General features: G+C 54.1%; 203 protein-coding genes, 8 tRNA genes, 1 other RNA gene and 6 pseudogenes (2 of these 218 running past the window's edge). 132 read left to right on the forward strand and 86 right to left on the reverse strand.

All coding sequences use genetic code 11. From position 1 onward, the window contains the following. Both nudK and B1H58_RS12845 read left to right on the forward strand, forming a co-directional pair. On the forward strand, positions 1–373 hold the 3' portion of the coding sequence (gene nudK / locus B1H58_RS12840; RefSeq protein ID WP_085072307.1) for a GDP-mannose pyrophosphatase NudK. It extends 206 nt beyond the left edge of the window; 373 of the gene's 579 nt are visible here — the last part of the coding sequence; its start codon lies off the left edge, out of view; its stop codon occupies positions 371–373. A gap of 709 nt (positions 374–1,082) precedes the next feature. Further along, a complete protein-coding gene (locus B1H58_RS12845; RefSeq protein ID WP_085070868.1) occupies positions 1,083–2,144 on the forward strand; it encodes a DUF1176 domain-containing protein in 1,062 nt (353 codons plus the stop codon). A 27-nt stretch (positions 2,145–2,171) separates the two neighbouring features. Here B1H58_RS12845 and ampH read toward each other — a convergent pair whose 3' ends face one another. The 8 genes from ampH to tal all read right to left on the reverse strand — a co-directional run bounded on the left by ampH (position 2,172) and on the right by tal (position 10,082). Next, complete coding sequence (ampH, locus tag B1H58_RS12850; protein ID WP_418304125.1) at positions 2,172–3,353, reverse strand: D-alanyl-D-alanine-carboxypeptidase/endopeptidase AmpH; 1,182 nt, start codon at positions 3,351–3,353, stop codon at positions 2,172–2,174. Between the two features lie 327 nt (positions 3,354–3,680). Continuing rightward, positions 3,681–4,091, reverse strand: coding sequence for a DUF943 family protein (locus tag B1H58_RS12860; RefSeq protein WP_085070872.1), 411 nt, complete (start codon positions 4,089–4,091; stop codon positions 3,681–3,683). Beyond that, positions 4,088–4,867, reverse strand: a complete 780-nt coding sequence (locus B1H58_RS12865; RefSeq protein ID WP_085070874.1) for a DUF3289 family protein — start codon at positions 4,865–4,867, stop codon at positions 4,088–4,090. Before B1H58_RS12865 ends, B1H58_RS12860 begins: the two co-directional genes overlap by 4 nt. A gap of 67 nt (positions 4,868–4,934) precedes the next feature. Continuing rightward, on the reverse strand, positions 4,935–5,417 hold the full coding sequence (locus B1H58_RS12870; protein ID WP_085070876.1) for an Hcp family type VI secretion system effector: 483 nt from the start codon (positions 5,415–5,417) through the stop codon (positions 4,935–4,937). Between the two features lie 68 nt (positions 5,418–5,485). Continuing rightward, the gene (locus B1H58_RS12875) at positions 5,486–5,917 is read right to left on the reverse strand and encodes a DUF943 family protein (protein ID WP_085070878.1); all 432 of its coding nucleotides are present in this window, start codon (positions 5,915–5,917) and stop codon (positions 5,486–5,488) included. Then, entirely contained in the window at positions 5,904–6,689 is a 786-nt protein-coding gene (locus B1H58_RS12880) for a DUF3289 family protein (RefSeq protein WP_237172381.1), read from the reverse strand. The genes B1H58_RS12875 and B1H58_RS12880 overlap by 14 nt, the downstream gene beginning before the upstream one ends. Before the next feature lie 361 nt (positions 6,690–7,050). Beyond that, complete coding sequence (gene tkt, locus B1H58_RS12885) at positions 7,051–9,051, reverse strand: transketolase (protein ID WP_085070882.1); 2,001 nt, start codon at positions 9,049–9,051, stop codon at positions 7,051–7,053. 80 nt (positions 9,052–9,131) lie between these two features. Then, a complete protein-coding gene (gene tal, locus B1H58_RS12890; RefSeq protein WP_085070884.1) occupies positions 9,132–10,082 on the reverse strand; it encodes a transaldolase in 951 nt (316 codons plus the stop codon). Between the two features lie 510 nt (positions 10,083–10,592). Here tal and maeB point away from each other — a divergent pair. Next, the gene (gene maeB / locus B1H58_RS12895) at positions 10,593–12,872 is read left to right on the forward strand and encodes an NADP-dependent oxaloacetate-decarboxylating malate dehydrogenase (protein WP_085070886.1); all 2,280 of its coding nucleotides are present in this window, start codon (positions 10,593–10,595) and stop codon (positions 12,870–12,872) included. A 432-nt stretch (positions 12,873–13,304) separates the two neighbouring features. Here maeB and hemF read toward each other — a convergent pair whose 3' ends face one another. Both hemF and amiA read right to left on the reverse strand, forming a co-directional pair. Next, the gene (gene hemF / locus B1H58_RS12900) at positions 13,305–14,219 is read right to left on the reverse strand and encodes an oxygen-dependent coproporphyrinogen oxidase (protein WP_085070888.1); all 915 of its coding nucleotides are present in this window, start codon (positions 14,217–14,219) and stop codon (positions 13,305–13,307) included. Positions 14,220–14,284: 65 nt separating this feature from the next. Next, a complete protein-coding gene (gene amiA / locus B1H58_RS12905; RefSeq protein WP_418304154.1) occupies positions 14,285–15,157 on the reverse strand; it encodes an N-acetylmuramoyl-L-alanine amidase AmiA in 873 nt (290 codons plus the stop codon). Between the two features lie 189 nt (positions 15,158–15,346). Between amiA and B1H58_RS12910 the strand changes: the two genes are divergently transcribed. The 9 genes from B1H58_RS12910 (at position 15,347) to cysM (ending at position 23,187) form a co-directional block, all read left to right on the forward strand. Further along, positions 15,347–15,772 carry a GNAT family acetyltransferase gene (locus B1H58_RS12910; protein ID WP_085070892.1) on the forward strand — a complete coding sequence of 142 codons (426 nt, stop codon included), beginning with the start codon at positions 15,347–15,349 and terminating at the stop codon, positions 15,770–15,772. 42 nt (positions 15,773–15,814) lie between these two features. Beyond that, positions 15,815–16,267, forward strand: a complete 453-nt coding sequence (locus tag B1H58_RS12915) for a DUF2919 domain-containing protein (RefSeq protein ID WP_157130240.1) — start codon at positions 15,815–15,817, stop codon at positions 16,265–16,267. Between the two features lie 66 nt (positions 16,268–16,333). Next, positions 16,334–16,942: an RpoE-regulated lipoprotein gene (locus B1H58_RS12920; protein WP_085070896.1), complete on the forward strand. Its 609-nt coding sequence runs from the start codon at positions 16,334–16,336 to the stop codon at positions 16,940–16,942. 383 nt (positions 16,943–17,325) lie between these two features. After that, positions 17,326–18,222 (forward strand): Dyp-type peroxidase, encoded by an 897-nt coding sequence (locus B1H58_RS12925; protein ID WP_085070898.1) that lies wholly within the window; start codon positions 17,326–17,328, stop codon positions 18,220–18,222. Between the two features lie 213 nt (positions 18,223–18,435). After that, positions 18,436–19,446, forward strand: coding sequence for a thiosulfate ABC transporter substrate-binding protein CysP (gene cysP, locus B1H58_RS12930; protein WP_085070900.1), 1,011 nt, complete (start codon positions 18,436–18,438; stop codon positions 19,444–19,446). After that, positions 19,446–20,279, forward strand: a complete 834-nt coding sequence (gene cysT / locus B1H58_RS12935) for a sulfate/thiosulfate ABC transporter permease CysT (protein WP_085070902.1) — start codon at positions 19,446–19,448, stop codon at positions 20,277–20,279. Before cysP ends, cysT begins: the two co-directional genes overlap by 1 nt. After that, positions 20,279–21,154 carry a sulfate/thiosulfate ABC transporter permease CysW gene (gene cysW / locus B1H58_RS12940; protein ID WP_085070904.1) on the forward strand — a complete coding sequence of 292 codons (876 nt, stop codon included), beginning with the start codon at positions 20,279–20,281 and terminating at the stop codon, positions 21,152–21,154. Before cysT ends, cysW begins: the two co-directional genes overlap by 1 nt. Beyond that, positions 21,144–22,232 (forward strand): sulfate/thiosulfate ABC transporter ATP-binding protein CysA, encoded by a 1,089-nt coding sequence (cysA, locus tag B1H58_RS12945; RefSeq protein ID WP_085070906.1) that lies wholly within the window; start codon positions 21,144–21,146, stop codon positions 22,230–22,232. Before cysW ends, cysA begins: the two co-directional genes overlap by 11 nt. 73 nt (positions 22,233–22,305) lie before the next feature. Next, positions 22,306–23,187 (forward strand): cysteine synthase CysM, encoded by an 882-nt coding sequence (cysM, locus tag B1H58_RS12950; RefSeq protein WP_085070908.1) that lies wholly within the window; start codon positions 22,306–22,308, stop codon positions 23,185–23,187. A 68-nt stretch (positions 23,188–23,255) separates the two neighbouring features. Here cysM and B1H58_RS12955 read toward each other — a convergent pair whose 3' ends face one another. Further along, a complete protein-coding gene (locus B1H58_RS12955; RefSeq protein WP_085070910.1) occupies positions 23,256–25,193 on the reverse strand; it encodes a MacB family efflux pump subunit in 1,938 nt (645 codons plus the stop codon). After that, positions 25,193–26,389 carry an efflux RND transporter periplasmic adaptor subunit gene (locus B1H58_RS12960; RefSeq protein ID WP_085070912.1) on the reverse strand — a complete coding sequence of 399 codons (1,197 nt, stop codon included), beginning with the start codon at positions 26,387–26,389 and terminating at the stop codon, positions 25,193–25,195. The genes B1H58_RS12955 and B1H58_RS12960 overlap by 1 nt, the downstream gene beginning before the upstream one ends. Before the next feature lie 170 nt (positions 26,390–26,559). Here B1H58_RS12960 and B1H58_RS12965 point away from each other — a divergent pair, with 170 nt between their 5' ends. Together B1H58_RS12965 and B1H58_RS12970 are read left to right on the forward strand one after the other, a co-directional pair. Next, positions 26,560–27,240, forward strand: coding sequence for a response regulator transcription factor (locus B1H58_RS12965; RefSeq protein ID WP_085070914.1), 681 nt, complete (start codon positions 26,560–26,562; stop codon positions 27,238–27,240). After that, positions 27,237–28,586 (forward strand): ATP-binding protein, encoded by a 1,350-nt coding sequence (locus B1H58_RS12970; RefSeq protein ID WP_085070916.1) that lies wholly within the window; start codon positions 27,237–27,239, stop codon positions 28,584–28,586. The genes B1H58_RS12965 and B1H58_RS12970 overlap by 4 nt, the downstream gene beginning before the upstream one ends. Positions 28,587–28,651: 65 nt before the next feature. On the opposite strand, the gene crr is transcribed toward B1H58_RS12970, so the two are convergent. From crr to cysZ, 5 genes are all read right to left on the reverse strand, one after another. Further along, positions 28,652–29,155, reverse strand: a complete 504-nt coding sequence (gene crr / locus B1H58_RS12975; RefSeq protein WP_085070917.1) for a PTS glucose transporter subunit IIA — start codon at positions 29,153–29,155, stop codon at positions 28,652–28,654. 43 nt (positions 29,156–29,198) lie between these two features. Then, positions 29,199–30,926 carry a phosphoenolpyruvate-protein phosphotransferase PtsI gene (ptsI, locus tag B1H58_RS12980; protein ID WP_085070918.1) on the reverse strand — a complete coding sequence of 576 codons (1,728 nt, stop codon included), beginning with the start codon at positions 30,924–30,926 and terminating at the stop codon, positions 29,199–29,201. A gap of 157 nt (positions 30,927–31,083) precedes the next feature. Continuing rightward, positions 31,084–31,341 carry a phosphocarrier protein Hpr gene (gene ptsH, locus B1H58_RS12985; RefSeq protein WP_038624898.1) on the reverse strand — a complete coding sequence of 86 codons (258 nt, stop codon included), beginning with the start codon at positions 31,339–31,341 and terminating at the stop codon, positions 31,084–31,086. 397 nt (positions 31,342–31,738) lie between these two features. Beyond that, positions 31,739–32,707 carry a cysteine synthase A gene (gene cysK / locus B1H58_RS12990; RefSeq protein ID WP_085070919.1) on the reverse strand — a complete coding sequence of 323 codons (969 nt, stop codon included), beginning with the start codon at positions 32,705–32,707 and terminating at the stop codon, positions 31,739–31,741. 144 nt (positions 32,708–32,851) lie between these two features. Continuing rightward, positions 32,852–33,646: a sulfate transporter CysZ gene (gene cysZ / locus B1H58_RS12995; RefSeq protein ID WP_085070920.1), complete on the reverse strand. Its 795-nt coding sequence runs from the start codon at positions 33,644–33,646 to the stop codon at positions 32,852–32,854. Positions 33,647–33,864: 218 nt separating this feature from the next. Between cysZ and zipA the strand changes: the two genes are divergently transcribed. The 3 genes from zipA to B1H58_RS13010 all read left to right on the forward strand — a co-directional run bounded on the left by zipA (position 33,865) and on the right by B1H58_RS13010 (position 37,222). Then, positions 33,865–34,920 carry a cell division protein ZipA gene (zipA, locus tag B1H58_RS13000; protein WP_085070921.1) on the forward strand — a complete coding sequence of 352 codons (1,056 nt, stop codon included), beginning with the start codon at positions 33,865–33,867 and terminating at the stop codon, positions 34,918–34,920. A gap of 69 nt (positions 34,921–34,989) precedes the next feature. Then, complete coding sequence (gene ligA / locus B1H58_RS13005) at positions 34,990–37,017, forward strand: NAD-dependent DNA ligase LigA (RefSeq protein ID WP_085070922.1); 2,028 nt, start codon at positions 34,990–34,992, stop codon at positions 37,015–37,017. Further along, complete coding sequence (locus tag B1H58_RS13010; RefSeq protein ID WP_085070923.1) at positions 37,010–37,222, forward strand: DUF3820 family protein; 213 nt, start codon at positions 37,010–37,012, stop codon at positions 37,220–37,222. Before ligA ends, B1H58_RS13010 begins: the two co-directional genes overlap by 8 nt. A gap of 34 nt (positions 37,223–37,256) precedes the next feature. Here the strand turns inward: B1H58_RS13010 and B1H58_RS13015 are convergent, their stop codons facing one another. Then, positions 37,257–38,273, reverse strand: a complete 1,017-nt coding sequence (locus tag B1H58_RS13015; RefSeq protein ID WP_085070924.1) for a bile acid:sodium symporter family protein — start codon at positions 38,271–38,273, stop codon at positions 37,257–37,259. Between the two features lie 93 nt (positions 38,274–38,366). Here B1H58_RS13015 and B1H58_RS13020 point away from each other — a divergent pair, with 93 nt between their 5' ends. Continuing rightward, the gene (locus B1H58_RS13020; RefSeq protein WP_085070925.1) at positions 38,367–39,287 is read left to right on the forward strand and encodes a LysR family transcriptional regulator; all 921 of its coding nucleotides are present in this window, start codon (positions 38,367–38,369) and stop codon (positions 39,285–39,287) included. On the opposite strand, the gene B1H58_RS13025 is transcribed toward B1H58_RS13020, so the two are convergent. The 6 genes from B1H58_RS13025 to B1H58_RS13050 all read right to left on the reverse strand — a co-directional run bounded on the left by B1H58_RS13025 (position 39,284) and on the right by B1H58_RS13050 (position 40,404). Next, on the reverse strand, positions 39,284–39,649 hold the full coding sequence (locus B1H58_RS13025; protein WP_085070926.1) for a FlxA-like family protein: 366 nt from the start codon (positions 39,647–39,649) through the stop codon (positions 39,284–39,286). The two genes, B1H58_RS13020 and B1H58_RS13025, sit on opposite strands and share 4 nt — an antisense overlap. Before the next feature lie 213 nt (positions 39,650–39,862). Beyond that, positions 39,863–39,987: non-coding RNA, RtT sRNA (locus B1H58_RS13030), on the reverse strand. A gap of 29 nt (positions 39,988–40,016) precedes the next feature. After that, positions 40,017–40,092, reverse strand: a tRNA-Lys gene (locus tag B1H58_RS13035). 2 nt (positions 40,093–40,094) lie between these two features. Next, positions 40,095–40,170: transfer RNA gene (locus tag B1H58_RS13040), tRNA-Val, on the reverse strand. Between the two features lie 41 nt (positions 40,171–40,211). Then, a tRNA-Val gene (locus B1H58_RS13045) sits at positions 40,212–40,287 on the reverse strand. Between the two features lie 41 nt (positions 40,288–40,328). Continuing rightward, positions 40,329–40,404, reverse strand: a tRNA-Val gene (locus B1H58_RS13050). Positions 40,405–40,675: 271 nt separating this feature from the next. Here B1H58_RS13050 and gltX point away from each other — a divergent pair. Continuing rightward, a complete protein-coding gene (gene gltX, locus B1H58_RS13055) occupies positions 40,676–42,091 on the forward strand; it encodes a glutamate--tRNA ligase (RefSeq protein WP_085072309.1) in 1,416 nt (471 codons plus the stop codon). Between the two features lie 49 nt (positions 42,092–42,140). Here gltX and B1H58_RS13060 read toward each other — a convergent pair whose 3' ends face one another. Continuing rightward, entirely contained in the window at positions 42,141–42,494 is a 354-nt protein-coding gene (locus B1H58_RS13060) for a YfeC-like transcriptional regulator (RefSeq protein WP_085070927.1), read from the reverse strand. A 124-nt stretch (positions 42,495–42,618) separates the two neighbouring features. Beyond that, positions 42,619–43,407 carry a formate/nitrite transporter family protein gene (locus B1H58_RS13065; protein ID WP_085070928.1) on the reverse strand — a complete coding sequence of 263 codons (789 nt, stop codon included), beginning with the start codon at positions 43,405–43,407 and terminating at the stop codon, positions 42,619–42,621. 418 nt (positions 43,408–43,825) lie between these two features. On the opposite strand from B1H58_RS13065, the gene B1H58_RS13070 reads away from it, so the two are divergent. Next, positions 43,826–43,901, forward strand: a tRNA-Ala gene (locus B1H58_RS13070). A gap of 42 nt (positions 43,902–43,943) precedes the next feature. Beyond that, a tRNA-Ala gene (locus B1H58_RS13075) sits at positions 43,944–44,019 on the forward strand. Between the two features lie 186 nt (positions 44,020–44,205). On the opposite strand, the gene B1H58_RS13080 is transcribed toward B1H58_RS13075, so the two are convergent. Beyond that, positions 44,206–45,393 carry a NupC/NupG family nucleoside CNT transporter gene (locus B1H58_RS13080; RefSeq protein WP_085070929.1) on the reverse strand — a complete coding sequence of 396 codons (1,188 nt, stop codon included), beginning with the start codon at positions 45,391–45,393 and terminating at the stop codon, positions 44,206–44,208. Between the two features lie 360 nt (positions 45,394–45,753). On the opposite strand from B1H58_RS13080, the gene B1H58_RS13085 reads away from it, so the two are divergent. Then, on the forward strand, positions 45,754–46,998 hold the full coding sequence (locus B1H58_RS13085) for an Nramp family divalent metal transporter (protein WP_085070930.1): 1,245 nt from the start codon (positions 45,754–45,756) through the stop codon (positions 46,996–46,998). A gap of 93 nt (positions 46,999–47,091) precedes the next feature. Here the strand turns inward: B1H58_RS13085 and B1H58_RS13090 are convergent, their stop codons facing one another. Together B1H58_RS13090 and mgrA are read right to left on the reverse strand one after the other, a co-directional pair. Beyond that, complete coding sequence (locus tag B1H58_RS13090) at positions 47,092–47,502, reverse strand: DUF2502 domain-containing protein (protein ID WP_085070931.1); 411 nt, start codon at positions 47,500–47,502, stop codon at positions 47,092–47,094. A 146-nt stretch (positions 47,503–47,648) separates the two neighbouring features. Then, positions 47,649–48,638 (reverse strand): L-glyceraldehyde 3-phosphate reductase, encoded by a 990-nt coding sequence (gene mgrA, locus B1H58_RS13095; protein WP_085070932.1) that lies wholly within the window; start codon positions 48,636–48,638, stop codon positions 47,649–47,651. 213 nt (positions 48,639–48,851) lie between these two features. On the opposite strand from mgrA, the gene B1H58_RS13100 reads away from it, so the two are divergent. Both B1H58_RS13100 and glk read left to right on the forward strand, forming a co-directional pair. Then, the gene (locus B1H58_RS13100) at positions 48,852–50,507 is read left to right on the forward strand and encodes an alpha-keto acid decarboxylase family protein (RefSeq protein WP_085070933.1); all 1,656 of its coding nucleotides are present in this window, start codon (positions 48,852–48,854) and stop codon (positions 50,505–50,507) included. Positions 50,508–50,659: 152 nt separating this feature from the next. After that, a complete protein-coding gene (glk, locus tag B1H58_RS13105; protein WP_085070934.1) occupies positions 50,660–51,625 on the forward strand; it encodes a glucokinase in 966 nt (321 codons plus the stop codon). Between the two features lie 71 nt (positions 51,626–51,696). Here the strand turns inward: glk and B1H58_RS13110 are convergent, their stop codons facing one another. After that, the gene (locus tag B1H58_RS13110) at positions 51,697–52,434 is read right to left on the reverse strand and encodes a LytR/AlgR family response regulator transcription factor (protein ID WP_085070935.1); all 738 of its coding nucleotides are present in this window, start codon (positions 52,432–52,434) and stop codon (positions 51,697–51,699) included. A 13-nt stretch (positions 52,435–52,447) separates the two neighbouring features. Beyond that, complete coding sequence (locus B1H58_RS13115; protein WP_085072310.1) at positions 52,448–54,130, reverse strand: sensor histidine kinase; 1,683 nt, start codon at positions 54,128–54,130, stop codon at positions 52,448–52,450. A 234-nt stretch (positions 54,131–54,364) separates the two neighbouring features. Here B1H58_RS13115 and alaC point away from each other — a divergent pair, with 234 nt between their 5' ends. Beyond that, the gene (alaC, locus tag B1H58_RS13120) at positions 54,365–55,591 is read left to right on the forward strand and encodes an alanine transaminase (protein ID WP_085070936.1); all 1,227 of its coding nucleotides are present in this window, start codon (positions 54,365–54,367) and stop codon (positions 55,589–55,591) included. Positions 55,592–55,635: 44 nt separating this feature from the next. Here alaC and ypdK read toward each other — a convergent pair whose 3' ends face one another. From ypdK to B1H58_RS13130, 3 genes are all read right to left on the reverse strand, one after another. After that, positions 55,636–55,707 (reverse strand): membrane protein YpdK, encoded by a 72-nt coding sequence (gene ypdK, locus B1H58_RS20640; RefSeq protein ID WP_103061073.1) that lies wholly within the window; start codon positions 55,705–55,707, stop codon positions 55,636–55,638. Between the two features lie 207 nt (positions 55,708–55,914). Next, positions 55,915–56,943 carry an HlyD family secretion protein gene (locus B1H58_RS13125; RefSeq protein WP_085070937.1) on the reverse strand — a complete coding sequence of 343 codons (1,029 nt, stop codon included), beginning with the start codon at positions 56,941–56,943 and terminating at the stop codon, positions 55,915–55,917. A 2-nt stretch (positions 56,944–56,945) separates the two neighbouring features. After that, complete coding sequence (locus B1H58_RS13130) at positions 56,946–58,553, reverse strand: MFS transporter (protein ID WP_085070938.1); 1,608 nt, start codon at positions 58,551–58,553, stop codon at positions 56,946–56,948. Positions 58,554–58,723: 170 nt separating this feature from the next. Here B1H58_RS13130 and B1H58_RS13135 point away from each other — a divergent pair, with 170 nt between their 5' ends. The 4 genes from B1H58_RS13135 to B1H58_RS13150 all read left to right on the forward strand — a co-directional run bounded on the left by B1H58_RS13135 (position 58,724) and on the right by B1H58_RS13150 (position 62,494). Further along, positions 58,724–59,506 carry an IclR family transcriptional regulator gene (locus B1H58_RS13135; RefSeq protein WP_085072311.1) on the forward strand — a complete coding sequence of 261 codons (783 nt, stop codon included), beginning with the start codon at positions 58,724–58,726 and terminating at the stop codon, positions 59,504–59,506. A gap of 12 nt (positions 59,507–59,518) precedes the next feature. Beyond that, entirely contained in the window at positions 59,519–59,971 is a 453-nt protein-coding gene (locus tag B1H58_RS13140; protein WP_085070939.1) for a universal stress protein, read from the forward strand. A 384-nt stretch (positions 59,972–60,355) separates the two neighbouring features. After that, positions 60,356–60,637: a hypothetical protein gene (locus B1H58_RS13145; RefSeq protein WP_085070940.1), complete on the forward strand. Its 282-nt coding sequence runs from the start codon at positions 60,356–60,358 to the stop codon at positions 60,635–60,637. 984 nt (positions 60,638–61,621) lie between these two features. Then, entirely contained in the window at positions 61,622–62,494 is an 873-nt protein-coding gene (locus tag B1H58_RS13150; protein WP_085070941.1) for an SMP-30/gluconolactonase/LRE family protein, read from the forward strand. Positions 62,495–62,576: 82 nt separating this feature from the next. Here the strand turns inward: B1H58_RS13150 and B1H58_RS13155 are convergent, their stop codons facing one another. Both B1H58_RS13155 and B1H58_RS13160 read right to left on the reverse strand, forming a co-directional pair. Next, the gene (locus B1H58_RS13155; protein ID WP_085070942.1) at positions 62,577–63,806 is read right to left on the reverse strand and encodes an L-lactate MFS transporter; all 1,230 of its coding nucleotides are present in this window, start codon (positions 63,804–63,806) and stop codon (positions 62,577–62,579) included. A gap of 264 nt (positions 63,807–64,070) precedes the next feature. Then, on the reverse strand, positions 64,071–64,376 hold the full coding sequence (locus B1H58_RS13160) for a hypothetical protein (RefSeq protein ID WP_085070943.1): 306 nt from the start codon (positions 64,374–64,376) through the stop codon (positions 64,071–64,073). Between the two features lie 151 nt (positions 64,377–64,527). On the opposite strand from B1H58_RS13160, the gene B1H58_RS13165 reads away from it, so the two are divergent. Beyond that, positions 64,528–64,773, forward strand: coding sequence for a hypothetical protein (locus B1H58_RS13165; RefSeq protein ID WP_085070944.1), 246 nt, complete (start codon positions 64,528–64,530; stop codon positions 64,771–64,773). Between the two features lie 726 nt (positions 64,774–65,499). On the opposite strand, the gene B1H58_RS13170 is transcribed toward B1H58_RS13165, so the two are convergent. Continuing rightward, positions 65,500–65,574, reverse strand: a tRNA-Arg gene (locus B1H58_RS13170). 194 nt (positions 65,575–65,768) lie between these two features. Between B1H58_RS13170 and B1H58_RS13175 the strand changes: the two genes are divergently transcribed. After that, positions 65,769–66,938, forward strand: a complete 1,170-nt coding sequence (locus B1H58_RS13175) for a tyrosine-type recombinase/integrase (protein WP_085070945.1) — start codon at positions 65,769–65,771, stop codon at positions 66,936–66,938. A 153-nt stretch (positions 66,939–67,091) separates the two neighbouring features. On the opposite strand, the gene B1H58_RS13180 is transcribed toward B1H58_RS13175, so the two are convergent. Beyond that, positions 67,092–67,445: a hypothetical protein gene (locus B1H58_RS13180; RefSeq protein WP_085070946.1), complete on the reverse strand. Its 354-nt coding sequence runs from the start codon at positions 67,443–67,445 to the stop codon at positions 67,092–67,094. 68 nt (positions 67,446–67,513) lie between these two features. Between B1H58_RS13180 and B1H58_RS13185 the strand changes: the two are divergent. Continuing rightward, a pseudogene (locus B1H58_RS13185) lies at positions 67,514–68,413 on the forward strand (DUF7146 domain-containing protein); the annotation flags it as partial. A gap of 249 nt (positions 68,414–68,662) precedes the next feature. On the opposite strand, the gene B1H58_RS13195 reads toward B1H58_RS13185, so the two are convergent. From B1H58_RS13195 to B1H58_RS21165, 3 genes are all read right to left on the reverse strand, one after another. Continuing rightward, complete coding sequence (locus tag B1H58_RS13195) at positions 68,663–68,926, reverse strand: contact-dependent growth inhibition system immunity protein (RefSeq protein ID WP_157130173.1); 264 nt, start codon at positions 68,924–68,926, stop codon at positions 68,663–68,665. Between the two features lie 64 nt (positions 68,927–68,990). Then, positions 68,991–69,815 carry an RNase A-like domain-containing protein gene (locus B1H58_RS13200; protein ID WP_085070950.1) on the reverse strand — a complete coding sequence of 275 codons (825 nt, stop codon included), beginning with the start codon at positions 69,813–69,815 and terminating at the stop codon, positions 68,991–68,993. Between the two features lie 962 nt (positions 69,816–70,777). Next, positions 70,778–70,900 carry a hypothetical protein gene (locus B1H58_RS21165; protein WP_257788812.1) on the reverse strand — a complete coding sequence of 41 codons (123 nt, stop codon included), beginning with the start codon at positions 70,898–70,900 and terminating at the stop codon, positions 70,778–70,780. A 64-nt stretch (positions 70,901–70,964) separates the two neighbouring features. Here B1H58_RS21165 and B1H58_RS13210 point away from each other — a divergent pair. Beyond that, a pseudogene (locus B1H58_RS13210) lies at positions 70,965–71,483 on the forward strand (portal protein); the annotation flags it as partial. Between the two features lie 260 nt (positions 71,484–71,743). Here the strand turns inward: B1H58_RS13210 and B1H58_RS13215 are convergent. After that, positions 71,744–72,673 carry a formate/nitrite transporter family protein gene (locus B1H58_RS13215; RefSeq protein WP_085070951.1) on the reverse strand — a complete coding sequence of 310 codons (930 nt, stop codon included), beginning with the start codon at positions 72,671–72,673 and terminating at the stop codon, positions 71,744–71,746. Positions 72,674–72,915: 242 nt separating this feature from the next. Between B1H58_RS13215 and ccmA the strand changes: the two genes are divergently transcribed. From ccmA to mlaA, 10 genes are read left to right on the forward strand one after another with little or no spacing between them, the layout of a single operon-like run. Beyond that, on the forward strand, positions 72,916–73,533 hold the full coding sequence (gene ccmA, locus B1H58_RS13220) for a cytochrome c biogenesis heme-transporting ATPase CcmA (RefSeq protein WP_085072312.1): 618 nt from the start codon (positions 72,916–72,918) through the stop codon (positions 73,531–73,533). Then, positions 73,533–74,192: a heme exporter protein CcmB gene (gene ccmB, locus B1H58_RS13225; RefSeq protein WP_085070952.1), complete on the forward strand. Its 660-nt coding sequence runs from the start codon at positions 73,533–73,535 to the stop codon at positions 74,190–74,192. Before ccmA ends, ccmB begins: the two co-directional genes overlap by 1 nt. Before the next feature lie 40 nt (positions 74,193–74,232). After that, a complete protein-coding gene (locus B1H58_RS13230) occupies positions 74,233–74,976 on the forward strand; it encodes a heme ABC transporter permease (RefSeq protein WP_085070953.1) in 744 nt (247 codons plus the stop codon). Then, positions 74,973–75,200 carry a heme exporter protein CcmD gene (ccmD, locus tag B1H58_RS13235; protein ID WP_085070954.1) on the forward strand — a complete coding sequence of 76 codons (228 nt, stop codon included), beginning with the start codon at positions 74,973–74,975 and terminating at the stop codon, positions 75,198–75,200. The genes B1H58_RS13230 and ccmD overlap by 4 nt, the downstream gene beginning before the upstream one ends. Position 75,201: 1 nt before the next feature. After that, positions 75,202–75,687 carry a cytochrome c maturation protein CcmE gene (gene ccmE, locus B1H58_RS13240; RefSeq protein ID WP_085070955.1) on the forward strand — a complete coding sequence of 162 codons (486 nt, stop codon included), beginning with the start codon at positions 75,202–75,204 and terminating at the stop codon, positions 75,685–75,687. After that, on the forward strand, positions 75,684–77,639 hold the full coding sequence (locus B1H58_RS13245; RefSeq protein WP_085070956.1) for a heme lyase CcmF/NrfE family subunit: 1,956 nt from the start codon (positions 75,684–75,686) through the stop codon (positions 77,637–77,639). Before ccmE ends, B1H58_RS13245 begins: the two co-directional genes overlap by 4 nt. Next, on the forward strand, positions 77,636–78,193 hold the full coding sequence (locus B1H58_RS13250; RefSeq protein WP_085070957.1) for a DsbE family thiol:disulfide interchange protein: 558 nt from the start codon (positions 77,636–77,638) through the stop codon (positions 78,191–78,193). Before B1H58_RS13245 ends, B1H58_RS13250 begins: the two co-directional genes overlap by 4 nt. Beyond that, entirely contained in the window at positions 78,190–78,651 is a 462-nt protein-coding gene (locus B1H58_RS13255; RefSeq protein WP_085070958.1) for a cytochrome c-type biogenesis protein, read from the forward strand. The genes B1H58_RS13250 and B1H58_RS13255 overlap by 4 nt, the downstream gene beginning before the upstream one ends. Then, positions 78,648–79,862, forward strand: a complete 1,215-nt coding sequence (gene ccmI / locus B1H58_RS13260) for a c-type cytochrome biogenesis protein CcmI (RefSeq protein WP_085070959.1) — start codon at positions 78,648–78,650, stop codon at positions 79,860–79,862. The genes B1H58_RS13255 and ccmI overlap by 4 nt, the downstream gene beginning before the upstream one ends. Positions 79,863–79,896: 34 nt before the next feature. Then, positions 79,897–80,658 carry a phospholipid-binding lipoprotein MlaA gene (gene mlaA, locus B1H58_RS13265; protein ID WP_085070960.1) on the forward strand — a complete coding sequence of 254 codons (762 nt, stop codon included), beginning with the start codon at positions 79,897–79,899 and terminating at the stop codon, positions 80,656–80,658. Between the two features lie 140 nt (positions 80,659–80,798). On the opposite strand, the gene fadL is transcribed toward mlaA, so the two are convergent. Beyond that, entirely contained in the window at positions 80,799–82,139 is a 1,341-nt protein-coding gene (gene fadL, locus B1H58_RS13270) for a long-chain fatty acid transporter FadL (protein WP_085070961.1), read from the reverse strand. A 347-nt stretch (positions 82,140–82,486) separates the two neighbouring features. Between fadL and B1H58_RS13275 the strand changes: the two genes are divergently transcribed. The 4 genes from B1H58_RS13275 (at position 82,487) to sixA (ending at position 87,095) form a co-directional block, all read left to right on the forward strand. Continuing rightward, a complete protein-coding gene (locus B1H58_RS13275; protein WP_085070962.1) occupies positions 82,487–82,783 on the forward strand; it encodes a YfcZ/YiiS family protein in 297 nt (98 codons plus the stop codon). A 202-nt stretch (positions 82,784–82,985) separates the two neighbouring features. Beyond that, the gene (gene fadI, locus B1H58_RS13280; protein ID WP_085070963.1) at positions 82,986–84,296 is read left to right on the forward strand and encodes an acetyl-CoA C-acyltransferase FadI; all 1,311 of its coding nucleotides are present in this window, start codon (positions 82,986–82,988) and stop codon (positions 84,294–84,296) included. A gap of 4 nt (positions 84,297–84,300) precedes the next feature. After that, a complete protein-coding gene (gene fadJ / locus B1H58_RS13285) occupies positions 84,301–86,442 on the forward strand; it encodes a fatty acid oxidation complex subunit alpha FadJ (protein WP_085070964.1) in 2,142 nt (713 codons plus the stop codon). A gap of 170 nt (positions 86,443–86,612) precedes the next feature. Then, the gene (gene sixA, locus B1H58_RS13290; RefSeq protein WP_085070965.1) at positions 86,613–87,095 is read left to right on the forward strand and encodes a phosphohistidine phosphatase SixA; all 483 of its coding nucleotides are present in this window, start codon (positions 86,613–86,615) and stop codon (positions 87,093–87,095) included. 12 nt (positions 87,096–87,107) lie between these two features. Here sixA and smrB read toward each other — a convergent pair whose 3' ends face one another. Next, positions 87,108–87,656, reverse strand: a complete 549-nt coding sequence (gene smrB / locus B1H58_RS13295) for an endonuclease SmrB (RefSeq protein WP_085070966.1) — start codon at positions 87,654–87,656, stop codon at positions 87,108–87,110. 166 nt (positions 87,657–87,822) lie between these two features. Between smrB and prmB the strand changes: the two genes are divergently transcribed. From prmB to B1H58_RS13325, 6 genes are all read left to right on the forward strand, one after another. Continuing rightward, entirely contained in the window at positions 87,823–88,755 is a 933-nt protein-coding gene (gene prmB / locus B1H58_RS13300; RefSeq protein WP_085072313.1) for a 50S ribosomal protein L3 N(5)-glutamine methyltransferase, read from the forward strand. 21 nt (positions 88,756–88,776) lie between these two features. Beyond that, entirely contained in the window at positions 88,777–89,862 is a 1,086-nt protein-coding gene (gene aroC / locus B1H58_RS13305) for a chorismate synthase (protein ID WP_085070967.1), read from the forward strand. A 2-nt stretch (positions 89,863–89,864) separates the two neighbouring features. Beyond that, complete coding sequence (gene mepA, locus B1H58_RS13310; RefSeq protein WP_085070968.1) at positions 89,865–90,689, forward strand: penicillin-insensitive murein endopeptidase; 825 nt, start codon at positions 89,865–89,867, stop codon at positions 90,687–90,689. A gap of 8 nt (positions 90,690–90,697) precedes the next feature. Continuing rightward, positions 90,698–91,501: a sulfite exporter TauE/SafE family protein gene (locus tag B1H58_RS13315; RefSeq protein ID WP_085070969.1), complete on the forward strand. Its 804-nt coding sequence runs from the start codon at positions 90,698–90,700 to the stop codon at positions 91,499–91,501. Positions 91,502–91,565: 64 nt separating this feature from the next. After that, entirely contained in the window at positions 91,566–92,114 is a 549-nt protein-coding gene (locus B1H58_RS13320; protein ID WP_085070970.1) for an elongation factor P hydroxylase, read from the forward strand. Positions 92,115–92,143: 29 nt separating this feature from the next. Beyond that, complete coding sequence (locus tag B1H58_RS13325) at positions 92,144–92,425, forward strand: YfcL family protein (protein ID WP_085070971.1); 282 nt, start codon at positions 92,144–92,146, stop codon at positions 92,423–92,425. Positions 92,426–92,586: 161 nt separating this feature from the next. On the opposite strand, the gene mnmC is transcribed toward B1H58_RS13325, so the two are convergent. Beyond that, positions 92,587–94,596, reverse strand: coding sequence for a bifunctional tRNA (5-methylaminomethyl-2-thiouridine)(34)-methyltransferase MnmC2/FAD-dependent 5-carboxymethylaminomethyl-2-thiouridine(34) oxidoreductase MnmC1 (mnmC, locus tag B1H58_RS13330; protein WP_085070972.1), 2,010 nt, complete (start codon positions 94,594–94,596; stop codon positions 92,587–92,589). Positions 94,597–94,754: 158 nt separating this feature from the next. On the opposite strand from mnmC, the gene fabB reads away from it, so the two are divergent. Continuing rightward, positions 94,755–95,972, forward strand: a complete 1,218-nt coding sequence (gene fabB / locus B1H58_RS13335; protein ID WP_085070973.1) for a beta-ketoacyl-ACP synthase I — start codon at positions 94,755–94,757, stop codon at positions 95,970–95,972. A gap of 170 nt (positions 95,973–96,142) precedes the next feature. Then, positions 96,143–97,339 (forward strand): arabinose transporter, encoded by a 1,197-nt coding sequence (locus B1H58_RS13340; protein WP_085070974.1) that lies wholly within the window; start codon positions 96,143–96,145, stop codon positions 97,337–97,339. A 27-nt stretch (positions 97,340–97,366) separates the two neighbouring features. Here B1H58_RS13340 and pdxR read toward each other — a convergent pair whose 3' ends face one another. Then, on the reverse strand, positions 97,367–98,791 hold the full coding sequence (pdxR, locus tag B1H58_RS13345) for a MocR-like pyridoxine biosynthesis transcription factor PdxR (RefSeq protein WP_085072314.1): 1,425 nt from the start codon (positions 98,789–98,791) through the stop codon (positions 97,367–97,369). An 87-nt stretch (positions 98,792–98,878) separates the two neighbouring features. On the opposite strand from pdxR, the gene B1H58_RS13350 reads away from it, so the two are divergent. Beyond that, positions 98,879–99,331: a rhodanese-like domain-containing protein gene (locus tag B1H58_RS13350; protein ID WP_085070975.1), complete on the forward strand. Its 453-nt coding sequence runs from the start codon at positions 98,879–98,881 to the stop codon at positions 99,329–99,331. On the opposite strand, the gene flk is transcribed toward B1H58_RS13350, so the two are convergent. Continuing rightward, the gene (gene flk, locus B1H58_RS13355; protein ID WP_085070976.1) at positions 99,332–100,378 is read right to left on the reverse strand and encodes a flagella biosynthesis regulator Flk; all 1,047 of its coding nucleotides are present in this window, start codon (positions 100,376–100,378) and stop codon (positions 99,332–99,334) included. Positions 100,379–100,579: 201 nt separating this feature from the next. Then, a complete protein-coding gene (locus B1H58_RS13360) occupies positions 100,580–101,482 on the reverse strand; it encodes a DMT family transporter (protein ID WP_085070977.1) in 903 nt (300 codons plus the stop codon). A 128-nt stretch (positions 101,483–101,610) separates the two neighbouring features. Between B1H58_RS13360 and B1H58_RS13365 the strand changes: the two genes are divergently transcribed. The 11 genes from B1H58_RS13365 to B1H58_RS13415 all read left to right on the forward strand — a co-directional run bounded on the left by B1H58_RS13365 (position 101,611) and on the right by B1H58_RS13415 (position 114,591). Next, the gene (locus B1H58_RS13365; protein WP_085070978.1) at positions 101,611–102,399 is read left to right on the forward strand and encodes an AraC family transcriptional regulator; all 789 of its coding nucleotides are present in this window, start codon (positions 101,611–101,613) and stop codon (positions 102,397–102,399) included. 61 nt (positions 102,400–102,460) lie between these two features. Beyond that, the gene (pdxB, locus tag B1H58_RS13370; RefSeq protein ID WP_085070979.1) at positions 102,461–103,594 is read left to right on the forward strand and encodes a 4-phosphoerythronate dehydrogenase PdxB; all 1,134 of its coding nucleotides are present in this window, start codon (positions 102,461–102,463) and stop codon (positions 103,592–103,594) included. A 104-nt stretch (positions 103,595–103,698) separates the two neighbouring features. Beyond that, positions 103,699–104,709 (forward strand): aspartate-semialdehyde dehydrogenase, encoded by a 1,011-nt coding sequence (locus B1H58_RS13375; RefSeq protein WP_085070980.1) that lies wholly within the window; start codon positions 103,699–103,701, stop codon positions 104,707–104,709. Beyond that, on the forward strand, positions 104,709–105,521 hold the full coding sequence (gene truA, locus B1H58_RS13380; protein WP_085070981.1) for a tRNA pseudouridine(38-40) synthase TruA: 813 nt from the start codon (positions 104,709–104,711) through the stop codon (positions 105,519–105,521). Before B1H58_RS13375 ends, truA begins: the two co-directional genes overlap by 1 nt. A 33-nt stretch (positions 105,522–105,554) precedes the next feature. Further along, positions 105,555–106,217, forward strand: a complete 663-nt coding sequence (locus tag B1H58_RS13385; protein WP_085070982.1) for a DedA family protein — start codon at positions 105,555–105,557, stop codon at positions 106,215–106,217. 147 nt (positions 106,218–106,364) lie between these two features. After that, entirely contained in the window at positions 106,365–107,276 is a 912-nt protein-coding gene (gene accD / locus B1H58_RS13390) for an acetyl-CoA carboxylase, carboxyltransferase subunit beta (RefSeq protein ID WP_085070983.1), read from the forward strand. A gap of 67 nt (positions 107,277–107,343) precedes the next feature. Continuing rightward, positions 107,344–108,618: a bifunctional tetrahydrofolate synthase/dihydrofolate synthase gene (gene folC, locus B1H58_RS13395; RefSeq protein ID WP_085070984.1), complete on the forward strand. Its 1,275-nt coding sequence runs from the start codon at positions 107,344–107,346 to the stop codon at positions 108,616–108,618. Then, entirely contained in the window at positions 108,608–109,324 is a 717-nt protein-coding gene (dedD, locus tag B1H58_RS13400; protein WP_085070985.1) for a cell division protein DedD, read from the forward strand. Before folC ends, dedD begins: the two co-directional genes overlap by 11 nt. 176 nt (positions 109,325–109,500) lie before the next feature. Then, on the forward strand, positions 109,501–109,986 hold the full coding sequence (gene cvpA / locus B1H58_RS13405; RefSeq protein WP_085072315.1) for a colicin V production protein: 486 nt from the start codon (positions 109,501–109,503) through the stop codon (positions 109,984–109,986). Positions 109,987–110,022: 36 nt separating this feature from the next. Further along, the gene (gene purF, locus B1H58_RS13410; protein ID WP_085070986.1) at positions 110,023–111,540 is read left to right on the forward strand and encodes an amidophosphoribosyltransferase; all 1,518 of its coding nucleotides are present in this window, start codon (positions 110,023–110,025) and stop codon (positions 111,538–111,540) included. A gap of 1,326 nt (positions 111,541–112,866) precedes the next feature. Continuing rightward, positions 112,867–114,591 carry an HD domain-containing phosphohydrolase gene (locus tag B1H58_RS13415; RefSeq protein ID WP_085070987.1) on the forward strand — a complete coding sequence of 575 codons (1,725 nt, stop codon included), beginning with the start codon at positions 112,867–112,869 and terminating at the stop codon, positions 114,589–114,591. Between the two features lie 182 nt (positions 114,592–114,773). Here B1H58_RS13415 and B1H58_RS13420 read toward each other — a convergent pair whose 3' ends face one another. After that, positions 114,774–115,274 carry a P-loop nucleotide/nucleoside kinase family protein gene (locus B1H58_RS13420; protein ID WP_085070988.1) on the reverse strand — a complete coding sequence of 167 codons (501 nt, stop codon included), beginning with the start codon at positions 115,272–115,274 and terminating at the stop codon, positions 114,774–114,776. 144 nt (positions 115,275–115,418) lie between these two features. Beyond that, positions 115,419–115,910 carry an Lrp/AsnC family transcriptional regulator gene (locus tag B1H58_RS13425; protein ID WP_085070989.1) on the reverse strand — a complete coding sequence of 164 codons (492 nt, stop codon included), beginning with the start codon at positions 115,908–115,910 and terminating at the stop codon, positions 115,419–115,421. A gap of 213 nt (positions 115,911–116,123) precedes the next feature. Between B1H58_RS13425 and B1H58_RS13430 the strand changes: the two genes are divergently transcribed. The 4 genes from B1H58_RS13430 to B1H58_RS13445 all read left to right on the forward strand — a co-directional run bounded on the left by B1H58_RS13430 (position 116,124) and on the right by B1H58_RS13445 (position 118,576). Continuing rightward, positions 116,124–116,798 (forward strand): AzlC family ABC transporter permease, encoded by a 675-nt coding sequence (locus tag B1H58_RS13430; RefSeq protein ID WP_237172382.1) that lies wholly within the window; start codon positions 116,124–116,126, stop codon positions 116,796–116,798. Then, a complete protein-coding gene (locus B1H58_RS13435) occupies positions 116,795–117,091 on the forward strand; it encodes an AzlD family protein (protein WP_085070991.1) in 297 nt (98 codons plus the stop codon). Before B1H58_RS13430 ends, B1H58_RS13435 begins: the two co-directional genes overlap by 4 nt. Before the next feature lie 247 nt (positions 117,092–117,338). Further along, on the forward strand, positions 117,339–117,974 hold the full coding sequence (locus B1H58_RS13440; protein ID WP_085070992.1) for a glutathione S-transferase family protein: 636 nt from the start codon (positions 117,339–117,341) through the stop codon (positions 117,972–117,974). Then, positions 117,971–118,576, forward strand: coding sequence for a TetR/AcrR family transcriptional regulator (locus B1H58_RS13445; protein WP_085070993.1), 606 nt, complete (start codon positions 117,971–117,973; stop codon positions 118,574–118,576). Before B1H58_RS13440 ends, B1H58_RS13445 begins: the two co-directional genes overlap by 4 nt. Positions 118,577–118,726: 150 nt before the next feature. On the opposite strand, the gene B1H58_RS13450 is transcribed toward B1H58_RS13445, so the two are convergent. Together B1H58_RS13450 and B1H58_RS13455 are read right to left on the reverse strand one after the other, a co-directional pair. Further along, positions 118,727–119,920, reverse strand: coding sequence for an MFS transporter (locus B1H58_RS13450; RefSeq protein WP_085070994.1), 1,194 nt, complete (start codon positions 119,918–119,920; stop codon positions 118,727–118,729). A 24-nt stretch (positions 119,921–119,944) separates the two neighbouring features. Further along, positions 119,945–120,928 (reverse strand): aldo/keto reductase, encoded by a 984-nt coding sequence (locus tag B1H58_RS13455; RefSeq protein ID WP_085070995.1) that lies wholly within the window; start codon positions 120,926–120,928, stop codon positions 119,945–119,947. Between the two features lie 97 nt (positions 120,929–121,025). Here B1H58_RS13455 and B1H58_RS13460 point away from each other — a divergent pair, with 97 nt between their 5' ends. The 6 genes from B1H58_RS13460 (at position 121,026) to hisP (ending at position 125,864) form a co-directional block, all read left to right on the forward strand. Further along, entirely contained in the window at positions 121,026–121,931 is a 906-nt protein-coding gene (locus B1H58_RS13460) for a LysR family transcriptional regulator (protein WP_085070996.1), read from the forward strand. Between the two features lie 59 nt (positions 121,932–121,990). Then, on the forward strand, positions 121,991–122,560 hold the full coding sequence (locus B1H58_RS13465) for a UbiX family flavin prenyltransferase (RefSeq protein WP_085070997.1): 570 nt from the start codon (positions 121,991–121,993) through the stop codon (positions 122,558–122,560). 273 nt (positions 122,561–122,833) lie between these two features. Beyond that, positions 122,834–123,610 (forward strand): lysine/arginine/ornithine ABC transporter substrate-binding protein, encoded by a 777-nt coding sequence (locus B1H58_RS13470; protein ID WP_085070998.1) that lies wholly within the window; start codon positions 122,834–122,836, stop codon positions 123,608–123,610. Between the two features lie 72 nt (positions 123,611–123,682). Then, positions 123,683–124,369: a histidine ABC transporter permease HisQ gene (locus tag B1H58_RS13475; RefSeq protein ID WP_085070999.1), complete on the forward strand. Its 687-nt coding sequence runs from the start codon at positions 123,683–123,685 to the stop codon at positions 124,367–124,369. Then, complete coding sequence (locus tag B1H58_RS13480; protein ID WP_085071000.1) at positions 124,366–125,082, forward strand: ABC transporter permease; 717 nt, start codon at positions 124,366–124,368, stop codon at positions 125,080–125,082. The genes B1H58_RS13475 and B1H58_RS13480 overlap by 4 nt, the downstream gene beginning before the upstream one ends. Positions 125,083–125,090: 8 nt before the next feature. Next, the gene (hisP, locus tag B1H58_RS13485) at positions 125,091–125,864 is read left to right on the forward strand and encodes a histidine ABC transporter ATP-binding protein HisP (RefSeq protein WP_085071001.1); all 774 of its coding nucleotides are present in this window, start codon (positions 125,091–125,093) and stop codon (positions 125,862–125,864) included. Positions 125,865–125,926: 62 nt separating this feature from the next. On the opposite strand, the gene B1H58_RS13490 is transcribed toward hisP, so the two are convergent. Continuing rightward, entirely contained in the window at positions 125,927–126,817 is an 891-nt protein-coding gene (locus tag B1H58_RS13490; RefSeq protein ID WP_085071002.1) for a TIGR01777 family oxidoreductase, read from the reverse strand. A gap of 115 nt (positions 126,818–126,932) precedes the next feature. On the opposite strand from B1H58_RS13490, the gene yfcF reads away from it, so the two are divergent. Both yfcF and yfcD read left to right on the forward strand, forming a co-directional pair. Further along, positions 126,933–127,574 (forward strand): glutathione transferase, encoded by a 642-nt coding sequence (yfcF, locus tag B1H58_RS13495; RefSeq protein WP_085071003.1) that lies wholly within the window; start codon positions 126,933–126,935, stop codon positions 127,572–127,574. A 118-nt stretch (positions 127,575–127,692) separates the two neighbouring features. After that, positions 127,693–128,247: an NUDIX hydrolase YfcD gene (gene yfcD, locus B1H58_RS13500; RefSeq protein WP_085071004.1), complete on the forward strand. Its 555-nt coding sequence runs from the start codon at positions 127,693–127,695 to the stop codon at positions 128,245–128,247. Between the two features lie 4 nt (positions 128,248–128,251). Here the strand turns inward: yfcD and B1H58_RS13505 are convergent, their stop codons facing one another. Next, a complete protein-coding gene (locus tag B1H58_RS13505) occupies positions 128,252–129,271 on the reverse strand; it encodes a LacI family DNA-binding transcriptional regulator (protein WP_085071005.1) in 1,020 nt (339 codons plus the stop codon). Between the two features lie 234 nt (positions 129,272–129,505). Here B1H58_RS13505 and B1H58_RS13510 point away from each other — a divergent pair, with 234 nt between their 5' ends. From B1H58_RS13510 to B1H58_RS13530, 5 genes are all read left to right on the forward strand, one after another. Further along, a complete protein-coding gene (locus B1H58_RS13510) occupies positions 129,506–129,949 on the forward strand; it encodes a PTS sugar transporter subunit IIA (RefSeq protein WP_085071006.1) in 444 nt (147 codons plus the stop codon). A 77-nt stretch (positions 129,950–130,026) separates the two neighbouring features. Beyond that, positions 130,027–130,305 carry a PTS sugar transporter subunit IIB gene (locus B1H58_RS13515; RefSeq protein ID WP_085071007.1) on the forward strand — a complete coding sequence of 93 codons (279 nt, stop codon included), beginning with the start codon at positions 130,027–130,029 and terminating at the stop codon, positions 130,303–130,305. Positions 130,306–130,426: 121 nt separating this feature from the next. Next, positions 130,427–131,818 carry a PTS ascorbate transporter subunit IIC gene (locus tag B1H58_RS13520; RefSeq protein WP_085072316.1) on the forward strand — a complete coding sequence of 464 codons (1,392 nt, stop codon included), beginning with the start codon at positions 130,427–130,429 and terminating at the stop codon, positions 131,816–131,818. Further along, positions 131,815–132,645, forward strand: coding sequence for a transketolase (locus B1H58_RS13525; RefSeq protein ID WP_085071008.1), 831 nt, complete (start codon positions 131,815–131,817; stop codon positions 132,643–132,645). The genes B1H58_RS13520 and B1H58_RS13525 overlap by 4 nt, the downstream gene beginning before the upstream one ends. Beyond that, positions 132,638–133,591, forward strand: coding sequence for a transketolase family protein (locus B1H58_RS13530; RefSeq protein WP_085071009.1), 954 nt, complete (start codon positions 132,638–132,640; stop codon positions 133,589–133,591). The genes B1H58_RS13525 and B1H58_RS13530 overlap by 8 nt, the downstream gene beginning before the upstream one ends. A 47-nt stretch (positions 133,592–133,638) precedes the next feature. Here B1H58_RS13530 and B1H58_RS13535 read toward each other — a convergent pair whose 3' ends face one another. The 3 genes from B1H58_RS13535 to ackA form a co-directional block, all read right to left on the reverse strand. Beyond that, complete coding sequence (locus B1H58_RS13535; protein WP_237172390.1) at positions 133,639–134,670, reverse strand: YrzE family protein; 1,032 nt, start codon at positions 134,668–134,670, stop codon at positions 133,639–133,641. Positions 134,671–135,079: 409 nt separating this feature from the next. Further along, a complete protein-coding gene (gene pta, locus B1H58_RS13540) occupies positions 135,080–137,233 on the reverse strand; it encodes a phosphate acetyltransferase (protein WP_085071010.1) in 2,154 nt (717 codons plus the stop codon). 66 nt (positions 137,234–137,299) lie between these two features. After that, on the reverse strand, positions 137,300–138,502 hold the full coding sequence (gene ackA / locus B1H58_RS13545; protein WP_085071011.1) for an acetate kinase: 1,203 nt from the start codon (positions 138,500–138,502) through the stop codon (positions 137,300–137,302). A gap of 334 nt (positions 138,503–138,836) precedes the next feature. Between ackA and yfbV the strand changes: the two genes are divergently transcribed. The 4 genes from yfbV to B1H58_RS13565 all read left to right on the forward strand — a co-directional run bounded on the left by yfbV (position 138,837) and on the right by B1H58_RS13565 (position 142,504). Beyond that, positions 138,837–139,286: a terminus macrodomain insulation protein YfbV gene (gene yfbV, locus B1H58_RS13550; RefSeq protein WP_085071012.1), complete on the forward strand. Its 450-nt coding sequence runs from the start codon at positions 138,837–138,839 to the stop codon at positions 139,284–139,286. A 137-nt stretch (positions 139,287–139,423) separates the two neighbouring features. Continuing rightward, positions 139,424–139,918 (forward strand): YfbU family protein, encoded by a 495-nt coding sequence (locus B1H58_RS13555; protein WP_085071013.1) that lies wholly within the window; start codon positions 139,424–139,426, stop codon positions 139,916–139,918. 13 nt (positions 139,919–139,931) lie between these two features. Further along, complete coding sequence (locus tag B1H58_RS13560) at positions 139,932–140,591, forward strand: sugar phosphatase (protein WP_085071014.1); 660 nt, start codon at positions 139,932–139,934, stop codon at positions 140,589–140,591. Positions 140,592–140,668: 77 nt separating this feature from the next. After that, positions 140,669–142,504: an SLC13 family permease gene (locus B1H58_RS13565; RefSeq protein WP_085072318.1), complete on the forward strand. Its 1,836-nt coding sequence runs from the start codon at positions 140,669–140,671 to the stop codon at positions 142,502–142,504. Position 142,505: 1 nt separating this feature from the next. On the opposite strand, the gene yfbR is transcribed toward B1H58_RS13565, so the two are convergent. Beyond that, on the reverse strand, positions 142,506–143,105 hold the full coding sequence (gene yfbR, locus B1H58_RS13570; RefSeq protein WP_085071015.1) for a 5'-deoxynucleotidase: 600 nt from the start codon (positions 143,103–143,105) through the stop codon (positions 142,506–142,508). 109 nt (positions 143,106–143,214) lie between these two features. Beyond that, the gene (locus B1H58_RS13575; RefSeq protein ID WP_085071016.1) at positions 143,215–144,432 is read right to left on the reverse strand and encodes a pyridoxal phosphate-dependent aminotransferase; all 1,218 of its coding nucleotides are present in this window, start codon (positions 144,430–144,432) and stop codon (positions 143,215–143,217) included. A gap of 992 nt (positions 144,433–145,424) precedes the next feature. Here B1H58_RS13575 and lrhA point away from each other — a divergent pair. The 14 genes from lrhA to nuoN all read left to right on the forward strand — a co-directional run bounded on the left by lrhA (position 145,425) and on the right by nuoN (position 162,316). After that, entirely contained in the window at positions 145,425–146,351 is a 927-nt protein-coding gene (gene lrhA, locus B1H58_RS13580; RefSeq protein WP_085071017.1) for a transcriptional regulator LrhA, read from the forward strand. Between the two features lie 661 nt (positions 146,352–147,012). After that, positions 147,013–147,450: an NADH-quinone oxidoreductase subunit A gene (locus B1H58_RS13585; RefSeq protein WP_085071018.1), complete on the forward strand. Its 438-nt coding sequence runs from the start codon at positions 147,013–147,015 to the stop codon at positions 147,448–147,450. A gap of 15 nt (positions 147,451–147,465) precedes the next feature. Next, positions 147,466–148,140 (forward strand): NuoB/complex I 20 kDa subunit family protein, encoded by a 675-nt coding sequence (locus tag B1H58_RS13590; RefSeq protein WP_085071019.1) that lies wholly within the window; start codon positions 147,466–147,468, stop codon positions 148,138–148,140. A 118-nt stretch (positions 148,141–148,258) separates the two neighbouring features. Then, positions 148,259–150,058 carry an NADH-quinone oxidoreductase subunit C/D gene (gene nuoC / locus B1H58_RS13595; protein ID WP_085071020.1) on the forward strand — a complete coding sequence of 600 codons (1,800 nt, stop codon included), beginning with the start codon at positions 148,259–148,261 and terminating at the stop codon, positions 150,056–150,058. A gap of 2 nt (positions 150,059–150,060) precedes the next feature. Continuing rightward, complete coding sequence (gene nuoE, locus B1H58_RS13600; RefSeq protein WP_085071021.1) at positions 150,061–150,576, forward strand: NADH-quinone oxidoreductase subunit NuoE; 516 nt, start codon at positions 150,061–150,063, stop codon at positions 150,574–150,576. Between the two features lie 2 nt (positions 150,577–150,578). Continuing rightward, positions 150,579–151,919: an NADH-quinone oxidoreductase subunit NuoF gene (nuoF, locus tag B1H58_RS13605; protein WP_208615357.1), complete on the forward strand. Its 1,341-nt coding sequence runs from the start codon at positions 150,579–150,581 to the stop codon at positions 151,917–151,919. A gap of 333 nt (positions 151,920–152,252) precedes the next feature. Next, on the forward strand, positions 152,253–154,976 hold the full coding sequence (gene nuoG, locus B1H58_RS13610; protein ID WP_085071023.1) for an NADH-quinone oxidoreductase subunit NuoG: 2,724 nt from the start codon (positions 152,253–152,255) through the stop codon (positions 154,974–154,976). After that, positions 154,973–155,950 (forward strand): NADH-quinone oxidoreductase subunit NuoH, encoded by a 978-nt coding sequence (nuoH, locus tag B1H58_RS13615; RefSeq protein ID WP_085071024.1) that lies wholly within the window; start codon positions 154,973–154,975, stop codon positions 155,948–155,950. The genes nuoG and nuoH overlap by 4 nt, the downstream gene beginning before the upstream one ends. A 13-nt stretch (positions 155,951–155,963) precedes the next feature. Continuing rightward, positions 155,964–156,506 carry an NADH-quinone oxidoreductase subunit NuoI gene (gene nuoI, locus B1H58_RS13620; protein ID WP_085071025.1) on the forward strand — a complete coding sequence of 181 codons (543 nt, stop codon included), beginning with the start codon at positions 155,964–155,966 and terminating at the stop codon, positions 156,504–156,506. Positions 156,507–156,516: 10 nt separating this feature from the next. Continuing rightward, complete coding sequence (gene nuoJ, locus B1H58_RS13625; protein ID WP_085071026.1) at positions 156,517–157,074, forward strand: NADH-quinone oxidoreductase subunit J; 558 nt, start codon at positions 156,517–156,519, stop codon at positions 157,072–157,074. Beyond that, positions 157,071–157,373: an NADH-quinone oxidoreductase subunit NuoK gene (gene nuoK, locus B1H58_RS13630; RefSeq protein ID WP_085071027.1), complete on the forward strand. Its 303-nt coding sequence runs from the start codon at positions 157,071–157,073 to the stop codon at positions 157,371–157,373. The genes nuoJ and nuoK overlap by 4 nt, the downstream gene beginning before the upstream one ends. Beyond that, entirely contained in the window at positions 157,370–159,205 is a 1,836-nt protein-coding gene (gene nuoL / locus B1H58_RS13635) for an NADH-quinone oxidoreductase subunit L (RefSeq protein WP_085071028.1), read from the forward strand. Before nuoK ends, nuoL begins: the two co-directional genes overlap by 4 nt. Before the next feature lie 126 nt (positions 159,206–159,331). Beyond that, complete coding sequence (gene nuoM, locus B1H58_RS13640; RefSeq protein ID WP_085071029.1) at positions 159,332–160,852, forward strand: NADH-quinone oxidoreductase subunit M; 1,521 nt, start codon at positions 159,332–159,334, stop codon at positions 160,850–160,852. 6 nt (positions 160,853–160,858) lie between these two features. Further along, positions 160,859–162,316: an NADH-quinone oxidoreductase subunit NuoN gene (gene nuoN, locus B1H58_RS13645; protein ID WP_085071030.1), complete on the forward strand. Its 1,458-nt coding sequence runs from the start codon at positions 160,859–160,861 to the stop codon at positions 162,314–162,316. Between the two features lie 51 nt (positions 162,317–162,367). On the opposite strand, the gene B1H58_RS21305 is transcribed toward nuoN, so the two are convergent. Together B1H58_RS21305 and B1H58_RS21045 are read right to left on the reverse strand one after the other, a co-directional pair. Then, complete coding sequence (locus B1H58_RS21305; RefSeq protein WP_418304126.1) at positions 162,368–162,478, reverse strand: hypothetical protein; 111 nt, start codon at positions 162,476–162,478, stop codon at positions 162,368–162,370. After that, positions 162,465–163,034, reverse strand: a pseudogene (locus tag B1H58_RS21045) (omptin family outer membrane protease). The gene B1H58_RS21305 and the pseudogene B1H58_RS21045 overlap by 14 nt, the downstream one beginning before the upstream one ends. Positions 163,035–163,165: 131 nt before the next feature. Here B1H58_RS21045 and B1H58_RS13660 point away from each other — a divergent pair. Continuing rightward, positions 163,166–163,615, forward strand: a complete 450-nt coding sequence (locus B1H58_RS13660) for a GNAT family N-acetyltransferase (protein ID WP_085071033.1) — start codon at positions 163,166–163,168, stop codon at positions 163,613–163,615. A gap of 36 nt (positions 163,616–163,651) precedes the next feature. On the opposite strand, the gene B1H58_RS13665 is transcribed toward B1H58_RS13660, so the two are convergent. Continuing rightward, complete coding sequence (locus B1H58_RS13665) at positions 163,652–165,310, reverse strand: glucan biosynthesis protein D (RefSeq protein ID WP_085071034.1); 1,659 nt, start codon at positions 165,308–165,310, stop codon at positions 163,652–163,654. 266 nt (positions 165,311–165,576) lie between these two features. Here B1H58_RS13665 and elaB point away from each other — a divergent pair, with 266 nt between their 5' ends. The 8 genes from elaB to B1H58_RS13705 all read left to right on the forward strand — a co-directional run bounded on the left by elaB (position 165,577) and on the right by B1H58_RS13705 (position 173,683). After that, the gene (gene elaB / locus B1H58_RS13670) at positions 165,577–165,942 is read left to right on the forward strand and encodes a stress response protein ElaB (RefSeq protein WP_085071035.1); all 366 of its coding nucleotides are present in this window, start codon (positions 165,577–165,579) and stop codon (positions 165,940–165,942) included. Positions 165,943–166,140: 198 nt separating this feature from the next. Then, positions 166,141–167,478: an isochorismate synthase gene (locus tag B1H58_RS13675; protein WP_237172392.1), complete on the forward strand. Its 1,338-nt coding sequence runs from the start codon at positions 166,141–166,143 to the stop codon at positions 167,476–167,478. Between the two features lie 67 nt (positions 167,479–167,545). Then, positions 167,546–169,210 carry a 2-succinyl-5-enolpyruvyl-6-hydroxy-3-cyclohexene-1-carboxylic-acid synthase gene (gene menD, locus B1H58_RS13680; RefSeq protein ID WP_085071036.1) on the forward strand — a complete coding sequence of 555 codons (1,665 nt, stop codon included), beginning with the start codon at positions 167,546–167,548 and terminating at the stop codon, positions 169,208–169,210. Next, complete coding sequence (gene menH / locus B1H58_RS13685; RefSeq protein ID WP_085071037.1) at positions 169,207–169,977, forward strand: 2-succinyl-6-hydroxy-2,4-cyclohexadiene-1-carboxylate synthase; 771 nt, start codon at positions 169,207–169,209, stop codon at positions 169,975–169,977. The genes menD and menH overlap by 4 nt, the downstream gene beginning before the upstream one ends. 15 nt (positions 169,978–169,992) lie before the next feature. Beyond that, on the forward strand, positions 169,993–170,850 hold the full coding sequence (gene menB, locus B1H58_RS13690) for a 1,4-dihydroxy-2-naphthoyl-CoA synthase (RefSeq protein WP_085071038.1): 858 nt from the start codon (positions 169,993–169,995) through the stop codon (positions 170,848–170,850). Further along, entirely contained in the window at positions 170,850–171,812 is a 963-nt protein-coding gene (gene menC / locus B1H58_RS13695) for an o-succinylbenzoate synthase (RefSeq protein WP_085071039.1), read from the forward strand. Before menB ends, menC begins: the two co-directional genes overlap by 1 nt. Continuing rightward, positions 171,794–173,215, forward strand: a complete 1,422-nt coding sequence (gene menE / locus B1H58_RS13700; RefSeq protein ID WP_257788813.1) for an o-succinylbenzoate--CoA ligase — start codon at positions 171,794–171,796, stop codon at positions 173,213–173,215. The genes menC and menE overlap by 19 nt, the downstream gene beginning before the upstream one ends. A gap of 72 nt (positions 173,216–173,287) precedes the next feature. Then, the gene (locus B1H58_RS13705) at positions 173,288–173,683 is read left to right on the forward strand and encodes a VOC family protein (RefSeq protein ID WP_085071041.1); all 396 of its coding nucleotides are present in this window, start codon (positions 173,288–173,290) and stop codon (positions 173,681–173,683) included. 19 nt (positions 173,684–173,702) lie between these two features. Here the strand turns inward: B1H58_RS13705 and B1H58_RS13710 are convergent, their stop codons facing one another. Continuing rightward, the gene (locus tag B1H58_RS13710; protein WP_085071042.1) at positions 173,703–174,302 is read right to left on the reverse strand and encodes a LysE family translocator; all 600 of its coding nucleotides are present in this window, start codon (positions 174,300–174,302) and stop codon (positions 173,703–173,705) included. Between the two features lie 116 nt (positions 174,303–174,418). Further along, entirely contained in the window at positions 174,419–175,861 is a 1,443-nt protein-coding gene (locus tag B1H58_RS13715; protein ID WP_085071043.1) for a catalase, read from the reverse strand. 224 nt (positions 175,862–176,085) lie between these two features. On the opposite strand from B1H58_RS13715, the gene B1H58_RS13720 reads away from it, so the two are divergent. Further along, complete coding sequence (locus B1H58_RS13720; RefSeq protein WP_085071044.1) at positions 176,086–177,282, forward strand: nicotinamide mononucleotide deamidase-related protein YfaY; 1,197 nt, start codon at positions 176,086–176,088, stop codon at positions 177,280–177,282. Positions 177,283–177,330: 48 nt separating this feature from the next. Here B1H58_RS13720 and yfaE read toward each other — a convergent pair whose 3' ends face one another. The 3 genes from yfaE to nrdA form a co-directional block, all read right to left on the reverse strand. Beyond that, positions 177,331–177,591, reverse strand: a complete 261-nt coding sequence (yfaE, locus tag B1H58_RS13725; RefSeq protein WP_085071045.1) for a class I ribonucleotide reductase maintenance protein YfaE — start codon at positions 177,589–177,591, stop codon at positions 177,331–177,333. Positions 177,592–177,593: 2 nt separating this feature from the next. Then, positions 177,594–178,724, reverse strand: coding sequence for a class Ia ribonucleoside-diphosphate reductase subunit beta (gene nrdB / locus B1H58_RS13730; RefSeq protein WP_085071046.1), 1,131 nt, complete (start codon positions 178,722–178,724; stop codon positions 177,594–177,596). A 160-nt stretch (positions 178,725–178,884) separates the two neighbouring features. After that, positions 178,885–181,170: a class 1a ribonucleoside-diphosphate reductase subunit alpha gene (nrdA, locus tag B1H58_RS13735; protein WP_085071047.1), complete on the reverse strand. Its 2,286-nt coding sequence runs from the start codon at positions 181,168–181,170 to the stop codon at positions 178,885–178,887. Positions 181,171–181,916: 746 nt separating this feature from the next. Between nrdA and B1H58_RS13740 the strand changes: the two genes are divergently transcribed. The 3 genes from B1H58_RS13740 to B1H58_RS13750 all read left to right on the forward strand — a co-directional run bounded on the left by B1H58_RS13740 (position 181,917) and on the right by B1H58_RS13750 (position 186,357). After that, positions 181,917–183,494, forward strand: coding sequence for an MFS transporter (locus tag B1H58_RS13740; RefSeq protein WP_085071048.1), 1,578 nt, complete (start codon positions 181,917–181,919; stop codon positions 183,492–183,494). Between the two features lie 71 nt (positions 183,495–183,565). Beyond that, positions 183,566–185,617, forward strand: a complete 2,052-nt coding sequence (locus B1H58_RS13745) for a right-handed parallel beta-helix repeat-containing protein (protein ID WP_237172394.1) — start codon at positions 183,566–183,568, stop codon at positions 185,615–185,617. A 59-nt stretch (positions 185,618–185,676) separates the two neighbouring features. Continuing rightward, positions 185,677–186,357, forward strand: coding sequence for an oligogalacturonate-specific porin KdgM family protein (locus tag B1H58_RS13750; RefSeq protein ID WP_085071050.1), 681 nt, complete (start codon positions 185,677–185,679; stop codon positions 186,355–186,357). 78 nt (positions 186,358–186,435) lie between these two features. On the opposite strand, the gene ubiG is transcribed toward B1H58_RS13750, so the two are convergent. Beyond that, positions 186,436–187,158 carry a bifunctional 2-polyprenyl-6-hydroxyphenol methylase/3-demethylubiquinol 3-O-methyltransferase UbiG gene (gene ubiG / locus B1H58_RS13755; RefSeq protein WP_085071051.1) on the reverse strand — a complete coding sequence of 241 codons (723 nt, stop codon included), beginning with the start codon at positions 187,156–187,158 and terminating at the stop codon, positions 186,436–186,438. Between the two features lie 174 nt (positions 187,159–187,332). Here ubiG and gyrA point away from each other — a divergent pair, with 174 nt between their 5' ends. Beyond that, a complete protein-coding gene (gyrA, locus tag B1H58_RS13760; protein ID WP_085071052.1) occupies positions 187,333–189,969 on the forward strand; it encodes a DNA topoisomerase (ATP-hydrolyzing) subunit A in 2,637 nt (878 codons plus the stop codon). 151 nt (positions 189,970–190,120) lie between these two features. On the opposite strand, the gene B1H58_RS13765 is transcribed toward gyrA, so the two are convergent. After that, the gene (locus tag B1H58_RS13765; protein WP_085071053.1) at positions 190,121–190,744 is read right to left on the reverse strand and encodes a TetR/AcrR family transcriptional regulator; all 624 of its coding nucleotides are present in this window, start codon (positions 190,742–190,744) and stop codon (positions 190,121–190,123) included. Positions 190,745–190,820: 76 nt separating this feature from the next. On the opposite strand from B1H58_RS13765, the gene B1H58_RS13770 reads away from it, so the two are divergent. Together B1H58_RS13770 and rcsC are read left to right on the forward strand one after the other, a co-directional pair. Further along, positions 190,821–191,687 carry an aldo/keto reductase family oxidoreductase gene (locus tag B1H58_RS13770; RefSeq protein ID WP_085071054.1) on the forward strand — a complete coding sequence of 289 codons (867 nt, stop codon included), beginning with the start codon at positions 190,821–190,823 and terminating at the stop codon, positions 191,685–191,687. A 256-nt stretch (positions 191,688–191,943) separates the two neighbouring features. Then, positions 191,944–194,796, forward strand: a complete 2,853-nt coding sequence (rcsC, locus tag B1H58_RS13775) for a two-component system sensor histidine kinase RcsC (protein WP_085071055.1) — start codon at positions 191,944–191,946, stop codon at positions 194,794–194,796. 123 nt (positions 194,797–194,919) lie between these two features. Here the strand turns inward: rcsC and B1H58_RS13780 are convergent. Then, a pseudogene (locus B1H58_RS13780) lies at positions 194,920–195,354 on the reverse strand (B3/B4 domain-containing protein); the annotation flags it as partial. Positions 195,355–195,360: 6 nt separating this feature from the next. Here B1H58_RS13780 and B1H58_RS13785 point away from each other — a divergent pair. Next, a pseudogene (locus B1H58_RS13785) lies at positions 195,361–195,648 on the forward strand (cupin domain-containing protein); the annotation flags it as partial. A 28-nt stretch (positions 195,649–195,676) separates the two neighbouring features. Here the strand turns inward: B1H58_RS13785 and rcsB are convergent. From rcsB to B1H58_RS13800, 3 genes are read right to left on the reverse strand one after another with little or no spacing between them, the layout of a single operon-like run. Then, positions 195,677–196,330, reverse strand: a complete 654-nt coding sequence (rcsB, locus tag B1H58_RS13790; protein ID WP_085071058.1) for a response regulator transcription factor RcsB — start codon at positions 196,328–196,330, stop codon at positions 195,677–195,679. Between the two features lies 1 nt (position 196,331). Next, positions 196,332–198,989: a phosphotransferase RcsD gene (gene rcsD / locus B1H58_RS13795; protein ID WP_085071059.1), complete on the reverse strand. Its 2,658-nt coding sequence runs from the start codon at positions 198,987–198,989 to the stop codon at positions 196,332–196,334. A gap of 23 nt (positions 198,990–199,012) precedes the next feature. Further along, a complete protein-coding gene (locus tag B1H58_RS13800) occupies positions 199,013–200,167 on the reverse strand; it encodes an MFS transporter (RefSeq protein WP_085071060.1) in 1,155 nt (384 codons plus the stop codon). A 750-nt stretch (positions 200,168–200,917) separates the two neighbouring features. Here B1H58_RS13800 and B1H58_RS13805 point away from each other — a divergent pair. The 6 genes from B1H58_RS13805 (at position 200,918) to ompC (ending at position 211,678) form a co-directional block, all read left to right on the forward strand. Further along, positions 200,918–204,082, forward strand: a complete 3,165-nt coding sequence (locus tag B1H58_RS13805; RefSeq protein ID WP_085071061.1) for a hypothetical protein — start codon at positions 200,918–200,920, stop codon at positions 204,080–204,082. Between the two features lie 292 nt (positions 204,083–204,374). After that, positions 204,375–205,730, forward strand: coding sequence for a TolC family outer membrane protein (locus B1H58_RS13810; protein ID WP_157130177.1), 1,356 nt, complete (start codon positions 204,375–204,377; stop codon positions 205,728–205,730). A 16-nt stretch (positions 205,731–205,746) separates the two neighbouring features. Next, the gene (locus tag B1H58_RS13815; RefSeq protein WP_237172395.1) at positions 205,747–207,897 is read left to right on the forward strand and encodes a type I secretion system permease/ATPase; all 2,151 of its coding nucleotides are present in this window, start codon (positions 205,747–205,749) and stop codon (positions 207,895–207,897) included. Further along, positions 207,894–209,063, forward strand: coding sequence for a beta-barrel domain-containing protein (locus B1H58_RS13820; protein ID WP_085071064.1), 1,170 nt, complete (start codon positions 207,894–207,896; stop codon positions 209,061–209,063). Before B1H58_RS13815 ends, B1H58_RS13820 begins: the two co-directional genes overlap by 4 nt. Before the next feature lie 161 nt (positions 209,064–209,224). Continuing rightward, entirely contained in the window at positions 209,225–210,085 is an 861-nt protein-coding gene (gene uilS, locus B1H58_RS13825) for a UilS family quorum-quenching N-acyl-homoserine lactonase (protein WP_085071065.1), read from the forward strand. A 489-nt stretch (positions 210,086–210,574) separates the two neighbouring features. Further along, complete coding sequence (gene ompC / locus B1H58_RS13830) at positions 210,575–211,678, forward strand: porin OmpC (RefSeq protein WP_085072320.1); 1,104 nt, start codon at positions 210,575–210,577, stop codon at positions 211,676–211,678. A gap of 54 nt (positions 211,679–211,732) precedes the next feature. Here ompC and B1H58_RS20650 read toward each other — a convergent pair whose 3' ends face one another. Then, positions 211,733–211,885 (reverse strand): hypothetical protein, encoded by a 153-nt coding sequence (locus B1H58_RS20650; protein WP_157130178.1) that lies wholly within the window; start codon positions 211,883–211,885, stop codon positions 211,733–211,735. 195 nt (positions 211,886–212,080) lie between these two features. On the opposite strand from B1H58_RS20650, the gene apbE reads away from it, so the two are divergent. From apbE to B1H58_RS13845, 3 genes are all read left to right on the forward strand, one after another. Continuing rightward, positions 212,081–213,130: an FAD:protein FMN transferase ApbE gene (apbE, locus tag B1H58_RS13835; RefSeq protein WP_085071066.1), complete on the forward strand. Its 1,050-nt coding sequence runs from the start codon at positions 212,081–212,083 to the stop codon at positions 213,128–213,130. Positions 213,131–213,166: 36 nt separating this feature from the next. Further along, a complete protein-coding gene (gene alkB, locus B1H58_RS13840) occupies positions 213,167–213,808 on the forward strand; it encodes a DNA oxidative demethylase AlkB (RefSeq protein WP_085071067.1) in 642 nt (213 codons plus the stop codon). A 98-nt stretch (positions 213,809–213,906) separates the two neighbouring features. Beyond that, positions 213,907–215,553 carry a multidrug ABC transporter permease/ATP-binding protein gene (locus tag B1H58_RS13845; RefSeq protein WP_085071068.1) on the forward strand — a complete coding sequence of 549 codons (1,647 nt, stop codon included), beginning with the start codon at positions 213,907–213,909 and terminating at the stop codon, positions 215,551–215,553. Between the two features lie 48 nt (positions 215,554–215,601). On the opposite strand, the gene B1H58_RS13850 is transcribed toward B1H58_RS13845, so the two are convergent. The 7 genes and pseudogenes from B1H58_RS13850 to B1H58_RS13885 all read right to left on the reverse strand — a co-directional run bounded on the left by B1H58_RS13850 (position 215,602) and on the right by B1H58_RS13885 (position 221,387). Next, complete coding sequence (locus B1H58_RS13850) at positions 215,602–215,808, reverse strand: hypothetical protein (RefSeq protein WP_085071069.1); 207 nt, start codon at positions 215,806–215,808, stop codon at positions 215,602–215,604. Between the two features lie 262 nt (positions 215,809–216,070). After that, positions 216,071–216,199 (reverse strand): annotated as a pseudogene (locus tag B1H58_RS13855) (glycosyltransferase family 17 protein); the annotation flags it as partial. A 226-nt stretch (positions 216,200–216,425) separates the two neighbouring features. Continuing rightward, positions 216,426–217,970: a methyl-accepting chemotaxis protein gene (locus B1H58_RS13860; protein WP_085071071.1), complete on the reverse strand. Its 1,545-nt coding sequence runs from the start codon at positions 217,968–217,970 to the stop codon at positions 216,426–216,428. Positions 217,971–218,361: 391 nt separating this feature from the next. Further along, the gene (locus tag B1H58_RS13870; RefSeq protein ID WP_085071073.1) at positions 218,362–219,009 is read right to left on the reverse strand and encodes a hypothetical protein; all 648 of its coding nucleotides are present in this window, start codon (positions 219,007–219,009) and stop codon (positions 218,362–218,364) included. A gap of 228 nt (positions 219,010–219,237) precedes the next feature. Then, positions 219,238–219,314: transfer RNA gene (locus tag B1H58_RS13875), tRNA-Pro, on the reverse strand. A gap of 72 nt (positions 219,315–219,386) precedes the next feature. Beyond that, positions 219,387–221,138 carry an LPS biosynthesis-modulating metalloenzyme YejM gene (yejM, locus tag B1H58_RS13880; RefSeq protein WP_085071074.1) on the reverse strand — a complete coding sequence of 584 codons (1,752 nt, stop codon included), beginning with the start codon at positions 221,136–221,138 and terminating at the stop codon, positions 219,387–219,389. Between the two features lie 21 nt (positions 221,139–221,159). Further along, a complete protein-coding gene (locus B1H58_RS13885) occupies positions 221,160–221,387 on the reverse strand; it encodes a YejL family protein (protein WP_085071075.1) in 228 nt (75 codons plus the stop codon). A 180-nt stretch (positions 221,388–221,567) separates the two neighbouring features. Between B1H58_RS13885 and yejK the strand changes: the two genes are divergently transcribed. Next, a complete protein-coding gene (gene yejK / locus B1H58_RS13890) occupies positions 221,568–222,572 on the forward strand; it encodes a nucleoid-associated protein YejK (RefSeq protein ID WP_085071076.1) in 1,005 nt (334 codons plus the stop codon). An 82-nt stretch (positions 222,573–222,654) separates the two neighbouring features. Here the strand turns inward: yejK and rplY are convergent, their stop codons facing one another. Both rplY and radD read right to left on the reverse strand, forming a co-directional pair. Beyond that, entirely contained in the window at positions 222,655–222,939 is a 285-nt protein-coding gene (gene rplY / locus B1H58_RS13895) for a 50S ribosomal protein L25 (protein WP_085071077.1), read from the reverse strand. A 143-nt stretch (positions 222,940–223,082) separates the two neighbouring features. Beyond that, a complete protein-coding gene (gene radD, locus B1H58_RS13900; RefSeq protein ID WP_085072321.1) occupies positions 223,083–224,837 on the reverse strand; it encodes a DNA repair helicase RadD in 1,755 nt (584 codons plus the stop codon). Positions 224,838–224,995: 158 nt separating this feature from the next. Here radD and rsuA point away from each other — a divergent pair, with 158 nt between their 5' ends. The 3 genes from rsuA (at position 224,996) to B1H58_RS13915 (ending at position 227,521) form a co-directional block, all read left to right on the forward strand. After that, positions 224,996–225,700: a 16S rRNA pseudouridine(516) synthase RsuA gene (gene rsuA / locus B1H58_RS13905; protein WP_085071078.1), complete on the forward strand. Its 705-nt coding sequence runs from the start codon at positions 224,996–224,998 to the stop codon at positions 225,698–225,700. Positions 225,701–225,740: 40 nt separating this feature from the next. Beyond that, positions 225,741–226,943, forward strand: a complete 1,203-nt coding sequence (locus tag B1H58_RS13910) for a Bcr/CflA family multidrug efflux MFS transporter (protein ID WP_085071079.1) — start codon at positions 225,741–225,743, stop codon at positions 226,941–226,943. Between the two features lie 245 nt (positions 226,944–227,188). Beyond that, a complete protein-coding gene (locus tag B1H58_RS13915; RefSeq protein ID WP_085072322.1) occupies positions 227,189–227,521 on the forward strand; it encodes a YejG family protein in 333 nt (110 codons plus the stop codon). Between the two features lie 71 nt (positions 227,522–227,592). Here the strand turns inward: B1H58_RS13915 and yejF are convergent, their stop codons facing one another. The 3 genes in view from yejF to B1H58_RS13930 are tightly spaced (at most 1 nt apart) and all read right to left on the reverse strand, a layout consistent with a single transcriptional unit that may run on beyond the window. Next, positions 227,593–229,194 carry a microcin C ABC transporter ATP-binding protein YejF gene (gene yejF, locus B1H58_RS13920; RefSeq protein WP_085071080.1) on the reverse strand — a complete coding sequence of 534 codons (1,602 nt, stop codon included), beginning with the start codon at positions 229,192–229,194 and terminating at the stop codon, positions 227,593–227,595. Between the two features lies 1 nt (position 229,195). Continuing rightward, positions 229,196–230,221 (reverse strand): ABC transporter permease, encoded by a 1,026-nt coding sequence (locus B1H58_RS13925; RefSeq protein WP_085071081.1) that lies wholly within the window; start codon positions 230,219–230,221, stop codon positions 229,196–229,198. Next, positions 230,221–230,686: the 3' portion of a microcin C ABC transporter permease YejB gene (locus B1H58_RS13930; RefSeq protein ID WP_085071082.1), read on the reverse strand. 620 nt of this gene lie beyond the right edge of the window; only the last 466 of its 1,086 coding nucleotides appear in the window; the start codon falls outside the window, past its right edge; the stop codon is at positions 230,221–230,223. The genes B1H58_RS13925 and B1H58_RS13930 overlap by 1 nt, the downstream gene beginning before the upstream one ends.

Below are 230,686 nucleotides of genomic sequence, written 5' to 3' on the forward strand. Positions count from 1 at the left end.
TACCTTTGTTAATGGTAACGAGAATGGCATGCTGATCGAAACCTGCGCCGGGCTGCTTGATGATGATTCGCCGGAAGACTGCATTCGTAAAGAAGCAATTGAAGAGACCGGCTACGCCGTCGGCAAGGTAGAGAAACTGTTTGAGGCTTATATGTCGCCCGGCGGCGTGACGGAGCTGCTGCATTTTTTTGCCGCTGAGTATGATGAATCACAGCGGGATAATGCGGGTGGCGGCGTGGAAGATGAATCAATTGAAGTGCTGGAGCTGCCTTTTCCACAGGCGCTGGCGATGATTAAAAATGGTGAAATTCGCGACGGTAAAACCATTATGCTGTTGCAGTATGCGCAACAGGCAGGCTGGCTGCACGCCTGAGGTGCCGATACTTACCAGGTGAGGGCTCTACCCTGGCCTTGCGAAATTTGTTCCATTTGCCATGCCGAATGCGCCTATAGCCAGATCAGCTCATCGTTACAGAGCCGCTGCGTCTGGCTGTTCAGCATATAATTAAACAGAGGAGCTGCTGCTCGTTCTCATTGTGCGCTGGTAAAAAGTGACTTCATATTCTGAATGCGGCACAGCGGTAATTTTGACTCCCTGATGAGGACGGGTTAATAACCGCGTCGCCATGGCTACGTTGTAAATTCCTTTTTTCTCTGCGTCAGATTGCGAAGAATAGTTCTCTGTAACATCCGGCTTAATTTAACCAACCCGGCACCCAGCATCCAGCTACTGAGATTTAATTGCTCAATATTTTCCGCTGGTGCTTAGCAGGTAAAACAATGCCTTCGGTATAATAAAAATTAAACAAAGCGGGATCGCAAAATGCGCCTCCACGTTTCTTCCCAGGAAAATCAGCGTGATCGCTTGTGAGGATATGACCGTTTGCAGACCTGATTAAAGAGTCCGAGAAATCCGATTGAGATAAACAGAGCGGCACAGGATGATAAATCGTAACGTTAGGTTATCACCCTGGTTTGTTCCCTGGTTGCAGGCCTGTTTTCTTTTATAACCAGAGAAAGGCATGTTGAACCGCTGTCGTTGCGCTATCATCAATGAACTAATTTAGGGATTGGGTTATTAAATGCCTTACTGGATGAAATCGCTGTTGTTGCCTTTCCTTTTCATTGCCAGCGTGCAGGCGGCTCCGTTACAGAAAATATTTACCGACTGGCAGATTACCTGTAATAACCTTAATTATTGTGTGGCACGAAATATCACCGGCGAAAATGGACTGGTAATGACGCTCTCTCGCTATGCCGGCGTTAATGATCGTCCTTTGTTGCGTATTGACTATGGCAATCGTTATACCGGTGATTTAAAGGGCGCGGCGTTGCAGGATAACCTGCTGCTCGATCAGAAGCGTCTGCGCCCCGACTTTAAACACTGGACAGTGGAACCGCATCACCTGGTGACCAGCCATCCCATCGCTATCGATGAGTTCCTCACGCAAATCATGGATGCTGATAATATCCAGCTTACATGGCGACCCCAGTCCACCATTTCACTGCATGGGCTTAAGGCGGCGCTGCTGCTAATGGATGATGTCCAGGGGCGCGTCGGTAGCCTGAGCGCCTGGGTAAAGCGCGGCAGCCGCAGCGTGTGGGATGTGCCGCCGGAACCGACAGCGCCAGTAATGCGTCTTTCGGAGCGTTCCGCGACGCCCTTAACGCGTGAAGAAACCACTGGGCTGATCGATTACGGCACCTGGCGTGTAAGCGCCGATGAGTGTTCGCTGGACCCGATGCGCCGTGAAGTCAGCGTAGCCCCACTAACTGACAGCAAGGCTCTGCTGCTGGTGAGCTGTGAAATGGGAGCATACAACATGATTGATTTGGCCTTTGAAGTCACCCGCACCCAGCCCTGGCTATCACGTCGCCTGACACTGTCGTTGCCTTTTGCACCGCCGGGCCGCAATGACAGGCTGCTGGAGATAATTAATGCAGAGTATGATGCGGCTAATGCACAACTCTTTACCTATGCAAAAGGGCGCGGGCTGGGCGATTGCGGTATCGCCACCCGCTGGCAGTTTAACGGTCAGGAGTTTGTGCTGGCGGAGTATGCCGAAGAGGGAACCTGTGACGCCTGGCATGGCAGTGACGAATGGCCCACCCTGTGGGTGAGCCAGCGTCCATCACAGCCCTGAGCGACGGCGCTGTTATCCGCCGCCAGCTTAACGAATTTCCTGTACCCGAATTGGGGAGCCTTGCTGGTTGCCTGCCAGTTCAGTCAATAAATCATTTACCCCATCGCTCATGGCGCGGAAACGCGTCAAACTGGTACGGGTCACTACCACAAATACGCCAACATTGTACTGCGGGATCATCGCCATATAGGTGATAAAACCGCCGCCGCCGCCGGTTTTTTGCATAATGGCGGGATGACCATTTTCAGGTGCCATATAGACCCAGCCCATACCCAGCGCCGCAGCTTTGCCTGGCACATCCATACCTTCTACTTTGGTCAACTGGCTGCGCTGATAGATCAGCGTTTGCAGACGATCGATTTGCGGCGTGCGCGTATTGATATCGGAGTTCAAAAATTGCTGCATCCAGCGGCCCATATCCTCCGGCGTTGAATAGACACCGCCGCTGCCAATGGCTGCCAGCGTATTGATGCAGGGGCTGGCACCGCGCTCCGGCACCATCAGGCGTTTGCACTGGTCTGGTGAAGGCGTGAACGTGGTGTCTTTCATGCCCAATGGTCGGGTAATCAACTGACGAAACAGTGCCGGATAAGGCGTACCTGCCGCGCGGGAGAGCGCATCCGCCAGTAAATCATAAGCGATGTTAGAGTAAGCGGCGCGTACGCCTGGCGGTGTATTCAGCTGTGCCTGCCGTAGCCAGCTCCAGCGATCGGCTTTTGTCGGCCAGACAAATACCGGGCGTCCCGCTTTGCCGCCGGGCTGTTCACGCGGCAGCCCGCTGGTATGGGTAGCAAGATGGATCAGACGCATCGGCTGTCCGGCATAGTCAGGCACGCGCGAGCCGGGCGGTGCATACTTAGCCAAAGGATCGTCAAGCCTAACCTGTCCCCGTTCCGCCATTTTAAGCATCACTTCGCTGGTCATCAGTTTGCTTATTGAGGCGATACGGATTAACGAATCTTTTTGCGGGCGCGTCTCATTGCCGGGGCGGGTCTCGCCGAAGCTGGCAAAAACTCGCTGATTACCATCAATAGCGACCAGTGCCATGCCGGTAGCGGCGCTGCCATAAAAAATATGCTCAGCATAACGATCGACAATTTGTGAAGCCAGAAGCGGATCGGACGAAGGCTGCGCCTGGCCGCGCAGCGGCAGCGTGGCAAACAGTGCAGCCAGCAAATAAAAACGAGTTTTCAACGGAGACAGATCCATCAAGGTTTAGCGGAAGGTAAATGATATTACCCTGAATAATTCGGGTTGCAGCAAGGCGGCGACACAGTGAATCCGGGTGTTTACATCAGTAAATGACCGGGGGAGTGAAGAAAGCCAGCGCATCTGCAACCTGAAATATGACGGGTATAGTAATCGTTTTCTCAATAACGGAAAGGGGGGAGCCGAAGAATTTTTTCCTCTCCGCGAAGCGCCATGAGCGTGGCGATAGCAACGGGAGTGCAGGCAACAGGGAGCTTTGCAACCAGGAGAGCCCTGGCTGCATCCGCATTAACGGCTTCATGCAGTCGCGTCGTTGTTTTTGAACCGTTAATAGAAACGGCGGAAGATGCTTTCCGTTGTGTACTCGGTATGGCCGTCTCGATAGCGCCAGATTATCAGCGGACGATTTTCTTTAGAAATGCAGCTCTCTTCGGTGGCCATATCTTTAAAGCACAGCAGGTCGCTGTCCTGATCGGTACCAGAGTCTTTTTTATAACAGGTATTGTAAATAAAAACTGAATAATTGTTTTCCTGGATGTTAAGTTTGCTAAATACTCCAGATTGGTTTCTCTGCCACCAACTTATTTTTCCCTGTTTAGTCCATGGGAAATGTTGCACGACTAATACTATGATATTTTCAGAAACTTGATGAATGCCAATGATCCTTGTTGGGTGGCAGATACGGTAGCCAGTAATGACAAAAGAAAAAATCACTACAAGAATAAGTATTTTTTTCATTTTTTAAAGCTGCCCTGTATTTTCACGATGGAGTTAATTTCGGTAAAGAATGGATGAAAGCCATACCCCTCCCATCGTTGTAATACAAACCAAATGCGAAATATACGAAAGTTACGGTAGAAAGCATTGCTTATGTCTGTAGTATCTAAGCCAAAATGATCCTGAAATTTAAAGCGTATTTTAACAGAGTAGCTGCTGTTTTTTATTGCGAAAGAGTCAAGGAAAATATGCGTTGCCCATATGTCATGAACGGTAATTCCCAGGCTGTTAAATCTATCCAGAGTATTATTGAATTTTGGCAGTCGGATCTGATTTATTAGCTTCAATAGTTTATCAAAGTCAATCTTAATTTTACCATCTTTCGATACGTTGCTACATTTTTTGAATATAGTATTAATTAATTCAACGGCTTGCTTCATAGAACTATGTTCCGCCATCGCCTGATCCAATAGCGGATCACTGAAAACCGCGCCGTTGCCATACTGCATATGCGTAATCATGGTTCGCGCCAGGCTTTTATAATCACCATAAAATGAAAACATATCTGACAGATCGCGAAACTCATCAAACAGAATGCGGGCGCTTTCTTCACGGTTGGGGTGGGTAAAAGGATCGATGTGCGTGGAGATATCGCGCAGATGATATTGCTGGCGCATCACCTCAGCGGAGAGGTCGCCATACAGCATATCAGGTGCACCGTAATCATCCATTTTATGTTGGGTGGCAAAAAGCAGGCAGGGCAGTTTTATAGCTGGTGATAATAAATTATCTGTCATTGCTAAGTTCCTTTTAACAACCTTACTGAACAAGCCGCCGCAAAAAGGCGGCGGCAGATAATTAACGTTACATTTCTTTATTTTCTTTGATATTCCAGCCGGCCGCGATTTCTGCGCCCCTGCCACCTTTTTGCGTTTGTTCCCAGTACTGCTGGCGCACCCTAGCTGCCTGGAAACTATAGGTCATGCCAACCTGTTCATTGCCGCTGATGCCGTTATAACTGAGATTAGTTAACAGCACTTCCTCCAGCGTAATCCGCATATATTCAATCTGCGGATCGCCGGCCTTGCAGGCAGAAAGTTCCACCTTATTAATATGTCTGCCGTTGGAAAGGTAGCGTAAAATCGCTGGCGTCGACCGATCAATTAACGCATTAGCCGTGAGGTCGCGCCAGGTAACCTTGCCTGCACCACCCCCTCCACCCGTTTGCATATTGCCCGGCTGGCTGGCACCCCAGTTGAAACCAGAGAGCGTGATCCAGCCTTTATGACGGGCATCCTTTGCTTCTCCCTCTATACCCTCGATTTTTAAAAAAAGATCGATGCTCATCCTTTACTCCTGTTACGTTGATTAATCATGGCGAACTGCGTCCGGCAGTTCTCTTACTTGTATGCTCGTTAAAAATGCCGAAGAAAGCGCTGAAAAACGTTTTCAGTTACATACTCGGTATGTCCATTGGGGTGGCGCCATATCAGTAGTGGACGATTATCCTTAGATATACAGTTCGCTTCGTCAGGCATGTCTTTAAAGCAAAGCAAGTCGCTATCCTGATCGGTGCCGGAATCTTTTTTATATTCAGCTTCAAAGAATACAATTCTGTGGTTTTCCGGAGAGTTAATAAATGGAAACTCTTTACTAAGCTGATTATGATTTTTCCTCCACCAGGAAATTTTCCCGGCTCTTGTTATAGGGAAATTTTTTACAATAACAACGGTTGAGGTTTTTCCTGGCTTATGAATGCCAATAATTTCTGCGGGCAATAGTATTTGATATGTCAAAAATAATAGGGCCGCTACTATAGTAAAAATAAAAATTTTATATCTTATCATAGGGGCCTACTCGTATTTCTTTCGTTAAAAAAATGTCGCTAATGAATGGTTTAAAAGAGTTATTGTTTACGTGTTGAAGATAGAACCATATCCTGAAAATACGAAACTGCCGATAAAAATTATTGCTTATATCTTCTGTATCCAAACCAAAGTGATCCTGAATATGGTATTTTATCACCACAGTGAAAAAGTCATTTTTAATTAATAAACTTTCCAGGGTAATATGAGTTGCCCAGGTATCATGTATTGTGATCCCTAAACCGTTAAACCGGTCGGTAAAATTGTCAAATCTGGGTAAATAACTTTCCCCTATCGAATCTGTTAAATCCTGAATAGCAGACTCAGGAAATGTTTTTGTTTCCCAGTCAATATAGGTTTGAATATTTTTTAAGATAGCATCAAGAGAGCTTTGCATAGAACTATGTTCCGCCATCGCCTGATCCAGCAGCGGATCACTGAAAACCGCGCCGTTGCCATACTGCATATGCGTAATCATGGTTCGCGCCAGGCTTTTATAATCACCATAAAATGAGAACATATCTGACAGATCGCGAAACTCATCAAACAGAATGCGGGCGCACTCTTCACGGTTAGGGTGGGTAAAGGGATCGATGCGCGTGGAGATATCGCGCAGATGATATTGCTGGCGCAGTACCTCAGCGGAAAGATTGCCATACAGCATATCGGGCGCACCGTAATCGTCCATTTTATGCTGGGTGGCAAAAAGCAGGCAGGGCAGTTTTATGGCTGGAAATATCATGCTCTCGGCCATCGCTAAGCTCCTTCTAATTATGAACCTTAGCGGGCAGGGTAGTGCAGTCATAAAAATTAAAGAAGATGAAATAAAGAAATCTGTGAGGTGCGCTGGGTTATTTGAATGATCCGAAAGCCAGAGGTGATATTAATAGTAAAGCAATTAACGCGTTATAATTAAATGCTCAATTTATTGTTTCAGAGGTCTTTTATTCTGTGTATCGCTATTATTAATAGCCCAATGCGGTGGTGCATAAATAATGTTATTAACTTATCTGAAGCGCGCATCAGGAAAGAGCTGGCCGGAGGTTCTCATTCTCAGGAAAATTACATGCATAAAAAAGCACGCCCAATGGCGTGCTTTTTTCTCTAATTACCTGTTAATGCGGTTTCAACAGCGCTTCGGCATGGCTTACGATGTTTTCCACGGTAAAGCCAAACTCGGCAAACAGTTTATCTGCCGGAGCGGATTCACCGAACGTCGTCATGCCGACAATGGCGCCGTTCAGGCCGACATATTTGTACCAGTAGTCCGCAATGCCTGCCTCTACCGCGACGCGAGCGGTAACGGTGGAAGGCAGCACCGATTCACGGTAAGCCACATCCTGTTTATCAAACAGGTCGGTTGATGGCATAGAAACCACACGTACTTTATGTCCGGCACGCGTCAATTTCTCCGCCGCGCCCAGGGTAATCTCCACTTCGGAGCCGGTGGCTATCAGGATCACTTCTGGCGTGCCTTCGCTATCGCGCAGAATATAGCCGCCACGAGAGATATCTGCCAGCTGCTGCGGCGTGCGCTCCGGCTGCATTAGATTCTGACGCGACAGGATCAGCGCGGTCGGGCCGTTATGACGCTCAATCGCATGTTTCCACGCCACGGCAGTTTCTACCTGATCGCAAGGACGCCAGGTGCTCATATTCGGTGTCAGACGCAGGCTGGCTAACTGCTCAACCGGCTGATGGGTTGGGCCATCTTCACCCAGCCCGATAGAGTCATGGGTGTAAACCATAATCTGGCGTGCTTTCATCAGCGCTGCCATACGTGCCGCGTTACGCGCATATTCCACAAACATCAGGAAGGTGGCGGTATAAGGTACAAAGCCGCCATGATGCGCGATGCCGTTGGCAATCGCTGTCATGCCAAACTCACGAACGCCGTAGTGAATATAGTTACCAGCCGGATCGTCTTTAATCGATTTCGAGCCTGACCAAATTGTCAGGTTGCTCGGTGCCAGATCCGCAGAGCCGCCAAGGAATTCCGGCAGCAGTTTACCGTAGGCTTCCAGCGCATTTTGTGATGCTTTACGGCTGGCGATTTTATTGGCATTAGCCTGCAGCTGTTCAATAAATTTCTGCGTTTCCTGCTGCCAGTTTTCCGGCATGCCACCGGTCATACGGCGTGTATATTCTGCAGCCAACTCCGGGAAGGCGGCTTTATAAGCGGCAAATTTCTCGTTCCAGGCTTTTTCATGCTGTTCGCCTGACTGTCGGGCATCCCACTGCTGATAAATATCCTGTGGAATTTCAAACGGCGCATGGTTCCAGCCCAGCTGTTTGCGTGTCAGCGCGATCTCTTCATCGCCCAGCGGCGCGCCGTGCGCATCTTCTTTACCCGCTTTGTTCGGTGAACCGAAACCGATAATGGTACGGCAAATAATCAGAGACGGCTTATCGGTAACGCTCTGCGCCTCTTTGATCGCTGCGGCAACCGCGTCAGGATCGTGACCATCAATGTCGCCAACCACATGCCAGTTATAGGCTTCAAAGCGTTTTGCCGTATCATCGGTAAACCAGCCTTCGGTTTCACCATCGATAGAAATGCCGTTATGGTCATAGAAACCGATCAGCTTGCCAAGGCCCAGGGTTCCCGCCAGCGAACAAACCTCATGCGAAATGCCTTCCATCAGACAGCCGTCGCCCATAAAAACCCAGGTGAAGTGATCGACAATCTCATGCTGAGGGCGGTTAAACTGCGCTGCCAGCGTGCGCTCGGCAATCGCCAGACCTACCGCGTTAGCCAGCCCCTGGCCCAGCGGTCCGGTAGTGGTTTCCACGCCAGGCGTATACCCGATCTCCGGGTGGCCAGGGGTTTTGGAATGCAGCTGACGGAAGTTTTTCAATTCCTCAATCGGCAGATCGTAGCCGCTCAGATGCAGCAGGCTATATAACAGCATAGAGCCGTGACCGTTAGAGAGAATAAAACGGTCGCGGTCAGCCCAGGCGGGGTTGGTCGGATTATGCTTCAGGAAATCGCGCCACAGCACTTCGGCGATATCCGCCATGCCCATCGGCGCGCCTGGATGGCCTGATTTTGCTTTTTGTACCGCGTCCATGCTGAGCGCACGAATCGCATTCGCCAGTTCTCTACGTGAGGACATGTTTTTCTCCCTTGAAGGAAATGTAGATGGGATGAAAATGGGGCGAAAATTCGCCCCTGAATCAAATGGTTATGCAGCTATTACAGCCGTGCGGCCAGCGTCTCTTCCAGCTTGATCTGGTCAGCAGCAAACTGACGGATGCCTTCAGACAGTTTTTCCACCGCCATCGGATCCTGGTTATGTTCCCAACGGAACTCTGATTCAGTAAGCGGTGACGGCTCGTGGAAGCCCTGCGTTGACGGCGTCAGCTTGCGTTCTACCGGCGCGTCGCTGGATTGCAGCTCCTGCAGCAGGTTCGGAGAAATAGTCAAACGATCGCAGCCCGCCAGCGCCAGAATCTGCTCGGTTTTACGGAAGCTTGCGCCCATGATGATAGTTTTATAACGATGCGATTTATAATACTCGTAAATCGCACGTACCGATTTCACGCCGGGATCTTCATCCACATTGTAAGGGTCCAGCGGCTGGCGGCTGTTGTACCAGTCATAAATACGGCCCACGAACGGGGAGATCAGGAAAACGCCCGCTTCGGCACAGGCACGCGCCTGGGCAAAAGAGAACAGCAGCGTCAGGTTACAGTTGATGCCGTTTTTCTCCAGCTCTTCCGCTGCACGGATCCCTTCCCAGGTGGAAGCCAGCTTGATCAGAATGCGTGAGCGGTCGATGCCGTGATCTTCATACATTCTTACCAGCTTTTCCGCTTTGGTGACGCACATGCCACGATCGAAGGAGAGGCGCGCATCCACTTCGGTCGAAACACGGCCCGGCACGCTTTTCAAAATTTCCATGCCGAGGTTCACAGCAACTTTGTCGCTGGCGTTGATAATCTGGGTTTCTTTGCTGCCGCCCTGTTTTTTCGCGTAGTCGATCGCGTCATCAATCAGGTGTTTATAGGATTCGAGGCCAGCGGCTTTCAGGATCAGAGACGGATTGGTGGTAGCGTCTTCAGGGTGATAATTACGAATGGATTCAATATCGCCGCTGTCCGCCACAACGGTAGTGAATTGTTTCAGTGCATCTAGCTGATTCATCTCTTAGCTCCTTGATAACCGAAGGGTAGTGCAAATTTAATCATGGCTGTCAGGCCTTGCCTGTCAGGCCCGGTCCTTTAATACAGACGAACCACATTGCACCAGCCGCTCTCATGTGGAAATGCGTTTTCTCTGATTGTTGCAATGGGCTCATTCAATAGCGAGAGCCGTGCCAGTCGTGATGCGGCCTGGCGGTGCGTAAGACCATGCCGATGCTTTATCGCCACGGGCAGAATGCCACGACAATAAAGCATGAACTTGATAACCCGTGCCTGTGGCGTCAGGTAAGACACCGCCGGGAACGCTTCTGCTGCCCAGGCTAAAACAGCATGCGGGCCACTAAAAAGCATAGCAGAAGTAAAAAATATCGTGTCTGAGTCCGGTTCTTCCGCTATGCGTTCAGGCGGAGATAGTCATTCTTTGGCGCACCTCAAGTTTTTTCGCCGCAGCGCGCTCCTATACTGCTCAGCTGATGTTTTTTTATGCGTTATCAACCCGAAGGAACCGATGATGGACGATCAACTCAAGCAGAGCGCGCTCGATTTTCACCAATATCCGCAGCCAGGGAAAATACAGGTTTCTCCCACCAAGCCGCTGGCAACGCAGCGCGATCTGGCGCTGGCCTATTCACCGGGCGTGGCCGCACCCTGTCTGGAAATTGCGCAAGATCCGCTGGCCGCGCATAAATATACCGCACGCGGCAACCTGGTTGCTGTGATCTCTAACGGCACGGCGGTACTCGGGCTGGGCAATATCGGCGCGCTGGCAGGTAAGCCGGTGATGGAAGGCAAAGGCGTTCTGTTTAAGAAGTTCGCTGGTATCGACGTGTTTGATATTGAAGTCGATGAACAGGATCCCGATCGGCTGATTAATGTTATCGCCGCGCTTGAACCGACTTTCGGCGGCATCAATCTGGAGGATATCAAAGCGCCTGAATGTTTTTATATTGAGAAAGCGCTGCGCGAACGCATGAAGATACCGGTGTTCCATGACGATCAGCACGGTACGGCGATTATCTGTACCGCTGCGGTGCTGAACGGGCTGCGCATCGTGAAGAAAAATATTTCCGATGTGCGGCTGGTGGTTTCCGGCGCGGGCGCTTCCGCTATCGCCTGTATGAACTTGCTGGTGGAGCTGGGGCTGCAGCGACGTAATATCATTGTATGTGATTCAAAAGGGGTGATCTGGCAGGGCCGCGACGAGAAGATGGCAGAAACCAAAGCGGCCTATGCCATTGCCGATAACGGGATGCGTCGGCTGGATGAGGCGATTGCTGGTGCCGATATTTTCCTGGGCTGTTCCGGGCCAAAGGTGTTGACGCCTGAGATGGTAAAAGAGATGGCGCCTGATCCGCTGATTCTGGCGTTGGCTAACCCGGAACCGGAAATACTGCCGCCGCTGGCGAAAGCAGTGCGTCCGGATGCGATTATCTGTACTGGCCGCTCCGATTACCCTAATCAGGTAAACAATGTTCTCTGCTTTCCGTTTATTTTTCGCGGCGCGCTGGACGTGGGCGCGACGGCCATTAATGAAGCGATGAAGCTGGCGGCGGTGCATGCCATAGCCGAACTGGCGCTGGCGGAGCAGAGCGAGGTGGTAGCGTCCGCCTACGGCGATGAGGAGCTGTCTTTCGGCCCCGACTATTTGATCCCTAAACCTTTTGATCCGCGCCTTATTGTGCAGATAGCGCCTGCGGTAGCGAAAGCGGCGATGGAGTCGGGTGTGGCAACCCGGCCCATTAGCGACTTCGATGCCTATCGTGAAAAGCTGACCGAATTTGTTTATAAAACCAATCTGTTTATGAAGCCGGTATTTGCCCAGGCGCGTAAAGAGCCGAAGCGGGTGGTGCTGGCGGAGGGTGAAGAGGCTCGCGTACTGCATGCTACCCAGGAGCTGGTCACACTGGGGCTGGCAAAACCGATTCTTATTGGCCGGCCCAACGTTATTGAGATGCGCCTGCAAAAGCTGGGTTTAAAAATCGAGGCGGGAAAAGACTTTGAAGTGGTGAACAATGAGTCCGATCCGCGCTTTAAAGCCTACTGGAGTGAATACCATCAGATGATGAAGCGGCGCGGCGTCTCGCCTGAACAGGCGCAGCGCGCGGTTATCGGCAATCCCACGCTGATCGGGGCGATTATGGTGCACCGTGGCGAAGCGGACGCCATGATCTGCGGCACCATCGGCGATTATCAGGAGCACTATACGATCGTTGAGCGGGTATTTGGTTTTCGGCCCGGCATTAACGTGGCGGGGGCAATGAATGCGCTGCTGCTGCCCAGCGGTAATACCTTTATTGCCGATACCTACGTTAACGAAGATCCTACACCGGAACAGCTGGCTGAGTTAACTATCATGGCGGCGGAAACGGTGCGGCGCTTTGGTATTGAGCCCAAAGTGGCACTGCTGTCGCACTCCAGTTTTGGCACCTCCGACGCACCTGCGGCACGTAAAATGCGTGAGACACTGGCGCTGGTTAACGCGCGCGCGCCGGAGCTGGAAATTGATGGCGAAATGCACGGTGATGCCGCGCTGGTAGAAAGCATTCGCCAGGATTTAATGCCGGACAGCCCGTTAAAAGGTTCTGCCAACGTGTTGATTATGCCAAACGTTGAGGCGGCGCGTATCAGTTATAACCTGCTGCGCGTTTCCTGCTCGGAAGGGGTAACCGTTGGACCGGTACTTATGGGTATCGCAAAGCCGGTTCATGTGCTGACGCGCATCTCATCGGTGCGGCGCATAGTGAATATGGTGGCGCTGGCGGTGGTAGAAGCGCAAACGCAGCCGCTGTAGCTGTGGGCAGTTACTCTACAGACGTTTTCTGAGCCGGAAGCACAGGGAGTACAGGCGAACTGCCAACGCTCACTTCGCACATGACCAATAACGTGTCTGCACAGAATGGTTAAAAACGCCGGGAAGGTGTAAGTCACCACTGTACAGCGACACCTGAGCCTGAAGCACAGGGAGTGCAGGCAGAAGAGTAAAGCGTCCCGCGCCAGGGATGGCGCGGGCCGAGCTGTCAGGGATGACGTTTTTTGCGTCTTTACGATCGGCCTGCACTCCCTGTGCAGGCACCGCGCTACCAGCCCGGTATGCTTCAGCGGGCACCGCGCTACCAGCCCGGTGTGCTTCAGCGGGCACCGCGCTACCAGCCCGGTGTGCTTCAGCAGGCACCGCGCTACCAGTGCGGTTTAATCCTGTAACTCCCGCTCCCTTGCCGCTGTTTTACTCCGGCAGCCACGCCTTTACCGGCAGAAAATCACTGTACAGCGCGGCCTCCGGCGAGCCAGGCTGCGGCTGATAATCATACTCCCAGCGCACCAGCGGAGGCATCGACATCAGAATTGATTCGGTACGGCCACCGGTCTGCAAACCAAACAGCGTGCCGCGATCCCAAACCAGGTTAAATTCCACATAGCGCCCACGACGATAAAGCTGAAACTCTCGCTCACGCTCGCCCCACGGCATGCCTTTGCGCCGCTGCACGATCGGCAAATAGCCGTCAAGGAAACCCTGGCCCACCGCCCGCGTAAAGGCGAAGCTGCGTTCAAAATCAGGCGTGTTCAGATCATCAAAAAACAGCCCGCCGATACCACGCTGCTCATTGCGATGCTTCAGGTAAAAATAGTCATCACACCATTTCTTATAACGGGCATAAACATCCTCACCAAACGGCTGACACAGGTCGAAAGCGGTTTGATGCCAGTGAATCGCATCCTCTTCAAAGCCATAAAACGGCGTTAAATCAAAGCCGCCGCCAAACCACCAGACTGGATCGGCCCCCGGTTTTTCCGCAATAAAAAAGCGCACGTTGGCATGGCTGGTCGGGATATAGGGGTTTTCCGGATGGATCACCAGAGAAACGCCCAGCGCCTCAAAGCTGCGTCCGGCCAGTTCGGGACGATGCGCCGTGGCAGAGGCGGGCATCTGGTCGCCATGCACATGGGAAAAATTCACGCCCGCCTGCTCAAACACTGCGCCCTGACGCAGCACGCGACTCCGGCCGCCGCCGCCGCCAACGCGCGTCCAGCTATCTTCCTGAAACTGCGCGCTGCCGTCTGCCAGTTCCAGTTGTTGACAGATCTCATCCTGTAACGCCAGCAGAAAGGCTTTTACCTGTTCAATATTGGGAGCATTCATATTCGCTTCGCTATGTCATAAAAAAGGCCATCTTCTGGCCTTTTGCTTCAGGGTGAAGATTATACCTAACCCGGTCGTTGATTGCGGCGGTCAAATTCCATAAAAAAGCTAACGATACCGTCGGCAATGGCGCGGGCAATCTTTTGCCGAAAAGCCGTGGTGCCCAGCAGACGCTCTTCCGCCGGATTGGTAATAAAAGAGGTTTCAACCAGTACTGAAGGGATCGACGGGGATTTCAACACGGCAAAGGCGGCCTGCTCGGTGTGCTGACTGTGCAAATGATGAACCGGACGAATCTGCTTAAGAATATGGCTGCCAAGCGTCAGGCTGTTCTTGATGGTATCTGTCTGAACCAGATCAAACAGGACCTGTTGCAGATAAGGATTATCGCTTTGCACCTTAATGCCGCCCACTTCATCCGCCGCATTCTCTTTTTCCGACAGATAACGCGCCATCGCGCTGCTCGCCCCACGGTTCGACAGGGCAAACACCGACGCGCCGTTGGCGGTTGGGTTGGTAAAACCGTCGGCGTGAATAGACATAAAGAGATCGGCCCCATGCTGATGCGCGATCTCTACCCGCCCGGCCAGCGGGATAAAATGGTCGCTGTCGCGCGTCAGACGCACCTCAATATGACTGTGCTGGCTCAGCTGCTGGCGCACGTGATGCGCAATTTCCAGCACAATATGTTTCTCTTCGCTGCCTTCCTGACCCACCGCGCCGGAATCAATGCCGCCATGACCGGGATCGAGCATCACGATTTTTTTGCCGCTGGCCGGGCGAGACGCTTTGGTCTCAGGGCGCGGCATCGTCGACAACGTAGCCTGTTCGCTTTTCGCCAGTGCCCGCACGGAGGGGAACAGCGCCAGAGCGGCCCCGGAAAAAAGCAGTTTGCGGCGGGAAGTTAACGGTGAGAATTTTTTCATGGCGGCGTCCAGTGTTAAAATAACGTTATAACATGACAGCCCGGGGGCTTCGACAGGCAAGCTGTTTCAGCCTTTTACCATTTATTTCAGTTAAATAAGCAGCAGCCGTGAAATTTTTTGCCACCTGATGCGTTACGAGGGTTGCGCCAGGGAAAGAATGCGTGATAATCAGCGAATTGTAAGTAACTCTGAGAAAATTTCATGGAAATCCGCGCATTCCGCCAGGAAGACTTTGAAGAAGTCATTACGCTTTGGGAGCGATGCGATCTGCTTCGCCCCTGGAACGATCCGGAAATGGACATTGAGCGTAAGCTAAATCACGATCCCGATCTCTTTCTGGTGGCGGTGGTCGGCGGCGAAATCGTCGGCACCTTGATGGGCGGCTACGACGGTCATCGCGGCTCCGTCTATTACCTTGGCGTGCATCCCGATTATCGTGGACGCGGCTTTGCCAACGCATTGCTTAACCGGCTGGAGAAAAAGCTGATTGCGCGCGGCTGTCCAAAAATCAATCTCATCGTACGTGAAGAGAACGACGCGGTTATTGGCTTTTATGAAAAGCTCGATTATGAAATGCAGGACGCAGTCTGCCTGGGCAAGCGGCTGATTGAAGATCGTGAGTATTAACCTTGCCGGGCCGCATGGTTGCGGCCGTAGACCGTTCGCATGATGCTTTTCACCCCTGATGACTACGACAGTAAAGGTCAGCTACGTCTGCCGCTGACCTTTTGGCTTATTCTGCTGTTACAGGCGCGTACCTGGGTGCTGTTTATTATGGCTGGCGCATCACGTCAGCAGGGTGCCGAACTGCTGGAGCTCTTTTATCCTGACAGAAACATCTTCTGGATGGGCATGGCGCTGGGGATCCCCGCCGCCGTCGGGCTGCTGCTTACTGGCTACCGGCAACGCTGGCCCACGCTCTGGCAGGCCTGGCGTTGGGTACTGTGCGTTACCTTGCTGCTGAACCTGCTGCTGATGCTGTGGCAGAGTGGACAGGAGAGCGATATCTTGCTGTTCGCGCTATGGCTGCCGGCGCTGTTTGACCTGGTCGCGCTGCTCTGGCTACTGCTTAGCCGTCGCCTGAAAGCCTGCTTTAATGCGCAACTCAATCAGACGGAATAAAACTTTTTGCGCTTATGCGACTCCAATCCCACTGAAAAAGGTTGCGTAATCACTACAGGAGCTGCAATGAAATCACTACGTCCGGCATTGATGGTCGCTACGTTACTACTGGCGGGCTGTGCCAGTCACGGCTCGAACAGCAACGAAGCCAGCTGGTGGAATCCAATTGACTGGTCATGGTCTGCGCTGTGGCCCGGCAACTGGTTTGGCTCCTCGCTGACGGTAACCGAACAGGGCGTTGGCGCAATCAATAGCTCTACGCCGCTGCAGGAAAGCGCCCTTAACGCGGGCCTGAATGGTGACTATCGGTTGCGACAGGGCATGCGTAGCGAGCAGGGCGGCGTGGTCAGTTTCTGGCAGGCGCTGACCGATAACGAGGTGAAGTTAACGTTCAGCGGCAAAGAGACGGTGAGCCGCATAGAGGTAACGGATCGAGATATCGCCAGCGCCGACGGCACCCGCATTGGCGATGTATTCAGCGATCATTATCAAAAAGCCTTTGGCCATTGTCAGGCCGCCAGCGGGGAAACGGCTCCCGCAGTGCTGTGCCAGGCACCGGGCAGCGAGCATATCAGCTATATCTATCAGGGAAAATGGGCGGGTCCACAGGGGCTTATCCCGCCGGATGATGTGCTAAAAAGCTGGCAGGTGAGTAAAATCATCTGGCAACGTTAAATAAACCCGGAACGGCGGGCGCAACGCCCGCCAGTTTAATACCTTCACGCATTTCGCGCGGATAACGCGTAGCACCGCTGTAAAACAGACCCTTTTAAGAATAATAAAAAGCGCGCAATCTGCTGGTTAGGGGTATCCGGCAGGAACACCCTTTGTGCTACTGCTAATGGCAAAACGGGGATCATTGAACCAGGATCAACAATGGTACAGAACGCTAACTGAAAGAGCTGGTGCAACAGGTTATGCATGATGGGTTTTGCATGCTGTTTTCAGCGGGTTATTTATCGGTCAGCGTGAATATATCTACAAGCTCAACCCCCGTCGCTATTTTCCGGTATGATAATGGCCCTGTTTCGACCCGTTTCATTCCGGAGTAGCACGGTATGTCCCCGCATCAGAGCGGCATTTTGCCCGAAAATAATCGCTTTGCCATTTGGCTGGAAGCCGTGGCTCAGGACGACCTGAACAGGATTCGCCAGGGCGTAAAAACCTTCCATCATCAGTTAACCCAGCTGCAGGCGCGTTATCCCGATGCGGCGCTGGGCGCGACCATTGCTTTTGGCAATGCACTCTGGCGCGATCTACAGCCTGGCGACAGTGCGCCGGAGCTGAAGGATTTTCAGCCTCTGGGCAAAAATATGGCACCTGCAACCCAACGCGACCTGCTGGTTCATATTCAATCCCTGCGTCATGATGTTAACTTTACACTGGCCCAGGCGGCCCTGGCGGCTTTTGGCCCGGCGGTACGCATTGAAGAAGAGACGCACGGTTTCCGCTGGACGGAAGATCGCGATCTTTCTGGCTTCGTTGATGGCACTGAAAACCCAAAGGGAGAGATGCGTCAACAGGTAGCGATTATCGCCAACGGGGCTGATGCCGGTGGCAGCTATGTCTTTACCCAGCGCTGGGAGCATAATTTATCGCAGCTGCAACGTCTGCCGGTTGCGAAACAGGAGCAAATCATTGGACGCACCAGGCTGAGCAATGAAGAGCTGGAAGGCGATGCGCGTCCTGCAACTTCGCACGTTAGCCGCGTTGACTTGAAAGAAAACGGGCAGGGATTGAAAATCCTGCGCCAGAGCCTGCCTTACGGCACCGCCAGCGGCACTAACGGCCTCTATTTTATCGCTTACTGCGCCACGCTCTACAATATTGAACAGCAGCTGTTAAGTATGTTTGGCGAGCGTGACGGCAAGTATGACGCCATGCTGCGTTTTACTAAACCGGTCAGCGGCGCGTGGTGGTTTGCGCCTTCTCTTGAGACGCTACTGGCGCTGTAAATAACGGGGCGATACCGGCCAGGTATCGCCCGATTTATTTGCCGTACCGCTAATTTCAGCTTTGCTGTATTGCCGTTAAGCTTTGCCGTGCGCTTATGCTTTTTTCTACTTTTAAAGCAGCAAAAGATATATAAAACCGTTACAGCTTTGCCCTGAGTTATAAATACACTGAGCATACGGTGATGTGAGCCGGATCAATACTCAGGGTGTGAAATGACCTTTCCCGTAGCGAAAAAGTTACTCGGCGGCGCGGCGCTCTCTTTGCTGTTGGCCGCAAACGTGCAGGCAACCGAGCTGTTAAACAGTTCTTATGATGTGTCACGTGAACTCTTTACGGCGCTCAATGCTCCTTTTATCCAACAGTGGGATGAAAAGCACCCGAACGATAAGCTTACTATTCGCCAGTCACATGCCGGATCGTCGAAACAGGCGCTGGCGATCCTTCAGGGCCTGAAGGCGGATGTGGTCACTTATAACCAGGTCACCGATGTACAAATCCTGCACGATCGCGGTCGTTTGCTGCCTGCCGACTGGCAATCGCGTCTGCCGAACCACAGTTCGCCATTCTATTCCACCATGGCGTTTCTGGTGCGCAAGGGCAATCCAAAGCAAATTCATGACTGGAACGATTTGATCCGCAGCGACGTTAAGCTGATTTTCCCTAATCCAAAAACGTCCGGCAACGGCCGTTATACCTGGCTGGCGGCATGGGGCGCAGCAGATAAAGCCAACAATGGCGATCGCGCTAAAACCATCCAGTTTATGACTCAACTGATGAAAAATGTCGAAGTGATGGATACCGGCGGACGTGGCGCAACGACCACGTTCGTTGAGCGTGGTCTGGGCGACGTACTGATCAGCTTTGAATCAGAAGTGAACAATATTCGTAACCAGTATGCGCAGGCAGGTTACGAAGTAGTGGTGCCGAAAACCGATATTCTCGCCGAGTTCCCGGTGGCGTGGCTGGATAAAAACGTGGCACAGAATCATAGCGAAGCTGCGGCGAAAGCCTACCTCAATTATCTCTACACGCCAGCGGCGCAGCAGATAATGACCAAATTCTATTATCGGGTAAATAACCCTCAGATGATGCAGCAGGCGGACTTCCCGCAAACCGAGCTGTTCCGTGTGGAAGATCGCTTTGGCAGCTGGGAAAAAATCATGAAAACCCACTTCGCCAGCGGTGGCGAGCTGGATAAGCTGTTAGCGGCGGGGCGTGGTTAATGTTTGTAGCAAGTAGTAAACGCGTACTTCCTGGCTTTGGCATTAGCCTCGGCAGCAGCCTGTTTTTCACCTGCCTGATCCTGCTGTTGCCAATGAGCGCCTTGATTATGCAACTGGCGCAAATGTCGCTGGCGCAATACTGGGAAGTCATTACTAATCCGCAGGTAGTAGCGGCTTACAAAATAACGCTGATCTCGGCGGCGGTGGCCTCACTGTTTAATGCCTTCTTCGGCATGCTGATGGCCTGGATTTTAACGCGCTACCGCTTTCCCGGCCGCAGTGTGCTGGATGGGTTAATGGATCTGCCTTTCGCGCTGCCAACGGCGGTAGCGGGACTGACGCTGGCCGGGCTGTTTTCGGTGAACGGCTGGTATGGTCAGTGGCTGGCGCAGTTTGATATCAAGGTTTCCTATACCTGGCTGGGGATTGCCGTGGCGATGGCTTTTACCAGTATCCCCTTTGTGGTGCGCACCGTTCAGCCGGTACTGGAAGAGCTGGGTCCGGAATATGAAGAGGCGGCGCAAACGCTGGGCGCAACGCCCTGGCAAAGTTTCCGCCGCGTGGTGCTGCCGGAAGTGGCTCCGGCGTTAATGGCGGGTACGGCGCTCTCCTTTACCCGCAGCCTGGGTGAGTTTGGTGCGATTATTTTTATCGCCGGTAATATTGCATGGAAGACGGAAGTCACTTCGCTGATGATTTTTATTCGTCTGCAGGAATTCGATTACCCCGCAGCCAGCGCAATTGCTTCCGTTATCCTGGCCGCCTCGCTGCTGCTGCTGTTCGCTATCAATACGTTACAGAGCCGCTTTGGCCGTCGTCTTGGAGGTCATTAATGGCTGATATCACCCAACTGAATGGCGCTGAGCGTCCGCGTATTAACTGGGGTAAATGGCTGCTGATTGCTGTTGGCGTGCTGGTCTCTTTTCTGTTGCTGGTGGTGCCGCTGATCGCCATTTTTACCGAGGCGCTGGCACAGGGGCTGGGCGCGGTGCTGAGTAACCTCAGCGATAGCGATATGCTGCATGCTATCTGGCTCACGGTACTGGTGGCGTTGATTACCGTACCGGTTAACCTGGTTTTCGGGACGCTGCTTGCCTGGCTGGTGACCCGTTTTACCTTCCCGGGTCGCCAGTTACTGCTGACGCTGTTCGATATTCCGTTTGCGGTCTCGCCGGTGGTGGCTGGTCTGATTTATTTACTGTTCTGGGGCGTAAACGGACCTGCGGGCGGCTGGCTGGATGAGCACCATATTCAGTTGATGTTCTCCTGGCCGGGCATCGTGATGGCGACGATCTTTGTCACCTGCCCATTTGTGGTGCGTGAACTGGTACCGGTGATGCTTAGTCAGGGCAGTCATGAAGATGAAGCCGCCGTGCTGCTGGGCGCTTCCGGCTGGCAGATGTTTCGTCGCGTGACGTTGCCCAATATCCGCTGGGCGCTGTTGTATGGCGTGGTGCTGACCAATGCCCGCGCGATCGGTGAATTTGGTGCGGTCTCGGTGGTTTCGGGATCGATTCGCGGCGAGACCTATACCTTGCCGCTACAGGTTGAGTTACTGCATCAGGATTACAACAGCGTGGGCGCGTTTACTGCCGCCGCGCTGCTGACTCTGATGGCGATAGTGACGCTGTTTCTGAAAAGCGCGCTGCAATGGCGATTAGAGAACCAGCAGAAGCGTTTACAGCAGGAGGAAAATCATGAGCATTGAGATTAAGCAGATTAATAAATCGTTTGGCCGTACGCGGGTGCTCAATGACATCTCGCTGGATATTTCTTCTGGTCAGATGGTGGCGCTGCTGGGGCCGTCCGGATCCGGAAAAACCACGCTGCTGCGCATTATCGCCGGCCTGGAACATCAAAACAGCGGACAGATCCGCTTTCATGATAAAGATGTCAGCCATGTACATGCGCGCGATCGCCAGGTTGGCTTTGTTTTCCAGCACTATGCGCTGTTCCGTCACATGACCGTGTTCGACAACATTGCTTTTGGCCTGACGGTGCTGCCACGTCGCGAACGCCCGTCAGCGGCGGCGATCAAACAGAAGGTCACACAGCTGCTGGAAATGGTGCAGCTGGGACATCTGGCAACCCGCTTTCCGGCCCAGCTTTCCGGCGGTCAGAAACAGCGTGTGGCGCTGGCGCGCGCGCTGGCGGTCGAGCCGCAGATTCTGTTGCTGGATGAACCTTTTGGCGCACTGGACGCGCAGGTGCGTAAAGAACTGCGTCGCTGGCTGCGTCAGCTGCATGAAGAACTGAAATTTACCAGCGTGTTTGTGACTCACGATCAGGAAGAGGCGATGGAAGTTGCCGATCGGGTGGTGGTTATGAGCCAGGGTAATATCGAGCAGGTCGGTACGCCGGATGATGTGTGGCGCGAACCGGCCAACCGTTTTGTGCTGGAGTTTCTTGGCGAAGTGAACCGCTTTGATGCTGAGGTTCATGGCTCTCATTTCCACGTGGGCGCGCATCACTGGCCGCTGGGCTATACGCCAGCGCATCAGGGTGCGGTTGAGCTATTCCTGCGTCCCTGGGAAATTGATGCGGCGCGCCAGAGCAGCCTGGAAACCCCTTTGCCGGTTCAGATTCTGGAAGTCAGCCCGCGTGGGCACTTCTGGCAGCTGCTGGTCCAACCCGCGGGCTGGCAGGCTGAGCCTTTTAGCCTGGTGTTTGATGGCGAACAGGCGGCCCCGCAGCGCGGCGAGCGCCTCTACGTTGGCCTGCAGCAGGCGCGCCTCTATCAGGGCAATACGCCACTGCGTGCAGTTGCCTTTGCCGAAAGCGCCTGATATTTTCTAACTCCACATATTTTATTTGGGCGGGATTTTCCCGCCCTGTTATTTTGCCTGCCGGGAAGACATCGTGACGACTCTGGAAACCACTATCGGCAATACGCCGCTGATTAAACTGCAGCGCCTGACGCCTGCCAACGGCAGCGAAATCTGGCTGAAGCTGGAGGGCAACAACCCTGCAGGTTCTGTTAAGGATCGCGCCGCGCTGTCAATGATCCAGCGCGCTGAACAACGTGGTGAAATCTCTCCCGGCGATCAATTGATCGAAGCGACCAGCGGCAATACCGGTATTGCGCTGGCGATGATCGCTGCGATGAAAGGTTACCGTCTGAAGCTGCTGATGCCGGATAATATGAGCCAGGAACGGCAGGCAGCGATGCGCGCCTACGGGGCTGAACTGGTGTTGGTTAGCCGTGAACAGGGCATGGAAGGGGCACGCGATCTGGCTCTGGCAATGGCGGCACGTGGTGAAGGCAAGGTACTGGATCAGTTCAATAATCCTGATAATCCGCTGGGTCACTACGCCACTACCGGCCCGGAAATCTGGCAGCAGAGCGCCGGACGCATCACGCATTTTGTTTCCAGTATGGGCACCACCGGCACGATAACCGGCGTTGGCCGCTACCTGAAAGAACAAAATCCGCAGGTACAAATTGTGGGGCTGCAGCCGCAGGAAGGCAGCAGTATTCCCGGCATTCGCCGCTGGCCTGCTGCCTATATGCCGGGTATCTGGCGCCCGGAGTTGATTGACCGCATTATCGATATGGGGCAGGGCGAGGCAGAAGAGACCATGCGCCAACTGGCGCGGCGTGAAGGGATTTTCTGCGGCGTTAGCTCCGGCGGCGCAGCGGCGGGCGCGATTCGCATCGCTACGGAAAATCCCGGTAGCATAGTGGTTGCGATCGTTTGCGATCGCGGCGACCGTTACCTTTCGACTGGCGTTTATCAATAACGCGCCCCGCAAAGCGCGACAGGCCCACAGCGCGGGCCTCTCCTGCGGCTTTGTAACAAAAGGGTCAACTATTCGCGTTCCAGCGCATGAATTGGGTCGAGCCGAGCAGCCCGCCTTGCCGGGAAAAAGCCGAAGATCACACCGATCAGACTGGAGCAGATAAAAGCTGCCACGATTGAGAAGGGCGAGTAGATCATGCTGAAATTGCTGGTGGTCTGCGCCAGAATGATGCCTGGTACCAGCGACAGCAGCACGCCGATAATACCGCCGGTCAGACAGACCAGCACCGCTTCAATCAAAAACTGCTGCATAATATCGCTGGCGCGCGCGCCTACCGCCATGCGCACGCCGATTTCACGGGTGCGCTCAGTCACTGAAACCAGCATAATATTCATTACCCCGATGCCGCCCACCAGCAGTGAAATCAGTGCAATCATCGCTACCAGCAGCGTCATGGTATCGGTGGTGCGCTCAATGGTTTGCCGAATGCTGTCGGTATTAAGGATAAAAAAATCTTTGCCGTTGTGGCGCTGCGTCAGCAGGCGCGTAACCCCCTGTTCCGCCAGATCCAAATCAACGTTATCACGCACCCGTACGGTAATGCCGCTGAGCCACGTCTGCCCAACCATACGTTTCATCACCGTGGTGTAGGGCACCCACAGGTTCAGATTGCTGTCATTGCCGAAACTGCTTTGGCGGGTGGCGACGCCGATAATGCGCACCGGCATATTGCCGAGGATCACTACCTCACCCAGCGGATTTTCACCGTGAGGGAAGAGCCTTTTTAGGGTATTTTCATCAATCACTGCCTCTTGCGCCAGGCTGTCTATGCCCTGACGGCCAAAGGCCATTCCCTGCGTCACATGATAGCCACGTACGGCAAAAAACTGTTCGCCAACGCCGTTTACCATTACCGACAGCGCCTGATTGCGATATTTCAGCGTGGTACTGGTTGAAAGCGAAGGGGTGACGCTATGCACATAAGGCTGGTAAGCCAGCGCATCGGCATCGCTGGCGCGCAGCGTCTGAATGGCGGAGGAGTTCATATCGCCAAAATCATTGCCGGGAAAAATATCCAGCGTGCTGGTGCCCATTGAGCTGATTTCTTGCAGGATTTTTTGCTGCGATCCTTTACCTAATGCCACAACCGCAACCACCGAGGCGATACCGATAATGATGCCCAGCATCGTCAGGAATGTGCGTAAGCGCTGCGACATCATTGAGACCAGCGCCATACGAAATGCTTCGGTCAGCCGATCGCGCGCGGCGCGCCAGGCGTTACCTTCTGCGCGCCGGGTTATTTGCCGCGAGCCAGCTTCAGGTGTCTGACGCTGGCTGTCGCTGAGAATCTCGCCATCGCGTATTTCAATAATCCGCTGTGCGTGCTGTGCAATCTGCATATCGTGCGTCACGATAACAATGGTATGCCCTTGCTGATGCAGGTCATGCAGGATGCGCATCACCTCTTCGCCACTGTGGCTATCAAGCGCCCCGGTCGGCTCATCGGCCAGGATCACTTCGCCGCCGTTCATCAGGGCGCGCGCAATACTGACACGCTGCTGCTGTCCGCCCGAAAGCTGACCCGGTCGATAATGCAGACGCTCGCCGAGGCCAAGACGCGTCAGCAGGGCAGCGGCCCGTTCACGCCGTGTCTGCACTGCCTGACCGGCATAGATAGCGGGCATCTCAGCATTGCCCAGCGCCGTCAGTTCGCTTAGCAGGTGATAGCGCTGGAAGATAAAGCCGAAATGCTCACGCCGCAGCGCCGCCAGCGCATCGTTATCCAGTGCCGAGACGGCGCGATCGGCAATCAGATATTCACCGGCGCTGGCTTTATCCAGACAGCCGAGAATATTCATTAACGTTGATTTGCCGGAGCCGGACTGGCCTACGATGGCCACAAACTCGCCTGAATTGATGGCCAGATTAATATTGCGCAGCACCTGCACCTGTTGTTCGCCATTCTGAAAAGAACGGCAGATATCATTAAGCTGTAGCAGCGCCATTATCGTGGCCTCATGCCGCCAGCGGGCGCGTCAGCTGCGCTGCGCTGGCCCAGCACTACTTTCTCGCCAGGCTTCAGGCCGGAAACGATTTCCGCTTCGACATTATCATTCAGCCCTACCTCAACCTGACGGCGCGTGACCTGCTGACTGGCATCCAGCACCTGTACGGATGTTTTACCGTCAAGGTTATCCAGCGCGGTTGCGGGGATCACCACGGCATTTTTGCGCTCACCCAGCACAATATGCACCTCCGCCGACATAGAGATGCGCAGGCGATGCTGCGGATTGGGCACGTCGAACAGGCCATAATAATAGATGGCGGTTTTATCGCTGGAGCTACTGGAAGAGCTGGTCAGGCTACTGCTGGAGCTGTCGTTATTAATCGAGTCCGGTGCCGGTTCGATGGCGCGCAGTGTGCCCTCATAGCGTTTATGCGGCTCGCCGAGAATGGTAAACCAGACTTTCATGCCCGGTTCCACCTTGATAACGTCCGCTTCAGAAATCTGCGCCTTTACCGTCATGGTGTCGAGGTTGGCGACTTTGATTAGCGTTGGCGCGCTTTGTACGGCGTTAACCGTTTGCCCCTCCTCAACCGGTACCGAAACAACCGTGCCGTCCATCGGTGACACGATACGGGTATAGCCAAGGTTCACCTGGGCGGTATTCACTTCAATTTGCGCCTGGACGATCTGTGCATCCAGCGCGCGGATCTCCGCTTCGGTAGCGATCAGCATGGCCTGCGCATCGTCATACTCCGCTTTCGCCGTAAGGTTTCTGGCCAGCATCGCCTGCTGACGGGCAAAGGTTGCCCGATAGTTGCTGAGCTGCGCCTGCTTAGCTGCCCGCTGTGCTTCAATATTTTTTAAGGCCGCCTGCGCGTTTTGTAGGGCGTTTTGCTGCGTCATACTGTCAATTTCCGCCACCAGCTGCCCCTGTTTGACCTGATCGCCTAATTCAACCCGCAACTGTTTGATCTGACCTGAAGCCTGCGCGCCGACGCTAACCAGTTTGCTGGCGGTGAGCGTGCCGTCTGCCAGCACCGCCTGTTGCAGCGGGCGCTGTTCCGCCGTAGCGGTCAAAAATTCTGCGGGTTCCTGGCGTTGATGCAGTAGCACCCAGGCGATAACAACAGCAATGATGATAAACAGCAGCAGTAAAAATCCTTTACGGCTGAACAGGGTGCGACTTAATGCCATGACCAATATCCCTGGTACGAAGAAAACACTGGTATAGCCTAAAAGGCTGCCACAATAAAGTGAAACAGCCGCCCAATCAGGCAAGAATATCTGTAAGGATTGAGTAAATTCTGCTGCGTACTGCTCCGCTTAAGGTCAAAATAACGCCAACCGATTATGAGAGTACATGCATGAAAATTCTGTTAGTTGACGATGACCTGGAACTGGGCACGATGCTCAGTGAATATTTAATGGGCGAGGGCTTTGACGCCTCGCTGGTGCTTACCGGTCAGGCCGGGATTAATAGCGCGCTGTCCGGTGACTTTCAGGCGATGATATTAGATATCATGCTGCCGGATATGAGTGGTATTGACGTGCTGCGTCAGGTACGGCAAAGCAGCCGTATCCCGGTGATTATGCTAACGGCAAAAGGGGATAATATCGATCGGGTTATCGGGCTTGAAATGGGCGCTGATGACTATGTCCCCAAACCCTGTTATCCCCGTGAGCTGGTGGCACGCCTGCGGGCCGTGCTGCGTCGTTTTGATGAGCTGCCTGCCCAGCAGGAGAAAAAAGAGGTGGTACGCTGGGGCGATCTGACGCTTAATCCAGCTACACGTATCAGCGAATGGAAAAACAAGCCTTTCGACCTGACCGCTTCTGAATTCAATCTGCTTGATTTGCTGCTGCGATCGCCCGATCGGGTAGTGACAAAAGATGAATTGTCGGAGAAAGGGCTGGGGCGTCCACGCGAAGCCTACGATCGCAGCGTGGATGTGCATATCAGCAATATCCGGCAAAAACTATCCAGCCTGGCTGGCGAGGCGATCAATATTGAAACCGTACGCAGCATCGGTTATCGCATTCGATGAGGAGCCGTTTTCGTGGTCGCCTGTTCTGGAAAATCCTGTTTGGTTTCCTGCTGGTGTTTTTTCTGATTAGCCAACTGCTGTGGCTGGGGTTCACCCTGTATGGCAAGCATCGCGAGCCGCCAGAACATATAGCCACGCGGCGTATTGTTAATCTTCAGATGGCTTCAGCCGTTTCGGTATTGCAGCACGGCGGTCTGCCAGCGCTGGATAATATGATGTCGGACTGGTCGCCCGGCGATCGTCGTTTTTTTTCTGTCACGCTTATGCCGACGCCACCGCAGGAGATTTCGCGTCATCAGCTCAATCTTTCACTGCCGGGTAGCGGCTTCCCCGATCAGGTTATTGAGTGGGTGACCGGCGCAGATGGTCAGCAGTACCAGCTACGTTATGACGTAAAAGGGCTGCGAGAAGACAGCGAGATGGGCAGACCGCCGCGTAAGATCCTGAATATTCCAGAGCCGGTGTTCTGGTTTGCCGGGGTAATGGGACTGCTGTTCAGCTCTTTGCTGGCATGGAACCTGACGCGGCCGATGCGTCAACTACGTCTGGGCTTTACCCGCGTATCCAATGGCGATCTTTCCGTACGTCTTTACCCGCAGATGCGTCGTCGCCACGATGAGTTTTCCGTCGTCGCCCGTGATTTCGATGCGATGGTTGAACGCCTTGCTGTGTTGGTGAAGGCGCGTGAAGAGTTGCTGCACGATATTTCGCATGAGCTGCGCTCGCCGCTGGCACGGCTGCAACTGGCGACCGGTCTGGCACGTCAGACGCCGGAGTCGGTTAACGCCTCTCTCGATCGCATCGATGAAGAGGCGCGGCGGCTGGATAAGATGATTGGCGAGCTGCTGACGCTGTCACGGGCCGAAAATGAAAAGATGCCCGATGAGCAATATTTCGATCTACACGGTCTGCTGGAAATGGTCGTTAATGATGCGCGCTATGAGGCGCAGCTGCCTGGCGTAAATATTACGCTGGAGGTCGGGGAAAATGTCGACTATACGGTGAAAGGCAACGCCGAACTGATACGCCGTGCGGTAGAAAATGTGGTGCGTAACGCGCTGCGCTATTCGGTACGAGGGCAGGTGGTCAGAGTGAGCCTGAGGCCTGACGGCCACTGGCTAAGCATTTGTGTGAGCGATAGCGGGCCTGGCGTGGATGCCGATAAGCTCTCCAGCATTTTCGATCCCTTTGTGCGCGTTAACTCACCTATGCAGGGCAAAGGTTACGGTTTGGGATTATCTATCGTGCGTAAGGTGGTGCTGGCGCATCATGGTGAAGTTCAGGCGCTTAACGGGCGTAACGGTGGGTTAGAAATGATTATTCGTCTGCCGCACTGGGAAAACTAGCTTAGCTCCGCATTATGATATAAAAACGGCACCCGCAGGTGCCGTTTTAGTCAGCATGAAAACCGTTATTTTTTAATGCGAATCACCGGGGTTTCGCCAACAATAACCTGACCGGTCAGCTTGGTCAGCTCTTTGATCTCATCCATATTGGAGATCACGACCGGCGTCAGGGTAGATTTCGCTTTCTCTTCCAGCAGCGGCAGGTCAAACTCAATAACCACATCGCCTTTCTTCACTTTCTGGCCTTCTTCCGCGATGCGTTTAAAGCCTTCGCCTTTCAGCTCCACGGTATCGATACCGAAGTGAACGAACAGCTCAATGCCGTTATCGGATTCGATAGAGAACGCATGGTTGGTTTCGAAAATTTTGCCGATGGTGCCATCAACCGGAGCAACCATTTTATTGCCTGCCGGTTTAATCGCGATGCCATCGCCGACAATTTTTTCCGCAAATACTACGTCTGGCACGTCTTCGATATTTACGATCTCACCAGACAGCGGGGCGACGATCTCAATAGTGCCAGATGCGCTTTCTGTTTTATCGCCAAAAAGTTTGGATAAAAAACCCATGATCTTCTCCTAAGCAGTAATGTTGGGCCAGCGTATCGCGGAATCAGCAGAGTGTTTTTTCTTCAATGAACTTGTTGACCAGGTTCATCAACTCTTCCGCGGTCGGTTGAGCCAGAGCCTGCTCTGCTAATGCCTTCGCATCTTCGAAGTTCGTGTTACGAATGATCTTCTTGATGCGCGGGATAGAAATGGCACTCATGCTGAATTCATCCAGCCCCATTCCCAATAACAGTAGTGTAGCACGTTCATCACCGGCCAGCTCACCACACATGCCGGTCCACTTGCCTTCGGCGTGAGAAGCATCGATTACCTGCTTAATCAGGCCAAGAACTGACGGCGTCATTGGGTTATAAAGGTGCGAAATCAGTTCGTTACCGCGATCGACCGCCAGAGTATACTGCGTCAGATCGTTTGTCCCAATACTAAAGAAGTCGACCTCTTTCGCCAGGTGGCGAGCGATAACGGCTGAGGCTGGCGTTTCCACCATAATACCGACTTCGATGGTTTCGTCGAAAGCTTTGCCTTCTTCACGCAGCTGGGCTTTTAACATCTCCAGCTCTGCTTTCAGGAAGCGCACTTCTTCCACGGAAATGATCATCGGGAACATAATGCGCAGCTTGCCGAACGCGGAAGCGCGCAGAATAGCACGCAGCTGTGCATGCAGAATTTCTTTGCGATCCATAGCGATACGGATAGCGCGCCAGCCAAGGAACGGGTTCTCTTCTTTCGGCAGGTTCATGTACGGCAGATCTTTATCACCGCCAATGTCCATGGTACGGACAATCACTGCCTGAGAGCCCATGGCTTCGGCAACGGCTTTATAAGCCTGGAACTGTTCTTCTTCGGTCGGCAGCGCATCGCGATCCATAAACAGGAACTCGGTACGATACAGGCCAACACACTCTGCGCCGTTACGCTCAGCGCCCGGAATATCACGCACGGTGCCGATGTTAGCGCCCACTTCTACCTGATGTCCATCCAGCGTGATCGCCGGCAGATCTTTCAGTTTAGCGAGTTCATTTTTCTCGCTCAGATATTGATGATGTACTGCCTTCAGCTCTTCGATGACTTCAGCAGTCGGGTTAACATAAACTTTATTGTTAACGCCATCCAGAATCACATAATCATCGTTCTTAACGCGACTGGTGACGTCACCGGTGCCGACAATGGCAGGTAGCTCAAGGGAGCGCGCCATAATAGACGTATGTGAAGTACGACCGCCAAGATCGGTAATGAAGCCCAGCACTTTTTTCAAATTCAGCTGTGCGGTTTCGGACGGCGTCAAATCTTTGGCAACCAGAATAACTTCGTCTTTGATCGCACTCAGATCGACAATGTGCAGGCCAAGAATATTCTGCAGCAGACGCTTACCGATATCACGTACGTCGGCAGCACGTTCTTTCAGATATTCATCATCCAGCTCTTCCAGTGCTTTAGCCTGACCTTCAATGACGCTATGAGTTGCGGCATCGGCCGTGGCCATTTCATCTTTGATCAGGCTGATGATGTCCTGTTCCAGCTCTTCATCTTCCAGCAACATAATGTGGCCTTCGAAGATGGCTTCTTTTTCTTCGCCAAAAGTCTCGCCAGCTTTAATTTTTATAGCTTCAAGCTGTGCAGCGGCTTTACCACGACCTTCAAGAAAACGAGCAACTTCCTGATCAACCTGATCGGCAGAAATTTTCTTCCGGTTGATAACGATTTCATCTTCCTTCAGCAAAAGTGCTTTGCCGAAAGCGATACCCGGTGATGCTAAAATGCCTGAAATCATAACCCTACCTTTATTATAACGATGCCTACCAGGCGAAACGAGGTGCCAGGATCCTGCGGAACCGTACTTTACGGATGCAACAACGCGGACATAATGTCCGCGATCAATATGTTTGCACTCAGTTGCCTGATGAAACGGTTTTTCGTCGGCTGGACGATTACTCGAGTTCAGCCATCAGTTTAACCAGATGCTCAACAGCCTGCTGTTCATCTTCACCTTCAGCGGACAGCGTCACCACGGTACCCTGAGTCAGGCCCAGAGTCTGCAGCTTGAACAGGCTTTTCGCACTGGCGGATTTACCATTAGACGTCACGGTGATTTCTGAGGCAAAAGCTTTTGCTTCTTTAACAAACTGAGCAGCCGGACGAGTATGCAGGCCATTAGGTGCGGTGATGGTAACTTCTTGCTGGAACATTATGTTTCCCCAACTTAATTAGGTTTGGTGTTTTGTCTCTAAAGTCTAGCCTGGCGGCGAAACTTTAGCCTGTGTAGGTCGCGCTGGTTCGAGTACGGGACTCACCAAAAAATGCGCAATTAAGGTATGAGAGCGGACGGGGCAAAAAAACGGGGGTTTTCGCTTCGCTGCTCTACTCCTCATTATGCCGCGTGTTGCGCTATTCCGCCAAATCAGTAAATCGATTCAGCTTGATCCAGTTCAAAGCGCGATTAATTTTTCGCTTCGAAATAATTGTCAGCTTAAATACCAGAGCTACCAGAGTGAATCAATGACAGGGGTGGTAAAAATTTGAAGTGGTCCACAAAAAAGCACCCCGAAAGGCGCTTTTTGCAACAATGCCGGTACTCTGGCACTACTATTGCAGTTCTTTTTCAGTAAAAAGATCGGCAAACAGGGCAGTACTCAGATAACGCTCGCCGGAAGAGGGCAGGATTACCACAATATTTTTATTGGCGTAAGCTTCGTCTTCCTGCAATTTAAGCGCGGCGGCCACGGCTGCACCGGAAGAGATGCCAGCCAGAATCCCTTCTTCATCCATCAGACGTCGGGCAGTGGAAATCGCCTCTTCATTTGTGATGGCCACAACCTGATCCACCAGACTAAGATCCAGGTTGCCCGGAATAAAACCAGCGCCGATGCCCTGAATTTTATGCGGACCGGGTTTAACTTCTTGCCCGGCCAACGTTTGAGCGATAACCGGTGAATCAGTAGGTTCAACCGCCACGGCGATCAGATCTTTTTTGCCTTTGGTATTTTTAATGAAGCGGGTAACGCCGGTCAGCGTGCCGCCGGTGCCGACACCGGAAATAAAGACATCAATCTGTCCATCGGTATCTTCCCAGATTTCAGGGCCGGTGGTTTTCTCATGAATTTCCGGGTTAGCCGGATTGCTGAACTGCTGCAGCATCAGGAATTTGTCCGGATTACTGGCCACGATCTCTTCTGCTTTAGCAATAGCGCCTTTCATGCCTTTTGCGCCTTCGGTTAATACCAGGCTGGCACCCAGCGCTTTCAGCAGTTTACGGCGTTCAACGGACATGGTTTCCGGCATGGTCAGCGTCAACTTATAGCCACGTGCGGCCGCAACGTAGGCCAGAGCGATCCCGGTATTGCCGCTGGTAGGTTCCACCAGCTCCACGCCTGGTTTCAGGATCCCGCGCTTTTCAGCGTCCCATATCATATTGGCACCGATACGGCATTTGACGCTGAAGCTGGGATTGCGGGACTCAACCTTCGCCAGAATGCGTCCATTGCCGATGCGGTTCAGACGAACCAGCGGCGTATGACCGATTGTCAAAGAGTTGTCTTCATAAATCTTACTCATAGCCCGTCCTTAACTGTATGAATTTCAGGGAACCGTCAAAGCATACCTTTTCCAGTTTCGCAAGGAAGGAAGGAAATAGTATATGTATATGTTTAGCTGAAATAAGCCTTAGCGAAAATGCATAAGGCCGGTTTTATACGGCTGTCAGCGGCTGGTAACCTGTTTAACTTCCGCTGAGCGAACCGCAGGCATAGCTAACTGCTGGCGATAGCGATCAACCCACATCGCCGTCGCGCCGCAGACCGCGACCGGCATAATCGCCAGATTAAGCAGCGGGATCATGGTAAACAGGCTTACCAACGCGCCGAACTGCATATTAGCGGTTTTGTGCTGGCGCAGCGCACCGAGCATTTTCTGAAAACTGACCTTATGATTATCAAAAGGATAGTCACAGTACTGAATAGCCAGCATCCAGGCGCTGAACAGAAACCACAATACCGGCGCAACGGTTTGGCCGAAACCAGGAATAAAGTAAAGCAACAGCAATCCCAACGCGCGCGGCAAATACCAGGCGAGCTTCTGCCATTCGCGCTTCATGATGCGCGGAATATCTTTTACCAGCGCCAGCCAGCCGCTATCGGGCAGCGGGTGTCCGGTAAGTCGTCCTTCGAGCTGTTCCGCCAGCAGACCGCAAAAGGGCGCGGCGACCCAGTTCGCAATAGTAGAAAAAAAGTAGCTAAACACCAGCACGATCGAAAGCACTGTAAGCGGCCAGAGCAGATAGCTTAACCATTGTAACCAGTCAGGCACATGCGACATCAGCCGGGGGATCCATTCGTTAAGCCGATAAAACAGCCAGGTAAAAGCGCCGCCGAGCAGAATAATATTGATCAGCAGGGGGATAACAACGAAACGGCGAATGCCCGGCAGGCGAATCAATTTCCAGCCCTGAGCGAAGTAGTGAATACCATTGTAAGACGTGGGTTGAACCGTAGCCATCGACAGTTTTTCTCCTCTGTTTGGCAGGCCAGGCTATCATAACCTGGGTTTTTTCTCTTACCAGTCGCGTTTTGGCTGAAAAAACAGCAAAAAATCGGGGTGGCTCTATCTTATTTGTCAGAAAAGCCGGTGCAGACTTGCACTTGTTTAGCGGGACAAATACAGTTAGAGGATAAAGTTTGCCGTGGTGGCAAGGTATTGGAACAACAGAGAATACAATGATGCAGGATTTGCGTCTGATATTAATCGTTGTTGGTGCGATCGCCATAATAGCGCTGCTGCTTCACGGGCTGTGGACCAGCCGTAAAGAGCGCTCATCTGTGTTTCGTGATCGCCCGCACAAGCGTTTAAAGCAGGATCAAGAAGATAACCTGACCGAAGAAGACACCCAGGGTGTGGGTGACGTTCGGGTCCGACGAACGCCGACAAAATCTTCACATAATGAACCTTCTTTTGATGGGTTTACTGCAGAAGACGAAGAGCCCGCGCCACGTCCTGCTGCGCGTAAGCCGCAACCGACACCTACGGCGGTGCCTGTTGTTCCCCAGCCGGAACGCGATCCGCTGTTTGATGCCGAACCTTCCGCTGCGGTTGATGATGACGCTTTTGAGCCGCATCCGCAAAGCGAGCGGCAGCCGACCGTTTCACGTACGCAGCAGCCTGCGTCACGTACGCAGCAGCCCGCGCCTGCGCGTCCGGTTGAAGCGCCGTTACAGCAGCCTGCCGATCCTCTACTGGATGATGAACCGCAGTGGCGTGATGATGATGAACCGGTAATGAACGTTGAAAGCGATGCGCCAGCGGCACCTGCAGCCGCAGAGCCTGTATCGCAATCGCGTGAAGAAGCGCGTCGCAAAGAGACGGTACTGGTGCTGCATGTCGCTGCTCACGCTGGCGGCGAGCTGAACGGCGAAAGCCTGCTGCAGGGCATTTTGCAGGCAGGCTTCCAGTTTGGCGAAATGAACATTTTCCATCGTCATTTAAGCCCGGCCGGAAGCGGCCCGGTGCTGTTTAGTCTGGCCAATATGGTGAAGCCGGGATCGTTCAATCCTGATGCAATGTCAGACTTTTCAACGCCAGGCGTTTCTATGTTTATGATGGTGCCTTCCTATGGCGATCCGCATCAAAACTTTAAGTTAATGCTGCAGTCGGCGCAGCGCATCGCTGATGATGTTGGCGGCGTGGTGCTGGATGATGAGCGTCGGATGATGACGCCGCAAAAACTGGAAACCTATAAGGCGCGGATCCGCGACGTAGTTGAGGCGAACGCCTGATAGCCGGTTCCCGCTTTGTTCCCCTGAACCCCCCGCTTGCCGGGGGTTTTCTTTCTCTGATGGTGCGTTATGGAATCCGTACAAGAAAAAATCACCGAGCTGCGAACCACGCTTCGTCATCATGAATATCTCTATCATGTGCTGGATGCGCCGGAAGTTCCCGATGCGGAATATGACCGCCTGATGCGCGAACTGCGTGCGCTGGAAGAGCAGCATCCCGATTTAATCACGCCTGATTCACCCACCCAACGCGTGGGTGCCGCGCCGTTAACCGCTTTTGAACAGGTACGTCATGAAGTGCCGATGCTGTCGCTGGATAACGTTTTCGACGAGGCGGGCTATCTGGCGTTCAATAAGCGCGTCCAGGATCGGCTGAAGAGCAGCGATGATATTACTTTTTGCTGCGAGCTAAAGCTGGATGGCCTGGCAGTGAGTTTGCTGTATGAAAATGGCCTGCTGGTGCGTGCCGCTACCCGTGGCGACGGAACGACCGGTGAAAATATCACGGCCAATGTGCGCACCATCCGCGCGATTCCGCTGCGTCTTAAAGGCGATAATATTCCTGCACGGCTGGAAGTGCGTGGCGAAGTGTTTATGAATCAGGTGGGATTTGAAAAGCTAAACGCCGAAGCGCGCCGCACCGGTGGCAAAATTTTTGCCAACCCGCGTAATGCGGCAGCGGGATCGCTGCGCCAGCTTGATCCCCGGATTACCGCCAGGCGTCCGCTGACCTTCTTCTGCTACGGCATCGGTCTGGTAGAGGGCGGAGAGCTGCCGCACAGTCACTGGGAACGCTTGCAGCAGTTTAAAGCCTGGGGGCTCCCGGTCAGCGATCGTATTCGTCTTCATCACAGCGCTAATGAAGTACTGGATTTTTATCATCAGGTAGAGCGCGATCGTCCTCAACTTGGCTTTGATATTGATGGCGTGGTTATCAAGGTTGATTCGCAGGAGCTGCAGGAACGTCTGGGTTTTGTGGCGCGCGCGCCACGCTGGGCAATTGCGTTTAAATTCCCGGCGCAGGAGCAGCTTACGCGCGTACGTGACGTAGAGTTTCAGGTTGGTCGTACCGGCGCAATAACACCGGTAGCACGTCTGGAGCCGGTACAGGTTGCAGGCGTTATGGTCAGCAACGCAACGTTGCATAATGCCGATGAGATCGCTCGCCTTGGCCTGCGAATTGGCGATCGCGTGGTTATCCGCCGTGCGGGTGATGTGATACCGCAGGTGGTCAATGTAGTGGAATCAGAGCGCCCTGACGATACGCAAGAAATTACTTTCCCCAGCCACTGCCCGGTTTGCGGTTCGGACGTAGAGCGAGTGGAAGGCGAGGCGGTAACCCGCTGCACTGGCGGCCTGATTTGCGGCGCGCAGCGTAAAGAGGCGCTGAAGCATTTTGTCTCGCGTCGTGCGATGGATGTCGAGGGCATGGGCGATAAAATCATCGATCAGCTGGTGGAAAAAGAGTATGTGAAAACGCCCGCCGATCTGTTCCGCCTCAGCGCCGGTCTGCTGACCGGTCTGGATCGCATGGGGCCGAAATCGGCGCAAAACATTGTCGATGCGCTTAATAAGGCGAAAGCCACTACCTTGCCGCGTTTTCTCTATGCGTTAGGCATTCGTGAAGTTGGTGAAGCGACGGCGGTGAACCTGGCAAATCATTTCGGCTCGCTGGAAAAGATCATGGATGCCGATCTGGATGCGCTGATTGCCGTGCAGGATGTGGGCAAGATTGTCGCTTCCCACGTGCGCAATTTTATGGAAGAAGAGAGCAACCGTGAAGTTATCCGCCAGCTGGTCGAGGATATTGGTATCCACTGGCCAGAAATTACCCTGGTGAATGTCGAAGAGCTGGACAATCCGTTTGCCGGTAAAACCCTGGTGCTGACCGGCTCGCTGAGTATTATGTCACGCGATGAGGCGAAAGAGCGTTTAACCGCGCTGGGAGCCAAAGTTAGCGGTAGCGTATCAAAGAAAACCGATTTGGTGATCGCGGGCGAAGCGGCAGGTTCCAAGCTGGCTAAGGCGCAGGAGCTGGGAATCGAGGTCATTGATGAAGCGGAAATGATCCGCCTGCTGGATAGCCAGAATGGATAAACAACAGCTGATCGATATCGCCAATACTGTGATGCCTTTCGGTAAATATCAGGGACGCGTATTAATCGATCTGCCTGAGCCTTATCTGCTGTGGTTCGCCCGCAAGGGCGAATTTCCGGCAGGGCAGTTGGGCGAGCTGATGCAGCTGACGCTGGCAATCAAGATTGAAGGACTGGAAGGGCTGGTGAAGCCGCTTAAGCGTTAAGTTTGAGCGCGCCGTCAGCGACGGCGCGTCTGGTTTACTTTTGAGATTCCATCATAGCTTTGCCTGTTGACTCGCTGGCCTGAAGCTCGGCTTCATTTTTCTTTTTATAGCGTTGAGCAATAAACGAACACACCATCAGCTGTACCTGATGAAACACCATCAGCGGCAACACGATAATACCCACGGCGGCGGCAGGAAACAGGATATTAGCCATAGGGACGCCGTTCGCCAGGCTCTTTTTCGAGCCGCAGAACAGAATAGTAATCTCATCCGCCCGCTTAAAGCCGAACAGCCGCGCCGCCAGCAAATTCACTATCAGTACAATTGCCAACAGCAGCACGCTTCCCGCCAGGATCCATAGCAGAGTGATTATGCCCACCCGATGCCAGATTCCGTTAACCACCGCCTCACTAAAGGCAGAATAGACCACCAGCAGAATTGAAGCCTGATCGGTTTTACCAATCAGGCTGCGATGGCGTTCAACCCAGCCGCCAATCCAGCGACGCGACAGGTGTCCCAGCACAAAAGGCACCAGCAGCTGCAGCATAATGCGACCAATTTGCTCCAGGCCGTTGCCCGGCATCTCGCTATGAATATTCATTACCAGATTGACTAACAGCGGGGAGATAAACACGCCGAGCAGGCTGGAAGCGGAAGCGCTGCAGACGGCAGCCGCAACGTTACCGCCCGCCATTGAAGTAAAGGCGATAGCGGACTGAACCGTAGCCGGCAAAATACAGAGGTAAATGAAGCCGGTATAAATTTCGTTGCTGAGATTAACCGGATGCCACCACACCAGCAGCAGGCCCAGAATCGGAAAGAGCACAAAGGTGCTGAACATAATCCACAGATGCAGCCGCCAGTGGCTGCTGCCGGCAATGATCTTTTCCCGCGAAAGTTTGGCACCGTGCATAAAAAACAACAGCGCAATCGCGGCGGTGGTCAGCCATTCAAAAAAAGGAACAAAGCCGCCCTTTGCCGGTAAAAACGTTGCCAGCAGTACGACAATCAGCAATTTGACCATCATCGGGTCGAGACGCAAAATCCGCATTGTTAAATCCAGGTTAAAATTCGATGGTCTATTGTGTGCCAGTCGGGTTTAGAAATAAAATTGATTTATTGCATCCATTAATGAATAAAATAGATGAATTATACGTTACGCCAACTGCGGGTGTTTGTGGCTGTTGCGCAGCACGGGAGCTTTAGCCAGGCAGGGCAGGTGATTGGTCTTAGCCAGTCGGCGGTGAGCCATAGCATTAAAGAGCTGGAAGCGGAGATGGGGATTCGTCTGCTGGACCGTACGACACGCGAAGTGCTTCTTACCAGCGCCGGACAGCTGCTGGCTAATCGCCTTGAGCGTCTACTGGAAGAGCTGAATACTACGTTGCTGGATGCACGCAGCTTTGGGCAACAGCGCAGCGGCACGGTGCGGGTAGCGGCCAGTCAGACTATTTCTGCCCACTTGATGCCGCAGTGTCTGGCCGCCAGTCAGCTTAATTACCCTGAAATCAAAGTTTTGCTACGTGACCGGCCGCAGCAGTGGGTTATTCAAAGCGTGCGTGATGCTGAGGTGGATTTCGGCATTGTGGTTGGCCCGTTGACCGCAGGAGAGTTTACATCGCAGCCCATTCTTGATGAGCCTTTCCTGCTGCTGTGCCGACAGGATGATGAACTGGCATACGCTAAAGAACTTCACTGGCAGATGCTGAGTGGACGTACCATGGTATTACAGGATTATGCTTCCGGTAGTCGGGTGTTGATTGATGAGGCGCTTAAGCAACAGCGAGTGGAGGCAGAGATTGTTCAGGAAATTGGTCACCCTACCACGCTGTATCCCATGGTCGAGGCGGGGATCGGAATCAGTATTCTGCCAGCGCTGGCGCTGCCCTTGCCTGCAGGGCGGCCATTAATGGTACGCAGGCTGTTGCCGGAGATTAATCGTACGCTGATGCTGATTCGGCGAAAAAACCGCTCTTTGACGCCCGCAGCCGAGGTTATCTGGCAGGAAGTGCGTCAGCAGGCGATGCTGCTGACGCAACAGCGGCAAAGCATGCCCGCTTTTTAGATATAAACGTTAATTTGATTTTCTGCGGTAGGGCGATTCACCCCATCAGCCACTTTCGGGTCGCTCGGGTTGCTTGAGCTGTTGCTGTTCTGCTGTTTCTTTGCCGCTTCTTCAGCCTGTTGACGCTGTAGCTGAGCTAACTGAGCTTGCAGCATTTCAATCTGACCCTGGATCTGCTCCTGCTGTTTCTGTTTTTCTTCTGCGGAAGAGTCTGAGTTAGTCACTTCTTTCAGCTGCTGCTGCAGCTTAGTAATCTGGTTAGTCAGACGAGAAATTTGCGATGATACGTCGCTACCACTGCTGGAACTACTGGCGCTGCTGCTCTGGCTAACGCCTGGCGTGGAAGTATTGATAGTTGTCACGATCTTCTCCTTTTTAATAGACCAATACGTTTATCGGTCGGTATTAACAGAGGCTTGACGCTGAGAAGCGTAAAAGAAGCGTTAAGGAAGTGAAAAGACTGAAAAATATCTGAGGGGCAACGTTGTCTCGCTTACGCTCGACCCGAACCAGCTAGCGTCTCATCCTGCTGATTACGCATAGCAAAAAGGCGCCTTTAGGGCGCCTTTCTACACTGGTGGGTCGTGCAGGATAACTCGGCTTCGCCTCGCCCTTCGGGCCGTTGCCGCTGGCAACGTTGTCTCGCTTCGCTCGGCCCGAACCTGCGGCAGGTTCTCATCCTGCCGATTACGCATAGCAAAAAGGCGCCTTTAGGGCGCCTTTCTACACTGGTGGGTCGTGCAGGATTCGAACCTGCGACCAATTGATTAAAAGTCAACTGCTCTACCAACTGAGCTAACGACCCGATGGTGGGTGATGACGGGCTCGAACCGCCGACCCCCTCCTTGTAAGGGAGGTGCTCTACCAACTGAGCTAATCACCCATCTTTTATCATCTGTCTTACACTGCGGGCCATCCTGAAGATGGTGGGTGATGACGGGCTCGAACCGCCGACCCCCTCCTTGTAAGGGAGGTGCTCTACCAACTGAGCTAATCACCCATCTTTTATCATCTGTCTTACACTGCGGGCCATCCTGAAGATGGTGGGTGATGACGGGCTCGAACCGCCGACCCCCTCCTTGTAAGGGAGGTGCTCTACCAACTGAGCTAATCACCCCCGCTGTGTGGAGTCGCATTATAGGGAGAGTTCGCAACGAGTCAACGCTTTTTAAAACGAAAATGTTTGTTCGTCTTAAAATTAGGCAGCGTGTCGCGCTTTTAGCCGAAACCGCCTTCCGGATGCATGAAAATTCAGCAGCATGCCGCATCAACGCCGGGTTTGCCGTTGAGGAATCAGGGGCAAGTGATAGAATATGCGCACTTAAACAATGCATGAAAATCATCTTTTCTGTCATTCCGCAGAAAATCTGCGCACTAAGGCAAGCTCAATGAAAATCAAAACCCGTTTCGCGCCCAGTCCGACCGGCTATTTGCACGTTGGCGGCGCTCGTACCGCACTCTACTCCTGGCTGTTTGCTCGTAATCACGGCGGTGAATTTGTCCTGCGCATTGAAGATACCGATCTGGAGCGCTCCACGCAGCAGGCGATCGATGCCATTATGGATGGCATGAACTGGCTGAATCTGGACTGGGATGAGGGTCCGTATTATCAGACCAAACGTTTCGATCGCTACAACGCCGTGATTGACGAGATGCTGGAAGCGGGGACGGCCTATAAATGCTACTGCTCTAAAGAGCGCCTGGAGCAGCTGCGCGAAACGCAAATGGCGAACGGCGAAAAGCCACGCTACGACGGCCGCTGCCGTGACAGTCATGAACATCATGCTGATAATGAACCGCATGTGGTGCGCTTCCGTAACCCACAGGAAGGTTCTGTGGTGTTTGACGATCAGATCCGTGGTCCGATTGAGTTCAGTAACCAGGAGCTGGACGATCTGATTATCCGTCGTACCGATGGTTCGCCGACCTACAACTTCTGTGTCGTGATTGATGACTGGGATATGGGCATCACCCACGTCATTCGTGGTGAAGACCATATCAATAACACGCCGCGTCAGATTAATATCCTGCAGGCAATTGGCGCGCAGGTGCCGGTTTACGCGCACGTTTCCATGATCCTTGGCGACGATGGGAAAAAGCTTTCCAAGCGTCACGGCGCGGTAGGCGTCATGCAGTATCGTGATGATGGTTATCTGCCGGAAGCGCTACTCAACTATCTGGTGCGTCTGGGCTGGTCCCACGGCGATCAAGAGATCTTCTCGATTGAAGAGATGAAACAGCTGTTTTCACTGGATGCGGTCAGCAAGTCAGCCAGCGCTTTCAATACTGAAAAGCTGCAGTGGCTGAACCATCACTATATTAATAGCCTGGCGCCGGAATATGTCGCTACGCATTTACAGTGGCACATTGAGCAGGCGCAAATTGATACCCGTACCGGTCCTGAACTGGCGCAGCTGGTGAAATTACTGGGCGAACGTTGTAAGACACTGAAAGAAATGGCCGCCAGCTGCCGCTATTTCTATGAAGAGTTCGAGACCTTTGATGCGGATGCGGCGAAAAAGCATCTGCGTCCGGTTGCGCGTCAGCCGCTGGAAGTGGTGCGTGATAAACTGGCAGCAATCAGCGACTGGACAGCAGAGAACGTTCACCATGCTATTCAGTCGACGGCGGATGAGCTGGAAGTAGGCATGGGGAAAGTAGGCATGCCGCTGCGCGTAGCGGTAACCGGAGCAGGGCAGTCACCGGCACTGGACGTGACGGTGCAGGCGATTGGCCGCTCGCGTGCGGTGGCGCGTATTGAAAAAGCGTTGGCCTATATCAGCGAACGTGAAGCGCAGGGCTAAATCCTCCTTGCGGCAGATAAAAAAACCGGAAGCATGCTTCCGGTTTTTTTTACTTGCTTTCAATCCCCAGCCGTTGAAGAAGCCCTGTGACGCCTTCACGCAGCAACAATTTCTGCAGGTTTTCCTGTTCTTGCGGAGTCATCTGCTGAACAAAAGAAGTCAGTAGCGCGGGCAGCGTATTGGATCTTACCAGGTAAGTCCCGGCTGGCTCCGCAGCGTGGCGGGTATCATCCAAAAAGGCCGTCACCCTTTCATCAATTTTTACCACGCGCGCTTTACCACCTTGTACGCCGGGCTTGGGTTTCGTTATCCACTGCTCGCGCTTAATCCATTTATTGATTGTCTGACGCGTATAGCCTGTCCGTTGGGCAAGCTCTTCCGGCGTTAACCATTCCTCTTTCACGTTTCATTCCCTGTAAACTTAAGCAACAGGCGAATATATTACATGAAAAAGTCATGCGATTAACTAACGAGGATCACTAACAGGAAGGTTATATCCTCTGCCCGCAGGCAGAGGACAAACAAGATTAGCGCGGGGTAGTGGCGCTTTCTACAGCTGGACGGAAGGCGAGGAAATAGGCGAGGCCGACAAAAATCGCACCGCCAACGCCATTGCCAAGAAAGACCGCAATAAAGTTCGGCAGGTATTCAGCCCAGCTAAGATGACCTGCGAAAATTGCCGCAGGAATAATAAACATGTTGGCAACCACGTGCTGAAAGCCGATAGCAACAAAAGCCATTACCGGGAACCAGGCACCAAAGATTTTACCCACCATATCTTTACTGGCGAAGGCCAGCCAGACGGCAAGACAAACCAGCCAGTTACAGCCAATGCCGGAGATAAAGGCGTGCATGAAATCGGCATTTACTTTTGCTGTGGCGATGGCAACGGTTTTATTCAGGTAATCTCCTTCTGTCATGCCAAGCAGATGACCAAAGAACCAGGCAACGGCCACGCTGCCGATGAAGTTAGCGATGGTGATCCAGAACCAGTTACGCAGCACGCTGAGGCCGCTTACCTGACGGGCAAACCAGGCAATAGGCATCGTCATCATGTTGCCAGTCAGCAGTTCGCCGCCCGCAAGAATAGTGAGGATCAGGCCAACCGGAAAGACCGCAGCGCCAAGGAAGCCGCCGAAGGAACCCCAGTCCGCTGGCAGTTTATTAATCACATGGAGATCAAGCAGAAAGCCGGTGGCAATAAATGCACCAGCCATAAAGCCAAGGATCAACAGAGACGGAATAGAAAGACGACTTTTTGCCACGCCAGACTGAATAGCAATGGCAGCGATTTCTTTAGGTGAATGTAAGGACATAGTAGCTCTGGTGTTAGTCAAAGAATAATGGAGGTTTTCGCTTCTCGTCGGCGGCAGAAGGCAGCCAGAGCGGACTCGATCAACCGATAAATTAATTAGCGCGCGAAGTTTTGCATAGCAAATTAACAATAACAAGTACCTTTTCATAAAGACATTAACTCAAAATTAACAACAAAACGGGTATGATCAGGACCGGCCAGTAATAAATCTTTCCCCAACGGCAACCTGCACGATAGCTCACAGCCAGAAGCGTGTTTTAAGGAAGATTATCTGGTAACTGACACTCCTGATGCTGACGAGGTTTAATTTCGTTTGACGTCTTTTTCAGCGATCAAACACAGATTTTGAATTTGCCGTTGACACCCTGGAGGCGGTTTCATATCATGCGCTCCGTCAACACGACACGATTATCCGGTATGGGGCTATAGCTCAGCTGGGAGAGCGCTTGCATGGCATGCAAGAGGTCAGCGGTTCGATCCCGCTTAGCTCCACCAAATCTTATCCCAACAGGTTTGGTCACGGTAATCATCTGATGTGGGGGTATAGCTCAGCTGGGAGAGCGCTTGCATGGCATGCAAGAGGTCAGCGGTTCGATCCCGCTTATCTCCACCATTTTCCTTTCGGTTTTATCTTCTTATTATTTCCCGTTAGTTACTGTTTGCTTATCTGCTTATCTGCTTATCTGCTTATCTGCTTATCTGCTTATCTGCTTATCTGCCCAAGGGTACATTATTAAGCCTGTTATCCACGGGTATAAAAAAACCGGGCCATGCCCGGTTTTTTTCAATGCTGATGCGATCAGGAGAGCACCAGACCGGCGATAGACGCTGACAGTACGCTGACCAGCGTAGAGCCATACAGCAGCTTCAGGCCGAAGCGTGATACCACGTTGCCCTGTTCTTCATGCAAACCTTTGATCGCACCGGCTACGATGCCGATAGAAGAGAAGTTAGCAAAAGAAACCAGGAACACAGAAAGGATGCCTTCACCGCGCGGAGAGAGCTGTCCGGCAATTTTTTGCAGATCCATCATGGCCACGAACTCATTGGAAACCAGCTTGGTTGCCATGATACTGCCCACCTGCAGCGCTTCGCTGGACGGTACGCCCATCACCCAGGCGAACGGGAAGAAGACGTAGCCCAGCACGCCCTGGAAGCTGATGCCGAAAATCGCATCAAACAGTGCGTTAATCCCGGCAATAATAGCAATAAAGCCAATCAGCATCGCCGCAACGATAATCGCCACGCGGAAACCGGCAAGGATATATTCGCCCAGCATTTCAAAGAAGCTCTGCCCTTTATGCAGATCGCTCAGCTGCAAATCTTCTTCGCTGTCGACGCGGTAGGGGTTGATCAACGACAGTACAATAAAGGTACTGAACATATTCAGCACCAGCGCGGCCACCACATACTGTGGCTGCAGCATGGTCATATACGCCCCCACGATAGACATGGAGACAGTGGACATTGCGGTTGCGGCCATGGTGTACATCCGGCGCTGCGACATCTGCCCGAGGATATCCTTATAGGCGATAAAGTTTTCTGACTGTCCCAAAATCAGTGAGCTCACCGCGTTAAAGGATTCCAGCTTGCCCATGCCGTTGACTTTCGACAGTACCGTGCCGATAGCGCGAATAACGATGGGCAGAATGCGGAAGTGCTGCAGGATACCAATCAGGGCAGAGATAAAGACGATAGGGCAGAGAACATTAAGGAAGAAGAACGCCAGACCTTTATCATTCATACCACCGAATACGAAGTTGGTCCCTTCAGCAGCGTATTTCAGCAAATAATCAAACAGGCCGGCAAAGCCTTTCACGAATCCCAGGCCAGCTTCTGAATTGAGGAAGAACCAGGCAAGCAGAACCTCAATTACCAGTAGCTGTATGATAAAACGGACGCGGATATTTTTACGATCGCGGCTAACCAGTAAGGCCAGTAACGCAACCACCACCAGCGCCAGAACAAAATGCAAAATGCGGGACATGTATGCTCCAAATTTGAGGCAGATTATATTTCGCTGCGTATTCTATGTAACACCGGGCGTAAAAACGAGATCAACTCCACAATATAACAATTGCCTATAGCAACTTGCGTCAGAAAAGGCATCCCGATCACAACTGTAACACCGATTAAAAAAACCACATCTGCATTGTTAACATTTTTGGGATGGCCTACAGTTAGTGGGTTGATGCTTGTTAAACAGTCGGCTATTGTGAATACAGATATAGCATTTGCTATACTTTATAGCGCGAGCTATCACAACGATAACGACAACCTTATTTTACCTTGCCTTACGTCCCTTTACGCTGTAAGGGTGACATAACTTTTAGACAGGATAATGACTATGTTAGAAAGCCGCACCGCGGAACGAGCAGCACGCGGAGCCCGTAAGATAAAGCTGGCTTTGCTGGGGCCGGCCTTTATTGCGGCCATTGGTTATATCGATCCTGGTAACTTCGCCACTAATATTCAGGCGGGCGCTTCTTACGGCTATAAGCTGCTGTGGGTAGTGGTCTGGGCCAATATTATGGCGACGATTATTCAGCTGATGTCCGCCAAGCTGGGCATCGCCACCGGAAAAAATCTTGCTGAGCATATCCGCGATCGCTTTCCGCGCCCGGCGGTATGGTTTTATTGGGTACAGGCAGAAATTATCGCTATGGCCACCGATCTGGCTGAGTTTATCGGCGCCGCGCTCGGCTTTAAGATGCTGTTGGGGATCTCGCTGTTGCAGGGAGCCGTGCTTACCGGCGTCGCGACCTTTTTAATTTTAATGCTGCAAAGCCGTGGTCAAAAGCCGCTGGAGCTGGTTATAGGTGGGCTGCTGCTGTTTGTTGCTGCGGCTTATATCGTTGAGCTGTTCTTCTCCCAGCCGCAAATGAGCGAGCTGGCGCGCGGAATGGCCGTGCCTTCGCTGCCCACGGCTGATGCGGTATTTCTCGCAGCGGGCGTGCTGGGCGCAACCATTATGCCGCACGTGATTTATCTGCACTCTTCGCTGACGCAAAACGGCGGACGCGGCAGCTCGCGCAGCGAACGTTACTCCTCCACCAAGCTGGATGTGGCGATCGCCATGACCATTGCTGGCTTTGTGAATCTGGCAATGATGGCCACGGCGGCAGCGGCTTTCCATTTTAATGGACATGCCGGCGTAGCGGATCTCGATCAGGCCTATCTGACGCTGAAACCGTTGTTAAGCGATGCTGCTGCGTTAGTCTTTGGTCTGAGTCTGGTGGCGGCGGGACTCTCCTCCACGGTTGTCGGTACGCTGGCGGGGCAGGTAGTGATGCAGGGCTTTATTCACTTTTATATCCCGCTGTGGCTGCGCCGGACGATTACTATGCTGCCCTCTTTTGTGGTCATCATGGCGGGTTGGGATCCTACGCGTATCCTGGTAATGAGTCAGGTACTGTTAAGCTTTGGTATCGCGCTGGCGCTGGTACCGCTGCTGGTGTTTACCGGCAAGAAAGAGCTGATGGGAGATATGACTAACTCTCGTATCATGCAAACCGTGGGCTGGGTGATTGTCGCGCTGGTGGTTACGCTGAATATTTACCTGCTGGTCGGAGAAGCGTTGGGTCTTGGTTGAAACTAAGCGCCATTAATACGGCGCCGGGTGTTTTCTGGATCGGACATCGATTTTATCGTACAGCTACGGCCAGTTGCTTAAGCGCACGGGCGCTTAGTCGCGATGATGCTTTTCCCACTGGCGATACTCATGCTCACGATGTTTTTCCCACTGTCGGTGGTCGCGTTCGCGGCGTTTTTCCCATTTACGGTGTTCGCGTTCACGAGCGCGCTCATGATGTCGCCACTCCCGTTCCCGCTGCCATTGCTGGCGCTCCCATTCGTGATGACGTCGCCATTGCTCATGACGCCACCAGCGGCCCTGCTGCCATTCATAGCGATCGTGCCACCAGCGACCGTCGCGCCAGTGTCCGCCATCCCAGTATTGACCCTGGCGATCGCGATCGCCCAGTTGCAACGTCACGCCCGGAGCCAGAGTAATTGTGGCGCCATCCGCCTGTGCTGTGTGTGTAGCTAAAGGGGACAAGGTTGCCAGCAAAGCGGCAAAAATAATGGCACGTTTCATGTTTCTCCTTATCAGTGCGCAAACAGCAGCACTGTGGCGCCAGCATATAAAGAAAGCTCAGGCATAACATCGGCGCATATCTGAAAAAGTTAAGGATAATCTGAATTGAGATTTTTCTGGCTGCGCCGGGGCAGCCAGAGGAGGGCTTAACGCAGCACGCGCTCAATATCCTGCAGGTCCTCTGCGCTCAGAGGGCTTTGCTGTAGCATCTGTACTGCATCGTCGATTTGGCTGGTTTTACTGGCACCAATCAATACGCTGGTCATGGCTGGCTGACGCAGTACCCAGGCCAGCGCCATTTGCGCCAGTTTCTGTCCACGGCGCTGCGCAATGGCATTGAGCTGCTGCACCTTCTCCATTTTATCTGTGGTCAGCTGTTCAGCATTCAAAAAGCGGCTGCCGCTGGCGGCACGGGAATCTTCCGGTACGCCCTGCAGATAACGATCGGTCAGCACGCCGCCCGCCAGCGGTGAAAAGGCGATACAGCCTACGCCCTCGCGCTGTAGCGTATCCAGCAGGCCTTCTTCCGGCTTACGCTCAAACATCGAATACTTTGGCTGATGAATCAGGCACGGCGTTCCCAGATCGCGCAAAATTTTAATCGCTTCTGCCGCCTGCTCGGCGGGATAGTTAGAGATCGCGGCATACAGCGCTTTGCCCTGACGCACTACCTGATCCAGCGCCATCATGGTCTCTTCCAGCGGCGTTTCCGGATCGGGACGGTGATGATAAAAAATATCGACATATTCCAGTCCCATACGCTTCAGGCTTTGATCAAGGCTGGCGATCAGATATTTACGCGAACCCCAGTCGCCGTAGGGCCCATCCCACATGGTGTAGCCTGCTTTGGTCGAGATAATCAGCTCATCGCGCCAGGCGTGAAAATCTTCCCGCAGGATACGGCCAAAATTTTCCTCGGCGGAACCCGGCGGCGGACCGTAATTATTGGCGAGGTCAAAATGTGTAATGCCGGCGTCAAAAGCGTGACGCAGCAGGGCGCGGCTATTGTCCACGCGCGTGCTATCGCCAAAGTTATGCCACAGGCCGAGAGAAATAGCGGGCAGCTTAAGGCCGCTGCGGCCAGAGCGGCGATAATCCATCTGCTGATAGCGCTCAGCGGCGGGTTGATAGTACATGGCGATTCCCTGAAGAAAGAAAAGGTTAAACAGGAAGCTTAGCAGTGTATACGTTTACACAAAGTGAAAGCCGCGGGGCGGATCGCAATTACAGAAAAATTCGCAGGCGTAACGCCCGCTTGCCACGTCGCGCCTGAAGATAACAATATCGTATGTCGACGTGGCAGCAGAATAATCGATACTGAAATGACCTGATTACGCAAGGAGTCTGCTATGTCTGGCTTAACGGTAAGTGATTATCTGCTACAGCGTCTGAATGAAATCGGTATCGATCACCTGTTTGGCGTGCCGGGAGATTTCAACCTGGCGTTTCTCGATCGGGTTATCGCCCATCCACGGCTGGCATGGGTGGGCTGCGCCAATGAGCTAAACGCGGCTTACGCCGCAGATGGCTATGCCCGCAGTCGTCGCGCAGGTGCGTTGCTGACAACCTTTGGCGTCGGTGAGCTTAGCGCGATTAACGGCATTGCGGGCAGCTACGCGGAATATGTGCCGGTGATCCATATTGTTGGTGCACCCTCTTTATCGGCGCAGCAGCGTGGCGATCTTATTCATCACTCACTGGGCGACGGCGATTTCAGCCATTTTTTGCGTATGCAGCGCGAGGTAACGGTAGCACAGGCGACTCTTACCGCCGATAACGCCTGCGTGGAGATCGATCGGGTTATGCGCGAAGCGCTGACGCAACGGCGACCAGGCTATTTGCTGTTACCGGTCGATGTCGCAGGCGCGCCGGCTTGTTCGCCCGGGCAGCCGTTAACTCTTCAGACGCAGCCCGATGACCAGGCGCTGCAGGCTTTTCGCTGTGCGGCGGAAGCGCTGCTTTCAGGCGCGCGCAGCGTATCGCTGCTGGCAGATTTTTTGGCCGACCGTTTTGGCGTACAGCAGCAGCTGGCGCACTGGCTGGAGACGGTTCCGCTGCCGCACGCCACGCTGCTGATGGGGAAAGGGGTACTGGATGAGCAGCGTACAGGCTTTGCCGGAACCTACGCCGGGGAGGGGTGCGCTGATGGGACGCGGCGGGTGATTGAGCAGGCGGATGTTATTATTACTGTCGGCGTACGCTTCACAGATACCATTACGGTTGGCTTTACCCAGCAAATCGGGACGGCAAAAAACATCGACGTACAGCCTTTTAGCGTAACGGTCGCCGGGCAGAGGTTCGATTCGCTGCCGATGTCTACGGTCATTGAAGAACTCCGGCAGCTCTGCCAGCGTTACGCCGCGCGCTGGACGCTGGATTATTGTCAGCCCGCGCCGCTGGCAGCAAATGACCAGCCGGGCCTGACACAAAATGCGTTCTGGCAGGCGATACAGGCATTTCTGCAGCCAGGAGATCTACTGGTGGCGGAGCAGGGCACCGCGGCGTTTGGCGCAGCGGCGTTGCGTCTGCCTACGGGCGCGAAGCTGGTGGTGCAGCCGTTATGGGGATCTATCGGCTATACTTTGCCAGCGGCCTTTGGCGCCCAGACCGCAGAGCCTGAACGGCGAGTCATCCTGCTTATTGGCGATGGGTCGGCGCAATTAACGGTGCAGGAGCTGAGCTCGATGATGCGCGATAACCTGAAGCCGCTGATTTTTGTGTTAAATAATGGCGGCTATACCGTTGAGCGCGCCATTAACGGCGCCAGTCAGCGCTATAACGATATTGCCGACTGGAACTGGACGCAAATACCGCAGGCGTTGAGTACCGCGTGTCCGGCGCAAAGCTGGCGCGTACTGGAAACGGTACAGCTTACTGAAGTCCTGAAGCTGATTGCCGACGCGCGCCGACTTTCCCTGGTTGAAGTGGTGCTGCCGCGTCTTGATATGCCGCCTTTACTGCAGCAGGTCTCCGCCTCGCTGCATCAGCGTAATTCAGCACAGTGATTTCAGAAAGATGGTGCTGTTCAGCACGGACTTTCACGGTTAAGGTAACGGGCAATTTGGCAAAGCGCTTTCGTTTTAATGAGCGTTGTTGTTTTACCGGGGGAAATTTATAGTGTCCCGTAGTGAATTGACATAAGCGGAGCAGCAGAATAATGACTAAATACGCTTTGGTGGGTGACGTTGGCGGTACCAACGCGCGCCTGGCGCTGTGTGAAGTAGAAACCGGCCTGATTTCTCAGGTAACGACATATTCCACCTCAGAACATCATGGACTGGAAGAGGTGATTCGTCTGTTTCTGGAAGAGCAGCAGCAGGATGTAAAAGATGGTTGTATCGCCATCGCCTGCCCGATTACCGAAGACTGGGTAGAAATGACCAATCACGACTGGGCGTTCTCTACCAAAGCGCTGAAAGCCAACCTGGCATTTGATCATCTGGAAATCATTAACGATTTTACCGCAGTCTCTATGGCGATCCCGATGCTGACTGAAGAGGATGTTATTCAGTTTGGCGGCGGCGCAGCGGTAAAAGATAAGCCCATCGCCGTGTATGGCGCAGGCACCGGGCTGGGCGTGGCGCATCTGGTGCATGTCGATCGCCGCTGGGTTAGCCTGCCAGGCGAGGGCGGGCACGTTGATTTCGCCCCAAACAGCGTGGAAGAAGATCTGATCCTGCGCGTGCTGCGTGAAGAGCTGGGCCATGTTTCAGCTGAGCGCGTATTGTCTGGCGCCGGTCTGGTTAACCTCTATCGCGCCATTGTTAAATCCGATAAGCGCGAGCCGGAAAATCTGAAACCAAAAGATGTTTCCGAGCGGGCGCTGGCCGATAGCTGTATCGACTGTCGCCGCGCGCTGTCGCTGTTCTGCGTAATTATGGGACGCTTCGGCGGTAACCTGGCGCTTACCCTGGGGACTTTCGGCGGCGTGTATATTGCTGGCGGTATTGTGCCGCGCTTCCTTGAGTTCTTTAAAGCCTCCGGCTTCCGCGCCGCGTTTGAAGACAAGGGCCGCTTCCGCGATTACGTGCATGATATTCCGGTCTATATGATCAAGCACGATCAGCCAGGACTACTGGGCGCAGGCGCGCATCTGCGCCAGACGCTGGGACGCGTACTTTAATTTCGCAACATTCATGATTAGCCTGCGCGCGCAGGCTAACCATTCGCACGCCGATCCCACCCCGGACATGCTTACAAACGCATTAGCTGGCGAAAGGCTTTTACTTTGCTGCGACTCACCGGCACCTGAAAATCCAGATCGCGCAGCCGCAAAAGATAGGTGTTATTAAACCAGGGTTCGATTTCACGGATCTTGTTCAGGTTTACGCAGTAGGAGCGATGGCAGCGGAAAAACTGGCTTTCCGGCAGTCGGTTACAAAACTCGCTAATCGCCACCGACATCACATACTCCTCGCGACGCGTATAGACGAAAGTCAGCTTTTCATGCGCTTCCAGATAGTAGATTTCATTGATATCCGTAACGATAATCCGTTCATCCCTGATCAGATTAACGGTTTGCGCCACCGGGCGCAGCGATGAGGTTTCCGGTGCGGCGGGCTGCTGCTGCTGCTGCCAGTGCGCTTCCAGCTTTTGCAGCATGCTGACAATGCGCGATTCGTGGTAGGGCTTAAGAATGTAGTCAAACGCTTCCAGCTCAAATGCCTGTACCGCATGCTCTTTCCAGGCGGTAATAAAAACAATTTGCGGCTTATGGGCGAACTTGCTGATGTTTTGCGCCAGCAGAACGCCATCCAGCGAGGGGATATTAATATCCAGAAAGATAACGTCCACTTCGTTGTGCTGCAGGAATTTCAGCACGTCGAGGCCGTCATCAAAACAGGCTGCAATATCGATATGACTGTGCTGCTTAATCATCCAGCTCAGTTCCTGCTGCGCCAAAAACTCATCTTCCACAATGATGGCTTTCACTTACCACTCTCCTTCAGGCCGTCAGCGACAGCGTTTTTTCCGGCAGTTTTTCACCGTTCTTACTGATGAAAAACACGATTTCCGTGCCCGGATGCAGCTGTGTAATCTGTAGCCCGCCGCCGTACAGCAGTTTAACGCGATGATGTACGTTCAGCAGGCCAATCTTATTGCCCGGCATTTCGTTACGCTGCACGCGCGCGATAACCTCATCGCTGATGCCGTTTCCTGTATCGCGTACCGCAATCCGTACCCGATCGCCGACATCCTCTACCGACAGCGTCACCACGCCCTTACCACGGCAGGGCTGAATGCCATGTACGATAGCGTTTTCCACCAGCGGCTGGATCAGCAGGCTGGGAAGGGTACAGTTTATCTCTTCGTCGATGTGATAAATCATCGTCAGCTTATCGCCAAAGCGCGCCTGTTCAATGGCGATATAATCCTTCACCTGATACAGCTCTTTTTTTATATCGATGGGCTCGTCATCGTTCAGCTCAAGGTTGTAACGTAAATAGCGCGACAGATTAATAATCAGCTGGCGCGCAGTATCGGGATTAAGCCGGATAGAAGAGGAGATCGCGTTCAGTGCGTTAAACAGGAAATGCGGATTAATCTTGCTTTGCAGCGCGCGCAGTTCCGCCTTGTTCGCCATTTCACGCAGCTGCTCAGTGCGCGACACCTCCAGTTGAGTAGAGATAATTTGCGACAGGCCGACCGCCATCTCCTTAAGTGACCAGGTAATGCGATGCGCATGGCGATAATAGATTTTCAGCGTGCCGGTGACTTCACCTTTCTCCCACAGCGGGATCACAATCATTGAGTGAATATCACGCGTGCGATAGGCCTCATCGTTGTTTTTAATAATGATTTTACCGTAGTTGATCGCCTGGCGTGTGGTGGGGCTCAGGCCATCATCGCCCTGACGATAGTGCTGTTCGCCGTAGCCGACATAGGCCAGGATTTGATGCTTATTGGTCATCGCGACGGCATCGGCGTTGATATCGTTGCGAATGATCTCACAGACCTGACGCAGCGAGTCGCTGTTTACCTGACGGAACAGCGGCAGAGTTTTATTGGCAATATCCAGTGCCAGCTTGGCATGACGCGCGGCAACCGCCTCTTTCTCTCCCTCTACGCTTTGCACCAGCAGCACAATCAGGCCGATACTGACCGCGCCCAGAATCATCGGAATTGAAATTTCAGAGACAATCTCCAGGCCCAGCGCTGACGGCGTCGCCCAGAGAATAATCAGCAGCATGGTCAGCGATTCGCACAGCATCCCACCAAGAATACCGAGCCGCCAGCGCTGCGCTTTCGGCACTTTCAGGTTAATCCAGCCGGAAACCATGCCGGCAATAATGCTGGTAATTAAACAGGGCACCGAAGAGACGCCGTGGATATCGATTAAAAAACGATGCAGCCCGGCGATAATCCCGGTGGCGATACCCACCCATGGGCCAAACAGTATGCCGCCGGACATTACGGCGATAGTACGCACGTTCAGCAGGGAACCTTCAACATTTACTGCCGACCAGGTGCTGAACAGGGCAAACAGCGAGAAGATCGCGGTGACCGCCAGCAGCTCCTGGCGGGAGTGCTCATCTTTCTGCAAAAGCTGGCGGAAATGGCGCGTGCGCGTCAAAAAGAACAGGCAAATCAGCATTAAAGCGGCGCGATCGAACACCGCCAGCAGCATATCAAATATAGATTGCACAGGCATCTCGTGGCGTAATGAAGAAGTAACATCATAAAAAATGTGGCCATACGGCGCCACGATCTTCGCATGTTCCGCCAGCCGGCTCGACAAAAAGTTTATTTTTGCTGGCCTGTCGACAAGGGGAGCGCCGCCAGGCTATGTTCATTATTCGACCACATCAGTGGTCAGCGTCGCTCGGACGGTCCGGGCGCTTACGTATATTCTGAGGATGCTATGGCTGATAACAGCTCGTCTCGTCGTTTTTCGCGTATTGAACGTCTCCCCCCTTACGTTTTTAACATTACCGCTGAGCTGAAAATGGCTGCGCGTCGGCGCGGCGAAGATATTATCGATTTCAGCATGGGCAACCCCGATGGCGCAACGCCGCCGCACATCGTCGAAAAGCTATGTCAGGTGGCGCAGCGTGACGATACGCACGGCTACTCTACCTCGCGCGGTATTCCGCGTCTGCGTCGGGCGATCTCACGCTGGTACGCTGACCGTTATGAGGTGGAGATCGATCCCGAATCGGAAGCGATTGTTACCATCGGTTCGAAAGAGGGACTGGCGCATCTGATGCTGGCGACGCTTGATCATGGTGATACCGTACTGGTGCCCAATCCCAGCTATCCCATTCATATTTACGGCGCGGTGATCGCTGGCGCACAGGTGCGCTCGGTGCCGCTGGTGGCTGGCGTGGACTTTTTTAACGAGCTGGAAAGAGCGATCCGCGAAAGTTATCCCAAGCCGAAAATGATGATCCTCGGTTTCCCATCAAATCCTACCGCGCAGTGCGTCGAGCTTGATTTCTTTGAGCGGGTGATTGCGCTGGCGAAGCAGTACAACGTGCTGGTGATCCACGATCTGGCCTACGCCGACATCGTCTACGACGGCTGGAAAGCGCCCTCTATTATGCAGGTGCCAGGTGCGCGCGACGTGGCGGTTGAGTTTTTTACGCTGTCGAAAAGCTACAACATGGCGGGCTGGCGCATCGGTTTTATGGTCGGTAATAAAGAACTGGTGAACGCGCTGGCGCGTATCAAAAGCTATCACGATTACGGCACTTTTACGCCGCTGCAGGTGGCGGCCATCGCCGCGCTGGAAGGCGATCAGCAGTGCGTGCGCGATATTGCGCAGCAGTATAAACGCCGCCGCGACGTGCTGGTAAAAGGGCTGCATGAGGCAGGCTGGATGGTTGAGATGCCCAGGGCTTCCATGTACGTCTGGGCCAAAATCCCCGATCGCTATGCGGAGCAGGGATCGCTGGAGTTTGCCAAACGGCTATTGCAGGAGGCGAAGGTTTGCGTCTCGCCGGGTATTGGTTTTGGCGACTATGGCGATACGCATGTGCGCTTTGCGCTGATTGAGAATTGCGATCGTATTCGTCAGGCGGTGCGGGGAATTAAAGCGATGTTTCGTGCCGATGGCATTTTGCCGGGCAATGGAAAAAGCGACTACTGAAAGCAAATCGGGCGACGCATGACGTCGCCCCTATTTTCGCACGCTTACAGCATTAGCATGAAGGTACCAACCCAGACTAACAGGAAAAAAGAGATTCCCATCAACGCGTATTTCACCTGACAACTCCTCTGAGCGGTTATGTCGGTGGCGATCCCAGGCCTGCATAACGCGAACAGAATAAAAACAAGGCGCGCTTTCTTTAGTACGACGCCTTTGCTCCGGTTAGTCCTGAATAACTCAGAACGGGATCGCGCGCTAATTTACGCGGATTCGATCACAAAATAAATAGGCATGCTCCGAGCCGTAGCCCGAAAAGCTTGCCGTTACTTCACTTTAATTTCCGGGATCACCGACATGCCTACCCGCAGATGCGCCAGGTTAGGCTGATCGGCATCCAGAACGATTTTGACCGGCAGGCGCTGTACCACCTTGGTGAAATTTCCCGTGGCGTTATCTGCGGCAATGGCGGAAAAAGTCGCGCCGGTTGCGGGCGCGATGCTATCGACGTGACCATGAAAATGCTGGCCGGGCAGCGCATCAACGGTAATCTCTACCGGCTGACCGGGTTGCACCTTATCCAACTGGGTTTCCAGATAATTCGCGACAATATAGCTTTGCTCCAGCGGCACCAGCGCCAGCAGGCGGCTGCCGGCAGAAACATACGCGCCCTGACGCAGCGCACGCTGACCCACCATACCGCTTACCGGTGCCACAATGCGCGTATAAGAGAGATTCAGCTGCGCCTGATCGACTGCAGCCTGAGCGGCGGCAATATCGGCCTCCGCCTGTTTCTGGCTGGCCAGTAAAATTGCCGTCTCTTTCTCTGCTGCCACTACCGCAGCCCGATTTTGCTCAACCTGAGCGGCGGCAGATCGCATGGTCGAGCTGGCCTTCTGCTGCTCGTCGGCGGTGGCGGTGCCGCTTTGCAACAGACGACGGTAGCGCTCGGCGTTCTGCCCGGCGTAGCTTAAGGTCGCCTGGCTGGCGTTCACCGCCGCCTTTTGCTGGGCGATCACCGCCTGCTGTTGCTCCCGCTGGGCAACAATGCTGGCAAGCTTCGCCTCGCTTAGCTGCAGGTTCGCTCTGGCGCTCTCCAGCGCAACGCGGTAGTCGCGGTCATCCAGCGTGGCGAGCAGTTCGCCCGCTTTTACCCGCTGGTTATCACGCACCATCACCTGACTGATATAGCCAGAAATTTTCGGTGCCACCAACGTATAGTCCGCAGTGACCCATGCGTCATCGGTGCGATAGTCGGCCCGCATCATGCTGGACCAGATAAAGAAGGCAATAGCCAGTAAGACAATCAACAGTACCGCCAACAGGCCGGTACGTTTAGCAGGTGTTAAAGACATCGTTAAATTCCCGGTTTTGTTATAACAGGTTGTTGTAATAGCGTTTGCGGCGGCCAGACACGCTTCGGCAGCCAGGCGGTCAGCAGGATCAGCAGCAGGGCAAAAGCGATCAGCAACAGATAGCTGTCGCTGATGCTTAATATCTGCGCCTGATGCTTAACCAGCGTGGAGAAATGGGCGATATTTTCCGTGGAGCTGATGCTGCCGTCCGGCAATAGCGGAACGGAGGCGCTGGCTTCTTCAGACGAGCCGGCACGCAGCAGCCAGCTGCGATTGGCAGCGCCGTCCAGTAAAATATGTGAATGAAACTGCTCGCGATGGCTGAGAAACCACTCCACCAGCGTACCGGCCGCCACGCTGGAAAAGCCGCGCACGGTATTAAACATTGCTGAAGCAAACGGGCCTTCCGGCGGCAGTACTACCGATGTGGCACTCATTAACACCGGCAAAATCATCATCGGCTGGCCAAAGGCCTGCATCACCTGGATTAGCCAAAAGTTTTGGCGCGCCCAGTCACCGGTAAGCTGCGAGCCCATCAGACAGGATCCTGCCATCAGCAGGGCACCGCATGAGAGCACCCAGCGGCAGTCGATCCAGCGCAGATTAAGCAGCATGGCGATAAACGGAGCGATCAGCAGCTGCGGCGCGCCAATCATCAACGCTAACGGCGCAAACTGTGCGGTGCGAAAACCGTCCACCTGAGAAAAGTATGCCGAAGGCAGCGCCGATCCGGAGAGCGCCAGCAGCAGCACGCCCGCCAGCGTAAGCAAACCGTGCGTCAGGTTAGGACGTGACAGCATTTGCAGGCGGAACAGCGGCAGCGGATGAAACCACTCATTAATCAGAAAGACCGTCAGCAGCGCCACGCTCGCCAGCAGCATAGCGCAGATCAGCGGCGAGCTGAGCCAGTCGAGACGTTCTCCGTGGCTTAACGTCAGGATCAGCAGCGCAATGCCGCTACAGCCGGTGAGCATGCCAAACAGATCCATCTGTCGGAAACGCTCAAGCCGCACAGGATCCTGCGGGAGCCCCCAGCCAATCAACACCATAGCGATCAGCATAGCCGGAATAATTTGCCAAAAAACAAAGGCCCAGCCCACGCTGTCGGTCCAGAAAGCGGTCAGGGTAGCGGCCATATTGGGGCCAAAGGTGGCGGTTAATGCATAGGCGCTCAGTCCGTAAAGCTTTAGCGGCGGCGGCAGAAAGCGCAGCGCGACCGTCATCAGCAACGGCGGCAATGCGCCACCAAAAATTCCCTGCAGCACACGCAGCGTCAGGAACAGCGGATAGTGCGTGACAAAAGGCAGCAGCGCCGCCATCAGTCCAAAACCGAACGCCACGCCAAGCGCGAAGCGACGCAGCGATAACGTAACAGCAAACCAGGGCGCGATCATCATGGCGGCGACTTCTGCCGCCTGATAGCCAGCAATAAGCCAGCTTCCCCGATCGTAACTGATGCCCAGCGCGGCGCGAATATCGGCCAGAGCCATATCGGTGACGCGATCGTTAAGCCCGGAAGCAAGGGCAGCAATCAGCACCCCGGCCAGCCCCAGTGCCAGACGCAGGGTAAAAGGATGGGGAGCCGGTGCAGCGGCAGGCTGACCGTTCATAGCAGGTACTCCATAGCGTTTTTTATTATGGTGTGGTGTATTGTGATGCGATACAGCGAGCGCGCATCTTACATGTCGATTAGATGTATTGCAATGTGATACAGGCTGGGAAGGTGGCATGAAATGCGCTACAGTATCGACGCCCTTCATGGAAAGAGAACAGCATGTTCATGTCTGAAAAACCGTACCATCGTGATGATGAGAAAACGGGCGGCATCCAGGTGATTGCACGCGCAGCGAAAATCCTTAACGCCTTAGGAGAGCAGCCGGGCGGTATGAGTTTGGGAGAAATTGCTCAGGCGGTGGATCTCCCTCGTTCAACGGTACAGCGTATTGTAGCGGCGCTGGACGCGGCCCAAATGGTACGCAGTCACGGTGCAGGCGGCGTGCGGCTCGGGCCAGCGCTGCTGCGTTTGATCTCCAGCGTTCATACGGATGTCGTGGGAGTGGCGCGTCCTTTGCTGCAGGCGCTGAGCGATGCCACCGGAGAAACCGTTTCGCTGGCGCGCGCCAGCGGCACCCAACTGGCAATTGTGCATTTTATCGTTGCCGATCGTGAACTACGCGTCGTACCAAGGATGGGGCTTAATCTGCCTCTGTACAGTACCTCAGGCGGTCGCGCCCTGCTGGCGCTGGAGAGCGACGAAGATGTCCGGGCGCTGGTGGGTGATTCCTGGGACGCTATTACCGAAAAGACCATTAAAACCTTGCCGGAGCTGCTGCGGCAGTTAAAAGAGATCCGCCAGAGCGGCGTCTCTTTTGATCGTGGTGAAACCCTGGAAGGGATCTCTACGATGGGTGTTGCGCTGGATACCTTGCTGGGACGCTTTGCCGTTTCGCTGCTGGTGCCGGCGGCGCGCTTTCACAGGAATGAAGCGTTCTATCGTGATGAAATACTAAGATGTAAGGAAGCGATGACGCGTGAAATTGGCAAACATCTGGCGCATGACTGAGGAATAAACAGAATGACAACCTTACTGGTCGCAATAGATAACTCGGATCACTCACGTAAAGTCGTCTCCCTGGCAACGGAGCAGGCGCGAGCGTTAAAGGCACAGGTGATAGTGCTGTGCTGCATCGATCCGGCCTATGCCACCTGCGGCGAGCCGCTGGATATTACGGCCGGCGAAGATCCTGCTGACTTCGGCGCGGCGCTGGATGAGCAAAACACCGCAGAGCTGGTGATTCGCCATGCGCTGGCACAGCTGCTGGGAGCAGGAATCGTTGCGCGCGGTCGCGTGGTGGCGGGCGAGTCGGCGGAGACCATTGTGGCGCAGGCCGCTGCGCTGGATGCCGAAATGATTATTATGGGGCGTCGCCATCTTTCGCCGTTTAATCGTCTGCTGAAAGGTTCCGTTAGTGCAGCGGTTATTGAACGTGCGCATTGTCCGGTACTGGTAGACGTTCGCGCGCAATAGCGAGATCGGTAAAAAACTTTGCAGCATTCTCTTTCTGTGCGCGTTCTGTTGCTGGCGAGGGCCCTATCGCACTTCCTGACAGGTAAACGGTCTGCGTTGTGCGTATGATGCTCAGCGCTAACGCCGGATAACCGACAAAAAAAAGCCCGCTTCAGGCGGGCATTAGCAGTTAACTTCTTATTATCTATCGTAAAAAACCTGGTGTATAGCACAGATATCATGACATCTGTAGAGATAATCGCACTTAACAGCCAGCAGCCCTAAACGTTAAATTGAATCGATTCAATAGGTAAAAACATCAATCCGCCGTTGCGCTTTGAGCAGCATTCCGATTGTGCCTTTATGGCTGCCTGTTAAGATGCCGCACCAGCATAAGGAAGAGTTATGAAAAGCAAAATTTACGGCGTTTTGGCGCTGTTTTTATTAGCAGGCTGTACGGCCAGCAAACCAGGCGCGTTTGAACGAGTAGATGAAGATCTTGTTTCACATACGGTGCAGTATCGTTATCACCCGCAAAAAGTGGATAAAGATGCGTTGAAGCTTGATGTGACCAACTATTGCCACGCTCAGGGCTTTGATTTGGTTGAATCATTACCTCCGCAGGATAGCCATATTCCGGGATTAACCACGGTCTGGTATCAATGTAATTTCGCTTTAAAAAGCTAAAAAAGAAAAGGGCGAGAATATTCTCGCCCAACTTTTCCTGCCTTATTTTTATTATATTGCTGTGTGCAGGCTTTGCCCGCCAGGTATGTTGCTGTGACCTACCCGTTTAGAATTTTTTACCATCCTCGATGATGATGGCGCCAGCCCTTATGATGGCCGTTATCGTGCTGCCAACCCTTATGATGCCCGCGATCGTGAGCGATGATACATCCGCTTAGCATGCTGACAATCGCCAGTACAAAAGCGCTTTTTATCATTATTCGCATGATAAATTCTCTTATTACCTTTAATGCCGTCCACTATAAAACCTAAAAGTGGAGGAATAACGGCACTAATGTAGAGTTTAATATTTAAATATTTGCAAATGTTTCAATGCAATTAAGAGTAGAGTAAAAGGGCCGCGCAAAAATATAGGAATGGGCTGAATGGAAAGCAATAATAGCAGGAATTATCCTAAACGCAACCCCTTACCTATATTCTCATTCTCATTTGCCGTCCAGGTTATTAGTTTTTTTCGTGGGGAATTTTTGCAAAGGCAGGAATATTTATCTTGCTGGGCCGACACAAGTGAAAATATTAAACAATCGCCCAGAAAATAATTGTCGGTTCTGAAGAAAGTTTCTGGATAAATATACAGGTAAAGGATCAATAAAGCGCTTAATACGAAGTGGTGATTGATGGCATCCCTTAGCGGGTGCAGGCTATTCCGTTGAAATCAAGACTATACCCGCAAGGGAGCGGTTGGTTTTCTCCGCGTCCTGAAAGCGGAACCGCCGGGCACGATGGCTTTATCTGTGAGGATCGCCACGACAATGGCAGAGGCAGCCCAGCACCTGGTTGCAAAAATATTTTGCTGGTATCCACAGGTGATGGCCACGCATGGCGAAAGCCTGAAATCGTGATTATTTTGGCTGGCAGGTAAACCCCGACACTGTAATTTCCGCTACAGTTTATGCTCCAAATGCGTAGCGAAAAGGAGCCATAATGAACTGGCAGGTGGAGCGCGTTTTACCCATTGAGGCCGAGCTGGGCGAATGCCCGCTCTGGTCAACCGCAGAGCAGGCGCTGTGGTTTGTTGATATTCTCGCCCCGGCGATTCATCGCTTCGATCCAAAAAGCGGCGAACATCGGGTGTTCCCGCAGCAGGAAGAGGTGGGCTGTATCGGTTTGCGCCGTGAAGGCGGCCTGGTAGCGGCGTTGCGCAGCGGCGTCTGGTTTATTGACGCACAGGGAAAGCCTGAGCGTAAGATAGCTGATAATCCAGGTGAAGCGAGTAAAAGCCGCTTTAATGACGGGCGCGTCGACCCCTTTGGCCGTTTCTGGTGCGGCAGCCTGTGGGAGCCTCAGGATCGTAACGGCGCGAAACTCTGCCGTCTCGATAAAGATCTACAGCTGCATGTGATCGATGAGGATATCAAAGTCTCTAACGGTCTGGCTTTTTCACCCGATCGTCGCTGGATGTATCACAGCGACACGGCGAACCATGTGATCTGGCGCTATTCGCTTGATGCTGTAACCGGCGAGAACGGCAAGCGCGAGGCGTTCCGGCGTTTTAGCGATGGGCTGATGCCAGATGGGGCGGCGGTGGATGAAGAAGGTTTTTACTGGTCGGCAATGTTTGATGGCGGACGTATCGTGCGCATCGATCCAAATACCGCAGAGATTGTGGATGAAATTCCACTGCCGGTGCGCTGGCCGACGATGGTCGCCTTTGGCGGCGAGGATTTGAAAACGCTCTATATCACATCCAGTCGGGAAAACCGTAGCGCAGAAGAGCTGGCGCAGTATCCATGGTCCGGAAGCGTATTCGCGGTGCGGATGCCGGTTGCTGGTCAGCCTGAACCCTTGTTTGGTTAAAAGAAACCGGACGGCCTGTAGCGCGTCCGGTGCCTGAATATTAGCCTGCCGGACGCCCTGATGGCCTTACCCGGCAGCAGTATCAACCGCGTTGCAAAACCTGCTGCATGCTGCGCTCCCGATGCGGTATACGAATCACCAACGACATCACCAGTGAGATAACCAGCAGCGTCATAATCAGGCTGAACGTCACGGTAAAGCCGCCAAACAGCGAAGCGATAAGCGAACCCAGCACGCTGCCGATACCAAAACCCAGGTAAATAACGCCATAGTTTTTCGTCAAATTATTAAGACCAAAGAAATCACTGACCAGGGAAGGGTACACGGTAATGGTGCCGCCGAAGCTAAAGGCGATGCAGGCAACGGAAATAAAGAACGTGGTTTCGTTCATCCGGGTAAACAGCAGGATAGCCATGCCTGCCAGTGAAACGACCTGTGCCAGCGTAATTACCCGGATGCGGGCAATTTTATCTGACAGCACGCCCAGGATCAGACGACCGCTCAGGTTGGCGATAGCAATAATCGTCACCGCACTGGCTGCGGTTTGCGTACTGAGATGCACCATACCCTCGCCAATATCTTTCGCTACGCCAATCACATACAGGCCGCTCATACAGGCCGTCAAAAACATCAGCGCCAGCATCCAGTATTGCGGCATACGCATTGATTGCGCCAGGCTGAAATCGAGCGCGGCGGCCTCGCCGTTCTTGTTTTGAGATGCCCGCTGCTGCGGCGCATCCTTCATCAGCAATGCGCCTAAAATCACCATGCTCATGGCGAGGGCACCCCAGATTAAAAAAGTATTTTCCAGACTAAAATGCGCCAGCAGGCTGCTGCAGATAAATTTAAAACCGAGGCTGCCCAACCCGTAAGCGCCAATGGCGCAGGCGGAGATCACACCTTTACGTTCCGGGAACCATTTTACGCAGTTAGATAACGTCATCAGGTAGCCTGCACCGTCCGCCAGACCAACCAGCACGCCTGCGCTCAGCCACAGCATCAACAGGGAATTAGCCTGCGCGGTGAGATAAAAGCCTAATGCCAACAACAGGCCAGCACCGATAGCGACGTTGCGCACGCCAAAACGTTCCTGCAGCTTGCCGGCTATGGATGACGAGAGCGCCAGCCCGAGGCTCAGTAAGCCAAAAGAGAAGGCGACCTGACTCACCGGCGCATCCAGTTTTTGTGATAACTGCCCGTTGAACAGGCTCCAGGTATAAACCGAGCCGAGTGCGAACTGGGTGATAATTGTGCCGAGTAGCGTTAGCCAGCGAACTGAATCTGGAACGGATGAGAGGTGTGTTCTGCTCATTATCTTCTCCCTGAGGGAATGCCTTAATTAGCCTGATAATAGAGCCGGTACGTCTTACTACGGGAAAAATAGCCATGAACAGCCACGCGTAAGGAATAAAGTGCCTGTTTAACGGCATGAACGGCATTGCATTAATCAATAAAAAGAAAGACAGCGAGTGAAAGGAGGTTAAAAACAAAGCTTACCGGTGGGAATTTGGTAAACACTTTGCTAAGCAGGGGAAATATATTATTGCAATCGCGATCGTATCGCAATTTGTTTGGTTCATCTTACCGGGCTGTTTAACGCAGCATAAAGTCGGTCCAGATAAAACTGTCGCAGCGCCTGACCTAACTGCTGGCGACGTGCATCCGGATAAGAAGCGAGCCAGCTATCAATAAAAGGCTTGCAGAGAAGAAAAGCATGATTAACGATCGCCTCTGGCGCTTCGTTGCTGCCCATCTGCGGCAAAATATGGCCATTAAGGCAGTCGGTCATTGGATTAACGTGCTTTAGCGGGTTAGCTACGGTTGCCGGGATAACATTGACCAGCAGACTTAATAACAGCGCGCCACGGGCAATAAACGGCATAATTTTTCTCCTGACAGGCATTTTTTCTGTGAAGATGCCGCTAAATCGCAAGCAAACTTCAATAAGCGTTGCAATATATTTCATCCCGGGAAAATTTATACCGGAAACTATTATTTGTGCCAGACTTAGTTTTTACATAAAAGGAGGAAATATGAAAGACCGAGCATATGAATCCACTGCTAAAGAGGACGAAGTCTGTTGTCTTATCGGTCGTGCTGTTATTGAACTGAGTGACGCCAGTCAGCCATTAAACAAATCGACCCTCTCGCTGAAACTGCTCTCTATGGCAGATAGTGAAGGCGATGATGACCGGGTACTACTCTACTGGCTGGCACGGAAGGCGATCAACCAGCCGCACCAGGTAGTAAACCTGAGCGCCTTCCGTCAGGCGCGTTAAGCTAAACCGGCAGGCATGGAGGCCTGCCATGGTCTTAGAAGTATAAGAAAAGCGACTAATCAGCCCGGTTCTGTTTATTGTACGGTAAAAACCGCTGGGATAGTTTGTATTTATTATTGATAAGTCTCATCAGGTGATAGCGCTTTTATCAATTTAGGATCTCAAAAAGATACAAACCCATCTGCTGTAGGTAACAATTACAGGAAATCCCTCTAACCGGCTTGCTTTTTATCGCAGATCTACACTGACAACACAGAAAACATCTTCAGACTAATAATTTTTAAATGATTTTTAACTTATTAACATGAATGTGTTTAATCTCAAGGCTGCCCTGATACCTGAGATGTTTATAAGGCCCAGAATGAGTAGATTGAGTTAAATAAAAATTAATGTCGCTTGTTTCTTGCATGCTTTTGATGTCCGTTATCAAAAATAAAAAAACTGCGCCAGAGCTATAGCTTTGTACTAATACTCCTATCATTGGTTGCTGCCACGAAAATTTATAATTTATCTTCAGCGAAAAGGGTACGCCGCTAAACACTCAGTGTGACTGGGCGCTTAATGCCGCAGTGCTTATGGTGAATTATGTAAAAACCAGGCGGCTTATCATGATTGATGTAGCAAAACAAAAAAACAGACAGGTAATAAGTGATGGCAAAAAAACGAGAATTCTGGTTGTGCCTGCCGGGATTTGGTGAGCGTAAGCGAAGCTGACAAACGATGAGATGGCGTCCCCTGCAGGAATCGAACCTACAACTAGCCCTTAGGAGGGGCTCGTTATATCCATTTAACTAAGGGGACTCTGTGCGGGCGCATTTCGTCTTGCTCGCGTATGTTTCTATCCTATCGCACAACGTCACGTTTTATCAAGTTTTCCATTCATCTTTGTTCGCATTAATCCGCCGACGTTTCTATGTTTACGAGATTCGTTCACTTGCTAAAATGTACAGAATGAGTACAGAATGCATTTGGTTAATGTGTACAGGATTTATAACATGGCTCTCAGCGATACAAAGCTACGCAGCATTGTAAACAAACCGTATTCCGGTCCGGCAGAGATTACTGACGGGGACGGTTTGAGTGTACGCGTTACTCCGTCTGGCACTATTGCTTTTCAGTTCCGCTACCGCTGGGCTGGTAAACCAGTGCGCCTGACTGTTGGTCGCTACCCATCAACCACGCTTAGGGATGCACGTGTTATTGTTGGTGAGATGAGGGCATTGTACACAAAGGGTGTAAACCCCAAAAATTATTTTGCCAAAGCAGATGGCAAGTTAACGTTAAAAGAGTGCCTGGATCAATGGTGGTCAGCGTATGTTGTGGGGCTTAAGCCTAACACTCAGACACTGTATAGATCAGTCGTGTACAACACTATGTACACAGAATTTGAGGGTATACCTGTAGCTAATATCCCGGTATCGCTTTGGGTTCAATTTTTCGATAAACAGGAGAAACTCAATAAGAAAAAGGCTCGCGTTCTGCTCCTGCAACTGCGGTCAGTGATCAACTGGTGCATTAGCCGACAACTGATCCCCTCATGCGAGCTCACAACGTTGAGCGTAAAAAACATCGGTAAAAAACCTGATACTGGCAGCCGCGTTTTAACATATACAGAATTAGCTAAAATCTGGCTGGCGCTTGAAAATAACAAAATCGTTTCATCGAACAAAATACTGCATCAATTGCTTTTGCTGTGGGGCGCACGGTTATCAGAGTTACGCCTGGCGAATGCTGATGAATTTAATATGACAGATTTGATCTGGACTACACCAGCCGCGCATTCGAAAATGGGGAATGTAATCCGACGCCCGATTTTTATGCATGTGAAGCCATATATAGAGCAATTACTGGCATCTAAGAACCCGGTTCTATTTCCTGGACAAGAATTAGATAAGCCTATTGACCGATCGTCGTCAAATCTCTATATGAAAAAATTGCGCGGCGGTATCGATATACCCGAATGGCGAACGCACGATTTCCGGCGCTCTCTGGTAACTAATTTATCAGGCGAGGGGATTATGCCCCATGTCACCGAAAAGATGCTGGGGCATGAACTGGGCGGAGTCATGGCTGTATATAACAAGCATGACTGGCTGAGGGAACAAAAAGACGCTTATGAGCTGTACGCAGACAAAATATTCTGGCACGTTAAGCGGATCGGTTAACGCCGCCGTCTTTAATCTACTGCTCAACTGTAGCGCGCCGGATGTGTTAACACCGGGGCCGGGAATCCATGTTTTTTCCGCAGTCGTCATAATGCCGTCCGCCTTTTTTCTATCCGCTGAAATACTTATTCTTCTGTCATAAAATCTGACATGTCATACCTCACTGCTTGCTTTGATTCTTGCGCGATAATCGCATGCTCTAAAAACTACGTCTGGAACATAACGCGCCAGCTCTAACACCAAAAAATCATTGTGCCGCTGCGCTTGCGCCGTTTCTTGCTTTTTCTCCAGCTGCCGCAGTACAGCTAACCGGCCATCAATACCGCATTTAATTTTTTTGCAGACACGTAGCGCGTATTCAGCACTCTGGCGCCAGCTTTCACCTCGATCGGGATCGGGAAAGTCCAGCTGTATCTGGATGCTTTCGATTGTGACGTTGATTTCCGCCAGTGCCTCCAGGCATTCGCTAATTGATGCCAGTTCGTCAGGTATAATGTGGCGACTCATAGTTTAGCGTCCTCCTGGTTATGGCTGGGTGTCACAGGCTCGGCGTTCATCCGCAGCACCACCGATGCTTTAAAGGGGAGTGTCCGATCTGCGGTGCGCGGGGCAAATTTCGCATTGACGATCAAAATGGTGCCGGCACCTGGATTTGTACCTGCGGCAGCGGCAGCGGCGACGGGATGGCGTTGCTTACACAAACGCAGGGTAAGCCGTTCTCAATCCTGTGTGGTGAAATTGACCAACTTATCAGTAATAACTACCGCCATATTCCGATTCCTGTTAACAGCTCGACGGCGAAACAGCGCCAGCGTGTTATCAGCAAATTTTCAAAGCTGATGAGCCTGAGAGATACAAGCGCAGCGGAATACCTGCGGCAACGTGGCATTAATAAACTGCCTACGGATGCGGTGCGGTTTAATGATCATCAGCGGCATGCTGGCCGTGTTTACCAGGCGCTGTACGCGCTGGCAACTGACGATAAAGGGGAGTTGTGCTATTTGCATCAGACGTTGCTGGATGGCGATAAAAAAGCGCAAATCGGTAGCAGCGCGAAGCGCCTTAAATCGCTGCAAGAACAAACTTATCTTGATCATGCTCGGTCTGTTGCCGTGCGCATGTTCCCGGTTTCCTCCACGCTGGGTATCGCCGAAGGGATCGAGACCGCACTGTCATGCAATCAGATTTATGGCGTAAACACCTGGGCGACGCTGAACAGCGGATTTATGAAAAAATTTCGCGTCCCGGCTGGCGTGAAAAATCTGATTATTTTTGCCGATATGGATAAACACTCCGCAACCGGTCACGCGGCGGCATTTGAATGCGCCCACGGAAATTTGCTGGCTAAAAACGACATCGAAAAAATTAGCGTTCACTGGTGCGATGGCGGGGATTTTAACGATTTGCTGATGAATGGTGATCATGTCCGCGAGCTGGTTTACAGCAAAAACGAGGCCGGGAAAAAATGCCCGTGATTGCGACATTCAAAACTGACTGGTTCCGCGTGATAACAGATATAACTCGATGCGGTGTGCCGATCCACGAAATCGCCCGCGAGCTGGATGTATCAAAATCTGCCGTAATTGGCTGGAAACAAGGAGCAGAACCGGGCCACAGTAAGGGCGAGGCGTTGATCGAATTCTGGCGTAGCGTCACGCACCTGTCGCGCGAACGCCTGCCTGTTAACATTGTATCGAGGCGGTTTGTATACGGGCGGAAATGATTTAACCTGGCAACGTGCGCAGTACCCGCTGTAGGAAGCTGCGCCACGTTTCGCCCCAGGGCTCTGGTGTAAACTGATTTTCCGCCAGTAGCTCCATGCGGGTTATCAGCTCGCTGTCATCTTCCGTTTTTAACATCTCTGTAATTTCGCTTTTTAACCACCGCGTCGCATTTTCGCCGTTATCGCAATAGCTCTGAACGACTTCCTCAATAGTTTCACCGAACAAATCACGATCCTGACCGAAATACGTTTGCGTTAAACTCATTAGAGATGAGTTTTTTCGTTTAAAGGCGTTTATTTTCAGTTTATCCCATAATTTTTTCATGTCATTATTCCAGAAATGGATACGATGTTAAAATAAAATACGGTTTCCCATTGTATTTTGCCCCCTTCAACACTATCCGAACGTGGCTGATAGTGCACTTAATCTGGCTGCCCTGACGAAATCCATAGCCTACTGTTGTCCCAGCATTCCAGGTGATGTCTAACGTTTTTTCTATTTTGCCTGTATTCGCCCAGTGCAAGATTTTAAAACGATTAGCCCGCAATGCCGCGCTGATTGCTTTCTCTGCTTGCTCAACGCTATAAAAAGACGTTGCCGCGCGTGTATCACGGCTTTGTGCCAGGCGCGCCAGCAGTTCTTCATCGGTTTTTGAGATATGCTTTTTAAGCGTATGACCGCCAATTCTCGCACGGCTAACTGCTTCATGCTCAGCAAGCTTCAGCGTACCTGAGCGGACATACTTTATCCGCGACACGCCCCACGCAAGGCCGGCTGCCGAGGGTACGCCAATATCAACGGTCAGCCCAATATACATGGCAGCGCTGTCGCTGGCGCCGAGCTGTTTAGCCAGTTTTTCGGTAAGCTGAAACGTCGCCGATCGGGTATCATGTCCGGTCAGAATACGGTTAGCCGCAGCATTAATGGCGTCCATGCTGTGGGCGCCGGTAACGACACAGGCCGCTTTAGTTAACAGAGTGGGATCGGGAGCCAGGCACAGGGCCGTCGCTCCCATCAGCTCTACGGTTCCCAGCGCCAGCTCAAGCCCGCCCAGCAGTCGATTGCTGAGTGCATCCGCTTCAGTTACAGAATGAGGAGTCAGAACGGCGGCAAGTTGGACGGGGCTTAATAAAATTTTTAAGTTATCTTCCATAATGATGACCTCCAGTATTAATTGGTCTTATTATCCTACCTAAAACTGCCGCTTAACGTATAAAAAATATGCTAATTTATTGTTGATTAGCAGACTGTTTTACAACTCTACTTCGGTTTATCCTCGCGCGCGCGTTTTAGGGGCTCGCTATCCGTTATCATTTCCCGGCTATCCGTTATCATCTGGCCGCTATCCGTTATCACGGAAAACTGACAAAAACGAGACGTTCGCGATGAAAACAAGCTATGCATTTTTGGGCCTGTTTTATGCAAGTTTTATTCACGTTATTTTCAAGCATTTCGTGCATTTAACATCTAAAAATGCGCCGTTGGTCTCTGTTTGGCTACGAGTGCCGTTTCAGCAATGCGCGTAAGACCCATTATGTTAAATTGGGCTGTCTTTCCTCAAATTTAGTCAGGATTCCGACTTTGCCAAAGGGGCACACTGCCAGCATGTAAATCACACAGTCTGGAATAGAGATCATGGCCCGCCAACCAAAAACAATCGAGGTGCCCGGTCAGGAGCACGTACAGGAAGCTGTGCCGGTAGAGGGTTCGATGCTGGACACCGGACAGGAACCGGTACAGGAAACAGTCGCAGATGCGCACGCCCACCCAGCATGACAATGCTGATGCTGTTGCTGTTGTGTTGGCGCTACTCTAACCGCTCGTAATGCAATTCTGCAGCAGCTAAATGCGCAGGGTGCAGCTGCCATTACACAGTTTGAGGGGTTCGGTTTTACAGATGATGTGGGGCATTCGTTAACTAATAATCTGGATTTTATCGAGCTGGTCAGAAAGTGACCACTGCGACGGCATCCGCAAGCACTGCGATGGCAGCATCGAATGAGGATGGCCTACGTAGGTTGTCGTGCCAGCCGGTATTGACACCAAACGGCTGGCACGTACCAGGTTAAAGGTTAAGGAGAAGATTTACGTGTGGTGGCGGTTCGCCGCAAGTCGTTAAAAGCGATCCGCAGGCAGACGCAGACGCAGCAGCAAACGCAGCAGCGAAAGCAGACACAGCAGCGCGTCGCAAACGTAAGAAAGGCAGCTCGCTACTGACAAGCGGTGCGGAGGGTGCATCGATACGGGCAGCTCGCTGCTGACAACGGCGCGCAGGCCGCTAAAACAAATTTAGGGGCATGAGATGATGGCGCGGGTAACACAGCTGATTCAGCGTCTGGATGCGCCGAAAGCATTGCGTCGGAGGCATGAAAGTGTCTGGCGCGAATGTTATGACTATACATACCCGCTGCGCGGTTCTGGCCTGGCCGGCGACGTTCTGGATGCGCAGAGTGCAAAGCACTAAGTGGCGAAATTGCTGGATGGCACGGCAACAGACAGCGCCCGCATGCTGGCCTCTGCGCTGATGTCAGGCATGACGCCGGCTAATGCACAATGGCTCAATCTCAACAGTGGGGCACTGCCAGACGACGCGAAAGCGTGGTTGTCTACATGTGCAACGCTGATATGGGAAAATATCCACTCCGCGAATTTCGATGCCGAAGGATATGAAGCAAACATTGATGTTGTCTGTGCGGGCTGGTTCGTGCTGTACATCGATGAGAACCGCGAGGACGGCGGCTATGTGTTTATTCAGTGGCCGCTGGCGCAATGCTACGTAGCATCAACGCGTACCGCTGGCATTGTTGACACTGTATACCGCTGATAGGGATTAAATGATTATAATATGCATTGGTAACAACTGATGTACACAATGAAAAACAGTTAATTAGAAAGTGATTTTAGTGTACATACCAAGTACATTTTTTTGTTTTCTTTCATTTTTATTCATAAAAATCAACTGATTAACTACTTTATGCTCTTAGTCCATTTCTAACGGGGGCAGCGGCGGGCAGTATAGCGCAATTTGTTTACCAGATTAACCACTTACCCGCCTGACTGCTTATTCTGTCAGCAATTTTGTCATTTACGCTGGTTTTTCTGCGCTTTCTCCCCCTGCTGCGCCTGCTTTTTCTGTTTCGCTTTTGCCTGCGCTTTTTGTTCAGCGCTCATATCGTTGCGGATTTGCGCATGACTGATCAGCGCAAAAATGAAGGTGCCGCCGATAATATTGCCTGCCAGCGTCGGTATCGCGAAGGGCCAGATAAACGCCTGCCACGGCAGCGCGCCGGTAAATACCAGATAACAAACCTCTACCGAACCTACCACAATATGCGCCAAATCCCCTAGCGCCACCAGCCAGGTCATCAGAATAATCACCAGAATCCTGGCGGCGCCTGCGGAAGGGGACATCCAGACCATAGTGGCGATAATCCAGCCGGCAATAATGGCCTTAGCGAACATCTCTGCTGGCGAATTCTCCATCACTTTTTCACTGATATGCGTAAAGGCAAGACGCGTGGCATCATCAAAAATCGGCATATGGGCAAAGGCCAATGCAACTAAACCCGTGCCGATCAGGTTCCCCAGCAGCACCATGCCCCAAAGACGTAGCAGCAACAGAAAATTACTGCCGCTCGGTTTATGCATGATTGGCAGTACGGCAGTAACGGTGTTTTCCGTAAACAGTTGCTGGCGCGCCATAATGACAATAATAAAACCGAAGGTATAACCCAGGTTCTCCAGCAAAAATCCCCCTGGAATATCGCCCAGATGCACCTGAAAAATACCTTTGGCCATCAGCGAAGCACCCATGGAAAGGCCGGCGGCGATGGCAGACCACAGCAGCGCTATGCTATCGCGCTCCAGCTCTTTCTCCCCCTCCTGGCGGATTTGTTCATGAATCGCCGCCGCGCCTGAGGGCAGTTGCTCTTCATCAACCTCAATTTCTTCTCCCTGCTCCTTTTCCTCGCTTTCCACTTCCGGTTCATCATTCTTATGTTGTGACGTCATAATTCACCCTGCGTTATTAACCAGTGATTTAAGCGTAGCCAGTTTTCAGGTAAGTAAAATGTGACCTGATTTTAGAATAAAAGTAACAAAACTTTAATATCGTGTTTTTTTTCAACAAAAGAACGATCTTCTGCAGCTTATTTATTCATATCAGTACTTTCTAAGCGCAAGCACAGGCTTCGGCCGGATACTGACTTATGTTATTATCGCGGCCCGATTCAATAGCGCGAACGATTCCTTTTATGTTGGAAGTCACCAGCCTGACCTGCATTCGCGATGACCGTATTTTATTCAGCGACCTTAATTTCACGGTGAATAGCGGGGACATCGTGCAGATTGAAGGGCCTAACGGCGCGGGTAAAACCTCGCTGTTACGTTTACTGGCGGGCTTGAGCCGCGCTGAAGAGGGCGAGGTGCGCTGGCAGGGAGTGCGTCTCCAACAGCAGCGCGAGCAATGGCACCGCGATCTGCTGTTCCTTGGGCATCAGCCTGGCGTAAAAAATGTTCTCTCGCCGCTGGAAAATCTCACCTTTTATCATGCCGAATGTGATGACGAACAGTGTTTTGCCGCGCTTGAAGCGGTAGATCTGACGGGATTTGAAGAGATGGCAGTTGCGCAGCTGTCGGCAGGCCAGCAGCGGCGCGTTGCGCTGGCGCGGCTGTGGTTAAGCCAGGCGCCGGTGTGGATCCTGGATGAGCCTTTAACGGCGATTGATGTTAATGGCGTTGAAAAGTTAATGATGCTGTTTGTGCAGCATGCGCAACGGGGCGGCATGGTGATCCTTACCACCCATCAGCCGCTGCCTGATGCAGCCTGGCCACTAAGAAGAATTAGCCTGACGGCAGGAGAACGCATCTGATGTTATGGCGCGTGATAAGCCGCGAGCTGCGCATCGCCTTTCGCAGCGGGGCGGAAATCATTAACCCGCTGTGGTTCTTTTTGATTGTGATTACGCTATTCCCGTTGGGGATTGGGCCTGAGCCGCAGCTGCTGGCGCGTATTGCGCCGGGCGTGGCGTGGGTCGCCGCCTTGCTCTCATCGCTGCTGGCGCTGGAGCGGCTGTTCCGGGATGACTTTAACGATGGCTCGCTGGAACAGCTGTTGCTGCTGCCGAGCCCGCTGCCAGTGACGGTGCTGGGAAAAGTGATCGCGCACTGGCTGATCACCGGCCTGCCGCTGTTGCTGTTGTCGCCGCTGGCCGCGCTGCTGCTGTCGCTTGATTTTAACGGCTGGCGTGCGCTGGCACTGACATTATTACTCGGTACGCCGGTGTTGAGCCTGCTTGGCGCGATCGGCGTGGCGTTAACCGTGGGCCTGCGCCGGGGAGGCGTGCTGCTTAGCCTGTTGGTATTGCCGCTGGCGGTGCCGGTGCTGATTTTCGCCAGTGCCGCTATTGATGCCGCCAGCATGGGGCTGCCCATCAGTGGTTATCTGGCGATTCTGGGGGCCATGCTGGCGGCCAGTCTCTGCCTGGCGCCGTTTGCGACGGCGGCCGCGTTACGTATCAGCCTGCACTAAGACAGGCTATGAATTTATATTTTTACCGTGAGCAATAACAATGTGGAAATGGATACATCAGCTGGCGAAGCCCGAACGGCTTTATCAGTTTAGTGGTCGCCTGGTGCCGGGATTTGCACTGCTGGCGACCGTGGCGCTATTTATTGGCTGGAGCTGGGGATTTGGTTTCGCGCCGGCAGATTATCAGCAGGGAGAGAGCTATCGCATTATTTATATCCACGTGCCTGCCGCTATCTGGTCGATGGGCATCTACAGCGCAATGGCCGTTGCCGCTTTTACCGGTCTGGTATGGCAGATGAAGATGGCCGATTTAGCCGCAGCCGCTATGGCACCGGTTGGTGCAATTTTTACCTTCATCGCGCTGATTACCGGAGCGGCCTGGGGGAAACCGATGTGGGGCACCTGGTGGATCTGGGACGCGCGGTTAACGTCAGAGCTGGTGCTGCTGTTCCTCTATATGGGCGTTATCGCACTGTATAACGCTTTTGATGACCGGCGTCTTGCCGGACGCGCCGCCAGTATTTTGATTCTGGTGGGCGTAGTAAATATCCCCATTATTCATTTCTCCGTACAGTGGTGGAATACCCTGCATCAGGGTTCCTCAGGCATGTTACAGCAGGCGATTGCGCCCGAGATGCGCGTGCCGCTGCGCTGGTCGATTATCGGTTATCTGCTGCTGTTTATTACCCTGACGCTGATGCGACTGCGCAATTTGATCTTACTGACTGAGCGTCATCGTCCCTGGGTAGCCGCCCTGGTGAATAAGGGAGGGCGATCCGCATGAAGCCCGCATTTTCTTCCTGGCACGATTTCCTGGCGATGGGCGGCTACGGCTTTTATGTCTGGCTGGCGGTGAGCGTTACGCTGTTGTCACTGGCCGCGCTGGCAGGACATACCTTATGGCAGCGTCGTCAGCTGTTAAAAAGCGTCCGACAGTATCAGGCGCGTGAACGCCGCATCAGGGCGGCAAAAATGAAACGGGCCGCCAGCGAAGCGGCAGGAGAGTGATGTGAATACCCGTCGTAAAAACCGTCTTTATGTGGTCGTGGCGATTCTGACTGGCCTGGGCCTGGCAACGGCATTAGTGATGTATGCGCTGCGCGCTAATATCGACCTGTTCTATACCCCCAGCGAAATACTCTATGGTAAAGGCGAAGCGCATACGCTGCCGGAACCCGGTCAGCGGCTGCGCGTTGGCGGTATGGTGATGCCCGGCAGCGTTAAGCGGGATGAGAAAACGTTGCGCGTCTCTTTTAAGCTGTATGACGCTAACGGCGTGATTAACGTCAGCTATGAAGGCATCCTGCCCGATCTGTTCCGCGAAGGGCAGGGCGTGGTGGCGCAGGGCGAATTGCAGGCGGGCAATTTGATCCAGGCGAAAGAAGTGCTGGCGAAGCATGACGAAAAATATACCCCGCCGGAAATCAGCGATGCGATGAAGAAAAACCATCAGGGAACAATGGCGACAGCGCTGCCGCAGGGTGATCGCCAATGATGCCGGAAATTGGTCATTTCTTGCTTTGTCTGGGCCTGGCGCTGGCGCTGCTGTTGACTCTCTATCCCCTATGGGGCGCTGCGCGCCAGGACAGCAGGCTAATGGGGCTGGCGCGACCGCTCGCCGTTGGCCTGTTCTTCTGCGTGGCTGGCAGCTTTCTGCTGCTGGTGCATGCCTTTGTGGTTAATGACTTTACCGTTGCCTATGTGGTCAGCAATTCTAATAGCCAGCTACCGCTGTATTACCGCATCGCCGCGACCTGGGGAGCGCATGAGGGATCTCTGCTGCTGTGGGTATTGATGCTCAGCGGCTGGACGCTGGCGGTGGCGATATTTAGTCGCGCCATGCCACAGGATGCGATCGCGCGCGTGCTGGCGGTTATGGGCATGATTAACTTTGGCTTTTTGCTGTTTATCATTTTTACGTCCAACCCATTTGCCCGTACCCTGCCGGACTATCCCATTGACGGCCACGATCTGAATCCGATGCTGCAGGATATCGGTCTGATTTTCCATCCGCCGCTGCTCTATATGGGGTACGTTGGTTTTTCAGTCGCCTTTGCGTTCGCTATCGCTTCACTGATGGCGGGGCGGCTGGATACGGCCTGGGCGCGCTGGTCACGGCCCTGGACGCTGGCAGCCTGGCTGTTCCTGACCATCGGCATCGTGTTGGGTTCCGCCTGGGCCTACTACGAACTGGGCTGGGGCGGCTGGTGGTTTTGGGATCCGGTGGAAAATGCCTCTTTTATGCCGTGGCTGGTAGGCACAGCATTGATTCACTCGCTGGCGGTAACGGAAAAGCGCGGTGCCTTTAAAGCCTGGACCGTACTGCTGGCGATCGCAGCCTTCTCCCTCAGCCTGCTGGGAACATTTCTGGTGCGCTCCGGCGTGCTGGTTTCGGTGCATGCTTTTGCCTCCGATCCGGCTCGCGGCATGTTTATCCTCGCGTTTCTGGTGATCGTTATCGGCTGCTCTCTGTTGCTGTATGCGGTAAAAGGCGGGCGGGTGCGCAGCAGGGTGCAAAACGATTTCTGGTCACGCGAGTCATTCCTGTTGGGCAACAACGTATTGTTGATGGCTGGCATGCTGGTGGTGCTGCTGGGAACACTGCTGCCGCTGGTGCATAAGCAACTGGGGCTGGGCACTATCTCGGTGGGCGAACCCTTTTTTAATACCATGTTCACCTGGCTGATGGCGCCTTTTGCGCTGTTGCTGGGCATCGGCCCACTGGTACGCTGGCGACGCGATGAACCGCAAAAGCTCTGGAAGCGGCTGGCTCTGGCGCTGTTGCTCACGCTGCTGCTGTCAATCATTCTGCCGTGGCTGATGCAGGATCGCATCGAGGCGATGACGGTAGTAGGCCTGATGATGGCGCTGTGGGTGATTATTCTTACGCTGCTGGAGCTGCACGAGCGCGCTACGCATCGTCATACTCTGCTGCGTGGTATCCGGCATCTCTCGCGCAGCCACTGGGGCATGGTGCTGGGGCATCTGGGCGTTGCGGTTACGGTGATCGGCATCGCCTTTAGCCAGAATTACAGCATTGAGCGTGACGTACGTATGAAGGCGGGCGACAGCGTGGATATTCATCATTATCACTTTGTTTTTCACGATATACGTGAACTGAACGGCCCTAACTACAGCGGCGGAGCGGCAATCATTGAGGTGACGCGTGACGGCAGGCCGGAAGCAACGCTGCGGGCGGAAAAGCGCTACTACAGCGTGGCGCGCAGCATGATGACCGAAGCGGCGATTGATGGCGGCCTGACGCGCGATCTGTACGCCGCGCTTGGCGAAGAGCTGGATGACGGCTCCTGGGCGGTGCGTATTTATTACAAACCTTTTGTGCGCTGGATATGGTACGGCGGCCTGTTTATGGCCTTCGGCGGCCTGCTTTGTCTGCTGGACCCGCGTTATCGCAGCCGTAAAAAAGCGCAGCGGGAGGGGGCATGAACAAGAAACTTTTTTATATTCCGCTAATCCTGTTTTTGCTGCTGGCGCTGGCGCTAATGTGGCAGCTAACGCGTAACGCTGAAGGCGACGATCCGACGCGGCTGGAGTCGGCGCTGATCGGTAAGCCGGTGCCGTTGTTTAAGCTGGAGTCGCTTGAGCGTCCGGGACAGGTTTACAATCAGACGGCACTGGCGGACGGCAAGCCGCTGCTGCTGAACGTCTGGGCAACCTGGTGTCCTACCTGCCGCGCCGAGCATCAGTATCTGAACAGGCTGGCAGAGCAGGGCGTGCGGGTGGTCGGTCTGAATTACAAGGATGACCGCGCAAAAGCGGTGACCTGGCTAAACACGCTGGGAAATCCTTATGCGCTGAGCCTGTATGACGGCAGCGGCATGCTTGGGCTGGATCTGGGGGTATATGGCGCGCCTGAAACCTTCCTGATTGATGGTCAGGGCATTATTCGCTATCGCCATGCAGGCGATCTTAACGCACAGATCTGGCAGCGGGAAGTTGCGCCGCTGTGGCAAAAATACAGCAGGGAGGCGGTACAATGAAGCAGCTATTAATATTGCTGGCGGGGCTGTTGTTCAGCCTGAACGCGCTGGCAGCGATTGAAACCTGGCAATTTGATTCTGCCGCGCAGGAGCAGCAGTACCGTGAGCTGACTGCCTCGCTGCGTTGCCCAAAATGTCAAAATAATAGCATTGCCGATTCGAATGCGATGATCGCGGCGGATATGCGCCTGAAGGTCTATCAGCTGTTGAAGCAGGGCCAGGATAAGCATCAGATCACGCAGTATATGATTGACCGCTACGGCAATTTCGTTACCTACCAACCGCCGGTTACGCCATCAACGCTGATCCTGTGGGCCGGTCCATTGCTGTTTATTATCGCGGGGGCGCTGGTGATTTTTCTACGTGGCCGTCGTCAGCCGGAGGCCGACGAGCAACTGAATGCGGGCGATCGACAGCGCCTCGACGCGCTGCTGAAAGATGACAGGAAATCGTCATGACTCTTTTCTGGATAGTGCTTACCGGTCTGCTGCTGGCTGCGTTGCTGTTACTGTTAACTGCTGGCTGGCGAGGCGATCGTCAGCCGCCGGTGGATCGTGATACGTTAAATAAAATGTTCTACCAGCAGCGCCTGAATGAACTGGAGCAGGATGAGGCACAGGGCGTAATCGCCGCCCGCCAGCCGATGGTGCAGGAGCTACAGCAAACGTTGCTGACTGATATTCCTTCCTCTTCTTTATGCACACCGGCGCGTCCGCTAAGTCGCTGGGTGCTGCTGCCCGGTGCGCTGTTGCTGGTGGTGGTGAGCCTGGGATGTTATCTGAAAACCGGCGATCTGTCGGGCCTGATCGTCTGGCATCAGGTGCAGGATGATTATCCCGCGCTGCGCGCGCGTTTGCTGGATCCGCAGGCGCAGTCGTTAACGCCGGAGGAGCTGGCGCGTCTGGGGCTGGGGCTGCGCACGGCGCTGCAGCAGGATGGCAGTAAGCTGCATGACTGGCTTATGCTGGGGCGCATCGGCATGGTGTTAAATAATCGCGATACGGCCGTTGAGGCGTTTCAGCGCGCATTACAGCTGGCGCCGAATAACGAAGAGGTAAAACTCAGCTATGCTGAAGTGCTGACCCGCTCCAGCGATCCACAGGATAACCGTGAAGCGCAGGCGATGCTCAATGTTATGCAACAGCAGGATCCGGCGAATATGCGTCTGCTGAGTCTGATCGCCTTTAATGCTTTTCAGCAGCAAGAGTACACACAGGCGATTAACGCCTGGCAAACCATGCTGAGGCAGTTACCGGCCAGCGATCCGCGTACAGAACAGGTGCAGCGAAGTATCCAACAGGCGAAAACGGCCGCCGGACTGCAAACCAGCCAGCTTTCGCTCACTATCACGCTGGCAGATGCTGTAGAAAAAATGTTACCGCCGGACGGAGTCATGTATATTTCTGTTTCTGACGGTGTTTCACCGGTTCCGGTGGCAGTGAAAAAGCTGCCGCTGAGTCATTTTCCGCTATCGCTGACGCTGGATGACAGCAATGCCATGATGCCGGAACGTCTGCTTTCGGCGCTGCATCAGGTGAAAGTTCGCGTGCGTATTGCGCGTGACGGCAGCGCAACTCCCCGGCCAGGCGACTGGTTCGGCGAGAGTGCGTTAACACCTTTTGATGGTCATCAGCATCTTGCTGTTGAGATTAATCAGCAGCAGCCCTGAAGCGGTAAGCATTTAATTATACAGGGAGAAAATTATGAACTTCCGCCTGACGGGGTTGGCGCTGGCCGGCATTTTGTTAGCAGGCTGCGCCAGTTCACAGCATAACGACGAACCGCAGGGGCGTTCCGATCCGCTGGAAGGTTTTAACCGCACGATGTTTGATTTCAACTACAACGTGCTGGATCCTTATGTGCTGCGCCCGGTAGCGGTCGCCTGGCGTGACTATGTGCCGGTTCCGGCGCGTACCGGCGTCAGTAATTTCCTTGGCAACCTGAGTGAGCCGGCGGCAATGGTGAACTCATTCCTGCGTGGCGATCCCTATCGCGGTATGGTGCACTTTAACCGCTTCTTCCTGAATACCGTGCTGGGTCTGGGTGGCTTTATCGATGTTGCCGGCATGGCGAACGATAAGCTGGCGCGTGAAGAGCCGCCGCGCTTTGGCGGTACGCTGGGGACCTGGGGCGTCGGCTACGGGCCATATGTGGTGCTGCCTGGCTACGGCAGTTTTACGCCGCGTGAAGATGGCGGTGACTATCTTGATACGCTCTATCCGGTGCTTGGCTGGCTGAGCTGGCCAATGTCTGCCGGAAAATGGGTGCTGGAAGGGGTAGAAACGCGGGCACAGCTGCTGGATTCCGATGCGATTTTGCGTAATACCAGCGATCCTTACGCTTTCGTGCGTAACGCTTACTTCCAGCGTCACGACTTCCTTGCCCACGGTGGCAAGCTGAAGCCGCAGGAGAACCCTAACGCGCAGGCGATTCAGGGCGATCTGGATGAGATCGACGCCGAGTAAAGATAAAAAAGCGGGGAATTCCCGCTTTTTATTGCACCAGGCGCGAGGCGCGGACCGAACGCCCTGCGCATGCACCCGTAATGCCATTAAAAAGGCGGGAGATCTCCCGCCTTTTTACCTTTATCAAATCCGCCCGCTTATCAGAAGCGATAGTTAAAGCTGGCACCGTACAGCCATGCCTTACCTTCTGAGCTAAATTCGTAAGGCGTGGTAGTACCGTTGCGTGCGGTCGCCACTGGATCGATGCCTTCACGCACGGTGACTTTCTGTCCGTGCATATAAGAAACGCCCACATCCACCGACGCGTTCTCATTAAAGGCGTATGAGGCGCCAGCGCTCAGCCACAGGCGATCCTGATCCGGAATCGAGATAGAACGCTTATCGGCCGGAACCGGGCTGTCATCAAAGGCGATACCGGTGCGGAACGTCCAGTGTTCGTCATAGAACCAGGTGGTACCGAGCGCAATACGGTAAGCATCACGATAGCTTTCATCTTTATAGAAAAGCTGCTGACCGTTGCTGCCGGTAGCCCTCAGCTCCTGGAACTGACTCCAGCTGGTGTAGGCCAGGCTATAGTGCACCGCCCACTGCGGAGCAACTTTATGATAGCCTGAGACTTCCCACATTTCCGGCAGGTTCAGGGTCAGCGCGCCCGGAATAGTACTGCCGCTGGTGCCGTAAGGCAGATCCAGTCCTGCTCCACCGATAATCGGGTTTAACTGCGAAGGAATGGCGCTTTTGTAATCGCCGTTAAAATCGATTTTTACTTCGGAACGGTAGGTCAGGCCGAAGCGGTTATCATCATCCACTTCATATAAAATACCGGCGTTCCAGCCATAGCCCCATTCATCGCCTTTCAGGTGCGCAATTTGCGTATCCGCCGCGACCGCTGGCAAACCTACAGCTGGCAGCAGGCCGCCAAGTTCGCCCATATAGCGTTCGATTTTCGCCCGCGCATAAACCGCATTGAATCCCACGCCGAAGCTGAAGTGCTCATCCATGCGCCATGCGGTGCTGAGATTAAGGTTAGTGGTCAGCAAATCGGTTTTACCGCCGAATGCGCCGCCCGCATAATCATTATTAAACTCGGTAGCCAGACCGTAATTTGTGGTTGCGGAAGCGCCCACCCACCACTGGTCATTAATGGGTTGCACATAATGAATATTCGGTACCCATTGCGTTGGGGCAATATTATTCGCACGCAGGCTATTACCCGCGCCGCTATCGCCATCAATATTGACATCGGGATCGATAAATACCGCGCCAACAGAAAACATTGGGCGATCCATTAATGTCATCGTCGCTGGGTTACGGCTGGCAGAGGCTGCCGTGTCGCCCATTGCCCCTTCGCCTGAATAAGATCGACCCAAACCGATTGAGGAAAATTCATTGAGTTGAAAGCCCGCTGCATAAAGATTTGAGGAAGCGATTGCGACTGCTACTGCTAAAGCTGACTTTGCACACAGGTTTTTATGGTTCATGACCACAACCTCATTATGTGATTTTTATAAAATCTGTTACATCAAGTAACAAGGAGCCGGGGATTTTAGGGGCTGAAATACAACGGACAAATCAGACCAGTGCGCACAGTATAGGTCTGACCTGTGTCTATGTTGCAATCTTGTTCTTTAAATATTTCAAATGTGATCGATAAAATAAGATCTCCTTAACAAAAAAAGGCGCTTTCCTGAATCGAAGCGCGCTTAATCCTGCGTCAGATCAATATTATTCGTGATTGCGTTCACACAAGTTAGTGCAGATAAAAAGGCGGGGGTAAAATAACCGGCAGTTAAAATTGACTGTATAAAAAGCATGCCAGGAGAGAGCGATGAGTGATGCTTTAAATAAATGTAGCGCTAACGAAACAGCAGCCTGCTGCTGCGTTGATGTCGGCACCGTAATGGATAACAGCGATTGTACCGCCTCATGGTCACGCCTGTTTGAGAACCGTCAGCAGGCAGAAGCGATGCTGGCCTCACTCACGGAAAAAGCGCGCGGCGTTGAATCTGAACCTTGTATTATCACCCCGATCTTCACTGAGCAGCCTGACGGCGTGCGTCTGGATGTGGATTTTACCTTTAGCTGCCAGGCGGAAACCCTCATCTTCCAGCTCGGCCTGCGCTAAGTCCTGCCTGTCGGCGCAGGAAACGGCGCCGATTTTCCTTGCCTGCAATGCCGGAGCTCGTGCCGGTTTCATCTTTTCGGCAACTGTGTTGCTGCTCTCATTTTCTCGCCGCGCCGCTGGCACGCTTAAACAAACTGTTTACACTGTGCAGGTCTGACCTCTTTGGCAATGATGCTGCGGTCGCGGTTAACAGGTGAGAATAATGAGCAGAGCGCTTCCTTTGCTGACGCGTCAGGGCGATCGCATCGCCATTACCCACGGACTTCGTACCCCCTTTGCCCGTCAGGCGACAGCGCTGCACGGCATTCCGGCGGTCGAGCTGGGAAGGATGGTGGTCAGCGAACTGATGGCCCGGAGCGAAATCCCGGCGGAGATCATTGAACAGCTGGTTTTCGGACAGGTCATTCAGATGCCTGAAGCGCCCAATATTGCGCGCGAAATTGTATTAAGCAGCGGTCTCAACGTTCAAACCGATGCCTACAGCGTCAGCCGCGCCTGCGCCACTAGTTTTCAGGCGGTGGCTAATCTGGCGGAAAGCCTGCTGGCCGGTAGCGTCAGCGCCGGTATCGCCGGCGGAGCCGATTCCTCATCTGTTTTACCGATTGGCGTCAGTAAAAAACTGGGCAGAACGCTGGTCGACCTCACTAAAGCCCGTACCCTGAGTAAAAAACTCAGGCTGTTTAGCCAGCTGCGTCCGCGAGACCTCTTGCCGGTGCCGCCTGCGGTAGCGGAGTATTCTACCGGACTACGCATGGGCGATACCGCTGAACAGATGGCGAAAACGCATGGTATCAGCCGCGAGCAGCAGGATGCGCTGGCGCACCGTTCCCATCAGCGCGCAGCGCAGGCCTGGCGGGAAGGTAAGTTAACGGATGAAGTGATGACAACCTGGGTGCCGCCATGGCGCGCAGCGCTTCAGCAGGATAATAATGTACGTGAAAACAGCGCCGTTGAGGATTATGCTCGGCTGCGTCCCGCCTTTGACCGTCAACATGGCAGCGTGACGGCGGCCAACAGCACACCGCTTACCGACGGCGCCGCTGCGGTTATCCTGATGACCGAATCGCGCGCGCGCGAACTGGGGATTACGCCGCTGGGCTACCTGCGTAGCTACGCCTTTACCGCTACCGATGTCTGGCAGGATATGCTGCTGGGGCCGTCATATGCCTCGCCGCTGGCACTGGATCGTGCGGGCGTAACGCTAAGCGATCTTACGCTGATTGATATGCATGAGGCATTCGCCGCGCAAACGCTGGCTAATCTGAAAGTATTTCGCGACGAGCGTTTTGCCCGCGAGGTGCTTAATCGTCCCCAGGCGCTGGGGGACGTGGACCAGGAGAAGTTTAACGTTCTCGGTGGCTCTATCGCCTATGGACATCCTTTTGCCGCAACCGGCGCGCGCATGATTACGCAAACGCTGAACGAACTGCGCCGGCGCGGTGGCGGTCTTGGTCTGGTTACCGCCTGTGCGGCGGGTGGGCTGGGTGCGGCAATGGTACTGGAGGTTGAATAAGGTCATGGAACAGCAATCCGCATTTCATCTGAGCATGCGCAGCGACAATGTCGGCATCATCGTTATTGATGTCCCCGATGAAAAAATGAATACCCTGAAGGCGGCATTTATTGAACAAATTCGGGCGATGATAACTCAGGCGCGGCAAAACCCGACGCTGGCCGGACTGGTGTTCATTTCCGGCAAGCCGGATTCCTTTATTGCCGGCGCGGATATCAGCATGATCGATCGGTGCCACAGTGCCGATGAGGCGCGCAAACTGGCCGAGCAGGGGCAGCGTGTGATGTCAGAGATTGCCGCGCTGCCGGTGCCGGTAGTGGCCGCGATCCACGGTGCCTGCCTTGGCGGCGGGCTGGAACTGGCGCTGGCGTGCGATCGGCGCGTTTGTACGCTGGATGATAAAACCCGGCTTGGATTACCGGAAGTACAGCTGGGCCTGCTGCCCGGCAGCGGCGGCACACAACGCCTGCCGCGTTTGATTGGCGCATCCCAGGCGTTGAATTTGATTCTTACCGGTAAAACCCTGCGGGCAAAGCAGGCGCTGAAGCTGGGACTGGTTGATGAGGCGGTACCGCACAGCATTCTGCTGGAAACGGCGGTTAAGCTGGTGCTGAAAGGCAAAAGCGCGCATCGTCAGTTGCCATTGCGTGAGCGTCTGCTGAACGGACCGGCGGGGCGCGCCATTCTGTTTCAACTGGCGGCACGCCAGAGCGAGGCGAAAACACACGGCAACTATCCGGCTACGCGACGTATCCTGGAGGCGGTAAAAACCGGGCTGGAGCAGGGGATGCGGGCCGGTCATGAAACAGAAGCGCTTGCCTTTGGCGAACTCACCATGACCGCGCAGGCCGCCGCGTTGCGCCAGCTGTTTTTTGCCAACACCGCGCTGAAAAAAGAGTATGACGCTGAATCCGCCACGTTACGCAGTATTGGCGTACTGGGCGGTGGATTGATGGGCGGCGGCATCGCCGCCGTTACCGCAACCAAAGCGAAACTGCCGGTGCGTATTAAAGATGTCAGCGTGGAAGGAATTAACCATGCGATGAAATATAGCTGGGAGTTGCTGAGTAAAAAGGTCCGGCGACGCCAAATTAGCGCCGCCGAACGCCAGCGTCAGATGGCGCTGATTACCGGCAGCACCGACTATCGCGGCTTTAGTCAGCGCGATCTGATTATCGAAGCGGTGTTTGAAGATCTCAGCTTAAAGCAGCAGATGGTGGCGGAAGTAGAACAGCATTGCGCCCCTGATACGGTTTTCGCCTCGAACACCTCCTCCCTGCCGATAGCCCGCATCGCCGCGCTGGCGCAGCGCCCGGAAAATGTTATCGGCCTGCACTACTTCAGCCCGGTAGAAAAAATGCCGCTGGTGGAAGTGATACCGCATCAAACCACCTCCGCCCGTACCATTGCCACCACCGTGGCGCTGGCAAGGCAGCAGGGAAAAACAGCGATTGTGGTAGCCGACCGCCCTGGTTTTTACGTTAACCGTATTCTGGCACCCTATATAAATGAAGCCATGCGCTGTGTGCTGGAAGGCGAGCCTATTGAAGTGGTAGACAACGCGCTGATTAAATTCGGCTTCCCGGTGGGTCCGGTACAGCTGCTGGATGAGGTCGGTATCGATGTCGGCACTAAAATCCTGCCGATTCTGGAACAGGAATATGGCATGCGTTTCGCCGCGCCGGAAGCCTTCGCCGCCGTGCTCAACGATAACCGCAAAGGGCGTAAGAACGGGCGCGGTTTCTATCGTTATCAGGGCGGAAAAAAACGCCCCGATAAAACCATTTACTCTCTGCTGCATATTCAGCCGCAGCATCGGCTGGACGGTGCGCTGATTGTTCAACGCTGCGTGATGATGATGTTGAATGAGGCGGCGCGCTGCCTGGAAGAGGGGATCATACGCAGCCCGCGCGATGGCGATCTGGGCGCGGTGTTCGGCATCGGCTTTCCTCCTTTCCTGGGCGGTCCTTACCGCTATATGGATAGCCTGGGGATCGCCAATGTGGTTAATACATTAGCCAGCCTGATGCATCAGTACGGCGATCGTTTTTCTCCCTGCGAAGCGCTTCGCCAACGCGCCGAGCGCGGTGAACACTTTTACAATTCATTACCGGAAGTTAATACCCACAATGATTCAGCGGCTTAGGCAGGGCGCAATTTCATTGCGTCGGGCGGCAGATTCCGACAATAGCTCGTTTAATAAACAATCGGTTGACTATACTCAAGTCATTAGGTTACAACACAGCGTTCATTCGCAGAATGAAGCGTCGGACAGCCTGATGATCTGACGATTTTGTTAAACAACAGCGGTGCTTTATGCAAGTTTTTATCATGCGTCACGGCGACGCTGCACTTGAGGCAGCCAGTGATTCGGTTAGGCCTCTTACCCATTGTGGTTGTGATGAATCACGCCAGATGGCGAGCTGGCTAAACAGCCAGACTCTGGATATTGAACGGGTGCTGGTCAGTCCCTACCTGCGGGCAGAGCAGACGCTGGCAACAGTACGTGAAGCCCTGCGGCTACCGCAGGAGCAGGAAGTCTTACCTGAGCTGACACCGGGCGGCGATCCGGCGCTGGTGGCCTGCTATCTACAGACTCTGGCGAAAGAGGGCGTGAAATCCGTGCTGGTTATTTCGCATCTTCCCCTGGTTGGCTATCTGGTATCGGAGCTTTGTCCGCAGGAGCCACCGCCGATGTTTGCCACCTCGGCCATTGCCTGTATCGATTTTGATGCCGAAAACAGCGAAGGCATTTTAAAGTGGCAGGTTAGCCCCTCTAAGCTGGCAAAAGCGATGTAATCCTCTCTGCCGTCAGGGTAACTCTGGCGGTTGCCACTCTTCTACTTCAATCAGCACCAGCAAGGCCGCATCGCCCCCAAAGGCTTTAGGTGCCTGATGAAACGCCATCACAAAAGGATGCTGCGCCAGCCACAGCGGCGTTTGCTGCTTCAGGACATGCTTGCCGTGACCGTGCATCACGCTGGCGCAAAAGATATGTTCGCGCCGACAGGCGGCGATCAGCGCGCCCAGTTCCTGTTTGGCCTGCTGCTGCGTTAACCCATGCAGATCGAGAAAAATTTCCGGCGTATAGTCGCCGCGCCGCAGTTTTTTTAATTCATAGTGGCTGACATCACTGCGCACATAGCGTACCGGACCTTCCTCTGCCAGCAGCGGCTGAAACTCATCTGAGAAATAGTGGCTGTTATCTGCCTGTTCCGAAAGCTGACGCTTCAGCGAAACCTCCGCTTTCTTACGCACCGGCTTATGCACCAGGGTATCCTGCTTTAGCTTGCGGGTGCCACTCATCAGCTGACGAAACAGCGCTTTATCATCGTCGCTGAGCTGCTCTTTTTTCTTCATAATCTTCAATTATCTGCTGGTTGAAAGTCGCAGGCTGCACGGCCTGTCGGCTACGATAACCCGCATTGTAAACAAAAGTCAGCTTTTTCACCTCGCCGCGCTGAATTCTTGCCCGCTTCATGGCAAACTACCCGCCGTAATTACGGAACGGCCTGTGGAGGGCAACGTGGACAAAATTTTCGTCGATGAGGCAGTGAATGAACTGCATACCATTCAGGACATGCTGCGCTGGGCGGTGAGCCGTTTTGCCGCTGCCAATATCTGGTACGGCCACGGCACGGATAATCCCTGGGACGAAGCTGTTCAGCTGGTTCTGCCTACCCTTTACCTGCCGCTGGATATTCCTGAAGAGATGCGCAACGCGCGCCTGACCTCCAGCGAGCGCCACCGTATCGTTGAGCGCGTTATCCGCCGTGTTAATGAACGGATTCCGGTGGCCTACCTCACCAATAAATCCTGGTTTTGCGGTCATGAATTTTATGTTGATGAGCGCGTGCTGGTGCCGCGTTCGCCAATTGGCGAGCTGATCAATAGCCGGTTCGCCGGACTGGTAAATCGCGCGCCACAGCATATTCTGGATATGTGTACCGGCAGCGGCTGTATCGCTATCGCCTGCGCCTACGCTTTTCCGGAGGCGGAAGTGGATGCCGTGGATCTCTCAATTGATGCGCTGGCGGTTGCCGAGCAGAATATTGACGAGCACGGTATGATTCATCAGGTTACGCCAATCCGCTCCGACCTGTTCCGCGATCTGCCCAGGCTGCAGTACGATCTGATCGTCACCAATCCGCCCTATGTTGATGCGGATGATATGGATGACCTGCCCAACGAGTACCGGCATGAGCCGGAACTGGGCCTGGCAGCAGGCAGCGATGGCCTGAAGCTGGTGCGGCGCATCCTCGCCTGCGCGCCAGACTATTTGCAGGAAGATGGCGTGCTGATTTGTGAAGTAGGCAACAGTATGGTGCATATGATGGAGCAGTATCCTGACGTGCCCTTTACCTGGCTGGAGTTTGATAACGGCGGCGACGGCGTGTTTATGCTGACCCGTCAGCAAATTATCGACGCACAGCATCATTTCAAATTCTTCAAAGATTAATCGCACAATAACGGAGCCGAGATGGCAGGCAACACGATTGGACAGATTTTTCGCGTCACCACCTTTGGTGAGTCGCATGGCATTGCGCTGGGCTGTATCGTTGACGGCGTACCGCCAGGTATTCCGCTAACCGAAGCGGATTTACAGCGGGATCTTGACCGGCGACGTCCGGGCACCTCGCGTTATACCACCCAGCGGCGTGAACCGGATCAGGTACGCATTCTGTCCGGCGTGTTTGAAGGCGTCACCACCGGCACCAGTATTGGGTTACTGATTGAAAATACCGATCAGCGTTCGCAGGATTACGGCGCGATCAAAGATCTGTACCGTCCGGGCCATGCCGATTACACCTACGAGCAAAAGTATGGTCTGCGTGACTATCGCGGCGGCGGGCGCTCTTCCGCACGCGAAACGGCGATGCGCGTCGCGGCCGGTGCCATTGCGAAAAAATATTTGCAGATGAAGTTCGGCGTTCAGGTACGTGGCTATCTGGCGCAGATCGGTGATGTTGCCTGCGAGCTGAAAGACTGGGATCAGGTTGAGCAAAACCCCTTCTTCTGTCCCGATCCCGACAAGCTGGAGGCGCTGGACGAGCTGATGCGGGCGCTGAAGAAAGAGGGAGACTCGATTGGCGCGAAAGTGACGGTCGTTGCGGAAAATGTGCCGGTCGGCCTTGGCGAGCCGGTATTTGATCGTCTGGATGCGGATCTGGCCCACGCACTGATGAGCATCAATGCGGTGAAAGGGATTGAAATCGGCGACGGTTTTGCCGTGGTGAATCAGCGTGGCAGTCAGCATCGCGATGAGATCCGCGCCAGCGGCTTCCAGAGCAACCATGCGGGCGGCATTCTCGGCGGCATCAGCAGCGGTCAGGCGGTGATTGCCCATCTGGCGATGAAACCCACCTCCAGCATTACCGTGCCGGGTAAAACCATTACCCGCACGGGTGAAGAGGTGGAGATGATCACCAAAGGGCGTCACGATCCCTGCGTAGGGATCCGTGCGGTGCCGATCGCGGAAGCAATGATGGCGATCGTGCTGATGGATCATCTGCTGCGCCACCGTGCACAGTGCGCTGACGTTTCTACCACCATTCCTCGCTGGTAATGATGAAGAAAACGCTTCTTATGCTGGGCGCGCTGCTGCTCAGCCCATCGACGCTGGCGGCCACGCCATGGCAGCGCATTACTTCGCCGATCCCCGGCTCGCCGCAGGCGATTGGCGCATTTGCCAACGGATGTATTGTCGGCGCACAGCCGCTGCCGCTGAATAATCCCGCTTATCAGGTCATGCGCCCGGATCAGCGACGCTATTTTGGTCATCCTGACCTGATCCTGTTTATCCAGCGCCTGACGACTCAGGTTCATAATCTGGGGCTGGGGCAGGTGCTGATTGGCGATATGGGCATGGCTGCAGGCGGGCGCTTCAGCAGCGGTCATGCCAGCCATCAGAGCGGGCTGGACGTTGATATCTGGCTGCAGCTACCGAAAAAACGCTGGACACCGCAGATGCTATTGAAGCCGCAACCGCTTGATTTGGTGAGCGCCGACGGCAAGCGCGTCGTGGCGCGCCACTGGAAGCCGGAGATCAGCAGCCTGATTAAACTGGCGGCAAAAGATGAGCAGGTCACGCGCATTTTTGTCAATCCGGCGATCAAAAAGCAGCTCTGCGCTGATGCCGGTAGCGATCGCGACTGGCTGCGCAAGGTGCGCCCGTGGTTTGCTCACCGCGCCCATATGCATGTCCGCCTGCGTTGTCCGCCGGATAGCCTGGAGTGTCAGGATCAGGCGCCGCCGCCGCCGGGTGATGGCTGCGATGCTGAGCTGGAAAGCTGGTTTTTGCCGAAAAAACCAGGCAGCGGAGCATCGGTGAAGCGAGAACCGCCGCCGCTGCCGCCATCCTGTCAGGCGCTACTGGATAAACATTTACTTTAGGACTTTACATGGACTGGTTGGTTGTCACGCCGCAGATGATAGCGGTGCTGTTTTTTGTCGCTATGCTGGCTTCGTTTATCGATTCGATCGCTGGCGGCGGCGGCCTGCTTACCGTGCCTGCGCTGCTGTCAGCCGGGCTAACGCCTGCTCAGGTGCTGGCGACCAACAAACTGCAGGCGGTTGGCGGTTCTTTCTCTGCCAGCCTCTATTTTGTCCGGCGCGGCGCGGTATTGCTGCGCGAGCAGCGTCTGAATATCGCGATGACCTTTATCGGCGCGGTCTGCGGCACGCTGCTGGTGCAGCATGTGCGTTCCGACTTTTTGCGTCAGGTATTGCCGTTGCTGATTATCGGTATTGGCCTTTACTTCCTGCTGATGCCGCGCTTAGGCGAAGAGGATCGGCAGCGCCGCCTGTACGGGCTACCGTTTGCGCTGGTGGCGGGCGGCACGGTTGGTTTTTACGATGGCTTTTTCGGGCCGGGGGCCGGCTCTTTTTATGCGCTGGCTTTCGTGACGCTGGCCGGTTTCAATCTGGCTAAATCCACCGCGCACGCCAAAGTGCTTAATTTCACCTCTAACTTCGCCAGCCTGCTGTTTTTTATCATGGGCGGCAAAGTGGTGTGGAGCGTGGGGCTGGTGATGCTACTGGGTTCGATTTGCGGCGCGCGTCTGGGCGCACGGATGGTGCTGTCGCGCGGACAGAAGCTGATCCGTCCGATGGTAGTGATTGTTTCGGTGGTGATGAGCAGCAAGCTGCTGTATGAAGATTACGGCGCTGCCATTGGTCACTGGCTCACGCACCTTTTTGGATAATGCTCGTCAATGCGCATGCATAATGCGACAATTTGCGCGTTTTTTTTAGCAGACATATAAGTATATGAACACAACGCACCACTATCAGGACCTGATTAGCGTATTCGATCGCTGTTTCCAGGATGATTTTCAGACGCGTCTAATTAAAGGCGACGATGAACCCATTTATCTTCCGGCGGATGAAACGTCACCCTGGCATCGCGTGGTGTTTGCGCATGGTTATTACGCCAGCGCGCTGCATGAGATATCTCACTGGTGTATTGCCGGTGCTGAGCGTCGCAAGTTGGTTGATTTTGGTTACTGGTATTGCCCGGACGGACGTGACGCCGCCACGCAAAATCAGTTTGAATCGGTTGAGATTAAACCGCAGGCGCTGGAGTGGATGTTCAGCGTCGCGGCGGGCTTTCCCTTCAACGTAAGTTGTGACAATCTCAATGGCGATCATGAGCCGGATCGCATTGCGTTTCAGCGTAAGGTTTATGCTCAGGTAATGCACTATCTTGAAAACGGGATCCCGGCGCGCCCGGCCCGTTTTATCGCTGAATTACAGCGTTTTTATCACACGCCCCCGCTGACGGCGGCGCAGTTTCCCTGGCCGGAAGATCTGCGCTGAACGGAGGCGCGACATAATGAGGAATTGAGATGATCGCAGAATTTGAAACGCGTATTTTGGCCCTGATTGACGATATGGTCGAGCATGCCAGCGATGATGAGCTATTTGCCAGTGGCTACCTGCGCGGTCACCTCACTCTGGCGGTAGTGGAGCTGGAAAAGAGCGGCGAACATACTGCAGAGGCGCTACAGATCCAGGTGCAAAACAGCCTGCAAAACGCTATTGCCGCCGGTGAACTCTCGCCGCGCGATCAGGCGCTGGTGATCGGCATGTGGGATAATCTGTTTTTGCAGGCGCGCCAGCCCGCCTGATTTTTATTAAAAAACGGCGAAGCGTAACTGACCTTATACCGTGCCTGCGCGGGGAGTCCGGGCCGATCGTAAAGACGCAAAAAACGTTATCCCTGACAGCCCGGCCCGCGCCTTACTTGGCGCGGGCCGCTTTTTACATTTCCTGTACATATAAACTGCCGTCAGCTCACCGGCTTGCCTTTCAGTAGTTTCCGCACCCAGTAACGATTGGGGTTAAGAGCCGCCAGCGTATCGCGATCCAGCGGTATCGGCTCATCGCACAGCTGCGCCGCAAGGACTTCAGCCGCCAGCGGGCCGCTGCATAAACCGCGTGAGCCCAGCGCGCCCAGCACAAACAATCCCGACCATGTTGGAGCCGGCGTTATCTCTGCCAGCGCGTCGCGCTGCTGCGGCAGATCGGCATAGCACGCTAAAAGCGACTCATAATCCGGCAGATTGCCCGCCATCGGTAAGTGATCGCGTGTTGCGCAGCGCACGCCATTGCGGGCCTCACCGGCGCTCACGTCTACCGCTTGCGTCCACTCACTCGCGGGCAGACAGTGCCGTAGCCGCTGAAGGTTCTCCTGCTGATCCTCTTCACGATAATGCACCGAGGTATCGCCACGATGATAGCTGGCACCAATGCAGTGGGTATTAAACTGCGGGCTGACCGGCGTCAGATAACCTTCATAACACAACACCTGCCTGAGTTCGGTTAAGCCGGGCGCGGTTGGGATATGGCTCACCTGGCCGCTGACCGGATAGACCGGCAGTTTAGCGCTTTGCGCCAGCGCGCTAATGGCATGACCATTCGCCAGCACCAGGTTCTGATGCTGCCGATCCGGCGCGTTGGCAAATCGTAGCCGCCAGCCGTTATCCGTTTCTTCCAGCTGCTCTAAGCGATGTTGCCAGTAAACCTGTAGTCCCTGCTGTTGAGCCAGCGTAAACAGCGCCGTGGTGAGCTCTGCCGGGGCCAGCCAGCCGCCAGCAGGATAATGAATGCCGCTGCAGCCGAGCGTCACGCCTGCAAGCTGTTCGGCCTGCCCGACATCCACGCCCTGCGCCAGAGCTTCAGGCAGCGCCATTGCCAGCATGTGCTGAATTTTATCGTGACTCTTTTGATCCCACGCCAGCTGCGTCACGCCGCACCAGTCATGGGCAAAAGCCACCGGCAGGCTGTCATAGAGCCGCCGTGCAAAGCTGAAGGCGGCGGGGAAAAACTGAGCCAGCGCCGGATCGTGCTGGTTAAGCAGTGGATAGAGCGCGCCCTGGCGGTTGCCGGAGGCGTTTTGCGCCGGCGCATCGTCAGCACAGTAGAGCGTAACCTGTTTGCCACGGCGCAGCAGCGCCAGCGCCAGAAGTATGCTGGCAATACCGCCGCCGATAAGGGCAATCTCCTCGCCAGCGGCAGGAGTACGCGCATACCAGGGAGCGGAAGGGGGCAGAGCAGGCGCATCAGCCAGCATACCGCACAGCATTTCACGTTTGTGACCAAAACCTTTGCGCCTGGTCACTGCAAAGCCCGCCTGTTGCAGCCCACGCCGCACAAAACCTGCGGCGGTAAAGGTCGCGAAGCTGCCGTCAGCGCGTGCCAGCCGCGCCATCGTCTCAAACAGCGCGGGCGTCCACATCTCCGGGTTTTTAGAGGGCGCAAAGCCATCAAGAAACCAGGCATCCACGCTACGCTGCAGGCTGTCATCAAAATGATGAATAAGCGTATTAACATCGCCAAACCAGAGATCCAGCGTGACGCGCCCGCCATCCAACAGCAAACGATGGCATCCAGGCAGCGCCAGCGGCCACTGCTGACGCAGCTGTGCAGCGTATGGCTCCAGTTCTGGCCAGCGTCTGTGAGCGGCTGCGAGGTCCTGCTGGGTCAGCGGAAACTTCTCCATGCTGATAAAGTGCAGGCGCTGCAAAGTTGCCTGTGGGTGCGCCTGATGAAAGCGATCAAAGGCGCGCCACAGCGTCAAAAAATTAAGACCGGTGCCAAAACCGGTTTCTGCGGCAACAAATAAGGCGCGTGAATGCGTGGCAAAGCGGGCGGGTAGCTTATTGCCGCCCAGAAAGACATACTGGGTCTCTTCCAGGCCGTTCTGGTTAGAAAAATAGACATCATCAAATTCTCGGGATACAGGTGTACCCTGATCGTTCCAGTCCAGTTTTGCATGTTCTATCGGAATGTTTTTCAACGGGAATGGCTCACTTATCAGGCAGTGCCGCGATTTTAGCGAGAGCGGTCACATCACGCAAATTTACGCAACTATTTTGCTGATCGGACTTGTTCGGCGTACAAGTGTAAGCTAGAGTGCCTGTCAAAACCTAATTATGATGATGGAAGAGGTATTTGATGAAACGTGCAGTGATTACTGGCCTGGGAATCGTTTCCAGCATTGGCAACAACCAGGAAGAAGTCCTGGCATCTCTGCGTGAAGGTCGCTCTGGTATTACCTTCTCTCAGGAGATGAAAGATTCCGGCATGCGTAGTCACGTCTGGGGTAACGTTAAGCTTGATACCACCGGCCTCATCGATCGCAAAATCGTGCGTTTTATGAGTGATGCGTCCATTTATGCCTATCTTTCAATGGCTGAAGCGATTAAAGACGCTGGGCTGAGCGATGAAACGTACCAAAATAATCCGCGTGTGGGCCTGATTGCCGGTTCCGGCGGCGGTTCTCCTCGTTTCCAGGTGTTTGGCGCCGATGCTATGCGTAGCCCGCGCGGCCTGAAAGCAGTGGGTCCATATGTAGTAACCAAAGCGATGGCCTCTGGCGTTTCCGCCTGCCTGGCGACGCCGTTCAAAATCCACGGCGTTAACTACTCCATTAGCTCCGCCTGCGCCACTTCCGCGCACTGTATCGGTAACGCGGTAGAGCAGATCCAGTTGGGTAAACAGGACATCGTTTTTGCCGGCGGCGGCGAAGAGCTGTGCTGGGAAATGGCCTGTGAGTTTGATGCCATGGGCGCGCTGTCTACCCGTTATAACGACACGCCGGAAAAAGCGTCCCGTACTTATGATGCCAACCGTGACGGCTTTGTTATCGCTGGCGGCGGCGGCATGGTAGTGGTTGAAGAGCTGGAACATGCGCTGGCGCGTGGCGCGCATATCTACGCAGAGATCGTGGGCTACGGCGCGACCTCCGACGGCGCTGATATGGTTGCACCGTCAGGTGAAGGCGCAGTGCGCTGCATGAAAATGGCGATGCAGGGCGTGGATACCCCTATCGACTATATCAACACCCACGGCACCTCAACGCCGGTTGGCGATGCGAAAGAGCTGGGTGCGATTCGTGAAGTGTTTGGCGAGAACCAGCCGGCCATTTCCGCAACCAAAGCCATGACCGGTCACTCCCTGGGTGCCGCAGGCGTACAGGAAGCGATCTACACCCTGCTGATGCTGGAGCACGGTTTTATCGCGCCAAGTATTAACGTTGAAGAACTGGATCCGGTGGCGGAAGGAATGAACATCGTTACCACGCCAACCGAACGTCAACTGACCACGGTGATGTCCAACAGCTTCGGGTTTGGCGGCACCAACGCAACGCTGACGCTGCGTAAATATCAGTAATCGTTTAATGAAAAGCCCGGCGAAAGCCGGGCTTTTTTGTATCTGCAATCTGCTATCGTCATGATATTGCGTAAACTCTCACGTTACCAACGCATTCAGACCAGTGCTCTGCTGGCGTGATGGGCGCGGTAACTGACCTGCGTCCGCAATATTCAGGAGATACGTGACGAATGTCCGAGACGACAATCAATTCATCTTCCCGGAGTACGGCTTTAGTTGCCTGTACCTCCTTCGCAGTATTTTTAACCTATCTGACCGCAGGCCTGGCGCTGCCGGTTATTCCGCTGTTTGTACATCAGGAGCTGGGCTACAGCAACCTTATGGTTGGCGTGGCGGTAGGCATCCAGTTTTTCGCCACGCTGTTGACGCGTGGACTGGCCGGCAAGCGGGCCGATCGCCACGGTGCAAAAATCACTACCCAGCAGGGCATGATGGCAATCGCATTGGTTGGCGTCGCCTATTTGCTGGCGGCTCAGCTGGCGCTGCCAGCGGCAGGAAAATTCGCGCTGCTGGCGCTGGGCCGACTGCTGTTAGGGTTTGGCGAAAGCCTGCTGTTGACCGGCAACATGACCTGGGGACTGGGGCTGGTCGGGCCGAAGCGCTCCGGCCTTGTAATGTCCTGGAACGGCATGGCCATCTACGGCGCGCTGGCGGCTGGCGCGCCGCTGGGGCTGTGGATCCATGCGCACTGGGGGTTTAGCGGGCTGGGCGTCGTTGCGCTTGTCCTGCCGCTGCTGGCACTGGCGTTGAACAGCAGGATCCGGGCGGTTCCAACCCAGAGCGGCGAACGCCCATCGCTGTGGCGCGTGGTGGGACAAATTTTGTCACCGGGCAGCGCGCTGGCGCTGCAGGGCGTGGGTTTTGCGGTAATCGGCACCTTTACTTCGCTATGGTTTGCAGAGCGTCACTGGGGCAATGCGGGTTTTGCCCTGAGCGCCTTTGGCGGTGCTTTTGTATTGATGCGCATCTTTTTTGGCAACTTGCCTGACCGTTTGGGCGGCGTTCGCGTTGCGGTAGCTTCACTGGCCATTGAGGCGGCTGGACTGGTGCTGCTGGGATTTTCATTCAACGGCTGGATGGCGCTGGCGGGCGCAGCGCTGACCGGCTGCGGCTGTTCACTGGTCTTCCCGGCGTTGGGCGTGGAAGTGGTGAAACGCGTAGCGCCTCAGGTGCGAGGCACGGCGCTGGGCGGATTCGCTGCCTTTCAGGATGTGGCCTACGGCATCAGCGGACCGCTGACCGGCCTGCTGGCGACCTCGCTGGGGTATGGCTCGGTTTATTTTGCCGCTGCCGCATGCGCTTTGCTTGGCCTGCTGCTGTCACTGTTAATGGTGCGTCAGGTAAAAACGCCATCCGCACTATCATAGCGCTTATCACTACTGGCGGGCATAGATTCAGAACAGGGCCGCCAGCCGGTTCACGCCGCTGATGATTTCCGCGCGCTCCAGCGCGGAAAACCCCAGCAGCCAGCCCTGCTGTTCCGGCATATCGTTAAGCCAGCAGGGTGCCAGACGCGGCAACAGCAGCTGTTGCGCCGCTGCCCGTGCGGTCAGTTCAGCTTCATCCCCTTTACGCAGTAAAACCGTCATCTGCAGGCCGCCACGGCAGGGCAGTATCTCCAGCTGATCGGGCAACAGGGTGGTAAGCCGCTCCTGCAACAGATCACGCCGGCTGTGATAAAGCTGGCGCATCAGCCGCAGATGCGCTGCGTAATGGCCCTGCTCAATAAAGGCTGTGGTCACCGCCTGCGGCAGTTGTGCGCTGTGCCCATCCATCACGCTTCGTAAACGGATCAGCGGCGTCACCAGCGGTTCAGGCACCACCATCCATGCCAGACGCAGCGAAGGGAACAGCGATTTGGAAAAGGTGCCAAGATAGATGGTGCGCTGTGGCGCCAGTCCCTGCATGGCGGGCATCGGCTGCGCGTCGTACCAGAATTCGCTGTCGTAATCATCTTCGATAATCCAGCTTTGCCGCTTTTCTGCCAGCGCCAGCCACGCCAGCCGACGTTCAAGGCTAAGCGCCGGGCCAGCGGGATATTGATGCGAAGGCGTTAGGTAGATAAGCCGTGGCGTACCGTCGCCGGGTACGGCTCCCTGCTCATCAACCGCTACGCCAGTCACGCGCGCGCCTGCGCTATGAAAAGCGTGGCGCGCTCCGGGATAGCCCGGATTTTCCATCCATACCTCTTCGCCGCTGTCGAGCAGTAGCAGCGCCAGCATCTGTAATGCCTGCTGCGAGCTGGTTAACACCAGCAACTGCTCAGGCTCACAGCGCACGCCGCGCGCCTGAGCCAGCCAGGTGCTTAATGCCTGACGCAGCGGCAGCCAGCCTTGTGGATCGCCATAACGCATCAGGGCGTTACCATGCAGTTTTTGCTGGCGAGCAGTGAGCCTGCGCCAAAGCTCATGAGGAAATGCGCGCAGTTCCGGCGAGCCAGCGGCAAAAGCGTGAGGAAAGGGCGGATCCTGGCAGCCTCCGCTGGTGATGACCGTAGCTGCTCGTGCTGAAGGGGTAAAGGACAACGCGGCGGTGGATCTGCTGGCGGCGGGAGCGCGCACCGTAATAGCCACAAACGTTCCCTGGCCGGTTTTGCGATGCAGATAGCCTTCGCTTTCCAGCTGGCCGTAGGCGGCCTCTGCCGTTACCCGTGACAGTTTTAGCTCAGCGGCCAATAAACGCGAAGAGGGCAGACGGCTTCCTGCCGGCAGGCTGCCTTCGCTAATGGTCTGACGCAGCGCGCCGCAGAGCCGGTCACGCCGGGTCGCGCCCGTTTGGGCGGCGTAAAGCATGGAGATACGTGCGCTAAGCGAGGCCATAATGGGTCTTATCAGCAAAGAATAATCGGTATCAGTCATCATACCGAAGTACCGTTATGATGGCAGAAAAACCAACGGAGAAAAAACATGTCAATGACTTCCAGCGTTCTGGCTTTCCCCCCACCTGAAGCGGAGGCCAGCGCAGTCTGGCTGGCACATAAACTGGCGTATTACGCTGATGCATGGGACGTAGCCGAAGACTTAGCCAATGGCGTAACGGATATCGTGGTAATAGATGCACGTTCAGCGCAGGCGTGGCAGGCCGGGCATATCTGCGGCGCAGTGAATTTTCCCCATCGCGATATGACGCCGGAGAGTCTGGCGCGCCTCGATCGCAGCAAGGTCTATATCACCTACTGCGATGGCATCGGCTGCAATGGTTCGACTAAGGCGGCGTGGAAACTGGCCAGCGCCGGGCTGCGGGTAAAGGAGCTGATCGGCGGACTCGATTTTTGGCGTCGCGACCAGCATCCGGTTGTTACGGGAGATAGCCCTGGTGAATGGCCGCAGCAGGCTACGGCGCGTGACTGCGGCTGTTAATTAAAACAGCAGCCAAAGCAGGCCGATAACCAGCAGCACTATCAGCGCCGCCAGAGCAGGCCGGTTCGCCAGCGGCTGCAGCGGAGCCGGAAGCCAGGGAACCAGCGGATTATAGATAGGTTGCGGATTAATATCGCTGGCTGCCCGCGGCGTCTCGCTTTCGCTAATGCGTTCGGCGCGACGGGAAAATAGCAGATTCAGCAGATCCTGTGCCTGCGCGGTAGTCAAAATGGTCTGCGGCGTCGCCTGGAAATTCTGCTGGCTGTACGTTTCCAGCATCTGCTGTTCAGCATTATCCAGCGGATGCTTCAGCGCGGTCTCCAGCATATGCAGCGTTGGCGCATGCTGCTGGCTCAGTGTCTGACGAACCTGCAAATATTGCGTCAGCAGCGGAAAGTGGCGTAACGGGATAGGATCGCCGCTTTTCAGACCGACCAGCTTCAGGGCCGATGACCAGACCGTTGAGGGCTGCTCGCCGGTTGCGGCTGCCAATTTGACCACTTGTTGATTCAGCGTCTGATGTTCTGCAGGCAGCAGCGAGCGATCGCTGTTACGCGTTAACTGCGGCTGCGGAATGGTCATTTGCCCATTCTGCAACATGGTCAGCACCTGACGTAGCTGATCCTGCGACAGCGAACTGAGCACCGTATGACCAAAATGCTGGCGGATAAAATCGCTAACGGCCTGCCGGTTATTGCCCTGCGGCAGCAGCTCGGTCAGCTGGTGTAACAGTTGGCGGGTAGCGTGATTATTTTGTACCTGCGTAAGCCTGCCATTAAGAAAGTTTTCCGCAGCGGGGAAGTGGCGCGACTGCAACTCGGCATCGTTTTTCACTCCCACCTCACGGCGTAATCCCGCCCACAGCTCAGGCGCTTTCAGGGTACTGAGCGACATAATGCGCACCACCAGCCTTTCCAGCGTAGTGCGCTGGCCAGGAGAAAGCGGTTGCTCGCCGGGTGTGCCGCCGCTGCGCGGGGCCTGGCCGGATACGCCGGGTACAGTAGTACGATCGCCCTGGGGCGCGCCGGGGCCAGTAAGAGGTTGCATGGCGGAATCCTTAAAACGGCAGGTCAATATCCGGGGCGCGCCGGAAAAATAGAATAGTCGGCTATGATACCAATCCTGGCGCGGAAAATGTAGGGAATCAGGTGGGATAATTCATTACTGGCGGCGTTTATTACGGGCCGATGCGGGGAAGTCGCAGCACCGGCCCGATTCAGCGCGGAAAAAGCATACAATCTCAGCGTGTCAGGCCGCCGGATCGTTAGCCGCACGCTGCGCGGCAGTCAGCGGTATGCGCAGGCGCTGCGCCACAATCACGCCAAGCAGCGTAATGCCGCCGCCGATAAAATGATAACTTTGCAGGGTTTCATGCAAAAACAGCACGGCAATTATCGCAGTAAATATCGGCACCAGATTCATGAAAATGCTGGTAGTGCTGGCACCCATGCGCAGTACGCCCTGGATCCAGAGGAATGGCGCGATAATCGAGGCGGGAATACCGGCAAACAGCACCAGCGGGATATTCTGGGCGGTCAGGCTGATATCCGGCGCACGTAAAAAGCCGGGAATTAGCAACAGTACACCGAAGAAAATCTGCATATAGAGGCTTTGCCAGCCCGGCAGGGTAAGCGCCCAGCGCCGGGTCAGGACACCATACAGTGCGTACGAGGTTGAGGCGGCAAACATCATTAGTTCGCCGTTGCCCATACCGTGCGTCAGCAGCTGAGCCGGGTTCCCCTGGCTTACCAGCCAGGTAAGTCCACCGAATGAAAGCAGGCTTCCCAGCAGAATTCCCAACGTCGGCGCAACACGCAGAATAACCACGCTTAACAGTACCGTCAGCAGCGGGATCAACGCGTTCAGGATGCCCATAAACAGAGCGGTCACGCTGTGCGCTGCGTAATAGGTCAGGCACTGGTACAGCACCATACCCAACAGGCCAAGCACCAGCAGCTTCCACCATACCTGCGCCACCTCACGACGATTGCGCCAGACGGCAGGCAGTACAAAGGGCGTTAGCGCCAGCAGCGCCAGCAGCCAGCGATAAAGGGAGATTGCCGCCGGATCGATAGCGCCAGCGGAAAGCTTGCTGACAATGGCGTTAACCGACCAGATCAGCACCGCAAACAAGGGAAATAAAAAGCTCATAATGGTTTCAACGTCTTTGAATCAATAGTGGGCAGTGTACGCTTGTCCGTTTTCAGACAGATAGTTAATATCAGACAAAATTTATCACTGACCGGACAGACAGGCGTTCGGCGCAGCCGGGAGAAAAGATGGTTCAGCTTGTTTATCAGGAACCCGCTTTTGCCAGCGATTTCCGTTTCTTCCTGCGTTATGAGCAAACCAATGCCCGCACGGAATATTTGCCGCACGCGCACCGCTGGGGGCAACTGATTTTTGTCGAAGGGAACGTATTGCAGATAGAGGCGGAGGGCAAACGCCTGCTGACGCCCGCCGCGTTCCCGGTCTGGATCCCGCCTGAGCATCAACATGCCAGCTATAACCATAAGCATACCCGGCTACTGACCTTTAATATCGCTGTGGAACGCTGCGTCGGCATGCCAACACAGGCCTGCCTGATCCAAAGCGGTCCGATCGTTAAGGCGATTATGGCCGATTTCGCCGCACGGCAGCTGCATATGCCGCAGACCACGGCTGATTTACGTCTCTGCGAAGTGGTGCTGGATCAACTGTTGCAGGTGCCGGTGCAGGAGAGCTATCTGCCGCGCTCCGATGATAAATATCTGGCACCGGTGCTGCAGGCGCTGGAAAACCATCCCGGCGATAACCGTACGCTGGCGCAGTGGGCGAAGCAGGTCTATACCACCGAGCGTACGCTGGCGCGGCGCTGTCAGGCTCAGTTGGGGATGACTTTTAGCGAGTGGCGACAGCGGCTGCGATTCCTGCAGGCGATTTCGCTGCTGGAGCAGGGGATGCAGGTGCAGGATATTGCGCTGGAACTGGGCTACAGTTCCTCTTCCGCGCTGATTGTTATGTTTCAGCAGCAGGCGGGCACCACGCCGGAGCGCTACCGGGCGCGTCGACGGCACGTCGCGGCATGAATTCCCTGTCTGGATATGGCAACATAACCGCCAATTTTTCAGTCGATGCAGGAAAGCCGTTGTGAAAATTCTGGTAGATGAAAATATGCCTTATGCCCGTGAGCTATTTAGCCGCACCGGGGAGGTGGTTGCGGTACCCGGTCGGCCCGTTCCCACCGGGGCGCTGAACGATGCGGATGCGCTGATGGTACGCTCGGTCACTAAGGTGAATGAGGCGCTGCTGGGCGGCAAAGGGATAAAGTTTGTTGGCACCGCCACGGCGGGTACCGATCATGTCGATGAGGATTTTCTGGCGCGCGCCGGGATTGGTTTTTCCGCTGCGCCCGGCTGCAACGCCATCGCCGTAGTGGAGTACGTTTTTTCTGCGCTGCTGATGCTGGCGGAACGTGACGGCTTTCAGCTACGCGATCGCACCGTGGGAATTGTCGGCGTTGGCAACGTTGGCGGTCGTCTGCAAAAACGGCTGGAAGCACTGGGCATTAAGACGCTGCTGTGCGATCCGCCGCGTGCCGATCGCGGCGACGCGGGTGAGTTTCATTCACTGGAGAAGCTGGTGGCGGAAGCGGATGTGCTGACCTTCCATACGCCGCTGCATAAAGCGGGACCTTATCGGACGCTGCACCTGGCCGATGAAACGCTGCTGCAGGCGTTGAAGCCAGACTCAATTTTAATCAACGCCTGCCGTGGACCGGTGGTGGATAACGCCGCCTTGCTGCGGGTGCTGCAGCAGCGTCGCGATTTAAGCGTGGTGCTGGATGTGTGGGAACCGGAGCCGGATCTGAACGTGGCGCTGCTGGAGCGGGTAGATATTGGCACCCCGCATATTGCTGGCTATACGCTGGAAGGAAAAGCGCGCGGCACCACGCAGGTGTTTGAAGCCTGGACGCGCTTTATCGGTCAGGCGCAGCAGGTGGAGCTGGAGACACTGCTGCCTGCGCCGGAGTTTGGCTGCATTACGCTGCGCGGCCCGCTCGATCAGCCAACGCTAAAACGTCTGGCGCATCTGGTGTATGATGTGCGCCGCGATGATGCGCCGCTGAGAAAAGTCGCAGGCCAGCCCGGTGAATTTGATCGCCTGCGCAAGCAATATCTGGAACGACGCGAATGGTCATCGCTGCGGGTTGAGTGTGATAACGCTGACGCGGCGGCATTGCTGCAACAGCTGGGCTTTAATGCGGTCCATCAGCCAGCATAACCCTTATTATTTCGCCTGCGCTTATCGCAGGGGAATAATCTGAATCAACGGGCGGTGAATATCACCGCCTTCTGTTTTTATGTCATTGTCTGGAGTAAACCAACATGTCTGACGGCTGGAATATTGCGCTTTTAGGCGCGACAGGCGCAGTAGGGAACGCTTTACTGGAGTTGCTGGCCGAACGCCAGTTCCCGGTTGGTGAAATGTATTTGTTGGCAAGCGAGCGTAGCGCTGGAGAAAGCGTACGGTTTGCCGGGCACTCTTTGCGTGTTCAGGACGCCAGTGAGTTTGACTGGTCGCAGGCGCAGCTGGCCTTTTTTGTGGCCGGTCGCGAGGCGTCGGCGCGCTACGCAGAGGAAGCCGCCAGCGCGGGTTGTCTGGTGATCGACAGCAGCGATCTGTTTGCGCTGGAACCCGATGTGCCGCTGGTGGTGCCGGATGTGAATCCTCAGGTACTGGCAGACTACCGTAACCGCAATATCATCAGCGTTGCGGACAGCCTGACCAGTCAGCTGCTGAGTGCCATCAAGCCGCTTACCGATCAGGCCGGTCTGGGCCGTCTGCAGGTGACTAATCTGCTGTCGGTATCGGCGCACGGCAAGGCGGCAGTAGATTCGCTGGCGGGCGAAAGCGCGCGTCTGCTGAACGGCCTGCCAGCTGAAGAGCATCACTTTGGCCGTCAGCTGGCGTTTAACCTGCTGCCGCAGTTGCCGGACAACACCGGCAGCGTGGAAAGCGAACGTCGGCTGGTTGAACAGGTGCGTAAAGTACTGCAGGACGAAGGATTACCGATCGCGGTCAGCAGCGTGCAGGCGCCGGTGTTTTACGGCAATGCGCAGATTGTGCATCTGGAAAGCCTGCGTCCGCTTTCTGCGGAAGAGGCGCGCGATGAGCTGTCGCGCATTGATGAGATTGTGTTGTCGGATGAAAACAGCTATCCGACCCAGGTAACGGATGCCTCAGATAATGCCAATCTCAACGTGGGTTGTCTGCGTAACGATTACGGTATCCCGGAGCTGCTGCAGTTCTGGTCGGTGGCCGATAATGTGCGCTTCGGCGGCGCGCTGATGGCGATAAAAACTGCTGAAAAGCTGGTACAGGAGTATCTGTACTAATGACGCAGGCGGTTAACCCGGGCGCCTGTAAACTGGCGCTCGGTATTGAATATGACGGCAGCCGTTATTATGGCTGGCAGCGACAGCAGGAAGTGCGCAGCGTGCAGGCACGTCTGGAGCAGGCGCTGTCGCAGGTGGCAAACCATGACGTTACGGTATTTTGTGCCGGACGTACCGATGCGGGCGTACACGGCACCGGCCAGGTGGTGCATTTTGAAACCACATCGGTACGGAAAGACGCCGCCTGGACGTTGGGCGTTAACGCTAATCTGCCGGACGATATTGCTGTGCGTTGGGTAAAAGCGGTGCCGGACGAATTTCATGCGCGTTTTAGCGCAACGGCGCGGCGTTATCGCTATGTGATTTATAATCACCGGCTGCGTCCGGCGATTTTGCACGGTGGCGTAACGCATTTTCATCTGCCGCTGGATGTGGAAAAAATGCACCGCGCCGGGCAGTGTTTGTTGGGCGAAAACGACTTTACCTCGTTTCGTGCGGTGCAGTGTCAGTCGCGCACGCCCTGGCGTAATGTAATGCACCTTAACGTCAGCCGCCACGGCGGTTATGTGGTGGTGGATATCAAGGCTAACGCGTTTGTTCATCATATGGTGCGCAATATCGTTGGCAGTCTGCTGGAGATCGGCTGTGGCAATCAGCCCGAAGGCTGGATGGCTGAGCTGCTGGCGGCCAAAGATCGTAAGCTGGCCGCCGCAACGGCCAAAGCGGAGGGACTTTATTTAGTCGCCGTTGATTACCCGGCGCATTTTGCTTTACCCCGGCCTCCGATGGGGCCGCTGTTTCTCGAAGATTAACTTTCAGGCGCTGCCGCTCACTAAGGAAGAGTTATGGATCTAATCCATTTTGTTGTTGATTTTATCCTGCATATTGATGTCCATATGGCCGAGCTGGTGGCGCAGTATGGCATGTGGGTATACGCCATTCTGTTTCTGATTTTGTTTTGCGAAACCGGACTGGTGGTAACGCCGTTTTTACCCGGCGATTCGCTGCTGTTTGTCGCAGGCGCGCTGGCGGCGCTGCCGGATAACGATCTCAACGTGCATATTATGGTAACGCTGCTGGTGATCGCTGCGGTGCTGGGCGATGCGGTTAACTACACTATTGGGCGGCTGTTTGGCGCACGGCTCTTCAGCAATCCCAACTCGCGTATTTTCCGCCGCAGCTATCTGGATAAAACCCACGCTTTTTACGAGCGTCACGGCGGAAAAACCATTATTCTTGCGCGCTTCGTGCCGATCGTCCGCACCTTTGCGCCGTTCGTCGCGGGTATGGGACATATGTCCTATCGCCATTTCGCGCTGTTTAACGTAGCCGGTGCGCTGCTGTGGGTGTTGTTGTTCTCTTATGCGGGCTACTTCTTTGGCGCGCTGCCGATGGTTCAGGAAAATCTGAAGCTGTTGATTGTGGCGATTATCGTGGTATCGATACTGCCGGGCGTAGTGGAAATATGGCGTCATCGCCGTGCGGCCCGCCAGCAAAAACAGCCTTAAGCTATCGGCGCTAACGGGTATGACCAGATTTTTATCCACAGCGCGTAATGGTTATGGTTTAATGAGCGACATTTATGGTCTGCTGAAGACGGCTTCAGCAGCAACAAGAAAAACTGGTCTCACCAGGTTCAAACAGAAAGGTCATCAATGAGCTGGATTGAACGAATTCTCAATAAGAGCACAATTACCCCGTCGCGCAGAGCAAACATTCCTGAAGGGGTTTGGACAAAATGCGACAGCTGTGGGCAGGTGCTTTACCGTGCCGAGCTGGAGCGCAACCTGGAAGTTTGCCCAAAATGCGACCATCACATGCGTATGCATGCGCGCGAGCGCCTGCACAGCCTGTTAGATCAGGGCACGCTGGTTGAGCTGGGCAGCGAACTGGAACCGAAAGACGTTCTCAAGTTCCGCGACTCCAAGAAGTATAAGGATCGCCTGGCTGCGGCGCAGAAAGAAACCGAGGAGAAAGACGCGCTGATCGTCATGAAGGGCACGCTGCACAGCATGCCGGTCGTGGCCGCCGCGTTTGAGTTCTCCTTTATGGGCGGCTCAATGGGCTCCGTCGTCGGTGCGCGCTTTGTCCGTGCGGTAGAGCAGGCGCTGGAAGATAACTGCCCGCTGATCTGTTTCTCCGCCAGCGGCGGCGCCCGTATGCAGGAAGCGCTGATGTCGCTGATGCAGATGGCGAAAACCAGTGCAGCACTGGCGAAAATGCGTGAGCGCGGTCTGCCTTATATTTCTGTATTAACCGACCCGACCATGGGCGGCGTTTCCGCCAGTTTCGCCATGCTGGGCGACCTGAACGTGGCGGAGCCGAAAGCGCTGATTGGTTTTGCCGGCCCGCGCGTGATTGAGCAGACGGTACGTGAAAAACTGCCGCCGGGCTTCCAGCGCAGCGAGTTCCTGATTGAAAAAGGCGCGATCGATTTGATTATCCGCCGTCCGGAAATGCGCTATAAACTGGCAAGCCTGCTGGCGAAAATGCAGAATCTGCCTGCACCGCTGCCCGATCATGTTGATCAGCCGGACGAGCCGAAATCGGAAAGCCAAGAGGCCTGACAGATGATGGAAAGGCGTCTTACACGACGCCTTTCACCAATGAACCGTAACCTTGTGAACGGGATCCATGGAAAATCTTCACCTTCCTCAAGCCACGTCGCCTCTGGCCGCGTGGCTTTATTATCTTGAGCGTCTGCATACGCAGGCCATCGATCTCGGTCTGACGCGCGTTGAGCGCGTAGCCCGTACGCTCGATCTGTTAAAACCCGCCCCCTTTGTGTTTACCGTTGCCGGCACTAACGGCAAAGGCACCACCTGCCGCACCCTGGAGACGCTGCTGATAGCCGCCGGTTATCGCGTTGGCGTTTACAGCTCGCCGCATCTGCTGCGCTATACCGAGCGGGTGCGGATTCAGGGCGATGAACTGCCGGAAACGGCGCATACCGCCAGTTTTGCCGCGATTGAAGCAGGGCGCGGCGAAACCTCGCTGACCTATTTTGAGTTCAGTACGCTATCGGCGCTGCAGCTGTTTAAACAGGCGGCGCTGGACGTGGTGATTCTGGAAGTGGGGCTGGGTGGCCGTCTTGATGCCACCAATATCGTGGATGCGGACGTGGCGGTGATCACCAGTATCGCGCTGGACCATACCGACTGGCTGGGACCGGATCGTGAAAGCATTGGCCGCGAAAAGGCGGGCGTTTTCCGTGCAGGCAACCCTGCCGTGGTCGGCGAGCCTGACATGCCGCAGAGTATCGCCCAGGTGGCGCACGAAAAAGGCGCGCAGCTGTTGCAGCTGGGCCGCGACTGGCACTGGCAACCGCAGGAGAGCGGCTGGCGTTTTTGCAATGCCAGCATAACGCTGGAAAATCTGCCGCTGCCGCAGGTGCCGCTGCCTAACGCGGCCACCGCGCTGGCGGCGCTGAGCGCCTCAGGTCTGCACGTCAGCGAAGCGATTATTCGTCAGCATCTGGATAAAGCCGTGCTGCCGGGACGCTTCCAGACCGTGGCACAGCAGCCGCAGGTGATTCTGGACGTGGCGCACAATCCCCATGCCGCAGGTTATCTGGCCGCACGGCTGGCGCAGCTGCCGAAAACGGGGCAGGTGCATGCGGTAGTGGGCATGCTGCATGATAAAGATATTGCCGGTACGTTGGCATCTCTGACACCGCAGGTTGATCGCTGGTATTTAGCGCCGCTGGAAGGCCCGCGCGGGGCCAGCGCAGAGCAGCTGATGGCCGAGCTACAAACGGATCGGGCAATCGCCTTTGGTTCTGTTACCGAAGCATGGCAGGCCGCCATGCAGCAGGCGGCTGTACAGGATATTGTGCTGGTATGTGGATCATTCCATACCGTGGCACAGGTCATGGAAGCGATGGAAACGGAGAAGGGCAGTGGCAAGTAAGTTTCAGAACCGTTTAGTCGGCACGGTGATTCTGGTCGCCGTTGGCGTCATTGTATTGCCGGGCCTGCTTGACGGGAAAAAAAAGCATTATAAAGAGGAGTTTGCGGCGATCCCGCTGGTGCCGAAACCGGACGATCAGCAGGATAGCGATATGGTGCCGCCGGTCACGCAGTCGCTGCCATCCCAGCCGCCGGAAGGCGCTGGCGCGGCGATCGAAGGCGACAGTAATCGTCCGCAGCAGATGGGCGATAACGGCGCTGCGATACCGCAGCCCAACAGTGAACCATCGGTAGTCGCGCCGCCGCCAGTGGTGCAGTCGCCGCCACAAGTGAAAACAGAGCGACCGAAGCCGGTTGAGCAACCCAGGCCGAAGCCTAAGCCAGCAGAAATGCCGAAGCCGAAACCGGTAGAGACGCCAAAGCCGGTGGAAACGCCGAAACCGGCAGAGCAAACGGCTCCGACAGGGCAGGCCTGGATGGTACAGCTGGGCGCGCTGAAAAATGCTGCCAAGGTTAATGAGATTGTGGCGCAGCTGCGTCTCTCCGGCTATCGTGCCTGGACCGTGCCGTCAACGCCGGTACAGGGGCAGATTACCCGCATTTACGTTGGTCCGGATGCCTCAAAGGCTAAAATGCAGGCTGCGGTAGGCGAACTGAAAAGTATCTCTGGCCTGGGCGGCGTGGTTAAACCTTACAGCGCACGCTAAAGAGCCCGCGCAGCAGGGGATCCCGCACGGGGATTGCCGCTGCGCCTGCTCCCGCTGCGGTTTTTTTATTCGCTTTTTTATTTTTATGGGATGGGGAAAACGCTACGCAAACGTTTTCTTTTTCTGTTAGAATGCGCCCCGAACTGGATGCAGGGGCACTGTCGCTGGAAGAGTTCATGGTCTGGATAGATTACGTCATCATTGGGATTGTTGGTTTTTCTGCTCTTGTCAGCCTGATTCGTGGGTTTGTTCGGGAAGCTTTATCTCTTATCACCTGGGGATGCGCATTCTTTGTTGCCAGTCATTACTATCCCTTCCTTGCTGTCTGGTTCACCGGGTTTGACGATCAGCTGGTGCGCAACGGCATTGCCATCGCCGTTCTCTTTATTGCTACCCTGATTGTCGGAGCAATAGTGAACTATGTGATTGGCTCGCTGGTCGAAAAAACGGGTTTGTCGGGAACCGACAGAGTACTGGGTGTCTGCTTCGGGGCGCTGCGCGGCGTGCTGATCGTTTCAGCGATGCTGTTCTTCCTCGATACCTTTACCGGCTTTTCCAAAAGCCCGGACTGGCAGCAGTCTCAGCTGATTCCTGAGTTCAGTTACATCATCAGATGGTTTTTTGACTATCTGCAAAGCACGTCGAGTTTTTTACCCCGGTAATCGCGCCGGGTGTGCGGCCAATGAGGATATGACAACATGTGCGGTATTGTCGGTATCACCGGTTTTATGCCGGTCAACCAGTCGATTTATGACGCGTTAACGGTGCTTCAGCACCGTGGGCAGGATGCCGCAGGCATTTGTACCATCGATGCGCTGAACTGTTTCCGTCTGCGCAAAGCGAACGGGCTGGTCAACGATGTGTTCGAAGCTCGCCATATGCAGCGTTTGCAGGGCAATATGGGCATCGGTCATGTGCGTTATCCTACCGCCGGTAGCTCCAGCGCGTCCGAAGCGCAGCCTTTCTACGTCAACTCCCCGTACGGTATTACCCTGGCCCACAACGGTAACCTGACCAATGCGCACGAGCTGCGTAAGCAACTGTTTGAAAGCGGCCGCCGTCATGTGAATACCACCTCGGATTCGGAAATTCTGCTGAATATTTTTGCGCAGGAGCTGGATCGCTGCCCGCATCACCCGCTGGAAGCCGATGATATTTTCTCTGCCGTTGCCGCCGTACATCAGCATGTGCGCGGCGCCTACGCCTGCGTGGCAATGATTATCGGTCACGGCATGGTCGCCTTCCGCGATCCTAACGGTATCCGTCCGCTGGTAATGGGCAAGCGTGAGCTGGCTGAAGGTCGCACTGAATATATGGTGGCTTCGGAAAGCGTGGCGCTGGATACGCTGGGCTTTGAGTTTCTGCGCGACGTAGCGCCGGGCGAAGCGGTGTATATCACCGTTAACGGTCAGCTCTATACCCGCCAGTGCGCTGAAAATCCGCGTAATAACCCATGCCTGTTTGAATATGTTTATTTTGCTCGCCCGGACTCTTTTCTGGATAAGATTTCGGTCTACAGCGCCCGCGTACGTATGGGCACCAAGCTTGGCGCGAAAATCGCCCGCGAATGGGAAGACCTGGATATTGACGTGGTGATCCCGATCCCGGAAACCTCTACTGACGTGGCGCTGGAAATCGCCCGCATCCTTGATAAGCCTTACCGTCAGGGCTTTGTGAAAAACCGCTATGTTGGCCGTACCTTTATCATGCCGGGTCAGCAGCTGCGTCGTAACGCAGTGCGCCGTAAACTGAATGCCAACCGTGCTGAGTTCCGCGATAAGAATGTGCTGCTGGTGGATGATTCCATCGTGCGCGGCACCACGTCAGAACAGATCATTGAGATGGCGCGCGAAGCGGGCGCGAAGAAGGTTTATCTGGCTTCCGCCGCACCGGAAATCCGTTTTCCGAACGTCTATGGCATCGATATGCCGAGCGCTACGGAACTGATCGCACACGGTCGTGAAGTGGAAGAGATCCGTCAGCTGATTAAAGCCGATGCGCTGATTTTCCAGGATCTTGATGATTTGATCGAAGCGGTACGCGAAGAAAATCCGGATATTGAGCAGTTTGAATGCTCGGTCTTTAACGGTATCTACGTCACGAAAGATGTCGATCTGCAATATCTGGAATATCTGCAATCGCTACGTAATGACGATGCCAAAGCGCTGGCGCGTCAGAACGAGGTGGAAAGCCTCGAAATGCACAACGAAGGTTAAACTTCTTTGCGGGCCGGTTATCCGGCCCGCAGCTTTTCTGTTACAGACGACAATGCTCGTCAACAGCCAGATTGCTGCCTCCATCTGTACCTCATTGTTGTTTATCTCCTGCTTGTTTATCGCGTTCGTCGGTTATTAGGGCAGGTTGAGCCGTATTGTTAAAGGCTACAGGCATCAAACCTGAGCTGTTGAGCCTGCCTCTGATTCCCACTATTCCTTCCTTTAACCGTGATTACGGACCGGGATGCTCACCCCATTAAAAAAATATACATAGATTTTATTAATTGGTTCTGTAGGTTACATTACCTTGCTGAATTTTCCCGCATGGTAGTATTAGCCCGTAGATAAAACATAATTACAGCCACTGCCTAAACCCATTGTCAATAACAGCAATTAGCTAACTATATTGAGTTATTAAAACGTAAAGCGGCCTTTTTATAATAATAAAATAGCCATTTAATTACTTAAGCCAAATTTTAATTACAGTTTTATTTTTAATGTGTTTTCTCTGACAAATAAAAAGAGATGAGCATCTCTAAATGGCACAGCAGTCTTTTATTTAGATGTGATCATTTACAGGCTAAAGAATTTCAAACTATAAGAAAAAGATATGGGTTAAATAAATATGATGTCGTCAGGCTGTAATTTTTCTTACCTGAATCATAAAATTAAAATTTTTCAATTACAGAGTCGAAGTATTACTTTCGCTAATATTCATACCATCACAACAGTAAGGTTAATTTTTAATTAAATAACTGATATTTAGAGTTAAAAGATAAAATAACACCTCATTTAACTAATGAGGTGGCTGGTTTTACCGCCTGTCCCGGCAATAAGCGTTTTAGTTTAACTTATTGTTATATATATACTTTATCTGTTATGCATATTAACTTGAGTTTAAAGTAAAATAAAGTAAAGTAAGTATCAAGAAAGTTTTCAACGGTTTTTATTATAACGCCTTGTATTATATTGTTTTATTACAACAGGCATCAAATCAGCTATTTTATTAAAACTATTGCACCTCATATAAAAATAATATATATATTTCCCGTCGAATAAATTTATTTATTCAGACTTGATTATGTTTTTTAAAGGGAACTACATTCTTAACATCACTGTTCTTTGACTTCGGCTTTTTCGGGTCACTTATTTTGAGCAAGCAGTCTTAAAAAAGAATGTACCAGGGAATTGATAGTAGAAGCGCCTTGCACCTGATAACAGGTATCAAAGTACCATCTACCTAATAATAGGTATAAATCATATCTGATGCCAGATAACTGGCATTTCGGGCAACTCCTTTTAAATTTAATGCCAGGTGTTTATATTATGACTCAATATGCTTCTCCTTCATCAAATATCATTCGTTCGCTACTTCAGCATACACACTCTCTGTCTGTTTATGCCGAGGACATGCCCTATGCGTTAAAGGCTGAAATTTCTGAGTTCAACCTGAATACCGGTAACATGAGCCTGGAAGTGGAGTATGGCGGCTCGAATATTGAAAAATATCTGACCAGTGACGGCCTGATTTTTGATATCGAAACGTTGAAAGGTTCGCCCACCACTGAACGGGAGACCTATAGTCTTAGTAATATCCCTGCCAAACTGCACAAGACGAACAGCATGTTGTATCGTCTGGATTTTCAACTGCCTGATACTATTTTTTCTAACGATGATGAAGGCACTATCCGTGTTCCTTTTATTCTTGGTATGCAGGCCCGCGCCCACGTTGAAGTCTATCCACACGAACTTAACGTTCCTGGACGGTTGCGTGAATTATCTGTCAACTGCTGTATGGTCGAAGTAGATCTGGTTGAGAGTATTGCGCTGGACGTTGGCCTGGCGATCCCTGGTATTACGCTGGAGTTTCCTAATGGCGAAAGCTTCTTTGCCGAAGGCAGGATTCGCCATATACGGCCTTTCGGTAATCACGGTTATGCTGCGGTTTATATTAACTTTATCAATCTCTCGTCATCTCAGTTGCAGACGCTGTTTCACTTTGTCAATGAAGCGGAGAGAGAGGCTTCATATCGTATCGGTATGAGCGGCAAGCTGATTTTCAAGTCTCCTCTGTTTATTCCGGGTCATAAGGAATTAAAGATGTTAAAGCTGGCAGCGATTGAACGTGAAAAACGCGCACGCCATATTCCGATGGAGAGTGACGTCATTAACGTGGCGCACCAGCTCCAGGCCGGGTTGATGTATCTTAAATCCCGGAGTCAGTTCTCTATTGAAGTCTTTTATGGCTGTGCCGATGGCTTACTCAGCCTGGTGAGACGAGACCGTAAAGCTTTTCTCTGTGCCCTGTCGGTATTGTGGAATAAGCCAGAATGGGTCAGGCATGCGGTACAGGTCGCCGGTAAACTGGCTGATATGCTGCTGCTGCGTAACCCGAATCACCCACAGGTGCGTGAAGCTGTGCTGGGTGCGTTAATGCACACTATGGGTAAACCCCTGTTACTGAGCGCAAGCCTGCCTTCGCTGAAACTCTCGATGAATCCGGCCCAGAAGGATATCCTTCGCGGTCATGTGGGAGAGCTTATCCGGAAACTGCCAGAATCAGGCTGGATGCCGGGCCCGGTTTGCCGCGATGTGATTGAGAATGCTAACGAGCGTTTGGATGGGACAGGCTACCCGGCGGGCAAGCGCGGCGAGCAACTTTCGGAGCTATCGCGGCTGGTCTCAGTGATCAAGGCGATCAACAAGCTGGAACATCCACGTAATGATATCCCGGCACACTCGCCGCTGGAGGCTTACCGCCAGATAAATGAAGCGGGAAGCGCCTATGAAAAAGCGGCGCTTATTGAATATGTTCAACTCTACGGGCCATCGCCGATTGGAAGCCTGGCCAAATACGCTGGGGGTTTTCTGGCATGGGTGATGGATACTGACAGTAAGGGTGCTCCTGTTAAAATACATGTTATCAAGGATCTCCGTTTTCCTGATTCCAATATCAGCAGTGTGATTTCGCAAAGTGATATTTCACAAATTGGTAAGCTGGAAAAAATCGTTACGCCTGCAGATTCTGGTGTTACGCCGCCGGTTTACTAATCAGGCTGCTTTATCGCGATTATTGATTGATGGGCTGCCAGAGAGTTATGTATATCGAAGCAGCCTGTGTAAATTATCGCTGGCAAAAAGATTTTGCCAGTTTTACAGGAGCAGTACTTGCCAACAAAATAAACAGCGCAACGCAATACCGCCTGCCAAAGATTCATCTGACGGCATTGAATTTAATGGTATTCAATAATGCGGAAGCCTTCTTTTGCGGCTGGCTCAACAAAAAAATGGGTTATCCGTTCGAATTGTTCATCCGTTGCTGAAAAATTATGCGAGCCTGCAGCATTGCGGGCGCGTAAACGAGACTTACAGACTTCATCAGGAACGTTGAGATAGTGCAGGTAATGCTCAGCACCAGACTCTATAATGATGCTCATCATCCATTCACGATTCGCCAGCGTATTAGCCGGAAAATCTAAAACAATGCTTACTCCCGCCTCAAGTAATGAAACCAGGTGCGGTTTCATTGCCTCTCTCAGTTTTAGTGAGTACCGGACATAATCTGCAACAGACCGCATTTCGTCAGCATAGAGTGCCGCCAGCCATTGATCTTCACTAATCATCACTGTACCGGGCGATGTGGCTAATTTCGCTGAAAGCGTGGATTTTCCTGACGCGATTTTTCCACATAAAAGATGTAGCGTGGCTTTTCTGGTCTGGGTAGCGGTGGTCATGGTTTACCTCACTGGACAGGGATGTGTTGTATGACGCTGAACAGCTTTGATGATTTTCTGAAACTGCGGACACTGCATGTGGCTGGGCGCGCTACAGTTCGCCATGTGACGTAGCCCGTCGCGTACTTTTGTCAGACGCTCCAGTTATTTAAAATAGCGTTGTTCGCTTTTGGTGACATTTGCCGGTATTTCCAGGAGGGGATCCTGTATGACCGTTTTCATGATCATAGTGGAGGTTAGCCGCATGACCCCGGGGAGAGCCGACAGTTTTTCATCATAAACTTTCTGAAAGTCATCAAGGTCTCTTGTCAGAATCTGCAGCATAAAACCAGGATCGCCAAATAACCGGTGCGCCTGCACAATTTGCGGGACTTCCTTTACGGCTTTTTCAAACAGTGCCACCGACCAATTGGTATCTTCACGCAAAGTAACAAAGATAATTGCTGAAAAGTTGAGACCGATTTTGCGGGTATTAATCTGCGCACGATAGCCACAAATAATGCCTGAGTCTTCCATCGCCCGTACACGGCGGTGACAGGGAGACAAGCTCAGCCCGACGCGTTCAGCAAGGGCAGTAACAGATAAACGCCCGTCTTTTTGAAGTTCAGCAAGGATCTTCCGGTCTGTTTTATCCAATGAGCATTTCCTTCCACAAACTTGCCAGAGTCGGGGTTATTTTGAAAACACATTCTAACAATAGCCGGGTATTGTTTCTATCCGGTTTGTTAACAGAGTCCGGCCATTAAGTTGAAGGCGACGTGTCGCCAGTCCGCCTGGATTCAATAATGTTTCAAAAGGTCACGTAACTTTATGCAACAACCCATATCCCAGGACTCGTTCGCTCAGGGAATGAAAGATGCTCTTCCGCTGCTGCTCGCGATTGCTCCTTATGCCGTTATACTCGGTGCGCAGGCATCCCGTACCGGGCTAAGCACACCGGAGCTGGGCCTGCTGACCGGCCTGAACTTTGCCGGTGGCTCAGAGTTTGCTGCCATTCAGCTCTGGCGCGACCCGCTACCGGTGCTGACCATCATTCTGCTCACCTTTCTTATTAACAGCCGCCACATCATCATGAGCGCTGCGCTTACGCCCTATCTCAGGCATCAGCCCCGCAGAAAGGTGTTGCCGGCACTGTTCTTTATGGCTGATGAGGGTTGGGCGGTAACCTATTCCCGCACGCTTAAAAATGCGGCTGTCATGCCCGCCGATAAATGCCTTAACCTGAGCTATTTTATGGGCGCATGTTTTCCCTTCTGGCCGGTGTGGCTGGGCTTCTCCGTAGTGGGTGCGCTTGCTGGCCCTGCTCTTGGCAATGTGGAAATGTATGGCTTCGCTATGGCTTTTCCCGCCACGTTTATTGTGCTGCTGAGGGGAATGTGGAAAGGCTTCAGAGCGGCCCGTCCCTGGATGATAAGTCTGGCTGTGGCCGCCGTGGTGTATCTGATATTTCCGGGTCACGCTTATGTGCTGGCGGGTACGTTCAGTGGCCTGCTGGCGGCATGGTTTTGGGGAGATAAAGCATGAACACGGCTGCGTTATTCACTATTGCTGGCATGGCTATCGTGACGTATCTGACAAGAGTTCTGGGGTATCTTATGTTGCGTAACCGCCATCTTAATCTGCGTGCCCGAAGCGTTATGGAAAGTGCGCCCGGCTGTGTGATGGTGTCTGCTATTGCCCCTTACATGGTATCAACGAATCCGGCGATGGTTATAGCCATGCTAATTACAGTGGGCTGCGCTATCCGGCTATCGATGCTGCCGACACTGTTAATTTCCATCGCCTCACTCGGCATTTTGCAGATTGTACTGGGTTAAGGCAGTGATTTAATACGGCCTAATCTGGCTGTCATTGAGAGCTATGCCATTCATTTTATTCATTATAAAAAATACCTTTTCGTGCCATCTGCGTTCTTGCAGCGAGATATTTTAAGCGGGGGATGCGATGAATAGTAGAAATGACCATACATCCGCAAAAGTTTACTTAAATAGTATACGAACCGGTTCGTAACTTTTATATTGCTGAAAGGCGCTTCATAAAGTTGTTCGGCTGGAGAAAACCAACATGACACATTTTACACTTTATGGACGAGGTGAGTCGGGAAACACCTACAAAGCAGCCCTGATGCTCAATCTGTGTGGCCTCCCGTGGACACCACAATTCGTCAATTTTTTCAATGGCGCATCAAAGGCTGAATTTGCCCTCTCAGTCAATGAAATGGGCGAGATCCCGGTCCTTGAATTCGATGGAAGACGGCTGAGCCAGTCGGGTGTAATTCTGGAATATTTGTCCCGTTTTACAGGAAGGTTTGGCGCTGAAAATGAGATTGAGCGTCTTGAGATCCTTCGCTGGCTGTTATTTGATAACCACAGATTTTCCAGTTATTACGCGACCCTGCGCATGCTGGTAGGTCTCCGTAAAAGCGGCGAGTCAGAAGTCACAAAATTTTTGCGAATGCAGGCGGAAAATGCCTTCGCGACTGTGGAGAACCATTTGAAAGATCGAGAATTCATTGTAAGCAACAGGCCCACAATCGCGGATATTTCCATGGCCGGTTACGTTTATTTCACAGACGACACAGGAATACGCTTAGAAAGCTATCCTCAGACCCGCGCCTGGGCACAACGCCTGACAACCTTGCCGGGATGGGCTCATCCCTATGATCTGATGCCGCGAGCCATTCAGCAGGGATCTACATGAGCGTTAACCCAAAAAGTCGCAGCCCGGGTCGGCCCCGAAGTGAGGCATGCAGGGAAGCAGCGCTTCGTGCGGCCATCGAACTTCTGGATGAGCTGGGCTTTGCCGGGCTTTCAATCGATGGGATCGCTGCACGGGCCGGGATAGGTAAACGTACTATTTACAGATGGTGGTCGACTAAAGGTGCTGTTGTCATTGAGGCATTTTTAACTCAGATTTCGCCCAGAATTGTTTTTCCCGTAACCAATAATCCCGTTGAGGATCTTATTGCTCAACTACGATCTGTGGTTGCTGCCTACATCGGAAAAGATGGCAGAACGGTGCAACAGCTTCTGGCACTAGGGCAAGCCGATGAACACGTATTAAAAGCATTTGCTGAAGGTTACATCGAACCCCGGCGGCAGGCTGCGCGAGAGGCTCTGTACAGAATATTAGGTGCTGATACTGTAGACCGAATCGATATTGAAGAAGTAATCGATAGTATTTACGGGCCGATTTTCTATCGGCTGCTTGTGCAACACAGAGAACTTGATGAAGATTTCATCGAAAGGCACGTAAGAATTTATCTGTCAGGCCTGAGCAAGGAAATTATGCCTGAATCATAAAGCTTAAAAAACGGCCCGCTATTCCCTGATGTTATGGACTTAAATCAGGCGGCTTTCCCTTTCTGTCATCAGCTCGCGTTGGCTGTCTCATTATAATATGTGCTGAAAGAGGTTTAACGGGGCCTTTTCAGCGGCAAGCCCCGTCAAAACTTAATCTTCTGTCGGCAGAGGCAATAGCAGTATCGGGAGCAGACCGAGCAAAATCGCCGCTGATGCCGTCAGCAGCACACCTTCAATTGATGTGAAGCGCAGGAGCAGGCTTCCCGCCAGCGCACCTGAGCCAATCGCCACATTAAAAATAGCCACATAAATTGCCGAAGCGGCCTGCGCGGCAGCGCCAGCCAGCCGTAACAGCCACGTTTGAAAGCCGACAAAAATTACCGCAATGCCTGTTCCCCAGCCCAACAGCAGTAATCCAGTTACAGCCGGATGCTCCTGTAAAGGCAAGATGGCTAACAGCGCAACGGCGGCAGCCGCCATGATTAATGCTGTAATCGCCAGACCTTTCAAATGACGATCGATAAGCTTACCTGCCAGGACATTGCCAACAATACCCGCCAGTCCGAATACCAACAGCAGCATGCTTACCAGAGGGGCAGGCAAGCGTAAGGTTTCTGACAACAAGGGTTCTATCCAGGTAAAGGCTGCAAAATGAGCGGTAATCACACAGGCAGTGGCGAGATAAAGCTGTAAAAAAGTGCGCTGCGTTAAGAGCGCTGACAGCGCACGCAGCCCGATCGGAAATGCTGCACGCAGAGGTGGAACGCTGCAGGCGATAACGCAGGCGGTTAACAGAGCAATCACGGCAATAATAATAAAGGCGCTGCGCCATCCCGCCACGTTCGCCAGAAAATTAGCCAGCGGCACGCTTGCCACACTGGCGGCGGAAACCCCGCCAAAAATAATTGCGGTCGCTAATCCGAGGCGGGCAGGCGGAACCAACTGGGCGGCAACGGTGCCGATCAATGCCCAAAAAGCACCATGAGCCAGCGCGCCAGTGATGCGTGCCGCCAGCAGCAGATTGAAAGAACTGGCCCAGGCGACGGCAAGGCAGGATGCTGCCAGAACCAGCATCATGCCGGTCAGCAGCATATGGCGCGGAACGCGCTGCGGCAAAGCCCCGGAAAGCAGTGCGGCCACCGCTGCCACCCAGGCATAGGCCGTGACGATGATCCCGGTACCGGCCTGAGACTGGTTAAAATCCTGCGCCAGCGCTGAGAGCAGGCCAATCGGGGCCAGTTCGCTGGTCACAATAGTAAAAGCGCTAATGCCCAGCGCCACCACGGCCAGCCAGCTACGCCAGCTCTGTATGGCTGGCTTCTCAAGAATTGCGGTTCTGCTCATATCGGGTTCCTTTTCTTAAGTTGCTTACGCATCAAGACCTTTCATGCCTTCTGCGGTATAACGTTCGCCAGCTACCGGTAATGCCGTCACCGCCTCCCGTAATGCCGTTAGCTCTTGCGGGCTTAAGGTTACCCTGAGCGCCGCCGCATTCTCCTGCAAATGCAGGGGATTACAGGTGCCGGGAATGGGAATAATGTCTTCTCCCTGCGCCAGCAGCCAGGCAAGGGTAATCTGGGCTGCGGTACACGCTTTTTCTGCCGCCAGCGCAGCGATTACTTCAGCAAGCGGCCGGTTCCTGGCGATATTTTCCGGCTGAAAACGGGGCAGGCTGGCGCGGAAATCGCCGGGCGCAAAGGTTGTCGTTGGCTGAAAACGACCGGTTAAAAAGCCGCGTCCAAGCGGAGAGTAGGCCACCAGTCCGATACCCAGCTCCCGACAGGTCGGCAGCACTGCGTTTTCTACCTCGCGTGTCCAGAGGGAATATTCCGTTTGAAGTGCCGCCACCGGATGAACCGCATGCGCCCGTTTTAGCGTGGCTGCACTAACTTCGCACAGGCCGATATGGGCAATTTTCCCTTCACGCACCAGCTGCGCCAGCGTTTCCATTGTCTCTTCCACCGGCGTTGCGCTATCCAGACGGTGAACGTAATAGAGGTCGATCTGCTCAATGCCTAAACGTCGCAGCGAAGCTTCACAGCTGCGGCGGGCATAGTCCGCACTGTTATCGATATGGCGACGGTATTCCCCCGGCTGGCGCACAATGCCGAACTTGGTCGCAATTTTTATCTGTTGCCGCCGGGAGGCCAGAAAGCGACCAATAATCTCTTCGTTGTGGTAAGGACCATACATATCTGCCGTATCGAAGAAGTTAATTCCGCTATCCAGCGCCTGTTCCAGTACGCGCAGCGAGGCGGCGTCATCGCGCGGCCCGTAGAATTCGCTCATTCCCATGCAGCCCAGGCCCAGTGCAGAAACCTGCAGATTTTTTGTCAGCTGTCGTTGTTGCATTTTTGCTCCTCCTGTTGGTTGCAGGAAGTATCTGCTTTTCTCTATTGGCAAAGTAGCGTTAAAATCGGCGTTCCGTTTTCCATTTTTGAAAAACAAAATGTACGCCTCTATTCACTGGGATGATGCCCGGATATTTCTTGCCGTTGCCCGCTGTGGCACCTTAAGTCGTGCTGCAGATGAACTGCGCATCGGGATCGCCACGCTGTCGCGCCGTCTGGATCGGCTTGAAACCGCGCTGGGCGTACCGCTTTTCAGCCGCCATCAGACCGGCTATCGGCTGACCGATGATGGCGAAGCGCTGCTGGAACGGGCTGAAGCGCTGGAACATGCCGCGCTTGCTTTTGGCGAGGCGGCGCAAACCCAGGGCAAGGTGGCGGGAGTGGTAAGGCTGGCGACGGCGGAAAATCTGGCGAACCCGCTGATTATCCCTTCGCTGGGGGCGCTTTTCACCCGGCATCCTGAACTACGGGTAGAGGTCATCAGCGGCCTGGAAACGGTAAATCTGCACCGGCGCGATGCCGATTTGGCAGTACGTATGGTGCGTCCGGAAGCGGGTAATTTAACGATAAAACGTGTAGGCACGCTGGGCTTCGGCCTGTACGGGTCAGCCTCTTACCTGACCACCCGGCGCTTCGATAAAGAGAACGCTGCTTTTGAGCATGATGATTTTATTGGCTGGGCGGAAACGCATCATCATCTGCCTGCAGCAAAATGGCTTTTACGTACCTTGCGCGGGCGTCCCTGCCGGCTGGAAACCAATACGCTGTCGGCGCAGCTTTCCGCCGCCGTTGCCGGGATGGGTTTAGCGCTGCTGCCTCATTTTCTGGCGCAGCGGGCAGGGTTGCATTGTCTGCTGGAGGAGCCGGGCGTTGAGCAGCCGGTGTGGCTGGTAATGCATGCCGATCTGGCGCATTCGCGTCGGGTCAGGGTGGTTGCCGATCACCTTATTCATCTTTTTGCTGCACAGGCAGAGGTGCTGAAGGGCGTCGCATTAACGGTTTGATTGTAATCCTGGAGGCGGGCGTCCAAACTTAACCTCCCACCAATAAGGAAAGTATTTTCATGAAAAGAGTGATCGTTGGCATTTCCGGCGCCAGCGGCGTCATTTACGGCGTTCGCATGTTGCAGCTCTTAAAGCCGCTGCCGGAAATTGAAACGCACCTGGTGATGAGCAATGCCGCCCGCCAAACGCTGGCGCTGGAGACAGATTTTACCCTGCGCGAAGTTCAGGGATTCGCCGATGTGGTGCATGATGTGCGTGATATTGCTGCCAGCATCTCTTCCGGTTCGTTTAAAACTGCAGGGATGGCGATTTTACCCTGTTCGATGAAAACGCTCTCCGGCATCGTCCACAGCTATAGCGATGGGCTGCTGACGCGAGCTGCCGACGTAGTACTGAAAGAGCGCCGTCGCCTGGTGCTGTGCGTACGGGAAACGCCGCTGCATCTGGGACATCTGCGGATGATGACCGCTGCCGCCGAACTGGGCGCAGTTGTGATGCCGCCGGTGCCAGCTTTTTATCATCGTCCGCAGAGCCTGATGGAGGTGGTGGATCAAACGCTGAATCGCGTACTCGATCAGTTTGATATTACTCTGCCGGAAGATCTGTTCACGCGCTGGCAGGGTGCATAACCTCACATAAAATGTTCTGTTTTGGTGCATTAATCTGGCCTGGATCACTTTTCGTGCAGGTCATGCACCAAAACGTAACAATGTCGCTTTTTCCTCTTTTCAGGCCTGCTATATTTCATTCACAAACGAAGCGCTTATGCCCGTTTTTTGCTGCCGTGAAGGCCAAACGTCATTCATGCCGCAGTATTCTAAACTGGCATGAAAAGTGCAGTTTCCTGAAAGCAAACCTGTCACATCTCACATAACTATAAGCTCTTCACTTGAGGATAACCCATGAAAAAGCGAGTTCTGGCTCTCTCTTTGCTGCTGGCTTTCGCAGGCACTGTCGGTGCTGCCGTACCGAAAACGCTGCGTATCGGTAACGATCCCACCTATCCGCCGTTTGAATCGAAAAATGCGCAGGGCGAGCTGGTCGGTTTTGATATCGATCTGGCCAATGAGATCTGCAAACGTATTGAGGCTCGCTGTACCTATGTGGAAAGCGATTTCGATGCGCTGATCCCCTCGCTGAAGGCGAAGAAAATTGATTTTATTATCTCTTCGCTCTCTATCACTGAAAAGCGTCAGCAGGAGATCGCCTTCTCTGACAAGCTCTATGCCGCTAACTCGCGGCTGGTTGCGCCAAAAGGGGCAAAACTGGAGCCAACGCCGGAGTCGTTAAAAGGGAAAAATATCGGCCTGCTGCAGGGCACCACTCAGGAAACCTATGCGAATCAGTACTGGCGTCCAAAAGGCGTTACTATCACGCCTTACGCTAATCAGGATCTGGTTTATCAGGATCTGAATGCGGGCCGCATCGATGCCGCTTTCCAGGATGAAGTGCAGGCGAGCGAAGGCTTTCTGAAACAGCCGGTGGGCAAAGATTACACCTTTGCTGGCCCGGCGGTGAAAGATGACAAGATCTTTGGCGTCGGCACCGGTATCGGGCTGCGTAAAGAAGATAGCGAACTGAAGGCGGCCATTGATAAAGCCTTTGCTGAAATGCGCAAAGATGGCACCTATGACAAGATCGCGAAAAAGTATTTTGATTTTAACGTTTACGGTAATTAATCGCCGACCGTTATGGCCGCTTGCTTAGCGCGAGCGGCATTTTGTTTCTTCTGTTACGCCAGGATTTAGTTGATGCTGTATGGCTATTCTGAAGTTATCTTGCGCGGCGCGCTGGTGACGCTGGAGTTGGCGCTCAGCTCGGTATTGCTCGCGGTTATTTTAGGTCTGGTGGGCGCTGGCGCGCGCCTGTCGCGCCATCGTCCGCTGGCGCTGCTGTCTGAGGCTTATACCACGCTGATACGCGGCGTGCCCGATCTGGTGTTGATGCTGCTGATCTTTTATGGTCTGCAGATCGCGCTCAACCACATTACCACCATGCTGGGGATCGCGCAGTTTGATATCGATCCGATGGCGGCCGGGGTGATCACTCTCGGCTTTATCTATGGTGCCTATTTTACCGAAACCTTCCGTGGCGCTTTTATGGCGGTACCGAAAGGGCAGATAGAAGCGGCAACCGCCTTTGGCTTTACCGGCTCGCAGGTGTTTCGCCGCATTCTTTTCCCTTCCATGATGCGTTTTGCGCTGCCCGGCATCGGCAATAACTGGCAGGTGGTGCTGAAAGCCACGGCGCTGGTCTCGCTGCTGGGGCTGGAGGATGTGGTAAAAGCGACTCAACTGGCTGGCAAAAGCACCTGGCAGCCGTTCTGGTTCGCCCTTGTCGCTGGCATCATCTATCTGCTGTTCACTACCTTATCAAACGGCGTGCTGTGGTGGCTGGAACGTCGCTATTCCGTTGGCGTGAAGAAGGCCGAGCTATGATCGAAATTTTACAGGAATACTGGAAAGCGCTGCTCTGGACCGACGGCTACCGTTTCACCGGCGTGGCGATTACGCTGTGGCTGCTGATCCTTTCGGTAACTGTCGGCGGTGCCCTGGCGGTGCTGCTGGCTATCGCGCGCGTTTCGTCAAACAGAGCGGTGCGCGCGCCGGTATGGTTTTTTACGTATATTTTTCGCGGCACGCCGCTCTATGTGCAACTGCTGATCATCTATTCCGGCATGTATACGCTGGAAGTGGTCAAGGGATCGGAGCTGCTCAGCGCCTTTTTCCGCAGCGGACTGAACTGTACGCTGCTGGCTTTTACGCTGAATACCTGCGCCTATACCACCGAGATTTTTGCCGGTGCGATTCGCTCCGTCCCGCATGGAGAAATTGAGGCGGCGCGCGCCTATGGTTTCTCTACTTTTAAGCTCTATCGCTGCATTATTCTGCCTGCGGCGCTGCGTATCGCGCTGCCTGCCTACAGCAATGAAGTGATCTTAATGCTGCACTCAACGGCGCTGGCCTTTACCGCCACCGTTCCCGATTTGCTGAAAGTCGCGCGTGATATCAATGCCGCAACCTATCAGCCGTTTACCGCCTTTGGCATTGCGGCAGTGATCTATTTAGTGATTTCGTACGTGCTGATTAGCCTGTTCCGCAAGGCGGAAAAACGCTGGCTGGCGCACCTTAAACCTTCATCGTCCCACTGAGTACGACTATGGCTGAAAATAAACTCAACGTTACCGAACTGCACAAACGCTATGGTGAGCATGAGGTGTTAAAAGGCGTATCGCTACAGGCAAACGCCGGCGATGTGATTACCATTATCGGATCGTCCGGCTCCGGGAAAAGCACCTTCCTGCGCTGTATAAACTTTCTGGAAAAGCCCAGCGAAGGATCGATTGCGGTCAATAACCAGCCTATAAATCTGGTGCGCGACGGCGACGGACAGCTGAAAGTCGCCAATAAAGAGCAGCTGCGCCTGCTGCGTACGCGTCTCACCATGGTATTCCAGCACTTTAATCTCTGGAACCATATGACGGTGCTGGAGAATGTCATGGAAGCGCCGATTCAGGTGCTGGGATTGAGCAAGACCGAGGCGCGGGAACGCGCGCTGCGCTATCTCAATAAGGTGGGCATTGACGAGCGCGCTCAGGCGAAGTATCCAGTCAACCTCTCCGGCGGTCAGCAACAGCGCGTTTCCATTGCCCGTGCGCTGGCGATGGAGCCGGATGTGCTGCTGTTTGATGAGCCAACCTCAGCGCTTGATCCTGAACTGGTGGGCGAAGTGCTGCGCATTATGCAAAAGCTGGCGGAAGAGGGGAAGACCATGGTAGTGGTCACGCACGAAATGGAGTTTGCCCGCCATGTCTCCAGCCACGTTATTTTTCTGCATCAGGGCAAAATCGAAGAGGAAGGGCCGCCAGAGACGCTTTTCAGTCAACCGAAAAGCGCACGTCTCCAGCAGTTTCTTTCCGGCGTGCTGAAATAGCCTGGCGGGACGCGTTATAGGCAGATAGATCTGCGCCGGTCAGCCGTTTTTTGTCAGGATGTTTATAAGACGTCGGCCAGCGCCTTATCCAGTTCATACCAGCGGAAGCGGAAGCCGGAGGCCTCCAGCCGCTGGGGCAACACATGCTGTCCGCCCAGCACCAGCACAGAAGATTCCCCCATCAGTAGCTTTATTGCGCTGGCTGGCGTGCGTATCAGTGCCGGGCGATGCAACACCTTACCCAGCGTGGCGGCAAACTGCTCGTTGCGTACCGCATATGGCGCAACCATATTGAAAGGCCCCTGCAGCGGATGGTCCAGCAGCCAGAGAATGCCGCTCAGCATATCCTCCAGGTGGATCCATGGCAGATACTGACGTCCGTTGCCGATGGGACCGCCGAGGCCCAGCAGAAAGGGTTTTTTCATCTGCGCCAGCGCGCCACCCTCTTTTGCCAGTACGATGCCGGTGCGCAGCAGGCAAACGCGGGTACGATCGCTGGCGGCGGTCATCGCCAGCGCTTCCCAGCGGGCGCAAAGCTGATGGCTAAACTCATCGTGACCGCTATCCTCTTCGGTTAATACTGACTCGCCGGCATTGCCATAATAACCGGTGGCCGAACCGGAAATCAGTACCGCAGGCGGCTCGCTGCTGGCGTTGATTAATGAGGCCAGCCGCTCGGTAATTTGCCAGCGGCTTTCACACAGCAGCTGCTTGTGCTGTGGCGTCCAGCGTTTGCTGGCGATCGGCTCGCCGGCAAGATTGATCACCGCATCGATGCCGTTGAGATCGCGCTGTTGATTAAGCCCGGACCAGATACTGACCTGCGGACCAAGCAGATCGCGCGCCGCCTCGACGTTGCGTGTTACCACGCTCACGCGATCGCCACGCGCCAGCAGATGCGTCACCAGATGACGCCCAATCAGGCCGGTAGCGCCGGTAATTAATATTTGCATGCCAAGCCTTATCCCTGTTTTATCACTCTTTATTCAGCATAGAAGAGAACCTTTACAGTGGTGCTATTATCGATTGACCAAATATACCGATCGTTAACTCGCAGGAGAGAACCGCATGCAATATCCTACGATTAAGCTGTGGTCTGATGCTAATTGCTACAGTCCCTGGGTGATGTCCGTTTATGTCGCCCTGAGGGAAAAAGCACTACCTTTTACGCTACAGCGAGTCGATCTGGCACATGCCGCGCATCGGACCGAAGAGTATGCTGCCATTTCACTTACCCGCCGCGTTCCTGCGTTGGCGCTGGATAGTCTGTGTCTCAGCGAATCCTCCGCGATTATTGAATATCTGGAAGAGTGTTTTCCTGCGCCCGACTATGAACGTCTCTATCCACACGATCGCGAGAAACGCGCCCGGGCGCGCGAACTGCAGGCGTGGCTGCGCAGCGATTTTATGCCGCTCCGTCAGGAGCGCCCCACAGAAGTTATCTTTGCCGGTGAAAAATATTCACCGCTTAGCGAGGAAGCGCGGCAGAGCGCCGCTAAACTTATCGAAGGTGCGCAACGTTTGCTGAGCGCAGGGCAACAGAACCTGTTTGGTGAATGGTCTATTGCTGATACCGACCTGGCCATTATGCTGAATCGTCTGGCTTTGCATGGTGATGAATTGCCGGAAAATCTGGCGCAATACGCCTGGTTTCAGTGGCAGCGCGCCTCGGTTCAGCTGTGGCTGGGCGAGTCGGTTAAAAAAGGCTAATCGCCCGGCTTGCGTCCGGCAGGCGAAGCCTTTAAGTTATGGCGGCTTGCGTCAACGTAACGCAAAACCTGTGGGAAATATCATCGCGCAATGGGCGCCAGAACGAAAAGGGTTACTGATGGTGGAGCAAGGTCAGGATGCCGGCACTGAATGGGTAGATATCGTTAACGAAGATAACGAAGTTATCGCTCAGTCCAGCCGTGCCCAGATGCGGGCACAACATTTGCGTCATCGCGCTACCTATATAGTGGTGCACGACGGCATGGGTAATATTCTGGTGCAGCGCCGAACGGAAACGAAAGATTTTCTGCCCGGCATGCTGGATGCGTGCGCAGGCGGCGTAGTGCAAAGCGGGGAAGGGTATCTGGAGTCTGCACGTCGTGAGGCGGAAGAGGAATTAGGTATCGCTGCCGTGCCGTTCGCCGAACATGGCCAGTTCTATTTTGAAGATGAACACTGCCGCGTCTGGGGCGCGCTGTTCAGCTGCGTTTCTCACGGCCCGTTTGCCATGCAGCCGGAAGAAGTGGTTGAGGTTTTCTGGCTGACCCCGGAGGAGATCACCGCCCGCTGTGATGAATTTACCTCCGATTCGCTGAAGGCGCTGTCGCTGTGGCTCAGCCGCAACGCCAATAATGAACCGGCCAGACAGGAAAAACAGGTCAGGGCGGAATAATTCCTCAGCAGCTATCCCGCAAACATAAACTGGAGGCGATCGGTTGCCGATCGCTCCACTCCTCATCGTTTAAACGCGCCAGCAGTACACGTCCCGCCTCAATACCAATTTTGCGATGCGGCACCGCTATGGTGGTTAACGGCGGCTGACAAACGCGGCTGACATCGCTGTCGCCAAAACCCACCACCGCCAGCTCGTCCGGCACTTTGATCCGTCGGCGCTGGCATTCATACAGCGCACCGCAGGCCAACTCGTCGGAAACGCACACCAGCGCGTCCAGTTCTGGCCACGCCAGTAAAAATTCCGGTAGCTGAGAGGCACCGGTGGAAAAATTGGGCGGAAGCGCCGCGTTGATCACGCGATGAGGCGATAAATGATGGCGCAGCATCGCCTTATACCAACCCTGCAGATGCTGCTGAAAAATCCACTGTTCCTGATTAGCGCAGAGCATGCCGATATTCTGATAACCGCGCTGGATAAGCATGTCGGTGAGTTCGTACATTGCGGCAACGTTATCAATGCCAATATTCATATCAACAGGATCGGCGCGTATTGCGCCTATTTCCATCACCGGGATCGCGGCGTTGTGCAACCAGTGGCGCACGGTATCGCTGTGCTCAACGCTCAACAAAACTGCGGCGGCAATATTGGAAGCGAGCAGCGTTTCCAGCAGCTTCTCTTCCTGTTCAAGACGATGGCGCGATTCCGCCAGCATAATCTGGTATCCGGCAGGCTGAAGCGTCTGTTGCAGCCCGGCAAACATCTCGGAGCAGCCCGCCTCGGCAAGGTTGGGCACCACCATGGCAATGGTTCTGGATGAGGCCGATGCCAACGCGCTGGCGGCAAGATTGGGCATATATCCCAGCGCTTGCACCGCAGCGTCAATTTTTTCACGTAATTTATCGGAAACCTGTTCAGGCGTGCGTAACGCACGGGATACGGTCATGGTGCCCACACCGGCAAGCTGAGCCACATCAGCAAGCGTGACTTTACCGGTACTGCGCCGTTTTCGGGTTAGAGACATACACATTCCTGCTGACCAGACGCTGAGTGTCTTCCTTCGCTTCACATAGCAGAGAGTATACGCCTTAAGCTTCTATGCTTACTGTGAATTCCTGCCATGATTACGCTTTGATAGCGCTATCACAATTTTGCATGATACTTTTTGGTAGCGCTATCTTTGTGATTATTATCACGGTTAACAATTGTTGCCTTGCATAAAGTTTGCTCATCTTGTGCTAAACGGCGGAACAGAAAAGTGCTTAAACAATGGCTGCATGACGCCACCATCAGGCTACACGAGAGCGTAGAAACATGGCCGCAGGCGCTGGAACTCGCTGCCAGGCCATTACTGGAGGCCGGAGTCATCACACCCGATTACGTTACGGCGATGATTGAGCAGCACCGCCAGCTGGGACCTTATTATGTGCTGGCACCCGGGCTGGCGATGCCGCATGCCAGACCGGAAGAGGGAGCAAAAGGATTAGGGCTATCGCTGCTCAAGCTACAACGCGGCATAGCCTTTAAGTCTGAAGCCTTTGACCCGGTAGATCTGATAGTGATGCTCGCGGCGCCCGATAAACATAGCCATATTGAAATGATATCCGCGCTGGCGGAATTGTTTTCCAGCGATAAGGATATGGAACAATTACATCAGGCGAAAAGCGTGGAAGATATTAAAAAGATTATCGAACGCTTCTGAATTCACTTTGCATTTCGATTTTAAATACATTACGCGCCAGCGTGGTGGGGACTCCTCTACTCAAAAAGGTGGTAATCATGAAAATCATGGCTATTTGCGGTTCCGGTCTTGGCAGCAGTTTTATGGTCGAAATGAATATTAAAAAAGTACTGAAAAAACTGGACAGAGAGGCGGAGGTAGAGCATGCCGATCTCTCTTCCGCAACGCCTGACGCCGCAGACCTGTTTGTTATGGCAAAGGATATCGCCGCCAGTGCCAGCGTGCCGGAAAGCAAGCTGGTGGTGATTAAGAACATCATCGATATCAATGAACTGGAAACGCAGCTGCGCGCCTGGTTCGACAAACAATCATCATAAAACATCAAATTTCAGGGTGCAGCAAGGCGGCAACCCAACGCTTCTTATGTTTTTAATCGGGTATATAAAGCCAGCCAGGAAAAAGCAGTCTGAAAAATAAAATCTCTATAGCGAGGTGGATATGTTTATCCGGGAAACGCTGAATTTTATCGTTGATATTCTTAAAGTGCCCTCGGTGCTGGTGGGCTTAATTGCCTTGATTGGTTTGGTGGCACAGAAAAAGTCTTTTTCTGACGTTGTTAAGGGGACAATTAAAACTATTCTCGGCTTTATTGTGTTGGGCGGCGGCGCGACGGTACTGGTTGGGTCATTAAATCCGCTGGGCGGTATGTTTGAACACGCCTTTAATATCCAGGGCATTATTCCCAATAACGAGGCCATTGTCTCTATTGCACTGGAAAAATATGGCGCCTCTACCGCGCTGATAATGGCATTCGGGATGGTGGCGAATATTATTGTCGCGCGCTTTACACGGCTGAAATATATTTTCCTGACCGGACATCACACTTTTTATATGGCCTGTATGATCAGCGTGATCCTGACCGTAGCCGGGTTCGGAGACGTTGGCCTGGTCTTTACCGGCTCGTTGATTTTAGGCCTGGTTATGGCCTTTTTCCCGGCGCTGGCGCAGCGTTATATGAAACGTATTACCGGCAGTGATGATATTGCGTTTGGTCACTTCGGGACGCTCGGCTATGTGCTTTCCGGCTGGATCGGCAGCAAGTGCGGTAAAGGCTCCCGATCCACCGAAGAGATGAACCTGCCGAAAAACCTCAGCTTCCTGCGCGACAGCTCAATTTCCATCTCTCTGACCATGATGATTATTTATCTGATTATGGCGGTAAGCGCTGGCAGAGAATATGTTGAAAGCCAGTTCAGCGGCGGTCAGCACTATCTGGTGTACGCCATTATCATGGCGATTACCTTCGCGGCGGGCGTGTTTATCATCCTGCAGGGCGTCCGTCTGATCCTGGCGGAAATCGTTCCCGCCTTTACCGGATTTTCGGAAAAGCTGGTGCCGAATGCGCGTCCTGCGCTGGACTGCCCGGTTGTCTACCCCTACGCCCCTAATGCGGTACTGATTGGCTTTCTGTTCAGCTTCCTTGGCGGTCTGGTGGGGTTATTTCTGCTGGGGCAGCTCAAACTGGTACTGATCTTACCGGGCGTGGTGCCGCACTTCTTTACCGGCGCGACGGCTGGCGTGTTTGGTAACGCCACCGGCGGACGGCGCGGTGCAATGGTTGGCGCATTCGCCAACGGGCTGCTGATTACCTTTCTGCCGGTTTTGCTGCTGCCGGTACTGGGCGCGATAGGCTTTGCCAATACCACCTTCTCAGATGCTGACTTTGGGGCCATCGGGATTGTGCTGGGTAATCTGGCACGCTATCTGCCGCCGCTGGCTATTACGGGGCTGGTAGTGGCGCTGTTCATGCTGCTGGTGGCCTACAACCTGATGGCAAAAAACAGATCTGCGGACGGTAAGCCGCAGGAAAATAGCGGGGCTAAATCATGAATGTACAGGACGTCACACAGCTGGCGCGCGATATTCGCATCGCCACGCTTAAATCACTGACGCAGCTGGGTTTCGGTCATTACGGCGGCAGTATGTCGGTAGTGGAAACGCTGGCGGTATTGTACGGCGCGGTAATGAAAATCGACCCGGCAGATCCGGACTGGCCTGAGCGGGATTACTTTGTTCTGTCGAAAGGACATGCGGGGCCGGCGTTGTACAGCACGTTAGCTATCAAAGGCTACTTTCCTGTTGAAGAGCTAAGTACGCTAAACCAGAACGGCACCCGGCTTCCCAGCCACCCGGACCGACTGAAAACGCGCGGCGTTGATGCTACAACCGGCTCGCTGGGACAAGGGATCTCCATTGCTGGCGGCATGGCGCTGTCGCATAAGCTGGCGGGACGGCCGAATCGGGTGTTTTGCATCGTTGGTGACGGTGAGCTGAATGAAGGCCAGTGCTGGGAGGCATTTCAGTTTATCGCTCATCACCGCCTGAATAACCTGACGATATTTATCGACTGGAACAAACAGCAGCTTGACGGCGAGCTGGACGAAATCATTTGCGCGTTTGACCTTGAAGGAAAATTCCGTGCCTTTGGCTTTGATGTGGTAACGGTAAAAGGCGATGACATCGCCGGATTACTGGAGCAGGTTCAGCCCGTTCCGGCAGCAGATGCCCGCCCACGCGTCGTGATCCTCGACAGTATTAAAGGGCAGGGCGTGCCCTGCCTCGAGCAATTAAGTAACTCTCATCACCTGCGGCTGACCGATGAGATGAAACAGGCGCTCCGGGAAACCATTCGCCAACTGGAGGCGGCACATGATTAAGATTGCACCCGCAGGACAACACGACGCGCCCGAGATGCGCAAGGTATATGCCAGCTTCGTAACGAAACAGATTGCGGCGGGAAGCTCCATTATCGCCCTTGAGGCGGATCTGATGAGTTCAATGGCGATGGATAGTGTGGCGCGGGCCTGGCCGCAGCAGGTTATCAACTGTGGCATCATGGAGGCCAACGTTATAGGTATTGCCGCAGGGCTATCGCTGACGGGAAGAAAACCTTTCGTACACACGTTTACTGCCTTTGCCAGCCGCCGCTGCTTTGACCAGTTATTTATGGCGCTGGATTACGCACGTAATAATGTGAAGGTCATTGCATCAGATGCCGGCATCACCGCCTGCCACAACGGCGGCACGCATATGTCGTTTGAGGATATGGGTATTGTGCGCGGGCTGGCCCATTCGGTGGTGCTGGAGGTGACAGACGCAGTCATGTTTGACGATCTGCTGCATCAGCTTATCGATTTGGACGGTTTTTATTGGGTGCGTACCATCCGCAAACAGGCACCCGCTGTATATGCGCCAGGCTCCACGTTTACTATCGGCAAGGGCAATGTGTTACGTGATGGCGATGATATTACCCTGATCGCCAACGGTATTATGGTGACAGAGGCGCTGGAGGCGGCGCGGCAGCTGGAGCAGGAAGGCATCAGCACCGCAGTGATCGATATGTTTACCCTGAAACCTGTGGATCGCATGCTGATAAAAAACTATGCCAGTAAAACCGGGCGTATTGTGACCTGTGAAAACCACAGTATCCATAACGGGCTGGGCTCGGCAGTAGCGGAAGTGCTGGTAGAAACCTGTCCGGTGCCGATGCGGCGCGTTGGCGTAAAGGAGCGCTACGGTCAGGTAGGCACGCAGGCGTTTTTACAACAGGAATATGGCCTGACGGCGCAGGATATTGTTTTAGCCGCGCGTGAACTGCTCTAATAAAAAAGGCGGGAGAGATCTCCCGCCTTTTTACTCACTGAGGTTATTTAATCGCGTTTTGTTGGACGCTGATTGCTCAGTACCTGACGCGGCTGAGTACGACGACCTACCATACCCATTACGCCTGCCAGAATCGCTTCGATAATTAGCATAAAGAAGGCGAACCAGCTGGCTTTAGCGGTCGCTTCTGCAGCTTTATCTGCAGCTTCACGCGCTTTCTGTTCCGCCTGCTGTTTTAACTCATTATATTTCTGACGCGCCTGCTGATAGGTTTGTTCCGTTTGGGTAACAATCTGTTCAGCTTCGGCATCAGTTTTACCGGTACGTGCTTGAATAATATTTTTCAGTGCCTCACGGTCGGCAGCCTGTAACGTGTCCTGATTACTGTTAATTACACCTTTAATCCAGTTAGCAATGTCCGTATCGGCATTCTGTGGATTATTTGCCGTGGCCTGCGCCTGATTCTGCGCACTGTTTGCCGCATTTTGCGCATCGTTTTGCAGGTTTTCCGGCTGCAGCTCAGGTTTACCCGTCTGACGCAGCGTGGTTTCTAATTCATTCTGCAAGTCATCGAGATTAATACCGCTTTCCTGCAGCTTATCACGCGCCATTTGCGTTGCCTGTGGAGCGACAGCGCTAATGCTGCTGCCGATTGCGCTCAGGCCGGCACCCATCACGTTCATGGCGCCGCTCATAGCGGAATTAACCAGCATAATAGCCAGCCACAGACTAAACAGGGTATTTACGCCAAACATTAACAGACCATGCAGCATTCCTTCACGCTGCGCCAGACGTCCGCTAACCCAGGCGCCCACGGCGATGGAGACCAGCATGCTAAGGCCGGTCCAGATGGCCGCGCCGGTGCCGATGCCGTCCATCGGATTTTGCTCTTTCATCGGATCGATACTGGATGTGCCGATCGCCATTCCCAACAGCGATAATAATAAATGGACTAATACCGCAGCGATAACGCCGGCAAAGATAGCGCTCCATGAAATGCGCTTCAGCGGTACACCATTCACCGGTTCCACCCAGGCCGTATCGTGCCGGTTGCGGAGATGCTCAGGATGTTCACTCATAATATTTACTCCCTATGTTTATCTTTTAACCCGTTGCCACAGTATTAATTTTTCAACGTGCGTGAAAAATTTCGACACCTCTGTTTCAGGTAATTTAAGGCTAGTTAGGGAATGCGGATTTGACCAAAATAATTTCACAAATTGCGTAGAAAAATAAACGCGTCGGTTGCCGCTTCGCTTATTTTGCTCCTGGCGTCTCGCTTGTTGTTTTATAATTTGCGAGTTTGTCAATGCGCTTATTTATTGCGTTTTTAACTGGCGCATACAGTCACAACAAACATTGTTTCGGCAGGGCCTTTTATTAAGAGAAAAAAGAAAGAAAGGAGGGCAGGGAATTTGCAAAGATAGCAGTGACAACAGCGGGAAATAAAAAGGCGGCCCGCAGGCCGCCTGTAATCAGCAGGCAAAATTAGTTTTGCTGTGCTTCTGCCTGTGCAGCCTGGATCGCGGTCAGAGCGATGGTATAAACAATATCATCAACCAGTGCGCCACGTGACAGATCGTTAACCGGCTTACGCATGCCTTGCAGCATCGGTCCGATGGAGATCAGATCTGCTGAACGCTGTACCGCTTTATAAGTGGTATTACCGGTGTTCAGATCCGGGAAAATAAATACCGTAGCGCGACCCGCTACCTGAGAGTTTGGCGCTTTTGATTTCGCTACATCTTCCATAATTGCTGCGTCATACTGCAGCGGGCCATCGATCACCAGATCGGGACGTTTTTCCTGCGCAATACGCGTTGCTTCGCGCACTTTTTCAACGTCGCTACCCGCGCCGGAGTTACCGGTAGAGTAAGAGATCATCGCGACGCGCGGCTCAATGCCGAATGCCGCTGCGGAATCCGCCGACTGAATAGCAATTTCCGCCAGCTGTTCAGAGGTTGGATCCGGGTTAATGGCACAGTCGCCATAAACCAGAACCTGTTCCGGCAGCAGCATAAAGAACACGGAAGAGACCAGCGAGCTGTTAGGGGCGGTTTTAATCAGCTGCAGCGGCGGACGAATGGTGTTGGCGGTAGTATGTACCGCGCCGGAAACCAGGCCATCCACTTCGTCACGTTCCAGCATCATGGTGCCCAGCACCACGTTATCTTCCAGCTGCTCCTGCGCGACAACTTCGGTCATACCTTTGTTTTTACGCAGTTCAACCAGGCGCGCCACGTAATTGGCACGGGCCACTTCCGGATCGATAATCTCAATACCTTTGCCCAGTTCGACGCCCTGCGCCGCTGCGACACGCTGAATTTCATCCGGATTGCCTAACAGCACGCAATGCGCAATGCCGCGCTCGGCGCAAATGGCGGCAGCCTTAACGGTACGCGGTTCATCGCCTTCCGGCAGCACAATACGTTTACCCGCTTTACGCGCCAGCTCGGTGAGCTGATAACGGAAGGCTGGCGGTGAAAGACGACGGCTGCGCTCAGAGGCGGCGGTCAAAGATTCAATCCAGTCGCTGCTGATATGGCTGGCAACGTACTCCTGAACTTTTTCGATGCGCTGCGTATCGTCGCTGGGCACTTCCAGATTAAAGCTTTGCAGGCTAAGAGAGGTTTGCCAGGTATTGGTTTCAACCATAAACACCGGCAGGCCGGTCTGGAAGGCGCGTGCGCAGAGTTTGTAAATACGGTCATCAATTTCATAGCCGCCGGTCAGCAGGATCGCACCGATTTCAACGCCGTTCATGGCCGCCAGACAGGCTGCAACCAGCACATCAGGACGATCGGCAGAGGTCACCAGCAGCGAGCCCGGGCGGAAATGTTCCAGCATATGCGGCAGGCTACGGGCGCAGAACGTCACTGATTTTACGCGACGCGTCTGAATTTCACCTTCATTGATTACGCGCGCGTTCAGGTGACGGCACATATCAATCGCGCGGGTGGCGATCAGATCGAAACTCCAGGGAATGCAGCCCAGCACCGGCAGCGGGCTGTTGGCAAACAGCTGGCTCGGATCGATATTCGCGACGCTGGCTTTCGTGGAGTCATCAAAAATTTCTGACAGATCCGGGCGAGTACGGCCCTGTTCATCTACCGGCGCGTTGAGTTTGTTGATGATAACGCCGGTAATGTTTTTGTTCTTACTGCCGCCAAAGCTGCTCTGCGTAACTTCGATACGCTCTTTCAGCTGTGCCGGTGAGTCGTTGCCCAGCGCGGTCACAAAGATAATTTCCGCATTCAGGGTTTTCGCGATCTCATAGTTAAGCGCGCTGGCGAACTGATGTTTACGCGTTGGCACCAGGCCTTCCACCAGCACCACTTCCGCGTCCTGGGTATTGGCGTGGTAGCGAGCAATGATCTCTTCCATCAGCACGTCCTGCTGATTAGAACCCAGCAGCGATTCCACGCGTGACATTTGCAGCGGCTCAGCGGCAGGAATGGAGGAGTTTTTACGAATAATGGTGGTGGTCTGGTCAGGCGTATTGCCACCGGCGCGGGGCTGCGCGATGGGTTTGAACACACTGAGGCGAACCCCTTTGCGTTCCATCGCACGAATAACGCCGAGGCTGACGCTGGTCAACCCGACGCTGGTGCCGGTAGGGATAAGCATTATGGTACGTGACACAGTAAACCTCTCAGGTATTTCAGGCTGTCAAAACAACTCCGCCAGCCTGAGCTGACGGAGAAAGTCTTATGCGGTAAGGCGCGCAGCGTCGCGGGCGATAACCAACTCTTCATTGGTCGGGATAACCAATGCCGGACGGGTGCCCTCTTTGTTAATAAAGCCTTCCTGTCCGAAGCGCGCCGCCAGGTTGCGCTCGTGATCCACCTCGAAGCCCAGCAGCGCCAGTTTTGCCAGCGACAGCTCGCGTACCATTGCCGCATTCTCACCGATACCGCCGGTAAACACCACGGCATCCAGGCGACCATCCATCATCGCGCTGTAGGAACCAATATATTTAGCCAGACGATGACAGAAAACGTTCATCGCGCGTTTCGCATCTTCTTTGGTGGTGTAATTTTCTTCTACGTAGCGGCAGTCGCTGGTTACGCCGGTCAGACCCAGCAGGCCGGACTCTTTGGTCAGCAGTTTATTGATGGCATCAATATTCATGCCCAGCGTATCGTGCAGGAAGAAAATAATCGCCGGATCGATATCGCCGCTGCGTGTACCCATTACCAGACCTTCCAGCGGGGTCAGACCCATAGAGGTATCCACGCACTTGCCGTTGCGGATCGCGGATACGGAAGCGCCGTTGCCGAGGTGACAGGTAATGACGTTCAGCTCTTCCACCGGCTTATTCAGCATGCGGGCAGCTTCAATCGACACATAATAGTGGCTGGTGCCATGAGCGCCATAGCGACGAACGCCATGCTCTTTATAAAGATTATAGGGCAGGGCATAGAGGTAAGACTCTTCCGGCATTGTCTGATGGAACGCAGTATCAAAAACCGCTACGTTTTTATCAGAAAGATGCGGGAAGTTTTTCAGCGCTTCGTCAATGCCGATCAGGTGCGCCGGGTTATGCAGCGGAGCAAAAGAAGAGGCGTCTTTAATGCTTTGTACCACTTTATCGTCAATCAGCACTGACTGGGTCAGTTTTTCCCCACCATGAACAATACGATGACCGATTGCAGCAATTTGTGCCGATAGCTCTGGTTTTTGTGCCAGAATGTTTTTAACAATGAAGTTCAGGGCTTCGCTGTGGGCTGCGCCCGCACCCAGCTCAGCTTCCTGTTTAGCGCCGTCCAGTTTCCATTTAATGCGCGCTTCAGGCAAATGGAAGCATTCGGCCAGACCTGACAGATACTCTTTACCGTCCGCCGGGTTGAGGATGGCAAACTTAAGAGATGAGCTACCGCAGTTCAGAACCAGTACTAACTTACTCGACATGGAAGTACCTATTTGTCAAAAGTGGCTAAAAAAAAAGCAATCAGCCTATCATCGTAGTGTATGAAAGCTGGTACATTAATGATTATCATCATACTGCCAGCAAAAAGTTATCCGACAGCAAAAAAAGACGGTAATTTTACGTAAAATTTTGAAATTTGTGTCGCCTTCGATGGCTTCACCTCAAAATAATAAAGATTATTGCCTTTGGCGGCGCTGATAACGCGCTCAGAATAACGGCAGTCTCTGGTAAAAACAAAATTTTTTGAAGGTTGTCACACAAAGTTGTTTCGTTGTTTAAATTTTTTAAATCTTGCAAAAGAAGTTGAGGTGAGCCATGGCAAATGAATCCAGCGTCGGTTGGTTTAAAACATTCCAGCTTGGACAGCACTACATGAAAACATGGCCGAACGATAAACGCCTCGCGCCGGTTTTTCCGGAGAACCGCATCAGCAGCGCCACGCGCTTTGCGATCCGCTTTATGCCACCGCTGGCGATTTTCACGCTCACCTGGCAAATTGCCCTGGGTGGACAGCTGGGACCGGCGGTCGCGACGGCACTATTTGCCTGTAGCCTGCCGATGCAGGGGCTATGGTGGTTAGGACGTCGTTCTGTAACGCCGCTGCCGCCCACGCTGCTGAACTGGTTTCATGAGGTGCGTGAGAAATTGCAGCAGGCCGGGCAGTCGATCGCGCCTGTTGAAGGAAAACCCACCTATCAGGCGCTGGCAGATCTGCTTAAACGCGCTTTCCGTCAGTTGGATAACACCTTCCTTGACGATCTCTGAATAAGTTTCGGGTTGCCAGACAATTTTTCTATGGCAACCCGGCTTAAATCAAAGAAAGGCTGGCTTGTGATACCGCCTTTTTATGCGTCGTGCGATTCTTGAACATCCTTTTACTGTGCCTGATACAGGAGATGACGATGGACATGACGCATGCGCAGCGCTTAATTCTTTCCAACCAGTACAAACTGATGACCCTGCTCGATCCTGATAACGGCGAGCGCTATCGCCGTCTGCAAACTATCATTGAACGCGGCTACAGCCTGCAGATGCGTGAGTTAGATCGCGAATTCGGCGAACTGGGCGAAGCGGTTTGCCGCACCATCATCAATATTATGGAAATGCATCATGCACTGCGGGTATCCTGGGAAAACCTGAAGGAGCGCGCTGCTATTGACGAGCGCCGGTTACAGTTTTTGGGGTTCGATGCGGCAACCGAAGCGCGCTATCTGGGATATGTGCGTTTTATGGTTAACGTAGAAGGACGCTATACCCATTTTGATGCCGGTACGCACGGCTTTAATGCCCAGACGCCCATGTGGGACAAATATCAACGGATGCTGGCCGTCTGGCAAACCTGCCCGCGCCAGTATCATCTCTGCGCGACAGAGATTGCGCAAATCATCAACGCCTGAGAAGGAAACGCGAGTGAAGTGTAAAGGTTTTTTGTTTGATTTAGACGGCACGCTGGTCGATTCTTTGCCGGTGGTGGAACGCGCCTGGAGTAACTGGGGCAAGCGTCACGGCATCGACGCGGATGAGATCCTCGATTTTATCCACGGCAAACAGGCTATCACTTCACTGCGTCACTTTATGCGCGGCAGCAGCGAAGAGGAAATCCAGCAGGAATTCCAGCTGCTGGAAAAAACCGAAGCTGAAGATACGGAAGGCGTAACGACGCTGCCGGGCGCCCGTGAACTGCTGGAGCATCTGAACGCGCTGGCCATTCCCTGGGCGATCGTAACTTCTGGGTCGGTACCGGTCGCCTCCGCGCGACGACAGGCGGCAGGACTGCCGTTGCCAACCCATTTTGTCACCGCCGAGCGGGTTAAAAACGGCAAACCTGAACCGGATGCTTACCTGTTAGGCGCAGAGCTGCTTGGCCTGGCGCCTGCTGACTGCGTGGTGGTGGAGGATGCTCCCGCCGGTATTCTTTCCGGCCTTGCCGCCGGCTGTGCGGTCATTGCCGTGAACGCGCCCGCCGATACGCCGCGCCTGGCGAAAACCGCTCTGCAGCTGACCACGCTGACGGCGCTGCGCATCACCAAAGACGATGACGGAACAATCACGGTGCTAACCCAGGCTTGATTGATTTAACCCCGCTACTGCGGGGTTTATTTTATGGCATGCTGCGCGCATTCAGGATTGGTGACGCGGAAAGGGCTGTGAATAGTCAACTTCTTTGGGTAACTGGCCTGCTGGCAATAACCGTCTGGCTGTTTGCGTCCGGCAGGCTGCGTATGGATGTCGTTGCGCTGCTGGTGATTATCGCTTTTGTGCTTAGCGGTACGCTGACGCTGCAGGAAGCGACCATCGGCTTTAGCGATCCCAACGTGATTTTAATTGCCGCGCTGTTTGTGATTGGCGAAGGGCTGGTGCGTACCGGCGTAGCGCTGCAGACCGGTGAATGGCTGATGAAAATCGCCGGCAACAGCGAAAGTAAAATGATTCTCTGGCTAATGCTGACCGTGGCGGCACTGGGCGCGTTTATGAGCTCTACCGGCGTGGTGGCTATCTTTATTCCCGTGGTGCTGAGCGTAGCGGCGAAAATTGGCTCATCGCCCGCCCGGCTTATGATGCCGCTTAGCGTGGCGGGGTTGATTAGCGGCATGATGACGTTAGTGGCCACGCCGCCAAATCTGGTGGTGAACAGTGAACTTCAGCGTGAAGGGCTGGAGGGCTTTAGCTTTTTTGCCGTTACGCCTGTGGGGATAACGGTGCTGGTGCTCGGCATCGGCTATATGCTGATAGCTCGCTACTGGCTGGCCGATTCATCTGCGGAATTTTCATCATCTGCCGCACCGCGCCGCCGCAATTTCCGCGATCTGATTCGCGAATATCGGCTTAGCGGTCGCGCCCGTCGTCTGGCGATCCGTGCCGGTTCGCCGCTGGTGGGCCATCGCCTTGACGATCTCAGGCTGCGGGAAAAATATGGTGCGAATGTGGTTGGCCTGGAGCGCTGGCGCAAGTTTCGACGCGTGATGATTACGGTAACGGGAGAGACAACCTTTCGCAGCGGAGACGTCTTGCTGATTGATATGTCGGCAGCTGAGATCGATCTACGGCAGTTTTGCAGTGAACAGTTGCTGGAACCGTTAATTTTACGCGGCGACTATTTTTCCGATCGCGCACGTGATGTCGGTATGGCCGAGGCCGCTCTGGTTCCCGATTCAGAACTGGCCGGCAAAAGCGTACGCGAGCTGGGTTTCCGTCAACGCTATGGGCTGAGCGTGATCGGTATTCGACGTCGCAACAGCCTGGTGGAAGGCGCGCTGGCGGATGAAATACTGGAGGTAGGGGATATTTTGCTGGTCATCGGTGACTGGCGGCGTATTCAGCAGCTACAGCAGCAGAAACGGGATCTGTTGCTGCTGGCGCTGCCTGCAGAGATCGATGAAGCGGTACCGGCGCACAGCCAGGCACCCCATGCGTTATTCTCCCTGGCGCTGATGGTGGCGCTGATGATTACCGATGTGATCCCCGGCCCGATTGCGGCAATTATCGCCTGTTTGCTGATGGGAAAATTTCGCTGTATCGATATGGAGAGTGCCTATAAAGCCATTCACTGGCCGGGACTCATCCTGATTGCCGGCATGATGCCGTTTGCGCTGGCGTTGCAAAAAATCGGTGGCGTGGCGCTGATTGTGCAGGGATTGATGGATATTGCTGGTGGCAGAGGCCCGCATATTATGCTGCTCTGCCTGTTTATACTCTGTGCCAGCATTGGACTGTTTATTTCCAATACGGCCACCGCCGTGCTGATGGCACCGATTGGCGTAGCGGCAGCGCAGCAGATGGGCGTATCGCCTTATCCTTTCACGATGATTATCGCTATCGCTGCCTCCGCCGCCTTTATGACGCCGGTCTCTTCTCCGGTTAATACGCTGGTTTTAGGGCCAGGCGGTTATCGCTTCGCTGATTTCGTTAAAATTGGCGTTCCCTTTACCCTGGTGGTAATGGTGGTTAGCGTTCTGCTGGTTCCCTTGCTTTTTCCGTTCTGATTTACAGCGGCGTATCCTGCGATATTTCATCCAGCGAAAGGTTAAAACTGGGCACAAACACGGCGATAAAATAGTCCATTTCCTCGCTGCGACGTCGCTCAAGCGTTATTTCCAGGCGCGACAATGCCCGGCGGAACTCATTATTTCCGGCTGAAAGCTCTTCAAGGCATTTCAGATAGGCGCATAGCGCATCGGCCTGCTTGATAATGGCCGTTTCCTCTTCGCTCTGTTGCTGTTCATCCAGCAGCGGACGCCACGCATCCTGCAGCTCGGCAGGAAGCATTTCAATCAGCTTCTGGCGGGCGATCTCTTCGATTTTTTTATATTCATGGGCAATCTGCGCATTGTAATACTTAACCGGCGTCGGCAAATCGCCGGTCAGCACTTCGCTGGCATCATGATAGAGCGCGATCAGCGCAATGCGTTCCGCATTGAGATTACCGTTGAACATGCAGTTTTTTATCAACGCCAGCGCATGCGCGACCATCGCGACCTGTAGGCTATGCTCAGAGACATTTTCCGTTCGCACGTTGCGCATCAACGGCCAGCGATTGATCAGTTTAAGGCGGGAAAGATGGGCAAAGAAATGGCTCTGCTTCATTGAAAAGGTTTCTCCTCTGTACAGACTGTGGAAACCGGCATTTCCGGTCTCCACAGCAACAGTATCGCCTTTTCATTCTCTGCGCTACAGCAGGCAGAGCAGAGGGAGGTTACTGGCGATAGCCCTCCAGGAAACGGCCAAATTTGCCGATGGCCATCTCCAGATCGTCAACGCGCGGCAGAGTCACGATGCGAACATGATCCGGCCACGGCCAGTTGAAAGCCGATCCCTGTACCAGCAGCACTTTTTCCTGTAGCAGAAAATCCAGCACCATTTTTTGGTCGTCGTGCAGGTTGAATTTTTTCGCATCGATACGCGGGAACATATAGAGCGCGCCCTGCGGCTTGACGCAGCTTACGCCAGGGATGTCATTAATCAGTTCCCAGGCACGCTGGCGCTGCTCATAGAGACGTCCACCCGGCATGATAAATTCGCTAATACTCTGGTAGCCGCCCAGCGCTGTCTGGATGGCGTGTTGCGCAGGGACGTTGGCGCAAAGACGCATAGACGCCAGCATCTCCAGCCCTTCAATATAACCTTTGGCATGTTTTTTCGGGCCGTTAAGCACCATCCAACCCTGACGGAATCCTGCAACACGATAAGTTTTTGACAGGCCGTTAAAGGTTACGGTAAGCAAGTCGGGTGCCAGCGCGGCGATAGAGTGATGCTGTGCGGCGTCATAGAGGATTTTGTCGTAAATTTCATCGGCAAAAATAATCAGATTATGTTCGCGGGCAATTTCCACGATCTCCAGCAGCAGCTCTTTGCTGTAGACGGCGCCGGTAGGGTTATTCGGGTTAATAATCACAATACCGCGGGTACGCGGCGTAATTTTGCTGCGAATATCGGCCAGATCCGGAAACCAACCAGCGGATTCATCGCAGAGATAATGCACCGCTTTACCGCTGGAAAGGGAAACCGCAGCGGTCCACAGCGGATAGTCCGGCGCAGGCACCAGCATTTCATCGCCGCTGTTCAACAACGCCTGCATTGACTGAACAATCAGTTCGGATACGCCGTTACCGATATAAATATCTTCTACGGTAACGTCGCGCATATCGCGCGCCTGATAATGCTGCATAATAGCTTTGCGCGCCGTATAGAGCCCTTTTGAATCACAATATCCCTGAGCGCCAGGCAGGTTGCGAATAACATCGACCAGAATCTCATCCGGGGCTTCAAAGCCAAACGGAGCGGGATTGCCAATATTTAATTTCAGAACCTTGTTGCCTTCTTCTTCAAGGCGTTTGGCCTCTTTTAACACCGGACCGCGGATGTCATAACAAACATTATCCAGCTTTGACGATTTTTCGATTGTTGAATTCATTACATGCGCCTTTACTGACAGAACTGCGTTCCTGCCGTGGAAATAAACCCGCTCAATTTACTCTTCTGCTCCTGCGATTTGAAGGGCAGGGCTGGCTTTTGGCGCAACTGAAAGGCAATAAGGAGCTGACTGGTATGCAACGTCAGGCAATCCTGATTAGCTGGATTAAAAAACCAAGATTTCGCTTAACCTCAGCATAAAATGCCAGGTTAATCACCCGGCTGTAAAAATCTCTTCACAGTATGCGAGCTGGATCAGAAAAAGAAACAAATTAAGATAAAAAAAGTAGATTGATACGGAGTGAAACAGTTAAATTTTACTACTTAAAGTGCCGATAACCTGAAAGGGGTATAACGATTAAACGGGTCAGATACTTTTCTGCTGTTTTGCCATCAAACACCCCATTGTGCTTCAGGATGCTTTTCAGCCAGCGAGCCGTTAAAAGCAATCGTTAAAAAAAAGCTCAATAATGCTAAAACGGGGCTTTATTGATAAGAAAAATGCGATTGGGGCTTAAAAATTAGACGTCGTTGTGGCAGGATATCCATCAACGGGCTTTGTGATAAAACAAACACACCTGACTGTAGCCAGAATTAAAAAGGCGGCGGTGAAGGTTAAGTCCGGCGATTTATTGGTTTTTTTGCGTTGCGCAGTTTTGCAAACGCAGTATGTAGATGTTATGAACCAGCGGCCCCGTAGTTAACTTGCCTGAAGTTGGCGCGGTTTCCATCACTAAGCAGGGCGCATTTTGCGTCTACTGTTGCAGCGCTCCGGCGCTGAGTATTTGGTCATTAAATACCGGCGGCACTGGCTGGTCTGTATGCATTCCTCCAGCGGTATTATGAAAAGCAGCTTTTCTTTTTGCAGTGTTGAGCTGTCGCTTCCGGTTTATCGGAGACGTCATTGTTGCCATCTTAAATCTCCGTTTGACATTTGATCGGCGGGAGTAACACCAGGGTAGTTGTTCTTAAAACTTATAAGTGAAGAAAAATATGACTAATGCAAATCGTCCGATACTTAATCTCGATCTCGATCTGCTGAGAACTTTCGTTGCAGTAGCAGATCTCAACACCTTCGCCGCCGCCGCCGCTGCCGTATGCAGGACGCAATCAGCCGTCAGTCAGCAGATGCAGCGTCTGGAGCAGCTGGTAGGCAAAGAACTTTTTGCCCGGCATGGCCGTAATAAGCTGCTGACCGAGCATGGCATTCAGCTGCTCGGCTATGCCCGTAAAATTTTACGTTTCAATGATGAAGCCTGTACCTCGCTGATGTACAGCAACGTTCAGGGTGTGCTGACTATCGGCGCGTCGGACGATACGTCAGATACCATTCTGCCGTTCTTGCTGAACCGCGTGACCTCTGTCTACCCGAAACTGGCGATTGATGTACGCGTGAAGCGCAATCCGTTTATGATGGAAATGCTCAACCAGGGCGAAGTTGACCTGGTAGTGACCACCTCCAGCCCGGGTTCCTTTACTCATCAGGTGCTGCGCACTTCGCCAACGCTGTGGTACTGCGCTGCGGATTATATTTTCCAGCGCGGCGAAGCGATTCCATTGGTGCTGCTGGACGAGCCAAGTCCGTATCGCGATATGGCGATTGACCATCTGAATGAAGCTGGCATTCCATGGCGCATCTCTTACGTGGCCTCTACGCTGGCCGCGGTTCGCGCCGCCGTGAAAGCGGGCCTGGGCGTGACCGCCCGTCCGGTAGAAATGATGAGCCCGGAACTGCGCGTAATGGGCGCGGCTGAAGGCCTGCCGGTGCTGCCGGATACGCAATACCTGCTGTGCCGCAATCCGGACAGTGAAAACGAATTGGCGTTGGCTATTTTCAACGCTATGGAATCCAGCAACGACCCATACAATCTCTCCTTAACAGGGCAGGGCGATGCAATGTTGCTGGATGATGAAGAATAAGTATAAAAATGAGACGGTTTCTCATTTAGAATGCGGTTTCTGATTCTAAACTGTTAAAAAAAGGCCTCTTAGCGCTGTAACGATCTAAGAGGCCTTTTTGTTGCTCTTTTTACTGCTGTTTTTGCCTGTTCCTGGCAACTTCCTGTGTCATTCTGCCTGCCATAATGAAACGCGTTTTTAAAACGTAATGTTTCTTGTTGTAATCAGCCTTTGTTGCGCATTTGCCTAAAAATTACCCGCCTGAATTGTCCGTTATTTTATCAAAAAGGGCAAAAGTGTGTCCTGGATCAAAAAAATAACCCCGCAAAGGGGCAGGAAATCTGACGTTTTCCTGTCAAAATATGTTTGTTAAATGCGCGATCCAACCGTGCAAATACCCACTACACTTAATTTACATTCTCAAACTGACACGATTTAGCTTAATTATTACGCATCATATGTTAATAAAATGCTGCAACTGTAAATTAACGTGTGGATACTTTTGTCAAAGTTGACAAAAGGTTATAGAAAGGGGTAAAAAACCCCATTAAATTGCTGCTTATAGGTTAATGACAGCATAATTTATAAGGTTTTTCATCCTTCCCTTGAATTAATGTGGTGTGTTCTTCGCTATCGGCATCGCAGGACGCTAAACGCCACTTTTGATGAGTAAGCAGAGAGTATGTCAACAACCACAGAAGTTATCGCTCATCACTGGGCATTCGCTGTTTTTATCGTTGTCGCTTTTGGGCTATGTCTCTTTATGCTGGCTGGTGGCTGGCTGTTAGGCGGTCGCGCCCGCGCACGTAATAAAAACACCCCCTTTGAATCAGGTATCGATCCGGTTGGCAGTACGCATTTGCGCCTTTCTGCCAAGTTCTACCTGGTGGCTATGTTCTTCGTTATCTTTGACGTAGAAGCCCTCTTTTTATATGCATGGGCGACTTCTATCCGCGAAAGCGGGTGGGTCGGCTTTGTTGAAGCCACAATTTTCATTTTGGTGCTGTTGGCTGGTCTGGTTTATCTGGTGCGTATTGGTGCGCTGGATTGGGCGCCTGCGCGTCGTCGCGTAGACGTTGATACCGGTAAGGTCACTAACACCAACCCTCAAAAGCAGTAACAGCGAGGCATTAAGATGGACTATACGCTCACCCGCATAGACCCCAACGGTGAGAACGACCGTTATCCCCTGCAAAAACAGGAGATCGTTTCCGACCCTCTGGAGCAGCATGTCCACCGTAGCGTTTATATGGGCAAGCTGGAAAACGCACTGCATGACATGGTGAACTGGGGTCGTAAGAACTCTCTGTGGCCGTTTAACTTCGGCCTCTCCTGTTGTTATGTCGAAATGACCACCTCTTTTACCTCGGTGCATGATGTTGCCCGCTTTGGTTCCGAAGTTATTCGAGCCTCACCGCGTCAGGCTGACTTTATGGTGGTAGCCGGTACGCCATTTACCAAAATGGCCCCGGTTATTCAGCGTTTGTACGATCAGATGCTGGAGCCGAAATGGGTGATTTCCATGGGGGCTTGCGCTAACTCTGGCGGCATGTATGACATCTATTCAGTGGTGCAGGGCGTTGATAAGTTCCTGCCGGTGGATGTGTATATCCCTGGCTGCCCGCCGCGCCCGGAAGCCTATATGCAGGCGCTGCTGCTGTTGCAGGAATCCATTGGTAAAGAACGTCGTCCGCTCTCCTGGGTCGTTGGCGATCAGGGCGTTTATCGCGCCAATATGCAGTCCGAGCGTGAAAGGAAGCGCGGCGATCGCATTGCGGTAACGAACCTGCGTACCCCGGACGAAATTTAAATCAACAATTTATGGATGGGGCCTGACACGCAGCGCAATAATACGACCAACCAACGCGCGCACCTCATCCTGACACCAACGACTTCGTGCCTGTTTTCAGGCCAATGGTGAGTAACGTATGACAGATTTGACCACGCAAGATCTCGCACAGCCTGCATGGCAAACCCGGGATCACCTGGATGATCCAGTGATCGGCGAGTTGCGTAACCGTTTTGGGCCGGATTCCTTTACCGTTCAGCCGACGCGTACCGGCATTCCTGTGGTTTGGGTTAAGCGTGAACAGCTGCTGGAGATAGCAGAATTCCTGCGCAAGCTGCCAAAGCCCTATGTAATGCTGTATGACCTGCATGGCATGGATGAGCGCCTGCGTACCCACCGTAACGGGCTGCCCGCTGCGGATTTTTCTGTTTTCTACCATCTGCTTTCTATTGAGCGCAATAGCGACATTATGCTCAAGGTGGCCTTGTCTGAAAACGACATGCATCTGCCGACGCTGACTAAAATTTTCCCTAACGCCAACTGGTATGAGCGTGAAACCTGGGAGATGTTTGGCGTTACCTTTGACGGCCATCCTCACCTGACGCGCATCATGATGCCGCCGACCTGGGAAGGTCATCCGCTGCGCAAAGACTATCCGGCGCGTGCAACGGAATTCAATCCTTTCGAGCTGACTAAGCAGAAAGAGGATCTGGAGATGGAAGCGCTGCGTTTCAAGCCGGAAGATTGGGGCATGAAGCGTGGCACCGAAAACGAGGACTTTATGTTCCTCAACCTCGGTCCGAACCACCCATCGGCGCACGGTGCATTCCGCATCGTTATGCAGCTGGATGGTGAAGAGATTGTCGACTGTGTGCCTGATATCGGTTACCACCATCGCGGTGCAGAAAAAATGGGTGAGCGCCAGTCCTGGCACAGCTACATCCCTTACACCGACCGCGTGGAATATCTGGGCGGCTGCGTTAACGAAATGCCTTACGTGCTGGCGGTTGAAAAGCTGGCGGGCATCGTGGTGCCGGATCGCGTTAATGTCATTCGCGTGATGCTCTCTGAGCTGTTCCGCATCAACAGCCATCTGCTTTATATCTCTACGTTTATTCAGGACGTCGGTGCCATGTCGCCGGTGTTCTTTGCTTTTACCGATCGCCAGAAAATTTATGACGTTGTAGAAGCCATTACCGGCTTCCGTATGCACCCCGCCTGGTTCCGTATCGGCGGCGTTGCCCACGATCTGCCGAAAGGCTGGGAACGTCTGCTGCGTGAATTCCTCGACTGGATGCCGAAGCGCCTGAAGGAATATGAAACCGTGGCGCTGAAAAACAGCGTGCTGGTAGGCCGTGCTAAAGGCGTTGCCTGCTACGGGAAAGATGAAGCGCTGGCCTGGGGTTCTACCGGCGCGGGTCTGCGCGCCACCGGCATCGACTTTGACGTGCGTAAATGGCGCCCTTACTCCGGTTATGAAAACTTCGATTTCGAAGTCCCGGTGGGCGGCGGCGTCAGCGACGCTTACACCCGCGTGATGTTAAAAATGGAAGAGATGCGTCAGAGTCTGCGTATTCTGGAGCAGTGCCTGAACAACATGCCGGCCGGGCCGTTTAAGGCCGATCACCCGCTGACCACGCCACCGCCGAAAGAGCGTACGCTGCAGCATATTGAAACCCTGATTACCCACTTCCTGCAGGTCTCCTGGGGACCGGTAATGCCTGCGAACGAATCTTTGCAGATGATCGAGGCCACCAAGGGGATCAACAGCTACTACCTGACCAGCGACGGCAGCACCGTAAGCTATCGCACGCGTATTCGTACGCCAAGCTTCCCGCACCTGCAGCAGATCCCATCAGTGATCCGCGGCAGCCTGGTATCCGATCTGATCGTTTACCTGGGTAGTATCGATTTTGTTATGTCAGACGTGGACCGCTAATTATGCACGATCAAAAAATTGCTATCGAAACGATCGACCCGACCGAGGTCTTTGAACTGAGTGCAGCAGAACGCGACGCGATTGAGCATGAAAAACACCATTATGAAGATGCACGCGCAGCCTCAATCGAAGCGCTGAAAATCGTGCAGAAGCAACGCGGCTGGGTGCCGGATGGTGCCATTAATGCCATTGCTGAAGTGTTAGGCATTCCCGCCAGCGATGTAGAAGGGGTTGCTACCTTTTACAGCCAGATTTTCCGTCAGCCGGTTGGCCGACACGTGATCCGCTATTGCGACAGCGTGGTTTGTCATATCACCGGTTATCAGGGCATTCAGGCGGCGCTGGAGCAGTCGCTGAATATCAAACCGGGCCAGACCACCACGGATGGCCGCTTTACGCTGCTGCCAACCTGCTGCCTGGGTAACTGTGATAAAGGTCCGACCATGATGGTGGATGAAGATACGCACGTTCACCTGACGCCGGAAAATATTCCATCGTTACTGGAGCAGTATCAATGACAATAAAAGAGATCATTCGTACTGCGGAAACCCATCCGCTGACCTGGCGTATGCGTGACGACAAGCAGCCGGTGTGGTTTGACGAATACCGTAGCAAAAATGGCTATGCCGGCGCGGAAAAAGCGCTGAAAGGCCTGGCGCCTGACGAAATCGTTGCGATAGTTAAAGACTCCGGCCTGAAAGGGCGCGGCGGCGCAGGCTTTTCCACCGGTCTGAAGTGGAGCCTGATGCCGAAAGATGAGTCGATGAATATCCGTTACCTGCTCTGTAACGCCGATGAGATGGAGCCGGGTACCTATAAAGACCGCCTGCTGATGGAGCAAATGCCGCACCAGCTGGTGGAAGGGATGCTGATCAGCGCTTTTGCGCTGAAAGCGTACCGTGGCTATATCTTCCTGCGCGGTGAATATATTGAGGCGGCGGTACATCTGCGTCGCGCCATCGCCGAGGCTACCGAAGCGGGCTTCCTGGGTAAAAATATTCTCGGCACCGGCTTTGATTTCGAACTGATCGTCCATACCGGCGCTGGCCGCTATATCTGCGGCGAAGAGACGGCGTTGATTAACTCACTGGAAGGACGTCGCGCCAACCCGCGTTCCAAACCGCCATTCCCGGCCTCTGCCGGTGCTTGGGGCAAGCCGACCTGCGTTAATAACGTGGAAACCCTCTCTAACGTGCCGGCCATTCTGGCCAATGGTGTGGAGTGGTACAAGGGGCTGTCGAAGAGCGAAGATGCCGGTACCAAAATGATGGGCTTCTCTGGTCGGGTAAAAAATCCAGGCGTCTGGGAGCTGCCTTTCGGCATCACGGCGCGTGAAATTCTGGAAGATTATGCGGGCGGCATGCGTGACGGGCTGAAGTTTAAAGCCTGGCAGCCGGGCGGCGCAGGCACAGACTTCCTGACCGAACAGCATCTGGATCTGCCAATGGAATTTGCCAGCATCGGCAAAGCGGGCAGCCGTCTGGGTACCGCGCTGGCGATGGCTGTGGATCACGAAATCAATATGGTTTCGCTGGTGCGCAACCTGGAAGAGTTTTTTGCCCGCGAATCCTGCGGCTGGTGTACGCCATGTCGCGACGGCCTGCCGTGGAGCGTGAAAATTCTGCGCGCCCTGGAGCAGGGCAAAGGGCAGCCGGGAGATATCGAAACGCTACTGCAGCTTTGTCGTCAGTTGGGCCCAGGTAAAACATTTTGTGCGCATGCACCCGGTGCCGTAGAGCCATTACAAAGCGCGATCAAATACTTCCGTGAAGAGTTTGAAGCCGGTATCGCGCCGCAGGTGTTTGGTAATACGCGTGCCATTAACGGCATTCAGCCGAACCTGCTCAAAGCGCGCTGGTAAAACAGAGCAGCAACGGAAAAGGTGCGCACCGCTTACCCAAAGCATTTCGGGTTGCGACAAGGCGGCAACTGAATGAATCCCGCGAGCTCACATCAGTAAGTGAATGCGGTGAGTGAAGGCAGCCAACACCGCTGCGGCCTGAAAGGCGAAGGGATTACCCAAAGCATTTCGGGTTGCGACAAGGCGGCAACTGAATGAATCCCGCGAGCTTACATCAGTAAGTGAGTGCGGTGAGTGAAGGCAGCCAACACCGTTGCGGCCTGAAAGGCGAAGGGTAAAGAAGAATTGTGTTTAACGCTCGGTGATGCCGAGCCTTACGGAAGCATGTTCACTATGGCTACAATTCATGTAGACGGTAAAGAATATGAGGTAGATGGAGCGGACAACCTGCTACAGGCGTGTCTCTCCCTTGGCCTGGATATTCCTTATTTTTGCTGGCATCCGGCGCTGGGAAGCGTGGGTGCCTGCCGCCAGTGCGCGGTAAAGCAATACCAAAACGCTGAAGATACCCGCGGTCGCCTCGTCATGTCCTGCATGACGCCTGCTGCCGACGGTACCTTCATTTCTATCGACGATGGCGAAGCGAAAGAGTTCCGTGAAAGCGTGGTCGAGTGGCTGATGACCAACCACCCACACGATTGTCCGGTATGTGAGGAAGGCGGCAACTGTCATCTGCAGGATATGACGGTGATGACCGGCCACAGCTTCCGTCGCTATCGTTTCACCAAGCGTACCCATCGTAATCAGGATCTGGGGCCGTTTATCTCCCATGAGATGAACCGCTGTATCGCCTGTTACCGCTGTGTGCGTTACTACAAAGATTATGCGGACGGCAAAGATCTGGGCGTATATGGCGCGCATGACAACGTCTATTTTGGTCGCCCGGAAGATGGCACGCTGGAAAGCGAATTCTCCGGTAACCTGGTAGAGATCTGCCCGACCGGCGTGTTCACTGATAAAACCCACTCCGAACGCTATAACCGTAAATGGGATATGCAGTTTGCGCCCAGCATCTGCCAGCAGTGCAGCGTCGGCTGTAACACCAGCCCGGGCGAGCGCTATGGTGAGCTGCGCCGTATTGAAAACCGTTATAACGGCAGCGTGAACCACTATTTCCTTTGCGACCGTGGCCGTTTTGGCTATGGCTACGTTAATCGCAAAGATCGTCCACGTCAGCCGATGCAGCGTCGCGGCAACGACTGGGTAGCGCTGAATGCTGAGCAGGCGATGCAGGGCGCGGCGGATATTCTGCGTCAGGCGAAAAAAGTGATCGGTATTGGCTCACCACGTGCCAGCGTAGAAAGCAACTTTGCGCTGCGTGAACTGGTTGGCGCGGCTAACTTCTCAACCGGCATGCCAGCTGGCGAGCAGGCGCGTCTGGAACTGATGCTGAAAGTGCTGCGTGAAGGCGGTATCCATACGCCCGCGCTGCGTGAAATTGAAAGCTACGATGCGGTGCTGGTGCTGGGCGAAGATCTGACCCAAACCGGCGCGCGCGTAGCGCTCTCCGTACGTCAGGCGGTGAAAGGTAAAGCACGCGAAATGGCGGCGGCGCAGAAAGTAGCCGACTGGCAAATCGCGGCGATCATGAACATTGGTCAGCACGCGAAACATCCGCTGTTTGTCACCAACGTTGATGAAACCCGTCTGGATGATATCGCAGCCTGGAGCTACCGCGCGCCGGTGGAAGATCAGGCGCGTCTCGGTTTCGCTATCGCCCACGCGCTGGACGCGAGTGCACCGGCAGTGAGCGATTTCGACAGCAGCCTGAACGGTAAACTTGACGTTATTGTCCAGGCGCTGGCCGGGGCGAAGAAACCGCTGATTATCTCCGGTACACATTCTGGCAGTGAGGCGATGATCGAGGCGGCGGCGAACGTCGCTAAAGCGCTGAAAGGGCGCGGTGCCGATGTCGGCATTACGCTGCTGGCTTCCGCAGCGAACAGCGTGGGCCTTGGCATGATCGGCGGCAATACGCTGGACGATGCGCTGACGCAGCTGGAAAACGGCAGCGCCGACGCGGTGGTGATCCTGGAAAACGATCTTTATCGTCATGCGCCGAAAGCGAAAGTGGATGCCGCACTGCGCAACGCCGACAGCATTATCGTGGTCGATCATCAGCGCACGGCAACCATGGAAAAAGCGGGTCTGATTCTGTCAGGCGCCAGCTTTGCCGAGAGCGATGGCACGCTGATAAACCAGGAGGGCCGCGCTCAGCGCTTCTTCCAGGTTTACGATCCCTCTTACTACGACTCAACGGTGGTGATGCTGGAAAGCTGGCGCTGGCTGCACTCGCTACACAGCGCGCTGGAAAGCCGTCACGTCGACTGGACGCAGCTGGATCATGTGATTGATGCCGTGGTTGTGGCGCTGCCGCAGCTGAAAGGCATTAAAGATGCCGCGCCGGATGCCTCGTTCCGTATTCGTGGTCAGAAACTGTCGCGTTCGCCACATCGTTCCAGCGGACGTACCGCCGCGCGCGCTAATATCAGTGTGCATGAGCCGCGTCAGCCGCAGGATATGGACACCATGTTCTCCTTCTCTATGGAAGGGAACAACCAGCCCAGCGCGCCGCGCTCTGAGATTCCTTTCGCCTGGGCGCCAGGCTGGAACTCACCGCAGGCGTGGAACAAGTTCCAGGATGAAGTGGGCGGCAAACTGCGTAACGGCGATCCGGGCGTGCGCCTGTTTGAAGCAACGACGGGGCAACTGGAGTGGTTTACCCGGGTGCCAACCGCCTTTGCCCGCAACGGCGGCTGGCGTGTTGCGCCTTACTACAATCTGTTCGGCAGCGAAGAGATGTCGCAGCGCGCGCCGGTTATTCAGCAGCGTATGCCGCAGGCCGCTCTGGTGATTAACCCGGCCGATGCCGCTCAGCTTGGCGTTAACGTCGGTACGGCAGTGGAGTTCAACTGCTCTGGTGAAACGCTGCGCTTGCCTGTGCGCTTTTCTGACGCACTGCAGGCAGGGCAGGTAGGTTTACCGCTGGGCATGCCGGGCGTACCGCCATTCCTGTCGGGCACGACTATTGAGACTCTGCGGGAGGCGGCACAATGAGCTGGTTGACACCGGACGTTATCGATATCTTGCTGGGCATTCTCAAGGCGATTGTCATCCTGCTGGTGGTGGTCTCCTGCGGTGCCTTTATGAGCTTCGCCGAGCGCCGTCTGCTGGGCCTGTTCCAGAACCGCTACGGGCCTAACCGTGTCGGCTGGGGCGGCTCGCTGCAGTTGGTGGCGGATATGATCAAAATGTTCTTTAAAGAGGACTGGGTCCCGCCGTTCACCGATCGCTTTATTTTTACGCTGGCTCCGGTTATCGCCTTCGTTTCACTGCTGTTAGCGTTCGCCATTGTGCCGGTCAGTCCGACATGGATGGTGACCGATCTTAACATCGGGCTGCTGTTCTTCCTGATGATGGCGGGTCTGGCGGTTTACGCGGTGCTGTTCGCCGGTTGGGCGAGTAACAACAAATACTCCCTGCTGGGCGCAATGCGTGCCTCTGCACAGACGCTGAGCTACGAGGTGTTTCTCGGGCTGTCGCTGATGGGCGTGGTGGCGCAGGCCGGTTCGTTCAACATGAACGACATCGTTAATAATCAGGCGCATCTGTGGAACATTATTCCGCAGTTCTTTGGCTTCCTGACCTTTTGTATTGCTGGCGTAGCGGTGTGCCACCGTCATCCGTTTGACCAGCCGGAAGCGGAGCAGGAGCTGGCAGATGGTTACCACATCGAATATTCCGGTATGAAGTTCGGTCTGTTCTTCGTGGGCGAATATGTGGCGATTACCACGGTTTCCGCGCTGATTGTTACGCTGTTTTTCGGCGGCTGGCACGGACCATGGCTGCCGCCCTTCATCTGGTTCGCCATTAAAACCGCGTTCTTTATGATGATGTTTATTCTGATTCGTGCTGCGCTGCCGCGTCCGCGCTATGACCAGGTAATGTCCTTCGGCTGGAAAGTATGTCTGCCGTTGACGCTGTTGAACCTGCTGGCTACCGCCGCAGTGATTCTGTACAACGCGCAGTAAAGGGGTTGTAACCATGACATTAAAAGACATTATTGTCGGTTTTGGCACCCAGGTACGCAGTATCTGGATGATGAGCCTGCATGCCTTCGCGAAGCGTGAAACGCAGATGTATCCGGAGGAGCCGGTTTATCTGCCGCCCCGCTATCGTGGTCGTATTGTACTGACGCGCGATCCCGATGGGGCAGAGCGTTGCGTTGCGTGCAACCTGTGCGCCGTCGCCTGTCCGGTCAGCTGTATTTCGCTGCAGAAAGCGGAGACGGTGGATGGTCGCTGGTATCCGGAATTTTTCCGCATCAACTTTTCACGCTGCATTTTCTGCGGCATGTGCGAAGAGGCTTGCCCGACCACGGCGATCCAGCTTACGCCCGATTTCGAGCTGGGCGAGTTCAAGCGTCAGGATCTGGTGTACGAGAAAGAAGACCTGCTGATTTCAGGGCCGGGCAAATACCCGGAATACAACTTCTACCGTATGGCAGGCATGGCGATCGAAGGGAAAGACAAGGGCGAAGCGGAAAACGAAGCCAAACCCATCGACGTCAAAGGCTTGTTACCTTAAGGAGCCCGGCATGGAATTTGCGTTTTATCTTTGTGGTCTGGTGGCGGTGCTAACCACGCTACGCGTGATTACCCACACCAACCCGGTACATGCGTTGCTGTACCTGATTGTTTCGCTGCTGGCAGTTGCTGGCGTCTTCTTTTCGCTTGGCGCCTACTTTGCTGGTGCGCTGGAGATCATCGTCTACGCCGGGGCCATTATGGTGCTGTTCGTCTTCGTGGTGATGATGCTTAACCTTGGCAAGTCGGTTGAGGAACAGGAGCGCCAGTGGCTGCAGCCTTCGCTGTGGATTGGGCCGGGCCTGGTGTCGCTGCTGCTGTTGGCGGTAATGGTGTACGCCATTATGAGCGCCAATGACCAGGGCATCGACGGCACGGTAATCGATGCGAAAGCGGTCGGTATCAGCCTGTTCGGCCCTTATGTACTGGCAGTTGAGCTAGCCTCCATGCTGTTGCTGGCAGGTCTGGTGGTTGCGTTCCATATCGGACGTGAAGATCGTCATGGCGAAGTGCTTAGCAACCGCGTCAGCGATGCAGCGGTTGCGAAAACAAAGGAGGAACGCGCATGATCCCTCTACAACATGGACTGATTCTGGCAGCCATACTGTTTGTCCTCGGACTCACGTCGCTGGTGCTGCGTCGTAATCTGCTGTTTATGTTAATCGGTCTGGAAATCATGATTAACGCCTCGGCTCTGGCGTTAGTGGTGGCGGGAAGCTACTGGGGGCAAGCAGATGGTCAGGTGATGTATATCCTGGCGATCAGCCTTGCCGCAGCGGAGGCCAGCATTGGCCTGGCGCTGTTGCTGCAGCTCTACCGCCGTCGTCAAACCCTGAACATTGACACAGTGAGCGAGATGCGCGGATGAATCTTCTTTACTTAACCATACTGCTTCCGCTGATCGGCTTTTTGCTGCTGGCGTTTTCCCGCGGCCGCTGGTCAGAAAACCTGTCTGCTACTGTTGGCGTGGGTTCAATCGGGCTGGCGGCGCTGGTCACTGCCTGGGTCGGCATCGATTTCTTTAACCATGATCGTACGCTGTTTACCCAGGCGTTGTGGACCTGGATGCATGTCGGTAACTTTAATATCGGTGTAACCCTGACGCTGGATGGTCTCTCACTGACCATGTTGTCGGTGGTAACCGGCGTCGGCTTCTTTATTCACATGTTCGCCTCCTGGTATATGCGTGGGGAAGAGGGTTATTCGCGCTTCTTCGCCTATACCAACCTGTTTATCGCCAGCATGGTGGTTCTGGTACTGGCCGATAACCTGTTGCTGATGTATCTCGGCTGGGAAGGCGTGGGCCTCTGTTCTTATCTGCTGATTGGTTTCTATTACACCAATCCGGATAACGGCAAGGCGGCGATGAAGGCGTTTATCATTACCCGCGTGGGTGATGTGTTCCTCGCCTTTGCGCTGTTCATTCTCTATAACGAGCTGGGCACGCTGAACTTCCGTGAAATGGTCGAGCTGGCACCCGCGCACTTCGCTGCTGATAACCATATGCTGCAGTGGGCAACGCTGATGCTGTTGGGCGGCGCGGTCGGTAAATCGGCGCAGCTGCCGTTGCAGACCTGGCTTGCTGATGCGATGGCGGGTCCGACGCCGGTTTCGGCGTTGATCCACGCGGCAACCATGGTGACCGCGGGCGTTTATCTGATCGCCCGTACCCATGGGCTGTTCCTGATGACGCCGGAAGTGCTGCATCTGGTGGGTATCGTTGGTGCGGTGACGCTGGTGCTGGCAGGTTTTGCGGCGCTGGTACAGACCGATATCAAACGTGTACTGGCCTATTCCACCATGAGCCAGATCGGTTATATGTTCCTGGCGTTGGGCGTTCAGGCATGGGATGCCGCTATTTTCCACCTGATGACTCACGCCTTCTTTAAAGCGCTGCTGTTCCTTTCTTCCGGTTCGGTGATTCTGGCCTGCCACCATGAGCAGAACATTTTCAAAATGGGCGGCCTGCGTAAAAGCATTCCGCTGGTTTATGTCTGCTTCCTGGTGGGGGGGGCGGCGCTGGCTGCGCTGCCGCTGGTTACCGCTGGCTTCTACAGTAAGGATGAGATCCTGTTCGGCGCACTGGCGAACGGGCATGTCAATCTGATGGTTGCCGGTTTAGTCGGTGCTTTCCTGACCTCGATTTACACCTTCCGCATGATCTTTATCGTGTTTCACGGTGAAGAGAAAATTCATGCGCATGCAGGCAAAGGGATCACGCATCATCTGCCTCTTATCGTGCTGCTGGTTCTTTCCACCTTTATTGGCGCGCTGATTACGCCGCCGCTGGCTGGCGTACTGCCAGCCAGCGAACATGGCGAAGCGGGTAAAATGGGGCTGGAAATTGCGTCGGGCGTGGTAGCCATCGTCGGCATTCTGATTGCCGCCTGGCTCTGGCTCGGCAAGCGTACGCTGGTAACCAGCGTGGCGCGCAGCGCTCCGGGGCGTTTCTTCGGCACCTGGTGGTTCGCCGCATGGGGCTTCGACTGGCTGTATGACAAAATTTTCGTTAAGCCTTATTTAGGCATCGCCTGGCTGCTGTCACGCGATCCGCTGAATATGCTGCTGAATACGCCGGCTCTGGTATCACGCCTGGCGAATAAAGGGCTGGCGGTAAGCGAAAATGGTTATCTGCGCTGGTACGTCGCTTCCATGAGCATCGGTGCCGTTGTGGTGCTGGCGTTGCTGCTGGTGATGTAAGGTTAGTGAGCGGGATGCGGCGTTGCTGCCTCCCACCCGATAAGCTTGTGAAAAAACCTGAGGTTGGGCTGACCGGTTATCTTTGCCGGCGGCTCATGCAGGACTAGAAAAGGGACCGTAACCGCCATGTTATTACCTTGGCTAATTGTTATCCCATTTGTTGGCGGCTTTCTGTGCTGGCTCGCTGAGCGCTTAGGCGCGAAGACGCCGCGCTGGATTGCGCTGATTACAATGGGCTTGACGCTGGCGCTTTCACTGCAGCTCTGGTTGCAGGGAGGCTATTCACTGACCCAGGCGGCAGGTTTGCCGCAGTGGCAATCTGAGTTCTCCGTTCCCTGGATCCCGCGCTTCGGCATCGCTTTCCACCTTGCACTGGATGGCCTGTCGCTGCTGATGGTGGTGCTGACTGGCCTGCTGGGCCTGATGGCAGTGCTCTGTTCCTGGAATGAAATTGAGAAATATCAGGGCTTTTTCCACCTCAATCTGATGTGGATCCTCGGTGGCGTTATCGGCGTGTTCCTTGCCATCGATATGTTCCTGTTCTTTTTCTTCTGGGAAATGATGCTGGTGCCGATGTACTTCCTCATCGCGCTCTGGGGTCATAAGGCATCGGACGGGAAAACCCGTATCACTGCCGCCACCAAATTCTTCATTTATACCCAGTCCTCTGGCCTGGTAATGTTGATTGCGATTCTTGGCCTGGTGTTTGTGCATTACCGCGCGACCGGCGTCTGGACGTTTAACTATGAAGAGTTGCTGCACACTCCAATGTCACGTGGCGTGGAGTATCTGCTGATGCTCGGCTTCTTTATCGCCTTTGCGGTAAAAATGCCGGTGGTGCCGCTACATGGCTGGTTGCCGGATGCGCACAGCCAGGCACCAACCGCCGGTTCCGTGGACCTGGCCGGGATCCTGCTCAAAACCGCCGCTTACGGTCTGCTGCGCTTTAGCCTGCCGCTGTTCCCGAATGCGTCGGCGGAGTTTGCGCCTGTTGCAATGTGGCTGGGGATTATCGGTATTTTCTATGGCGCATGGATGGCGTTCTCACAAACCGATATCAAACGCCTGATCGCCTACACCTCGATTTCCCATATGGGCTTCGTGCTGATCGCCATCTATACCGGCAACCAGCTCGCTTTCCAGGGCGCGGTGGTGCAGATGATTGCGCATGGCCTGTCGGCTGCGGCGCTGTTTATCCTGTGCGGCCAGCTTTATGAGCGCCTGCATACACGTGATATGCGTGAGATGGGTGGTCTGTGGTCACGCCTGAAGTGGATACCGGGTCTGTCGCTGTTCTTTGCGGTGGCCAACCTTGGCATGCCGGGCACCGGTAACTTTGCTGGCGAATTTATGATTCTGACCGGCAGTTTCCAGGTGGTACCGACGATTATCGTTATCGCGACTTTTGGTCTGGTGTTTGCTTCTGTTTACTCGCTGATCATGATGCAGCGCGCCTATTATGGTGCGCCAAAGTCGGAAACGCCGCTGCGCGGCATGTCCGCACGTGAGTTCATCATGATCATGGTGCTGGTGGTTCTGCTGGTGCTGCTTGGAGTCTATCCGCAGCCGATTCTGGACACCTCACACGCTGCAATGAGCAACATTCAGCAGTGGTTTACCGCTTCAATTTCAACTACAAGGCCGTAATTCGCCATGACAATAACTCCTCAACAACTGATCGCGCTGCTGCCGCTGTTGATCGTCGGATTGACGGTGGTGGTTGTGATGCTGTCCATTGCGTGGCGACGCAACCATTTTGCCAATGCGACGCTGACCGTGATTGGCCTTAACCTGGCGCTGTTGTCACTTTGGTTTGTGGGCCAGGCAGGACCGATGGACGTCACGCCGCTGCTGCGCGTTGATGGTTTCTCGATGTTCTATACCGGGATGGTGATGCTGGCGAGTCTGGCCACCTGCACCTTCGCCTATCCGTGGCTGCAGGGCTTCAGCGATAACTGCGACGAGTTCTATCTGCTGGTGCTGATTGCCGCGCTGGGCGGCGTGGTGCTGGCAAGCGCCAACCATATGGCTTCGCTGTTTATCGGTGTGGAACTGCTGTCGTTGCCGCTGTTTGGCCTGATTGGCTACGCTTTCCGTCAGAAACGTTCGCTGGAAGCGGCGCTGAAATATACCATCCTGTCGGCAGCGGCCTCATCCTTCCTGCTGTTTGGTATTGCGCTGGTATATGCCGATGCCGGTAGCCTGAGCTTTGTGGAACTGGGTAAAAACCTGAGTGACACCGTGCTGCACCAGCCGCTGCTGCTGCTGGGTCTTGGCATGATGATTATTGGTCTGGGCTTTAAACTGTCGCTGGTGCCGTTCCATCTCTGGACGCCAGACGTGTATCAGGGCGCGCCTGCTCCGGTCTCAACCTTCCTGGCGACCGCCAGCAAGATCGCCATTTTTGGCGCGCTGATGCGTCTGTTTATGTATGCTCCGGCTACCGATAGCGAAGCGGTGCGCAACGTGCTGGCGATTATCGCTGTGGTTTCCATCCTGTTTGGTAACCTGCTGGCGATCAGTCAGAGCAATATTAAGCGTCTGTTGGGTTACTCCTCTATCTCGCATCTGGGTTATTTACTGGTTGCGCTGATTGCGGTGCAGTCTCATCAGATGTCACTGGAAACCGCCGGTGTTTATCTGGCTGGCTACCTGTTCAGCAGCATCGGTGCCTTTGGCGTAGTGAGCCTGATGTCCAGCCCGTATCGTGGCCCGGATGCCGACTCGCTTTACTCCTATCGCGGCCTGTTCTGGCATCGTCCGGTGCTGTCGGCCGTGATGACAGTAATGATGCTGTCGCTGGCCGGTATTCCAATGACGTTGGGCTTTATTGGTAAGTTCTATGTGATCGCGCTGGGCGTTAGTGCCTCGCTGTGGTGGCTGACCGGTGCGGTGGTATTAGGCAGCGCCATTGGCCTCTATTACTATCTGCGCGTTACCGTTAGCCTCTATCTTAGCCCGCCTGAGCTGCATACGCGCGATACGCCAGCCAACTGGGCGTTTACCGCGGGCGGCATCGTGGTGCTGATTTCCGCCATTCTGGTTCTGCTGCTGGGCGTTTACCCACAGCCGCTGATCAGACTGGTGCAAATGGCACAGCCGCTGATGTAAGACAGCCGATAAAGAGAAAGCCCTGTATCGCTACAGGGCTTTTTTTTGGCATCAGAAATGATATTGCAGGCCAGCGGTCAGGCTGTAATTTTTATGACTCAGGCCGCCGCCTCCCTTCTTGCTGTAATTATAGGTCTGTTGGTCATAATCAATTATCTGCATTTGCCCGCGACTTTGCCGGTAATCTTCCCAGTTTAGCGCTGCCAGCTGATCCTTGTCTGCTGATAAGCGGCGCCGCGCCAGGCTTATATTCCGGTTGCTGTAGCAGCCAGCCGGTAATGCTGACGGCAAACTGATTAGCATAGTTAAGACGGGCAGCAGGCCAGGTAGACCAGTCGCTCCAGTGCGACTGGTTATCAACCATCCAGTCATAGTCATCCATCTGTACGCTGCCCCGCGCCAGGGTTGTCCAGCCGCTAAGCGCCAGGCTAAGTTGCGGCGCAATCTCTCAGTCGGGATGGCCACGACTAACCGCTGCGTTCTTTATTTTCCAGTTCAGCTCGCTATTTTTATGCCCTTCGTCGTAAACGTATTCGTTGGATTTGCCACCGAGCCAGCCGGTCACCAGCGTAAATGTTACAGGATAAGAGGGGAGACTGTTGGCGATCGCCAGCGGGCTCATTAGCGCCAGCGTCAAAGGGAGCGTTCCGTTGTAAAGCGCTTTTACCGATTTCATCTTCAACCTCCTGTTGATATAAAAGCGCAGACATTTTTCCATGATTTTTAAAACGATGGCGGTTTTTTAAGCATCGATTGAGGTTATATTAAACCGGCATAACGCGCATTATTAGCAGGAAAAATTGATGTTCGATGGCGACATGTGGCTAAAACCAAGGGGAAAGCGGGCGTATGGAGTTAACCTGGTACGATTTGCATCATAGTGAACTAAACGTTCAGCAACTGCATGACATTCTGGCTCTGCGTAATCGCGTTTTTATCGTCGAGCAGCAGTGCGCGTATGAAGATATCGATGGGCAGGATTTAGCGCGTGATAACCGCCATATTTTTGCGCTGGGCGAAGGAAGAATACTGGCTTGCGCACGTATTTTGACGCCAGAAAATGCCGACAGCCCGGTAAAGATTGGGCGCGTGATTGTTACCAGCGAAGCGCGGGGATTACATCTTGGCTATCGCCTGATGGAAAGGGTGCTGGAAAGCTGTGAGCAATACTGGCCTGAACGTCAGCAGTTCCTTTCGGCGCAGGCGCATCTACAGCGCTTTTACGCATGTATGGGTTTTAAGCCGCAGGGCGAGGTCTATCTGGAAGATAATATTCCGCATATCGATATGATGAAGTAAAACGTAACAGGCGGAGCGCAATGCTCCGCCTGTTATTTAGCTTACCGTCATCTGGCGGTCATCAACATATTTCCGCTGGTCCGGCGGCGGCGGGAAATATTGATAAAGCCAGGTTTCACTCAGCGTTTCATCTTTGGTGCGCAGGAACATGCGCATATCGACCGGATCCACCGCATCGCTGGTGGGGTACCAGTCAAACAGGATGCGATAGCCGTTTAGCGGTTCAACATAAAGAATTTCTACCTGCTTAATGGTGCCGGCAGAGACGGTAATCACCGGCTCGATGCCTTTTGGCGCGGCATTCTTCAGATCGCCATCAACAAAATCAACGGCAAAACGACGACACCAGACATCCGGGAAATGCTCGCCAGGTGCCCAGCCTTCCGGGAAGCCGCCAATGCCGGAACGGGTTGCCTCTACGCGCGCCAGTTCGCTGCGTACCGGCGGCAGGCCGCTCCAGTAAAGCTTATACTGGAAAGAGAGTTCGCTACCGGCTTTAACCGGCTGCTCCGGCTGCCAGAAACAGACCACGTTATCCAGCGTTTCGCCGGTGGTAGGGATTTCCATTAAATTGATGGCGCCCTTGCCCCATTTGCCGATCGGCTCCACCCACAGGCTGGGGCGCTTGTCATACCAGCCAATCACATCCTGATAATCTTCAAAATCATGATTCAACTGCAGCAGGCCAAAGCCACGCGGGTTCTCATCATCGTAAGCGTTAAACTGCAGCTTGCGCGGGTTATTCAGCGGACGGGCAATCCATTCCCCTTTACCGGTCCACATCGCCAGACGGTCGGAATCATGGATTTGCGGATGATAGGTGTTGCACATACGACGTTCGCTGTTGCCGCAGCTGAACATACTGGTCATTGGGGAGATCCCCAACTGACGAATATCTTTGCGGGCATACAGGTGGTTTTCCACCTCCATCACCACGCGCTTCGGCTCACAGTGGATAACAAACTTATAGGCACCGGTCAGGCTGGCGCCATCAAGCAGGGCGTAAACGGTAAAGGTCGTGTCGTCCGCTTTTGGCGTTTCAAACCAGAAGGCGACGAAATCGGGAAACTCTTCCTGTCCGTTGCTAAAAGTGTTTACCGCTACGCCGCGCGCCGACAGGCCATACTGATAGGTTTCATCCACGGCACGGAAATAGCTGGCTCCCAGGAAAGAGACGATATCGCGCCGCGCCAGCTCCGGCTTTTTAAACGCACGGAAACCGGCAAAGCCAAGATCGGTTTTACCTTCCAGCTGTCTGGTATCGACACTGGTGTTCTGATAGTTAAACAGCTCAGGGCGGAAGTGAATCTCACGCGCTTCACGGCTGCTTTTATCTACAGAGAACATGCGGATACGGCGTTTAAAACCCATGCCGACGTGGAAAAACTGCACGTCCAGCTGGCGGTTATCGATATCGTTCCAGAGAGAGTGATTAGCATCATACTGGATGGCGTTATAAGCCTGCGGCGTCATGGTCGCCAGCGTATCCGGCAACGGCCCTGGCGCGCCGCCCCAGGGCTTTTGCGCCAGCGCGGCGGCTTTTTTCTTTAGCACCTCAAAGTCAAAGCGCGTCGCAGTACCGTCAGCGATGCCATCTTCTGCCCAGGCGGACTGTGCAAATAGCGTGGATAAGCCAGACATGCCGCTAACCGCAGCGAATGCCATTGAGGTTTTCATAAACATTCTTCGATTCATGCCAGAAACGCTTTCCTTATGCTGAACGAGTTTGTAGTGATCGAGCTTCTGCACCCATTTGCTTTCCCAGGATGAGCCTGGGGTACAGTCAGCTACGACAGACGCAGGCGGCAAAAATTCGGTTAACAGGAATTTATCAGATTAATCATATAAACCAACGAATTTCCGCCAGCCCTGCCAGTAAATTCCTGAACGTCTGTTCAGGCAGGGATGTAAAAAGTGTCTATAGTTAGTGGACATTCATGTGTTTTACACGGAGGAAGAAAATGGCTGTATCAACTGACTCGCAAGAAAAGCGCGATCCGCAAGTATCGGATAAGCCTCAGGTAGCCGGTGAACCACAGGAAACGCGCCTGGATGATGATCTCACGCTGCTGACCGAAACGTTGGAAGAGGTACTGAAATCTTCCGGCGATCCAGCCGATCAGAAATACCTTGAGCTAAAAGAGAAAGCGGAACAGGCGTTGCACGGGGTGAAAACGCGCGTCAGCGCGGCGTCCGATTCCTACTACTACCGTGCCAAACAGGTAGCCTGTCGTGCCGATGGCTACGTTCATGAAAAACCCTGGCAGGGCATCGGTATCGGCGCTGCTGCGGGTCTGATCCTTGGCCTTCTGCTGGCGCGTCGCTAAACGTTCTGTAGCAAACAGCCTCTGACCAACCGGGAAGAGGCTGGTTTTTCTCTTTTCTGCTGTGCAGCCCTCTGCGTTTAATATCCGACTCTTCTCAGCCTGAACCGCGACAAAACGTGGCGCGAACTGTTCTGCATCAAAATCCCCTGTCACTCTCCCTTTTACACTAGCTACCTCTTTATGATTATGGAGGTGTTCGTGTATTCGCTTCCTGCCGCGTATAGCGCGTTGTTCACTGAGCTGGCAAAAATCAACAGCAGAGAAGCAGGCTGTCGCGCGTTAACCGTTTCCCTTGCGTCCGGCGAGGATTCCCTGTCCTGGCTTCGTGCCCAGCCGTACCGGCCCCAGCTCTGGTGGCAGCACCGCAACGGCCATGAGCAGGTTGCGCTTTGCGGGGCCATCCGCTGTTACCAGACGCTGTATCAGGCTGAACAGGCGTGTCGCGCTTTGCCCGGGAACTGGCGGATCTGGGGCAGCAACCGTTTTGCCGCTACTGACAGCTTTTTCTTTCTGCCGCGGCTAATGTGGCAGCAGGACAGCCGTGGTGAACGGCTGACGCTGTTTGTTCAAAGCGATCATAACCTGCAGGAGGATGCGCAGGTTGCCGTACGCTTCCTGCATGGGCTGCGCTTGCCGCAGCCGCTGCCGTTAATACGCGGGCAGTTGCAACAGAGCCAGTGTGAGCCGGAACAGGCGGAGTGGAGCCAGCGAGTAAACTCGGCATTAGCGGCAATTGCCGCCGGAGGGCTGGAAAAAGTAGTGCTGGCACGCACGATGGACCTGCTATGGGATCGTCCGTTGCCGCCGGAGGCATTGCTGGCGGCCAGCCGGCGCGCCAATCCGCACTGTTATCAGTTTATGCTGCGCTTTGCAGATGAGAGCGCGCTGGTCTGCGCCTCGCCGGAGCGGCTCTGGCTACGGCAACAAAATGCGTTGCTGACTGAGGCGCTGGCGGGCACGGTAGCGCGTGATATCGATCCCATACTTGCCCTGCAGCAGGCGCAGTGGCTGCTGCATGACGCCAAAAATCAGCATGAAAACGCACTGGTCATGGAAGATATCTGTTCCCGGCTACAGGAGATTGTCAGCAAACTGGAGGTCATGCCGGTAGAACTGGTACGCCTGCGCAATCTGCAACATTTACGACGCCGCATCCACGGCGAATTACGCAGCCGCAGCGATGCGCTCATTTTACAGCGTCTGCAACCCACGGCGGCGGTGGCTGGCCTGCCGCGCACGGCAGCGCACGCCTTTCTGCAGCGCCATGAAGCACTGGATCGTGACTGGTATGCCGGTTCCACCGGTTTTATCTCCCGACAAAAAAGCGAATTCTGCGTCACGCTGCGCTGTGCGCTGGTGCAGGGGCAGCGGGTGCGGCTGTATGGCGGCGCGGGGATCGTCGCCGGTTCCGATGCGCAACAGGAATGGCAGGAAACAGAAAACAAAATGGCCGCGCTGGCAGCCTTGCTGCCCACCAGCGCGGCACCACTACCACCCCGCCTGGCCGGGAAGCCGCCCGTGGCGCATTCGGCCTGAATGCATCCGCATGGCGAGGGAAAGCACGCTTCATCGTCGGACGGCGTCATTACACTAAGGGGAGAGTATGTCTGACAGTAGCTTCAACCGCCGTTGGGCGCAGGTGATTATTGAGGTGTTGTTGCGTCATCAGGTGCGCCATGTCTGTATCGCGCCCGGCTCACGTTCTGCGCCGCTCACGCTGGCGGCAGCCAAATCTGCATTAACCTGCCATACCCATTTTGATGAACGCGGGCTGGGCTTTTTAGCACTTGGCCTGGCGAAAGGCTCGCGTACCCCCGTGGCGCTGATAGTGACCTCGGGCACTGCCGTAGCGAATCTGCTGCCCGCCGTTATTGAGGCGCAGCTAACCGGTGAGCGGCTGATTGTACTGAGCGCCGATCGACCACCGGAATTGATTAACTGCGGCGCTAATCAGGCGATTACCCAGCCAGGCATATTTTCTCATTTTGCCCACCGCTGCGATTTACCGCGGCCAACGCCTGAAATTGACGCCCGCTGGCTGGCGGCGGCGCTGGATGAAGCGATTGCCGCAGCCAGTACGGGCGCGCTGCACGTTAACTGTCCCTTTGCTGAGCCGCTCTATGGCCCGGAGGATAATGCCTGGCGCGAATGGCTGGCGTCGCTGGATGCATGGATGCAGCAATCGATCCCGTGGGTGACTCACAGCGCGCCGGAAAGCCATACGCAGCAGAGCGACTGGCCAGCCTGGCGACAAAAACGCGGCGTGGTTATCGCAGGCAAAATGCGCCCGGAGGAGGGCGCGGTGGTGGCTCGGTGGGCGGCCACGCTGGGCTGGCCGCTGCTGGCAGATATTCAATCGCAAACCGGCCAGCCGCTGCCCTGTGCGGATTTATGGCTGAGCAGCCCGCAGGCGCAGCAGCAACTGAATCAGGCGGAACTGGTCGTGCAGTTTGGCACCCGTCTGATTAGCAAGCGGCTCTTGCAGTGGCAGCAGCAGGCGCGCCCGCAGCAGTGGTGGCTTATCGATGCGCTGCCGGGGCGGCGCGATCCTGCCAGCCAGCCGGGGCGACGTATCGTCAGTGAGATCGGCAGCTGGATTAATGCGCATCCGGCAATGGCCGCTACGCCCTGGGCACCCACGCTGGCTACGCTGGCCGCATCCATCCAGCGCCAGGCCAGCGCAGCTGTGGGGAATACGCCAGAGGCACTGCTGGCGCACCGGCTGGCGGAATTACTGCCGCCTGATGGCGCACTGTTTCTTGGTAACAGCCTGCTGGTACGGCTGACAGATGCGTTAGCACAGTTGCCGGTTGGCTACCCTGTCTACTGCAATCGCGGCGCCAGCGGGATCGATGGCCTGATAGCAACCTTAAGCGGCATTCAGCGCGCTCAGGCGCGTCCGATGCTGGCACTGCTGGGCGATATCTCCGCCCTGTATGATTTGAACAGTCTGGCGCTGCTGCGTCAGCTTGCCGCGCCGCTGGTGCTGGTGGTGATTAACAACAACGGCGGTCGCATTTTCTCTCTGTTGCCGACGCCTGTCAGCGAGCGCGAGCGTTTTTTTACTTTGCCGCAGTCGGTCAGCTTTGCCCCGGCAGCGCAGATGTTCGGCCTTGATTATCAGCATGTCGCCGCCTGGGCGTCGCTACAACAGGCCGTTGAACAGGGCTTTCTGCAGCAGGGCGGCACGCTGGTGGAGTTCAGCGTAGCGCCTGATAGCGGTGCGGAGACCTTTGCCCGCCTGGTGGCGATGGGAGCAACGTTATGATCCTGCACGCCCGCTGGCAGGGACACCGGCGCAGCAGCAAGCCAACTCTGGTTTGGCTGCATGGTTTCCTGGGAACCATGCATGACTGGCTGCCGGTACAGCAGGCGTTTATCAACTGGCCGATGCTGAGCATCGATCTGCCCGGGCACGGCGGCTCCTGTGGGCAGCGCGTCAGCGGCTTTGATGAACTCAGCGAGCGCATCGGCGCTACGCTGCGTCATTACCAGATTCAACATTACTGGCTCATCGGCTATTCCCTCGGCGGACGCGTGGCAATGTATTACGCCTGCCGCGCAGCGCTGCCTGGGCTATGCGGGCTGGTGGTGGAGGCGGGGCATCCGGGGCTGGCCGATGAACAACAACGTCGGGCGCGCGATGCGCGCGATACTCTGTGGATAAGCCGTTTCCGCCAGCTGCCGCTGCCTGACGCGCTACAGGTCTGGTATCGGCAGCCGCTCTTTAACGAGCTGACCGAGCAACAGCGCAACACGCTGGTCAGGCAGCGTAGCACGGGCGACGGCCCTTCGCTGGCGGCAATGCTGCACGCCACTTCATTAAGCAGGCAGCCTGATTTGCTGCCGGAACTTCAGCAGCTGGCCGTGCCTTTCAGCTATCTGTGCGGTGAATGGGACAATAAATTTATTCAGCTGGCCATGCAGGCGCATCTGCCGCTGCACACCATTCCGGCTGCCGGACACAATGCCCATCGTGCCAGTCCTGCCGCCTTTAGCGATCGGTTGACGCAACTGCTGCGTCAACCTGTCTGAATTCTGGAGAACTTTATGCTTTATCCCGATGAACAACAGCTTACCGCGCCGGTTGAATGGCATGACTGCAGCGGTGAATTCAGCGATATCCGCTATCACAAATCGCCGGAAGGCATAGCCAAAATTACCATTAACCGGCCACAGGTACGCAATGCCTTTCGACCGCTGACGGTACAGGAGATGATGCTGGCGCTGCAGGATGCGCGTTATGACGAAGGGATCGGCGTCATTATTCTTACCGGCGAGGGCGAACAGGCTTTCTGCGCCGGCGGCGATCAGAAAGTGCGTGGTGATTACGGCGGCTATCAGGATGATGGCGGCGTGCATCATCTTAACGTACTCGACTTTCAACGCCAGATCCGCAACTGCCCGAAACCGGTAGTGGCAATGGTGGCGGGTTATGCGGTTGGCGGCGGGCACGTGCTGCATATGCTCTGCGATCTCACCATTGCGGCGGACAATGCGCGCTTCGGGCAAACCGGGCCGAAAGTCGGCTCCTTTGACGGCGGCTGGGGGGCGTCCTATATGGCGCGCATTGTTGGGCAGAAAAAAGCGCGTGAGATCTGGTTCCTGTGCCGCATGTACGATGCACAACAGGCGCTGGCGATGGGGCTGGTGAATCATGTGGTACCGCTGACGCAGTTAGAGCCGGAAACGGTGCGCTGGTGCCGCGAAATGTTGCATAACAGCCCGATGGCGCTGCGCTGTCTGAAAGCGGCGCTGAACGCCGACTGCGACGGTCAGGCAGGGCTGCAGGAACTGGCTGGCAATGCCACTATGCTGTTTTATATGACTGAAGAGGGGCAGGAAGGGCGCAACGCTTTTAACCAGAAGCGTCAGCCCGATTTCAGTCAGTTCAGGCGTAATCCCTGATGCGTCAGGCGAAGCTGTGGCGTTATGCCATTCCCATGGAGAGCGGCGTGGTATTGCGCGATCGTCGTCTGACGCAGCGGCAAGGGCTGCTGGTGATGCTGCAACAGCAGGATCGGCAGGGCTGGGGCGAAATCGCGCCGCTGCCGGGATTCAGCCACGAAACGCTGGCGCAGGCGCAGCAGGCCTGCGTAGCCTGGCTGACGCAGTGGCTTGCCGCACGGCCGGTTGCCGAAAGCCGGTTGCCTTCAGTGGCTTTTGGCCTGAGCTGCGCCAGCGCAGAGCTGGCGGGGGAGCTGCCGTTAGCGGGTACCTGGCGCAGCGCACAGCTGTGTCACGGCGATCCCGACGCGCTGCTGTTACAGCTTGAGGAGCAGGAAACGCCCTGTGCCAAAATGAAAGTCGGACTGTATGAAGCGGTACGCGACGGCCTGCAGGTCAGCCTGCTGCTGGAAGCGTTGCCCGCTCTGCAGCTGCGCCTGGACGCCAACCGCAGCTGGACGCTGGAAAAAGCGCGCCAGTTTGCCCGCTGCCTGACGCCGTCACAGCGTGCGCGTATCGCCTTTATTGAAGAACCCTGCCGTACACCTGCTGAAAGCCTGGCGTTTGCCGCCGAATGGGGAATAGCGATCGCCTGGGATGAGAGCCTGCGTGAGCCGGTCTTTCAGTTACAGGCCGCGCCGGGGCTGACAGCGCTGGTGATCAAGCCCACGTTAACCGGCTCGCTGGCGCGTATTCAGCAGCAAATCCACGAGGCGCAGCGACTGGGGTTACAGGTGATTATCAGCTCGGCGCTGGAGTCCAGCCTGGGACTGACGCAGCTGGCGCGGCTGGCGCACTGGCTAACGCCACAGTCGCTGCCGGGGCTGGATACCTTAACGTTGATGCGTCAGCAGCTGGTGCGATGCTGGCCTGGCTGCATGCTGCCCTTACAGGATCGGGAAACGTGGACGCGCATTTATTAAATGATTTTCCATGGCGCGTGCGGGCGCAAACCATGCCTGCGGCAATCGCGCTGCGGGCAGGCAAAGAGCAGCTAAGCTGGCAGACGCTGGCAGAGCGGCTGGAGCGGCTCTGTAACGGTTTTCAGCAGCAGGGCGTGACGTGCGGCTCGCTGGTGGCGCTACGTGGTAACAACAGCCTGTCGCTGTTGCTGGCCTGGCTGGCATTATTGCAGGCTGGCGCGCGGGTATTACCGCTTAATCCGCAGCTGCCGTCAGTGACGCTGCTGCCGTTGCTGCGCATGTTGCTTCCTGACTTTATGCTGGACCTGGCTGAGCCGTTGACTGACGTTATGCCGGTTGCAACGCAGCCTCTTACTTTTCCGACGGCGCAGTGGTTAAACCAGACGCCGCAGCTGGCGACAACAATTCAGGCTTTATGGCGGTCCGATGCTATCGCCACGCTGACGCTCACCTCTGGTTCCACCGGCCTGCCGAAGGCGGCGGCGCACACGTTTCAGGCACTGCTGCTCAGCGCGGCGGGGGTGAATCAGCTAATGAATTTCAACGCTGCCGAAAGCTGGCTGCTGTCGCTGCCGCTGTATCATGTCTCCGGACAGGGGATCGTCTGGCGCTGGCTGCTGGCGGGCGCCTGCCTGGTGCTACCCGTATCGCCTTTGTCGCAGGCGCTCAGCGGATGCAGTTTTGCATCGCTGGTGCCAACCCAGCTATGGCGTCTTCTCCGGCAGCCTGAGCGGCCTGCGGGCTTAAGGGCGGTACTGCTCGGCGGCGCAGCGATCCCTGCTGATTTAGTCACGCGCGCGCAAGCCACAGGCATCAGCTGCTGGTGCGGTTATGGCCTGACGGAAAGCGCCGCCACGGTATGTGGTAAACGGGCGGACAACCGACCCGGCGTCGGCAGGGCGTTAAACGGACGTGAGATAGCGATTGTTGATAACGAAATCTGGATCCGTGGCGCAACCTTAGCCAGCGGCTACTGGCGTGACGGGCGGCTGTGGCCATTGACGAATGAGCAGGGCTGGTTTGCCACCGGCGATTTGGGGCGCTGGCATCAGGACGAACTGCAGGTGTTGGGCAGGAAGGACAATCTGTTTTTCAGCGGCGGCGAGGCGGTGCAGCCGGAAGCGATAGAAAGCCTGCTGATGCAGCATCCCGCCGTGATGCAGGCGGTTATTCTGCCGCAGCCGGATGACGAGTGGGGGGCGAGACCGGTGGCGCTGCTGACGCTGGCAGCGGATGAAAAGCTGGAAAACATCGCCGCCTGGGCGCGGGAGCAACTGGCCAGCTTCCAGCGTCCCGTCCGCTGGCTGACATTGCCGGAAGGCGCGGCGCGGGGCGGCATCAAGTTATCACGTCAGCAGCTGGCGCAGTGGCTGCAGGTCCGGCAGCAGGGGAATGGAAGCTGATGTATGGCCCTCTGTAAAAGCAGCCGGAAGTAATGTTATGGTACTTTGATCTTTCATTGCAGGCGAAAACAGATGTTATTTCATCACTTACGTATCGCGCGACCGGTAACGGATCTGGAACAGAGTAGCGAGATGTACTGTCGAGGTCTTGGGCTGAAAGAAATTGGCGCGTTCACCGACCATGACGGTTTCAGCGGGCGTATGCTGGGCCGTGACGATTTGCCCTGGCATCTGGAGTTCACCCTGTGCCATGACCATCCGGTGATGCCTGCGCCCCCGGCAGAGGATCTGCTGGTTTTGTATATCCCTGAAAGGGAAGCGTGGACAGCGGCCTGTAATCAAATGGAGCAGGCGGGTTTTACCCGAACCTGTGCTTTTAACCCGTACTGGGAAAGTAAAGGTATCACTTTTCAGGACAATGATGGCTACCGTGTGGTGTTGCAAAACAGCCGCTGGGAAGTTTCCTGAATTGTTATTGATAACATAATCAGGATAGCAGCGCTTTTAGCGAGAAGGCGATAAGCAGCAGCCCGCCAGTGATATTCACGAATTTTTTCAGCATTAACGGATCGATTTTACGGACAGAAAAAATTAGCGCTCTGCTGACTAACAGCAGCCAGGCGACCATTACCACAACGTGTAGCGAAGCCAGTACCAGATAATCGCTGATATTCCCCTGCCTGCCGGCAAACTGGGAGACCACCGTCAGATAAAAAAGGATGGCCTTGGGATTCAGCACGTTGGCCAGCCAGGCTTTTTTTAACGTCACGGGATTCGCTGCATGATCGAAAGAAAACGTATGCGCCGAAAGTCCGCTACGGATCAGCTGAATGCCCAACCAGAGAAGATAAGCGGTGCCGGCGATTTTCAGTATATTGAAAAATTCAGGCGAAGAGATCAGCGCCGTGATACCCAATCCGATTAAAACGGCGTGCGTATAAATACCCAGTGTCGTTCCTAGTAGGGTAGAGCACAGTCCGCGGCGCCCACCCGCCAGCGCACTGTTAATAGCCAGCGTAAAGCTTGCGCCAGGTGAAAGCGCCACGGGTAACAGGGCCGGCAGAAAGCCGATTATATTGATGTCCATTAACCCTGAATATTAGGTGACGCTCCCACCGCTGACCATCCGCTGACAGGCAATAAAAAAGCCCAACCTTGCGGTTGGGCTGTAAACGGCTGATTCAGCATCAGGAAACTGCAGGCTTATCCCTGTAGCGCACGCAGCGCATTTTCCACCCCGGCGCCATAGGCTTCGTCCACCTGACGGAACAGCGCAATCTGACGCTGCTGAATAAACGCCGGTATCTGCACCAGTTCACCAGCGATACGCTTAAACATACGCTGATGCTCTTCTTCACTCAGCAGGTTAAACAACGCGCGCGGCTGGCTGAAGTAGTCATCATCTTCACGATGGTTCCAGTGATCGGCTGCGCCTTCCAGCGACAGTGGCGGCTCGCTGAAGTCCGGCTGCTCCTGAAACACACCAAAGCTGTTGGGTTCATAGGTCGCCCCATTGCCGCTGTTGCCGTCCACGCGCATTGCGCCGTCGCGGTGATAGCTATGGAACGGGCACTTCGGCGCGTTCACCGGGATCTGATGGTGGTTCACGCCCAAACGATAGCGGTGCGCATCGCCATAGGAGAACAGACGGCCCTGCAGCATGCGGTCCGGCGAGAAGCCGATGCCGGGCACCACGTTAGCCGGGCTCATCGCAACCTGCTCAACCTCGGCGAAATAGTTATCCGGGTTGCGGTTCAGCTCGAACTCGCCCACTTCAATCAGCGGATAGTCGGCGTGCGGCCAGACCTTGGTTAAGTCAAACGGGTTGTACGGCGTCTGTGACGCCTCTTTCTCCGGCATCACCTGTACGTAAAATTTCCAGCGCGGGAAATCACCACGTTCGATCGATTCAAACAGATCGCGCTGAGAACTCTCACGATCGCGGGCGATCAGTTGCGCGGCCTCCTCATCCATCAGATTTTCTACACCCTGCTGGCAACGCATATGGAATTTCACCCAGAAGCGTTCCTGCTGGTCATTGATAAAGCTGTAGGTGTGACTGCCAAAACCATGAATGTGGCGGTAAGAGCGCGGCAGACCACGATCGCTAAAGTCGATAGTCAGCTGGTGCAGCGATTCTGGCAGAAGCGAAAAAAAGTCCCATTTGTAGGTGGGGTTGCGCAAGTTAGTACGTGGATCGCGTTTAACCACATGGTTAAGATCCGGGAATTTCAGCGGATCGCGCAGATAGAAAACCGGGGTATTGTTGCCAACCAGATCCCAGTTGCCTTCCTCGGTATAAAACTTCATGGAAAAACCGCGGATATCACGCTCGGCATCAGCGCCGCCGCGCTCACCGGCAACCGTAGAGAAACGGATAAAAAGGTCGGTTTTTTTACCCACTTCTGAGAAGAGTTTGGCGCGGCTAAAACGGGTAATATCCTGCGTTACGGTAAAGGTGCCGTAAGCGCCTGAACCTTTGGCATGCATGCGACGTTCCGGGATCACTTCACGATCGAAATGCGCCAGTTTTTCCAGCAGCCAGACATCCTGCAACAGCAGCGGGCCACGACGTCCGGCAGACATAGAGTTATTGTTATGGGCAACCGGCGCGCCTGAAGCGGTAGTAAGACCTTTTTTATTCATATGGCAATTCTCTATCGGTGTGATTGTCAAAGGTTTAACCGAGGTAAAACCCGTTATTAATTGGGTAAACCTATTGTTTGCGCTATTTTGCTGCTAAGCCGCCGCGCTGACAATCTGTCAAAAGCTATCGCTGCTATCTCTGAAACTGTGTCTCCCGATATTTACGTTGTATTCACCGGCGCGCCTTCCTACAGTAAAGGCATTAACCAAACGAGGGACGTGACGTGATTAGAGTGGAAATGCTCTCTACGGGCGATGAAGTGCTGCACGGCCAGATTATCGATACCAATGCCGCGTGGCTGGCTGATACCCTGTTTCAGCAGGGCCTGCCAATGACCAGCCGCGCCACCGTCGGCGACAGCCTGCCTGCGCTGGTGGAAGCACTGACCGAGCGCAGCCGCATTGCGGATGTGCTGATTGTGAATGGCGGGCTGGGACCGACCAGCGACGATTTAAGCGCGCAGGCGGCGGCGAATGCCTGCGGCGTGGCACTGGAGCTACAGCCCGCCTGGCTGGAAAAAATCGAGGCATTTTTCGCCAGCCGTGGACGGCCTATGGCAGCCAGCAATCGCAAGCAGGCGGAGATCCCGGCGGGCAGCGAACTGATTGATAACCCGGTAGGCACCGCCTGCGGCTTTGCCGTCACGCTCAATGATTGCTGGATCTTCTTTACGCCTGGCGTGCCATCGGAATTTAAAGTGATGGTGGAGCAACAGATCCTGCCGCGCCTGAAGACGCGCTTTGCACTGCCGGAGCCGCCGCTCTGTTTACGTCTGACCACCTTTGGTCGCGGCGAGAGCGATCTGGCGGCGGAGCTGGAGCCGCTGCCGTTACCGGAAGGTGTGGTGATGGGCTATCGCTCCTCCGCGCCAATTATCGAAATCAAACTGACCGGCCCGGCCGCGCAGCGGGTAGCAATGGAGCAGATCTGGCAGCAGGTGCGTTTACAACTGGCGGAATGCACGTTATTTGAAGGTACGCAGGGGCTACCGGCGCTACTGGCGCAGCAGCTAAACACGCGCCAGCTAACGCTTACCGTTAGCGAGCAGTTCAGCGCGGGCCTGCTGCAGTGGCAGCTCAGTTCGGGCGGCGTGGCGTGCCGGGCTGGTGAAGTGCTGCCTGAAGGAGAAGAGACGCTTTCACAGCTGGCGCAGCGGGCGCAGGAGCGGGCAAAGGCGCAGCAGGCGTCACTGGCGCTGCTGGTAGGATCGTTGCGGGATAAGCAGCTCGGTTTTGCGCTGCACACGCCGGATGGCACGTATGGTCAGCAGGTGAAGTTTAATAACCAGCGCCATACGGTCAAAACGCGTCAGGAGCTGGTGGCGATGATGGCGATGAATATGCTGCGTCGCTGGCTGCACGGCATGGATGTCTCTACCGGGCATGGCTGGGTTGATGTGGTGGAAACGCTAAAAGCGTAACGGAAAACGCAAAAGCCCAACCGATGGTTGGACTTGAGGGCAGTAACGCTACAGCTCTATCTCGATATCACCGTCGGCTTTACAACAGCAGGGCAGGATTTCGCCCTGCTGAATAAAGGCCAGCGGCTGACCGGCGTAACTCACTTCTCCTTTAATCAGGCGGGTGCGGCAGGAGCCGCAGTAGCCTTCACGACACTGATATTCCACGCAGATATTATGCGCTTCCAGCGCCGCCAGCAGAGAAGGGTGCTCGTCGGTATATTCAAGCTGCGCACCGGAAATGCACAGCGTGATTCGCTTCCCGGCCATGATTACAGCTGGAAGTCATCGAAGTCGTTTTCGCCCACTTCGGAGTCGATCTGACCAACCAGGTAGGAGCTGACTTCCACTTCCTGCGGCGCAACCTGCACGTTATCAGAGACCAGCCAGGCGTTAATCCACGGAATCGGGTTTGAACGCGTCTGGAACGGCAGATCCAGGCCCACCGCCTGCATACGAATATTGGTGATGTACTCAATATACTGGCAGAGGATATCTTTATTCAGGCCGATCATCGAGCCGTCACGGAACAGGTATTCCGCCCACTCTTTTTCCTGCACGGCGGCCAGCTTAAACAGGTCGTAGCACTCCTGGCGGCATTCCTGTGCAATCTCAGCCATTTCCGGATCGTCTTCGCCGCTGCGCATCAGGTTCAGCATATGCTGGGTGCCGGTCAGGTGCAGCGCTTCATCGCGGGCGATCAGGCGGATAATTTTCGCATTGCCTTCCATCAGCTCGCGCTCGGCAAAAGCAAAAGAGCAGGCAAAGCTGACATAAAAGCGGATCGCTTCCAGCGCGTTAACGCTCATCAGGCAGAGATAAAGCTGCTTTTTCAGCGCGCGCAGGTTAACGGTTACGGTTTTGCCGTTGACCTGATGGGTGCCTTCGCCCAGCAGATGCCAGTAGCTGGTCATCTCGATCAGATCGTCATAGTAGCCGGAAATATCGCTGGCGCGCTTCAGGATCTGTTCGTTGGTGACGATATCATCAAACACCAGCGCCGGATCGTTAACGATATTACGAATAATATGCGTATAGGAGCGTGAGTGAATGGTTTCTGAGAAGGCCCAGGTTTCTACCCAGGTTTCCAGTTCCGGGATCGAAATCAGCGGCAGCAGCGCCACGTTCGGGCTACGGCCCTGGATGGAATCCAGCAGCGTCTGATATTTCAGGTTGCTGATGAAAATATGTTTTTCATGATCCGGCAGCGCCTGGAAATCGATGCGGTCGCGTGATACGTCAACCTCTTCCGGACGCCAGAAGAAGGAGAGCTGCTTTTCAATCAGCTTTTCAAAAATGTCATATTTTTGCTGATCGTAGCGCGCAACGTTGACCGACTGGCCGAAAAACATCGGCTCCAGCAGCTGATCGTTTTTATTCTGAGAAAAAGTGGTGTAAGCCATAGTTGATTCCACATGCTAACGGGACAGGCTGGCCTTGCCGCACAGGGCGAGGCGCTGACAGCCGTTTTGACCGTGCTTCGCACGGCCTGCCATGTTGCGGCCACGTCGCCAACGTGGCCAAAAGAAGCGTCATGGCCGGAGAGGTGCCGGCCAGACCCGATTAAATTTTACAGGCGCCGCTTTCACAACCGTCATCCTGAATGGATGGGGCAATGTCGTCCTGCGCATCTTCCGCACCGTCACGGGTGTTCTGGTAGTAAAGCGTTTTGACGCCGAATTTATAGGCGGTCAGCAGATCTTTTAACAGCTGCTTCATCGGCACTTTACTGTTGGCAAAGCGTGACGGATCGTAGTTGGTGTTGGCAGAAATCGCCTGATCGATAAATTTCTGCATGACGCCGACCAGCTGCAGATAGCCATCATTGTTCGGCATTTCCCACAGCAGTTCATAGCTATCTTTCAGACGTTCATACTCTGGCACCACCTGACGCAGAATGCCGTCTTTAGAGGCTTTAATGCTGATATGACCGCGCGGCGGCTCGATACCGTTGGTGGCGTTTGAAATCTGCGAAGAGGTTTCAGACGGCATCAGTGCAGAAAGCGTGGAGTTACGCAGGCCGTGCGTTTTGATCGACTCACGCAGCGTATCCCAGTCAAGATGCAGCGGCTCGTTGCAGATGGCATCCAGATCTTTCTTATAGGTATCGATCGGCAGAACACCCTGCGCATAGGTGGTTTCATTGAACCACGGGCAGGCGCCCTGTTCTTTTGCCAGCTCGTTAGAGGCTTTCAGCAGGTAATACTGAATGGCTTCAAAGGTCTGATGCGTCAGGTTGTTGGCGCTGCCGTCGGAATAGCGCACGCCATGCTTCGCCAGGTAGTAGGCGAAGTTAATCACGCCGATACCCAACGTACGCCGACCCATTGCGCCGCGCTTCGCGGCCGGAATCGGGTAATCCTGATAGTCAAGCAGGGCGTCCAGCGCGCGCACCGCCAGCGTCGCCAGCTCTTCCAGATCGTCCAGGCTGTTGATGGCGCCCAGGTTGAAGGCAGAAAGCGTACAGAGCGCGATTTCGCCATTCTCGTCATTGACATCCAGCAGCGGTTTGGTCGGCAGCGCGATTTCCAGGCACAGGTTGGACTGGCGTACCGGGGCAATCGACGGATCGAACGGACTGTGGGTGTTGCAGTGATCGACGTTCTGAATATAGATACGGCCGGTTGAGGCGCGTTCCTGCATCATCAGCGAGAAGAGATCGACCGCTTTCACGCGTTGCTTGCGGATGCTGTCGTCCTGCTCATATTTAGTGTACAGACGCTCAAACTCATCCTGATCGGCAAAGAACGCATCATACAGGCCCGGTACGTCAGAAGGGCTGAACAGCGTAATATCCTGACCTTTCAGCAGGCGCTGATACATCAGCTTGTTGATCTGTACGCCGTAGTCCATGTGACGAACGCGGTTGCCTTCCACGCCACGGTTGTTTTTCAGCACCAGCAGGCTTTCTACTTCCAGATGCCACATCGGGTAGAACAGCGTAGCTGCACCGCCGCGCACGCCGCCCTGCGAACAGGATTTCACCGCAGTCTGGAAATGCTTATAGAACGGGATACAACCGGTATGGAACGCCTCGCCGCCGCGAATCGGGCTGCCCAGCGCGCGAATACGACCTGCGTTAATACCGATACCGGCACGCTGGGAAACATATTTCACAATGGCGCTGGAGGTGGCGTTAATGGAATCCAGGCTATCGCCGCACTCGATCAGCACACAGGAGCTGAACTGACGAGTCGGGGTGCGAACACCTGACATGATCGGCGTCGGCAGTGAAATTTTAAAGGTGGATACCGCGTCATAGAAACGCTTGATGTAATCCAGACGGGTTTCACGCGGATAGTTAGAGAACAGGCAGGCCGCTACCAGAATATAGAGGAACTGGGCGCTCTCATAGATATCACCGCTGACGCGGTTCTGCACCAGATATTTGCCTTCCAGCTGTTTGACTGCCGCGTAGGAAAAGTTCATATCGCGCCAGTGGTCGATAAAGCCGTCCATCTGTTCAAACTCTTCGCGGCTGTAGTCTTCCAGCAGATGACGATCGTATTTGCCCATATCGACCATGCGCACCACCTGGTCGTAGAGCGCTGGCGGTTCAAACTGGCCGTAGGCTTTTTTACGCAGGTGGAAAATCGCCAGGCGTGCGGCCATATACTGATAATCTGGCGCGTCACGCGAGATCAGATCGGCGGCGGCTTTGATAACAGTCTCGTGAATATCGGAGGTTTTAATGCCGTCGTAGAACTGGATGTGGGAACGCAGCTCAACCTGAGAAACGGAAACATTTTGCAGGCCTTCCGCAGCCCAGTCGAGAACCCGGTGGATTTTGTCCAGATTGATGCGCTCTTTGCGGCCATCGCGTTTAGTGACGAGCAGACTCTGATTCATGTCGCGTTATACCTGTCCGTGAAAAAATATCCCCCGTTTATACACAGCTTGCTCTTTGTGAGTAACTCTGTGGATAAACACTATATATAGGGGGTGAGGAGTAAATGAACAACAAGATGGTGAGTATTCTAGTAATTAATCGCATCTTAACAAGCCTTGATTTTCGCGTAAAAATCGTGATCGGTGGGTAAGTAATTTCCTAAGTCCACGTTTCATAAGGCGCGCAGCGGATGTCAATCCTTTGAAAAAAAAACGTTAGAATTTGATCGAGCGCCTGGTTCTTGTTCAGCAGGCGAAAATTCCCTTTTTTTTCTGCAAAAAACGTCTACGCGCTGCAGCAAAAACAGTCAAATGCAGAGCAGGCCTGGCCTGCTTTATCCCTGGCGTTTTACGGTTGCCTGAAAAGAGAGAAGCCCACTAAGAATTTCAAATGAAAAGCTGGACGTTTTTTCAAGGTGTGACAGACCTCGCTAAATCAGAAATATTTTCTTATCAATACTCATGTTTATCAGCATCAATGCTCTCTTTTTCCTGTAGTGTTATATTCATAACATACTGATTAACGGTAAAAAATTTCCTCACCCTCTTTCTGGCCCTCCCGCCATAAGCGTTACCGCGCTTATGAATACCTCATTAACGTCATTTTAATGCGGTGTTAATCACATTATTGCGCTCGTTATAAATATATAAAAAAGCACTTCATTTAAAATGAAACAGCGGTTCAATAATATAAAGGCCGACATATCATGATAAGAAAATCAATACCTCTGGGAACCAATAAGAAAATCACGCTGGGTCATCAACTGGCCTACGGCGGCGGAAATCTGCTGGGCAGCGGGGCCTTAGCCATCGCGGGCGCCTGGCTACTCTATTTTTACACCACCTTTTGCGGGCTCTCTTTGCTGGAGGCCTCGTTTATTTTTTCCGTCGCCAGCATTATTGATGCCATCAGTAACCCCATAATGGGGTATCTCACGGATAACTTTGGCAATACCTGGCTCGGTAAGCGGTTTGGCCGTCGGCGCTTTTTTCTGTTAATCGGCGCGCCACTGATGGTGTTTTATCCGCTGCTGTGGGTTGAGGGCTTTGGCTTTTGGTATTACCTGACCACCTACGTTATTTTTGAGCTGATTTATACCTCCGTGATGGTGCCCTATGAAACGCTGGCTACCGAAATGACGGATGATTTTACCCTGCGATCCAAGCTCACCGGTTATAAAGCCATCTTTGGTAAAATCGCTAATTTCCTGGCAGCATTAATTCCGGGCCAGTTTATTCTGCTGTATGGCAAAGAATCGGCGCAGCCTTTCCTTTATACCGGTATTACTTACGGCATTATTTTGTTTATTGCGATAGGCATGCTTTATTGGTTTAGCTGGGAGCGCAAAGACAGCGGCATAAAAGAGTTACGCCAGAAGCAGTCTCTCTGGAAAACCCTGAGTGCGCTGGCGCGTGATATGCAGTCCACTTTCTATCTGCGCGTATTCCGCAAACATTTAGGCATGTACCTGTTCGGCTTTGGCGCGGAGTGGCTGTTCGCTTCGGTATTTACCTATTATGTGGTGTTTGTGCTGCTGTACGATCCGGCCATCCTTGCCGGGCTGAACAGCCTGAACGCCATTTTGCAGCTCTGTTCAACGGCGATTTTTATCGCGCTCTGCGTGAAGCGCGGTTTCAGTAAGCCTTATATCTGGGCGCTGAGCATCGTGATTTTCGCCGTCTGCTGCTATTCCCTGCTGCACTTTTTCAACCTGCCTCCCCAGACCGCGACCGTAGCTATCATTGCGATCACCGTTATTTTCGGCCTCGGCACCGGCGGCGTCTATTACATTCCGTGGACGGTGTATACCTTCCTGGCGGATGTCGATGAGGTCTTTACCGGCCGCCGTCGTGAAGGCATTTACGCCGGGGCAATGACCTTCTCCGGTAAAATCATGCGTTCGATTATTGTGTTTGTGATGGGTGCAATCCTTAGCTATTACGGCTTCCAGTCTAAATCTCATACCCAGCCAGAAACCGCGATGCATGCCATTTCATGGGTCTTCTTCGGCGGCGTGATTGGCCTGGCTCTTATCGCCATTGTTTTCAGCCGACAGATGCTGCTTAACCGTAAAACGCATCTGGTGGTGCTGGAAGAGGTGGCGCGTATTAAAGCCGGTGGTGCGCAGAGCGATATCAAACCGGAAGTGCGGGAAGTTATCGAAGCGCTGGTGGGCTATCCCTATGAGCAGTGCTGGGGCCATAGCGCCATCTGCCAGAAAATGAAACTGGCCCCGCTGGTTACCGAGAATACGCCGGAGCCGAAACAGGCACCCCAGGCATAACCCTCACATTAAACCGTTTTTAAGGCCCATCCTTCGGGTGGGCCAGGATGCTTACGCCTGAAGGAAATATTATGCACAAGGCATTGTTATGGTTAGTTATTGCCAGCAATAGCGCGGCAGCGGCTTTACCACAAACCGCTTCGCTGGAGTGGCACGCGATTACCTTTGGTCAGTCAACCGACGTTAATTTTGCCACCAATGTTCTGCCAGAAAAGGTGGGCCTGAATCAGGTGAGCTTTGCCGATGGCAGCCGCGCAGGTGCAAAAGGCGAAAGATTGCGGCTGCCCGCTATCCTGGAAAGTCGCGGCGGTAAAATTGGCAACAGCCATGATGGATTGACCTTCTATTACACCCGCCTGCCAGCCAGCGCCAACATGCAGCTGGAGGCTGAAATCAGCGTTGATCAGTTCGGACCCGAAAACGGCGCGTTACCGGCAGGTCAGGAGGGGGCAGGGCTGCTGGTGCGGGATACGCTCGGCAAAGCACGTCGCGATCCGGTACAGCCTGGTTACGAGGAGTTTCCCGCCGCCGCCAATATGGTGATGAATGCGATCGTTGCTGCCCAAAAGCGGTCGCATCATCAGGTAGAGGCGACGCTGATCTCCCGTAATGGCGTCACCCAGCCGTGGGGCAATACCGGCGTAGAGATCAAACGTCAGTCGTACCAGCCCAGGATCGATCTCAGCCAGACGCCGCGTTTTCGGCTGCGTCTGGCGCGCACTGATACCGGCTTTAGCGCCGCATGGGCACCAGCGGGCAGTGATAACTGGCAAAACCAACAGACAGGGGATGCGGAGCGGATAACGGTACTGGAGCCAGATGCCTATTACGTGGGCTTTTTCGCCTCACGTAACGCCCGTATCACCGTACACAGCGCCAGCCTGACGCTCAGCGAGCATCGGGCCCAGACGCATCAGCCGTTTGTCAGCCCACAACCGCCGGTAAGCGTTGAAATAGCCTCAGCGGCTGTTTCTGCCACCGCGCGCTATCAATTCCAGCTGCGTAGCAGCGATGACGGGCAGTTAACGGTAAGCAGTAATGGCATTGTGCATTTGCAGGATCGCCCGTTAAAAGCGGGAGAAATGGTGAGCCTGCCGCTGTCGCTGAGTGCCAACGCCACCCGTATCGATTACCGGCTGGAAACCCGTCATGGCGAGGTGGTGCAGGATAATCTCACCGTTACGCGGCAGCACGTTGCGGATGCCAGCCGCCTCTACGCTTCCCCGCAGGGTAGCGCGCAGAATGACGGCAGCCAGCAGCACCCGCTTGATGTCGCGACGGCGGCAGCGCTATTGTCACCTGGCGGTACGCTGTGGCTGGCACCGGGCGACTACCCATTGACGACGCTGGCCGCAGCCAGCAGCGGCAGCAGGGATCAACTTAAAAAGCTCAGGCCGCTGGCGGGAAAGGTGGTTTTCCATGGATTAAATCTCCCGGCCAGCTATTGGGATATCGAACATATCGAGGTAACTGACAAGAGTTTCCATATATCCGGCAGCCATAATCAGATCCGTCAGGTTGTCGCCCATCATGCAGACGATACCGGGATTTGGGTCGCCTCGCCGCCAGGTGTGGGGCGGGCGCTGTGGGCCAGTCATAACCTGATTGCTCACGCGGAATCCTGGGGAAATCAGGATACTGGCCGCATCAATGCGGATGGATTCGCGGTGAAAATGCGCGTGGGCGAGGGGAACCGGCTGGTAGCCTGCTTTGCGCATGATAATGCTGATGACGGCTTTGATCTGTTCAACAAGATTGAAGATGGTGCTAACGGCGCGGTCAGCATTGAGCATAGCGTGGCGTTACGCAATACCAATAATGGCTTCAAGCTCGGCGGTGAAGGGATCCCGGTTGCGCATCGCATAGCCAACAGCGTAGCGATAGAAAATGGCATGGATGGATTCACCGACAATTTTAATCCTGGCAGGCTGGTGGTGAAAAATAATATTGCCGTGGATAACCATCGTTTTAATTTTATCTTTCGCGCCGGACCTTATACGCAACCCGAAAAACAGGGGCAGTTCGCCGGAAATCTGTCACTGCGAAATCATGCAGTGAAATATGCCGATGTGGTAACAGGAAACATTGAAAAAGATAACGATTTTTTATTAAGCGAAAAATAACGCCCCGAACTTAATAAAATAATAAAAAACCTCTGTATCAATACTGATGGGATCAAGCAATGAATAAACAGACTTTAATGTGCTGCGGATTACTGCTGGCTTCAACACAGGCAGCGGCGGTAACTATCGATGTACGTCATGAGTGGCTGGATGACAGTAAAGTGCATAAGGATCGCGTCGCCGTATCGCATCGCTTTGATAATGGCATCGGCTTTACTCTGGAAGCGAAGTGGAAGTCGGGCGGCGATAATCAAAATAAAGCGTTCAACGACCTGGTAAGTAACGGCACGGAAAATACGCTGAATTACCAGTTTCGCCCGGTAAAAGAGTGGTTTGTGCAGCCGGGTTTTACCCTGGAGTCTTCGGAAGAGAGCAGTATCTATAAGCCCTTTTTAATGACCGGCTATGCGTTTGACAGTGGGATTTATATTAACGGTCGCTATCGTTATGAATACACGCGTCAGAGCGAATCTGATAAAGAGGATATGAAAACCAACCGCGGTGAAATATGGTTAGGTTACGAATTTACTGACTGGAAGGTGGAATATAACTATATCTACAAACACAGCGATCAGATCCGTTTTAATAATAAAAAATGGGACTATGAGCAAAACATAAAGGCATTATGGAAATTTAATAAAAGCTGGGCACCTTATATTGAAGTCGGTGATATCAGCGTGCGTAAAACCACCGATGAACGCCAGACACGACTGCGTATTGGTCTGCAATATAAGTTCTGACGCAGCAGGAAACAGTGAAAGCGCCGTCGGGCAACCCGACGGCGCATGCTTAACCCAGACGAGCTTTGATCTTGGCGATCAGTTCTCGCCGTGGCGCGTATGCAGCATGTAGTTGACGTCAACGCCAGGGGCAAGACGGAAGCTGTCGCGCAGCGGATTATAGTGCAGGCCGATAATGTGTTTTTCGCGCAGTGGGGTTTCATCTACCCAGTGCAGCAGCTCCGCCGGGCGAATAAATTTCTTCGCATCATGCGTGCCGCGCGGCACCATGCGCAGCACATACTCCGCGCCAACCACCGCCATCAGCCAGGATTTTGCATTGCGGTTAATGGTAGAGAAAAATACGTCGCCGCCCGGTTTGACCAGTCGGGCGCACGCCAGCACCACCGAGCGCGGATCTGGCACATGCTCCAGCATCTCCATGCAGGTAACCACATCATAGCTACCAGCATAGTGATCTGCGTGATCTTCCACCGTCTGCTGTATGTAATCGACCTTTACGCCGCTCTCCAGCGCATGCAGACGCGCAACTTCCAGCGGCTCCGCGCCCATATCCAGGCCGGTCACCTGCGCACCTTCACGCGCCATGCTTTCGGCGAGAATACCGCCGCCGCAGCCCACATCCAGCACTTTCTTGCCGAACAGGCCGCCCGCATGCTGGGCAATATAGCCAAGGCGCAGCGGATTAATGCGGTGCAGTGGCTTAAATTCACCCTCCAGATCCCACCAGCGTGATGCCACCGCTTCAAATTTGGCGATTTCAGCCTGATCCACATTGTTCATCTGCGCTCTCGCATTCATCTTTTTCTACTCCTGACAAAGTTTCCCGGAGTATACATCTTCTCGCAGCAATCAGCACGGCACGCCAAAGGGGAAAGCGCGCTTAAAACGCTGCTTTCCGTTCACCGACAGGTTGCAATGTGATATACTTTCGCACCTTTAAATCCGGGATAAATGTAGAGGGATAGCGGCTCCATGAGCGACCTTGCCAGAGAAATCACACCGGTTAATATCGAAGAAGAACTGAAGAGCTCTTACCTCGATTACGCCATGTCGGTCATCGTTGGCCGTGCATTACCAGATGTTCGCGATGGCCTGAAACCTGTCCATCGCCGCGTGCTTTTTGCCATGAGCGTGCTGGGGAACGACTGGAACAAACCTTACAAAAAATCTGCCCGTGTCGTTGGCGACGTCATCGGTAAATATCACCCGCACGGCGATTCTGCCGTTTATGACACCATTGTGCGTATGGCACAGCCGTTTTCGCTGCGTTATATGCTGGTGGATGGGCAGGGCAACTTCGGTTCCATTGACGGCGACTCCGCCGCGGCGATGCGTTACACCGAAGTGCGCATGTCAAAAATCGCCCACGAACTGTTGGCGGATCTGGATAAAGAGACCGTGGATTTTGTGCCGAACTACGACGGCACTGAACAGATTCCGGAAGTGTTGCCGACCAAAGTACCTAACCTGCTGGTCAACGGGTCTTCCGGTATCGCGGTTGGTATGGCGACTAACATTCCGCCGCACAACCTTACCGAAGTGATTAACGGCTGTCTGGCCTATATCGACGATGAAAATATCAGCGTCGAAGGGCTGATGGAGCATATCCCGGGACCGGATTTCCCTACTGCCGCCATCATCAACGGTCGTCGCGGTATCGAAGAAGCCTATCGCACCGGTCGCGGAAAAATCTATATCCGCGCCCGTGGTGAGGTGGAAACCGATGCCAAAACCGGACGCGAAACCATCGTCATTCACGAAATTCCCTATCAGGTTAACAAAGCACGCCTGATCGAGAAAATCGCTGAACTGGTGAAAGACAAGCGTATCGAAGGCATCAGCGCGCTGCGTGACGAGTCTGATAAAGACGGTATGCGTATCGTGGTTGAAGTGAAGCGCGATGCGGTAGCGGAAGTGGTATTGAATAACCTCTATTCGCTGACGCAGCTGCAGGTCTCTTTCGGCATCAATATGGTGGCGCTGCATCAGGGCCAGCCGAAAATTATGGCGCTGAAGGATATTCTTCAGGCTTTCGTGCGTCATCGCCGTGAAGTCGTCACGCGCCGTACCATTTTCGAACTGCGTAAGGCCCGCGACCGCGCGCATATCCTTGAAGGTCTGGCGATTGCGCTGGCGAATATCGATCCGATTATTGAGCTTATCCGCCGTGCGCCAACGCCGGCCGAAGCGAAAGCCGGGCTGATTGCGCAGGCGTGGGAGCTGGGTCATGTTTCCGCGATGCTGGAGCGTGCGGGCGATAATGCCGCCCGTCCGGAGTGGCTGGAAGAGCAGTTTGGTATTCGCGATGGTCGCTACTACCTGACCGAGCAGCAGGCGCAGGCTATTCTGGATTTACGTCTGCAGAAGCTGACCGGTCTGGAACATGAGAAGCTGCTGGACGAATACAAAGAGCTGCTGGAACAGATTGCCGAGCTGATCCACATTCTGGAAAGCGCCGATCGCCTGATGGAAGTGATCCGTGAAGAGCTGGAAGCCATTCGCGATCAGTTTGGCGACCAGCGTCGTACCGAAATCACCGCGAACAGCGCCGATATTAATATCGAAGATCTGATCAATCAGGAAGATGTTGTGGTTACCCTGTCACATCAGGGCTACGTGAAGTATCAGCCGCTTTCCGATTACGAAGCGCAGCGTCGCGGCGGCAAAGGTAAATCGGCAGCACGTATCAAGGAAGAGGACTTTATCGATCGCCTGCTGGTGGCGAATACCCACGATACCATTCTCTGCTTCTCCAGCCGTGGCCGACTTTACTGGATGAAAGTCTATCAGCTACCGGAAGCGAGCCGTGGCGCACGTGGACGTCCTATCGTCAACCTGCTGCCGCTCGAAGCCAACGAGCGTATTACCGCCATTCTGCCGGTGCGTGAATACACCGAAGGCACCAATATCTTTATGGCGACCGCCAGCGGCACAGTGAAGAAAACCTCGCTGACCGAGTTCAGCCGTCCGCGCAGCGCCGGGATTATCGCCGTCAACCTGCGTGAAGATGATGAGCTGATCGGCGTGGCGCTGACCGATGGCAGCAACGAAGTGATGCTGTTCTCTGCCGCCGGTAAAGTGGTGCGCTTCTCCGAGCAGGCCGTGCGCGCCATGGGCCGTACCGCTTCCGGCGTACGCGGCATCAAGCTGGCGGAAGGGGATCGCGTGGTCTCGCTGATCGTGCCGCGTGAAGAGGGCGCAATCCTGACGGTAACGCAGAACGGTTACGGTAAACGTACCGCAAACAGCGAATACCCGACCAAATCGCGTGCAACGCAGGGTGTTATCTCGATCAAAGTCACCGATCGCAACGGGCCGGTTATCGGCGCGGTGCAGGTCGAAGACAGCGATCAGATCATGATGATCACCGATGCCGGAACCCTGGTACGCACCCGCGTATCAGAAGTCAGCATTGTTGGTCGTAACACCCAGGGCGTGATCCTGATCCGTACCGCAGCGGATGAAAACGTGGTTGGCCTGCAGCGCGTTGCTGAGCCGGTGGAAGAAGAAGAGCTGGACGCCATTGATGGCAGCGTCGCTGAAGGGGAGGACGATATCGCCCCGGAAGTAGAAAGTGATGATGATATTCCGGACGGCGAAGAAGAGTAATCGCCCGCTTGCTGTTTTGTCGTAGTGGGTTAATCCATCACACGATAAAAATTATCACAGCAAGCGCTACATATGACGGGCCAGGCAGCTGCTGGCCCGTTTTTTTTCGCCTTCAATAATGACCGGAGACTGTTCAAAGGCGCAAAAGTTTTCAGGCAATCTTTCTGAAATAGTCAGCCAGAACGGAGGAGAGATGCTCCGGGAAACGTTCTGCAAACTCCTGTGGGATCAGCCCTTCAAGAAACCCTTTCACCGGCCCGGTGATCATGCCTAACGCGACATGCGCAGTGAATCGCGGATCGGCGCAGGTGATGCCAGGTGAACTCAGCAGCATGTCCACAACCGCATCAACCATACGTTTATGCACCGCAGCCACTACGCGTGAGCCACCGCGCTCCGCTGCGATGCTGTATAACGCTTTCGATTCTTCCGGGTTAGCTAACTTTGCCGCAAGGAAAGCCTTTACCAGCGCGGTGGCCATATCAGCAACGGATTTTCCCCGCGCAGTTGCGCAAGCCTGCTCGATTGAAGCGGCAACGTGGTTTAAATGCAACGCCAGTACCCCGGAAAGTAAGGCGTCACGGTTTGGATAATATTGATACAGGCTGCCAACTGACATACCGGCCCGTCTGGCAACGCGCGTCGTGGTACATCTGCTTAATCCTTCCCGGGTTAAAACCTGAAGGGTTGCCGTGTGTAGCGCCGCGACGGTAGCGACGGATCGCGCCTGAGCCGGGGCTTTTCGCGGGTTAAGGGGCACTGCAGGCGTCTTCATCAAATGCGAATTCTTAAGCCAGGGGAGACTCCATATACTATTACTTCCTGAAAACTAATAAATCAAGAAGGCCCTGATGAACATAATCGAGAAAAGTGGAAGCTATAACCTGGGTAGCAATAGGGTAAGGCGCTTCGGCTATGGTGCCATGCAACTGGCAGGGCCGGGCGTGTTTGGTCCACCTGAAGACAAAAACGGCGCGCTGGCGGTGCTGCGTCATGCGGTAGAGTCAGGCGTTAACCATATTGATACCAGCGATTTTTATGGGCCGCACGTTACTAACCAGCTGATAAAAGAGGCTTTATATCCCTATAGCGACGATCTCACCATCGTGACGAAAGTCGGTGCGAGCCGGGGCGAGGATGCATCCTGGCATTCTGCCTTAACGGCAAAAGCGCTGACGCAGGCGGTGCATGATAATTTGCGTCACTTACAGCTGGATGTGCTGGATGTGGTTAATTTACGCATCATGTTTAATGTTGCGGCACCCAGCGAAGGTTCGATAGAAGAACCACTAACGGCATTGATAAAATTGCAGGAGCAAGGGCTGATTAAACATATCGGTCTCAGCAATGTCACTCGTGCCCAGATCGCAGAAGCGCAAAAATTTACCACCATCGCCTGCGTGCAAAATATGTACAATATTGTCCATCGACAGGATGACAGCCTGATTGATGAACTCGCCTCTCAGGGCATTGCCTTTGTGCCATTCTTTCCGCTGGGCGGCTTTTCTCCTGTTCAGTCCACTGCTTTACAAACTATTGCCGAAAGTTTAGCCGCCACGCCAATGCAGGTAGCGCTGGCCTGGTTGCTTCACCGTTCCCCAAATATTCTTTTAATACCCGGCACCTCTTCGATGGCGCATTTCAATGAAAACAGCCAGGCGGCCGGACTCACATTATCGACAGAGATGCTGCAAAAGCTGGATGCGCTCGCGACGTAAAATATGAGAGGAAAGGGCGAAAGGTGCCGTTGGTTATGATCGGCACCGCCCTGTAAGTGAGCCTGAGGCGGCCAGTAAATCGGTGAATCAGGTTGTGATTGCTGGTCATGCGGTGGCGATACGCGATAAGGGAGGATATTTAGCCTGAACAGCGAGGCGGAATGCGGCTAACGTCTGGCTTTTTTCGCCATCTGCCGCTACTGTAGCGGGATCAAAAAATTTTAATTATTGTCGGCGGTTGCGCCGGGGCTTTCCCTTGAAATATCTCGTTTCGTTTCGCACAACGCTAAGGATTTCCCGCTACCTGTTTCGCGCGCTGGCGCTGATGCTCTGGTCGCTGGGTGCGCTGTTAACGGCCTTCTACGTTATCAGCATTCTGCATGAGCAAGAAGCGCAGGTGCGTCAGGAGTTTACGCTTAACTATGACCAGGCGCAGTGGTACGTGCGTCACTCCGCTGATATTACCCGCCAGCTAAAATATATTGCCGAAAACCGACTGAACAACAGCGCCAACGGCACTGACGTGCTGAACGGCGTCTTTCCCGGCAAAGTCACGCTGCCGCAGTTTTCTCCGCTGGTCGCCAATTCAAACTGTTCCGCCATGAGCAATACCTGGCGCAGCTCGCTGGAATCACTCAGCTATTTTCTGAACTACTGGAAAACCAATTTCGCCTCCGCCTATGAGCTGAACCGGGTGTTTTTTATCGGCGGCGAAGGGCTGTGTATGGCCGATTTTGGTATCGGCAACGGTTCGGTCGATCGCGAGCGCACGGTAAAAACCCTGAACGAGCGCATTTTGCGCTATCGCAACAGCAGCACGGACGAGCGCAAAAGCAGCCTCTACTGGGTGAGCAATAACGGGCAGCCTGGCGTCGGCTATTTCTATATGATTACGCCCATCTATATCGCCAACAAGCTGGAGGCGCTGCTGGGCATCGAACAAAATATCCGTCTGGATGATTTTGTCACGCCGGGCAGCCTGCCGGTAACCGCCACGCTGGTGAATGAGGCCAATCAGCCGGTGCTCTCCTCCAACCGGGGACGCGTCGCGTTCTCGCTTGATGAGGTGCCTGATGAGAAAGCCTGGTTTGGCTATGTCGATAACTATAAACAGCTGGTGCTGAAGAAGACTCTGCATCCCTCTAATCTAAGCATTATCTATTCAGTGCCGACCGATGTGCTGGTGGATCGGCTTAAGCTGTTAATGATTAATGCCATCCTGTTGAATTTGATCAGCGCGGTTATTCTCTTTACCCTGGCCTGGCTGTTTGAGCGCCGGATGTTCCTGCCGGCAGAGGAAAATGCGCACCGGCTGGAAGAGCATGAGCAGTTTAACCGGAAAATTGTGGCTTCCGCGCCGGTTGGCATCTGTATTCTGCGCACCCGTGACGGCACCAATATTCTGAGTAATGAGCTGGCACATAACTATCTCACCATGCTGACGCAGGAAGATCGCCAGAAGCTAACGGAAATCATCAGCGGCCAGCAGGTTAACTTTGTCGATCTGCTGACCGGCAGCAATACCAACCTGCAGATCAGTTTCGTGCATTCACGCTATCGCAATGAAAACGTAGCAATTTGTGTGCTGGTGGATGTGAGCGCGCGCGTGAAAATGGAAGAGTCGCTGCAGGAGATGGCGCAGGCGGCTGAGCAGGCCAGCCAGTCTAAGTCAATGTTCCTGGCAACCGTCAGCCATGAGCTGCGTACGCCGCTGTATGGAATTATCGGCAACCTGGATCTACTGCAAACCAAACAGCTGCCGAAAGGGGTGGATTCGCTGGTGACAGCGATGAACAACTCTTCCAGCCTGCTGCTGAAAATCATTAGCGACATCCTCGACTTCTCTAAAATTGAGTCGGAACAGCTGCAAATTGAACCGCGTCCTTTTGCGCCGCGCGAGATCATTACGCATATCACCGCCAACTATTTATCGTTGGTGGTGAAAAAGCGTCTGACGCTTTACTGCTTTATTGAATATGACGTGCCGGTTGCGCTGGATGGCGATCCGATGCGCCTGCAGCAGGTGATTTCCAACCTGCTCAACAACGCCATCAAATTTACCCACACCGGCTGCATTATTCTCCATGCCTATGTTCGCGAGGGTTACCTGGCGGTGCGCGTGCGTGATACCGGTGTCGGCATCGCCAACAAGGAGATCACCCGGCTGTTCGATCCTTTCTTTCAGGTGGGTACCGGGGTGCAGCGCAATTTTCAGGGAACCGGCCTTGGGCTGGCGATCTGTGAAAAGCTGATCAATATGATGGATGGCGACATTGAAGTGGAATCTGAACCGGGTATGGGCAGTCAGTTTATTGTGCGTATCCCGCTCTACAACAGTCAGGTGATGGCGCCGGTGCTGCATGAAGGTCTGGAAGATAAGCAGATCTGGCTGGCGCTGCGTAACGATGCCCTGGCTGCCTTTATGACGCGGCTGTTGCAGGCGCACGGGATTCAGGTTAAGCGCCTTAACGACCAGCAATGGCGGGCGGATGATGTGATTATTACTGATTACGACTTCCAGCCAGAACAGCCGGTGCGCGCGATCATCCTGTTTGACGGCGCGCACATTGACGTGCCGTATGAGGTCAAACCCGGACGCTGGATCCACAGCACCGCGATGCCGCATGAACTGCCAGCGTTGCTGGGCAAAATTTACAGCGTGCTGGTTGAAGTGCCGGATGGTCTGGCATCGTTGCCGGTGCCGGAGCAGCCAGGCGTGGATAATCACGATATCCTGATTCTGGTGGTGGACGACCATCCTATCAACCGTATGCTGCTTTCCGATCAGCTTAGTTCGCTGGGCTATCGGGTGAAAACGGCGCAGGACGGCGTGGATGCGCTTAATGTGATTAGCCGCAGCGAAATCGATATTGTGCTGACCGACGTCAATATGCCAAATATGGATGGTTATCGTTTGACGCAACGCTTACGCCAGCTGGGACAAACGTTCCCGATTATTGGCGTTACCGCCAACGCGCTGGCGGAGGAGAAGCAGCGCTGTATAGAGGCGGGCATGGATAACTGTTTATCGAAGCCGGTTACGCTCGATACGTTAAAAACCTCGCTGGCTATTTATGCTGAGCGCGTCAGAAAAGTGCGCGGCGTGTAATGTCAAAAAAACTAAACGCCGCGCTGTAAAAAGAAGGCCGCCTCAGCGGCTTCTCATGTTTAATCATCAGCCTGTACGCTGCTGTTCTGAAACGCTGGCGGCATTCTGTTAACCCGTTCCTGTTCAGGGCAGCAGGCCATGATCCAGCGTAATCAGCTGGCTTTGCGCTTTCATTCCCGGCATCAACTGCGTTAACAAAGTAATCAGCCTGTCGCCCGCTTCCTGCAGAGCGGATAACGGCATTACCGGCAGGCTTTCCAGAATAAACCACATCTGTTGCGCATTGCTGTCCAGTCGGGTTCTTACGCCCTGACGCCAGTTCCAGCGACGGCAGGTTACACCCCGATCGTCGCGCCAGATAACTTCACCCGGCTCGGGAAATTCGGTCGCCGCTTCGCCCGCCTTCACTGTATCGAAAGGTTCACTGCCGTCAGCAATGGTTAAACGAGGCTGGCCATGATAGGCCGCCAGGTTTTCACCGCCGACCGGCACCGCATAGCGAATACTGATCGCATTATAAATATCCACCACCGGATCGATCGACGTCATGCCACCCTCTTAAGTGGAGGAAAAGCTCAATTGCTGGCGGGCACCTCGGGACCTGACATGATTGAACTCTGGCGCTGGACTCTGCAACCGGGCGAAATCTTTAGCTCAGCGGGTCATCCTGTCGGCACGTCTGAACTGTTTTATGTCGGGCAGGGCACGCTAACATTAACGGTGGCGGAAAACAGGATAATTATCGAAGCGGGTTCGGCGGCGATCGCACGCACGGATGTGCCACACAGCTATGCCAATGAACAGGAGACGCCGCTGATGTTTACCATGGCGGTAGCAGAGCTTCATTCATAACGCGTCTTCCGTGACGCGTTATTGAGGCTTACTCTTTGTCCATCGGGGCGGTAGTGCTGACCGAAGAGAGATAGTTCAGCAGCGCAATATCGTTATCAACGCCCAGTTTCATCATTGCTGATTTTTTCTGGCTGCTGATGGTTTTGATACTGCGGTTCAGCTTCTTGGCGATCTCGGTCACCAGGAAGCCTTCAGCGAACAGGCGCAATACTTCGCTCTCTTTCGGCGACAGGCGTTTATCACCATAGCCGCCGGCGCTGATTTTCTCCAGCAGTTTGGCCACGCTTTCCGGGGTATATTTCTTCCCTTTCTGCAGTGCCGCCAGTGCTTTCGGCAGGTCGGTCGGCGCACCCTGTTTCAGTACGATGCCTTCGATATCCAGGTCCAGCACGGCGCTGAGGATTGCCGGGTTATTGTTCATGGTCAGAACGATAATCGACAAATCCGGATAGTGACGTTTGATATATTTGATCAGCGTAATGCCGTCGCCATATTTTTCGCCAGGCATGGAGAGATCGGTGATCAGGACGTTGGCGTCCAGTTTGGAAAGGCTGTTAATCAATGCTGTCGAGTCTTCAAACTCACCAACTACGTTGACCCATTCAATCTGTTCAAGAGATTTACGAATGCCAAACAGAACAATTGGATGGTCATCGGCAATAATTACGTTCAAATTATTCATCTTATTGGTTACCTTGCTGCAGCAGTTGATTGACGTAAGCGTCAATGTCACTGGTGGTATTTTTGATGTTTAAATCGTCACTCGCTTTAATGTGCTGTTCCAGCTGTTCACAAAGCTCCTTGCCGGGTACCAGATTAAGCATGGCAAATACCCCTTTCAGGCGATGCGCTGTCTGAGCAAGCGTCGCGTAATCCCTGTTCGACGCCTCAGTATACAGTCTCTGTACATCTTCCGGTACTGTCTCGACAAATAGCTGGTAGTACCCCCCGCTGATAAGCGGAACGGCTTCCTCTTCTTCATCTTCTCCGGCAGGCGACATATCCTGAGATAGCTGTTTCTCAATTAGCTGTAACAGCGCATCCTGCAACGCGCTACTCAGGTTAAAGTTAACCCGATACTGCTGTTCATTCAGGACGGTAAAGCCCAGTTCATTATCCGTCAGCAACAACGACCAGCCCGAAAGCCGCGCCGGATCGTCAGTGATCAGGATGTCGTGCGATTGGCCGGCAAAACGTTCATCCGGCGTAATGCACTTCGCACCCCAGTTCTCTAACTGATGGGTGACGATTTTGCGAATGTCATCTACTGCAATGTCGATAAGCATAATGACATCTTCCAGCAGCTTCTCTTCCTGCTGCTGTTGATGTTCCGGCGGCACATGCAACAAAATGCTGTAGCGCGTGCCGATATCTGGCCGGGCCAGAATCTCCAGATGACCGCCCATCTGTTTGCACAGCTGACGGCACAGGAAAAAGGCGAGGCCGGAAGCCTGCCCAAAACGATCCTCAGTGGTTTCACCAAGGAACGGGAAATCATTATTGCCCAGTTCGTCGCGCGTCAGACCCGCGCCGGTATCCACAATCTGAATATTCAAACGATCGGGACGATCGGCAGGCGAATCGACCTCCAGCGTTATCTTGCCCCAGCTGGTGGTGGTTAGCGAATAGTGGAGCAGGGTGGCCAGCACCTTATAAATAGCGCGACTGTCGCCAAAGCGCATCTCATCGCTGTTAAGGTGGTTGCGTACCAGCAGCGTCAATCCTTTGCGGCGTGACAGCGGCAGGAGTTCCAGCGTCAGTTCATCCAGCAGCGATTGCAGATTAAATGAGGCGGCATCTGGTGCCCAGTCATGGGTTTCCAGTCGGTTCAGCAGCACAATATCATCCACCAGACGGGCCAGCGCCTGGCTATTTTCCAGCGCGTCGTGCGCACGGTCGTCATCGCTGGTTTCGCTGAGCGTTAGCAACTGAGCCACAACCTGCTGCAGCGGACGATGCAGCGCATGACCAAGATTCTGCATCAGCTGTTGACGCAATTGATGATTACGATCCAGTACCTGCTGCGCCTTCTGCAATTTTTTATTTACCAGCAGCTCGCGATCCTGATCGCGCATCAGAAACAGCTGCGTATGTGGCGAATGGTGGCTGCGGGCGTGGCGAATCTCATACACTTCATTATTAACCGTCGCCTGCAGCACGCCCTGATGCTGATCGGACATATTGACGATCTTCTGCAGGTTCAGATGCGGCAGCAGGTGTTCGGCGATTTTGTTGCTGATAATGGTGCGATTGCTGGCGAAGTCATAAACCAGCAGGCCAACCGGCAGGCTGCTGACAATCTCCTCGTTAAGCATACGCAGCGCATCCAGCTCGGCGCTCTGATTTTCTCCCGGACGCAGCGACTGTTGGCGTAGCAAAAATAAGCCAGCCAGCGACATTAACAGCAACAGCAGGTTGGCCATCAGCGGCCACATCAAATTGCGCAGCGTATCTAAAGCAAGCGTACTCAGCGGGATACGATAAATCAGCTGCAGCGGCGTGCTGGGCAGCGAAGCTGCGATCTCTATGTTGGGATTATTGAGCGTGATGCGGGTATTTTGTAACTCATCTTCGTTATCCGTGCTGCTGCTCAGAACAACATCCTGCTTAAGCTGGAAATTTTCCAGCGGCATATTATGCGGGATAAGATCGTTAATCGGCATATCGAACGCAACCACGGTAGCCAGATGGCCGGGCTGATTAAAGGTGGTACGCACGGTAAAATAGTGATCGTTTTGCCAGGCGAAACGGCGCAGCGGCGAGAAGCTTTCGCGCTCATCCAGCGCATTAGCCTGCTGCAGCATCTCTGCACGTCGCGCATCAACGATATTGCTGATGGCGCTCTCTTTATAGCGCGTCGCCATATCTTTCAGCGGCAGGGTAGAGATCAAAATCAGGCTATTATCCTGCCCGTTAAGAAAATACATCGACCAGGTGCTGTTTTCCGCACCCCACAGGGTATCCAGGTAATTAGACATACGCAGCGTCATATCCAGCGTGCTGCTGTCGTGCGAGCCGAAGATCAGCGCCTCGGTTTTACGCCGCATCTTTTCCAGATAGTAGACGTCAGGACGCAGCCGGGTTTCCTGCAGGCTGGCAGAGGGAGTACTTCCGGCCGCGCTGGCCGCCAGGTTCTCATAAATCTGCCAGGTCGCAAAGCGATAGGTATCGATGCGTTTTTGCACCGAGCGGGTAATATCTGCCATGGCATAGCGTTTTTCCATCAGCCAGGCATTAACCGCGTTATGGACCATAAAGCCCAGCGCCAGCAACAGCAGCAGAATAAACATCACGAAAAAACGCGTAACGTTGCTGGAAGATAAAGGAAACTTGTACATCATGATGAAAGGGGGTACCTGACCATTTAACGTGTTACCAGCCGTGCGCTGGCAGCAACCGCCACCAAAAGAACCACGATGGCAGCAAACGCGGTCACCAGGCCAAAGCCGTGAGCCACAAAACCGATTAACGCCGGACCTGCCAGAATACCGGCATAACCGATGGTTGTCATGGCGGAAACCGCCATATTTACCGGCATCACAGTTTGACGCCCGGCGGCGCTGAACAGGATCGGTACCGTATTAGCCGCGCCAAAGCCAATCAGTAAAAACGACAGCAGCGCAATGGTCACGTTATCAACGCTAATCAGCAGCAGCACGCCCAGCGCAGCGCAAAGACAGCCGCCCGCCAGTACCAGACGGTTACTGAAGCGGTTAACGATCCGGTCGCCGGTCAAACGACCAATACTCATGGCGATGGAAAAGACCGCGTAGCCCAGCCCGGCCTGTGCGGCGGGCATTTTGCGTTCCTGCGTCAGCAGCAGGGCGCTCCAGTCCAGCACTGCGCCTTCGGTAAGAAACAGAATAAAACAGAGCACACCGAGGAACAGCACCCAGCCGCGCGGCACCACAAACAAGGGGGTATCCTGCTGATGCATCCGCTCCGTCAGCATCCCGCGCTGGCTGGCCAGCAATAGCAGAAGCAGCAACAGCAGCATCGTCAGCACCGCCTGTAGCGGCGACAATCCCAGCCACAGCAGTGCGCTGACCAGCCCGGCGCCTGCAATCCCGCCGATGCTATAAAAACCGTGAAAACCGGACATCATGGTGCGCTCAGCTGCTTTCTCAACTTCAACAGCCTGAATATTCATCGCTACGTCCAGGGTGCCTATCGCGGCACCGAACAGCATCAACGCCAGCGCCAGCGTAACGGGCGAGGAGAGCGTCGCCATAAAAGGCAACATCAGTATCACAATCAGGGATGAGCAGACGATCACGCGCTTGCAACCCTGTTTGCCCACCAGCGATCCGGTCAGCGGCATGGCAATCAACGAGCCAAGGCCGAGAAACAGCAGCAGACCGCCCAGTGCCGCATCGCTAACGTCCAGGCGCGATTTGGCATATGGCACCAGCGGTGCCCAGGTTGAAACGCCGATACCCGCAATCAGAAAAATGATCCGCGTCGCCAGCTGCACGGCAGGCTGGCTTTTCCGTGTCTGTTCAACATCCGCTGAGGTCATTGGTCAGTATCCATGATGCGCAAAGGGATTCCTTTTTAACACAAAATCAACCGGCAGAGCAGCGTTTCATCCCGGCAGGATGGCGCTACAGCCAGACTGCGCCAGCAAGGTTATTAAACGATAACTTCGCACTTGTTAATTTATTTTCTTCTTTAGCCCGTTTTTTCAGGAAAGTTCCTGGCTAAATGCCGTAAAAGCAGGCACAGAGCGCTGGGAACAGAAAGATTATCGTACAGATTATGGTTTCTGGCCTGGTTTTACTGGCGTAGCGGTTTAACGTCGCGGCACCAAACAAGTGCAGCGTGGCAAAGGCCAGGCGGAATCCTAAAATAACATTTCATTATCAGAGGTGAACGGCACGACTGTAAGCGGCAACGAAGGTGAATAAGGCCAACGGCAAGCCTGTTTAACATCGTTTTATTACAGGCTATTAGCAAGTTACAAGCGAAGTGCGACTGAAAAACGCACCGTGATTGCCTGGTGCCAACAATTAATTCTGTTAATCGGTATGATAAGTGGTTCGAGATGCTACGCCCGTCTCTTTTCTTTATATCTGTTCGCGCATGATGGTAACTAACCTTTCTTAGTTAGCCTTTTCATCCTTGTTATTGAGCTGAATAAGCTCCGGTGCGCGCCAGACCTTTCTGTCAGGTAATGAAGGAGAAATAACCCTGTGCAATCCATCCCGGCCTGTGCCGCTGGATGCGACTGCGTACGACATTTTTTTATCTGGTACCACAGGAGATATTTATGGCCAACATCGCTAATCTGCAACGGCTTGCCGCTGCGATGCCTTTTTCCGCCGCTACGCTGCAAACCAGTCTTGCCACCCCCGCTGACGCCGCCGAGCCTGCTGCCCCGACAACCGCCAGCGCTGCCTCCGCTGATGCCGTTGAACCTGCCAGTACTCAAAGCAGTCTGCTGGTCAGCGCCGCAGCTGAGGAGACGCTCAGCATTAACCCGATCTCCATTGATAACCGCGTAGACTACTACGAACATGGCAATGCCACCGTGATCTCCGGTTACGCCCGCAGCGGCAATCCGGGCGATAAAGTTAACGTCACGCTGTTCAACACCACTTACAGCACCATGCTGGGCAACGATGGCATGTGGTCTGTCAGCGTGCCGGAAAGCGATATTGCGCTGATCCCCAATGGCACAGTATCGGTCAGCGTGACGCATATCGACAACACGGGGGCGCTGCATCATGCCAGCAGCCAGTTTAGCCTGCAGGCTGGCAACGGAGGCGTTGCCGGACCGGTGCTGTTTCTGAATAAGGTCACCGGCGACGATGTGCTGAGCGCGGTTGAGCGCGGCGGCGATCTGTTGATTTCCGGCTGGGGACGTAACATCACCGAAGGCCGTGAAGTCACCATTACCCTCAATGGTCATGAATACCGTACCACCACCACCAAAGACAGCCGCTGGACCCTCTCCATCCCCAGCGAAGATGTCCAGGCACTGCCGGAAGGGAATATTACCCTGCTGGCCTCGTTGGGGCTGGGGAGCCGCGTCGCGCAAGTGGCAAAAACGCTGACCCTGAATAACGAAGGGGAAGGGAAAGCCTCGCCTTCGCTGAGCATCGATCCCGTATCAGCAGATGACACAATCAGCCTGTATGAGATCGGCGGCGCTACCTTTATTACCGGGCACGCCACCCATATTCCGGGAGGCAGCAAAATCAAACTGACCGTCTCCGATAAAGTCTTTTATGGCACCGTTACCGACGATGGCGTCTGGAGCGTTGAGGTTGAACAGCTGTATAACGCGCGCAACGCCAACTCTACTCATGCCGTGGTTAGCTGGCAGGACAGCGAGGGCAACCAGGTGGCCGCCAGCCGGGAAATCCATCTGGTTCCTACCAGCTATCCCTATAAATATCCGATGGGTTTTCAGATTGATACTATCAGCGTTGATGGCAAACTTGACGGGCAGGAAACACAGAATGATTTAATCATTACCGGGTCCAGATTCTCGGGTGAGAATATCGCCTTTGGCCAGACGGTTTACGTCACCCTGAACGGTAAAACCTATACCGGCATGGTAGTGGGCACAGACGGCGACAACGATAACCACTGGCAGATCACCGTTCCCGCCAGCGATGTGCAGGCGCTGGCGCCGGGTAGCTATACCGTGGTGGCTTCCATCAACGCCACATTAAACGGCACGGAGAGCATTAACAGCACCCAGACGAAAACCTTCACTGTTGTCGATCCGGATCTGGTGTTTAACCCGATCTCTGAAGATAACAAAGTCTCCGGCAGCGAGCATGGCAATGACACGGTGATTTCCGGCTATGCGTACCAGGGTGCGCCAGGCGATACGGTACTGATTACCCTGAACGGTAAAATCTACAGCGGCACGCTGGGCAACGATGCCATGTGGTATGTCAGCGTGCCAGAGCGTGATATCGCCGCGATCCCGAACGGCAAGGTGAACGTCAGGGCGGATTATACCGATACCGCAGGCGTAGAGCATCGCGCTCACACCGAGTTTTCCCTGGTCAACTCGACGTCGAAGCTGCCAGCCCTGTTTGTGCATAAAGTGACCGGCGATGATGTGCTGAGCGCGGTCGAGCGCGGCGGCGACTTACTGGTTTCCGGTTCCGGGCGCTTTATCGGCAGCGGCTATGAGGTGCAGGTAACGTTGAACGGACACACCTACAGCACCAAAACCACTAATGACAGCCGCTGGGTCGTGACCATTCCGCATGAGGATCTGCAGGCGTTGCCGCTGGAAGGGCATGTCACGATGATCGCCACGCTGCTGTCGGGAAGCGGCGTTAACCAGGTCGCAAAAACTCTGACATTAACAAACCAGGGCGCAGGCAATGAAACGCCGCTGCTAAGCATGGACCCTTTCTTTGGCGACGATGACGTTAATTATTATGAGACTGCCGCCCCGCAGTATGTGACCGGTCATGCGGAACATCTTGCGGCAGGCACCACCGTTAAGCTGGTGGTGGGCGATCAAACTTACAGGGGAGTGGTGACCAGCGATGGGCTATGGAGCGTATACGTTGACAGATTGCCCAGTTTGAGGAATGGCGACTCCACGCACGCCACCGTTAGCTATCAGGATAAAGATGGCAACCAGTTTGCCGACTCGCGGCAGATTGAAATAGGCGGGTTGGGTTATGCCTATCACTATCCTATGACTTTCAGACTTGATTCTATCAGCGGTGATGAGCATCTGAGCGGTAATGAGAAACACCAGGATCTGATTATCAGCTCATCACAATCGTCCGGGGAAGGGCTGGGCATCGGCGGCACGGTAACGGTGCAGTTGAACGGTAAAACCTATACCACCACCTCCGGGGCTGGGCCGGAAGGGCTTGGATATGATAACCACTGGCAGGTAACAATTCCGGCCAGCGATGTCGAGGCGCTGACGCCCGGCAGCTATACCGTTATCGCCACCTTGTCCGATAATGTTGACTGGTACCAGGAGCCGATTCCGGTGCGTTACGTAGAGGCGAAGATCATTACCGTTGATGATGATGGCGTAGCTACCCTGGGCAGCCTGGCGTCCGAACCCGATACGACCCCGGATGATATGGTCAGCGCGGCGGCCATAAGCGATAGCGCGGCAGTGGAAACGGATGCGCTGGACGCAACGGCGCTGGGACTGCAGCACAGCGAGGCCTCCCCGGTTAGCGCGCTGCTCGATCGTCTGACATCCGCCGACAGCCAGGCCCAGCAGAATACTGCCGCAGAAAAGCCGAGCGCAGCCAGCGAACCGGTCGATCTTGCATCAGCAGAGATCGCCTTGCCCGCCGCGCCAGCGGATATGTGGTATAGCCCGGCATCAGGCGCGCCGGGTGATATGCAGGAGCACGAGGCCGTTTATGCCGCGCCGGCAGAAACCACGCTGGCCGATACGCTGCAGCAGCAGCACCTGCACCCGGTGGTGTAAGTTTACGGTTCAGTAAGGGTTAATCTTTTATCTGATTTATAAAGTTGCTTTCTTAATGTGTTCGGCGGCGTAATGCCGCCGATTTCCCCTGAATTACGTTAACCTGACCTGTTTTTAGCGGCTTCTTAACAAACTTGTGAAAGCGGTGCGCATAAAAATGTGATCTTACATTAATAAAATCAATGGAACTCTGAAATAGTTCGTGGTGTTATCCTTTACAAAATTAATGAGGTAACGGGTGGGAGCTGGCATCCACCTCGCTAAAATGGATAAAACAGGTCAACAGAGCCGCATGCGTAAACTCCTTGTCTCCTTTTGTCTGGGCGTGCTGTGTAATCCGGCCAGCTCCCCTGCCTGGGCGGCCTCAGAGCCGAAAGCTGAATTTAACTGGCGTGCCGCACCTACTGAGGAGCGCATCGCCACGCTCACGCTACGTGAAGCGATTCTGCGCGCTTTCGCCCGTAATCCGCAAATTGCCCAAGCCGCTGCACAGATCAATGTGGGTGAGGCGGAGCTGGATGCCGCCAAAAGCGCCTGGTATCCGCAGATTTCCCTGCAGGCGACCGGCGGACGATCGAATCAGACTAACTCCTCCGGCAGCCTGAACAATACTGCCTCCGGCGGCGTGATGCTTAGCCAGCTACTGTATGACTTTGGGCGCACCGGCGGAGCGATCAATGAGCAGCATGCGCTTTCTGACGCCTACCGTTTTGCCCTGTTCGATACCATGACCACCGTTGCCGCCGATACGCTGCAGACCTATCTGGAAGTGAAGCGCTATCAGGCGCTGGTGGTGTCTGCACGGAAAAATATCGCCTCGCTGGAGCATGTGCGTGACATCGCCAGACTGCGTGCCGATGCCGGCCTGAATTCGCAGTCTGACGTGCTGCAGGCGGGCACGCGTCTGGCCGGGATGCGTGCCACGCTGGAGCAGTATCGTGCTCAGCAGCGTTCGGCGCAGGCGCAGCTTACGGTACTCACCGGCGTCATCTCCGATAACCTGCCAGAGCTACCGGAATCGCTGTTACAGCAGCAGGTAACGCTGGACCGTATCGCCTATGAGAAAAGCGCCGCGGTGCGCAGCGCGCAGGCCAGGCAGCAGGCGGCCCGCGAGCGGGTTAATCAGGCGGCATCGAATCACTGGCCCACGGTTAAAGTGGAGGCGGGACGTACCCGCTATGAAAACGACAACCGATCTTACTGGGATGATGAACTGCAGCTACGGGTAGATGCTCCTCTTTATCAGGGCGGGCTGGTCGATGCCCGCACCCGCTCCGCTGAGGCGGAGCGTCAGGCGGCACAGGCGGAAATCCAGCGCGCCAAGCTCGATATTAACCAGAACGCCTCCACCGCCTACGCTGACATGATCGGCGCGCAGCAGCGTCAGCAGGCGGGAGAAGTGCAGCTGGAAAGCGCAGAGCACACCCGTGCGGTTTATGCGGACGAGTACCGGCTCAGCAAGCGCAGCCTCAACGATCTGCTCAGTGTCGAGCAGGATGTATTTCAGGCTGACAGCATGCGCATCACCGCGCTGTATGACGGCTGGAATGCTACGGTGCGCTATGCGGCAGCGGTGGACAATCTGCTGGATATGATGGGCATCGACCGCGAAAAGCAGAGCGGCGAGCGTCTGCCTTCACTGAATTAGCAAGCAGGTAACAGAGATGAATAAGGCAGCGACTATGACCACCTCTACCGATAACTGGATCGCGGCGATGCTGCGGGTTGCCGCCCGCTTCGGTAAGCCCGCCGATGGTAAAACGCTGCGTCAGCAGATGCGCTGGTTTGAGCATCTGCCGTCTGATAAACAGCTGGAGCGTCTGGCAGGGCTGCTGGGCCTGCATCTCAGCATGACGCCGCGTGAAAAGTTACGCTGGCGACAGGAGGTGACGCCGGTGATCCTGCTGCTGGATAACGGCAGCGTGGCGGTGGTCGAGGCGATCGATGCTGAAGGACGCGCGCGCTACTGGCTGAGCGATGGCGGCGATGTGGTGCGTGAAAGCGATCTGACAGAGCTGCTGGCGCAAAGTCAGCAGCAGGTGGCGGTGCCCGGCGTGGCGGCGCGCGCACGTGATGCGCGCATTGATGAGTTTGTGCGGCCGTATGAGGAGCACTGGTTCTGGAAAAACTTTCGCGGCATGGGGCGGCGCATCGCTGAAATCTCTCTCGCCTCGGTGGTGGGTAATGTGCTGGCGCTGGCGGGCATCCTGTTTTCAATGCAGGTTTATGACCGCGTGATCCCGGCGCAGTCGGAGCCGACGCTGTGGGTGCTATTTGCCGGCGTGCTGATCGCCGCCGCGATTGAATATCTGATCCGTCTGATGCGTACCCAGGTCTCCGATCTGATGGGCAAACGCATCGATCTCAAGATCTCTTCCATGCTGTTCGCGCGAGCGATGAATATTCGTAACGAAGCGCGGCCAAAATCCACCGGTTCTTTTATCTCGCAGCTGCGTGAGATCGATCAGGTACGCGAGCTGTTGACCTCCACCACCGTCGGCGCGGCGGCGGATCTGCCGTTTGTTATTCTGTTCCTGTTTATCATGGGTTTTATCGGCGGTCCGCTGGTGATCATTCCGCTGCTGGCGATCCCGCTGATTGTGATCCCCGGCCTGCTGGTGCAGATCCCGATGGCAAAGCTGGCGAAGGAAGGGATGCGCGAAGGAGCGCTGCGTAATGCGGTGCTGGTGGAAACCATTGAGGGCGTAGAGGATATCAAAGCGCTACAGGCGGAGCCCTATTTCCAGCGCCAGTGGGAGCAGACGCATGAAGTGAGCGCCGCTATCGGCATGAAACAGCGGCTGTGGGGAGCGAGACTCACCGGCTGGGCCTCATCGGTACAGCAACTGACCTACGCGAGCATGCTGGTATACGGCACCTATCTGGTGCTGGCGGGCGATATCACCACCGGCACGCTGGTCGCCAGCAGTCTGCTCTCCTCGCGCACCATTGCGCCGCTGATGCAGCTGACGATGATTTTCTCACGCTGGCAGCATGCCAAAAGCGCGATGAAAGGGCTGGATGAGCTGCTGAAAAAGCCGCTCGATCAGCCGGAAGAGGGTGAGATGGCGCACTGCCCGACGCTGACCGGTCATTACGATCTGCGTAACGTGCAGTACACCTACGATGATGAAAATGTCAAAAATGTGCTGAACATCGGACAGCTGCAGATCAAGCCAGGCGAGCGCATCGCGCTGCTGGGCAAGGTTGGCGCCGGAAAATCGACGCTGCTCAAGCTGCTGGCGGGACAGGCAAAAGCAACGCAGGGCAAGGTGATTGTTGATGGCGTGGATATCAGTCGTATCGATCCGGTTGATTTGCGGCGTCAGCTGGGCTGGCTGTCGCAGGACTCCCGGCTGTTTTTCGGTACCCTGCGGCAAAACCTGATGTTGGGCAATCCGCACGCCAGCGAGCAGGAGATGCTGCAGGCGCTGCGCGTCAGCGGCGCACTGAGCCTGGTACAGCAGGATGCCGCCAGCCTGGATCGTATTATTAACGAGGGTGGCCGTGGCCTCTCCGGCGGTCAGCGGCAGATGGTGCTTATCAGCCGTATGATCCTGCGTCAGCCGCAGGTGGTGCTGCTGGATGAACCCACCGCCTCGATGGATGAACAACTGGAAGAGCATGTGATCCGGCAAATGAAAAGCTGGCTAAGCGGACGCACGCTGGTATTGGTAACCCATCGTCCGGCGCTGTTAAAGCTGGTGGACAGGATTGTGGTGATGGACAACGGTCGTATTGTCGCCGATGGCCCGCGCGATGACATTTTGCGTAGCGCCAGCACGGCGAAGCCAACCAAAGGAGATGCCGCATGACGCAGGTTACGGTTGATCGCCAGTTAAAAACCCATGAACGCCGTACCTCGCTGATTATCTGGCTGTGCAGCGTGGCGCTGGTAATCTTTTTGGTCTGGGCGCATTTCGCTATTCTCGATGAAGTCACGGTGGGCACCGGCAAGGTGACGCCCTCCAGCCGGGCGCAGGTGATTGAGAGCCTTGACGGCGGTATCGTTAACCAACTGAACGTGCATGAAGGGGATATTGTCAGCAAAGGGCAGGTTCTGGCGCGGCTCGATCCAACCCGCTTTCAGTCCAGTTTTGGCGAGGCGCAGTCAAAAGTACGCACTCTGCGTGCCTCAGCGGAGCGATTACGCGCCGAGCTTACCGGCGAGCCGCTGCAGTTTAGCGAGCAAACGCTACGTGAGCCGGAACTGGTAGCGCGTGAAACGCAGCTCTATGAGTCACGACGCCGTAATCTACTGGAAACCGTCAACAACCTGCAGCAGTCGCTGAAGCTGGTGCAGGAAGAGTTACGCATGACCGCGCCGCTGGTGGCGAAGGGGGCGGCGGGCGAGGTGGAAGTGATCCGTCTGCGTCGTCAGGTGAGCGAACTGCGCGGCAAAATCGACGAAGCGCGTAATGAATATGCGGTGCGCGCGCGCGAAGAACAGGTCAAAAATAATGCCGAGCTGGACGCCCAGCTACAGGGATTGACCGGCAAAGAGGATCAGCTGACGCGTGCCACGCTGTTATCCCCGGTGCGCGGCATTGTAAAAGATATTCAGGTGACCACGGTTGGAGGCGTGTTGCAGCCGGGCGGTAAATTGATGGAGATTGTGCCGCTGGAGGATCAGCTACTGATTGAAACCCGCATTAACCCGCGCGATATCGCCTATATTCGCCCTGGCCTGCCTGCCGTAGTGAAAATTACCGCCTACGACTCTTCAATTTATGGCGATCTGGATGGCGAAGTGGAAACGGTTTCCCCGGATACCCTGCAGGATGAGGTAAAGCGCGATCAGTACTACTATCGTGTTTACGTGCGCACGCAAAAAGCGGAGCTGGTTAATCGCGCTGGCCGTAAATTTCCAATTTTGCCTGGCATGGTCGCGAATGTAGAGATAAAAACCGGTCAAAAATCAGTAATGGATTATTTAATTAAACCGCTAAATAAAATTAACGAAGCGATGCGTGAACGTTAAGCGCCGTAGCTTATTTTTTGTGACACAACGCAAAAAATAATGGGCGTAAGAAATAACCCAGACGAGTCTCTCAGAGTTTACTCTTTTCCCGTTTTATAATGTGCGCGCTGTTAAAAAGTAAAACGTGCGTATCAGGTTAAATAAATACAGGAAATAAGTTAATGGATGTTTTAACGCAAAAAAATGGTGACGGTATTGTTATTACGCTACACAAACCCAGCGGTGAAGGTAAAAAAACGGTTATCGTTTTGTGTCATGGTTTCTGCGGCATTCGCGAAATTCTACTGCCGGCATTTGCCGAAGCCTTTGCCGGGGCCGGTTTCGCGGCTATTACCTTTGATTACCGTGGATTTGGCGACAGTGACGGTGAGCGGGGCCGCCTGATCCCTGCAATGCAGATTGCTGACATTCTTTCAGTGGTGCGCTGGGCTCAGCAGCAGCCAGAGCTTGATGCACAACGCATCGGTCTCTGGGGAACCTCTTTTGGCGGATGCCATGTTTTTGGCGCGGCGGCGGAAGTACCGGAAATTAAATGTATTGTCAGCCAGCTGGCCTTTGCCGATGGTGAAGCGATCGTTAGCGGCCAAATGAATGAGCAAGAGAAAAACGCCTTTATTGCCACGCTGGATAAAATGGCTGAAAAGCAGAGAAATAGCGGTAAAGAGATGATGGTGAGCGTCAACCGCGTATTAAGCGATGCCGAATCCAAAGCCTTCTTTGAAGAGAACCGTGCACTTTATCCGAAGATGGATATTAAAATTCCGTTCCTGACGGTGCGCGAAACATTACAATATAAACCTGCTCTTTTTGCCGCTCAGGTCACATGCCCTTCGCTGGTGGTGATTGCCGAAAATGATACGGTTAATCCACCGGAGCAGGGCCGCGCTTTATTTGCCGCAATTGGCGCTCAGGAGAAAAAACTGTATGAGCAGGCCGATGCCCGTCATTACGATATCTATACCGGCGCACATTTTCAGCAGGTTATTCGCGTTCAGACAGAGTGGTTTAAAAAATATTTGTAACTGAACAGGGGCGGATAACCGCCAGTTATCAGCTGGCGCGCTTGTGGTGGGGCGCTGGTTAAAAATTGATAAAAAAAAGCCGGACAGTCAATGTCCGGCGGAATATAAGGGTAAAACAGCTCATTCAGGGTGAATGAAGGTAATAATGAAATAAAATGATGATAGCGGGATCTATTTTATAACCCTGGATAAGAAATTTTTTATCATTCAGTGCTGATGCGACGGTTATTTTTAACTCACTGATAACGTGTAATAAAGATATTTCTTATCAAATAGTGCTCTATTTTTTAACGCTCTGTGCTGTTTAAAAGTTCCCCGTAATTTACATTTTCGGGTAAAAATAAAATATAACGAAACAGTTTTGGAAATTTAGTAGCATTTTCTTTATGGATTATTACTTCTGGCGATTGAACAATGAGCTGCCGACTGAAAAATAAACGTTCGGTAAGCAGTGGCAATTATAAGGCACATAACCAGAGGGTAATAAAAATGAAACGTCATATTCTCTCCCTGATGGTCCCGGCGCTGTTAGTAGCAGGCTCCGCAGGCGCAGCAGAGATTTATAATAAAGACGGCAACAAGCTTGACCTGTTCGGCAAAGTGGACGGTCTGCACTATTTCTCTGACAACGACGGCAGCGACGGCGACCAATCCTATCTGCGTTTCGGCTTTAAAGGCGAAACCCAAATCTCTGAACAGCTGACCGGCTACGGCCAGTGGGAGTATCAGGTTGCTCTGAACCATTCCGAAGACGAAGGCACCGAAGATTCTTATACGCGTGTTGGCTTTGCCGGTATCAAATTTGGTGACGCAGGTTCGTTCGACTACGGTCGTAACTACGGCGTAGCTTACGACATCGGCGCATGGACCGATGTCCTGCCAGAGTTCGGCGGCGATACCTACGGTGCAGACAACTTTATGTTCCAGCGCGCTAACGGCGTAGCTACCTACCGTAACAACAACTTCTTCGGCCTGGTTGACGGCTGGAACTTTGCCGTACAGTACCAGGGCAAAAACGACAGCAACCCGGAAGAAGTTGGCAGCCGTAAAGCTGTGGCGCAGAACGGCGACGGCTGGGGCCTGAGCACCACTTATGACCTGGGCAACGGCCTGGGCCTGGGTGCGGCAATGTTCCAGTCTGACCGTACTAACTACCAGAACAGCGGCGCGATTCTTGGCAACGGCGACAAAGCGGAAGCTTATACCGGCGGCCTGAAATATGACGCAAACAACATCTACCTGGCGGCGATGTATACCCGTTCTTATAACGCTACCCGTTTCGGCGACGACGATCAGGCAGCCTACGGTTTTGCTGATAAAGCAGACAACTGGGAACTGGTTGCGCAGTATCAGTTCGACTTCGGTCTGCGTCCGTCTCTGGCTTACGTGACCTCACGCGGTAAAGATATTCAGGGTTACGGCAAGCAGAACCTGAAAAAGTATATCGACGTAGGCGCGACTTACTACTTCAACAAAAACATGTCTACCTATGTTGATTACCAGATCAACCTGCTGGATGACAACGAGTTTACCGACGCAGCTGGCATCAACACCGACGATGTTGTGGCGCTGGGCCTGGTTTATCAGTTCTGATTATTCCCGCTCTCTGCAAGGCGACGCTCAGCGTCGCCTTTTTTACGCCTCGCTTTATGAGGGTGCAGAACCCTCGCTGGTTTGCGCGTCGGGCGTCATTTTCAGCGCATCTCCCCACATACCTTCAAACCCCATGCCGCCAAGCGTAAAGCCGCAACAGGCCAGGAGGCGGTAGATCCACTGTTGGCGCGAGCCTGCATAGCGCATATGCATTTCCCCTAATAGCGTTAACCTGCCTGAATGAAGCACATCTCGTGCCAGCTTTGTTTTGCCCGTTAATCCGGATTTAAGGCACATTTGTCAACATAGCCTGGGCAGAAATGGGGCAAAATGTGCCGCCACGGTGCGTCGTGCGCAGTGCCGCCTCGCCGAACAATACAACGACAGATGAAGATGAAAGCAATGAAAAAAAGAGCGCTGGCAGCGGTAATGCTGCTGGGATTGCTGGCGACGGGCTGTGAACGGCAGCAGACGCCGACGGATAACGGGCTGGTGCTGACAGGTAAAACCATGGGAACCCAGTGGCGCGTTAGCCTGGCGGGCGTGTCAGCAGATCGACAAGAGGAGCTGCGTGCGAAAATTCAGCAGCAGCTGGACGAGGATGACCACGAGCTGTCAACGTGGAAAAAGGACTCCGTACTGTCGCGCTTTAACCAATCTCATGACCTCAGTCCGCAGCCGATTAGCCAGGAGATGGCCAATATCGTCACAGTATCGCTGCGTATCGGCAGGTTAACCCAGGGCGCGATGGATATTACCGTGGGGCCGCTGGTTAATCTGTGGGGTTTTGGTCCGGATAAACAGCCGTTGCATACGCCGTCGCAGGCGGAGATTAATGCGGCGAAAGCGCTGACCGGCCTGCAACATTTGCAGGTGATTGAACGCGCCGACGGTGCTTATCTGCAGAAAGATTTGCCGGGGCTGTATGTCGATCTCTCTACCATGGGAGAGGGCTTCGCTACCGATCATCTGGCGCGCCTGATGGAAAAGGAGGGCATCCATAACTATCTGGTCTCGGTTGGCGGCGCAGTGCTGACGCGTGGCCGTAATACTGCGGGCAAAACCTGGCGGGTGGCGATTCAGAAACCCACCGATCGTGAGAACGCTGTGCAGGCGCTGGTCAATTTACAGGGGCATGGCATCAGCACGTCAGGCAGCTACCGCAACTATTACGAGCTGGACGGCAGACGCATTTCGCACGTCATCGATCCGCAAAGCGGTCAGCCCATTGAACACCGTCTGGTCTCTGTGACCGTTATCGCCACGACCGCGCTGGAAGCAGACGGCTGGGATACCGGTCTGATGGTGCTGGGGACCGAAAAAGCCAAAGCGCTGGCGCTGCGGGAAAAGCTGGCGGTCTATCTGATTACCAAAGATAAAGAGGGTTTCAGCAGCTGGATGTCGCCACAGTTTCGCGCATTTATGTTGCAGGGTGCCTCTGCGTCCCGTTAGCATGCAACAAGGTTTACGGCGGAAAGCGGAGCGGCAATGTTAGATCTGTTTAGTGAAGAAGCCCCCTGGGCTGAGCCTCTGGCAGAGGGTGCGGTTATTCTGCGGCGGCGAGCCCGGGAGCAGGCGGCCAGCCTGTTGGCGCAGATTGAAGAGGTGGCGCAGAGTAACCCTTTCCATCATCGCATTACGCCGGGCGGCCACCGCATGTCGGTGGCGATGACCAACTGTGGCGATCTCGGCTGGTCGAGCGATGCGCGCGGCTATCAGTATACCGGTGAGGATAATGAAACCGGACGCCGCTGGCCGCCGATGCCGCAGACGTTTCGTTTGCTGGCGCAGGCGTGCGCGCAGGAGGCGGGTTTTAGCCATTTTCAGCCTGACGCCTGCCTGATTAACCGCTATGAATCGGGCGCAAAACTGTCGCTTCATCAGGATAAGGATGAAAAGGATCTGCGACAGCCCATCGTCTCGGTGTCTCTTGGTCTGCCGGCGGTGTTTCAGTTTGGTGGCTTTGAACGCGGCGATGCCGTCCAGCGCATGCTGCTGGAACATGGCGACGTAGTGGTATGGGGTGGTGCCTCACGGCTGCGTTTTCACGGTATCCTGCCGGTAAAAGCGGGCATTCATCCTCTGGCGGGCGCGTTCCGTTACAACCTGACTTTCCGCCGTGCGCGCTGAGGTTAGATCTGTATCAATTCTGATTGAGAATTATTATTGCTATCGATTAGCTTCTCATTAAACTGCAGGCTGCTTTGTTTTTTTATCAGGATGCAGTTATGGAGTTGCTCTCCGTCGTTTATAAACAGTACCGCTGGCCGTTTATTGCGATAATTGTGCTTAACCTGCTCAGTGCTGCGCTGGGTATCGGCATTATTGCTTACATTAACCGCGAGCTGATTGTCAGCATCAATGCTTCAATGGCGGTTCTGCCGACTTTTCTTGGTCTGTTGCTGTTGCTGATGGCGGTCACGCTGGCCTCACAGCTGGCGCTGACGCTGCTGGGACACCATTTTGTCTGGAAGCTGCGGGGTCAGTTTATCAAGCGTATCCTCGATACGCATATTCAACGTATTGAACAGATCGGCAGCGCACAGTTACTGGCGGGGCTCACCAGCGATGTGCGCAATATCACCATCGCCTTTGTGCGTCTGCCGGAGCTGATCCAGGGGATTATTCTGACCATTGGCTCGGCGGCTTATCTTGCCTGGCTGTCACCGGGGATGCTGGCGGTAACGGCAATCTGGGTTGCGGTGACCATTATCGGTGGCTGGTTGCTGGTTTCGCGTGTTTACAGCCATATGGCGAAGCTGCGCGAGACGGAAGATCGTCTCTATGCCGATTACCAGACGGTGATAGATGGCCGCAAAGAATTGGCGCTGAACCGCACGCGCGCGCAGCAGATTTATGACACTGTTTATCAGGAAAACGCCAACGCTTACCGGCACCATATCGTGCGTGCCGATACCTTTCATCTCAGTGCGGTTAACTGGTCGAACATTATGATGCTGGGTGCGATCGGTATGGTGTTCTTTATGGCCAACGGTCTGGGATGGGCGAATACTGCCGTCGCCGCGACCTATTCTCTGATGCTGCTGTTTTTACGCACGCCGCTGCTGCAGGCGGTTGGTGCGTTGCCAACGCTGCTAAGCGCCCAGGTGGCTTTTAATAAGCTGCGGAGCTTTCAGCTGGCGGAGTGGCACGAGCATTTCTCAGCTACCTCCGCTGTCACCAACTGGCAAACGCTGGAGCTGCGCGACCTGGTTTTTCATTATGGCGACAATGGTTTCAGCGTTGGGCCGATCAACCTGACGCTGAAGCGCGGCGAACTGGTATTTCTGATTGGCGGCAACGGCAGCGGAAAATCGACGCTGGCGATGTTGCTGACCGGTCTCTATCAGCCGGTCTCCGGCACCATTCTGCTTGATGGTAAAGCAGTAACGGATATCGAGCGTTACCGCCAGCTCTTCTCTGCGGTTTTCACCGACGTCCATCTGTTTGATCGTCTTATCGGTCCTGACGCGCAGCCGGCCAGCCCGGTGCTGGTGCAGCAGTGGCTGGAACGACTGAAAATGCAGGACAAGCTAAAACTGGATGGGAACAGGGTAGTGAACCTGCAGCTGTCGAAAGGGCAGAGCAAGCGTCTGGCGCTGCTGCTGGCAGCGGCGGAGCAGCGTGATATTCTGCTGCTGGATGAGTGGGCCGCCGATCAGGATCCCCATTTCCGCCGGGTTTTCTATCGTGAACTCTTGCCCTGGCTACAGCAAAGCGGCAAAACCGTTTTCGCTATCAGCCACGACGATCACTATTTTATCCATGCCGATCGGTTGCTGGAGATGCGCGAAGGGGAGCTGTACGAGTTAACCGGTAGTGAAAGAGAGAAGGCAACGCTGGATGCAGTTCAGCGCACCGATACCGGGCGCTAGGCGTGTACCGTAGCCGGGGTGTGCGAACGCAACCCCGGCTGAGTGCTGTCAGTCATTCGGCGGGATAGCGAAACCTTTTACCGACAGCACGAAGTGATGCTGAGAGCGGGTGATTTTCGCCCCGCGTTCACACCAGTGGCTGGCAAGATGGAAGAAATCATCGCTGTCTATTTCCCAGTCCAGCTCCACCTTGTTAACGCCTGAATGCAGCAGGGCTTCAGTATCCTGTATATTTTTTGCTTTAACAGCCGCCATAGCCTGATTCCCGTTTCGTTAAGGTGGCAACAGGCTAGGAAAGATTTGTGACAATAATGTGAAGGTTTTATTAAGTTAAAACGCTTTGTGACAGGGCGCAGCATTTATCTGACCCTGATTAACTGAAGGCTACCGGATAAAATCGCGATACTTTTCCTGATTTTCAACCAGCGGAAGGGGGAATTGTTCCTTACACAGGGGGACAGCTTTTAATATCCTTTCCCGCTTCCAGATATCCTTCCCTTCTGACATCAGTTCAGCGCTTTTTCTTGCCGGTAAAAGTGTGGGTAGATTCAACAATGACAAATTTATCAATATGAGGAGCCAGGACGTCAAGTCGTAACTCCAGCAGCATATCTTCGTCATAATAAAGAAAACAATCGTAAATCATAAAGGATGACCCAAATATGTGTCGCAGCATCTGATGTCGGCATTAGGGGAAGGGCTGTAGAGGCAGGCGGGCAGATGGTGGCGGTTAGCGCATGGGCCTTGGGGTAAACAAGGCGCCTGAGCGCTAACCACAGAGTCAAAATGTCAGGCACAGCGTGCTTTGCACGCTGTTCGGTGAAAACCAGCCAGCCTCTGGCCTTCGGCGGACATCAAATAGTATTCCGATCTCAGACGCGGAAAGTATCCACCATACCCCGCAGGGCATGAACCTGCTCCGCCAGCGACTGCGACGCGGTGCTGGACTCTTCAACCAGCGCGGCATTGCTCTGCGTAACACCATCCATCTGACTTACCGCGACGCTGATCTGAGAGATCCCCTGCATCTGCTCTTTTGAAGCGAGCGCGATTTCATCCATCGCACTGGCCAGTTCGCTGACCATGGTGACCACGCTCATAATGCTGGCCGCAGTGCCGTCAGCAACCGTGACCCCTTGATCCACCAGCGTTACCGCTTCTTCGATAAGCCCTTTGATATCCCTGGCCGCCGTGGCGCTGCGCTGCGCCAGGGTGCGCACTTCGCCTGCGACTACCGCAAAACCGCGTCCCTGCTCACCAGCACGCGCTGCCTCAACGGCAGCGTTCAGCGCCAGGATATTGGTCTGGAACGCAATACCTTCAATGGTACTGGTAATGTCCCTTACCTTCGCCGCGCTGAGAGAAATATCAGCCATGGTTTTGTTCATCTTGCGCACGCTCTCTTCCCGGTTACGGGCCAGAGTAGCGGTATCACGCGCCGATCCTGCCGTATGGCTGGCGCCTGCCGTGTTGCTTTTCACCGTTGCTGTGAGCTGCTCCATGCTGGCAGCGGTTTCCTGCAGGGCGGCAGCCTGCTGCTCTGTACGCGCGGAAAGCTCGGTATTGCCGCGCGCGATTTCATCCGAGGCGAGTGAAACGGAAGCGGAGGCATCTTTAATCTGTGTGACCATCTCGCTCAGGCGCGTTTGCATACGCAACAGCGAGGCCAGCAGGCTGGTGGTATCGCCCGAACGCAGTGACATGGTGGAGGTCAAATCGCCGTCTGCGATGGCCGCTGCCAGCGTCTGAGCCTGCGCTGGTTCGCCGCCTAACTGTCGCATCAGGCTTCGTACGGTTATAAAACCTGTTGCCGCCGCCAGCGCTATCGACACTACTACCAGCACGCTCAGGAAAATAAAGGTACGCGTGATTTCGTCGCTGCTGTCCGTTACCGCGTTGCGGGCGTTTTGCATTTGCACATTGGTCATGGTGTTTAGCGCGTCGAGCAGCTTGTTTTGCGCCGGACGCGTTACTGTCATCAGGTAGGTGGTTGTCTCCTGCTGCAGGTTTTGCAAGCCAAGCTGTCCCGCTTTTTCATAGGCGTTAAATGCCGCCTCTTCATTATCCAGCACCTTACGGAAGGCATCGCGTCCCGCCGGCGTCGAATCAATTTTCATCATCTGCGACAGTTCTTCGCGATTATGAATGTACAGCTGCTTTTGCTTTTGCAGACGCTTCCACTCCGTCTGCATTGCCTTTGGGTCATCCAGTAGCGCCAGGTTGCGAACGGCAATAGCCATATCCCGAATGCTGCCGCGCATATCAAGGATCAGCTGATATTTTTTCATCTTAACGTTCACCGTATCGTCCATGCCTTCCCGGGCATTAGTCAGGGCATGCAGCGCTACGCCAGCGCAAAGAACTAACAGTAAAATGAGCAGGCTGTATCCAGCTGCAAGTCGGGTCGATAATTTCATGGAGATTTACCAGGGTGATTAATAAGCTTTGTTACTATCGGCCTGCGGTAAAAAGTTTGTAGATCCCATGTTTAAAGAACTTAACAAGTGAATGATTACTGAGAGAAAATATTTTATTACGCAAAGAAAAATACGTAACCACAGAGGTATTGAGCCCGTCAAACAGGCGTTTCGCCATGTATCAAGTAAGTCAGGGCGGATTTAACGGTACTTTTCAGGCACCAGTTTGAGCAGGATATATACAGCCAGTAGTGTCAGGCCAATATAGATGCCTCGTTCTGTCCAGGTCTCAAAATGGAAAAACCAGTAGGCGCACAGTAATACGAGCAAACCACCGATTAGTGAACCAGCGTAATGCAGAAGTATGCGAATAGCGGTCTCGTGTTTTGTATCATTTTTGTTTGAGTTCATTCTCTACCGCATCGAGAATTCGGTTAAAAGCTGGCGTTCCGTTAGTCCATTTCACATGCAACGCCTCCACAAAGGGTTGTAAAACTGGCTCAAGTAAAAAGTAAAGGAAATCATGATCGTGGGCTCGTAGAGCTTTATATACCTCAGGAGCGAAAGTTTGAAGTCTCTGGGATGTATAAATGCTACGTTCCGCCATTCCTCCAGCCAGCAATACATTGCCGACGACACTCCCTCGTACACCGACAAGGAAGCCTGACTTTTGCGCAATGGTTTTCGCAATGCGTCCCGAAATCAGGGTATTAGTTGTGGCTCTGCCTGCAATGGAAAACAGCGTTTTACTGTAGATACTGTTCTGTTTTTCTTGCGGGACATATTGATTGAAAGCCTCAAACACGATCTCAATGGTTTTAATGAAATTATGATTCTGCAAAATGCCATAGCGAATCGCTGTCATCATCCTGATGCGTTCGGTTTCCCGAATATACCGTGAGTCAGTATCTATAAAGCCATATGCCAGATAACCAATATCTTTTGGTACTGAAAGTACGCCATTCCAGAAGCCGAAAGCTGAATCGGGTGAGATGAGTATTTTTACTATACGCTGCGCTATTTCCCTGTAGTTGCTTATACCTTCATTCCTTTCAGGTAAATAAAAAACAAACTGAAGCTACCAGAATTTTAGGGCCAAATAAATATGAATGACAGGCGCTTAAGATAACGGCGTTAAACGACCCTGAAAACTACCTGTGCGGAAATTAATCTGCAATGTCATCAGGGCACGACCAGGCTTCTTCCGGCTGACATTTTTGAGGCGAAAAAAAACCAGCCGGTTAGGGCTGGTTTTCTTGGGGAATTTTGGTCGGCACGAGAGGATTTGAACCTCCGACCCCTGACACCCCATGACAGTGCGCTACCAGGCTGCGCTACGTGCCGATATGTGGACGCTATACTACCTGGAATCTCGCTAAATGCAAGACGCAGGCTTTCTAACTGCTTTATTAATAATCAGTTAGCGATAAAGCGTTTCTCATCTGTCAGCACCTGCAGCAGCAGTGCCAGTTGCGGCTTATGATCCTTCAATCGCTGACCTTCACGGTTATAAGCCCGATAGCTGCCGTTAGCATCCAGCACCAGCGTAATTTGCGACGTGGTGATAATAAGCCGATCGTTATCCGCGCTGGTAACCCAGTCATGGCGACGTCTGGCAGCAAACAGATCCTCTCCCTGCGAATACTCTGCAGGTGGCGTGCTGACATGCAGCAGGCGCTGCATTAACGTCGTCATAACATCCTGATGATCGGTCAGCTTGCTGATGGTTTGCGCTGGCGTATTCGGCCAGTGGATCAGCAACGGAACCTGCAGGGCAGGGCGGGTATCATTACTCTGCTGACCATGCAAAGTAACAGCCTGCTGAGCAGTGATCACCACCACGGTATTATCCAATAGCCCTTTTTGCTGCAGCGTGGCTAATACCTGACCGATCTCGCTATCAATTTCTTTAGCGTTGCGGCTATAGCGCTGCGCGCGCTGTTTAGCGCTATCCGGCAGATCGCTTAGCCCGGTATAGGAAATCCATGAGAACCACGGCGCACCGCCTGACGGCAGCGAACCGAGCCAGCGCTGCCATTGCCCGGTAGTCTGGCTGTTAGGCTGATCGCCCGCCAACGGCAGAGAAAAATCAGCCAGCAGCGCCTGACGATAAAGGGGCGAGCTGAAACCATCAGAGGCAAACAGGCCAAACTGATAGCCTTGCTGACTCAGCGCATTGATAAAGGCAGAAGGGATACGCGAGGCCAGCACCCCATCCATATAGCTGGGAGAAATCCCGTAAAACAGGCCAAACAGGCCGCTATCCGGCGAGCTGCCTGCAGTAAAATGCTGATTAAAACGTACGTTCTCTTCACCGAAGCGCGTCAGGTTAGGCAGCGCCTTAGGCAGAGAAGCCTGATTAAGACCGTCAACAGTAATCACCAGCAGATTCTGACCGGAGCCGCCGTCGCTAAAGCGAATATCGCTCAGCGGATAGGCCACAGAAACCGCTTCCGGATTGCCCTGCTGCATAAGGCGGCGTTGATATTCCTGTGCATCCAGTAAGCCATGCTTCTCCAGAAAACGGCGGGCGGTCATCGGATAAGAGAGCGGCAAGTTAGCGCGCTGCATGGTGATCGGGCGATAGAAGTTGGCGTCCGCCCAGATATAAAGCAGGTGGCTGGCGAAAAAGGCGCTAATAAACAGTGCGGCCAGCGGCTTGCCAAAGCTGCGGCGGTTAAGGCTACGCAGCTTTTGCCAGCTCCAGGTGGCGAACAGCATCTGCACCAGAAAAATAGCCGGCACGCTGATAAACATCAGCTGCCAGTCTCGCGCCATTTCGCTTTGATCCGGGTTAACGACCAGCTCCCAGACCACCGGATTCAGGTGAAGATGGAAACGGTTAAACACGGTACTGTCAACCAGCAGCAGCGTAAGCCCGGCGGTGGCGACAATAGCGGATAAAAAGCGCAGCAAACGCTGCGACATCACCACAAATGTGAGGGGAAAGATCAGCAGCAGATAGGCCGCAAAAACAATGAAGCTGAAGTGGCCGATCCAACTGGTAAACGCGTAAACGCGCCCCGCCAGTGAACCGGGCCAGTCAGCAACCAGCAGATAACGGCTGCCCAGCAGGGTAGCAAAAATGATATTAAACAACGCGAACCAGTGCCCCCAGCTAATCATCTGGGAGACTTTTTCACGGTAGCGTTGCCGATTGGTAACCATATTTGCGGTCAGATCATCACATTAATGGGCTTTATCTTCGCGCACTGAGGCTTGCAGCGCATCAGCGAAGGAACGGGCCAGCGCACGACGCTGTGCAGGCGCTACGCTGGTATTGATTAAGTTGGTGACCATGTTTCCCAGCACCATCAGGGAAAGATCGGTTGGTGCCTGGTTTGATTCCAGCACCTGCACCAGCTGCGCGAGGATCTGCTCCACGCGTTCGTCACTGTAACGGGATGATTGTGGCATAACCTTAACTAATACGTATTGAAAAGGCGGTATCTTACCGTAAGCACGCCTTTTTTTCTGCACTTTTATCGTGTCCGTAGCGTTAAACTTCGGCAAGGCTTCTGGATGATGAAGTCGCCAGTTGATCGCAAGGGCGCGGGGTGTTTGAATACGCGCCTGAAGCTTAAAGGAGAGTCTAACATGAGTCTGGATATCGACCAGATTGCCCTGCATCAGTTGATCAAACGTGATGAGCAAACGCTGGAACTGGTGCTGCGTGATAGCCTGTTGCCCGCCACCCAGGCCGTGTCGGAACTGGTGGAAGAGCTGCACCGGATCTACAGCGCGAAAAGCAAAGCGTTTGGTCTGTTTAACGCCGAGAGCGAACTGGCGCAAACCCTGCGGGAATGCCGCGATGGCCAGCAGGATTTTCTGGCCTTCAGCCGGGCCGCGACCGGGCGGCTGCGCGATGAGTTGGCAAAATATCCTTTTGCCGAAGGCGGCATTGTACTGTTTTGCCACTACCGCTATCTGGCAGTGGAGTATTTATTGATCGCCGTGCTGAACAGCCAAAGCAGCATGCGCGTTAATGAGCAGCTTGATATCAGCAGCGTTCACTACCTGGATATTAACCACGCCGATATCGTTGCGCGTATTGATTTAACCGAATGGGAAACGAATCCGGAATCCACGCGCTATTTGACCTTCCTGCGCGGGCGCGTCGGGCGTAAGGTCGCCGATTTCTTCATGGATTTTCTGGGAGCCAGCGTGGGGCTGGATACCAAAGCGCAGAATCGGGGATTACTGCAGGCGGTGGACGACTATTGTGCCGAATCCAGCCTGGATAAAGCCGAGCGGCAGAACTATCGCCAGCAGGTCTACAGCTACTGTAACGAACAGCTGCAGGCGGGCGAAGAGATTGCCATTGAAGAGCTGGCGCGCGAGCTGCCGCCGCTGGGCGAAAAGAACTTTCAGCAGTTTACTCAGGAGCAGGGATACGAACTGGAAGAGCGCTTTCCGGCAGATCGCACTACGCTGCGTCAGCTGACCAAATTTGCCGGCAGCGGTGGTGGGCTAACCATCAATTTTGATGCCATGCTGCTGGGCGAGCGTATCTTCTGGGATCCGGCGACCGATACCCTGACCATTAAAGGCACGCCGCCGAATTTGCGCGATCAGCTGCAGCGTCGCACCGGCGGGCAGTAAACGTGAGCGCGCGGGTTACAGCTGGCGCGCAGGCATAAAAAAACGCCGCAGATGCGGCGTTTTTCCTGGGCCCGAAACGCGATTAAACGCGAACGAAGTCCATGTGGTGCAGTTTTGGCTTGAACGGGTGACGCTGTACAGCCTGCACTTTAACGTTGGTTTCTTTACCATCGACAACCAGAACCAGTTCGTCGGTGTAGAAGCCAGGCTTAGCCTGCAGGTTCAGCACAGAGTCGTGATCCAGTTCGATAGAAACTGCTGCTTCCTTGCCACCATAGATGATAGCCGGGAATTTGTTAGCAGCACGCAGGCGGCGGCTCGCACCCTTACCCTGCTCTTTACGTTCAGTTGCTTTGATAGTTAACATGGTAACTCTCTTTAATAAATGATCCTGCTACAGGCGACCCAGCAGCAGGTTGGATTGTTCAGCTCTTGTCAGACAAAAGCGCGCGGCATTATAGCGATGTTTAGCCGCCGGGGCAAACGGAAGTGCTGGCGATGGCGCTACCCTTAGCGCAGCTCATTGGCGCGGCGATAGCGCCCCTGATAATCGAATACCTTTTCCCGCACCTGCCAGAACTGCCCGCGTGCCCGCGCCACGACAAAGTCGGGATGACGCAGCAGCGGCTGCAGCGCGACCACGTCGCGGGCGCTTTGCCAGCCGAGCGGTACGCCAGGCGCGCGCTGATGCGGCCGCATAAAAAGTTGCTCAAAGGCAGTGCGCTGGGCCGGCGTTTGCAGGCGGAAGCGTTCGCTGACGCTGGTGCCATCCTCATCGTAATAGGTGGCCTTCAGCCATTCGCCTTTATCGTCACGGCCTGCCTCAAGCGTCATACCGCCGCAGCGTAACACCAGCGCGTCCTTGAGCTTCAGCGCGGCTTTCAGCATATCATCGGGATCGACCAGCACCGCATCGCACTCGTGGCAGCGGCGCGCGGCAATATCATTTTCCGCGTTGCAGTGCGGACAGCTTTTAAAGCGAAAACGATAGTCGCACTGTTCACGATTCCCTTCATCATCCTCCAGCACGCCCTGACAGCGGCGCCCAAAGTGCTCGATCAGGGTGCCGTCAGCGGTGGTTTTGCCCCAGAAAGTATTGGCGAAGCCGCAGGCCGGGCAAAATACCTGCACCGGCTGGTTATCGCTCTGGCCTTTCGGCGCGCCCACTTCCGGCGTAAAGAGATCGTGCGGGTTACCGGCATAATCCAGAATCAGGCAGTCGCTTTTTCCTTCGCACAGACGCAGTCCGCGCCCCACAATCTGCTGGTAGAGACTGACCGATTCGGTGGGACGCAAAATCGCGATCAGATCGACATGCGGCGCGTCAAAGCCGGTAGTTAACACCGCGACATTAACCAGATACTTGATCTGCTGCTGTTTAAACGCATTGATTAGCGCATCGCGCTCTGGTCCTGGCGTGTCGGCGCTGACCAGCGCTTTACCTTCCGGCAGCAGCGACAGCACCTCTTTGGCATGTTCAACGGTGGCGGCAAAAATCATTACGCCTTTACGATCGGCGGCAAACTCTACGATCTGGCTAATAATATGCGGCGTAATACGCTGCTGCTGTTTTAGCTCGCGATTAAGATCGGCTTCGGCAAACAGGCCGTTGGCCTGCGCGTTCAGGCGGCTGAAATCGTACTGTACCACCGGCATATCCAGTCGTTCTGGCGGCACCAGAAAGCCATGCTTGATCATATAACGCAGCGGCAGTTCATAAATGCAGTCATGGAACAGGGCGCGCTCGTCGCCGCGCACCATGCCATGATAGTGAAACCGATAGATCCAGCCTTTGCCGAGACGATAGGGCGTTGCGGTCAGCCCCAGCAGCCGCAGCTGAGGATTATGCTGACGCAGATGCGTGAGGATCTGCTGGTACTGGCTGTTTTCATCGTCGCCGATGCGATGACACTCATCGACAATCAACAGCGAAAAGGCGCTGTCGAACAGCGGCAGATTACGCGCCACCGACTGAACGCTGCCAAATACCACTTTGCTTTTACTCTCTTTGCGCGCCAGTCCGGCAGCGAAAATATCCGCTTCCAGCCCCAGCGCCAGAAATTTGCTGTGGTTTTGCGCCACCAGCTCTTTAACGTGAGCCAGCACCAGCACGCGTCCACGCGCCAGCCGCGCCAGTTCGGCGATCACCAGACTTTTACCGGCGCCGGTGGGCAGCACGATAACCGCAGGCTGTTGGGAGCGGCGGAAGTGGTTAAGCGTGGCTTCAACCGCTTCCTGTTGATAAGGACGCAGAGTAAACGACATGAGCAGAATTGATTTTGGAAACCGGCCCACATTATGCCATGAAAGCGGGTGAAACGGCATTTCACTCTGTCCGCTGCTGACAACTCCAGGTATACTTAGCGCTCTTAATGCGCCGCAGGCGTATCTCTCCAGGTCAGACAACAGGCATCAAAACAGTAATGCGACTTGATAAATTTCTTTCTCAACAACTGGAAGTTAGCCGGGCCATCGCCGCACGGGAACTGCGGGCCAAACGCGTAACGGTAGACGGCGAAATTGTACGCGACGGCGCATTTAAAGTGCTGCCGGAACACCAGGTAGAATATGAAGGCAATCTGCTCCAGCTTCAGGTCGGGCCGCGCTATTTTATGCTGAACAAACCGCAGGGCTATGTCTGCTCTACCGACGATCCCGATCATCCTACTATTCTCTATTTTATTGAGGAGCCGACCGCATGGAAACTGCATGCGGCAGGGCGTCTTGATATCGATACCACCGGGCTGGTGCTGCTCACCGATGACGGCCAGTGGTCGCATCGCATTACCTCGCCGCGTCACCATTGTGAAAAAACGTATCTGGTCACGCTGGAGCATCCGCTACGGGAAGATACCGCGCAGCTGTTTGCTGAGGGCGTGCAGCTGCATGGGGAAAAAACGCTGACGAAACCGGCCACGCTGGAGGTGCTTAGCGAAACAGAGGTGCGTCTGACCATCAGTGAAGGGCGCTATCACCAGGTAAAACGGATGTTTGCCGCGATAGGCAACCATGTGGTGGCGCTGCATCGTGAGCGCATCGGCGAGATTGCGCTGGATGACGATCTGGAGCCGGGCGAATACCGTCCGCTGACCGAAGAAGAGGTCGCCAGCGTCGGCGCGCCGCGTTAACCATGACATCTGTGGCATAAGCTGACAAAAGGAGCTGAGGTTGCGTAAGGAAAAAAATTCCTCGATCGGGCTGGTGATTATTCTTGGCCTGCTGGCGATGTTAATGCCTTTATCGATCGATATGTATTTGCCGGCGATGCCGCAGATCGCCAGGGAATTTGGCGTGTCCGCCGGCAGCGTACAGATGACGCTTAACGTCTATATCCTGGGCTTTGCGCTGGGACAGCTGGTATATGGCCCGCTGGCGGACAGCTTTGGCCGCAAGCCGGTGATCACCATCGGCACGCTGATTTTTGCGCTGGCTGCGGCCGCCTGCGCCCTGTCACAAAGCGTTGAACAGCTGATTAATATGCGTTTTCTGCACGGCCTTTCGGCGGCGGCGGCCAGCGTGGTAATTAACGCGCTTATGCGTGACGCTTTCTCGAAAGAGGAATTTTCACGCATGATGTCGTTTGTCATGCTGGTAACCACCATTGCGCCGCTGCTGGCGCCGATTATTGGCGGCTGGCTGCTGGTGCTGTGGAGCTGGCATGCGATTTTCTGGAGTCTGTCGCTGGCGGCGCTGGCGGTCACGGTAATGGTCGCAACGCAAATTCGCGAAACGCTACCAAAAGAGCAGCGCCAGCGTTTTCATTTACGCACTACGCTGCGCAATTTTCTGTCGCTGTTTCGCCATAAGCGTGCCTTTAGCTACATGTTGGCCAGTGGCTTCTCGTTTGCCGGGCTGTTTTCATTTCTTAACGCCGGACCGTTTGTTTATATTGAAGTTAACCATGTCTCGCCGCAGAACTTTGGCTACTACTTTGGGTTAAACGTGGTGTTCCTGTTTATTATGACGCTGATTAACAGCCGCTCGGTGCGCCGCTTTGGTGCGCTGGCAATGTTTCGATTTGGCCTGCTGATCCAGTTTGCTATGGGCATCTGGCTGCTGGTGGTCAGCGCGTTCGATCTCGGTTTTCTGCCGCTGGTGTTTGGTGTAGCGCTGTTTATCGGCTGTGTGGCAATGGTTTCCTCTAACGCGATGGCGGTGATTCTGGATGAGTTTCCTCATATTGCCGGCACCGCATCGTCGCTGGCGGGCACGCTGCGCTTTGGCGTGGGCGCGTTGGTAGGCGCGCTGCTCTCTATGGCTAATTTTACCACCGCCTGGCCGATGGTATGGTCAATAGCCCTATGTGCCACCTGTTCGCTGCTGCTGTTTAGCTACGCCAGCCGCGCGCACAGGTCCGTACAGGCAAGTTAATGTTCTTCGCCCCTGGCAAAAGTGCGGTTTGTTGATTATATGTAAAAGTATAGGCGTGTAAAAGTTACAGGGATGAAGCAAAAGTGGTTGTGCCTGTTTCCTGAACGCGGTACATATAGCAGCAAAATGAGAGCTAACTCTCAAAATGCCGTAACAATAAAATGCTCGCTACGCGCTTTTGCCATCTGATCAGGCTGTGATCGGAGGCAGCGAACCGCGAGCATCAGGTGCCCTGGGGATTGCATTTGAACACTTTACAATTGTCGATTGTACATCGCTTACCGCAAAGCTACCGTTGGGCTGCCGGAATGGCGGGCGGGGCGATAGAACTGAATACGCTGGCGGCCGATGACGATTTGATTGGTTTGCGGCTGCTTAGCCATGATGGCGCGCCCGCCTGGGAAGTGATGCAGAAAATGCGCGCCATGCTGGCGGAAATCCAGGTGGAATGCGCCATTGTCGAGTGGCAGGGCGAGCCCTGTCTGTTTGTGCAGCGCAGCGATGAAAGCGCTGCCACGGTACGCCTGAAAAATCAGGGCGTGGCGATTGCCGAAACCTTTACTGCTCAGTCGCTTTGATCCGGTCACTCCGGCTATTTGCCTGGTCATCGGCCGGATTGCGATACTGTTAAGGCGCTGCAGCGCCTCTGCTAATCCGCCGTTTGCGCCAGCGTCAACAATTGCCGCGTATATTCCTGCTGCGGTGCGGCAAAGACCGCAGCGCAATCTCCCTGCTCAACCACTTCGCCCTGACGCAAAACCACCACCTGATGGCACAGCGAACGCACCACCTGCAAATCGTGGCTGATAAAAATGTAGGCCAGGTGATGCTCCTGCTGCAGCTTTTTTAACAGCTCCAGGATCTGCTTCTGCACCGAGCGATCCAGCGAGGAGGTTGGCTCATCAAGGATCACCAGTTCAGGCTGCAGGATCAAGGCGCGAGCGATAGCAATGCGCTGACGCTGACCGCCAGAAAATTCTGCCGGATAACGATGTCGGGTAGCCGGATCGAGCCCGACCTCCTGCATTACCTGAATCACCTGCTCTTCACGCTGCTGCGCCGTAAGCGCCGGACGATGTACCTGTAAACCTTCTTCAATAATCTGCACCACGTTCAGGCGCGGGTTCAGCGAAGAGTTAGGATCCTGAAAAACAACCTGTAGCCGTGGTCGCCAGGGCAGCATTTGGCGACGGCTAAGATGCTGTAGCGGCTGACCTGCAAAGTTAATCTCGCCCTGCGAGGCGATGAGCCGCAGCAGCGCCAGACCGGTTGTGCTTTTCCCGGAGCCAGATTCACCCACCAGCCCCAGGCTTTCCCCGGGCCGCAGGGTAAAGCTGAGGTTTTTCAATGCCTGATATTGATGCGTGGTGCGGCGCAGCAGCCCGCGTTTTACTGCAAAAGCCACCTGTAACTGATTCACCTGCAGTAACGCGGGCTGGCTTTGGTCAACCGGCGCGGGAAGTCCGGCCGGTTCTGCATCGATCAGCTTACGTGTATAGGGATGCTGCGGCGTCGCAAACAGCCGATCGCAGCGATTATGCTCTACGCCTTTACCGTTCTGCATCACGCTGACGCTATCGGCCAGTTGGCGAACAATATTCAGGTTATGGGTAATAAACAGCAGGCCCATATTCAGCTCGCGCTTCAGCTCTTTCAGCAACGTCAGAATCTGCGCCTGCACCGTGACATCCAGCGCGGTGGTTGGCTCATCGGCGATCAATAAATCTGGCTGGGTCAGCAGCGCCATCGCAATCATAACGCGCTGTCGCTCGCCACCGGAAAGCTGATGCGGATAGTCCGCAAGGCGCGCACGCGCGTTACGGATGCCAACCCGATCAAGACAGCTTAGCATTTCAGCGCGCGCCGCCTCGCGTCGCATGCCCCGATGCAGCGACAGCACCTCATACAGCTGTTTTTCCAGAGTATGTAATGGGTTAAGCGACACCATCGGTTCCTGAAAAATCATGGCCATGCGGTTGCCACGCAGCCGCTGTAGCGTTCGTTCATCGGCGCGCAGCAGATCCTGACCTTCGAACAGGATCTCACCCTGCGGCCAGACCACCGGCGGCGAAGGCAGCAGACGCATCACCGAAAGCGCGGTGACGCTTTTGCCGGAGCCGGATTCGCCGACCAGCGCCAGCGTTTCGCCCGCGTCGACCCTAAGCGAAAGGTCATCCACCACGCGTTGCTCGGTAGCGCCGTGGCGAAAAGCGATGCTGAGATGATTGATGCTAAGCAGGGGAGAAGACATATCAGGAGACCTTAGCGGGATCAAATGCGTCACGTACCGCTTCGCCGATAAAAATCAGCAGCGACAGTAAAATAGCCAGAGTAAAAAAGCCTGCCAGACCGAGCCAGGGTGCCTGCAGATTGTTTTTCCCCTGCAGCAGCAGCTCGCCGAGCGAAGGAGAGCCGAGCGGCAGGCCAAAGCCCAGGAAATCGAGCGAGGTTAAGGTAGTGATTGAACCACACAAAATAAACGGCAGCCAGGTCAGGGTCGCGACCATCGCATTGGGTAAAATATGGCGCTGCATAATCCGGCTGTCGCTGACGCCCAGCGCGGTTGCCGCCCGAATATAGTCAAAGTTGCGGGTGCGCAAAAACTCGGCGCGCACCACGCCGACCAGGCTCATCCAGCCAAATGCCACGGTAATCGCCAGTAACCACCAGAAGCCGGGCTGGACTACGCTGGAAAGCAGAATAATCAAAAACAGCGTCGGCATACCGGACCAGATTTCAATAATACGTTGACCAAACAGATCCACTTTGCCGCCAAAATAGCCCTGCATCGCGCCCACCGTAATACCGATAACGCTGGAAATCAGCGTCAGCATCAGGCCAAACAGCAGAGAAATGCGAGTGCCGTACAGAATACGCGCCAGCACATCGCCGCCGTTGGCGTCGGTACCCAGCCAGTTTTGCGTAGAGGGCGGAGAAGGGAAGGGGACTTTCGTGGCAAAATTAATGGTGTCGTCATCAAAGCGGATCGGCGCCCACAGCGCCCAGCCATCCTGCGTCAGACGCTGTTTCAGCCACGGGTCCTGATAATCTGCTGCGGTGGCAAAAGGGCCGCCGAAATCACTTTCGCTATAGTTAAACAGCAGCGGGGCATACCAGCGATCCTGATAATGCACCAATAGCGGCTTGTCGTTAGCCAGCAGCTCCGCGCCCAGACAGAGTATAAAGATCAGCGCAAACAGCCACAGCGACCAGTAGCCGCGACGGTTTTGCCTGAAGCGCTGCCAGCGCGCCTGGTTTACCGGGCTTAAACGGCTCATTATCGTCCCTCAAAGTCGATGCGAGGATCGACCAGCGTATAGGTAATATCGCTTAAGATATTGAGCAGCAGGCCGATCAGGGTAAAAATATACAGCGTACCAAACATCACCGGATAGTCGCGCTGGATGGTGGCGTTATAGCCCAGCAGGCCCAGACCGTTAAGTGAAAACATGACTTCGATCAGCAGCGAGCCGGTGAAAAACATGCTGATAAAGGTGGCGGGGAATCCCGCGATAACCAACAGCATGGCGTTGCGAAATACATGCCGGTAGAGAATTTTGTTTTCATCCAGCCCTTTTGCACGTGCGGTCACCACATACTGTTTACGTATCTCATCCAGAAAGGAATTTTTCGTTAGCATGGTTAAGGTGGCAAAGCCGCCGATTACCGTCGCCACTACCGGCAGCGTAATATGCCAAAAGTAGTCAGCGATTTTTTCATACCAGGGCAGCGTAGCAAACTGC

Source organism: Pantoea alhagi (genome assembly GCF_002101395.1).
GTDB classification, from domain to species: domain Bacteria; phylum Pseudomonadota; class Gammaproteobacteria; order Enterobacterales; family Enterobacteriaceae; genus Mixta; species Mixta alhagi.

Coding starts and splice junctions, on each gene's coding strand:
- B1H58_RS13480 (WP_085071000.1), top strand. CDS start 124,366: ATGATCGAAATTTTACAGGAATACTGGAAAGCGCTGCTCTGGACCGAC.
- B1H58_RS13475 (WP_085070999.1), top strand. CDS start 123,683: ATGCTGTATGGCTATTCTGAAGTTATCTTGCGCGGCGCGCTGGTGACG.
- nuoH (WP_085071024.1), top strand. CDS start 154,973: ATGAGCTGGTTGACACCGGACGTTATCGATATCTTGCTGGGCATTCTC.
- lrhA (WP_085071017.1), top strand. CDS start 145,425: ATGACTAATGCAAATCGTCCGATACTTAATCTCGATCTCGATCTGCTG.
- rcsB (WP_085071058.1), bottom strand. CDS start 196,330: ATGAATAATTTGAACGTAATTATTGCCGATGACCATCCAATTGTTCTG.
- ptsH (WP_038624898.1), bottom strand. CDS start 31,341: ATGTTCCAGCAAGAAGTTACCATCACCGCACCTAATGGCCTGCATACT.
- ccmB (WP_085070952.1), top strand. CDS start 73,533: ATGTTATGGCGCGTGATAAGCCGCGAGCTGCGCATCGCCTTTCGCAGC.
- aroC (WP_085070967.1), top strand. CDS start 88,777: ATGGCAGGCAACACGATTGGACAGATTTTTCGCGTCACCACCTTTGGT.
- B1H58_RS13010 (WP_085070923.1), top strand. CDS start 37,010: ATGGATAAACAACAGCTGATCGATATCGCCAATACTGTGATGCCTTTC.
- yfcF (WP_085071003.1), top strand. CDS start 126,933: ATGCAATATCCTACGATTAAGCTGTGGTCTGATGCTAATTGCTACAGT.
- B1H58_RS13460 (WP_085070996.1), top strand. CDS start 121,026: ATGTACGCCTCTATTCACTGGGATGATGCCCGGATATTTCTTGCCGTT.
- ccmD (WP_085070954.1), top strand. CDS start 74,973: ATGAAGCCCGCATTTTCTTCCTGGCACGATTTCCTGGCGATGGGCGGC.
- B1H58_RS13325 (WP_085070971.1), top strand. CDS start 92,144: ATGATCGCAGAATTTGAAACGCGTATTTTGGCCCTGATTGACGATATG.
- B1H58_RS12915 (WP_157130240.1), top strand. CDS start 15,815: ATGCTTTTCACCCCTGATGACTACGACAGTAAAGGTCAGCTACGTCTG.
- B1H58_RS13845 (WP_085071068.1), top strand. CDS start 213,907: ATGGAGTTGCTCTCCGTCGTTTATAAACAGTACCGCTGGCCGTTTATT.
- elaB (WP_085071035.1), top strand. CDS start 165,577: ATGGCTGTATCAACTGACTCGCAAGAAAAGCGCGATCCGCAAGTATCG.
- rplY (WP_085071077.1), bottom strand. CDS start 222,939: ATGTTAACTATCAAAGCAACTGAACGTAAAGAGCAGGGTAAGGGTGCG.
- B1H58_RS13445 (WP_085070993.1), top strand. CDS start 117,971: ATGAGCGTTAACCCAAAAAGTCGCAGCCCGGGTCGGCCCCGAAGTGAG.
- B1H58_RS12860 (WP_085070872.1), bottom strand. CDS start 4,091: ATGAAAAAAATACTTATTCTTGTAGTGATTTTTTCTTTTGTCATTACT.
- nuoN (WP_085071030.1), top strand. CDS start 160,859: ATGACAATAACTCCTCAACAACTGATCGCGCTGCTGCCGCTGTTGATC.
- B1H58_RS13365 (WP_085070978.1), top strand. CDS start 101,611: ATGGTTCAGCTTGTTTATCAGGAACCCGCTTTTGCCAGCGATTTCCGT.
- mlaA (WP_085070960.1), top strand. CDS start 79,897: ATGAACTTCCGCCTGACGGGGTTGGCGCTGGCCGGCATTTTGTTAGCA.
- B1H58_RS13440 (WP_085070992.1), top strand. CDS start 117,339: ATGACACATTTTACACTTTATGGACGAGGTGAGTCGGGAAACACCTAC.
- glk (WP_085070934.1), top strand. CDS start 50,660: ATGACTAAATACGCTTTGGTGGGTGACGTTGGCGGTACCAACGCGCGC.
- B1H58_RS13520 (WP_085072316.1), top strand. CDS start 130,427: ATGTTTATCCGGGAAACGCTGAATTTTATCGTTGATATTCTTAAAGTG.
- B1H58_RS13805 (WP_085071061.1), top strand. CDS start 200,918: ATGGCCAACATCGCTAATCTGCAACGGCTTGCCGCTGCGATGCCTTTT.
- B1H58_RS13140 (WP_085070939.1), top strand. CDS start 59,519: ATGACAACCTTACTGGTCGCAATAGATAACTCGGATCACTCACGTAAA.
- mgrA (WP_085070932.1), bottom strand. CDS start 48,638: ATGTACTATCAACCCGCCGCTGAGCGCTATCAGCAGATGGATTATCGC.
- fabB (WP_085070973.1), top strand. CDS start 94,755: ATGAAACGTGCAGTGATTACTGGCCTGGGAATCGTTTCCAGCATTGGC.
- fadJ (WP_085070964.1), top strand. CDS start 84,301: ATGGAACAGCAATCCGCATTTCATCTGAGCATGCGCAGCGACAATGTC.
- B1H58_RS13435 (WP_085070991.1), top strand. CDS start 116,795: ATGAACACGGCTGCGTTATTCACTATTGCTGGCATGGCTATCGTGACG.
- B1H58_RS13230 (WP_085070953.1), top strand. CDS start 74,233: ATGTGGAAATGGATACATCAGCTGGCGAAGCCCGAACGGCTTTATCAG.
- accD (WP_085070983.1), top strand. CDS start 106,365: ATGAGCTGGATTGAACGAATTCTCAATAAGAGCACAATTACCCCGTCG.
- B1H58_RS12870 (WP_085070876.1), bottom strand. CDS start 5,417: ATGAGCATCGATCTTTTTTTAAAAATCGAGGGTATAGAGGGAGAAGCA.
- nuoG (WP_085071023.1), top strand. CDS start 152,253: ATGGCTACAATTCATGTAGACGGTAAAGAATATGAGGTAGATGGAGCG.
- cysZ (WP_085070920.1), bottom strand. CDS start 33,646: ATGGCTACGGTTCAACCCACGTCTTACAATGGTATTCACTACTTCGCT.
- B1H58_RS12865 (WP_085070874.1), bottom strand. CDS start 4,867: ATGACAGATAATTTATTATCACCAGCTATAAAACTGCCCTGCCTGCTT.
- B1H58_RS13505 (WP_085071005.1), bottom strand. CDS start 129,271: ATGTCTCTAACCCGAAAACGGCGCAGTACCGGTAAAGTCACGCTTGCT.
- menD (WP_085071036.1), top strand. CDS start 167,546: ATGTCTGACAGTAGCTTCAACCGCCGTTGGGCGCAGGTGATTATTGAG.
- apbE (WP_085071066.1), top strand. CDS start 212,081: ATGAAAAAAAGAGCGCTGGCAGCGGTAATGCTGCTGGGATTGCTGGCG.
- B1H58_RS12880 (WP_237172381.1), bottom strand. CDS start 6,689: ATGGCCGAGAGCATGATATTTCCAGCCATAAAACTGCCCTGCCTGCTT.
- B1H58_RS13515 (WP_085071007.1), top strand. CDS start 130,027: ATGAAAATCATGGCTATTTGCGGTTCCGGTCTTGGCAGCAGTTTTATG.
- B1H58_RS13165 (WP_085070944.1), top strand. CDS start 64,528: ATGAAAGACCGAGCATATGAATCCACTGCTAAAGAGGACGAAGTCTGT.
- B1H58_RS12970 (WP_085070916.1), top strand. CDS start 27,237: ATGAGGAGCCGTTTTCGTGGTCGCCTGTTCTGGAAAATCCTGTTTGGT.
- B1H58_RS13815 (WP_237172395.1), top strand. CDS start 205,747: ATGAATAAGGCAGCGACTATGACCACCTCTACCGATAACTGGATCGCG.
- yfbR (WP_085071015.1), bottom strand. CDS start 143,105: ATGAAGCAGAGCCATTTCTTTGCCCATCTTTCCCGCCTTAAACTGATC.
- B1H58_RS13465 (WP_085070997.1), top strand. CDS start 121,991: ATGAAAAGAGTGATCGTTGGCATTTCCGGCGCCAGCGGCGTCATTTAC.
- yfbV (WP_085071012.1), top strand. CDS start 138,837: ATGGCAAATGAATCCAGCGTCGGTTGGTTTAAAACATTCCAGCTTGGA.
- pdxR (WP_085072314.1), bottom strand. CDS start 98,791: ATGGCCTCGCTTAGCGCACGTATCTCCATGCTTTACGCCGCCCAAACG.
- B1H58_RS13800 (WP_085071060.1), bottom strand. CDS start 200,167: ATGACCTCAGCGGATGTTGAACAGACACGGAAAAGCCAGCCTGCCGTG.
- ampH (WP_418304125.1), bottom strand. CDS start 3,353: ATGGATCTGTCTCCGTTGAAAACTCGTTTTTATTTGCTGGCTGCACTG.
- B1H58_RS21305 (WP_418304126.1), bottom strand. CDS start 162,478: ATGCAGATAATTGATTATGACCAACAGACCTATAATTACAGCAAGAAG.
- yfaE (WP_085071045.1), bottom strand. CDS start 177,591: ATGGCCGGGAAGCGAATCACGCTGTGCATTTCCGGTGCGCAGCTTGAA.
- B1H58_RS13145 (WP_085070940.1), top strand. CDS start 60,356: ATGAAAAGCAAAATTTACGGCGTTTTGGCGCTGTTTTTATTAGCAGGC.
- B1H58_RS13925 (WP_085071081.1), bottom strand. CDS start 230,221: ATGAGCCGTTTAAGCCCGGTAAACCAGGCGCGCTGGCAGCGCTTCAGG.
- ptsI (WP_085070918.1), bottom strand. CDS start 30,926: ATGATTTCAGGCATTTTAGCATCACCGGGTATCGCTTTCGGCAAAGCA.
- B1H58_RS13740 (WP_085071048.1), top strand. CDS start 181,917: ATGATAAGAAAATCAATACCTCTGGGAACCAATAAGAAAATCACGCTG.
- B1H58_RS12910 (WP_085070892.1), top strand. CDS start 15,347: ATGGAAATCCGCGCATTCCGCCAGGAAGACTTTGAAGAAGTCATTACG.
- B1H58_RS13585 (WP_085071018.1), top strand. CDS start 147,013: ATGTCAACAACCACAGAAGTTATCGCTCATCACTGGGCATTCGCTGTT.
- B1H58_RS13860 (WP_085071071.1), bottom strand. CDS start 217,970: ATGAAATTATCGACCCGACTTGCAGCTGGATACAGCCTGCTCATTTTA.
- B1H58_RS13820 (WP_085071064.1), top strand. CDS start 207,894: ATGACGCAGGTTACGGTTGATCGCCAGTTAAAAACCCATGAACGCCGT.
- tal (WP_085070884.1), bottom strand. CDS start 10,082: ATGAATCAGCTAGATGCACTGAAACAATTCACTACCGTTGTGGCGGAC.
- gltX (WP_085072309.1), top strand. CDS start 40,676: ATGAAAATCAAAACCCGTTTCGCGCCCAGTCCGACCGGCTATTTGCAC.
- alaC (WP_085070936.1), top strand. CDS start 54,365: ATGGCTGATAACAGCTCGTCTCGTCGTTTTTCGCGTATTGAACGTCTC.
- B1H58_RS13375 (WP_085070980.1), top strand. CDS start 103,699: ATGTCTGACGGCTGGAATATTGCGCTTTTAGGCGCGACAGGCGCAGTA.
- cysA (WP_085070906.1), top strand. CDS start 21,144: ATGAGCATTGAGATTAAGCAGATTAATAAATCGTTTGGCCGTACGCGG.
- B1H58_RS13555 (WP_085071013.1), top strand. CDS start 139,424: ATGGACATGACGCATGCGCAGCGCTTAATTCTTTCCAACCAGTACAAA.
- B1H58_RS13415 (WP_085070987.1), top strand. CDS start 112,867: ATGACTCAATATGCTTCTCCTTCATCAAATATCATTCGTTCGCTACTT.
- B1H58_RS12920 (WP_085070896.1), top strand. CDS start 16,334: ATGAAATCACTACGTCCGGCATTGATGGTCGCTACGTTACTACTGGCG.
- nuoL (WP_085071028.1), top strand. CDS start 157,370: ATGAATCTTCTTTACTTAACCATACTGCTTCCGCTGATCGGCTTTTTG.
- B1H58_RS12955 (WP_085070910.1), bottom strand. CDS start 25,193: ATGGCGCTGCTACAGCTTAATGATATCTGCCGTTCTTTTCAGAATGGC.
- crr (WP_085070917.1), bottom strand. CDS start 29,155: ATGGGTTTTTTATCCAAACTTTTTGGCGATAAAACAGAAAGCGCATCT.
- B1H58_RS13115 (WP_085072310.1), bottom strand. CDS start 54,130: ATGCTGCTGGCGGTGTTCGATCGCGCCGCTTTAATGCTGATTTGCCTG.
- uilS (WP_085071065.1), top strand. CDS start 209,225: ATGGATGTTTTAACGCAAAAAAATGGTGACGGTATTGTTATTACGCTA.
- mepA (WP_085070968.1), top strand. CDS start 89,865: ATGAAGAAAACGCTTCTTATGCTGGGCGCGCTGCTGCTCAGCCCATCG.
- B1H58_RS13770 (WP_085071054.1), top strand. CDS start 190,821: ATGAACATAATCGAGAAAAGTGGAAGCTATAACCTGGGTAGCAATAGG.
- B1H58_RS13455 (WP_085070995.1), bottom strand. CDS start 120,928: ATGCAACAACGACAGCTGACAAAAAATCTGCAGGTTTCTGCACTGGGC.
- B1H58_RS13085 (WP_085070930.1), top strand. CDS start 45,754: ATGTTAGAAAGCCGCACCGCGGAACGAGCAGCACGCGGAGCCCGTAAG.
- B1H58_RS13315 (WP_085070969.1), top strand. CDS start 90,698: ATGGACTGGTTGGTTGTCACGCCGCAGATGATAGCGGTGCTGTTTTTT.
- B1H58_RS13745 (WP_237172394.1), top strand. CDS start 183,566: ATGCACAAGGCATTGTTATGGTTAGTTATTGCCAGCAATAGCGCGGCA.
- B1H58_RS13175 (WP_085070945.1), top strand. CDS start 65,769: ATGGCTCTCAGCGATACAAAGCTACGCAGCATTGTAAACAAACCGTAT.
- B1H58_RS12845 (WP_085070868.1), top strand. CDS start 1,083: ATGCCTTACTGGATGAAATCGCTGTTGTTGCCTTTCCTTTTCATTGCC.
- B1H58_RS13750 (WP_085071050.1), top strand. CDS start 185,677: ATGAATAAACAGACTTTAATGTGCTGCGGATTACTGCTGGCTTCAACA.
- B1H58_RS13015 (WP_085070924.1), bottom strand. CDS start 38,273: ATGCGGATTTTGCGTCTCGACCCGATGATGGTCAAATTGCTGATTGTC.
- hemF (WP_085070888.1), bottom strand. CDS start 14,219: ATGAATGCTCCCAATATTGAACAGGTAAAAGCCTTTCTGCTGGCGTTA.
- B1H58_RS13350 (WP_085070975.1), top strand. CDS start 98,879: ATGTCAATGACTTCCAGCGTTCTGGCTTTCCCCCCACCTGAAGCGGAG.
- B1H58_RS13885 (WP_085071075.1), bottom strand. CDS start 221,387: ATGCCACAATCATCCCGTTACAGTGACGAACGCGTGGAGCAGATCCTC.
- B1H58_RS13100 (WP_085070933.1), top strand. CDS start 48,852: ATGTCTGGCTTAACGGTAAGTGATTATCTGCTACAGCGTCTGAATGAA.
- B1H58_RS13430 (WP_237172382.1), top strand. CDS start 116,124: ATGAAAGATGCTCTTCCGCTGCTGCTCGCGATTGCTCCTTATGCCGTT.
- B1H58_RS13420 (WP_085070988.1), bottom strand. CDS start 115,274: ATGACCACCGCTACCCAGACCAGAAAAGCCACGCTACATCTTTTATGT.
- yfcD (WP_085071004.1), top strand. CDS start 127,693: ATGGTGGAGCAAGGTCAGGATGCCGGCACTGAATGGGTAGATATCGTT.
- B1H58_RS13090 (WP_085070931.1), bottom strand. CDS start 47,502: ATGAAACGTGCCATTATTTTTGCCGCTTTGCTGGCAACCTTGTCCCCT.
- ubiG (WP_085071051.1), bottom strand. CDS start 187,158: ATGAATGCGAGAGCGCAGATGAACAATGTGGATCAGGCTGAAATCGCC.
- B1H58_RS13180 (WP_085070946.1), bottom strand. CDS start 67,445: ATGAGTCGCCACATTATACCTGACGAACTGGCATCAATTAGCGAATGC.
- B1H58_RS12875 (WP_085070878.1), bottom strand. CDS start 5,917: ATGATAAGATATAAAATTTTTATTTTTACTATAGTAGCGGCCCTATTA.
- sixA (WP_085070965.1), top strand. CDS start 86,613: ATGCAAGTTTTTATCATGCGTCACGGCGACGCTGCACTTGAGGCAGCC.
- B1H58_RS13215 (WP_085070951.1), bottom strand. CDS start 72,673: ATGACGTCACAACATAAGAATGATGAACCGGAAGTGGAAAGCGAGGAA.
- B1H58_RS13715 (WP_085071043.1), bottom strand. CDS start 175,861: ATGAATAAAAAAGGTCTTACTACCGCTTCAGGCGCGCCGGTTGCCCAT.
- folC (WP_085070984.1), top strand. CDS start 107,344: ATGGAAAATCTTCACCTTCCTCAAGCCACGTCGCCTCTGGCCGCGTGG.
- zipA (WP_085070921.1), top strand. CDS start 33,865: ATGATGCAGGATTTGCGTCTGATATTAATCGTTGTTGGTGCGATCGCC.
- B1H58_RS13340 (WP_085070974.1), top strand. CDS start 96,143: ATGTCCGAGACGACAATCAATTCATCTTCCCGGAGTACGGCTTTAGTT.
- B1H58_RS20650 (WP_157130178.1), bottom strand. CDS start 211,885: ATGCGCTATGCAGGCTCGCGCCAACAGTGGATCTACCGCCTCCTGGCC.
- B1H58_RS13150 (WP_085070941.1), top strand. CDS start 61,622: ATGAACTGGCAGGTGGAGCGCGTTTTACCCATTGAGGCCGAGCTGGGC.
- alkB (WP_085071067.1), top strand. CDS start 213,167: ATGTTAGATCTGTTTAGTGAAGAAGCCCCCTGGGCTGAGCCTCTGGCA.
- ligA (WP_085070922.1), top strand. CDS start 34,990: ATGGAATCCGTACAAGAAAAAATCACCGAGCTGCGAACCACGCTTCGT.
- B1H58_RS13130 (WP_085070938.1), bottom strand. CDS start 58,553: ATGAACGGTCAGCCTGCCGCTGCACCGGCTCCCCATCCTTTTACCCTG.
- yejK (WP_085071076.1), top strand. CDS start 221,568: ATGAGTCTGGATATCGACCAGATTGCCCTGCATCAGTTGATCAAACGT.
- B1H58_RS13850 (WP_085071069.1), bottom strand. CDS start 215,808: ATGGCGGCTGTTAAAGCAAAAAATATACAGGATACTGAAGCCCTGCTG.
- nrdB (WP_085071046.1), bottom strand. CDS start 178,724: ATGGCTTACACCACTTTTTCTCAGAATAAAAACGATCAGCTGCTGGAG.
- yejM (WP_085071074.1), bottom strand. CDS start 221,138: ATGGTTACCAATCGGCAACGCTACCGTGAAAAAGTCTCCCAGATGATT.
- fadI (WP_085070963.1), top strand. CDS start 82,986: ATGAGCAGAGCGCTTCCTTTGCTGACGCGTCAGGGCGATCGCATCGCC.
- B1H58_RS13535 (WP_237172390.1), bottom strand. CDS start 134,670: ATGAGTGAACATCCTGAGCATCTCCGCAACCGGCACGATACGGCCTGG.
- nuoE (WP_085071021.1), top strand. CDS start 150,061: ATGCACGATCAAAAAATTGCTATCGAAACGATCGACCCGACCGAGGTC.
- B1H58_RS13575 (WP_085071016.1), bottom strand. CDS start 144,432: ATGAATTCAACAATCGAAAAATCGTCAAAGCTGGATAATGTTTGTTAT.
- nuoK (WP_085071027.1), top strand. CDS start 157,071: ATGATCCCTCTACAACATGGACTGATTCTGGCAGCCATACTGTTTGTC.
- B1H58_RS13530 (WP_085071009.1), top strand. CDS start 132,638: ATGATTAAGATTGCACCCGCAGGACAACACGACGCGCCCGAGATGCGC.
- nrdA (WP_085071047.1), bottom strand. CDS start 181,170: ATGAATCAGAGTCTGCTCGTCACTAAACGCGATGGCCGCAAAGAGCGC.
- rcsD (WP_085071059.1), bottom strand. CDS start 198,989: ATGATGTACAAGTTTCCTTTATCTTCCAGCAACGTTACGCGTTTTTTC.
- B1H58_RS13080 (WP_085070929.1), bottom strand. CDS start 45,393: ATGTCCCGCATTTTGCATTTTGTTCTGGCGCTGGTGGTGGTTGCGTTA.
- rsuA (WP_085071078.1), top strand. CDS start 224,996: ATGCGACTTGATAAATTTCTTTCTCAACAACTGGAAGTTAGCCGGGCC.
- B1H58_RS13810 (WP_157130177.1), top strand. CDS start 204,375: ATGCGTAAACTCCTTGTCTCCTTTTGTCTGGGCGTGCTGTGTAATCCG.
- B1H58_RS13665 (WP_085071034.1), bottom strand. CDS start 165,310: ATGAATCGAAGAATGTTTATGAAAACCTCAATGGCATTCGCTGCGGTT.
- ompC (WP_085072320.1), top strand. CDS start 210,575: ATGAAACGTCATATTCTCTCCCTGATGGTCCCGGCGCTGTTAGTAGCA.
- B1H58_RS12965 (WP_085070914.1), top strand. CDS start 26,560: ATGAAAATTCTGTTAGTTGACGATGACCTGGAACTGGGCACGATGCTC.
- B1H58_RS13020 (WP_085070925.1), top strand. CDS start 38,367: ATGAATTATACGTTACGCCAACTGCGGGTGTTTGTGGCTGTTGCGCAG.
- B1H58_RS13125 (WP_085070937.1), bottom strand. CDS start 56,943: ATGTCTTTAACACCTGCTAAACGTACCGGCCTGTTGGCGGTACTGTTG.
- B1H58_RS13470 (WP_085070998.1), top strand. CDS start 122,834: ATGAAAAAGCGAGTTCTGGCTCTCTCTTTGCTGCTGGCTTTCGCAGGC.
- ccmA (WP_085072312.1), top strand. CDS start 72,916: ATGTTGGAAGTCACCAGCCTGACCTGCATTCGCGATGACCGTATTTTA.
- radD (WP_085072321.1), bottom strand. CDS start 224,837: ATGTCGTTTACTCTGCGTCCTTATCAACAGGAAGCGGTTGAAGCCACG.
- smrB (WP_085070966.1), bottom strand. CDS start 87,656: ATGAAGAAAAAAGAGCAGCTCAGCGACGATGATAAAGCGCTGTTTCGT.
- hisP (WP_085071001.1), top strand. CDS start 125,091: ATGGCTGAAAATAAACTCAACGTTACCGAACTGCACAAACGCTATGGT.
- B1H58_RS13765 (WP_085071053.1), bottom strand. CDS start 190,744: ATGAAGACGCCTGCAGTGCCCCTTAACCCGCGAAAAGCCCCGGCTCAG.
- nuoI (WP_085071025.1), top strand. CDS start 155,964: ATGACATTAAAAGACATTATTGTCGGTTTTGGCACCCAGGTACGCAGT.
- flk (WP_085070976.1), bottom strand. CDS start 100,378: ATGCAACCTCTTACTGGCCCCGGCGCGCCCCAGGGCGATCGTACTACT.
- B1H58_RS13250 (WP_085070957.1), top strand. CDS start 77,636: ATGAACAAGAAACTTTTTTATATTCCGCTAATCCTGTTTTTGCTGCTG.
- cysK (WP_085070919.1), bottom strand. CDS start 32,707: ATGAGTAAGATTTATGAAGACAACTCTTTGACAATCGGTCATACGCCG.
- cysT (WP_085070902.1), top strand. CDS start 19,446: ATGTTTGTAGCAAGTAGTAAACGCGTACTTCCTGGCTTTGGCATTAGC.
- B1H58_RS13320 (WP_085070970.1), top strand. CDS start 91,566: ATGAACACAACGCACCACTATCAGGACCTGATTAGCGTATTCGATCGC.
- B1H58_RS13200 (WP_085070950.1), bottom strand. CDS start 69,815: ATGGAAGATAACTTAAAAATTTTATTAAGCCCCGTCCAACTTGCCGCC.
- B1H58_RS13450 (WP_085070994.1), bottom strand. CDS start 119,920: ATGAGCAGAACCGCAATTCTTGAGAAGCCAGCCATACAGAGCTGGCGT.
- fadL (WP_085070961.1), bottom strand. CDS start 82,139: ATGAACCATAAAAACCTGTGTGCAAAGTCAGCTTTAGCAGTAGCAGTC.
- B1H58_RS13490 (WP_085071002.1), bottom strand. CDS start 126,817: ATGCAAATATTAATTACCGGCGCTACCGGCCTGATTGGGCGTCATCTG.
- B1H58_RS13255 (WP_085070958.1), top strand. CDS start 78,190: ATGAAGCAGCTATTAATATTGCTGGCGGGGCTGTTGTTCAGCCTGAAC.
- B1H58_RS13385 (WP_085070982.1), top strand. CDS start 105,555: ATGGATCTAATCCATTTTGTTGTTGATTTTATCCTGCATATTGATGTC.
- purF (WP_085070986.1), top strand. CDS start 110,023: ATGTGCGGTATTGTCGGTATCACCGGTTTTATGCCGGTCAACCAGTCG.
- menH (WP_085071037.1), top strand. CDS start 169,207: ATGATCCTGCACGCCCGCTGGCAGGGACACCGGCGCAGCAGCAAGCCA.
- B1H58_RS12960 (WP_085070912.1), bottom strand. CDS start 26,389: ATGGCATTAAGTCGCACCCTGTTCAGCCGTAAAGGATTTTTACTGCTG.
- yejF (WP_085071080.1), bottom strand. CDS start 229,194: ATGTCTTCTCCCCTGCTTAGCATCAATCATCTCAGCATCGCTTTTCGC.
- B1H58_RS13275 (WP_085070962.1), top strand. CDS start 82,487: ATGAGTGATGCTTTAAATAAATGTAGCGCTAACGAAACAGCAGCCTGC.
- B1H58_RS13155 (WP_085070942.1), bottom strand. CDS start 63,806: ATGAGCAGAACACACCTCTCATCCGTTCCAGATTCAGTTCGCTGGCTA.
- menC (WP_085071039.1), top strand. CDS start 170,850: ATGCGTCAGGCGAAGCTGTGGCGTTATGCCATTCCCATGGAGAGCGGC.
- B1H58_RS13710 (WP_085071042.1), bottom strand. CDS start 174,302: ATGGACATCAATATAATCGGCTTTCTGCCGGCCCTGTTACCCGTGGCG.
- menB (WP_085071038.1), top strand. CDS start 169,993: ATGCTTTATCCCGATGAACAACAGCTTACCGCGCCGGTTGAATGGCAT.
- B1H58_RS13660 (WP_085071033.1), top strand. CDS start 163,166: ATGGAGTTAACCTGGTACGATTTGCATCATAGTGAACTAAACGTTCAG.
- B1H58_RS13705 (WP_085071041.1), top strand. CDS start 173,288: ATGTTATTTCATCACTTACGTATCGCGCGACCGGTAACGGATCTGGAA.
- tkt (WP_085070882.1), bottom strand. CDS start 9,051: ATGTCCTCACGTAGAGAACTGGCGAATGCGATTCGTGCGCTCAGCATG.
- B1H58_RS21165 (WP_257788812.1), bottom strand. CDS start 70,900: ATGCACCCTCCGCACCGCTTGTCAGTAGCGAGCTGCCTTTCTTACGTT.
- nuoM (WP_085071029.1), top strand. CDS start 159,332: ATGTTATTACCTTGGCTAATTGTTATCCCATTTGTTGGCGGCTTTCTG.
- maeB (WP_085070886.1), top strand. CDS start 10,593: ATGGACGATCAACTCAAGCAGAGCGCGCTCGATTTTCACCAATATCCG.
- ccmI (WP_085070959.1), top strand. CDS start 78,648: ATGACTCTTTTCTGGATAGTGCTTACCGGTCTGCTGCTGGCTGCGTTG.
- B1H58_RS13360 (WP_085070977.1), bottom strand. CDS start 101,482: ATGAGCTTTTTATTTCCCTTGTTTGCGGTGCTGATCTGGTCGGTTAAC.
- nuoJ (WP_085071026.1), top strand. CDS start 156,517: ATGGAATTTGCGTTTTATCTTTGTGGTCTGGTGGCGGTGCTAACCACG.
- nuoC (WP_085071020.1), top strand. CDS start 148,259: ATGACAGATTTGACCACGCAAGATCTCGCACAGCCTGCATGGCAAACC.
- B1H58_RS12925 (WP_085070898.1), top strand. CDS start 17,326: ATGTCCCCGCATCAGAGCGGCATTTTGCCCGAAAATAATCGCTTTGCC.
- cvpA (WP_085072315.1), top strand. CDS start 109,501: ATGGTCTGGATAGATTACGTCATCATTGGGATTGTTGGTTTTTCTGCT.
- B1H58_RS13525 (WP_085071008.1), top strand. CDS start 131,815: ATGAATGTACAGGACGTCACACAGCTGGCGCGCGATATTCGCATCGCC.
- B1H58_RS13590 (WP_085071019.1), top strand. CDS start 147,466: ATGGACTATACGCTCACCCGCATAGACCCCAACGGTGAGAACGACCGT.
- truA (WP_085070981.1), top strand. CDS start 104,709: ATGACGCAGGCGGTTAACCCGGGCGCCTGTAAACTGGCGCTCGGTATT.
- ackA (WP_085071011.1), bottom strand. CDS start 138,502: ATGTCGAGTAAGTTAGTACTGGTTCTGAACTGCGGTAGCTCATCTCTT.
- B1H58_RS13065 (WP_085070928.1), bottom strand. CDS start 43,407: ATGTCCTTACATTCACCTAAAGAAATCGCTGCCATTGCTATTCAGTCT.
- cysP (WP_085070900.1), top strand. CDS start 18,436: ATGACCTTTCCCGTAGCGAAAAAGTTACTCGGCGGCGCGGCGCTCTCT.
- B1H58_RS13195 (WP_157130173.1), bottom strand. CDS start 68,926: ATGAGTTTAACGCAAACGTATTTCGGTCAGGATCGTGATTTGTTCGGT.
- B1H58_RS13245 (WP_085070956.1), top strand. CDS start 75,684: ATGATGCCGGAAATTGGTCATTTCTTGCTTTGTCTGGGCCTGGCGCTG.
- gyrA (WP_085071052.1), top strand. CDS start 187,333: ATGAGCGACCTTGCCAGAGAAATCACACCGGTTAATATCGAAGAAGAA.
- B1H58_RS13160 (WP_085070943.1), bottom strand. CDS start 64,376: ATGCCGTTTATTGCCCGTGGCGCGCTGTTATTAAGTCTGCTGGTCAAT.
- B1H58_RS13135 (WP_085072311.1), top strand. CDS start 58,724: ATGTCTGAAAAACCGTACCATCGTGATGATGAGAAAACGGGCGGCATC.
- cysW (WP_085070904.1), top strand. CDS start 20,279: ATGGCTGATATCACCCAACTGAATGGCGCTGAGCGTCCGCGTATTAAC.